Source organism: Pseudoxanthomonas sp. SORGH_AS_0997 (genome assembly GCF_031453535.1).
Classification (GTDB): Bacteria; Pseudomonadota; Gammaproteobacteria; order Xanthomonadales; family Xanthomonadaceae; genus Pseudoxanthomonas_A; species Pseudoxanthomonas_A winnipegensis.
In genome coordinates this window covers 1,540,753-1,771,438 of sequence record NZ_JAVIZI010000001.1, presented here as the reverse complement: position 1 = coordinate 1,771,438, position 230,686 = coordinate 1,540,753, and the positions used below count along the sequence as shown (strand labels likewise).

The 230,686-nt window shown below is 69.5% G+C and carries 183 protein-coding genes, 5 pseudogenes and 1 riboswitch (2 of these 189 running past the window's edge); of the genes and pseudogenes, 107 read left to right on the top strand and 81 right to left on the bottom strand.

Features of this window, described 5'->3' with window-relative positions:
• Both QE438_RS07865 and QE438_RS07860 read right to left on the bottom strand, forming a co-directional pair.
• On the bottom strand, positions 1–881 hold the 5' portion of the coding sequence (locus QE438_RS07865) for a PhzF family phenazine biosynthesis protein (RefSeq protein ID WP_306991296.1). The gene continues 1 nt to the left of window position 1, outside the view; only the first 881 of its 882 coding nucleotides appear in the window; its start codon is at positions 879–881; the stop codon is cut by the window's left edge — 2 of its three bases fall inside, at positions 1–2.
• Entirely contained in the window at positions 878–1,768 is an 891-nt protein-coding gene (locus QE438_RS07860; RefSeq protein ID WP_306991298.1) for a PhzF family phenazine biosynthesis protein, read from the bottom strand. The genes QE438_RS07865 and QE438_RS07860 overlap by 4 nt, the downstream gene beginning before the upstream one ends.
• A gap of 108 nt (positions 1,769–1,876) precedes the next feature.
• On the opposite strand from QE438_RS07860, the gene QE438_RS07855 reads away from it, so the two are divergent.
• From QE438_RS07855 to murD, 3 genes are read left to right on the top strand one after another with little or no spacing between them, the layout of a single operon-like run.
• Entirely contained in the window at positions 1,877–4,474 is a 2,598-nt protein-coding gene (locus QE438_RS07855; protein ID WP_306991300.1) for a bifunctional aspartate kinase/diaminopimelate decarboxylase, read from the top strand.
• Complete coding sequence (murL, locus tag QE438_RS07850) at positions 4,467–5,831, top strand: UDP-N-acetyl-alpha-D-muramoyl-L-alanyl-L-glutamate epimerase (protein ID WP_306991302.1); 1,365 nt, start codon at positions 4,467–4,469, stop codon at positions 5,829–5,831. Before QE438_RS07855 ends, murL begins: the two co-directional genes overlap by 8 nt.
• Positions 5,812–7,200, top strand: coding sequence for a UDP-N-acetylmuramoyl-L-alanine--D-glutamate ligase (gene murD / locus QE438_RS07845; protein WP_306991304.1), 1,389 nt, complete (start codon positions 5,812–5,814; stop codon positions 7,198–7,200). The genes murL and murD overlap by 20 nt, the downstream gene beginning before the upstream one ends.
• A gap of 702 nt (positions 7,201–7,902) precedes the next feature.
• Here the strand turns inward: murD and QE438_RS07840 are convergent.
• A complete protein-coding gene (locus tag QE438_RS07840; RefSeq protein ID WP_130535887.1) occupies positions 7,903–8,730 on the bottom strand; it encodes an inositol monophosphatase family protein in 828 nt (275 codons plus the stop codon).
• Between the two features lie 163 nt (positions 8,731–8,893).
• Between QE438_RS07840 and QE438_RS07835 the strand changes: the two genes are divergently transcribed.
• The 3 genes from QE438_RS07835 (at position 8,894) to QE438_RS07825 (ending at position 12,784) form a co-directional block, all read left to right on the top strand.
• Positions 8,894–9,676, top strand: coding sequence for an RNA methyltransferase (locus QE438_RS07835; protein ID WP_306991307.1), 783 nt, complete (start codon positions 8,894–8,896; stop codon positions 9,674–9,676).
• A gap of 100 nt (positions 9,677–9,776) precedes the next feature.
• A complete protein-coding gene (locus tag QE438_RS07830) occupies positions 9,777–10,661 on the top strand; it encodes a phosphate/phosphite/phosphonate ABC transporter substrate-binding protein (protein WP_130523075.1) in 885 nt (294 codons plus the stop codon).
• A gap of 50 nt (positions 10,662–10,711) precedes the next feature.
• Positions 10,712–12,784 (top strand): GGDEF domain-containing phosphodiesterase, encoded by a 2,073-nt coding sequence (locus tag QE438_RS07825; protein WP_130531856.1) that lies wholly within the window; start codon positions 10,712–10,714, stop codon positions 12,782–12,784.
• A gap of 26 nt (positions 12,785–12,810) precedes the next feature.
• On the opposite strand, the gene QE438_RS07820 is transcribed toward QE438_RS07825, so the two are convergent.
• Positions 12,811–13,440 (bottom strand): exopolysaccharide biosynthesis protein, encoded by a 630-nt coding sequence (locus QE438_RS07820; protein WP_165402969.1) that lies wholly within the window; start codon positions 13,438–13,440, stop codon positions 12,811–12,813.
• On the bottom strand, positions 13,421–14,737 hold the full coding sequence (locus QE438_RS07815) for a hemolysin family protein (protein WP_130521230.1): 1,317 nt from the start codon (positions 14,735–14,737) through the stop codon (positions 13,421–13,423). Before QE438_RS07815 ends, QE438_RS07820 begins: the two co-directional genes overlap by 20 nt.
• Positions 14,738–15,011: 274 nt before the next feature.
• On the opposite strand from QE438_RS07815, the gene QE438_RS07810 reads away from it, so the two are divergent.
• The 4 genes from QE438_RS07810 (at position 15,012) to QE438_RS07795 (ending at position 18,839) form a co-directional block, all read left to right on the top strand.
• Positions 15,012–15,638, top strand: coding sequence for a DUF47 family protein (locus QE438_RS07810; RefSeq protein ID WP_130521232.1), 627 nt, complete (start codon positions 15,012–15,014; stop codon positions 15,636–15,638).
• A 108-nt stretch (positions 15,639–15,746) separates the two neighbouring features.
• Positions 15,747–16,871 (top strand): inorganic phosphate transporter, encoded by a 1,125-nt coding sequence (locus QE438_RS07805; RefSeq protein WP_130521234.1) that lies wholly within the window; start codon positions 15,747–15,749, stop codon positions 16,869–16,871.
• Between the two features lie 704 nt (positions 16,872–17,575).
• Positions 17,576–17,923, top strand: coding sequence for an MGMT family protein (locus QE438_RS07800; protein ID WP_306991309.1), 348 nt, complete (start codon positions 17,576–17,578; stop codon positions 17,921–17,923).
• A 250-nt stretch (positions 17,924–18,173) separates the two neighbouring features.
• Positions 18,174–18,839 (top strand): rhomboid family intramembrane serine protease, encoded by a 666-nt coding sequence (locus tag QE438_RS07795; RefSeq protein ID WP_130521239.1) that lies wholly within the window; start codon positions 18,174–18,176, stop codon positions 18,837–18,839.
• Between the two features lie 72 nt (positions 18,840–18,911).
• On the opposite strand, the gene QE438_RS07790 is transcribed toward QE438_RS07795, so the two are convergent.
• From QE438_RS07790 to QE438_RS07770, 5 genes are all read right to left on the bottom strand, one after another.
• Positions 18,912–20,939 (bottom strand): M13 family metallopeptidase, encoded by a 2,028-nt coding sequence (locus QE438_RS07790; protein WP_306991312.1) that lies wholly within the window; start codon positions 20,937–20,939, stop codon positions 18,912–18,914.
• An 86-nt stretch (positions 20,940–21,025) separates the two neighbouring features.
• On the bottom strand, positions 21,026–21,259 hold the full coding sequence (locus QE438_RS07785) for a hypothetical protein (RefSeq protein ID WP_130522942.1): 234 nt from the start codon (positions 21,257–21,259) through the stop codon (positions 21,026–21,028).
• Positions 21,260–21,361: 102 nt separating this feature from the next.
• Positions 21,362–23,458 (bottom strand): M13 family metallopeptidase, encoded by a 2,097-nt coding sequence (locus QE438_RS07780; protein WP_306991315.1) that lies wholly within the window; start codon positions 23,456–23,458, stop codon positions 21,362–21,364.
• Positions 23,459–23,560: 102 nt separating this feature from the next.
• Positions 23,561–25,666 (bottom strand): M13-type metalloendopeptidase, encoded by a 2,106-nt coding sequence (locus QE438_RS07775; protein ID WP_306991317.1) that lies wholly within the window; start codon positions 25,664–25,666, stop codon positions 23,561–23,563.
• A gap of 120 nt (positions 25,667–25,786) precedes the next feature.
• Positions 25,787–27,427: a CHASE2 domain-containing protein gene (locus QE438_RS07770; protein ID WP_306991319.1), complete on the bottom strand. Its 1,641-nt coding sequence runs from the start codon at positions 27,425–27,427 to the stop codon at positions 25,787–25,789.
• A 75-nt stretch (positions 27,428–27,502) separates the two neighbouring features.
• Between QE438_RS07770 and QE438_RS07765 the strand changes: the two genes are divergently transcribed.
• From QE438_RS07765 to QE438_RS07755, 3 genes are all read left to right on the top strand, one after another.
• Positions 27,503–29,146 carry an NAD(P)/FAD-dependent oxidoreductase gene (locus tag QE438_RS07765; protein WP_306991321.1) on the top strand — a complete coding sequence of 548 codons (1,644 nt, stop codon included), beginning with the start codon at positions 27,503–27,505 and terminating at the stop codon, positions 29,144–29,146.
• Between the two features lie 101 nt (positions 29,147–29,247).
• Positions 29,248–29,706: a DUF2214 family protein gene (locus QE438_RS07760; RefSeq protein ID WP_307183966.1), complete on the top strand. Its 459-nt coding sequence runs from the start codon at positions 29,248–29,250 to the stop codon at positions 29,704–29,706.
• 71 nt (positions 29,707–29,777) lie between these two features.
• A complete protein-coding gene (locus QE438_RS07755) occupies positions 29,778–30,476 on the top strand; it encodes a hypothetical protein (RefSeq protein WP_306991325.1) in 699 nt (232 codons plus the stop codon).
• 46 nt (positions 30,477–30,522) lie between these two features.
• Here QE438_RS07755 and QE438_RS07750 read toward each other — a convergent pair whose 3' ends face one another.
• From QE438_RS07750 to trxA, 6 genes are all read right to left on the bottom strand, one after another.
• Positions 30,523–31,566: a L,D-transpeptidase gene (locus tag QE438_RS07750; RefSeq protein ID WP_307183967.1), complete on the bottom strand. Its 1,044-nt coding sequence runs from the start codon at positions 31,564–31,566 to the stop codon at positions 30,523–30,525.
• 34 nt (positions 31,567–31,600) lie between these two features.
• Positions 31,601–32,377 carry a murein L,D-transpeptidase catalytic domain family protein gene (locus QE438_RS07745; RefSeq protein WP_306991327.1) on the bottom strand — a complete coding sequence of 259 codons (777 nt, stop codon included), beginning with the start codon at positions 32,375–32,377 and terminating at the stop codon, positions 31,601–31,603.
• A 124-nt stretch (positions 32,378–32,501) separates the two neighbouring features.
• Positions 32,502–33,281 carry a queuosine precursor transporter gene (locus tag QE438_RS07740; protein WP_306991329.1) on the bottom strand — a complete coding sequence of 260 codons (780 nt, stop codon included), beginning with the start codon at positions 33,279–33,281 and terminating at the stop codon, positions 32,502–32,504.
• Positions 33,278–33,949 (bottom strand): DUF502 domain-containing protein, encoded by a 672-nt coding sequence (locus tag QE438_RS07735; RefSeq protein WP_130522932.1) that lies wholly within the window; start codon positions 33,947–33,949, stop codon positions 33,278–33,280. The genes QE438_RS07740 and QE438_RS07735 overlap by 4 nt, the downstream gene beginning before the upstream one ends.
• Before the next feature lie 55 nt (positions 33,950–34,004).
• Entirely contained in the window at positions 34,005–34,481 is a 477-nt protein-coding gene (locus QE438_RS07730) for a DUF4442 domain-containing protein (protein ID WP_286574860.1), read from the bottom strand.
• 281 nt (positions 34,482–34,762) lie between these two features.
• On the bottom strand, positions 34,763–35,620 hold the full coding sequence (gene trxA, locus QE438_RS07725) for a thioredoxin (RefSeq protein ID WP_306991332.1): 858 nt from the start codon (positions 35,618–35,620) through the stop codon (positions 34,763–34,765).
• A 168-nt stretch (positions 35,621–35,788) separates the two neighbouring features.
• Here trxA and QE438_RS07720 point away from each other — a divergent pair, with 168 nt between their 5' ends.
• From QE438_RS07720 to rlmH, 7 genes are all read left to right on the top strand, one after another.
• Positions 35,789–36,421: a DUF998 domain-containing protein gene (locus QE438_RS07720; RefSeq protein ID WP_306991334.1), complete on the top strand. Its 633-nt coding sequence runs from the start codon at positions 35,789–35,791 to the stop codon at positions 36,419–36,421.
• Positions 36,422–36,515: 94 nt separating this feature from the next.
• On the top strand, positions 36,516–39,149 hold the full coding sequence (leuS, locus tag QE438_RS07715; protein ID WP_306991336.1) for a leucine--tRNA ligase: 2,634 nt from the start codon (positions 36,516–36,518) through the stop codon (positions 39,147–39,149).
• Between the two features lie 98 nt (positions 39,150–39,247).
• Positions 39,248–39,790 (top strand): LPS assembly lipoprotein LptE, encoded by a 543-nt coding sequence (lptE, locus tag QE438_RS07710; protein ID WP_130521457.1) that lies wholly within the window; start codon positions 39,248–39,250, stop codon positions 39,788–39,790.
• The gene (gene holA / locus QE438_RS07705; RefSeq protein WP_306991338.1) at positions 39,790–40,821 is read left to right on the top strand and encodes a DNA polymerase III subunit delta; all 1,032 of its coding nucleotides are present in this window, start codon (positions 39,790–39,792) and stop codon (positions 40,819–40,821) included. Before lptE ends, holA begins: the two co-directional genes overlap by 1 nt.
• Before the next feature lie 86 nt (positions 40,822–40,907).
• Positions 40,908–41,657: a nicotinate-nucleotide adenylyltransferase gene (gene nadD, locus QE438_RS07700; protein ID WP_306991340.1), complete on the top strand. Its 750-nt coding sequence runs from the start codon at positions 40,908–40,910 to the stop codon at positions 41,655–41,657.
• Positions 41,658–41,690: 33 nt separating this feature from the next.
• A complete protein-coding gene (rsfS, locus tag QE438_RS07695) occupies positions 41,691–42,086 on the top strand; it encodes a ribosome silencing factor (RefSeq protein ID WP_130521277.1) in 396 nt (131 codons plus the stop codon).
• A gap of 95 nt (positions 42,087–42,181) precedes the next feature.
• A complete protein-coding gene (gene rlmH / locus QE438_RS07690; RefSeq protein WP_306991343.1) occupies positions 42,182–42,652 on the top strand; it encodes a 23S rRNA (pseudouridine(1915)-N(3))-methyltransferase RlmH in 471 nt (156 codons plus the stop codon).
• Positions 42,653–42,728: 76 nt separating this feature from the next.
• Here rlmH and QE438_RS07685 read toward each other — a convergent pair whose 3' ends face one another.
• The 3 genes from QE438_RS07685 to QE438_RS07675 form a co-directional block, all read right to left on the bottom strand.
• Complete coding sequence (locus QE438_RS07685) at positions 42,729–43,400, bottom strand: energy transducer TonB (RefSeq protein WP_306991345.1); 672 nt, start codon at positions 43,398–43,400, stop codon at positions 42,729–42,731.
• A gap of 242 nt (positions 43,401–43,642) precedes the next feature.
• The gene (locus tag QE438_RS07680; RefSeq protein WP_306996087.1) at positions 43,643–46,714 is read right to left on the bottom strand and encodes a TonB-dependent receptor; all 3,072 of its coding nucleotides are present in this window, start codon (positions 46,712–46,714) and stop codon (positions 43,643–43,645) included.
• Between the two features lie 260 nt (positions 46,715–46,974).
• Complete coding sequence (locus tag QE438_RS07675) at positions 46,975–47,709, bottom strand: SIMPL domain-containing protein (RefSeq protein ID WP_130522923.1); 735 nt, start codon at positions 47,707–47,709, stop codon at positions 46,975–46,977.
• Between the two features lie 136 nt (positions 47,710–47,845).
• Here QE438_RS07675 and QE438_RS07670 point away from each other — a divergent pair, with 136 nt between their 5' ends.
• From QE438_RS07670 to tldD, 4 genes are all read left to right on the top strand, one after another.
• A complete protein-coding gene (locus QE438_RS07670; protein ID WP_306991347.1) occupies positions 47,846–48,412 on the top strand; it encodes a Maf family nucleotide pyrophosphatase in 567 nt (188 codons plus the stop codon).
• Positions 48,412–49,902, top strand: coding sequence for a ribonuclease G (gene rng / locus QE438_RS07665; protein WP_130521287.1), 1,491 nt, complete (start codon positions 48,412–48,414; stop codon positions 49,900–49,902). The genes QE438_RS07670 and rng overlap by 1 nt, the downstream gene beginning before the upstream one ends.
• A 192-nt stretch (positions 49,903–50,094) precedes the next feature.
• Complete coding sequence (locus QE438_RS07660; protein WP_306991350.1) at positions 50,095–54,021, top strand: YhdP family protein; 3,927 nt, start codon at positions 50,095–50,097, stop codon at positions 54,019–54,021.
• Between the two features lie 43 nt (positions 54,022–54,064).
• Positions 54,065–55,510, top strand: a complete 1,446-nt coding sequence (tldD, locus tag QE438_RS07655) for a metalloprotease TldD (protein WP_130522920.1) — start codon at positions 54,065–54,067, stop codon at positions 55,508–55,510.
• Between the two features lie 148 nt (positions 55,511–55,658).
• Here tldD and yjgA read toward each other — a convergent pair whose 3' ends face one another.
• Positions 55,659–56,216 (bottom strand): ribosome biogenesis factor YjgA, encoded by a 558-nt coding sequence (gene yjgA, locus QE438_RS07650; protein WP_306991352.1) that lies wholly within the window; start codon positions 56,214–56,216, stop codon positions 55,659–55,661.
• 71 nt (positions 56,217–56,287) lie between these two features.
• Here yjgA and pmbA point away from each other — a divergent pair, with 71 nt between their 5' ends.
• The 5 genes from pmbA (at position 56,288) to QE438_RS07625 (ending at position 61,419) form a co-directional block, all read left to right on the top strand.
• A complete protein-coding gene (gene pmbA / locus QE438_RS07645) occupies positions 56,288–57,649 on the top strand; it encodes a metalloprotease PmbA (protein ID WP_306991354.1) in 1,362 nt (453 codons plus the stop codon).
• Between the two features lie 148 nt (positions 57,650–57,797).
• Positions 57,798–58,241 (top strand): FecR domain-containing protein, encoded by a 444-nt coding sequence (locus QE438_RS07640; RefSeq protein WP_130522917.1) that lies wholly within the window; start codon positions 57,798–57,800, stop codon positions 58,239–58,241.
• A 17-nt stretch (positions 58,242–58,258) separates the two neighbouring features.
• Positions 58,259–58,861 (top strand): OmpA family protein, encoded by a 603-nt coding sequence (locus QE438_RS07635; RefSeq protein ID WP_307183968.1) that lies wholly within the window; start codon positions 58,259–58,261, stop codon positions 58,859–58,861.
• A gap of 14 nt (positions 58,862–58,875) precedes the next feature.
• Entirely contained in the window at positions 58,876–60,927 is a 2,052-nt protein-coding gene (locus QE438_RS07630; RefSeq protein WP_306991358.1) for a CHASE2 domain-containing protein, read from the top strand.
• 66 nt (positions 60,928–60,993) lie between these two features.
• Positions 60,994–61,419: a DUF4870 domain-containing protein gene (locus QE438_RS07625; RefSeq protein WP_306991360.1), complete on the top strand. Its 426-nt coding sequence runs from the start codon at positions 60,994–60,996 to the stop codon at positions 61,417–61,419.
• Here the strand turns inward: QE438_RS07625 and QE438_RS07620 are convergent.
• From QE438_RS07620 to QE438_RS07600, 5 genes are all read right to left on the bottom strand, one after another.
• Positions 61,383–61,907 (bottom strand): hypothetical protein, encoded by a 525-nt coding sequence (locus QE438_RS07620; RefSeq protein ID WP_306991363.1) that lies wholly within the window; start codon positions 61,905–61,907, stop codon positions 61,383–61,385. The two genes, QE438_RS07625 and QE438_RS07620, sit on opposite strands and share 37 nt — an antisense overlap.
• A 33-nt stretch (positions 61,908–61,940) precedes the next feature.
• Positions 61,941–62,819, bottom strand: coding sequence for a farnesyl diphosphate synthase (locus QE438_RS07615; RefSeq protein ID WP_307183970.1), 879 nt, complete (start codon positions 62,817–62,819; stop codon positions 61,941–61,943).
• Positions 62,809–63,069 (bottom strand): exodeoxyribonuclease VII small subunit, encoded by a 261-nt coding sequence (locus tag QE438_RS07610; protein WP_130521307.1) that lies wholly within the window; start codon positions 63,067–63,069, stop codon positions 62,809–62,811. The genes QE438_RS07615 and QE438_RS07610 overlap by 11 nt, the downstream gene beginning before the upstream one ends.
• Positions 63,070–63,104: 35 nt before the next feature.
• Positions 63,105–64,400 carry a tRNA lysidine(34) synthetase TilS gene (gene tilS / locus QE438_RS07605; RefSeq protein WP_306991367.1) on the bottom strand — a complete coding sequence of 432 codons (1,296 nt, stop codon included), beginning with the start codon at positions 64,398–64,400 and terminating at the stop codon, positions 63,105–63,107.
• Positions 64,401–64,539: 139 nt separating this feature from the next.
• Positions 64,540–65,454 carry an ankyrin repeat domain-containing protein gene (locus QE438_RS07600; protein WP_306991369.1) on the bottom strand — a complete coding sequence of 305 codons (915 nt, stop codon included), beginning with the start codon at positions 65,452–65,454 and terminating at the stop codon, positions 64,540–64,542.
• Positions 65,455–65,587: 133 nt separating this feature from the next.
• On the opposite strand from QE438_RS07600, the gene radA reads away from it, so the two are divergent.
• Positions 65,588–66,982 carry a DNA repair protein RadA gene (gene radA, locus QE438_RS07595; protein ID WP_131659327.1) on the top strand — a complete coding sequence of 465 codons (1,395 nt, stop codon included), beginning with the start codon at positions 65,588–65,590 and terminating at the stop codon, positions 66,980–66,982.
• Between the two features lie 257 nt (positions 66,983–67,239).
• Here radA and tsf read toward each other — a convergent pair whose 3' ends face one another.
• The 7 genes from tsf to QE438_RS07560 form a co-directional block, all read right to left on the bottom strand.
• On the bottom strand, positions 67,240–68,118 hold the full coding sequence (tsf, locus tag QE438_RS07590; RefSeq protein ID WP_306991373.1) for a translation elongation factor Ts: 879 nt from the start codon (positions 68,116–68,118) through the stop codon (positions 67,240–67,242).
• A gap of 131 nt (positions 68,119–68,249) precedes the next feature.
• Positions 68,250–69,032: a 30S ribosomal protein S2 gene (rpsB, locus tag QE438_RS07585; RefSeq protein WP_130521317.1), complete on the bottom strand. Its 783-nt coding sequence runs from the start codon at positions 69,030–69,032 to the stop codon at positions 68,250–68,252.
• A 256-nt stretch (positions 69,033–69,288) separates the two neighbouring features.
• On the bottom strand, positions 69,289–69,438 hold the full coding sequence (locus QE438_RS07580) for a hypothetical protein (RefSeq protein ID WP_165424264.1): 150 nt from the start codon (positions 69,436–69,438) through the stop codon (positions 69,289–69,291).
• A 96-nt stretch (positions 69,439–69,534) separates the two neighbouring features.
• Entirely contained in the window at positions 69,535–70,554 is a 1,020-nt protein-coding gene (locus QE438_RS07575; protein WP_306991376.1) for a spore coat U domain-containing protein, read from the bottom strand.
• Positions 70,551–72,965 carry a fimbria/pilus outer membrane usher protein gene (locus QE438_RS07570; protein WP_306991377.1) on the bottom strand — a complete coding sequence of 805 codons (2,415 nt, stop codon included), beginning with the start codon at positions 72,963–72,965 and terminating at the stop codon, positions 70,551–70,553. Before QE438_RS07570 ends, QE438_RS07575 begins: the two co-directional genes overlap by 4 nt.
• Positions 72,919–73,608 (bottom strand): molecular chaperone, encoded by a 690-nt coding sequence (locus QE438_RS07565; RefSeq protein WP_306991378.1) that lies wholly within the window; start codon positions 73,606–73,608, stop codon positions 72,919–72,921. Before QE438_RS07565 ends, QE438_RS07570 begins: the two co-directional genes overlap by 47 nt.
• A gap of 75 nt (positions 73,609–73,683) precedes the next feature.
• Positions 73,684–74,208 carry a spore coat U domain-containing protein gene (locus QE438_RS07560; RefSeq protein ID WP_130521326.1) on the bottom strand — a complete coding sequence of 175 codons (525 nt, stop codon included), beginning with the start codon at positions 74,206–74,208 and terminating at the stop codon, positions 73,684–73,686.
• 335 nt (positions 74,209–74,543) lie between these two features.
• Here QE438_RS07560 and map point away from each other — a divergent pair, with 335 nt between their 5' ends.
• The 7 genes from map to asnB all read left to right on the top strand — a co-directional run bounded on the left by map (position 74,544) and on the right by asnB (position 84,480).
• The gene (gene map / locus QE438_RS07555) at positions 74,544–75,320 is read left to right on the top strand and encodes a type I methionyl aminopeptidase (RefSeq protein ID WP_130521328.1); all 777 of its coding nucleotides are present in this window, start codon (positions 74,544–74,546) and stop codon (positions 75,318–75,320) included.
• Positions 75,317–77,944, top strand: a complete 2,628-nt coding sequence (glnD, locus tag QE438_RS07550; protein ID WP_306991382.1) for a [protein-PII] uridylyltransferase — start codon at positions 75,317–75,319, stop codon at positions 77,942–77,944. Before map ends, glnD begins: the two co-directional genes overlap by 4 nt.
• A gap of 36 nt (positions 77,945–77,980) precedes the next feature.
• A complete protein-coding gene (gene dapD, locus QE438_RS07545) occupies positions 77,981–78,826 on the top strand; it encodes a 2,3,4,5-tetrahydropyridine-2,6-dicarboxylate N-succinyltransferase (protein WP_306991384.1) in 846 nt (281 codons plus the stop codon).
• 949 nt (positions 78,827–79,775) lie between these two features.
• Positions 79,776–80,720: a glycoside hydrolase family 43 protein gene (locus tag QE438_RS07540; RefSeq protein ID WP_307183972.1), complete on the top strand. Its 945-nt coding sequence runs from the start codon at positions 79,776–79,778 to the stop codon at positions 80,718–80,720.
• 44 nt (positions 80,721–80,764) lie between these two features.
• The gene (locus QE438_RS07535; RefSeq protein ID WP_130522895.1) at positions 80,765–81,124 is read left to right on the top strand and encodes an arsenate reductase; all 360 of its coding nucleotides are present in this window, start codon (positions 80,765–80,767) and stop codon (positions 81,122–81,124) included.
• Between the two features lie 149 nt (positions 81,125–81,273).
• Positions 81,274–82,410 carry a succinyl-diaminopimelate desuccinylase gene (gene dapE, locus QE438_RS07530; protein ID WP_306991388.1) on the top strand — a complete coding sequence of 379 codons (1,137 nt, stop codon included), beginning with the start codon at positions 81,274–81,276 and terminating at the stop codon, positions 82,408–82,410.
• Positions 82,411–82,791: 381 nt separating this feature from the next.
• Positions 82,792–84,480 (top strand): asparagine synthase B, encoded by a 1,689-nt coding sequence (gene asnB, locus QE438_RS07525; protein ID WP_306991390.1) that lies wholly within the window; start codon positions 82,792–82,794, stop codon positions 84,478–84,480.
• Positions 84,481–84,865: 385 nt separating this feature from the next.
• On the opposite strand, the gene QE438_RS07520 is transcribed toward asnB, so the two are convergent.
• A complete protein-coding gene (locus QE438_RS07520) occupies positions 84,866–85,912 on the bottom strand; it encodes a right-handed parallel beta-helix repeat-containing protein (protein ID WP_306991392.1) in 1,047 nt (348 codons plus the stop codon).
• Between the two features lie 271 nt (positions 85,913–86,183).
• On the opposite strand from QE438_RS07520, the gene QE438_RS07515 reads away from it, so the two are divergent.
• The gene (locus QE438_RS07515; protein ID WP_165394527.1) at positions 86,184–86,552 is read left to right on the top strand and encodes a response regulator; all 369 of its coding nucleotides are present in this window, start codon (positions 86,184–86,186) and stop codon (positions 86,550–86,552) included.
• 7 nt (positions 86,553–86,559) lie between these two features.
• On the opposite strand, the gene QE438_RS07510 is transcribed toward QE438_RS07515, so the two are convergent.
• On the bottom strand, positions 86,560–88,989 hold the full coding sequence (locus tag QE438_RS07510) for a penicillin acylase family protein (RefSeq protein ID WP_306991396.1): 2,430 nt from the start codon (positions 88,987–88,989) through the stop codon (positions 86,560–86,562).
• Between the two features lie 168 nt (positions 88,990–89,157).
• On the opposite strand from QE438_RS07510, the gene bfr reads away from it, so the two are divergent.
• Positions 89,158–89,649 (top strand): bacterioferritin, encoded by a 492-nt coding sequence (gene bfr, locus QE438_RS07505; RefSeq protein ID WP_306991398.1) that lies wholly within the window; start codon positions 89,158–89,160, stop codon positions 89,647–89,649.
• An 86-nt stretch (positions 89,650–89,735) separates the two neighbouring features.
• Here the strand turns inward: bfr and QE438_RS07500 are convergent, their stop codons facing one another.
• The 16 genes from QE438_RS07500 to parE form a co-directional block, all read right to left on the bottom strand.
• Complete coding sequence (locus QE438_RS07500) at positions 89,736–90,695, bottom strand: acetyl-CoA carboxylase carboxyltransferase subunit alpha (protein ID WP_306991400.1); 960 nt, start codon at positions 90,693–90,695, stop codon at positions 89,736–89,738.
• Between the two features lie 85 nt (positions 90,696–90,780).
• Positions 90,781–94,341, bottom strand: a complete 3,561-nt coding sequence (dnaE, locus tag QE438_RS07495) for a DNA polymerase III subunit alpha (RefSeq protein WP_130521350.1) — start codon at positions 94,339–94,341, stop codon at positions 90,781–90,783.
• A gap of 94 nt (positions 94,342–94,435) precedes the next feature.
• Complete coding sequence (locus QE438_RS07490) at positions 94,436–95,098, bottom strand: ribonuclease HII (protein ID WP_306991403.1); 663 nt, start codon at positions 95,096–95,098, stop codon at positions 94,436–94,438.
• The gene (gene lpxB, locus QE438_RS07485; protein WP_306991405.1) at positions 95,095–96,339 is read right to left on the bottom strand and encodes a lipid-A-disaccharide synthase; all 1,245 of its coding nucleotides are present in this window, start codon (positions 96,337–96,339) and stop codon (positions 95,095–95,097) included. Before lpxB ends, QE438_RS07490 begins: the two co-directional genes overlap by 4 nt.
• A gap of 14 nt (positions 96,340–96,353) precedes the next feature.
• Positions 96,354–97,139: an acyl-ACP--UDP-N-acetylglucosamine O-acyltransferase gene (gene lpxA / locus QE438_RS07480; RefSeq protein ID WP_306991407.1), complete on the bottom strand. Its 786-nt coding sequence runs from the start codon at positions 97,137–97,139 to the stop codon at positions 96,354–96,356.
• Between the two features lie 4 nt (positions 97,140–97,143).
• On the bottom strand, positions 97,144–97,611 hold the full coding sequence (fabZ, locus tag QE438_RS07475) for a 3-hydroxyacyl-ACP dehydratase FabZ (RefSeq protein ID WP_130521358.1): 468 nt from the start codon (positions 97,609–97,611) through the stop codon (positions 97,144–97,146).
• A complete protein-coding gene (gene lpxD / locus QE438_RS07470; protein ID WP_130531677.1) occupies positions 97,608–98,639 on the bottom strand; it encodes a UDP-3-O-(3-hydroxymyristoyl)glucosamine N-acyltransferase in 1,032 nt (343 codons plus the stop codon). The genes fabZ and lpxD overlap by 4 nt, the downstream gene beginning before the upstream one ends.
• Positions 98,640–98,731: 92 nt before the next feature.
• Positions 98,732–101,215, bottom strand: a complete 2,484-nt coding sequence (bamA, locus tag QE438_RS07465) for an outer membrane protein assembly factor BamA (RefSeq protein WP_130531676.1) — start codon at positions 101,213–101,215, stop codon at positions 98,732–98,734.
• Between the two features lie 86 nt (positions 101,216–101,301).
• On the bottom strand, positions 101,302–102,660 hold the full coding sequence (gene rseP, locus QE438_RS07460; RefSeq protein ID WP_306991413.1) for an RIP metalloprotease RseP: 1,359 nt from the start codon (positions 102,658–102,660) through the stop codon (positions 101,302–101,304).
• The gene (locus QE438_RS07455; protein WP_306991416.1) at positions 102,657–103,865 is read right to left on the bottom strand and encodes a 1-deoxy-D-xylulose-5-phosphate reductoisomerase; all 1,209 of its coding nucleotides are present in this window, start codon (positions 103,863–103,865) and stop codon (positions 102,657–102,659) included. The genes rseP and QE438_RS07455 overlap by 4 nt, the downstream gene beginning before the upstream one ends.
• 4 nt (positions 103,866–103,869) lie before the next feature.
• The gene (locus tag QE438_RS07450) at positions 103,870–104,724 is read right to left on the bottom strand and encodes a phosphatidate cytidylyltransferase (protein WP_306991418.1); all 855 of its coding nucleotides are present in this window, start codon (positions 104,722–104,724) and stop codon (positions 103,870–103,872) included.
• Positions 104,721–105,479: a polyprenyl diphosphate synthase gene (uppS, locus tag QE438_RS07445; protein ID WP_307183973.1), complete on the bottom strand. Its 759-nt coding sequence runs from the start codon at positions 105,477–105,479 to the stop codon at positions 104,721–104,723. Before uppS ends, QE438_RS07450 begins: the two co-directional genes overlap by 4 nt.
• 18 nt (positions 105,480–105,497) lie before the next feature.
• Positions 105,498–106,055 carry a ribosome recycling factor gene (frr, locus tag QE438_RS07440; RefSeq protein WP_130522880.1) on the bottom strand — a complete coding sequence of 186 codons (558 nt, stop codon included), beginning with the start codon at positions 106,053–106,055 and terminating at the stop codon, positions 105,498–105,500.
• 66 nt (positions 106,056–106,121) lie between these two features.
• Positions 106,122–107,162, bottom strand: coding sequence for a cation diffusion facilitator family transporter (locus QE438_RS07435; protein WP_306991419.1), 1,041 nt, complete (start codon positions 107,160–107,162; stop codon positions 106,122–106,124).
• 164 nt (positions 107,163–107,326) lie between these two features.
• Positions 107,327–108,052, bottom strand: a complete 726-nt coding sequence (gene pyrH / locus QE438_RS07430) for a UMP kinase (RefSeq protein ID WP_130521376.1) — start codon at positions 108,050–108,052, stop codon at positions 107,327–107,329.
• Between the two features lie 141 nt (positions 108,053–108,193).
• Positions 108,194–110,083 carry a DNA topoisomerase IV subunit B gene (parE, locus tag QE438_RS07425; RefSeq protein WP_306991421.1) on the bottom strand — a complete coding sequence of 630 codons (1,890 nt, stop codon included), beginning with the start codon at positions 110,081–110,083 and terminating at the stop codon, positions 108,194–108,196.
• Positions 110,084–110,269: 186 nt separating this feature from the next.
• On the opposite strand from parE, the gene QE438_RS07420 reads away from it, so the two are divergent.
• The 11 genes and pseudogenes from QE438_RS07420 (at position 110,270) to truD (ending at position 120,765) form a co-directional block, all read left to right on the top strand.
• Positions 110,270–111,298 (top strand): glucokinase, encoded by a 1,029-nt coding sequence (locus QE438_RS07420; RefSeq protein ID WP_306991423.1) that lies wholly within the window; start codon positions 110,270–110,272, stop codon positions 111,296–111,298.
• Positions 111,299–111,327: 29 nt separating this feature from the next.
• Positions 111,328–112,329 carry a N(4)-(beta-N-acetylglucosaminyl)-L-asparaginase gene (locus QE438_RS07415; RefSeq protein WP_130533396.1) on the top strand — a complete coding sequence of 334 codons (1,002 nt, stop codon included), beginning with the start codon at positions 111,328–111,330 and terminating at the stop codon, positions 112,327–112,329.
• A 5-nt stretch (positions 112,330–112,334) separates the two neighbouring features.
• Positions 112,335–113,075 carry a copper homeostasis protein CutC gene (locus QE438_RS07410; protein ID WP_306991425.1) on the top strand — a complete coding sequence of 247 codons (741 nt, stop codon included), beginning with the start codon at positions 112,335–112,337 and terminating at the stop codon, positions 113,073–113,075.
• A 114-nt stretch (positions 113,076–113,189) separates the two neighbouring features.
• Entirely contained in the window at positions 113,190–113,441 is a 252-nt protein-coding gene (locus QE438_RS07405; RefSeq protein WP_306991427.1) for a hypothetical protein, read from the top strand.
• Positions 113,442–113,596: 155 nt separating this feature from the next.
• A complete protein-coding gene (locus tag QE438_RS07400; protein WP_130521388.1) occupies positions 113,597–115,255 on the top strand; it encodes a CTP synthase in 1,659 nt (552 codons plus the stop codon).
• 115 nt (positions 115,256–115,370) lie between these two features.
• On the top strand, positions 115,371–116,210 hold the full coding sequence (kdsA, locus tag QE438_RS07395; RefSeq protein ID WP_307183974.1) for a 3-deoxy-8-phosphooctulonate synthase: 840 nt from the start codon (positions 115,371–115,373) through the stop codon (positions 116,208–116,210).
• Positions 116,211–116,495: 285 nt separating this feature from the next.
• Entirely contained in the window at positions 116,496–117,800 is a 1,305-nt protein-coding gene (gene eno / locus QE438_RS07390; protein ID WP_130521393.1) for a phosphopyruvate hydratase, read from the top strand.
• Between the two features lie 51 nt (positions 117,801–117,851).
• Positions 117,852–118,235: a cell division protein FtsB gene (gene ftsB / locus QE438_RS07385; protein ID WP_130521395.1), complete on the top strand. Its 384-nt coding sequence runs from the start codon at positions 117,852–117,854 to the stop codon at positions 118,233–118,235.
• Positions 118,232–118,906, top strand: a pseudogene (ispD, locus tag QE438_RS07380) (2-C-methyl-D-erythritol 4-phosphate cytidylyltransferase); the annotation flags it as partial. The gene ftsB and the pseudogene ispD, both read left to right, overlap by 4 nt.
• Before the next feature lie 144 nt (positions 118,907–119,050).
• On the top strand, positions 119,051–119,533 hold the full coding sequence (gene ispF / locus QE438_RS07375; protein WP_286577732.1) for a 2-C-methyl-D-erythritol 2,4-cyclodiphosphate synthase: 483 nt from the start codon (positions 119,051–119,053) through the stop codon (positions 119,531–119,533).
• A 140-nt stretch (positions 119,534–119,673) separates the two neighbouring features.
• Positions 119,674–120,765, top strand: coding sequence for a tRNA pseudouridine(13) synthase TruD (truD, locus tag QE438_RS07370; RefSeq protein WP_306991430.1), 1,092 nt, complete (start codon positions 119,674–119,676; stop codon positions 120,763–120,765).
• Between the two features lie 21 nt (positions 120,766–120,786).
• On the opposite strand, the gene QE438_RS07365 is transcribed toward truD, so the two are convergent.
• A complete protein-coding gene (locus QE438_RS07365; RefSeq protein WP_306991432.1) occupies positions 120,787–121,473 on the bottom strand; it encodes a glutathione S-transferase family protein in 687 nt (228 codons plus the stop codon).
• A 241-nt stretch (positions 121,474–121,714) separates the two neighbouring features.
• Positions 121,715–122,248 (bottom strand): Smr/MutS family protein, encoded by a 534-nt coding sequence (locus tag QE438_RS07360; RefSeq protein WP_130521402.1) that lies wholly within the window; start codon positions 122,246–122,248, stop codon positions 121,715–121,717.
• 90 nt (positions 122,249–122,338) lie between these two features.
• Between QE438_RS07360 and surE the strand changes: the two genes are divergently transcribed.
• Genes surE through QE438_RS07340 form a run of 4 tightly spaced genes read left to right on the top strand, consistent with a single transcriptional unit; the run spans position 122,339 to position 125,221 of the window.
• Positions 122,339–123,118 (top strand): 5'/3'-nucleotidase SurE, encoded by a 780-nt coding sequence (surE, locus tag QE438_RS07355; protein WP_130533389.1) that lies wholly within the window; start codon positions 122,339–122,341, stop codon positions 123,116–123,118.
• The gene (locus tag QE438_RS07350) at positions 123,115–123,798 is read left to right on the top strand and encodes a protein-L-isoaspartate(D-aspartate) O-methyltransferase (RefSeq protein WP_130521406.1); all 684 of its coding nucleotides are present in this window, start codon (positions 123,115–123,117) and stop codon (positions 123,796–123,798) included. The genes surE and QE438_RS07350 overlap by 4 nt, the downstream gene beginning before the upstream one ends.
• The gene (locus QE438_RS07345) at positions 123,798–124,412 is read left to right on the top strand and encodes a YqaA family protein (RefSeq protein WP_130521408.1); all 615 of its coding nucleotides are present in this window, start codon (positions 123,798–123,800) and stop codon (positions 124,410–124,412) included. The genes QE438_RS07350 and QE438_RS07345 overlap by 1 nt, the downstream gene beginning before the upstream one ends.
• Positions 124,413–124,420: 8 nt before the next feature.
• Entirely contained in the window at positions 124,421–125,221 is an 801-nt protein-coding gene (locus QE438_RS07340; RefSeq protein WP_130533388.1) for a peptidoglycan DD-metalloendopeptidase family protein, read from the top strand.
• A gap of 289 nt (positions 125,222–125,510) precedes the next feature.
• On the opposite strand, the gene QE438_RS07335 is transcribed toward QE438_RS07340, so the two are convergent.
• Together QE438_RS07335 and yhbY are read right to left on the bottom strand one after the other, a co-directional pair.
• A complete protein-coding gene (locus tag QE438_RS07335; protein ID WP_130521411.1) occupies positions 125,511–125,885 on the bottom strand; it encodes an Mth938-like domain-containing protein in 375 nt (124 codons plus the stop codon).
• A gap of 61 nt (positions 125,886–125,946) precedes the next feature.
• Positions 125,947–126,252 carry a ribosome assembly RNA-binding protein YhbY gene (gene yhbY / locus QE438_RS07330; RefSeq protein ID WP_306991437.1) on the bottom strand — a complete coding sequence of 102 codons (306 nt, stop codon included), beginning with the start codon at positions 126,250–126,252 and terminating at the stop codon, positions 125,947–125,949.
• Between the two features lie 100 nt (positions 126,253–126,352).
• Between yhbY and rlmE the strand changes: the two genes are divergently transcribed.
• From rlmE to folP, 4 genes are all read left to right on the top strand, one after another.
• Entirely contained in the window at positions 126,353–126,985 is a 633-nt protein-coding gene (gene rlmE, locus QE438_RS07325) for a 23S rRNA (uridine(2552)-2'-O)-methyltransferase RlmE (RefSeq protein WP_130521466.1), read from the top strand.
• Positions 126,986–127,057: 72 nt separating this feature from the next.
• The gene (gene ftsH, locus QE438_RS07320; protein WP_165394525.1) at positions 127,058–128,995 is read left to right on the top strand and encodes an ATP-dependent zinc metalloprotease FtsH; all 1,938 of its coding nucleotides are present in this window, start codon (positions 127,058–127,060) and stop codon (positions 128,993–128,995) included.
• Between the two features lie 82 nt (positions 128,996–129,077).
• A complete protein-coding gene (locus QE438_RS07315; RefSeq protein ID WP_130521417.1) occupies positions 129,078–129,263 on the top strand; it encodes a hypothetical protein in 186 nt (61 codons plus the stop codon).
• 42 nt (positions 129,264–129,305) lie between these two features.
• On the top strand, positions 129,306–130,205 hold the full coding sequence (folP, locus tag QE438_RS07310; RefSeq protein ID WP_306991440.1) for a dihydropteroate synthase: 900 nt from the start codon (positions 129,306–129,308) through the stop codon (positions 130,203–130,205).
• Positions 130,206–130,582: 377 nt separating this feature from the next.
• Here the strand turns inward: folP and QE438_RS07305 are convergent, their stop codons facing one another.
• The 3 genes from QE438_RS07305 to QE438_RS07295 all read right to left on the bottom strand — a co-directional run bounded on the left by QE438_RS07305 (position 130,583) and on the right by QE438_RS07295 (position 134,768).
• Positions 130,583–131,110, bottom strand: coding sequence for a gluconokinase (locus tag QE438_RS07305; RefSeq protein ID WP_307183975.1), 528 nt, complete (start codon positions 131,108–131,110; stop codon positions 130,583–130,585).
• Positions 131,111–131,232: 122 nt separating this feature from the next.
• Entirely contained in the window at positions 131,233–132,972 is a 1,740-nt protein-coding gene (zwf, locus tag QE438_RS07300) for a glucose-6-phosphate dehydrogenase (protein WP_306991444.1), read from the bottom strand.
• Positions 132,969–134,768, bottom strand: coding sequence for a glycoside hydrolase family 15 protein (locus QE438_RS07295; protein WP_306991447.1), 1,800 nt, complete (start codon positions 134,766–134,768; stop codon positions 132,969–132,971). The genes zwf and QE438_RS07295 overlap by 4 nt, the downstream gene beginning before the upstream one ends.
• Positions 134,769–134,998: 230 nt before the next feature.
• Here QE438_RS07295 and hflK point away from each other — a divergent pair, with 230 nt between their 5' ends.
• The 3 genes from hflK to QE438_RS07280 all read left to right on the top strand — a co-directional run bounded on the left by hflK (position 134,999) and on the right by QE438_RS07280 (position 138,709).
• Positions 134,999–136,153, top strand: a complete 1,155-nt coding sequence (gene hflK, locus QE438_RS07290) for an FtsH protease activity modulator HflK (protein WP_131659297.1) — start codon at positions 134,999–135,001, stop codon at positions 136,151–136,153.
• Positions 136,150–137,013, top strand: a complete 864-nt coding sequence (locus tag QE438_RS07285; protein ID WP_130533380.1) for a protease modulator HflC — start codon at positions 136,150–136,152, stop codon at positions 137,011–137,013. Before hflK ends, QE438_RS07285 begins: the two co-directional genes overlap by 4 nt.
• A gap of 403 nt (positions 137,014–137,416) precedes the next feature.
• Positions 137,417–138,709 carry an adenylosuccinate synthase gene (locus QE438_RS07280; RefSeq protein ID WP_130522863.1) on the top strand — a complete coding sequence of 431 codons (1,293 nt, stop codon included), beginning with the start codon at positions 137,417–137,419 and terminating at the stop codon, positions 138,707–138,709.
• A gap of 163 nt (positions 138,710–138,872) precedes the next feature.
• On the opposite strand, the gene QE438_RS07275 is transcribed toward QE438_RS07280, so the two are convergent.
• Positions 138,873–139,460 (bottom strand): DUF4375 domain-containing protein, encoded by a 588-nt coding sequence (locus tag QE438_RS07275; protein ID WP_306991451.1) that lies wholly within the window; start codon positions 139,458–139,460, stop codon positions 138,873–138,875.
• 210 nt (positions 139,461–139,670) lie between these two features.
• Here QE438_RS07275 and QE438_RS07270 point away from each other — a divergent pair, with 210 nt between their 5' ends.
• The 8 genes from QE438_RS07270 (at position 139,671) to QE438_RS07235 (ending at position 148,887) form a co-directional block, all read left to right on the top strand.
• The gene (locus tag QE438_RS07270) at positions 139,671–139,934 is read left to right on the top strand and encodes a YlcI/YnfO family protein (RefSeq protein WP_306991452.1); all 264 of its coding nucleotides are present in this window, start codon (positions 139,671–139,673) and stop codon (positions 139,932–139,934) included.
• Positions 139,935–139,940: 6 nt separating this feature from the next.
• Positions 139,941–140,246, top strand: coding sequence for a type II toxin-antitoxin system RelE/ParE family toxin (locus QE438_RS07265; protein ID WP_306991454.1), 306 nt, complete (start codon positions 139,941–139,943; stop codon positions 140,244–140,246).
• Positions 140,247–140,325: 79 nt separating this feature from the next.
• The gene (locus QE438_RS07260) at positions 140,326–142,707 is read left to right on the top strand and encodes a DEAD/DEAH box helicase family protein (RefSeq protein ID WP_306991457.1); all 2,382 of its coding nucleotides are present in this window, start codon (positions 140,326–140,328) and stop codon (positions 142,705–142,707) included.
• Positions 142,708–142,770: 63 nt separating this feature from the next.
• The gene (locus QE438_RS07255; protein ID WP_130533374.1) at positions 142,771–143,406 is read left to right on the top strand and encodes a transcriptional regulator; all 636 of its coding nucleotides are present in this window, start codon (positions 142,771–142,773) and stop codon (positions 143,404–143,406) included.
• Positions 143,406–144,128 carry a hypothetical protein gene (locus QE438_RS07250; RefSeq protein ID WP_307183976.1) on the top strand — a complete coding sequence of 241 codons (723 nt, stop codon included), beginning with the start codon at positions 143,406–143,408 and terminating at the stop codon, positions 144,126–144,128. Before QE438_RS07255 ends, QE438_RS07250 begins: the two co-directional genes overlap by 1 nt.
• A gap of 4 nt (positions 144,129–144,132) precedes the next feature.
• The gene (locus tag QE438_RS07245; protein WP_307183978.1) at positions 144,133–145,602 is read left to right on the top strand and encodes a class I SAM-dependent DNA methyltransferase; all 1,470 of its coding nucleotides are present in this window, start codon (positions 144,133–144,135) and stop codon (positions 145,600–145,602) included.
• Positions 145,599–147,908, top strand: a complete 2,310-nt coding sequence (locus QE438_RS07240) for a restriction endonuclease subunit S (RefSeq protein ID WP_306991461.1) — start codon at positions 145,599–145,601, stop codon at positions 147,906–147,908. Before QE438_RS07245 ends, QE438_RS07240 begins: the two co-directional genes overlap by 4 nt.
• 388 nt (positions 147,909–148,296) lie before the next feature.
• Positions 148,297–148,887: a hypothetical protein gene (locus tag QE438_RS07235; RefSeq protein ID WP_306991463.1), complete on the top strand. Its 591-nt coding sequence runs from the start codon at positions 148,297–148,299 to the stop codon at positions 148,885–148,887.
• 230 nt (positions 148,888–149,117) lie between these two features.
• Here QE438_RS07235 and QE438_RS07230 read toward each other — a convergent pair whose 3' ends face one another.
• Complete coding sequence (locus QE438_RS07230) at positions 149,118–150,104, bottom strand: hypothetical protein (protein WP_306991465.1); 987 nt, start codon at positions 150,102–150,104, stop codon at positions 149,118–149,120.
• A gap of 219 nt (positions 150,105–150,323) precedes the next feature.
• Here QE438_RS07230 and QE438_RS07225 point away from each other — a divergent pair, with 219 nt between their 5' ends.
• Entirely contained in the window at positions 150,324–152,996 is a 2,673-nt protein-coding gene (locus QE438_RS07225) for a M1 family metallopeptidase (protein WP_306991468.1), read from the top strand.
• Between the two features lie 514 nt (positions 152,997–153,510).
• On the opposite strand, the gene QE438_RS07220 is transcribed toward QE438_RS07225, so the two are convergent.
• On the bottom strand, positions 153,511–153,837 hold the full coding sequence (locus QE438_RS07220) for a BON domain-containing protein (RefSeq protein ID WP_130517694.1): 327 nt from the start codon (positions 153,835–153,837) through the stop codon (positions 153,511–153,513).
• 136 nt (positions 153,838–153,973) lie between these two features.
• Between QE438_RS07220 and QE438_RS07215 the strand changes: the two genes are divergently transcribed.
• The 4 genes and pseudogenes from QE438_RS07215 to QE438_RS07200 all read left to right on the top strand — a co-directional run bounded on the left by QE438_RS07215 (position 153,974) and on the right by QE438_RS07200 (position 159,193).
• Positions 153,974–155,431 carry a glycoside hydrolase family 30 protein gene (locus QE438_RS07215; RefSeq protein ID WP_306991472.1) on the top strand — a complete coding sequence of 486 codons (1,458 nt, stop codon included), beginning with the start codon at positions 153,974–153,976 and terminating at the stop codon, positions 155,429–155,431.
• A 268-nt stretch (positions 155,432–155,699) separates the two neighbouring features.
• Positions 155,700–157,078: pseudogene (locus QE438_RS07210) on the top strand (DUF763 domain-containing protein).
• Entirely contained in the window at positions 157,075–157,659 is a 585-nt protein-coding gene (locus QE438_RS07205) for a GIY-YIG nuclease family protein (protein WP_306991477.1), read from the top strand. The pseudogene QE438_RS07210 and the gene QE438_RS07205 overlap by 4 nt, the downstream one beginning before the upstream one ends.
• A 103-nt stretch (positions 157,660–157,762) precedes the next feature.
• On the top strand, positions 157,763–159,193 hold the full coding sequence (locus tag QE438_RS07200) for an MFS transporter (RefSeq protein WP_306991479.1): 1,431 nt from the start codon (positions 157,763–157,765) through the stop codon (positions 159,191–159,193).
• A gap of 673 nt (positions 159,194–159,866) precedes the next feature.
• On the opposite strand, the gene QE438_RS07195 is transcribed toward QE438_RS07200, so the two are convergent.
• Together QE438_RS07195 and QE438_RS07190 are read right to left on the bottom strand one after the other, a co-directional pair.
• Positions 159,867–162,635, bottom strand: a complete 2,769-nt coding sequence (locus QE438_RS07195) for a TonB-dependent receptor (RefSeq protein WP_306991481.1) — start codon at positions 162,633–162,635, stop codon at positions 159,867–159,869.
• A 316-nt stretch (positions 162,636–162,951) separates the two neighbouring features.
• Positions 162,952–164,559, bottom strand: a complete 1,608-nt coding sequence (locus QE438_RS07190; RefSeq protein WP_307183979.1) for an alpha-glucosidase family protein — start codon at positions 164,557–164,559, stop codon at positions 162,952–162,954.
• Between the two features lie 391 nt (positions 164,560–164,950).
• Between QE438_RS07190 and QE438_RS07185 the strand changes: the two genes are divergently transcribed.
• The gene (locus tag QE438_RS07185; RefSeq protein WP_306991483.1) at positions 164,951–166,438 is read left to right on the top strand and encodes an MFS transporter; all 1,488 of its coding nucleotides are present in this window, start codon (positions 164,951–164,953) and stop codon (positions 166,436–166,438) included.
• A 32-nt stretch (positions 166,439–166,470) separates the two neighbouring features.
• The gene (locus QE438_RS07180; protein WP_306996089.1) at positions 166,471–168,087 is read left to right on the top strand and encodes an alpha-amylase family glycosyl hydrolase; all 1,617 of its coding nucleotides are present in this window, start codon (positions 166,471–166,473) and stop codon (positions 168,085–168,087) included.
• A gap of 49 nt (positions 168,088–168,136) precedes the next feature.
• Here the strand turns inward: QE438_RS07180 and QE438_RS07175 are convergent, their stop codons facing one another.
• From QE438_RS07175 to QE438_RS07165, 3 genes are all read right to left on the bottom strand, one after another.
• Entirely contained in the window at positions 168,137–169,210 is a 1,074-nt protein-coding gene (locus QE438_RS07175) for a LacI family DNA-binding transcriptional regulator (protein ID WP_306991485.1), read from the bottom strand.
• A 127-nt stretch (positions 169,211–169,337) separates the two neighbouring features.
• Entirely contained in the window at positions 169,338–170,528 is a 1,191-nt protein-coding gene (locus QE438_RS07170) for an NAD(P)/FAD-dependent oxidoreductase (RefSeq protein ID WP_306991486.1), read from the bottom strand.
• Positions 170,529–170,530: 2 nt separating this feature from the next.
• A complete protein-coding gene (locus QE438_RS07165; protein WP_130522839.1) occupies positions 170,531–171,079 on the bottom strand; it encodes a YaeQ family protein in 549 nt (182 codons plus the stop codon).
• A gap of 507 nt (positions 171,080–171,586) precedes the next feature.
• On the opposite strand from QE438_RS07165, the gene QE438_RS07160 reads away from it, so the two are divergent.
• The 3 genes and pseudogenes from QE438_RS07160 (at position 171,587) to QE438_RS07150 (ending at position 174,615) form a co-directional block, all read left to right on the top strand.
• Positions 171,587–171,796 carry a cold-shock protein gene (locus tag QE438_RS07160; protein ID WP_130517728.1) on the top strand — a complete coding sequence of 70 codons (210 nt, stop codon included), beginning with the start codon at positions 171,587–171,589 and terminating at the stop codon, positions 171,794–171,796.
• Between the two features lie 669 nt (positions 171,797–172,465).
• Positions 172,466–174,022: pseudogene (locus QE438_RS07155) on the top strand (YdiU family protein).
• A 62-nt stretch (positions 174,023–174,084) separates the two neighbouring features.
• Complete coding sequence (locus tag QE438_RS07150) at positions 174,085–174,615, top strand: adenine phosphoribosyltransferase (RefSeq protein ID WP_130517732.1); 531 nt, start codon at positions 174,085–174,087, stop codon at positions 174,613–174,615.
• Positions 174,616–174,874: 259 nt separating this feature from the next.
• Here QE438_RS07150 and QE438_RS07145 read toward each other — a convergent pair whose 3' ends face one another.
• On the bottom strand, positions 174,875–176,185 hold the full coding sequence (locus QE438_RS07145) for an aspartate aminotransferase family protein (protein WP_306996091.1): 1,311 nt from the start codon (positions 176,183–176,185) through the stop codon (positions 174,875–174,877).
• 203 nt (positions 176,186–176,388) lie between these two features.
• Between QE438_RS07145 and QE438_RS07140 the strand changes: the two are divergent.
• Positions 176,389–176,938, top strand: a pseudogene (locus tag QE438_RS07140) (cupin domain-containing protein).
• Between the two features lie 134 nt (positions 176,939–177,072).
• On the opposite strand, the gene QE438_RS07135 reads toward QE438_RS07140, so the two are convergent.
• Positions 177,073–177,552: a VOC family protein gene (locus QE438_RS07135; protein ID WP_130517738.1), complete on the bottom strand. Its 480-nt coding sequence runs from the start codon at positions 177,550–177,552 to the stop codon at positions 177,073–177,075.
• 210 nt (positions 177,553–177,762) lie between these two features.
• Between QE438_RS07135 and dapA the strand changes: the two genes are divergently transcribed.
• The 3 genes from dapA (at position 177,763) to QE438_RS07120 (ending at position 181,033) form a co-directional block, all read left to right on the top strand.
• Positions 177,763–178,662 carry a 4-hydroxy-tetrahydrodipicolinate synthase gene (dapA, locus tag QE438_RS07130; protein WP_306991492.1) on the top strand — a complete coding sequence of 300 codons (900 nt, stop codon included), beginning with the start codon at positions 177,763–177,765 and terminating at the stop codon, positions 178,660–178,662.
• A 121-nt stretch (positions 178,663–178,783) separates the two neighbouring features.
• On the top strand, positions 178,784–179,560 hold the full coding sequence (gene fdhD / locus QE438_RS07125; protein ID WP_306996093.1) for a formate dehydrogenase accessory sulfurtransferase FdhD: 777 nt from the start codon (positions 178,784–178,786) through the stop codon (positions 179,558–179,560).
• Positions 179,561–179,746: 186 nt separating this feature from the next.
• Positions 179,747–181,033 carry an MFS transporter gene (locus QE438_RS07120; RefSeq protein ID WP_130517742.1) on the top strand — a complete coding sequence of 429 codons (1,287 nt, stop codon included), beginning with the start codon at positions 179,747–179,749 and terminating at the stop codon, positions 181,031–181,033.
• A gap of 4 nt (positions 181,034–181,037) precedes the next feature.
• Here the strand turns inward: QE438_RS07120 and QE438_RS07115 are convergent, their stop codons facing one another.
• The 3 genes from QE438_RS07115 to QE438_RS07105 all read right to left on the bottom strand — a co-directional run bounded on the left by QE438_RS07115 (position 181,038) and on the right by QE438_RS07105 (position 184,244).
• A complete protein-coding gene (locus QE438_RS07115) occupies positions 181,038–181,499 on the bottom strand; it encodes a bacteriohemerythrin (RefSeq protein WP_130533341.1) in 462 nt (153 codons plus the stop codon).
• A 95-nt stretch (positions 181,500–181,594) separates the two neighbouring features.
• The gene (locus tag QE438_RS07110; protein ID WP_307183980.1) at positions 181,595–182,890 is read right to left on the bottom strand and encodes an FAD-binding oxidoreductase; all 1,296 of its coding nucleotides are present in this window, start codon (positions 182,888–182,890) and stop codon (positions 181,595–181,597) included.
• Positions 182,880–184,244 carry a glutamine synthetase family protein gene (locus QE438_RS07105; protein WP_306991494.1) on the bottom strand — a complete coding sequence of 455 codons (1,365 nt, stop codon included), beginning with the start codon at positions 184,242–184,244 and terminating at the stop codon, positions 182,880–182,882. The genes QE438_RS07110 and QE438_RS07105 overlap by 11 nt, the downstream gene beginning before the upstream one ends.
• A 187-nt stretch (positions 184,245–184,431) precedes the next feature.
• Here QE438_RS07105 and QE438_RS07100 point away from each other — a divergent pair, with 187 nt between their 5' ends.
• From QE438_RS07100 to QE438_RS07045, 12 genes are all read left to right on the top strand, one after another.
• A complete protein-coding gene (locus tag QE438_RS07100) occupies positions 184,432–185,196 on the top strand; it encodes a gamma-glutamyl-gamma-aminobutyrate hydrolase family protein (protein WP_306991496.1) in 765 nt (254 codons plus the stop codon).
• Positions 185,193–186,578: a glutamine synthetase family protein gene (locus QE438_RS07095; protein WP_307183981.1), complete on the top strand. Its 1,386-nt coding sequence runs from the start codon at positions 185,193–185,195 to the stop codon at positions 186,576–186,578. Before QE438_RS07100 ends, QE438_RS07095 begins: the two co-directional genes overlap by 4 nt.
• A gap of 237 nt (positions 186,579–186,815) precedes the next feature.
• On the top strand, positions 186,816–188,180 hold the full coding sequence (locus tag QE438_RS07090; RefSeq protein WP_306991497.1) for an aspartate aminotransferase family protein: 1,365 nt from the start codon (positions 186,816–186,818) through the stop codon (positions 188,178–188,180).
• 108 nt (positions 188,181–188,288) lie between these two features.
• Positions 188,289–189,416, top strand: coding sequence for a polyamine ABC transporter substrate-binding protein (locus tag QE438_RS07085; protein ID WP_306991498.1), 1,128 nt, complete (start codon positions 188,289–188,291; stop codon positions 189,414–189,416).
• A 140-nt stretch (positions 189,417–189,556) separates the two neighbouring features.
• The gene (gene potA, locus QE438_RS07080; protein ID WP_306991500.1) at positions 189,557–190,699 is read left to right on the top strand and encodes a polyamine ABC transporter ATP-binding protein; all 1,143 of its coding nucleotides are present in this window, start codon (positions 189,557–189,559) and stop codon (positions 190,697–190,699) included.
• The gene (locus QE438_RS07075; RefSeq protein WP_306991502.1) at positions 190,696–191,646 is read left to right on the top strand and encodes an ABC transporter permease subunit; all 951 of its coding nucleotides are present in this window, start codon (positions 190,696–190,698) and stop codon (positions 191,644–191,646) included. The genes potA and QE438_RS07075 overlap by 4 nt, the downstream gene beginning before the upstream one ends.
• Entirely contained in the window at positions 191,643–192,500 is an 858-nt protein-coding gene (locus tag QE438_RS07070; protein ID WP_306991504.1) for an ABC transporter permease subunit, read from the top strand. Before QE438_RS07075 ends, QE438_RS07070 begins: the two co-directional genes overlap by 4 nt.
• Before the next feature lie 116 nt (positions 192,501–192,616).
• Positions 192,617–193,864 carry an HlyD family secretion protein gene (locus tag QE438_RS07065; protein WP_306996095.1) on the top strand — a complete coding sequence of 416 codons (1,248 nt, stop codon included), beginning with the start codon at positions 192,617–192,619 and terminating at the stop codon, positions 193,862–193,864.
• A complete protein-coding gene (locus QE438_RS07060; protein WP_130531614.1) occupies positions 193,861–195,438 on the top strand; it encodes an MDR family MFS transporter in 1,578 nt (525 codons plus the stop codon). The genes QE438_RS07065 and QE438_RS07060 overlap by 4 nt, the downstream gene beginning before the upstream one ends.
• Positions 195,434–196,954, top strand: coding sequence for an efflux transporter outer membrane subunit (locus tag QE438_RS07055; protein WP_306996097.1), 1,521 nt, complete (start codon positions 195,434–195,436; stop codon positions 196,952–196,954). Before QE438_RS07060 ends, QE438_RS07055 begins: the two co-directional genes overlap by 5 nt.
• A gap of 355 nt (positions 196,955–197,309) precedes the next feature.
• Positions 197,310–198,671, top strand: a complete 1,362-nt coding sequence (locus QE438_RS07050; protein ID WP_306991507.1) for an NAD-dependent succinate-semialdehyde dehydrogenase — start codon at positions 197,310–197,312, stop codon at positions 198,669–198,671.
• 59 nt (positions 198,672–198,730) lie between these two features.
• Positions 198,731–200,014, top strand: a complete 1,284-nt coding sequence (locus tag QE438_RS07045; RefSeq protein WP_306991510.1) for an NAD(P)/FAD-dependent oxidoreductase — start codon at positions 198,731–198,733, stop codon at positions 200,012–200,014.
• Between the two features lie 333 nt (positions 200,015–200,347).
• On the opposite strand, the gene QE438_RS07040 is transcribed toward QE438_RS07045, so the two are convergent.
• On the bottom strand, positions 200,348–200,776 hold the full coding sequence (locus QE438_RS07040) for a type II toxin-antitoxin system death-on-curing family toxin (RefSeq protein WP_306991512.1): 429 nt from the start codon (positions 200,774–200,776) through the stop codon (positions 200,348–200,350).
• Position 200,777: 1 nt separating this feature from the next.
• A pseudogene (locus QE438_RS07035) lies at positions 200,778–201,000 on the bottom strand (AbrB/MazE/SpoVT family DNA-binding domain-containing protein).
• A gap of 124 nt (positions 201,001–201,124) precedes the next feature.
• Between QE438_RS07035 and lexA the strand changes: the two are divergent.
• The 7 genes from lexA to QE438_RS07000 all read left to right on the top strand — a co-directional run bounded on the left by lexA (position 201,125) and on the right by QE438_RS07000 (position 209,006).
• Positions 201,125–201,730 carry a transcriptional repressor LexA gene (lexA, locus tag QE438_RS07030; protein ID WP_306991515.1) on the top strand — a complete coding sequence of 202 codons (606 nt, stop codon included), beginning with the start codon at positions 201,125–201,127 and terminating at the stop codon, positions 201,728–201,730.
• Positions 201,731–201,734: 4 nt separating this feature from the next.
• Positions 201,735–202,385 carry a translesion DNA synthesis-associated protein ImuA gene (imuA, locus tag QE438_RS07025; protein WP_235871605.1) on the top strand — a complete coding sequence of 217 codons (651 nt, stop codon included), beginning with the start codon at positions 201,735–201,737 and terminating at the stop codon, positions 202,383–202,385.
• 92 nt (positions 202,386–202,477) lie between these two features.
• Positions 202,478–203,908 (top strand): DNA polymerase Y family protein, encoded by a 1,431-nt coding sequence (locus QE438_RS07020; protein WP_306991518.1) that lies wholly within the window; start codon positions 202,478–202,480, stop codon positions 203,906–203,908.
• Between the two features lie 37 nt (positions 203,909–203,945).
• Positions 203,946–207,212: an error-prone DNA polymerase gene (locus QE438_RS07015; protein WP_309733047.1), complete on the top strand. Its 3,267-nt coding sequence runs from the start codon at positions 203,946–203,948 to the stop codon at positions 207,210–207,212.
• Between the two features lie 80 nt (positions 207,213–207,292).
• Positions 207,293–207,808, top strand: coding sequence for an alpha-ketoglutarate-dependent dioxygenase AlkB (locus QE438_RS07010; protein WP_130523058.1), 516 nt, complete (start codon positions 207,293–207,295; stop codon positions 207,806–207,808).
• A gap of 327 nt (positions 207,809–208,135) precedes the next feature.
• Positions 208,136–208,762: a hypothetical protein gene (locus QE438_RS07005; RefSeq protein ID WP_306991519.1), complete on the top strand. Its 627-nt coding sequence runs from the start codon at positions 208,136–208,138 to the stop codon at positions 208,760–208,762.
• A gap of 85 nt (positions 208,763–208,847) precedes the next feature.
• Entirely contained in the window at positions 208,848–209,006 is a 159-nt protein-coding gene (locus QE438_RS07000; RefSeq protein ID WP_165402960.1) for a hypothetical protein, read from the top strand.
• Between the two features lie 66 nt (positions 209,007–209,072).
• Here the strand turns inward: QE438_RS07000 and QE438_RS06995 are convergent, their stop codons facing one another.
• Positions 209,073–211,415 (bottom strand): GH92 family glycosyl hydrolase, encoded by a 2,343-nt coding sequence (locus QE438_RS06995; RefSeq protein WP_306996101.1) that lies wholly within the window; start codon positions 211,413–211,415, stop codon positions 209,073–209,075.
• A gap of 196 nt (positions 211,416–211,611) precedes the next feature.
• Here QE438_RS06995 and QE438_RS06990 point away from each other — a divergent pair, with 196 nt between their 5' ends.
• Positions 211,612–212,103, top strand: coding sequence for a DNA-binding protein (locus QE438_RS06990; protein ID WP_306991522.1), 492 nt, complete (start codon positions 211,612–211,614; stop codon positions 212,101–212,103).
• Positions 212,104–212,352: 249 nt separating this feature from the next.
• Positions 212,353–214,263, top strand: a complete 1,911-nt coding sequence (locus tag QE438_RS06985) for a PAS domain-containing hybrid sensor histidine kinase/response regulator (protein WP_306991524.1) — start codon at positions 212,353–212,355, stop codon at positions 214,261–214,263.
• Positions 214,264–214,275: 12 nt separating this feature from the next.
• Here the strand turns inward: QE438_RS06985 and QE438_RS06980 are convergent, their stop codons facing one another.
• Together QE438_RS06980 and gcvP are read right to left on the bottom strand one after the other, a co-directional pair.
• Positions 214,276–216,390: an EAL domain-containing protein gene (locus QE438_RS06980; RefSeq protein WP_306991526.1), complete on the bottom strand. Its 2,115-nt coding sequence runs from the start codon at positions 216,388–216,390 to the stop codon at positions 214,276–214,278.
• Between the two features lie 227 nt (positions 216,391–216,617).
• Complete coding sequence (gcvP, locus tag QE438_RS06975; protein WP_307183984.1) at positions 216,618–219,506, bottom strand: aminomethyl-transferring glycine dehydrogenase; 2,889 nt, start codon at positions 219,504–219,506, stop codon at positions 216,618–216,620.
• 155 nt (positions 219,507–219,661) lie between these two features.
• A riboswitch (glycine riboswitch) is annotated at positions 219,662–219,776 on the bottom strand.
• A 308-nt stretch (positions 219,777–220,084) separates the two neighbouring features.
• On the opposite strand from gcvP, the gene QE438_RS06970 reads away from it, so the two are divergent.
• Positions 220,085–221,335, top strand: coding sequence for a multidrug effflux MFS transporter (locus QE438_RS06970; RefSeq protein WP_306991529.1), 1,251 nt, complete (start codon positions 220,085–220,087; stop codon positions 221,333–221,335).
• Between the two features lie 14 nt (positions 221,336–221,349).
• On the opposite strand, the gene pdeM is transcribed toward QE438_RS06970, so the two are convergent.
• The 4 genes from pdeM to QE438_RS06950 form a co-directional block, all read right to left on the bottom strand.
• Positions 221,350–221,997: a ligase-associated DNA damage response endonuclease PdeM gene (gene pdeM, locus QE438_RS06965; RefSeq protein ID WP_130517791.1), complete on the bottom strand. Its 648-nt coding sequence runs from the start codon at positions 221,995–221,997 to the stop codon at positions 221,350–221,352.
• A complete protein-coding gene (locus tag QE438_RS06960) occupies positions 221,987–224,695 on the bottom strand; it encodes a DEAD/DEAH box helicase (protein ID WP_307184145.1) in 2,709 nt (902 codons plus the stop codon). Before QE438_RS06960 ends, pdeM begins: the two co-directional genes overlap by 11 nt.
• 89 nt (positions 224,696–224,784) lie before the next feature.
• The gene (locus QE438_RS06955) at positions 224,785–226,389 is read right to left on the bottom strand and encodes an ATP-dependent DNA ligase (RefSeq protein WP_306991531.1); all 1,605 of its coding nucleotides are present in this window, start codon (positions 226,387–226,389) and stop codon (positions 224,785–224,787) included.
• A 181-nt stretch (positions 226,390–226,570) separates the two neighbouring features.
• Positions 226,571–227,572: a ligase-associated DNA damage response exonuclease gene (locus tag QE438_RS06950; protein WP_306991532.1), complete on the bottom strand. Its 1,002-nt coding sequence runs from the start codon at positions 227,570–227,572 to the stop codon at positions 226,571–226,573.
• A gap of 279 nt (positions 227,573–227,851) precedes the next feature.
• Here QE438_RS06950 and QE438_RS06945 point away from each other — a divergent pair, with 279 nt between their 5' ends.
• Positions 227,852–228,271, top strand: a complete 420-nt coding sequence (locus tag QE438_RS06945; protein WP_309733031.1) for a hypothetical protein — start codon at positions 227,852–227,854, stop codon at positions 228,269–228,271.
• A 39-nt stretch (positions 228,272–228,310) separates the two neighbouring features.
• A complete protein-coding gene (locus tag QE438_RS06940; protein ID WP_306996102.1) occupies positions 228,311–229,951 on the top strand; it encodes an acyl-CoA dehydrogenase family protein in 1,641 nt (546 codons plus the stop codon).
• An 8-nt stretch (positions 229,952–229,959) separates the two neighbouring features.
• Here the strand turns inward: QE438_RS06940 and QE438_RS06935 are convergent, their stop codons facing one another.
• The gene (locus QE438_RS06935; protein WP_306991536.1) at positions 229,960–230,472 is read right to left on the bottom strand and encodes a hypothetical protein; all 513 of its coding nucleotides are present in this window, start codon (positions 230,470–230,472) and stop codon (positions 229,960–229,962) included.
• Between the two features lie 24 nt (positions 230,473–230,496).
• Positions 230,497–230,686: the final stretch of an HTH-type transcriptional repressor FabR gene (fabR, locus tag QE438_RS06930; RefSeq protein ID WP_130518736.1), read on the bottom strand. It continues 458 nt past the right edge of the window; 190 of the gene's 648 nt are visible here — the last part of the coding sequence; the start codon falls outside the window, past its right edge; it ends in the stop codon at positions 230,497–230,499.

The window sequence follows — 230,686 nt, the reverse complement described above, 5'->3', positions numbered from 1 at the left end:
CACCAGTGCAGCGTGCCCTCGACCACGCCCTGGACCTGGCCGCCGATCCAGACCTCGCCGTCGGCGTCCACCTGGAGGTGCACGCGGCCGTCGCGGCCGACCTCGCGGCCCTGGCTGGCGACGTAGGCGCCGCCGATGCCCGGCAGCCGGCCCTGTGCGTGCAGCCACGCCGCGATGCAGGCGTTGGCGCTGCCGGTGACCGGATCTTCGGGCGTGTTGGGCGCATCGGCGGGGCAGAACGCGCGCACGACCAGGTCGTGGCCGTCGGCGGCTTCCGCGGCGAAGAGCGCGACGCCGAGGCTGGCCGTGGCGCGCGCCAGCGCGGCGATCGCGCCGAAGTCCGGGCGTGCGCGGCGCACCGCCTGGGCGTCGGCCAGTTCCAGCAGCCACCAGCCCGGGCCGTTGTTCCACAGCGCCGGCGCCGCGGCCAGGGCCCAGCCGCGGTGCGCGGCGTCCAGCAGGGCCTGGGCGTGGGGCGCGGTGGGCAGCGCCCGCGCGCGCGGCGCGCGGATGCGGGCGTGCAGCGCGCCATCGACCTGCCGCACCTGGGCGGGCAGCAGGCCGGCCGCGCATTGCTGGATCAGCCGGCCATCGCGCGGGCTTGCCAGGCCCCGCGCGACGGCGGCCCAGGCCGCGCCCACGCTGGGATGGCCGGCGAAGGGCAACTCGCAGTCGGGTGTGAAGATGCGCACGTGGTAGTCGGCGCCTTCGGCGGCAGGCACGAAGAACACCGTCTCGGGCAGCCCCAGCCAGGCGGCCAGCGCCTGCATCGCGGCGCTGTCCAGGCCGTCGGTGTCGAGGATCACGCCGAGCGGATTGCCGCAGCCCGGCCGCGCGGCGAACACGTCCAGCTGCAGGTAGCGCCGGCCAGGCGCGCTCACCAGGTGATCTGGCCCTGGATGACCGGCTGCACCAGGCCGCCGATCCAGACCTCGCCCTCGGCATCCACTTCCACCTCGATCAGGCCGTCGCGGCCCAGTTCGCGGCCCTGGCTGACCCGGTAGCGGCCGTCGCGGCCGGGCAGGGCCTGGCGCGCGTGCAGCCAGGCGGCGATCAGGCCGTTGGCGCTGCCGGTGACCGGGTCCTCCGGGACGCCGCTGGCCGGGGCGAAGGCGCGCACCACCAGGTCATGGGGGCCGCCATGGCTGCGGGCGAAGGCGGCCAGCTTGCCCTTGCCCGGCAGCAGGGCGATCTGCCCCAGATCCGGCTGCCAGGCGCGCAGCGCGGCCTCGTCGGCCAGTTCCAGCAGCCACCAGTCCGGGCCGTTGTTGTACAGCGCCGGCGGCAGCGGGCCGCGGGCCGCGCCGAACACCTGCGGCGCCAGCAGCCAGGCCGGCGGCGGCACGTCGAAGCGGTGCACCGCGCGCGGGGCGCGCACCGAGATCCGGCGCGCGCCGTCGGCCTGGCGCACCCGCACCGGCAGCATCCCGGCGGCGCACTGCTGGATCAGGTCGACCTCGCCCGCGGCCTGCGCGTGCAGGTGCTCGGACCGCACCAGGCCCAGCGACAGCGCGGCCCAGGCGGCGCCCACGCTGGGGTGACCGGCGAAGGACAGCTCGGTTCTCGGCGAGAAGATGCGCACGTGGTAGTCGGCGCCGTAGCCGCCCAGCGGCTGGAAGAAGACCGTCTCGGACAGGTTCAGCCAGGCGGCCAGCGCCTGCATGGCCGCGGTGTCCAGCGCATGGGCATCGACCACCACGCCCAGCGGATTGCCCGCGCCGGGGCGGTCGGCGAAGACGTCGAGCTGCAGGTAGCGGCGCTGGATCATGGTCGGGTCCTGGGGCCGCGGGGGCTTGGCTGGGCGTGTTCCATTAGAATTGCAGGTTCCGCCCGCGTGATCGGGTTTTTCCTCCCCATCGTAGACCGCAAAGTCCCCATGTCCGCTTCCCCCCCGAACGATCGCTGGATCGTGCTCAAGTTCGGCGGCACCTCGGTGTCGCGTCGTCATCGCTGGGACACCATCGGGAAGCTGGCCAAAAAACGCGCCGAGGAACACGACGCGCGCGTGCTGGTGGTGGTCTCGGCGCTGTCGGGCGTCACCAACGAGCTGACCGCGATCGCCGACGGCGCCCAGGACGCCGAGGCCCGCGTGGCCGCGCTGGAGCTGCGCCACCGCGAGTTCGTCGCCGAGCTGGAACTGGACGCGCAGGCCGTGCTCGGCCAGCGCCTGGCCGCGCTGCGCGCGCTGGCCACCGACCCGCGCGCGGCCACCCGCGCGCTGGACTGGCAGGCCGAGGTGCTGGGCCAGGGCGAGCTGCTGTCTTCGACCATCGGCGCGGCCTACCTGGCCGCGAACGGCCTGGACATCGGCTGGTGCGATGCGCGCGAGTGGCTCGATGCGATGACCATCCCCAACCAGAGCGCCTGGGCGCAGCGCCTGTCGGTGTCGTGCGATCCGCGCGGCAGCGACGACTGGCGCGCGCGCTTCCGCACCCAGCCCACGCGCGTGCTGATCAGCCAGGGCTTCATCGCCCGCCACGGCGACGGCGGCACCGCGATCCTGGGCCGCGGCGGCTCGGACACCTCGGCGGCGTACTTCGGCGCGCTGCTCAAGGCCCAGCGCGTGGAGATCTGGACCGACGTGCCGGGCATGTTCAGCGCCAACCCGAAGGAAGTGCCGGACGCGCGGCTGCTCACGCGCCTGGACTACTTCGAGGCGCAGGAAATCGCCACCACCGGCGCCAAGGTGCTGCATCCGCGTTCGATCAAGCCGTGCCGCGACGCCGGCGTGCCGATGGCGATCCTGGACACCGAGCGCCCCGAGCTGCCGGGCACCAGCATCGACGGCAACGCGGTCACCATTCCCGGGGTCAAGGCGATCAGCCGCCGCAACGGCATCGTGCTGGTGTCGATGGAAGGCATCGGCATGTGGCAGCAGGTCGGCTTCCTGGCCGATGTGTTCGCGCGCTTCAAGAAGCACGGCCTGTCGGTGGACCTGATCGGTTCGTCGGAGACCAACGTCACCGTGTCGCTGGATCCGTCCGAGAACCTGGTCAGCACCGACGTGCTGGCCGCGCTGTCCTCGGACCTGGCCGAGATCTGCCGGGTCAAGGTGATCGCGCCGTGCGCGGCCATCACCCTGGTCGGCCGCGGCATGCGCTCGCTGCTGCACAAGCTGTCGGACGTGTGGGCGACCTTCGGCAAGGAGCGCGTGCACCTGATCTCGCAGTCGTCCAACGACCTGAACCTGACCTTCGTCATCGACGAGGCCGATGCCGACGGCCTGCTGCCGATCCTGCACGGCGAACTGATCGACTCGGGCGCCATGCCGGTGGAGGAGACCAGCGTGTTCGGCCCGCGCTGGCGCGAACTCCACGGCGCGCTGCGCCCGCGCCCCACGCCGTGGTGGCAGGCCCGGCGCGCGCAGCTGCTCGACCTGGCCCAGGCCGGCACGCCGGTCTACGCCTATCACCTGCCGACCGTGCGCGAGCGCGCCCGCGCGCTGGCCGCGATCACGCAGATCGACCAGCGCTTCTACGCGATCAAGGCCAACTCGCATCCGGCCATCCTGCGCACGCTGGTGGAGGAGGGCTTCGGCCTGGAATGCGTGTCGCTGGGCGAGCTGGAGCACGTCTTCGCCACGCTGCCGCAGCTGGAGCCGCGCCGGGTGCTGTTCACCCCGAGCTTCGCGCCCCGGCACGAGTACGAGGCGGCGCTGGCGCTCGGCGTCAACGTCACCATCGACAGCGTCGAGGCGCTGCAGCGCTGGCCGGAGGTCTTCAAGGGCCGCACGCTGTGGCTGCGCGTGGACCTGGGCCACGGCGATGGCCATCACGAGAAGGTCAACACCGGTGGCAAGGCGTCCAAGTTCGGGCTGTCGGCCGCGCGCGTGGACGAGTTCGTCGCGCTGGCGCGCAGCCTCAACATCACCCTGACCGGGCTGCACGCGCACCTGGGCAGCGGCGTGGAGGCCGAGGGCCACTGGCGCCTGATGTGCGACGAGCTGGCCGGCTTCGCCCGCCGCATCGGCACCATCGAGGTGATCGACATCGGCGGCGGCCTGCCCATTCCCTATCACGCCGATGACGAACCCTTCGACCTGGACGCCTGGTCGCGCGGGCTGGAGGAGGTCAAGGCCGTGCATCCCGCCTTCCGCCTGGCCATCGAGCCGGGCCGCTACCTGGTGGCCGAGGCCGGCGTGCTGCTGGCCCACGCCACCCAGGTGATCGAGAAGGACGGCGTGCTGCGCGTGGGCCTGGACGCGGGTATGAACACCCTGATCCGCCCGGCGCTGTACGACGCCTGGCACGACATCGCCAACCTCAGCCGCCTGGACGACGCGGACACGGCCAGCTTCGACGTGGTCGGCCCGATCTGCGAATCCTCCGACGTGTTCGGCCGCCGCCGCGCGCTGCCGGCGGCGAGCGCGCCGGGCGACGTCATGCTGATCGCCGACGCCGGCGCCTATGGCTACAGCATGGCCAGCACCTACAACCAGCGTGCGCTGCCCAAGGAGACGACCCTCGATGTCTGACTGGACGTTCCAGCGCGAGACGGTCAAGCAGTTCCGTTTCAGCGGCTGCGACTTCGACCCGGCCACCGGCGTGGCGCGCCTGCGCTATGCCTTCGACCAGGGCCCGGAACTGGTGGAGACGGTGAGCTTCCCCGGCGCGCCGTTCGCACTGGACCCCGCGCGCGAACACGCGCTGCGGCGCGCGCTGCGCCTGCTGCACCTGATCGCCGGCGTGAGCTACTACAAGGCGGCCGTGCCGCCCGAACTTGTGATCGAGGGCGAGCCCATCGATGCGGACACCGCCGCGCTGATGGAGGATCTCTACACCCACGGCCTGGGCGAGTTCGCCTATCGCAACGGCCTGGACCTGCACGCGCGCATCCGCTTCCCCGCCAGCGAGGCGGCCGATGCCGCGCCGGCGCCGACGCTGGGCCTGGCGCCGCATGCGCTGGTGGCCATCGGCGGCGGCAAGGATTCGCTGGTGTCCATCGAGGCGCTGCGCCAGGCCGGCGTGGCGCAGACGGTGAGCTGGATCGGCGGCTCGCAGCTGATCGCCGCCTGCGCGGCGCGCACCGGCCTGCCCACGCTCAACATCGGCCGTGCGCTGGCGCCGGCGCTGTTCGAACTCAACCGCCAGGGCGCCTACAACGGCCATATCCCGGTGACCGCGATCAACTCGGCCATCCTGGTGGTGGCCGCGCTGCTGCGCGGGGTGGACCAGGTGGTGTTCTCCAACGAGCGCTCGGCCAGCTACGGCAGCCTGATCCCCGGCACCGGCGAGGTGAACCACCAGTGGTCCAAGGGCTGGGCGTTCGAGTCGCTGTTCGGCGCGCACGTGCAGCGCTTCGTCGCCGCCGACCTGCGCTACTACTCGCTGCTGCGGCCGCTGTCCGAGCTGGCCGTGGCGCGGCAGTTCGCCAAGACCGACCACTACGACGCGCACTTTTCCAGCTGCAACCGCAACTTCCACATCCTGGGCGAGCGTCCGGTCAACCGCTGGTGCGGGCAGTGCCCCAAGTGCCATTTCGTGTTCCTGGCGCTGAGCAACTTCATGCCCAAGCCGCGCCTGCTGAACATCTTCGGCCGCAACCTGCTGGACGATGCCGCGCAGACCGCCGGCTTCGATGCGCTGCTGGAGTACCAGGACCACAAGCCGTTCGAATGCGTGGGCGAGGGGCGCGAGTCGCGCGCGGCGATGGCCGCGCTGGGCCAGCGCCCGGAGTGGCGCGAGGACGCGCTGGTGGCGCGCTTCAACCGCGAGATCGCCCCGCAGCTGGATGCGGCCGAGCTGCAGATCGCACCGCTCCTGCAGCCCGAGGGCGAGCACCGCATCCCGCCCGCCCTGTGGGAGCAGCTGCGTGCGAATTTCGCAGCTTGAGGGCCGGCGCGTCGCGCTGTGGGGTTGGGGACGCGAGGGGCGCGCCGCCCACGCCTTGCTGCGCAGCCGGCTGCCCGGACAGGCGCTGACCCTGTTCTGCAGCCCGGCCGAGGCGGCGCAGGCCGCGACGCTGGGCGATCCGCTGCTGTTTCCGCAGGTCGAGGTTACCGGCGCGGCGCTGGGCCGCTTCGAGGTGGTGATCAAGTCGCCGGGCATCAGTCCATATTCGCCTGAGGCGCTGGAAGCGCAGGCCGCCGGCGCGCGTCTGCTGGGTGGCACGGCGCTGTGGTTCGCCGAGCATCCCGACGCGCGCACGGTGTGCGTGACCGGCACCAAGGGCAAGAGCACCACCACCGCGCTGCTGGCCCACCTGCTGCGCGCCGCCGGCCATCGCACTGCGCTGGCCGGCAATATCGGCCTGCCCTTGCTGGAGGTGATGGACCCGCAGCCCGCGCCGGAGCTGTGGGCGATCGAGCTGTCCAGCTACCAGACCGGCGCGGTCGCCGACAGCGGCGTGCGCCCCGAGGTGGCGGTGGTGCTGAACCTGTTCCCCGAGCACCTGGACTGGCACGGCAGCGAGCAGCGCTACATCGAGGACAAGCTCGCGCTGGTCACGCGCGCCGCGCCGCGCACCGCCGTGCTCAACGCGCGCGATCCGGTGCTCTCGCAGCTGGTGCTGCCGGACAGCCGCATCGTCTGGTTCAACCGCGAGGACGGCTGGCACCTGCGCGGCGAGCTGCTGTATCGCGGCGATGTGCAGGTGTTCGACACGCGCGCGGTGCCGCTGCCCGGCCGCCACAACCGCGGCAACCTGTGCGCGGTGCTGGCGGCGATCGAGACGCTGGGCCTGGATGCCGCGCCGCTGGCGCCGGCCGCGCTGGACTTCCGCCCGCTGCCCAATCGCCTGCAGACGCTTGGCACGCGCGGCGGCCTGACCTACGTCAACGATTCGATCGCCACCACCCCGCACGCCACGCTGGCGGCGCTGGACTGCTTCGCCGGGCAGCGCATCGCGCTGCTGGTAGGCGGGCACGATCGTGGCCTGGACTGGCACGACTTCGCCCAGGCCATGCGCCAGCACGCGCCGCTGGGCATCGTAACCCTGGGGGCGAACGGTCCGCGCATCCATGCGCTGCTGGAAGCGGTCGCGGGCGAGGGCAGTTTCCGGTTGGCCGCCGCGCCTGACCTGTCTTCCGCGGTGCACCAGGCCGAGGCCATGCTGGAGGGGCAGGGCCTCGTGCTGCTGTCGCCGGGCGCGCCGAGTTTCGGCATGTACCGCGACTACGTCGAACGCGGCAAGGATTTCGCGCGGATCGCGGGGTTCGATCCCGAGGCGATTGTGGCGATACCGGGGTTGGGGATTGCTTGAGGGCTTGCGCGCGGTGTGCGCGTGAGTTGAGGTGAGACCGCCAGGGCTTTTGCGCTGTAAGCCGAGCGCTTTCATGCCGCTCCGCGGACAGATCTACTTTCTTGCTTGTACAAGAGACGCTTGCACAGCCGAAGGTTTGTTAGGGCTGGCTTTACGGTAGCGGCTCCTGCCTCTCCGCTTTGCTTTATAACGTGATTGAAAGCGACAGCAACCGCAACCGCAACCGCAAAGAGCAAAGTCCCTGGATTCCCGCTTTCGCGGGAATGACGATCTGAGAGAGCTGCTTCGGCCGTTGCCGTTGCTACTGCTGTTGCTGTTGCTGTTGCTGTTGCTGTTGCCGTGGTCGTTGTTGTTGCCTTTGCTTTACCTGTCTGAGCCGTAAAGCGAGCCGAGCATCGCAGGAAGTCAGGGCCGAAGAGTCGCCCTGTTTGAGCGAAGCGAGTTTGGGCGACGTGCCCTGACTTCCGAGAAGCGCAGGGGACCGCCGCGCAGCGGCGGCTCGCGTCCCGGCGAGAAGCGGTTTTGGCTACTTTTGACAAGACAAAAGTAGCTCGCGCCCGCAGGCGCGAAAGCTTTGCTCCTGCTTCAAAGACTTGGCTTCAAAGCCTTGGCTTCAAAGCCTTGGCTTCAAAGCCTTGGATTTAGAGCTCTTGCTTCAAAGCGCCTGCTTGAGGCCTTGAAGCACCAAGGCCGCACACCCCATCAAGCAAACGCCGCCGCATACCCCGACTGCGCCACCACCTTCTGCACCGCATCGGCCACCCGCAGGTTGCCGGCGATGACCTGCCGACCTTCGGCCTTGGTGCCGTCGTCCATGCGCGCCAGCGCGGCGCCCTTGAAGTCGCTGGCCTTGCCGCCGGCCTCGCGCACCAGCAGCACACCGGCGGCGATGTCCCAGGCCTTCACGCCGGCCTCGAAGTAGGCGTCGGCGCGGCCGCAGGCCACGTAGGCCAGGTCCAGCGCGGCCGAGCCGGTGCGCCGGATGTCCTCGGCGTGGTTGAGCAGCTCGCGCACGCATTCGAGCTGGGCGCCGACGCGGGCGCGCTCGCGCGGCGGGAAGCCGGTGTGCAGCATCGCGCCGGCCAGCTCCTTGCGGTCCGACACGCGGATCTTGCGCTCGTTGAGCTGCGCGCCGGCGCCGCGGCTGGCGGTGAACAGCTCGTTGCGCAGCGGGTCGAAGATCACCGCATCGCTCGGTTCGCCGTTGTCCACCAGCGCGATGGAGACGCAGAAATGCGGAAAGCCGTGCAGGTAGTTGCTGGTGCCGTCCAGCGGATCGATGACCCAGTGGTAGCGCGGGTTCTTGCCGGGCAGCACGCCGCCTTCCTCGCCGATCACGCCGTACTCGGGGTAGGCGCGGCGCAGTTCCTTGATGATCGCCTTCTCGGCGTCGGCATCGACTTCGCTGGCGTAGTCCATGCGGTCCTTCTGGACCACGTTGAGGCTCTCGAGCTTGTTCATGCTCCGCAGCAGCACATTGCCCCCGACGCGCGCGGCCTTGGTCATGACGGTGACGACGGGATTGAGCATGCGAAGCGACCTCGGTCAGGCGGGGCGTGTGGTACGCGGCAGATGGAAAGAGCAGGCCGGCGCGGCGGCCGGACCGCGCATTCTAGCACTGCCCTCGGCCGCGGGCCCTGTCCTGGGGTGTGCGGGGAGGACGGATGAGGGCGCGAACACCTAAAATCGCGGCATGGACACCATCGATTCCAGCGCCGCCGCGCGCATCCGCTTCGTGCTGGTCGGCACCCAGCATCCCGGCAACATCGGCGCCGCCGCGCGCGCGCTCAAGACCATGGGCCTGGCCCAGCTGGTCCTGGTGCAGCCGGAGAAGTACCCGCGCGAGGAGGCCTTCCGTCGCGCCGCCGGCGCGGACGACCTGCTGGCCGATGCGCTGGTCACCGACGACCTGGCCGCCGCGCTCGCCGACTGTCAGCTGGTGCTGGGCTGCACCGCGCGCAGCCGCCGGGTGCAGCTGGAGGAGCACAGCCCGCGCCAGGCGGCCGCACAGCTGGCGCGGGTCGCGCGGCAGGCGCCGGTGGCGCTGCTGTTCGGCCGCGAGCGTACGGGGCTGACCAACGAGGAGCTGCAGCTGTGCCACGCGGCCGTGCACATCGATGCCAACCCCGACTACAGCTCGCTCAACCTGGCTGCGGCGGTGCAGGTGCTGGCCTACGAGACGCGCCTGGCGCTGCGCGAAGCCCAGGACGCCAGCCCGCCGGCGGGGGCGGACCAGGCCGATCCCGGCGCGGCCCCGGCCACGCACGCCCAGCTCGAAGGCTTCTTCGCCCAGCTGGCGGACACGCTGGACCAGGTCGACTTCCACAAGGGCCGCGCGCCCGAATCGGCCATGCGCAAGCTGCGCCGCCTGTACCTGCGCGCGGGCCTGGACGAAAAGGAAGTACGCCTGCTGCGCGGCATCCTGGCCGACTGCCAGCGCATGGCGCGCCTGGCCGGCCAGGCAGGAGCCGCGTGATTGTCCGGTGATGTCAAAGTCAGCTAGGCTGGCGCGTCTCCATTGCGGAAGTCCCCGTTTGCGCTACTGGCTCCTTGGCGTGCTGCTGGTGTGTGCGGCGATGGCGATGCCCCTGCGGGCCGCCCCGGCACCGGGTGAGGACGATCCGCACGTGCTGGTGCTGGGACGCATCAGCGACAATCCCAAGGCCCATTACGCCCAGCTCAAGCCGCTGCTGGACTATGTGGTGGCGCGCATGGGCGACGTCGGCATCACCGGCGGCCGCATCCTGATGGCGCGCGACGCACGGCAGATGAGCAGCTACCTGCGCCGCGGCCGGGTGGACTGGGTCACCGAGACCTCGGGCACCGGCGTGGAGCTGCAGCGCCGCACCGGCGCGCAGCCGCTGCTGCTGACCGAGCGCGGCGGCGCCAGCCTCTATCACACGCTGATCTTCGCCCGGGCCGACTCGGGCCTGACCTCGCTGGACGATCTGCGCGGCAAGTCGATCGCGCTGCAGGGCGTGGGCTCGACCAGCTCCTACATCGTGCCGGCCTCGATGCTGCTCGACGCGCATCTGCCACTGGAAATCCTGCTCTCCCCGCGCGACCGGCCCGACGCGCAGTCGGTCGGCTACGTGTTCGCGCGCTCGGAATTCAACATCGCCGCCTGGGTCGACAAGGGCATGGTCGAGGCCGGGGCGCTGAATGATCTGGACTGGAAGGACGAGCGGCGCATGCCGCTGGCCTTCCGCCGCAACATGCGCGTGCTGGCGCAGTCGCCCGACTTCCCGCGCGCGCTGGAGATGGTCCGGCCGGGCCTGTCGCCGGCGGTGCGCGAGCGCCTGCGCCAGGTGCTGCTGCAGGCCGCGCAGGATCCGCAGGCGCGCGATGCGCTGAAGCGTTTCTTCGGCACCACGCGCTTCCTCGAACTGGATGCTCCGGCGCTGAAGGCGCTCGAGCATGTGCGCCAGGCCGGCGCCCGCGTGCGCGAGCAGGTCGAGTGAACCTGAGCCGGCGCACCCGCTTCGGCCTGCAGACCCAGCTTTCGCTGGCGATGGGCGTGACGCTGCTGATGATCGTGCTGCTGCTGGCGGTGCTGCTGCAGCGCCAGCACGCCATGCAGCAGGAGGTCGATGCCCTGGGCCGCCAGGCGGTGCAGTCGATGGCCGCCGAAGGCCTGACCCGCCGCGGCAGCGCGATGGCCGAGCAGCTGGCCGATTCGCTGGCCAACCCGATGTACTACTCGGACCTGGACGCCATCGGCGTGCTGGTGCGCGAGGCCACCCTGCAGCCGGACGTGGCCTATGTGCTGGTGTTCGACGAAGCCGGCAACGTGGTCAACGATGGCTCCTGGGACATGGCCTCCTACGGCCAGCCGATGCGCGACCCGCTGGCCGCGCGCGCCTTGGCCAGCCGCGCGCCGCTGACCCAGTGGACCGAGAAGGTGGTGGAGATCTCCCGGGTCGTGGAGTTGGGCGATTCGCGCCTGGGCGGCGTGCGCATCGGCTACTCGCTCGATTCGGTGCGCGCCAGCGAGGAGCGCGCCTCCAAGCTGCTGCGCGAGCGCCTGGAGGCGCTGGGCCGGCGCCATGCCGGCTGGATCGTGATGCTGCTCGGCGCGCTGCTGCTGGTCGGCGTGGGTATGGCCTGGTACGTGCAGCGCACGCTGGTCAGGCCGATCCGCGCGCTGGCGCAGTCGGCGCGCGCGATCGGCGTGGGCGACTACGACGTGCCGCGCCCGGTCAGCGCGCGCGAGGACGAGGTCGGCGAACTGGTGCGCGCGTTCTCGGAGATGAGCGACAGCATCTCCCGGCACGACAAGGACGTGCGGCGCATGGCCTATACCGATGCGCTGACCGGGCTGGCCAACCGGCTGGCGTTCCGCGAGAGCCTGGATCACCGCATGCTGCTGGTGCGCGGCGGTGGCCGCCAGCTGGCGCTGCTGTTCGCCGATATCGACGACTTCAAGCGGGTCAACGACTCGCTGGGCCACGAGGCGGGCGACGAGGTGCTGGTGCACTTCGCCACGCGCATCCGCGAGGTGGTCGAGCGCCTGGGCGGCGACGAGGCGATGGTGGCGCGCTTCGGCGGCGACGAGTTCGTGATCCTGATCCAGCACGGCGACGTGCGCGCGGTGGCCGCCGCGCTGGCCGAGGCGATGGTGCAGTCGCTGGGCGAGCCGCTGATGGTGCAGGGCCGGCAGGTGTTCCTGGGCACCTCGGTGGGCATCACCCTGTTCCCCGAGGACGCCGCCGGCGCCACGGCGCTGATGAAGAACGGTGATGTGGCCATGTACCAGGCCAAGATGGCCGGCAAGAACTGCTACCGCTTCTACAGCCGCGCCATGGACCAGGCGGTGGAGCGGCGCGTGCGCATGGAGTCCGAACTGCGCGGCGCCTGGGACCGCGACGAGCTGAGCCTGGTCTACCAGCCGATCTACCGGCTGGCCGACAACCGCATCGTCGGCGCCGAGGCCCTGCTGCGCTGGCACCACCCCGAGCTGGGCGCGGTCTCGCCGATGGTCTTCATCGACGTGGCCGAGCAGAGCGGGCTGATCGAACAGATCGGCCCGCGCGTGCTGCGCGCGGCCTGCGCGGCGGCGGCGCGCTGGAACGGCATCGCCAGCGGCGAGGCGCCGTTCGTGTCGGTCAACGTCTCCCCGCGTCAGCTGCGCAGCGGCGACCTGCCCGAACTGGTGGCCGAGGTGCTGCGCGAGACCGGTCTGGCCGCCGGCCGCCTGCACCTGGAGCTGACCGAGACCGCGGTGATCGGCGATGAGGCCCATGCCAGCAAGATGCTGGCCAAGCTGCATCGTGCCGGGGTCAAGGTGTGGCTGGACGACTTCGGCACCGGGTTCTCGGGCCTGAGCCACCTGCGCCGCGTGCCGGTGGACGGGGTCAAGATCGACCGCAGCTTCGTGGCCGACCTGCAGCGCAACCACGACGATCTGGCGCTGACCAGCGCGATCATCGCCATGGCCCATTCGCTGGGCATCGCGGTGGTGGCCGAGGGCGTGGAGAAGCAGGGCCAGTTCGACCTGCTGCGCGAGCGCGGCTGCGACCTGGCGCAGGGCTACTGGCTGGGCTACCCCCTCAACGAAAGCGAGTTCGTGCAGCTGCTGGCCTGAGCGTTCCGGGATCCCGCTCAGCGGGGCTAGAACAGCCGCTGCACCTGATGGATCACCATGTGCGCCAGATTGCCCGAGGCCACGCCGAACACCGCGATGGCCACCGCGCCCAGCACCCAGGCCGCCAGCAGCAGCATGCCGTCGCGCTCGAGCAGGGCGAAGACATAGAGCAGCAGGAGCAGGCCGAACAGGTAGTTGGTGAACGGGATCGGCAGCGCCAGCAGCACGCCCAGCAGCAACAGCAGCAGGCCGGTGAAGGCACTGGCCAGGCGGCTGTCGAGCATGCCCGGCCAGCGTGGGCGCACGAGCTTCTCCAGCCAGCGTAGCGGCTTGGCCAGCGCGTCGCGGAAGCGCACCACCGAGTGCCGCATCGGGCCGCGGATGGCGATGAAGCGCGGCAGCCACGGCTTGCGCAGGCATAGCAGCAGCTGCGCGCCGACCAGCATCACCAGCGGACCGCTCAGGCCCCCGGCCACGCCGGGGATGGGAATGAAGGAGGGCAGCACGCCGATGAACAGCAGCATGCCGAACGCGCTCTGCTGGAGATCGGCCAGCAGGTCCACCAGGCGCAGGCGTTCGTTCGGATCGCCGCGGGCCATCTCGTCCAGCAGACTGCGCGTGGTGGCGGCCCCCGACTCAGCCGACGATGTCGTCATCGTCGGCGTCGTCCAGCTTCTGCAGCAGCAGCTTGTCCACGCGCGCGCCGTCCAGGTCCACCACCTCGATGCGCCAGCCGGCCCATTCGAAGTGCTCGCCCACGTGCGGGATGCGGCCGAAGTGCTCGATCACCATGCCCGCGGCGGTGTAGTAGTCCTCTTCCTGCTCGTCGGGCAGGGCCACGCCGCCGAGCAGCTCGCGCAGGTCGTCGGTGGACAGCGAGCCGTCGATCAGCAGCGAGCCATCGTCGCGAGTGGTGACCAGGGCCTTGGGATCGGGATTCTCGGCCATCTGGTGGTGGCGGCCGACCACCGCGTTCATCAGGTCGCTCAGGGTCACCATGCCCTGGATCTCGCCGTACTCGTCCACCACCAGCGCCAGGGACTGCTGCTCCTCGCGCAGGATCTCCAGCAGCTTCATGGCATGCGTGGACTCGGACACGAACAGCGCCTTGCGCAGGTCGGTGAACAGCTCCGGCGAATGGTCGGCGATGCGGTCCAGCAGCGACTTGACCTCCAGCACGCCGACCACGTCCTGGTCGTTGTGGCGGTAGACCGGGAAGCGCGAGTACTGCGATTGCCGCATGGTCTGCAGGTTCTGCTCGTAGGGCGCGGCGATGTCCAGCCAGACGATGCGCTTGCGCGGGGTCATCAGGCTGTCGGCGGTGCGGTCGCCCAGGCGCAGCACGCGGTTGACCATGTTGCGTTCGTCGTCGTCGATCACGCCCTGCTCGTGGCTCTCGCTCACCAGCATGCGGATCTCCTCTTCGGTGACCGCCTGGCGCGCATCGTCCTTGATGCCCAGCAGGCGCAGCACGGCGCGGTTGATCGCGCCGAGCAGGGCCACGATCGGCTTGGAGATGCGCAGCAGCCCGGTCAGCGGCAGGGCCACGACCGCGGCGATCTTCTCGGGGTTGGTCAGCGCCAGGCGCTTGGGGATCAGCTCACCGAAGATCACATAGCCGGCGGTGATCAGGGTGACCGCGGTGGCCACGCCGATGCGGGCGTTGTACTGCGCCAGGCCCGGGAACCAGCCGTCCAGCCAGCCGGCGATGATCGCGCCGATGGCATCGCCGCCGAACACGCCGCCCAGGATGCCGATCAGGTTGATGCCGATCTGCACGGTGGACAGCAGGTTGTCGGGATGCTCGGCCAGGGCCAGCGCCGCGCGCGCGCCGCGGCTTTCGATGGCCTGCTGCTTGAGGCGCAGCTTGCGCGAGGTCATCAGCGCCATCTCCGACAGGGCGAAGAAGGCGTTGAGGGCGATCAGGAACAGGACGGTCAGCAGCTCGAGCACGGCTTGCCCTCCACATCAGGTGACAGGGCGGAACGTGTCCGGCGGATGGCCGCGCGGGCGGCGGGGGGATAAGGGTCGTCGTCCATAAGATGCGCCCCGTACAGGGCGCCGGCGCAGTCTAGCAAACCCGACGTGAGTGCCAATAACGCCGGTAAGGCAATCGGATCAACGACTTGCGCCCAGCTGACAAGCTTGTTGCTGCCCGGCCGAAACGAAATTGTCATAATCGCGCCCTGATGGCCGTCCCTCCCGCGACGGTGGGTGCGAGCGACGCATGTTTTCCCTGCAGACGATTTTCGGTTCCGGCCAGCAGTTCTATACCCTGCTCGACGAGGCGGCCGACGCGGCCCACGAAAGCACCCAGGCGCTGCACGCGATGATGAAGAGCAGCGACCGCCAGCCGGCGCTCAATGCCTTCAAGCTGGCCCGCCAGCGCGAGCGCGCGGCCTCGGACAAGATCGGCCAGGCGCTGGTGGACAGCTTCATCACCCCGATCGAGCGCGAGGACATCGAGGCGCTCGGTTCGGCGCTGCACAAGATCCCCAAGCAGGTGGAGAAGTTCGCCGACCGCTATTCGCTGGCGATCAAGCACCTGGAGCAGATCGACTTCGCCCCGCGCGCGGCCATGCTCGAGCAGGCCGCCGGCGTGGTGAAGGACATGGTCGACGTGCTGCCCAAGATGAACCTGGATCGCACCACGGCGCTGTACGAGAAGCTGCGCGCGCTGGAGAACGAGGCCGACCGGCTGATGCTGGAACTGTACCGGGACATCTACTCCGGCCGCCTGGACTACCTGCAGATGTTCCTGCTCAAGGAGTTCTTCGAGATCCTGGAGAAGGCCATCGACCGCTGCCAGGAAGCCGGCGCTGTGGTCTACCAGATCGTGCTGAAGAACTCCTGATCCCATGCGCTCGAACGTCATGCCGCCCGGCTCCGGGACTTCGCACGCCGGCCTCGCCGGCTCGCGCCTGCATCGCCCATTGCCTGCCCCGGCAGGGGAGCGCGCGCCATGCTGACCCTGGTGCTGGTGGTGATCCTGGCCGCGCTGATCTTCGAGTTCATCAACGGCTTCCACGACACGGCCAACTCCATCGCCACGGTGGTCTCCACCAAAGTGCTGGCGCCTGGCTGGGCCGTGGCCCTGGCGGCGGTGACCAACCTGATCGGCGCGCTGACCGGCACCGCGGTGGCGGCCACCATCGCCACCGGCCTGATCGACACCAACGTGGTCGCCGCGTCCTCGCAGGTGATCCTGTGCGCGCTGCTGGGCGGCATCGTCTGGAACCTGATCACCTGGTGGAAGGGCCTGCCGTCCTCGTCCTCGCACGCGCTGATCGGCGGCCTGTGCGGCGCGGCCCTGGCCGCCGCGCACAACAACTGGGACGCGCTGATCTGGTCGGAGAGCGCCGGCACCTGGGTCAAGAACAAGGGCCTGCTGTGGAAGGTGTTCGTGCCGATGGTGACCTCGCCGATCGCCGGCTTCGTGCTGGGCGTGCTGGTGATGCTGCTGCTGTGGGCGATCATCGCCGGCATGGCGCGCGCCGGCGGCACGCTGCGCCGCCTGGCGCGCCCGCGCTGGGTCAATGCGTTCTTCGGCAAGGCGCAGATCGCCTCGGCCGCCTACATGGGCTATGCGCACGGCCACAACGACGCGCAGAAGACCATGGGCATCATCGCCCTGACCCTGATGGGCGCCCAGCAGACCGGCGCGCTGGACGATCTGCCGCCGTGGCTGGCCTTCCTGCATCCGCAGGCGGGCGCCGGCAGCGCCGATGTGGCGCTGTGGATCGTGCTGACCTGCGCGGTGGTGATGGCCGCCGGCACGGCCTCGGGCGGCTGGAAGATCATCAAGACCCTCGGCCACAAGATGGTCAAGCTGCACCCGATCCACGGTTTCGCGGCCGAGACCAGCTCGGCCACGATCCTCACCGTGGCGGCGCATTTCGGCATGCCGGTGTCGACCACGCACAGCATCTCCACCGCGATCATGGGCGTGGGCTTCGCCAAGAATCCGAAGGCGCTGAAGATCGGGGTGATCGAGCGCATCGTGTGGGCCTGGATCCTGACCATCCCGGCCGCCGGGGCGATCGCCTATGGGTTGCTGTGGGGGTTGCAGCGGGTGGGTTGGGCGTAAGCCTGTTGGCTTTGTGCACCGGTGACGGGAAGCTTTCTAGCTTCCCGTTTTCTTTTTTGGGAAGGCAATCGCAACGGCAAAGGCTTTCGTGCCGCTTCGCGGCCCGACCTACTTTCTTTGCTCGTGCAAAGAAAGGTAGGCAAAGAAACACGCCCCGAGACGGCACGCCTGCGCTGCGCGCAGGTCCGCTCCGGGGCGAGGGATTTTCCAAGGGGACATCCTGTCCCCTCGGAAAACGCCGCACATCCCTGTGCGGCGCCCTGCGGGTCTTGTCCTCGCCCCTCCGCCGTGCCTCACGGGGATCTGAAAGTCCAAAGCAGAAGCAACCGCAACAGCCGAAGCCGTCGTGCTTTGGTTTTTGCTTCTGCTGTTGCTCTATCCCCTCCCTTGAGGTCGGGCGGAGGACGACGGGTCAAACCCGAAGGGCGACGCGCAGGACGCGCGTCGTTTTTGGAAGGGACATGGATGTCCCTTCCAAAAATTCCCGGCGACCGGAGCGGACTTTTCGCGTAGCGAAAAGCCGACCGCCAGGGTGTGCTTGACCAGACATTCGTCTGTGGAAAAGCGCTTCTTTGGCCTACCTTTCTTTGCACAAGCAAAGAAAGGTAGGCCGGGCGGCGAAGCCGCACGAAAGCTTTTGCTTTCAGGAAAGCGTACGCCGTAACACCTAAACCCAGCTGCGGGGCAGGGCTAAACTCCAGCCCATGCCCCCCGACCTCTCCACCCCCGAAGCGCGCGCCACCGCCATCCTCCAGGCCATCCGCGCCGTGCCGGCAGGCCAGGTGGCGGCCTACGGCGAGATCGCGCGGCGGGCCGGGCTGCCGGGCCGGGCGCGGCTGGTCGCGCAGGTGCTGCGCAAGCACGGCGCGCCGGATCTGCCCTGGCATCGCATCCTGCGCTCGGACGGCTCTATCGCCTTCGAGGAAGGCAGCCGCGGCTGGCGCGAACAGAGCCAGCGGCTGCGCGCGGAGGGCGTGCGCGTGGTCAAGGGCAAGGTGGTCGGCCAGCAGGCCGCGGCCAGCGTGGACGAGCAGATCTGGGGCATCGGCTGAGTCCAGGCGCCGCGCCTTCTTCCCGGCCACCCGGCAGTCCTGGCTGACCTCGTCTTACGCGGGGCTGGCCCTCGCGTGCAGAGGACACACTGCGCGTCTCGAGCCGCTGTCGCGAAGGGCGCCACCGCCGGCGCGACGCATGCCCAACTGACGGTCCGGCCCGGCCCTGGCACCCCACAGGCTTGCGCGAGCGCTCAGCCGGCCGCACGTATCATGCGTCCCGCTTCCCACTCCCGCTTCGAGGCCTTCGATGTTTCCGCGACTGCAGCCTGCGACCCAGGCGCTCCTGATCGCCAATGTGGCGATGTTCCTGCTGCAGATGGTGATGCCCGATGCGCTCACCGCGCGGCTGCTGCTGTGGCCGATCGGGGCGGGCCAGTTCTACGACGGGGCCGGCTTCATGCCCTGGCAGCTGGTCACCGCCGGCTTCATGCATGCCGGGCTGCCGCATCTGTTCTTCAATATGCTGGCGCTGTGGATGTTCGGCTCGGCGCTGGAGATGGTGTGGGGGCAGAAGCGCTTCTACACCTACTACCTGGTCAGCCTGGTCGGCGCCAACGTGCTGCAGGTGATCGTCGGTACGCTGCTGCTGATGCAGGGCCAGCCGCCGGTGCCGGTGCTGGGCGCATCGGGCGCGGTCTTCGCGCTGCTGCTGGGCTACGGGATGCTGTTCCCCAACCAGCGCATGATCGTGTTTCCCATCCCGATGGAGATCAAGGCGCGCACGCTGGTGATCATCTACGGTGCGGCGGAGCTGTTCTTCGCCTACACCGGGCGCCAGCCGGGCGTGGCGCATTTCGTGCACCTGGGCGGCATGCTGTTCGGCTGGCTGCTGATCCGCTACTGGCGCGGGCAGCCGCCGTTCAAGCGTGGCGGTGGGCGCGGCGGCAACTCGCGCTTCCGCGTGGTGCGATAGCGCCAGGCGTAGATGCAAAAGAAAAACGCGGCCCGGGGGCCGCGTTTTTCTTTGCTCAGGAAGCGAAGCCGCTCAGCGCCAGATGCCGATCTGCTCGGCCGCCGGGCGCACCATCGGATTGCCCGCCTTGCACTCGAAGGTCGCACCGAACTCCGGCTGGTTCTGCAGCGTGGCATCGCTGCGCACGGGGCCGGGGGCATGGGTGTCGCTGGCCTGGCGCAGCGTGGCCTCCTGCGGGGCGACCTGCTGGGCCCACAGCTGCGACCAGCTGCGGAAGAAGGTCTGCTTGGCGCCCGGGTTGGCGGCCGGCTGGGCGGCGCTGAAGGCGTCCCAGGCCAGCTCCACACCGGACAGGTCGGCCAGGTCCTCGTCGCGGGTCAGCGTGCCGTTGACGTTGGTGGCGGTCAGGCCCGGGTAGGCGTAGCCGTTGTACTGGCTGGTCACCCGCGCGCCCAGGGCAGTCCAGGCGGTCACATCGGCCGGAGTCCACCAGTCGCGCAGCTGGCCGCTGGCGTCGATCATGCGGCCCTTGGCGTCGAAGCCGCGGGTCATCTCGTGCCCGACCAGCGAACCGAAGGCGCCGTACAGCGCCGACACATCGCGCTTGGCGTCGAACACCGGCGGCTGCAGCACCGCGGCGGTGACGATCAGGCGGTTCTGGGCCAGGTCGTAGGCCAGCGCCGGCTGCTGCGGCAGCACGTTCCAGCGGCGCTCGGCGTTGCCGCGGCCGATGCGCTTCATCTCCTCGCGGTGGCGCCAGGTGCTGGCGATGAGCATGTTGCCGCCGAAGCTGCCGCGGCCCATGGGCTGCACGGTGTAATCCAGATCGCGCTTGGGCGCGCCGATCTCGATATCCAGCTTGGCCAGCTTGGCCTTGGCCTCGGTCTTGGCCTGCGGGCTCATCCAGGCGTTGCGGTCCAGCGCACGATCCAGCGCGTCGCGCACGCCCTTGGCGATGGCGTCGGCCTGCTCGCGGGTGGTCTGCGGCAGGTAGCGCGCGGTGTATTCGCGGCCCAGCATCGGGCCGGCGGCGGTGTTGATCGCCTCCAGGACCGACACCCAGCGCTCGTCGGGCTGCGTCTTTCCTTCCAGCACGCGGCCGCGGAAGTTGTAGGACGCATCGCGCCAGGACTTGGCCAGGTACGGCGCCATGGCATCGCCCACGCGCCAGCGCAGGTAGGCCTTCCACTGCTCCGGCGGCAGGCTCTTGACCAGCGTGTCCAGCTGCGCGAACAGGTTGGGATCGGCCAGCGAGACGGTGTCGTCCTTCACGCCCTGGGCCTGCAGGAAGTCGGCCAGCTGCAGCGCCTTGTACTGCTTCTTCAGGTCGGCGACCGGGACCGGCGCGTAGTTGTTGAACGGGTTGGCCAGCTGCTCCAGCGGACGCGAGGCGGTGGCCAGGCGGGTCTCCAGGTCGATGACCTGGGCCGACTGCGCGTCGAGCTGGTCGGCCGGGGTGCCGGTCAGGGCCAGGATCTGCTTGACGTAAGCGCGGTAGCGGCCCAGCAGCTCGCGCGTGGGCGCGTCGCCGCGGGTGTAGTAGGCCGGGTCGGGCAGGCCCAGGCCGCCCTGCATGAAGTAGCCGATGTGGCGGTCCAGCGCCTTCAGATCCACGTCCGGGCTGAAGTTGAACGCCACCGGGATGCCGACCTGGTGCAGGGCCGCGATGGCGGCCGGCACGTCCTTGTTCTTCTTGATGCCGTTGATGCGGTCCAGCAGCGGCGCGATGGGCTTGGCGCCGTCGGCCTCGACGGCCGCCTCGTCCAGGCCGCTGGCCCAGAAGTCGCCCAGCAGCTTCTGCACGTTGCCCTGCGGGGACTGCATGGCGCCGTCCAGCAGCGCCTTCTGCTGCTGCAGGCTGTAGTCGCGCATGTTGCCCAGCGCGGAGATGGCGCCCACGCCGGCCGGCAGCGGGTTGGCCTTGAGCCAGTCGGCGTTGGCGGCGGCGTAGAAATCGGTGCACTCGGCGCTGACCGCCGGTGCCTTCTTGGCGGGCGCCTTCTTCGACTTCTTCTGGGCGAAGGCATCGCCGCTGCCCAGCGCGACGAGCAGGGCCAGGGCGAGCAGGGAGGGCGTACGGGCGTGGCGCAAAGGCGTCATCTTGAGACTTCTAGGTGGTCGAAGGCGCGGATTCTAGCAATGCGCCGGTGATCGCCGGTGCAAGAACTTCGCACGCGTTCAGCGGTTCAGCTGCGCAGCGCCTGCCATAGGCCGACGGCTGCGAGGATGACCACGATCCAGGTCAACAGACCGACCACGGCTGCCACGGTGTCCGACTGCTCGCGACCGGGCCGCAGGAGGCCCAGCACGCCGTAGCCGACGCCCTTGATCAGGAGTTCAAGCACCAGTTCGACCAGCATCCGCCCAATGAATCGGCAGATCCCGCCAAGTGCGTCTCCGGCCAGGTCATCGAGTGGCATGGGCATCCCTGCGTGTTGCGGTGTCCTGTTGCATGGTGCCCGAAAACCCGAAGGCCCGGACGAGCCGGGCCTTCGGTGCAGCGTTGAAGCGGTGACGCAGGCTTACCAGATCACCACGCGCTTGTCGTCCGGGCGGACCATCGCATCGCCGGCCTTGCACTGGAAGGCGCTGGCGAAGGCCGGCATGTTGGACGGGGCGGCGATGGCGCGCAGGGACATCGGCGCATGCGGATCGGCGTTGAGGTAGACGATGGCCTGCTTCTCGCGCACCGCGCCGCGCCACACGCGGGCCCAGTTGAGGAAGAAGCGCTGGTCCGGGGTGTAGCCGTCGATCTGCTTGCCGGCCTCTTCCGGGTGCTGCTTCAGCGCGGTCTGCAGCGCGTCGTAGGCCACGTTCACGCCGCCCAGGTCGGCGATGTTCTCGCCCAGGGTCAGCTGGCCGTTGACATGCAGGTCCGGCTTGCCCTCGATCGGGGAATAGGCGTTGAACTGGTCCACCAGCTTCTTGGTGCGCTCCTCGAACTTGGTGCGGTCTTCCTTGGTCCACCAGTTGACGTTGTTGCCGGCGCCGTCGAACTGGCTGCCTTCGTCGTCGAAGCCGTGGCTGGCCTCGTGGCCGATGACCGCACCGATGCCGCCGTAGTTGAGCGCGTCGTCGGCCTTGGCGTCGAAGAACGGCGGCTGCAGGATCGCGGCCGGGAAGTTGATCGTGTTGTCGGTCGGGTTGTAGTACGCGTTGACCGTCTGCGGGGTCATGCCCCATTCCTTGCGGTCGGTCGGCTTGCCGATCTTGGCGATGTCGTACTGGTAGTTGAACTTCTGCGCGGCCTGCAGGTCGCCGTAGTAGTCACCGCCCTTGATCTGCAGCCCGGCCCAGTCGCGCCAGGTGTCCGGGTAGCCGATCTTGGGCAGGAAGGTATCCCACTTGGCGATCGCCTTGGCCTTGGTCTCGGCGCTCATCCAGTCCAGGTTCTCGATGCGCGCCTTGAGCGCGTTGCGCACGTTGTCCACCAGCTCGGTGGCGCGGGCCTTGGCTTCCGGGGTGAACACCTTGGCCACGTACAGCTGGCCCAGGCCCTCGCCCATGGCGTGGTTGACCGAGCCCAGCACACGCTTCCAGCGCGGCTTCTGCTGCGGCTGGCCGGACAGGGTCTTGCCCCAGAAGTCGAAGCTGGCGTCGGCGAACGGCTTGCTCAGCGCGTTGGCGGCGCCGTCGATGGCGTGGAAGCGCAGGTAGGCCTGCCACTGCGCGGTCGGCGCGCTGACCAGCAGCTTGTCGAACTGGGCGAAGAACTTGGGCTGGGACAGCGAGAAGCCCTGGTCGATGCTCACGCCCTGGGCGTTAAAGAAGTTCTCCCAGGAGAAGTGCGGGGTGACCTTGTCGGCCTGCGCCACGGTGACGAAGTGGTACTGGTTCTTCGGGTCGCGCGCTTCCACCGGCGAGAGCGTGGCGGCGGCCAGCGACTTCTCCAGGTCGAACACCTGCTGGGCCTGCGCCTTGGCCGCATCGGCCGGCGTGCCGGTCAGCTCGAAGGCCTTGGCGATATAGGCCTGGTAGGCCTCGCGGATGTCGGCGTACTTGGGATCGGTGTAGTAGTCCTTGGTCGGCAGGCCCAGGCCGCCCTCGTTGGCGTAGGCGATCTGCTTGTCGGCGTGCTGGAAGTCGGCGCCGGCGCCGAACTCGAACACCTGGCCATCGCCCTGCGCGTAGCGGTCGACGATGTACTTGACCACGTCCTGGTTGGTCTTCAGCCCGGCGATGGCGTCCAGAGTGGGCTGGATCGGCGTGTAGCCCAGCTTGTCGATGGTGGCCTCGTCCATGCCCGCCGCGTACAGCGCGCCGATCTTGTGCTCGACGCTGTCGCTGGCCGCGCTGGTGTTCTTGGCCGCGGCCTCGACCAGCTCGTGCTGGGTGTTGAGGCTGGTCTCGGCCAGCGCGTTGAACGCGCCCCAGCTGGTGCGGTCGTCCGGGATCGGGTTGGCCTTGACCCACTTGGCGTTGACGAAGCCGTTGAAGTCGTTGCAGGCGTCGATGTTCTTGTCCAGCTCGGACACGTCGAAGGACGGAGTGGCCGGCGCGGCGGCGGCCGTGGCCGGCGGCGGCGCGGAGGCGGCCGGCTCGGCGGGCTTGTCCTGCTTGCAGGCGGACAGGGCCGTGGCGACGGCCAGGGACAGGGCGATCAGTTTCGGTGCGTTCACGTCGTTGGACTCACAGCCCGCAAGGGGCATTGGAAGGTGCCGCTTGGGCACGAAGAGGGCGAAGAAGCGAGGCGCCTGCGCGCCTGGCCGTGAGGGAAGGGGCTACCAGATCACCACGCGGTGCGCGTCGTCGCGGACCATCGCATCGCCGGCCTTGCAGGCGAAGGCGGCGGCGTAGGCCGGCATGTTCGATGGCGCGCCGATGGCGCGGAACTGGGCCGGGGCGTGCGGGTCGGTCTTCAGGCGAACGGCCAGCTCCTCGGGCTTGAAGTTGCGACGCCACACGGTGGCCCAGTTGAGGAAGAAGCGCTGGTCCTGGGTCAGGCCATCGATCTTGGGATCCTCCTTGCCGGCGTTGGCCGCCTGCATCGCGTCGAAGGCGGTGTTCAACCCGCCCAGGTCGGCGATGTTCTCGCCCAGGGTCAGCTGGCCGCTGACCTTGCCCTGCGGCGTGGTGTAGCCATCGAACTGGGCGATCAGCGCGGCGGCGCGCGCCTTGAAGGCCTGGAAATCCTGCTGCGTCCACCAGCCCGGATCGTCGATGAAGTTGCCCGACGGCCCGAAGCGGCTGCCCTGGTCGTCGTAGCCGTGGGTCATCTCGTGGCCGATCACCGCGCCGATGCCGCCATAGTTGAGCGCCGCGTCGGCCTTGGGATCGAAGAACGGCGGCTGCAGGATCGCGGCCGGGAACACGATCTCGTTCTGCTGCGGGTTGTAGTAGGCGTTGATCGTCTGCGGCGTCATGCCCCACTCGGTGCGGTCCACCGGCTTGCCGATCTTGGACAGCTCGTAGCGATAGTTGAACGTCTGCGCGGCCAGCACGTTGCCGATGTAGCTGTCGCGGCTGGTATGCAGGCCGGACCAGTCGCGCCACTTGTCCGGGTAGCCGATCTTGGGCGTGAAGGTGTTCCACTTCTCGATGGCCTTGGCCTTGGTCGCCTCGCTCATCCAGTCGAGCTTCTCGATGCGCGCCTTCAGGGCGGTGCGCAGGTTGCCCACCAGCGTTTCCATCTGCGCCTTGGCCTCGGCCGGGAAGGCGGCCTTGACGTACAGCTGGCCCAGGGTCTCGCCGGCCTGGCGGTTGAGCGTGGCCAGCACGCGCTTGGGCAGCGGACGGATCTGCTGCTGGCCGCGCAGGGTCTTGTTCCAGAAGGCGAAGTGCTCATCGACGAAGGGCTGGCTCAGGTACGGGCTCGCGTCGTCGATGGCGTGGAAGCGCAGATAGGCCTGCCAGGTCGCCGGGGCGGTATCGCCCAGCATCGCCGAGACCTCCTGGTGGAAGGCCGGGATGGCCAGCGAGAACTGCTTCGGCGCGGCCACGCCCTGGGACTTGAAGAACGCGCTCCAGGACCAGTTGGGGGTGAGCTTGTCGGCCTGCTCCAGCGTGACCGGGTTGTAGGACAGCTTGGCGTCGCGCGAGAGCTCGGTGCTGGTCTTGGAGACCTTAGCCAGGCGCGTCTCGAAGGCGATGACCTCGCCGGCCTGCGTGGCCGCGGCCTGCGCCGGGACGCCGGCCAGCTCCAGCGTGCGGGCGATGTGCGCCTGGTAGGCCTGCAGCTTGGCCTTGTTGTCGGCCTTGGTGTAGTACTCCGGATCGGGCAGGCCCAGGCCGCCCTGGAAGGCGTAGGCGATGTTGACGCTGGAGTCCTTGAAGTCCGGGCTGGCGCCGAAACCGAACAGCGGGTTGCGCCCGGCCGCCGCTTCGCTGCGCAGGTAGTCGGTGATGCGCGCGCTGTCGCTCAGCCCGTCGATGGCGGCCAGCGTGTCCTTGAGCGGGTCCAGACCCTGCGCATCGATCTTGGCCCGGTCCATGCCGGTGGCCCAGAAGTCGCCGACGATCTTGGTCACGCCCGTAGCGTCGGTGCCGGCGGCGGCCTGTTCGGCCAGCTGCTGCTGCACCGCTTCCGAGCGCTCGCTCAGCACCTCGAAGCTGCCCCAGCTGGTGCGGTCGGCCGGCACCGGGTTGGCGGCCAGCCACTTGGCGTTGGCGTAGGCGTTGAGGTCCTTGCACGCCGCATCGGTCGGGCCCAGGTCGGTGGGCAGGAAGGCGTTGAACGCCGGCAGCTTGGAGACATCCACGGCCAGGGCCGGCGGGGTGGCCGGCGCCGCTGCGGCGGCGGGCGCGGTGGGTGGCGCCTTGTTGCAGCCGGCCAGGGCGGCGGCGATGGACAGGGACAGCAGGAGCGGGCTCTTCTGGGACAGGTTCACTGGGGCTTCCGTTCGGGACTGGCGATGCCGGTCGCCCCCACGGGGGCGGGCAAGGGGGCGACTGTAGCTCGCCGGTCGGGGTGGCGCGGGGTGTCGAAGGTCATGGCCCGCGCCGCCGCTTCAGCGGGCGAAGGGCTCGCGCACGGCCACCAGGTCGCGGGTGGCGCGCAGCAGCAGGTCGGCGCCCTGCAGGTCCTCGGCCTGCAGGCTGGCCAGGCCCAAGCGCAGGGGCTGGCCGGCGGTGGCCGGGCCGGCGCGGCCCGGGCGGCCCTCCAGATCGGCCTGCAGCGCGGTGGCGACCAGCGCGGCCACATGCGCCTGCGCGCCGCCCAGCAGCGCGGCGAAGCGCCCGGCGTCCAGGCGCGCGGCCAGGTCGTGCGGTCCCTGCGCGCGCAGGCGCAGGGCGCCGGCCACGGCGGCGGCCAGTTCGCCGCTGTCCTGGGCCGAGGACGCGCCGGGACGGATCTCGACCAGCAACAGCGACAGGGGCGCACGCCGGCGGCGGGCGCGGCGCACCGCCTGCTCCAGGCGCAGGTCGAAGCCGGCGCGGTTGGCCAGGCCGGTCTGCGGATCGGTCAGGCCGCGCTGGCGCACGCGACGCCAGGCGCGCACGCCGCCCGCGGCCAGGCCGACGGCCAGCACCAGCAGCGCCGGCATCGGCGGGAACCACGCCCCGGCCAGCAGCAGCGCCCAGCACAGCAGCGCGGTCACGCCCACGGCCACGACCATGGGCGCCCACAGCCGCCGCAGGCCGGGCAGGCCCAGCAGCAGCAAGGGCAGGGTGACCAGCATGATCGACAGCAGCGCCTGCGCGCCGACCGGCATCGGCCAGATGGCGTTGCCTTCCAGCAAGCGGGCCAGCGCATTGGCCTGGACGTCGAGCGCGGGCAGGGTGCGCCCGCCGGGCGCGCGCAGGCGCTCGGTGGGCGCGTCAAGCCGGCCGACCAGCGCCACCCGTCCGGCCAGCGCGTCGGCGCCCACGCGGCCGTCCAGCACGCCGGCCGCCGAGACGCGGGCGATCCGCGTCTGCGCATCGGGGTAGGGCAGCAGCACGGTCTGGCTGCGCACCCAGTGCGCCTGTGCTGGCCAAGCGGCAGGCGGCACGGAGGTCGCTGGACTCGTTGCGGCCGGCGTGCGGGCATCGCGCCCGGCCAAGGCCGCGAGCGCGCTGGCGAAGGCGGGCCAGCGCGCGCTACCCAGGCCGGCGCGCAGCGGCAGGCGCCGGGCGATGCCGTCGCGGTCGACTTCGACGTCCACATGGCCCAGCCCGGCGGCGGCCTGGATCAGTTCGCCGGCCGGCAGCAGCGCGGTCGCCGGCTGCGGCGCCGGCGGCAGGTCCGGCACCACCGGCAGCACGACCGCGCCGTTGCGGGCGATCGCCTCGGCCAGCAGCGCATCGCCCTGCGGATCGAACAGGCTCGGCTGGGCCAGCAGCAGCTGCAGCCCGACCGCGCGGGTGCCGGCGGCCGAGAGCCGGTCCACCAGCGCGGACAGTTCGCGCCGCGGCCAGGGCCACGGGCCGAGCTGGCGCTCGCTGTCCGCATCGATGGCGATCACCACCACCCGCGCATCGGCCGGCCGCACGCGCCCGGCGGCCAGGGTGTCGAACAATGCGGCATCCAGCGGTGCGGTGACCTGCGAGACGGTCAGCAGGACCACCAGCGCCGAGGCGCCCAGCGCCGTCAGCAGGCGCGCGCCGACGCCGGCGCGACCGGCCAGCCACCGCCGCGCGCCACGGTTTGGGACGGAGCGCGTGTTCACGCTACGCTGGATCTTCCGTTGGGGATCGGCATGTCCGGAGCCTCGCGCGGGGTGTCCCACGATCGGCACGAGTGTATGCAGGCCAGCCACAAACCGTACAAGCCGTCACGAAAATCGCGGCGCGTGAGCCCGCCGCCCTGCGACGTGCTGCTGGTTGGCGGCGGCCACAACGGCCTGACCTGTGCGGCCTATCTGGCCCGCGCAGGGCTGCGGGTCACCGTGCTGGAGCGGCGCGGCGTGGTCGGCGGCGCGGCGGTGACCGAGGAATTCCATCCGGGCTTCCGCAACTCGGTGGCGTCCTACACCGTTTCGCTGCTGCAGCCGCGCGTGATCGAGGACCTCGACCTGCGCGGTCACGGCCTGCGCATCGTCCCGCGCCGGCGCGGCAACTTCCTGCCGCTGCCCGATGGCCGGTACCTGCTCACCGGCGCCGGCCAGACCCAGGCGCAGGTGGCCAAGTTCTCCGCGCGCGACGCGCAGGCCCTGCCGGCCTACGAGGCACGGCTGGAGGCCATCGCCGACGTGCTGCGCGCGCTGGCGCTGCAGCCGCCGCCCAACGTCACCGACGCGGGCTGGTGGAAGGCGCTGCCCGAACTGCTGCGTGGCGCCCGGCTCGGGCGTCGGCTGATGACGCTGGACGCGACGCTGCGCCAGGAGCTGCTGGACCTGTTCACGCTCTCGGCGGCCGAGTACCTAGACCGCTGGTTCGAGAGCGCGCCGATCAAGGCGCTGTTCGGGTTCGACGGCGTGGTCGGCCACTACGCCAGCCCGTACACACCGGGCACGGCCTATGTGCTGCTGCACCACGTGTTCGGCGAGGTCGAGGGCGTCAAGGGCGCCTGGGGCCATGCCATCGGCGGCATGGGCGCCATCACCCAGGCCATGGCCGCCGCCGCGCGCGCGGCCGGCGCCACGATCCGCACCGACGCCGGCGTCGAGGAGGTCCTGGTCGAAGGCGGCCGCGCGGTCGGCGTGCGGCTGCACACCGGTGAGGCGCTGCGCGCGCGCTGCGTGGTGGCCAACGTCAACCCGAAGCTGCTCTACCAGCGCCTGCTGCGCGCCGAGCATGTGCCGCCGGCCACCGCCGAGCGCATGGCGCACTGGCGCTGCGGCTCGGGCACCTTCCGCATGAATGTCGCCCTGGCGCGGCTGCCGTCCTTCAGCGCGCTGCCCGGCGAGGGCGACCACCTCACCGCCGGCATCATCCTGGCGCCGTCGCTGGACTACATGGACCGCGCCTACCTCGACGCGCGGTCCCACGGCTGGGCGCGCGCGCCCATCGTCGAACTGCTGATTCCCTCGACCCTGGACGACGCGCTGGCACCGCCCGGCCAGCACGTGGCCAGCCTGTTCTGCCAGCACGTCGCCCCGCAGCTGCCCGACGGCCGCAGCTGGGACGACCATCGCGAGGAAGTGGCCGACCTGATGATCGCCACCGTCGAGCGCTACGCGCCGGGCTTCGCCGCCTCGGTGCTGGGCAGGCAGATCAAGAGCCCGCTGGATCTGGAGCGCGACTTCGGCCTGATCGGCGGCGACATCTTCCATGGCGCGCTGACGCTCAACCAGCTGTTCGCCGCGCGCCCGGCGCTGGGGCAGGCGGACTATCGCGGCGCGATCCCAGGTCTTTATCTCTGCGGTGCCGGCACTCATCCCGGCGGCGGGGTCACCGGCGCGCCCGGCCACAATGCCGCCCAGGTGGTCATCGGCGACCTGCGCTGACCTGCCGCGGGCGCCGCGATGCGTGCATTTGGTGACAACCGGCACTGCCTGGGACGGCCGGCGGCGTCCAGTATCGGCCGACTCCGCCGGAAGCTGCCGCCATGTGGATGGACTTCGCGCTCGCCGCCCTGCATCACCTGCTGCTGTTCGGCCTGATCGCCATGCTCGTGGCCGAATCGGTGCTGCTGTCGCGGCCGCTGGACGCGTCCGGCGTCGGCCGGCTGCTGCGGCTGGATCGGGGCTATGGGCTGACGGCCGGGCTGCTGCTGGGGGCCGGCCTGTGGCGGGTGTTCGGCGGCATCGAGGGCGCCGACTTCTATCTGCACAACCCCTGGTTCTACGCCAAGCTGGGCTGCTTCGTCCTGGCCGCGCTGGTGTCGCTGTGGCCGACGCTGCGCTTCCTGCGCTGGCGACGCGCGCTGACCGGCGATGCCACCTTCCTGCCGTCGCCGGCCGAGACCGCCCGGGTGCGCGGGGCGATCCGTTTCCAGCTGGGGCTGATCGCGCTGATCTTCGTGCTGGCCGCCGGCATGGCGCGCTACGGCGGGCTGCGGGTCTGATCGCGCGCGATGGCCTGGTCCGACGGTCCCGCGCGTTGTCGTGGGAGACCTTTGATGAGACGAGGCAGCGCATGCGAGTGACAGGCATCGGCGCCGCGCTGGCGGTCTGGCTGGCGGTGAGCATGCCGGCCCCGGCCGCCGCGCCAACCCCCATGGCGCATCCCATGCCGCCGCAGGGCTGCCGGCCCGTGGCCGAGCGCACCGGCGAGGTCGGGTGCTGGATCATCGGCGAGCAACCGGTCGACCCCCTGCCGCAGCCGCCGTACTGGCAGATCGACCGCTTCCCCGACCGCGCCAGCGCCGAGGCGGCACGCTCGCCCAACGGTCTGGTGCTCGAATCGCTGGGCGAGGTCTGGCTGATGACCATCGCCGGCAAGGACTGGACGCCGCCGGCCGGGGCGACGCATCGCGCCAGCATCGGGCCGCTGCCGGTCGATCCGCGCCACGCCTATGCGGCGCAGTACATGGAAGCGGTGTTCACGCCCGGCATGGTCTCGCGCACCCATGTGCACTCGGGGCCGGAAGCCTGGTTCACGCTCAGCGGCGAGACCTGCCTGGAGACGCCGCAAGGCATCGTTCTGGACCGGCCGGGCGACACCGGACGGATCATCCCGGGCGGCCCGCCGATGGCGCTGATGGCCACCGGCGATCAGCTGCGCCGCGGGCTGGTGCTGATCCTGCACGACGCCACGCAGCCGGCCACGACCGTGGTCCAGGACTGGACGCCCAAGGGGCTGTGCGAGGCGCGGCTCAAGCCCGCATCGCATTAGTGCCTGGCGTGGGCCTTGCGTTTCGACGCGACGCCCGTCGCCCGCATCAGCGCTCCGGCGGATCGGCGTCGATCACCTGCAGATGCACGCCCGTGGTCCGCGGCAGCACGCTGGCATCGGTGGCCACCAGCACGGTGCCCGGCTGCACCAGCGGCAGCACCTGGGCCTTGAACGCCTCGGGGATCACCACCTGTCGCGCCAGGTCCTCGGGCAGCGGCGCGCCGGCGTCGTCCTCGCTGCCGGGCACGCCGATGCCGATCCATTCGGGCATCGGCGTCGTCGGCGTCACGCTGCCGGCGGCCGGCGGCACATAGCCAGCCTTGACCACGTAAGCGTGCGTGCCGCTGCGCAGGTCCGGGCCGCCCAGCTTGATGCGCGTGCGTCCGATCTCCACCCCGTCGCGGTAGACGAACAGGATCCGGTCGGTGCGGCTGAGCACCACCGACAGCGGGCCCTTGCTCGCCCGCGACGGATCCCAGCGCCAGGGCTGGCCGTCCTCCAGCAGGGGCATGTCCACGTCCTTGCCGGTGGACGGGTCGATCGGGCTGAGTGCGCCCGGGTGGACCAGGTCGGCGGCCGAATGTCCCGCTTCGGCCACGACCACGACCATGCCCATGGTCGAGGCGTCGAACAGCTTCTGCGCGAAGCCGGTCGGCAGGTGCACGCAGCCGTGCGATTCGGGATAGCCGGGCAGGCCACCGGCGTGCAGGGCCACGCCGTCCCAGGTCAGCCGCTGCTGGTAGGGCATCGGCGCGCTGTTGTACTTGTTGGAGCGGTGGTCCTTGTCCTTCTGCAGGATGGTGAACACCCCGGTCGGCGTCTCGTAGCCGGCCTTGCCGGTGCTGACCGTGCTCCAGGCCATCAGGATGCCGTTGCGATACACATAGGCGCGCTGTTCGGTCAGGCTGACGATCACCGCCATCGGCCCGGCGCTCTTGTCATCGCCGGCCCACACCCATTGCCCAGGCTTGAGATCGGCCGCGGCCGTATCGATCGGACGCGACTGTCTGTCTCCCCAGAACGGCACCGCCGCCAGCGCCAGCAGCGGCACCAGCGCGATCAGACCCAACACCTTGGCATAGCGCCGCATCGTGGCCTCCTGGCCGTCCGAAGTGGCGATCAGCCTAGCGCGCGGCGATCGCGGTGCCGTGATCGGCCTTGGGCGCGCGCTGCAGGCGCGCCATCGCGCACTGGGCCAGCGACGAGCGCGTCAGCCAGGCCTGTTGCGGGTAGTAGGAGAACACGAACTGGCCGTCCTTCATCACATCGATGATCGGCTTGGCCATCGCCGCGCGCACCGCCGGGCAGCCCCAGCTGCGGCCCAGGCGGCCCAGCTTCCTGCCAGCCTCGGCGCTGACGTAGGGCGCGCCGTGCATCACGATCGCGCGGCTCATGGCCGCGTCGTTGAAGCCCGCGTCCAGGCCCTGCATGCGCAGGGAATAACCGTTCTTGCCCTGGTAGGTGTCGCGCGTGACGAACAGCCCCAGGCTGGAGGCATGCGTGCCGTCGGCGTTGGAGAAGGTGGTCGGCACATCGCCGCCCGAGCCCTGGCCGTGCGCCACCAGCTCCTTGTACAGCAGCTTGTGCCTGGCCAGATCGAATACCCACAGCCGCGGCGTCAGCGAGGAGCGGCTGTAGTCGATCACCGCCAGCCGCTGCGCATTCACCCCGGTGCCGTGGGCCTGGGCGCACTGCATCGCCGACAGGCCCAGCGCCAGCACCTGCGGATCGGCATCCGGCGCCAGCGCAGCCAGCGAGGGCGGCGCGTCGTGGGCGGCAGGCAGGGCGGGTGCCGGCAGGGCCGATGAGGCCCCGCGGGACGAGGCGATGGTGGGCGAATGCGCGGCACCGGGCAGCGCAGTGACCAGCGCCACCAGCGCCGGAATCAGGACAGGCTTCATGGCGGGCATTCTAGCCAGACGCGGCGGCGCCTTCCTGACTGGGGGGCGCGGGCTCCGAATCCAGCTGCGCGCTGCGCTGAGTGGTGGCGCAAGGTTCGGGGCAGCGCTCGGCCAAACGGGCGGGTCAGCCCTCGGCCGCTTCCAGCCGCAGGCGCTCTTCCAGGGCGTGGCCCAGGTAGGCCCGGATGGCGTGGCGCATCAGATAGAGCAGCGGGATCATCGCTACCGCGGCAAGCATCTTGTAGCCGTAGTTGACGGTGCTGATGGCCAGGAAGCGAGACATGGGCCAGTGCTGGGGCCCAAGCACGAAGGCGATGTAGAGCACCACGAAGCTGTCGACCAGCTGCGAGACGGCGGTCGAGCCGGTGGCGCGCAGCCAGACGTACTTTTCGCCGGTGCGGCGGCGGATGTGGTGGAACACCGCCACGTCGATCACCTGGCCCAGCAGGAAGGCCACGATCGAGCCGCCGATCGACCACAGCCCCTGGCCGAAGATCGCGGCGAAGGCCGCCTGATAGTCCGGCACGCCCTGGCTCTGCGCGGCGCCCACCCACCAGCCGGCGGGCGCGACCTGGATGGCGGCGTAGGCGAACAGGAAGCCGTACACGATCAGCGCCACCGCCACCCACGAGACGAAGCGCACGCCGCGGGTGCCGAAGAACTCGTTGATGGTATCGGTCAGCACGAACACGAACGGCCACAGCAGGGTGCCGACGGTAAAACTCAGCGAGCCGGTCTGCCCGAACAGATTCCACTGCAGCGGCGCGATGCCGAGAGTGTCCTCCAGCGCGAAGATCTTGACCCCGATGAACTCGGCCAGCACCGCGTTGACGCACAGGAAGGCCGCCAGCCCGATGAACAGCCGCACCGCGCGGTCATCCAGCGTGCGCGGCGGCGCACTCACGCCAAGCGATCGCCGCGCCGGGTGAACGGCATCGAGTCCGGTGCGATCGCGCCACCGGAGATGATGAAGCTCATGGCCTGGTCGACCGTCCAGTCGGTGGGAGTGAGCTGGTCCACCGGGACGATCTCCAGATAGCCGCCGGTGGGATTGGGCGTGGTCGGCACATAGACGGCCGCCAGCTCGCGGCCGGTGCCTTCCTCGCGCATGACCCGCGTCACCAGCCCAACGGTCTTCATGTCCCGGTGCGGGAAGTCGATCAGCACCACGCGCTGGGTGCTGCCCGGCTTGGTCTGCAGCATGTCCAGCAGCTGGCGCGCGCCGGTGTAGATCGTGCTGGCCAGCGGCACGCGCCGGATCAGCGCCTCGAACCACTGCAGCAGCTTCTGCCCGATCACGCGGCGGGTGAGCACGCCGACCAGCAGGATCAGCAGCACGGTGGCGACCAGGGCGATCACGGCCTGGACCCAGGCGCCGGTGAACCAGGGTGCGGCCACCGGGAAGTCGCGGGCGATCTGCTGGGCCAGGGGCTCGATCAGCGGCCGGCTGGCATCGGACAACAGCACGAAAACGAACTTGATCACCACCCAGGTCAGCCAGATCGGCAGCAGGGTGAGCAGGCCGGTCAGGAACAGGCTCTGCAGGGAAGGGCGGGGGGCGGGGGTCGACATGCGCGCATTGTAACGGTGCAGCGCCGCTTACCCCCCGCCCGGCCGGGCGTTCGCGTCAGTCGGCAGCAGGGGCGGCGGGCGGGCGTGCGGCCGGCTTGAGCCGCACATAGAGCTGCTTGCGCACGCGCGCCACGACCTCGCCGTCCGCATCGGTCACATCGACCTCGAACCAGGGCAGCGACTTCTGCCCGCCCGCGGTGGCCGCGCGCACCTGGGCCAGCGCCTCATCGGTGATGCGGAACTGCGCCGTAACCTTGCCGCGCCCCGGTTTGACGAACTCGATCTCCCCGGCCTTGTCCCACACGTAATAGTCGCGCCCCAGCGCATGCATCATCAGCAGCATCCAGAACGGGTCGGTCATCGCGAACAGGCTGCCGCCGAAATGAGAGCCGACGTAGTTGCGGTTCCACGGCCGCATGCGCAGCTCGACCCGCGCCTGGCGCCAGTCCGGCGCGATCGCGGCCACGTGGATGCCGGTGAACAGGAACGGCGGCCACAGGTTCAGGCCATGGCGCAGCGTGGACGGTTTCATGACAGCCGGGCAGCGGGGATCGTAGCGGGAGGCGAGGCTACCATACGGATGGGTATGGGGCGTGGCTCGACACAGGGCGAAGTGAAAACCGAGGTAGGAGCAACTGTCTCCTCAAGTCTTAGCGCCTGCCTGTAGAGCGGAGCTTGCTCCGCTGGGGCCTTCCCCACGATCCGAACGAAAAGCAGCGGAGCAAGCTCCGCTCTACAGGTGGGCCGCCATGGCGGCTCCCACCCCGATTCTTCAGAGCCCGGCTCCGGCGATCCGCCCAGGGCCGCTGCCGATCAGAACAGCAGCGCCGACATCTTGCGGCGGTAGCGGCCGACCAGATCCTCGTCCTCGATCACGCGGAAGGCATCGATCAGCGACTTCTTCGCCAGCCCGTCCTCCCAGGCGCGGTCGCGGCGCAGCAGTTCGATGAACTGCTCCAGCGCGCCCTCGGCATCGCCGGCCACCAGCTTGTGCACGCCCAGCAGGTGGCGCGCGCGCAGGTCGCCCTCGTCCTTGGTCAGGGCCGCTTCGAGCGCCTGCGGGGCCGGCGCGTCCTTGAGCTGGGCGGCGAAGCCCAGCCGCGCCCGCGCCTTGACCGCGCGCTCGTCGGTGGACAGGTTGGCCGGCAGCGCATCGAGCAGGGTCTCGGCCTCGGCCGCCTCGCCGGTGCTCAGCAGGGCCAGCGCCAGATCCAGCTTGAACTCGTCCTTGTCGGGCTCGGCGGCGATCGCCTCGCGCAGTGCGGCGACCTGTTCGGCCGGCGACAGCGGCGCGGCTTCGGCCTGCTCGGCCTCTTCGTTGGCGGCCGGCTGCACGCCGATCTGCTCGAGCACCTTGCGCAGCTCGCCCTCGGGCAGCGCGCCGGGGATGGCGCCCAGCACCTGGCCTTCCTTGAACACGACCATGGTCGGCACCGAGCGCACCTGGAACATCGCGGCCAGCTGCTGCTCCTGGTCGACATCGACCTTGGCCACCTTGAAGGCGCCGTTGTACTCGGCGGCGAGCTTTTCCAGGATCGGCCCCAGCGTCTTGCACGGGCCGCACCAGGTCGCCCAGAAGTCGACGATGATCGGCACCTGCAGCGATTGCTGCAGGACGTCGGCCTCGAAGGTGTCGGTGGTGGCGTCGAAAACGTGCGGCTGGGCGGACATGGAGATTCCTTGCGACGGCAATGGGGGCACAGATGGAGCCGGGGCGGGGAGGATACAAGGCGCGGCCGGCCGCCATTGACAGGGGCGGCGCGGCCGCTAGCCTTGCCGGCGCATGTCTGCACCTTCCTGCCTTCCTGCCGCCTTCGACGCGGCCAAGTGCGCCGCCGCGTGATCGCCCGGGTCCGGCGACGCTGGTGGCGCGGGTGCGTGCCGGCCGCGGCCGCGCTGTGGGTCGGCGCACTGCTGGGCTTCGGCGCGGCGCTGCCGGGCTATGTGCAGTCGGTCCATCCGGTGGCGCTGCTGGGCGCGCAGGGGATTCCCGGCGCGGTGGCGTTCAACCTGTTCGGGTTCGTGTTGCCCGGCGCCTTGTGCGCGGTGGCCGCCGTGGCGCTGCGCCTGCGCCTGCCGCTGCATACCGGCTGGAGGCAGCGCATCGGCGCGCAGCTGATGTTCCTGTCCACGCTGGGCTTCGTGGCGATGGGCGTGTTCCGGCTCGACCCGGTGCGGCTGGAGGGTACGCAGACCCTGCTGCATGCCACCGCCTGGGGCCTGTGGTGGTCCACGGCACTGGCCTCGGCGCTGCTGCTGGCCGGCGGATTGCGCGGCGATCCGGCCTGGCGCGGGCTGGTGCGGGGCGGGCCGCCGCTGGCCGGGCTTGCGGTGCTGTTCGCGCTGGTGCTGCCGGCGGTGCTGCCCGATGGCCTGTCCCAGCGCGTGGCGATCCTGGCCTGGCTGGGCTGGTGCGGCCTGGCGGCAGTCAGCGGCCCGGATCGGCCGCTGACCGCGACATTGCGCGGCTGAGCGCCGCGCCGCCGGCGTACCGCGCGGGTGCGCCCGGTGGTGCGCTGCGGTAGGCTTTGCGGCTTTGCAGCCGCTCGCCGCCACGTCCCCGACCATGTCCGCCGTTCCCGAAACCCACGCCTACGACCCCAAGCGGGTCGAAACCTCCGCGCAACAGTTCTGGAATGCGACCAGGGCGTTCGAGGTCAACGAGACGTCCGACAAGCCCAAGTACTACTGCCTGTCCATGCTGCCGTATCCGTCCGGCGCGCTGCACATGGGCCACGTGCGCAACTACACCATCTCCGACGTCATCAGCCGCTACAAGCGCATGACCGGGCACAACGTCCTGCAGCCGATGGGTTGGGACGCGTTCGGCCTGCCGGCCGAGAACGCCGCGATCAAGAACAGGACCGCGCCGGCCAAGTGGACCTACGCCAACATCGCGCACATGCGCGAGCAGCTCAAGTCGCTGGGCTATGCCATCGACTGGACGCGCGAATTCGCCACCTGCGCGCCGGAGTACTACGTGCACGAGCAGCGCATGTTCACCCGCCTGCTGCGCAAGGGCCTGGCCTATCGCAAGGCCTCGGTGGTGAACTGGGACCCGGTGGACCAGACCGTGCTGGCCAACGAACAGGTCATCGACGGCCGCGGCTGGCGCTCCGGCGCGCTGGTGGAGAAACGCGAGATCCCGCAGTGGTTCCTGCGCATCACCGATTACGCCCAGGAGCTGCTGGACGGCCTGGACACGCTGGAAGGCTGGCCCGAGTCGGTCAAGACCATGCAGCGCAACTGGATCGGGCGCTCGGAAGGCCTGGAGATCCAGTTCAACGTCGAGGGCGGCCATGAGCCGCTGACGGTGTTCACCACGCGTCCGGACACGCTGATGGGCGTGACCTTCGTGTCCATCGCCGGCGAGCATCCGCTGGCGCTCAAGGCCGCGGCGGACAACCCCGAGCTGGCCGCGTTCCTGGAGCAGCTCAAGCTGGGCGGCGTGTCCGAGGCCGAGCTGGAGACGCAGGAAAAGCGCGGCATGGACACCGGCCTGAAGGCCGTCCATCCGATCACCGGCCAGACCGTGCCGGTGTGGGTGGCCAACTTCGTGCTGATGGGCTACGGCACCGGCGCGGTGATGGCCGTGCCTGGCCACGACCAGCGCGATTTCGAGTTCGCCACCAAGTACGGCCTGCCGATCGTGCAGGTGATCGAGCTGAAGGAGCCGCGCAACGAAGCCGAGGCCAGCTACGACCCCACCGAATGGCGCGACTGGTACTCGGACAAGACCCGCGAGTTCCAGCTGATCAACTCGGCCGAGTTCGACGGCCTGGATTTCCGCGGCGCCTTCGAGGCGCTGGCCGAGCGCTTCGAGCGCAAGGGCCAGGGCCAGCGCCGGATCAACTACCGCCTGCGCGACTGGGGCGTGAGCCGCCAGCGCTACTGGGGCTGCCCGATCCCGGTGATCCACTGCCCGCGTTGCGGCGCGGTGCCGGTGCCCGACGACCAGTTGCCGGTGCTGCTGCCGGAGAACGTGACCCTGGACGGGGTGAAGTCGCCGCTGAAGGCAGACCCGGAATGGCGCAAGACCACCTGCCCGGACTGCGGCGGGGCGGCCGAGCGCGAGACCGACACCTTCGACACCTTCATGGAGTCCAGCTGGTACGTGGCCCGCTACACCAGCCCGGGCGCGGCCACGATGGTGGACAAGCGCGCCAACTACTGGATGCCGGCGGACATGTACGTCGGCGGCATCGAGCACGCGATCCTGCACCTGATGTATTTCCGCTTCTATCACAAGCTCATGCGCGACGCGCGCATGGTCGACAGCGATGAGCCGGCCACCAACCTGCTGACCCAGGGCATGGTGATCGCCGAGACCTACTACCGCGAGAACCCGGACGGCTCGAAGGACTGGATCAATCCGGCCCTGGTGGACGTGCAGCGTGACGAGCGCGGCCGCATCGTCGGCGCCACGCTCGCCGCCGACGGCCTGCCGGTGCAGATCGGCGGCGTGGAGAAGATGTCCAAGTCGAAGAACAACGGCGTGGACCCGCAGGCGATGGTGGACAAGTTCGGCGCCGACACGGTGCGCCTGTTCTCGATGTTCGCCGCCCCGCCCGAGCAGTCGCTGGAATGGAACGAGGCCGGCGTGGAAGGCATGTCGCGCTTCCTGCGCCGCCTGTGGACCCAGGTGCAGCGCCATGCCGACGCCGGCACGGCGCCGGCGCTGGACGTGGCCGCGCTGAACGCCGAGCAGAAGGCGCTGCGCCGCAAGACCCACGAGACCATCGCCAAGGTCGGCGACGACTACGGCAAGCGCCACGGCTTCAACACCGCCATCGCCGCGGTGATGGAGCTGTCCAACGCCCTGTCCAAGTTCGACGATGCCAGCGACCCGGGCCGCGCCGTGCGCCAGGAGGCGCTGGAGGCCGCGGTGCTGCTGCTCAACCCGATCACCCCGCATTCCAGCCACGCGCTGTGGCAGCTGCTGGGCCATGGCGAGACCCTGCTGGAGGACCTCGCCTTCCCGCAGGCCGACGCGGCGGCCATGGTGCGCGATTCGGTGACCCTGGCCGTGCAGGTCAACGGCAAGCTGCGCGGCACGATCGAGGTCGCCGCCGACGCGCCGCGCGACCAGATCGAGGCGCTGGCCAAGGCCGAGCCCAATACCGCCAAGTTCCTGGAGGGCACGACCCTGCGCAAGGTGATCGTGGTGCCGGGCAAGATCGTCAACCTGGTGGTGGGATGAGGTCTCAAGCGCTGTTCACGCGCGATCGTGCAGGCTCGCCCGTCCGGTTGCCGCCTGCGCGCGCCTCGTCCAGACTTCCGTCCATGAATGTGACCCCGATGCTGCGCCTGCTGGCCCTGTCCCTGCTCGTGTCCGTGCTGAGCGCCTGCGGTTTCCACCTGCGCAGCAAGATCGCGCTGCCCTCCGACCTGGGCCCGGTGAAGGTCTCTGCCACCGACCAGTACAGCCCGCTGGCGCGCGATCTCTCGGTCGGCCTGAAGGCCGCCGGCGCCATCCCGGCCGACGATCCCAAGGCCAAGGTCGCCACCCTGGACATCATGTCCGAGCGCTGGGGCGACCGCCCGATCGCGCTGGACGAGCAGGGCCGCGCCCAGGAATACAGCCTGCGCTACGCGGTCGTGTTCCGCTTCCTGCGCGCCGACGGCAGCGAGCTGGTGCCGCAGCAGGTGGTCGAGCTCTCGCGCGACTACGTCGCCGAGGCGACCAACCTGACCGGCGCCACCTCCGAGCGCGAGATCCTCGCCGACGAGCTGCGCCGCGACATGTCCGCCTCGATCCTGCGCCGCATCGACAGCGTGGTGCGCGGCGTCGGCCGCCCCGGTGGCGCAACGGTGCGCTCGCCGGTCCCGCCCGCACCCTGATGGAACTGGCGCCGGACCGGCTGGTCGCCCAGAGCGCCGAGGGCGAGCTGGCGCCGGCCTACCTGATCGCCGGCCCGGAAACCCTGCTGGTGCTGGAGGCCGCCGACGCGGTGCGCCAGCGGGCGCGCGCGCTGGGCATCGCCGAGCGCGAAGTCTTCGACGTGGAAGGCCGCGACATCGACTGGGCCGGCCTGCAGGCCAGCTTCGACGCCCCCAGCCTGTTCAGCGCCCGCCGCATCGTCGAGGTACGCCTGCCGACCGGCAAGCCGGGCAAGGAGGGCGCCGAGGTCATCAGCGCGTTCTGCGCGCGGCCGCCAAGCGATGTGATTCTGCTGGTCACCGCCGGCGAGTGGAGCAAGGCCCATCGCGGCAAGTGGGCCGACGCGATCGAGCGCATCGGCGTGCTGTCGGTGGCCTGGGGGATCAAGCCGCACGAGCTGTCCGGCTGGGTGCAGGCGCGGCTGCGCGCGCGCGGCCTGCGCGCCGAGCGCGACGCCATCGCCCTGCTGGTCGAGCGCGTGGAAGGCAATCTGCTGGCCGCCGCGCAGGAGATCGACAAGCTGGTCCTGCTGGCCGCCGGGCGCACGCTGGACCTGGCGACGATGGAATCGCTGGTGGCCGACGCGGCGCGCTTCGACGTGTTCCGCCTGATCGAGACCACGCTCTCCGGCCATGCCGCCCAGGCCTCGCGCATGCTCGCCGGCCTGCGCGCCGAGGGCGAGGCCGTGGCGGCGCTGATGCCGATGATCATCCGCAACCTGCTCAGCACCGCGCAGCTGGCCAAGGTGGCCGAGCGCGGCGGCAATCTGGCCGCCGAGATGAAGGGGCAGGGCATCTGGGAGAGCCGGCAGGCGCCGTTCAAGCGCGCCCTGCAGCGCCATGCCAGCGCCGCGCGCTGGGAGCGCTTCGTCGCGCAGGCCTCGCGCATCGACCGCATCGCCAAGGGCCGCGGCGACGGCGACGCCTGGGTCGCCCTGGAGCGCCTGCTGCTGGCGATCGCCGACGCGGCGGCGGTGCGGTTGGTGGCGTGAAAGAGGCCGGGATTCGGGATTCGGGATTCGGGAATCGGGAAGAGCGCGGGCCGATTGAATCTGCGGTGCCCGATGCTTTGTCGGGAATGCGTGATTCTGGGCTCGCCTCCGCGGGAGCGCGGCAGGGGCAGTCCGCGAACGGCGCAGATGCGCTTGCTTCTCCCGAATCCCGAATCCCGACTCCCGAATCCCGGCTTCACATCTACTACGGCGGCACCTTCGACCCCTTCCACAACGGCCATCTGGCCATCGCCCAGCTGGCCGCGGCCGCGCTGGCGGCGCCGGTGACGCTGGTGCCGGCGGCCGATCCGCCACATCGCCCGCCGCCGGGTGCCAACGCGCCGCAGCGCCTGGCGATGCTGCAGGCGGCGGTCGCCGGCCTGCCCGCGCTGCGCGTGGACCGGCGCGAGCTGGATCGGCCGGGGCATTCCTACACCGTCGACACCTTGCGCAGCCTGCGCGACGAGCTGGGCCCGCAGGCGCCTCTGGTCCTGCTGCTCGGCGCCGACAGCTTCCTGGGCCTGCCGGGCTGGCATCGCTGGCAGGAGCTGTTCGCCCTGGCCCACCTGGTGGTCGCCGAACGCGCCGGCAGCGGGCTGGGCGAACTGCCCGCCGCGCTTGCGGCGCAGGTGCAGGCGCGCTGGGTGCAGGACCCGGCGGCGCTGCACGCCGCGCCGGCCGGTCAGGTCCTGCGCCTGCACCAGCCGCTGCAGCTGGAGTCGGCCAGCGAGGTCCGGCGGCGGATCGCCGCGGGCGGCGACTGGCAGGCGCTGGTGCCGCCGCCCGTCGCCGCGTTCATCCGTGCCCACGGCCTGTACGGGGTGGCGGGGCTATAATCGCGGCCTGTCCGGCCCCTCCAAGTGCTTCTTTTGTCCAGCCAAGCCCAAGTCATCAAGACCCGTCTGCCCAGCCCGCCTCCGGCCCTGCCGGTGCTGCTCGCCACCGTCCACGATGCCGTCAACGAGCTCAAGGCCAAGGATGTCGTCGAGATCGACGTGCGTGGCAAGTCCAGCGTCGCCGACTTCCTGATCATTGCCTCGGGCACCTCGACCCGGCACGTAAAGTCGATCGCCGACGAGGTGGTGAAGTTCGCCAAGAAGCTCGACGTGATGCCGCTGGGCGTGGAAGGCGAGCGCGAGGCCGAATGGGTGCTGGTGGACCTGGGCGATGTGATCGTCCACGTCATGCTGCCGCGCGTGCGCGAGTTCTACGCGCTGGAGCGCCTGTGGACCGTCGGCGATCAGCCGCCTGAAGAGCAGGAGTGAGTGCAGAAGGGTGAGCAGGAGCCAATGAAGCTGCTCGACCCTGCTTCCGTCTTCGCTCACTTCCCACTCCTCTCCACTCACGCCTCGCCCGAACCATGAAGGCCCGCCTGATCGCCACCGGTGAGCGCGCGCCCGCCTGGGTAGCGCAGGGATTCGCCGAATACCAGAAGCGTCTGTCGCACTGGCTGCCGTTCGAACTGGTCGAGGTCGCGCCCGGCCTGCGCGGCAAGCATCGCGACGCCCAGCGCGCCATCGAGGAGGAAGGCCAGCGCGTACTGGCCGCCCTGCCCAAGGGCGCGCACATCGTCGCGCTGGAAGTGACGGGGAAACAGCATTCTTCCGAGCAGCTGGCCCAGCGCCTGGAGCACTGGCGCGGGCAGGGCCGCGACTTGGCCTTCCTGATCGGCGGCCCGGAAGGGCATTCGCCGGACGTGCTCGCCGCCGCGCACGAGACCTGGTCGCTCGGCCCGCTGACCCTGCCGCACATGCTGGCCAGGCTGCTCGTTGCCGAGCAGCTCTATCGCGCCGCGGCCATGCTGGCCAATCATCCCTACCACCGCGCCTGATCTGGTTTGCCGGGGGGCGACAGGCGCCGGCGAAGAGCGCCGGCGCCGCGGCACGCGGCGGATGCCGCACGGATGATCAGCGCAGGCTGAAGTCCACCGGAACCCGGCCGTAGGCCTGCACCGCGTGGCCGTCCTGCATGGCCGGCTGGAACTTCCACGCCTTGAGCACCTGCATCCGCGCGGCCCGGTCCAGGTCGCGATTGCCGCTGCTGGTCTCGATGGTCGCCTCCAGCGGCGTGCCATCCACGTCGACCAGCACGCGCAGGATCACGGTGCCCTCCGCGTGGCTGGCGATCGCGCTGCGCGGGTAGGCCGGCGCCGGCGCATGCACGTAGGACAGCGAGGCCGAGGCCAGCGGGCCGGAGGGCGCCTGGATCGCGCCGGTGTCCACCGCGGTCGGCTCGGCTACCGTGGCCGGCGCAGGATCGGCCATGGTCTGCGTGGCCGCGACGGGCACATCGACCGGCCGTGACACCGTGATCGGCGTCGGGGCCGGCGTGGTGCGCTGGGTCGGCGCGGGACGCGCGGGCGTGGGCTTGGGCGGCGGGGCCACCGTGGCCTCCACGGGTTTATGGATCAACTCGAAATCCGGCTTCGTCTCTTGCACCGTCCGCGCCAGCGGCGGCAGCGTGGCCGGGATCAGCAGCAGCATGAAGGCCAGCGCGTGCACCAGCATCGCCGCGGCGATGCCGCTGATGCGCGCCACATTGACTCGCCCTTCCGGGCCATAAGGGAGCGTACGAACCATGGACCACCTCCGTTGTCGGGACATGCTTCAGTGGAAACGTGCGGGTCGCGGCAGTGGGGTTAACGAATGGCGTCGCCCTGCTGCACCTGGAGCGTGCGCCGCGCCCGACCGCTGCGCAAGCGGCCAGGCACGGGCGCAGGTATTCCAGTCAGGCAAGGAATGAAAAAACGCCCCGGCGCGGGCCGGGGCGTTGGGTACAGCTGCGACGATGACAGCGTCATCGCCGGTTGGGCTAATCTGACTTAGAAGTCGTAAGAAGCCGACAGTTGCACGTAACGCGGCAACTCGTAGTACAGCGGCATGTCATAGGTGTTGGAGATCGTGTACGGACCGTTTTCGAAGGTGGCGTCGGTCTGCAGCGGCTTCTGCTCGTTCAGGGCATTGAAGACCTGCAGGTTCAGGGCCAGCTTCTTTTCGGCGAACTCGGGGCGGTAACTCACGCCAAGGTCCAGCTTCTTGGTCCATGGCGTACGACCGGCCTTGCCGGGAGGAGAAGCCTCGCCAGCGCAGGTGTGATAGGACGAGCGATAGCCGATCGGATCGCCCTCGGTGCTGCCTTCGTCGATGCCATTGACGCTGAAATAGCCCAGGCAGGACTTGGGCGTGCCGGACTGCACACGCAGCGTGGAGGAGACCACCCATTCCGGCGCGATCTGGTAAGCGCCGAAGAACTTCAGCTGGTGGCGGCGGTCGTTGGCCAGGTAGCCGCCGGCATAGGCCATGATCGCCGCCGCATCCCAGTCCTGGGTCTTGGAGACGTCGGTCTGGCCGATGTCCGACTTCAGCTGGCCTTCGGTGTTGCCGAAGTTGCGCGACCAGGTGTAGTCCACGCGACCCTGCCACTTGCCGTCGAAGGGATGTTCGACGAACAGGTTGACCGCCAGGTACTCGCGCTTGGCCTCCTTGTTGAAGCCCCAGTCCTTCTTGGACATGGTGACGTCGGTGCGGCCCCCATCGACATTCTCCAGGCTGAAGCTGTTGGTCTGGCCGGGATTGAAGATGACGCAGCCGGGAATGATGACCGAATCCGGGTCGACTCCCTGGGCCTCGAGCTTGTCGGCAATCCTTGCACTGTCACAGATGTCGTCGATCGCGCTCTGCAGCTTGCGATAGGTGACCTTGGCGCCGGTGACCCAGTTGTCGCCCCAGGCCTTGTCCACGCCCAGGATCGCCTCGTCCTGATACTGCGACTTGAGATTGGAAGCGGCGAAGGCCTTGGCGTCCGGGGCCTCGCCGTATTCGCCGTTGCTGGACACCGGGCCCGGCCCCAACGCGGTCAGGCCGGTCGGGTTGCCGTCCGCATCGATGCCGGTATAGGTGAAGTACTCGTTGGTGAAGGTCGAGGCCGACGCACCGCGGATGGCGACGCTGTTGGGCAGGGCCAGGTAATAGCGGCCCAGGTTGGCATACACCTTCAGCGACGAATCGCCGAAGACGTCCCAGCTGGCGCCCAGGCGCGGCGCCCACTGATTGCCGCTCTCGACGTAGGCCTCGCCTGCGCTGTTGTAATTGGAGAACTTGTCGTTGCGGATGCCCAGCGACAGCAGCCAGTTGTCGTTGACCTGCCAGCGGTCTTCGAGGAAGTAGGCCTTCTGCTTGACCGACATGTTGGTGGCCGTGACGAAGATGCGCTTGCTCACGAAATAACCGTCGCCGCCGGGTGCGCCGACGCCCAGCGCGGCGTTGATGGCTTCGTCCGGATCGCCCACGTTGTAGGCCCAGCGATAGCCGAGTCCACTCACGTCCTGGCCCTCGTTGATCGCGTCGAAGTACATGTCGTCCACGCCCGCGGTCAGGGTGTGGTCGCCAAGGCGGTACTCCAGATCCACGCGCAGGCCGCGCGTCTTGTCGGTGCCGTCCACGATGGCGTCGGAGACATTGCTGTTGGTGATGCGGCGCCCGCCGGTGATGGCCGGATCCTGGAAGGTGGCGCCCGTGATATAGGCCAGGTCGTCACGGTTGCCGGTGTTGTACTGCTGGTTGCTGCGCTTGCTCTTGCCGTAAGTGGCGCTGAGGGTCAGGTCATCGGTCAGGTAGCCGGTGTACTTGAAGATGTCGAAGCGCGTATTGACCTTGAAGGTGTCCGGATACTGTCCCGTCGGGCCGCCGCCGCTCATGGTGTCGTAGTCGTAGGCGTAGTAGACGCCGCCCTGGCGGTCGTTGTTTCGGATGTGGGTGTATTCGAGCGTGTTGCTGTCGTTGATGTTCCAGTCCAGCTTCCCGTAGACCTTGGGGTTGCTGTACTTGTAGTGGTTGCGGGCCTGGGTGGTGGCCTCGATCGAATTGGTCGACACGCCCTCGGTCTTTTCCTGCTCGCCCGCCAGGAAAATGAACAACCGATCCTGCACCAGGGGACCACCGACATAGGCGCTGTAGGTCGTCGACCACTGGCCGTCATCGCGGCGGGAGCGGAAGATCGAGCCGGGCTCGATGCCCGGGGCGAGGCGGTAGGTGTTGCCGGTGCCGGCCTGCGTGGGCAGATCGATGTCGGGGTAGAAGGTACTCTTGGGAGACGCGTACAGGCCCTTGGGCGACCACAGCACCTGACCGCCGAAATGCCAGTCGTTGGTGCCGCGCTTGCCGACCTGATTGATCACGCCGCCGTCCGAGCGGCCATAGCGCGCGCTGTAGCCGCCCAGATAGACCTCCTGCTGATCGATGGCGCCGTAGGGCAGGCCGATGCCGCCGATGTTGCTGAGCGGATTGGAGGTCAGAAAGCCGTTGATGTAGTAGGCGTTCTCCGACACGCCCGCACCGCCGAACGACACGGTGTTGCCGCTGCCGAAGTAGCCGCTGCCGGAGACCGCGCCCGGCGCCAGCAGCGCGATGGCCTCGGCGCTGCGGCCCAGCGGCAGGCGCTCAAGGTCGGCCGAGGTGATGACCGTGCGCGAATCGACCGAGGTCACGTCGATCTTCGGCGCATTGGCGGCCGTGACCGTGACGGTGCCCAGATCGGTCGCATTCGCGGTGCTGCCTGCCGCCTCCCCGCCGCCGAAGGAAACGTCCGTACCCGAGTTGACGCGCAACACGACGCCCTTGCGCTGGTCGACGACGGTATCACCGCGGCGCAGGGTGATGGTGTAAGTGCCGACAGGCAGCGAGCCGATGTTGTAACGGCCGGAGGCATCGGCGGTGACGGTGCGGGTCAGTCCGGAGTCGCTCTGGGCCTGGATGGTCAGGCCGCTCTCGGCGGGAACGGAACCGTAGACGTTGGCGGTCGTGCTCTGCGCGAGCACGCCCTGCGAGAAGCACAGGCCGAGCGCGATGCTGAGCGCGGAATGCTGGAGCAACCGCCTGCTGACGGGTTTGGACATCATGATTTCTCTCCGGTGACTAAAAGTCTGTGTCAGCGCCAGGACGGCATTGACACAAGTGGCCGGAAATTATCCTCAGCCAACGGAAAAGTCATGATTAATTAATGGATTTGATTATCCGTGGCCTTGAAATGGGATTCGATTAACGGTTTAACTCCAATATGAATGACTCGAATTCATCTCGCTATAACTTCATATTGGGATTTGTGAGTGGCTGGTTCAGGAAAATGCGGGCGCGCTTCGGCGCGCCCGCATCTGGATCAGCGCCCCAGCTCGAACACCACCTCGATGCTCACGCTGAGCGTGGTTTCGCCGGGCGAGACGGGCGTGGCGTCGGCCTTGGCGGCGCGGGCCATCATCATCACCGGGCGGGGCGCGCCGCCGCTGCCGGATTCGGAGATGCTGACGATGCGGCGCACCTTCAGGCCCAGGCCCTTGGCATAGGTCTCGGCGCGGGCCTGGGCCTTCTTCAGCGCGTCCAGGCGGGCCTGGTCGTAGACCGGTTCGGGCTGGTCGATCTCGAAGGTCGGTCCGTTGATCTCGTTGGCGCCCTGGGCGGCCAGCGCGTCCAGCACCTGGCCCAGGTCGGCGATCTTGCGCACCTTCAGGCTGACCGTGTTGGTGGCCTGGTAGCCGGTGATCTTGGGCGCTTCGTTGTCGCGGTAGTTGTACTGGGGGTTGAGCATCACGCCGCTGGTCTGGATGTCGCGCTCGGCGATGCCGGCCTTGCGGATGGCGGCCATGACCTGGGTCATCTGGGTGGCGTTCTGGCGCATGGCGGTGTTGCCGTCGGCGGCCTGGGTCACCACGCCGGCCGAGATCGTGGCGATGTCGGGTGCGCGGCTGGCTTCGGCCTGGGAGGAGATCGACAGCAGCGTGCCATCGGCGGGCAGGGCGTAGCCGGCAGCGGCGGTCTGCGCGGAAGCGGTCATGGCGGGAGCTCCAAGGGCGAAGGCCAGTGCGATCAGCAGCGGGCGGAGGCGGTGGGTACGCATCGTTGTGATTCCTCGATGGAAGTGGGTGGAGTGTCGTTGCGGGAAGATGAACGGGCCGTCGGCCGCGGTGGGGTTGGCGGGCGCCGGAGGGGTTCGGCCTCCCGTTCAGTTTCGAGGCGCGGGTTATCCTTGGGCGATGCTGTTCCTCGCCTCCCAGTCCCCGCGGCGCGCCGAGCTGCTGGCCCGCCTCGGGCTGGCATTCGAGCCCTTGTCCCTGGACATCCCCGAACAGCGCCAGCCTGGCGAGGCCGCGCTGGACTATGTGCGTCGCGTGGCCCTGGAGAAGGCCCGGGCCGGCCTGGAACTGGTGCGTGAGCGCGAGGATGCAATCGTCCTGGGCGCCGATACCGAGGTGATCCTGGACGATGTGGTGTTCGGCAAGCCGGCCGATGCGGCCGATGCCGAGGCAATGCTGGCGCGGCTGTCCGGGCGCACCCATACGGTGGCCAGCGCGGTGGCCGTGGTGACGGCGCGGCGTCAGGCGCAGGTGCTGGACCTGTCGCAGGTGCGCTTCGCCGCGCTGAGCGCGCAGGCCATCGCCGACTACGTGCGCAGCGGCGAGCCGATGGGCAAGGCCGGCGCCTACGCGATCCAGGGGCGCGGCGAGGCCTTCATCTCCCACCTTTCCGGCAGTCATTCGGGTGTAATGGGATTGCCGCTGCATGCGACGGCGAACCTGCTCACGCAATTCGGAGTGCTTTGATGTCGGAGGAGATCCTGGTCAACGTCACCCCGCGGGAAACGCGGGTGGCGGTGATCGAAAACGGGATGCTGCAGGAGCTGCACATCGAGCGTGGCTGGCGCCGCGGCATCGTGGGCAACATCTACAAGGGCCAGATCCAGCGGGTGATGCCGGGCATGCAGGCCGCGTTCGTCGAGATCGGCCACGACCGTGCGGCCTTCCTGCACGCCAGCGACATCGTGCGCGCGGCGCCGCCGGCCGCGGTGGCGGCCGGCGAAGAGGTGCCGCTGCCGCCGGCCGCGCCGGCGGCGATCCACGAGCTGGTGCGCGACGGCCAGGACGTGGTGGTGCAGGTGGTCAAGGACCCGATCGGCACCAAGGGCGCGCGCCTGACCACGCAGATTTCGATCCCGTCGCGCTATCTGGTGCTGATGCCGCAGTCCAAGGTGATCGGGGTGTCGGCGCGGATCGAGGACGAGGCCGAGCGCGCCCGCCTCAAGGGCCTGGTAAGCGATCTGGCCGCACAGCACGGCCACATGGGCTACATCGTGCGCACCAACGCCGAGGGCCAGCCGGCCGAGGCGCTGGCCGAGGACGTGGCCTATCTGTCGCGCGTGTGGAACGTGATCAACCGTCGGGTCGGCGAGATGGCCCCGCGCGCGCTGCTCTATGAAGACCTCAGCCTGCCGCTGCGCGCGGTGCGCGACCTGATCCGCAAGGACGTGGAGCGGGTCAAGGTGGACTCGCGCGAGACCTACGAGCGCCTGCAGGCGTTCGTGGCCAAGTACATGCCGCCGCTGGCGGAGAAGCTGGAGCTGTACTCGGGCGACCGGCCGATCTTCGACCTGTACGGGGTCGAGGACGAGATCGGCCGCGCCCTGGACAAGCAGGTGCCGCTGAAGTCCGGTGGCTATCTGGTCATCGACCAGACCGAGGCGATGACGACCATCGACGTCAACACCGGCTCGTTCCTGGGCCAGCGCAATCTGGAGGAGACCGTCTACCGCACCAACCTGGAGGCGGCGCAGGCGGTGGCCCGGCAGCTGCGGCTGCGCAACCTCGGCGGCATCATCATCATCGACTTCATCGACATGTCCGATGCCGAGCACAAGCGCCAGGTGCTGCGCACGCTGGAGAAGGGCCTGGCGCGCGACCACGCCAAGACCACGGTGTACGACTTCTCCCCGCTGGGCCTGGTGGAGATGACGCGCAAGCGCACCGTCGACAGCCTGGCGCGCCAGCTGTCCGAGCCCTGCGGCGCCTGTGGCGGCCGCGGCATGGTCAAGACGGCCGAGACGGTGACATACGAGATCTTCCGCGAGATCACCCGCGCCACGCGCCAGTTCGAGGCCGCGCGCCTGCTGGTGATCGCCTCGCCCAAGGTGGTCGCGCGCATCACCGACGAAGAGTCCCAGGCGGTGGCCGAGCTGGAGGAATTCCTGGGCAAGTCGATCCGCCTCCAGGCCGATGCCGAGTATCTGCAGGAACAGTTTGATGTCGTGCTGCTCTGAGGCCGCGACCCGGGATCGGGTCGCCGGGACCAGGCAGAGCAGTTTGGGCCAGAGGGAGTTGCGGGTTCGGCCGGCGTCCGGCATGGGCTCGCGGGTTCGGGCGCGCGCGCGCTCGATCCTTCCGTTCGTGGGTACCGCGTCCCGGCGTGTTTGTGGTTGCCTCCCGTCTTCCCTGATCCCGGCTTCCCCCTGATGCCGCTTGCCTTTCACCATCGCCTGCGCGTGCTGCGCCGGTTGGCGTGGTATGCGCTGGCCGGTGGGCTGGTGCTGGTCGCGCTGGTGCTGGGCGTGCTCAGTCAGCTGCTGCCGCTGGCGCAGCGGCATCCCGACCAGGTGGCGGCCTGGTTGAGCCAGCAGGCCGGCCGGCCGATCAGTTTCGATGCGCTGCACACGGCCTGGACGCGGCGCGGCCCGCTGCTGCAGTTCGACGGCCTGCATGTGGGGCCCAAGGGGCCGGGCGAGGGCGTGGATATCGGCCAGGCCGAGCTGCTGGTCTCGCTGTATGCCGGCCTGCTGCCGGGCCGGGCCTTCACCGAGCTGCGTCTGCGCAATCTGGCGCTGGAGGCCGAGCGCGCCGACGACGGCAGCTGGTCGATCCGCGGCTTTCCGGGGCAGCAGACCCGCGGCGATCCCTTCGATGCGCTCAATGGCCTGGGCGAGCTGCAGGTGGTCGATGGCCGTCTGCGCGTGATCGCGCCGTCGCTGGGCCTGGACCTGCAGCTGCCGCACGTGGACCTGCGCCTGCGCGTGCAGGGCCGCGACGTGCACGCCGGGGCGCGCCTGCGCGAGCGCGTGGGCGGCACCCCGATCGACCTGGCCCTGCTGTTCGACCGCGAGCGCGGCGACGGCCGCGCCTATCTGGAAGCCCGGGCCTTGCGCCTGGCCGACTGGCCGGCGCTGTCCAACCTGGCGGGCCTGCGCCTGCAGGGCGGGCAGGGCGAGGTGCGGGCCTGGGCGCGTCTGAAGGCCAAGCGCCTGCAGCAGGCGCAGTTCGACCTGGACCTGCGCCAGGTCCGGTTGGGCGCAAACGATCGTCGTGGCGAGGTGGCCTTCGACCAGGTGCGCGGGCTGGCGCGCGTGCAGGTGCAGCCGGACGGCTGGCGACTGGATGTGCCGCAGCTCACGCTGGGCAAGGTCGGCGCCGGGCAGGGCGTGCGCGGGCTGACCCTGGCCGGCGGTGCGCGCTCGGCGCTGCTGGTCGACGCGCTGCAGGCCGAGCCGCTGCTGCAGGTGCTGGCGTTGCACGATCGCGTTGCGCCCGGCCTGCGCGAGTGGCTGCGCCAGGCCCGTCCGCAGGTCGGCCTGTCCCAGGTCAGCGCGGCCGGCACCCTGCAGGGGCCGCTGCGGCTGCAGGCGCGGGTCGATGGCCTGGCATTCGCGCCGGTCGGGCATGCGCCGGGGCTGTCGGGCCTGGGCGGGTCGCTCACCGGCGATGCGCAGGGCCTGGCGCTGGTGCTGGACCCGAAGCTGCCGTTCAAGTTCGACTGGCCGGCCGGCTTCGGCGTGGTCCATCCGGCCACGCTGCACGGCACGCTGGCGGCCTGGCGCGAGGGCGAGGGCTGGAGGGCCGGCACGCCGTCGCTGGTGGTGGACGGGCCGGACTTCGGCGTGACTGCGCGCGGTGAGGTGTGGTTCCAGAACGATGGCACGCGGCCCTGGCTCAACGTCGCCGCGCAGGTGCACGACACGCCGGTGCCGGCCGCGCGCGGCTTCTGGGTGCGCCACCTGATGTCCAAGCCGGCGCTGGAATGGCTGGATCGGGCGATGCAGGGCGGCATGGTGCGCAACGGCACCGGCCTGGTCGGGGGCGATCTGGACGACTGGCCGTTCGTGCATCAGCAGGGCATCTTCGATGCGCAGGCCGACATCGAGCAGGGGCGCATCCGCTTCCAGCCCGACTGGCCGGACATGACCGAGCTGGACGCGCACGTGCGCTTCCTCGGCAATGGGTTCTCGCTGGAAGGCAAGGGCCGCCTGGGCGAGGTGCCGGTCTCGCGCCTGCAGGGCGGCATCGCCGACTGGCACGAGAGCGTGCTCAAGATCGAGGCCGAAGGCGGCGACGATGCCGCGCGCCTGCTTTCGCTGCTGCGCCACAGCCCGCTGCAGCAGCGCTACGGCGAGGCGATGAAGGGCCTGAGCGTGTCCGGCCCGGCCAAGGTGCAGTTCGGCATGACCCTGCCGCTGCGCGGTGGCGCGCAGCCCGAGGTCAGCGGCCAGGTGCAACTGGACCGCGCGCAGGTGGCCGACAGCACCTACGACCTGGCCTTCACCGAGGTGCGCGGGACGGCGACGTTCTCGCAGGGCGGCTTCGACGCGCCGCAGCTGGACGCGCTGCGCGCCGGCGCGCCGGCGCAGCTGGCGCTGCGTGCCGGCGATGCGGTGCAGGACGCGGCGCATGTGTTCGAGGCGCGCCTGGCCGCGCCGCTGACCGCGGCCGAGCTGCTCGCCCGCGTACCCGAGCTGAACTGGTTGAACAGTTACATGCAGGGCCGCTCGCCGTGGACCATCGACGTCGGCGTGGGGGCGCCCGCGCAGGGCGGCGGCGATCCGCCGGTGAGCGTCACCGCGCAGTCCGATCTGACCGGCACCGCGCTCAAGCTGCCGGCGCCGCTGGACAAGCCGGCCACGCGCGCGCTGCCGGCCACCGTGGCGGTGCAGATGCCGCTGGAGCAGGGGCGAGTGGACGTGAGCTTCGGCCGGCTGATGGCGCTGCGTGCGCAGCCGCGCGCGGGCGCCACCGGCGTACGCGTGGACCTGGGCCGCGCGAGCATTTCCCAGCCGGTCCCGGCCAGTGGCCTGAGCGTGGGCGGCACCGCGCCGGTGCTGGATGCGGCCGGCTGGATCGCGGTGGCGCGCGCCTCGGGCAGCGCGCCGGCCGACGATCCGCTGGTCAAGGCCGGCGCGGCCGCCGCGCCGCTGACCAGCCCGCAGGCCGGCGCGCCGCCGCCGCCGCCGGCGAACAGCCAGCCGCTGGCGCTGCGTGGCATCGACCTGACCGCGCAGAAGCTGCTGCTGATCGGCGCCGCCTTCCCCAACACCCGCGTGCAGCTCAGCCCGGCCCGCGCCGCGCTGGACGTCAGGCTCTCCGGCGACGCGCTGGCCGGCCATGTGCACGTGCCCGACGACGCCAATGCCACGATCGAAGGCCAGCTCGACCGGCTGTACTGGACCTCGGCCACGCCGGCGCCGGACCCGGCCACTGCGGCGACCCGGCCGGCGACCTCGCCCGACGGCTCGACCCCGGTCGAGGACGACCTGGACCCCACCGCGCTGCCGCCGCTGTCGCTGCAGATCGGCGATCTGCGCTTCGGCGATGCCAAGCTGGGCCAGACCACGCTGCGCACGCGCAAGCTGCCGGCCGGCCTGCACATCGACACCCTGCAGATGCGCGCGCCGCAGCAGAAGATCGACATCACCGGCGACTGGACCGGGCGTGGGCGCAGCGCACGCACGCATCTGCAGGTGCAGGTCGACAGCGACGATGTCGGCACGCTGATGGACGGGCTGGGATTTACCGGCCGGGTGCGCGGTGGCCACGGCAAGGTCGGCCTGGATCTGGCCTGGCCCTCGAGTCCGGCCGGCTTCACCCTGGCCGGGCTGGACGGCAGTGCGCGCTTCGACATCCACGACGGCGCGCTGCTGGAAGTCGAACCCGGCGCCGGCCGCGTGCTGTCCTTGTTCAGCCTGACCCAGCTGCCCAAGCGGCTGATGCTGGATTTCCGCGACTTCTTCTCCAAGGGGCTGGCCTTCAACCAGGTCAAGGGCGAAGTGGACCTGGGCGGCGGCCAGGCCAGGACCGACGACACGGTCATCAACGGCTCGGCGGCCGAGATCCGCATCACTGGCAGCACCGACCTGAAGGCGCAGACCTTCGACCAGACCATCCACGTGCTGCCGCGCTCTGGCAACCTGCTCACCGTGGTCGGCGCCGTCGCCGGCGGACCGGTCGGCGCGGCGGTGGGTGCGGCGGCCAACGCCGTGCTGCGCAAGCCGCTGAGCGAGGTCGGCGCCAAGACCTACCACGTCACCGGCCCCTGGAAGGATCCGGACGTGCAGGTGACCGAACACAACGAAGCCGCGCCCGCACCGGCGCCCACGCCAACCGCGCCCACGCCGTAGCGCGCGGCTTGCAATCGCCCCCCACACCCCGATCATTGCTGCCATGACCTCATCTGCCATCGCCCTCGCCGAATCGCGCCTGCTGCTGCCCGCAGGCCTGGACCAGACCGGACTGGACCGTGCCTTCGGCACGCTGCTTGGACCGGGCATCGACTTCGGCGACCTGTATTTCCAGCACACCCGGCGCGAGAGCTGGACGGTGGAGGACGGCATCGTCAAGGACGGTGCGCATTCGATCGAGCAGGGCGTCGGCGTGCGCGCGATCTCCGGCGAGAAGACCGGCTTCGCCTATTCGGACGACATCAACGCGGCCGCGCTGCTGACCGCCGCCGGCTCGGCGCGGGCGATCGCGCGCGACGGCGCCAGCCACGCCCCGCGCGCCCTGGTGCGCGGCACCGGCCGGGCGCTGTACGCGCCGGAGGATCCGGTCGATGCGATGGACAACGACGCCAAGGTCGCCGCGCTGCGCGCGGTCGACCGGCTGCTGCGCGCGGCCGATCCGCGCGTGCAGCAGGTCAGCGTGAGCCTGTCCGGCGGCGTGGACACCGTGCTGGTGGCACGCAGCGACGGCGTGCTCGCCTCGGACGTGCGCCCGCTGGTGCGGCTGAACATCCAGGTGATCGTCGAGCAGAACGGCCGCCGCGAGTCCGGCTATGCCGGCTACGGCGGGCGCTATTCCTATGCGCAGCTGCTGGCCGACGGCAAGCCGGAGGAGTTCGCGCGCGAGGCGCTGCGCCAGGCGCTGGTCAACCTGGAGGCGGTCGACGCGCCGGCCGGGGTGATGCCGGTGGTGCTGGCCTCGGGCTGGCCGGGCGTGCTGCTGCACGAGGCCGTCGGCCACGGCCTGGAAGGCGACTTCAACCGCAAGGGCACCAGCGTCTACGCCGGACGCATCGGCCAGCAGGTCGCCTCGCGCGGCGTGACCATCGTCGACGACGGCACGCTGGAGGGCCGGCGCGGCTCGCTCAACATCGACGACGAGGGCCAGCCGACCCAGTGCACCACGCTGATCGAGGACGGCGTGCTGGTCGGCTACATGCAGGACAGCCTCAACGCGCGCCTGATGGGCATGGCGCCGACCGGCAACGGCCGCCGCGAATCCTTCGCCCACCTGCCGATGCCGCGCATGACCAACACCTACATGCTCGCCGGCCAGCACGAGCCGGAGGAGATGATCCGCTCGGTCAAGAAAGGTCTGTATGCGGTCAACTTCGGCGGCGGCCAGGTCGACATCACCAGCGGCAAGTACGTGTTCTCGGCGACCGAGGCCTACCTGATCGAGGACGGCAAGATCACCGCGCCGGTCAAGGGCGCCACGCTGATCGGCAATGGCCCGGAGACGATGCAGAAGGTGCGCATGGTCGGCAACGACCTGGCGCTGGACGCCGGCGTGGGCGTGTGCGGCAAGGATGGCCAGAGCGTGCCGGTGGGCGTGGGCCAGCCGTCCCTGCTGATCGACGGGCTGACCGTGGGCGGCACGCAGGCGTGAGGGGGGCGGTTTGCCTCCCTTCTCCCACTGCGACGGTGTGCCGTCTGGTGAACAGGTGTCCGCAGCGCGGATGAGGGTGCCGGGCGTGCTTCAGGCACTGCGCGCGCGCCGGGCCCTTACCCCGACCCCTCTCCCTGGGGGAGCGGGGCTAGTCTTCGCGCTCGTCGAGCGCATCGGCATCGTTCGCGTCGGCCGCATCGATCAGGCCGCGGATCTCGCGATACAGCTCGCGGTAGGACGCCGGCGGCTTGTTCTTCTTGCGCTCCTCGGCGACGTTGCGCACCAGCTGGCGCAGGCGCTGGCGGTCCGCGTCGGGGAAGGCATCGACCAGCTGGGTCAGCGCGTCGGGGTCGTCCAGCAGGCGCTCGCGCCAGCTTTCGGCCTGGTGCATCAGGCCGGTCTCACGGCGCGCGGCGTCGCCGCCGGCGTCCAGCGCGTCGCGGATCGCCTCCAGCGTCGCGTCGTCCTCCTTGCGCATCTGTTTGGCCAGGTACTGCAGCTGGCGCTTGTGCGCGATGTGCGAGGTGACCTTCTGCGTGTCGCGCACGTGGTCGGCCAGCTCCTCGCTCATCGGCAGCTGGGCCAGGCGCGCGGCCGGCAGCGCCACCAGCTGTTCGGCCAGGGCGCGCACCTCCAGCGCGTCCTGCCGCTGCTGGGTGCGGCTGGGGCCGTAGAACTCGCCGGTTTCCGGATCGCGTCCGCGCATCTCACACTTCTCCACGAGTCGGCGCGCGCAGCGCGCCGGATCAATCGAAATCCAATCAATAGGATAAGCCATTGAACGCCATCGCTTCCCCCGTGCATGACGACAGCAACGCGCGCCTGAACCATCTGGCGCGCCTGTCCGAGCGCCTGCTGGACATGGCCCGCGCGCGCGGCGCCAGCCAGGCCGAGGTCAGCTGCAGCGAGGATCGCGGCCTGAACGTCAACGTGCGCCTGGGCGAGGTGGAGACGGTCGAATCCACCCAGGACCGCGCCATCGGCGTGACCGTCTACTTCGGCCAGCGCAAGGGCAGCGCCAGCACCGCCGACCTGCGCGAGGACAGCCTGGCCGCCACGGTCGAACAGGCCTGCGCCATCGCGCGCTACACCGAGGACGATGCGGCCGCCGGCCTGGCCGACGCCGCGCGCATGGCCACGGCCTTCCCGGACCTGGACACCTGGCATCCGTGGGAACTGGACGCCGACACGGCCATCGACCTGGCGCTGGCCTGCGAGGCGGCCGGGCGGCAGGCCGATGCGCGCATCAGCAATTCCGACGGCGCCTCGGTGGGCAGCGGTTACGGGCTGTCGGTGTACGCCAATTCGCACGGCTTCGTCGGGCGCGAGCGCGGCACCCATCATTCGATCAGCTGCGCCCTGATCGCCGGCACCGGCGAAGGCATGCAGCGCGACGGCTGGTACACCACCGCGCTGGCGCGCGAGCGGCTGCAGGCGCCGGAAGCCGTCGGCCTGCGCGCCGCGCAGCGCACCGTGGCGCGCCTGGCGCCGCGCGACCTGGCCACCGGCCAGTATCCGGTGCTGTACAGCGCCGAGGTCGCGCGTTCGCTGATCGGGCACCTGCTCGGCGCGGTCAGCGGCGGCGCGCTGTATCGCAAGGCCAGCTTCCTGCTCGATCGCGCCGGCACGCAGGTGTTCCCGGACTGGTTCTCGATCGAGGAGCGGCCGCTGCTGCGCGGCGGCCTGCGGTCGGGCAGCTTCGATGCCGAGGGCGTGGCCACGGTCGATTCGCCGCTGGTCGCCCATGGGGTGCTGCAGCGTTACGTGCTGGGCAGCTATTCGGCGCGCAAGTTGGGCCTGAGCAGCACCGGCAACGCCGGCGGCGTGCACAACCTCATCGTATCCAGCAATGCCGGCGACCTGCCGTCCCTGCTGCGCGAGATGGGCACCGGCCTGCTGGTGACCGAGCTGATGGGGCAGGGCGTCAACGGCGTCACCGGCGATTACTCGCGCGGCGCCGGCGGGTTCTGGATCGAGAACGGTCAGATCGCCTACCCGGTCGACAACGTGACCGTGGCCGGCAACCTCAAGGACATCTTCGCCGCCATCGAGGCGGTCGGCAGCGACATCGACCCGCGCTCGCACATCGCGATGGGCTCGCTGCTGGTGGGCAAAATGACGGTTGCCGGAGGCCAATAAGCGCCGCGTTCGCACGTGAACAGGGCGATCCGGGCCGGATCGCCAGAAATCACTTGCCCATCACATCGCTGACGTGCAATGTCGCCAACGCCGGATCGGCATGACCGAGGCTTCGACCGCACCTGGTCGGCCCGGACAGGGGGACAACATGAAGCGACTTCTCTGCCTGCTGGCCTTCGGCTGGCTGCTAGGCCTTTCGACGACTGCGCTGGCGGCCGATGCGCACGTGGCGCTGGTCAAGCGCGTGGAAGGCAGTGTCAAAGTCGTGCGCGCCTCCGGTAGCGTCGAGGCGAGCGGCGGCACGCAGCTGCTGGTGTCCGACCGCCTGATCGCCGCGCCCGGTGCGACGGCCTCGATCGTCTTCCGCGACGGCACGCTGCTCACGCTGGGCTCGGGCGCCGACGTGCTGGTGCGCGACTACCTGTTCGAGCCCAAGGACGACGCGTTCTCCTTCTCGCTCTATCTGGGCAAGGGCTCGGCGATCTACGAGTCCGGCAAGATCGGCAAGCTCAAGCCGGAGGCGGTCAAGATCGACACGCCCACCGCGACGGTCGGCGTGCGCGGCACCCGCCTGCTGATCGAGGCGAACTGAACGCCATGACGTGTTCGATGCGCCACGCCTGGGTGCGGGTCGCCGTGCTGTGTGCCGCCCTCGGTCTGGGCGCCTGCGCGTCCACGCCGACCCGGGTGACGTTGCTGCCGGATCACGACGGCAAGGTCGGCGCACTGGTGGTGTCCACCGCACAGGGCCAGCAGCGCATCGAGCAGGCATACGCCACGGTCAGCGTCGGCGATGCCAAGGCCCGGCCGGGCGCGCCGCGCGGCCAGGACCAGGCGGCATTCGAGCAGGCCCATCGCGCGCTGCTGGACGCCCAGCCCACGCCGCCGCGCAGTTTCGTGCTGAACTTCAGGTTCGACAGCATGGAGCTGACGCCGGAATCGAAGAAGCAGCTGCCCGGCGTGCTGGAGGTGGTGCGCGGCCGCCTGCCGACCGAGGTCACGGTGTTCGGCTATGCCGACTCGGCCGGCACGGCCAAGTACAACATGGACCTGTCCGAGCAGCGTGCCCGCGGGGTGGCCAGGCTGCTCAAGCAGATCGATCCGGACCTGCCGGTGGAAGTGCGCTGGTTCGGCGACAAGGTGCCGCTGGTGCCGACCCGGCCGGGGGTGCCGGAACAGCGCAACCGGCGCGCCGAGATCTTCGTTCTCTAGACGCGCGCCCGACCATGCAGCTCGCGCCCGCCCTGACCGAATCCTCGCCCCGTCGGCGGCTGGGGTTCCTGCTGCTGGCCGTGCTGGTGGCGGTGCTCGTGGTCATCAGCGGCCTGTGGAAGGACGCGCCGGTGGCGCGGCTGGACCGCGCGCTGCTGGACGGGCTGCTGGTCCATGCCGCCTCCGGTGTGCAGGCGCCGGACACGGTGGTGGTGGACATCGACGAGGTCAGCCTGGCGGCGGTGGGGCAGTGGCCGTGGCCGCGCTATCGCCTGGCCACCCTGATCGAGCGCGTCGCGGCCGAGCACCCGTCGGCGATCGCGCTGGACATCCTGCTGCCCGAGCCCGATCGCACCTCGCTGATCGACATCCAGCAGACCTTCAAGCGCGACTTCGACCTGGACGTGTCTTTCGCCGGCGTGCCGGCCGGGCTGCTGGACAACGATGGCTACCTGGCCCAGGTGATGGCGCGGCACGCGGTGATCGGCGCGCGCTATTTCTACTTCGACCATGCCACCGAGGGCGCCGGGCCGGTGCGGCCCGGGGTGGGTTTCGAGGGGCGCCTGGACCGGCTGCAGCTGCCGCAGGCGCCTGGCGTGCTGGACAACGTGGCGCCGATCGCCGCGCGCACGCGCACCGCCGGCTTCGTCAACATCCGCGCCGACGACGATGGCCAGCTGCGGCGCGCGCCGCTGCTGATCGCCCATCGCGGCGTGGTGCACGCCAGCCTGGCGCTGGCCGCGACCATGCAGGCGCTGGGCGTGCGCAGCGGCCAGATCGAACAGGATCGCGACGGCCTGTCGCTGCGGCTGGGCACGCACCGCGTGCCGATCGACGCGGCCGGCCAGGCCAGGCTGCGCTTCAACGGCGGGCCGGCCCAGTACACCAGCATTCCGGCGGTGGACGTGCTGGCCGGGCGCGCGCGCAGCCAGGACCTGCGCGGCCGGATCGTGTTCATCGGCTCCTCCGCCGTCGGGCTCAACGATCTGCATCGCACGGCGCTGGATCGCGACTTCTCCGGCGTCAAGCTGCAGGCGGTGCTGGCGCAGAATTTGATGGACGGCAACGCAGTGCGCGTGCCGAGTTGGGGCACGGGCGCGGCGCTGCTGAGCAGCGTGCTGGGCGCGCTGCTGCTGGCCTGGCTGTTCGCTGCCGGGCGCGGGCTGGCGCTGCTGGCGGCGCTGGGCGCGCTGCTGGCCGCGGGCCTGCTGGCGTTGGCGGCGGCGGTGTTCGCGCGCACCGGGGTGTACCTGCCGACCGGCGCGGCGCTGCTGACCCTGGGCCTGCTGCTGGCGCTGTGTTGCGGCGCGCGTCTGGTGACCCAGCATCGCCGCGCGCAGCGCTGGCGCCGGCAGCTGGAGAACGCTCGCCAGGTCACGATCGAATCGATGGCCGCGGTGGCCGAGACGCGCGACCCGGAGACAGGCGCGCACATCAAGCGCACCCAGCACTACGTGCGCGCCGTGGCCCGGCACCTGCAGCGCAGCGGCCACTACACCGACATCCTCACGCGCGAGTACATCGACCTGCTGTTCCTGTCCGCGCCGCTGCACGACATCGGCAAGGTCGGTGTGCCCGACCACATCCTGCTCAAGCCCGGCGCGCTGACGCCGGAGGAGCTGGTGATCATGCGCCGCCACGCCGAATACGGCCGCCAGATCATCCTGAGCACGTCCGGGCGGATCGAGGGCGACAACTTCCTGCAGATCGCCGGCGACATCGCCGCCACCCACCACGAGAAATGGGATGGCAGCGGCTATCCGGCCGGGTTGAAGGGCCAGGAGATCCCGCTGTCGGGCCGGATCATGGCGGTGGCCGACATCTACGACGCGCTGATCAGCCGGCGCTGCTACAAGGATCCGTTCCCGCACGAGCGCGCCAAGGCCATGATGCTCGAGCTGCGCGGTACGACCTTCGACCCGGTGGTGCTGGACGCGTTCTTCCAGATCGAGGCCGAGGTGCTGCAGATCGCCGCGCGCTATCGCGACGAGGACGATGCGTCGGACGGGGATTGGGACGACACGCTGGCCGGCCTGGATGGCCGCACCCGGCCTCAGGCCACGTAAGCTGCGCAGGGACCGGCGCACATCGCCGGCCGGCTTCCTTCCACCCTGGACCTGCGAGAAACGCGCATGAACGAATTCGAGAACGTCACCGCACCGCCGCCGCCCCCGCCGGGCACGCCCTCGGCCGAGGACCGGCAGTGGGCGCTGTTCGCCCATCTCTCGGCGCTGCTCGGCGGCCTGCTGACCTCCGGCTGGCTGGCCAGTCTGGGCTGCGTGATCGGCCCGCTGATCATCTGGCAGATCAAGAAGGACACGCTGCCCTTCGCCGCCGACCAGGCCAAGGAGGCGCTGAACTTCAACATCACCGTGGCGATCATCATGCTGGTGCTGACCCTCATCGGTCTGGTCACGCTGGGCATCGGCTTCATCGTCACCGGCCCGCTGATGTTGCTGGTGGGCATCGCCGCGCTGGTGTTCATCATCATCGCCGCGATCAAGTCCAACAACGGCGAAGCCTATCGGTATCCGTTCGCGTTGCGCTTCATCAAGTAGGCGCGCGCGGTGACCTGAAAAAGCCCGGCTTCGGCCGGGCTTTTTTCTTGCGGTGGCCAGACAGGCGCCGCCGTGCAGCCGGCCTTCGCTGAACAGGCGGCCACGCGGTGTGGTCCGACGTGTTGTCTGCGGTCTTGGCGAGCCGCTAACTTGATCGCCCGGATATCCCCGGATCCTGGAGCGAAGCGATGAAGAAACGTTGGGAACACGCCGCCGCCTGCGCCGCACTGTCCGCGCTTGCGCTGCTTGCAGGCTGTAAGCCGCAGCCGCAGCCGCAGCCGCAGCCGCAGCCGCAGCCGCAGCCGCAGCCGCAGCCGCAGCCGCAGCCGCCTGCGCCGCAGGCCGCCATCGCCAATCCGGCATCCGAGTACTGCGTCAAGCGGGGCGGACGGCTGGAAACGGTCAACGAGGCGGATGGTGCGAAGGGTGTGTGCCATTTGCCGGATGGCACGGCGATTGAAGAATGGACGCTGTACCGCCGCGATCATCCTGCGTAGTAGCGGGGGGCGTAAGCCGCGGACTCAATGCCCGCGCCGCACCGTCAGCTCGCCCAGCGCGGCCAGTGCATCGGCGCGCTCGGCGAAAGGGGCGAGCAGGTCGCGCATCTGCGCGGCCAGGCTGTCCAGCCTGGCCTTGGCGCCGTCCATGCCGAGCAGGGCGGGGTAGGTGGACTTGTCCTGGGCGGCGTCCTTGCCGGCAGTCTTGCCGAGGGTCTCGGAGCTGGCTTCGACGTCGAGGATGTCGTCGCGCACCTGGAAGGCCAGGCCGAGCGCGTCGGCGAAGCGGTCCAGGCGCTGCAGCGTGGCCGCGTCCGCGCCGCCGGCCAGCGCGCCCAGCCGCACGCTGGCGCGGATCAGGGCGCCGGTCTTGAGCGCGTGCATGCGCTGCAGCGCGGACAGCGACTGCTGCTGGCCGGTGGCGTCGATGTCCAGCGCCTGGCCGCCGCACATGCCGGCCACGCCGCTGGCTCGGGCCAGGGTCTGCAGCCAGGCCACGCGCAGCGCGGAGTCGACGTGCGCGTCGGCGAGCACTTCGAATGCACGCGTCTGCAGCGCGTCGCCGGCGAGGATCGCGGTGGCTTCGTCGAAGGCGACGTGGACGGTCGGGCGGCCGCGGCGCATCGCGTCGTCGTCCATCGCCGGCAGATCGTCGTGCACCAGGGAATAGGCGTGGATCAGTTCCACCGCTGCGGCGGGTGCATCGAGCGTGGCTTCATCGGCACCGGTCAGCGTGCCGGCCGCGTACACCAGCAGCGGACGCATGCGCTTGCCGCCGCCGAGCACGGCGTGACGCATCGCCGCGTGCAGGCGCTGCGGGGCCAGGTCGGGCGCGGGCAGCGCGGCCTCCAGCACCGCTTCGACGCGCTGTGCCCAGCGCGCGAACGCGGTCTCACTGCCCATCGGGCAGCGGCGCGAAGGGTTCGGCGGTCTCGGGGCGGTCCGGGTCGGTGAGCAGGCGCACGCGCAGTTCGGCCTGCTCCAGCGCGGTGCGGCAGCTGCGGTACAGGCCGACGCCGCGTTCGTAGGCGGCCAGGGACTCTTCCAGGCTCAGGTCACCCTGTTCCATGCGCGCGACCAGCTGCTCCAGCTCGTCCAGCGATTGCTCGAAATGCGCCACGGGTGAGGCGTCGGCGGTGGGTTTGTTAGCCATGGGCAAAGTGTGGGGGCCATGCTGCGAAGGGTCAATCAAACGCGGCCCGGCGGTGTCCAGTGCAATCGGGCGTTTTGCGCCTCAAGCCAGGCCTGGAACGGGCCGGACAGGAGGCGGTCGCCCATCGCCAGCACGCGGCCCTCGGCGTCACGCAGCAGCGGCAGCTGCGCGCGCTGCCACGGCGGAATGCCGGCCGCCTGCAGCGCGTGCTTGAGCGCGTGCGAATGCGTCCGCCCAGGCAACTGGATGCGTTCGCCGCCCTGGCGCGCGCCTACCTGCACCGGGGCCTCGAACGCCGCGCCTTGCAGCCGGAGTTCGCCGCCGCCGGGCAATGCCAGCGGCGCATCGCCGCGCCAGTGCGTGCGCCATGCGCGGGGCAGCGGCGGCGTTGCGCGCCCGGCGTGCAGCAGGTCGCGCCAGCGCTGCAGACGCGCCTCGCCCCAGTCGAAGCGCGCCTGCGCATCGTGCCCGGCATCGAGCAGGCTGCTCTCCAACTGGACGATGCCCTGCGCCGGCAGCGATGGCAGGCCCAGCGTGGCGATCCAGCGGCGCACGACGCGCGCGCGCAGTTCGGGCGACAGCGCCTGCAGCGCGGGGACCGACAGCAGCTGCGCATCGTCGGCGCGCGCGCGGTCCAGCGCGTCCTGGTCCAGCTGCTGCAACAGCGCGTCGGCCTGCGCGCTCAGCGCGGCGCTGCGCGCCAGGGCGGCGTCGGCGTGCGGCCAGCGCTGGCGCAGCAGCGGCAGCACGTGGTGGCGCAGGAAGTTGCGATCCAGCGCGGCATCAGCATTGCTGGGGTCTTCGACCCAGCGCAGGTCGTGGGCCTGGGCGTAGGCCAGGATCGCGCTGCGCGGCAGGTCCAGCCAGGGCCGCCACAGTTGGCCTTGCGCGAACGGGCGCAGCGGCCGCATCGCCGCCAGGCCTTCGGGCCCCGAGGCGCGCAGCGCGCGCAGCAGAAAGGTCTCGGCCTGATCGTCGCGGTGGTGGGCGGCGACCAGCAGGTCGCCGGGTCGCAGGACGCGGGCGAAGGCCGCGTGGCGCGCGCGGCGTGCGGCGGCCTCCAGTCCCTCACCGGCGCGTTCGACCACGACGCGTTCGACCCGCAGCGGCACCTGCAGCCGCGCGCACAGCGCCACGCAGTGGGCTTCCCAGGCATCGGCGTCGGCATGCAGGCCGTGGTGCACATGGACGGCGCGCACGCGGCCGGGCCAAGTGGCGGCCAGCGCGTGCAGCAGTGCGGTGGAATCCAGGCCGCCGCTCAGCGCCACCCACAGCGCGGCCTCGGGCGTGGTGGCGGGCAGGGCGGCCAGCAGGTCGGTCGGTGGGGCCATCCGGGGATGGTGCCACGCAGTGTGCGTCGCGGCGACGCGCGGACCACCTGCGGTTGCGGCGCAGCGGCTGGCGCATCGAGTGCGGCATGCGCCGGTCCGTCGATCGCGCGCCGTCCGCAGGCAAGCCGCGCGATGCGGGCTACAGCGCGATGCTGCCCGGTCCCGCTTCCTGGTCGGAAGGCAGCGGATCGCGCTGGCGCGGACGCAGGGTCGGCGGCATCGGCGGGCGGCCGATGCCCTTGTCCAGCAACCAGGCCTGGCAGGCGCGCTGCCAGTCGCGCATGGCCTCGGGTACGTCGCGGTAGAAGGCGTCCTCCACGATGGGCATGCGCCCGTCGTTGGACTGCGAGGTGCCGAGCAGGCGCGCGCCTTCCAGGTCGTGCATGCGCAGGGTCGGGTCGCCGCCGTGTTCCAGCAGCCAGTACAGCCGATCGAAGCGGCCGCTGCGCGCGTACCAGCTCAGCACGGTGTCGTAGTGGTCGGCGCCGTCCAGGACGGTGTCCTGGTTGGCGCCGGACAGGATCAGATGCTGCACATTGGTCCAGCGGCCGTGTTTGAAGGCCACGTAGAGCAGCGGCTGGCCCTCGGCGTTGCGCGTGTTGGGGTCACCGCCGCGCATCAGCAGCTCGGTCAGGTAGTCGGGATCGGACCGTTCGGCCGCCGGCACCAGCGCCGACTCGAACGCCGCGGCCGTGCCGGCCTGGCCGCGCACATTCGGCGAGGCGCCGGCGTCGAGCAGCAGCTTCAGGCCCTTCGGGTTGGCGGTGAGCACCGGCCAGGCCAGCAGCGGACGGCCGCTGCGATCGAAGACGGTGTTCGGGTCGAGGCCCTGTTCGCGGACCAGCTGGTCGATGCGGCGCGTATCCAGGTGGTCCACCGCCCGCGCCAGCGCCAGACCCGGGACGGTGAAGTACGCATCCGGGTCCAGCACGTGATTGGCGTTCCGCGGCAGGCTCAGGGCGATGTACACGCAGCCGCAGACCGCCAGCAGCACCAGCGGCGGCAGGAGCATCAGGGTGCGCAGCGGGCCACGGGGCAGGCGGAGACGGCTCACGGGTGGGCGCCTTGGAGAAGGCTTCACGGGCTAAGGTACGTGGAAAGCGCGCCGTGCCGGCCCGCGCCGGTCTCGTCGGCCGAGACGCCGCCCGGCTACAGTGGCGCCCGGTTTTTTCTCCAGGGAACGCTCCATGGCCAAGGCCGCCTCCAAGGCCCGCACCGCCTATGTCTGCGGCGAATGCGGCGCCGAATACAGCAAGTGGCAGGGCCAGTGCACCGAATGCCACGCCTGGAACAGCCTGAGCCAGGTCGTGCTGGAGCCGGCCGCCGGCGCCGCGCCGGCCGCCGCGCGCCGCGCCGGCTGGGCCGGCAAGACCGAGGCGCCGAAGATCACCGCGCTCAAGGACGTGCGCAGCAGCGAGGACGTGCGCGTGTCCACCGGCATCGGCGAGTTCGACCGCGTGCTCGGCGGTGGCCTGGTCGAAGGCGCGGTGGTGCTGGTCGGCGGCGATCCGGGCATCGGCAAGTCGACTCTGCTGCTGCAGGCGCTGGCGCGGATGGCCGCCACCCTGCCGGTGCTGTACGTCACCGGCGAGGAATCGCTGGCCCAGGTCGCCGGCCGCGCGGTGCGCCTGGACCTGCCGCTGGACGGCCTGCACGCGCTGGCCGAGACCGGGATCGAATCCATCCTCCAGCACGCCTCCACCGCGCGCCCGAAGCTGATCGTGGCCGACTCGGTGCAGACGCTATGGACCGAATCGCTGACCGCCGCGCCCGGTTCGGTCAGCCAGGTGCGCGAGAGCGCCGCGCGCCTGGTGCGCTATGCCAAGGAGACCGGCACGGCGGTGTTCCTGGTCGGCCACGTCACCAAGGAAGGCGGCATCGCCGGTCCGCGCGTGCTCGAGCACATGGTCGATGCGGTGCTGTACTTCGAGGGCGAATCGGGCAGCCGCTTTCGCGTGCTGCGCGCGTTCAAGAACCGCTTCGGCGCGGTCAACGAGTTGGGCGTGTTCGCCATGGGCGACAAGGGCCTGAAGGAAGTGCCCAACCCGTCGGCGATCTTCCTGTCCGGCGGCAGCACCCGCCAGCCCGGCAGCTGCGTGATGGTCACCCGCGAGGGCACCCGCCCGCTGCTGGTGGAAGTGCAGGCGCTGGTCGATGCCTCGCCGCTGTCCAACCCGCGCCGCGTCGCCGTGGGTCTGGAAGGCAACCGCCTGGCGATGCTGCTGGCGGTGCTGCATCGCCATGGCGGGATCATGGTCGGCGACCAGGACGTCTTCATCAACGTGGTCGGCGGCATCCGCGTGCAGGAGACCGCGGCCGACCTGCCGGCGCTGCTGGCGGTGCTCTCGTCCCTGCGCGACACGCCGCTGGCCGAGAAGACGATCGCCTTCGGCGAGGTCGGCCTGTCCGGCGAGATCCGCCCGGTGCCCAACGGCGAGGACCGCCTGCGCGAGGCCGCCACCCACGGCTTCAAGCGCGCCATCGTGCCCAAGGGCAACGCGCCCAAGGCCAGCGCGATCAAGGGCATGGAAGTCGTCGCGGTCGAACGCCTCGCCGACGCGCTGGAGGCGGCGTTCGGCTGAAGATTCGCCTGGGCTCAGGCGCCCCGACAGGCGAGGCGGCCCGGTGGAAATTCGCCCTTGCGGAAACTTGCCTGGCTGGACCAACTATCTCTTCCGGTCCAGTCGCGGTCGCCTTGTAGAGCGGAGCTTGCTCCGCTGCTCTCCGTTCGGTTCGTGGGGAAGGCCCAGCGGAGCAAGCTCCGCTCTACAGGGGCCAAAAAAGCGAAAGGCCGCGGTGTCCGCGGCCTTTCGGGTGTTGCTTGGGACCGCGTTGGCGATCAGGCCAGGCCGGCCTGCTTCATCACTTCGGCGGCGTAGTCTTCCACCACCTTCTCGATGCCTTCGCCCACGGCCAGACGCTTGAAGCCGACCACTTCGGCGCCGGCGGCCTTGAGGGCCTGCTCGACGGTCTGGTTGGTGTCCAGCACGTAGGGCTGGCCGTACAGGGTCACTTCGCTGACGATCTTGTTGATCTTGCCGCTGATGATCTTTTCCAGGATCTCGGCCGGCTTGGACTTGTCCTTCTCGGACATCTTGGCCAGCTCGATTTCCTTTTCCTTGGCGACGAAGTCGGCCGGCACGTCGGCGGCCTTGTTGTACGGCGGGTTCATCGCGGCCACGTGCATGGCCAGGCCACGGGCCAGGTCGGCGTCGCCGCCCTTGACCTCGACCAGCACGCCGATCTTGCCGCCGTGGACGTAGGCGGCCACGTTGTTGGCGCTGTCGACGGCGACCAGGCGACGGATCTGCATGTTCTCGCCGAGCTTGGCGATGGCGGCGGCGCGGGACTCCTCGACGGTCTCGCCGGAAGGCAGCTTGGCCGACTTCAGCGCGTCCACATCGGCGGCGCCGGAGGCCAGGGCCGCCTGGGCGACGGCGTCGGTGAAGGCGACGAAGTTGCTGTCCTTGGCGACGAAGTCGGTCTCGGAGTTGATCTCGACCAGCACGGCCTTGCCGCCGTCCTGCGCCGCGGCGATGCGGCCTTCGGCGGTGACGCGGTCGGCCTTCTTGTCGGCCTTGGCCAGGCCGGACTTGCGCAGCCACTCGGCGGCGGTGTCGATGTTGCCTTCGTTCTCGGTGAGCGCCTTCTTGCACTCCATCATGCCGGCGCCGGTGCGCTCGCGCAGTTCCTTGACCAGGGAAGCGGTGATTTCCACGGTGATGACCTCAGTTGGGAATGGGGTGGACGGCGCAAGCGCCGGTCCTTGAAGCGACAGCGGCGGAGCCTGCGCCCCGCCGCCCTGAGCCGGCGCACAGTGGCGCGCCGGCGTTGCACGGCCGTGACGCCTTAGGCGGCGGCTTCGTCGCTCTTGCGGCCACGACGGGCCGGCTTGGCCTCGGCGTTGCCTTCGCTGAACTCTTCCTCGCGCACGGTGGCCGAGTTCGGCGCGGCGGCCTTGCCTTCCAGCACGGCGTCGGCGGCGGCGCGGGCGTACAGCTGCACGGCGCGGATGGCGTCGTCGTTGCCCGGGATGGCGTAGTCGACCAGGGCCGGGTCGTAGTTCGAGTCGACCACGGCGACCACCGGGATGCCGAGCTTCTTGGCTTCCTTGATGGCGATGTCCTCATGGCCGATGTCGATGACGAACAGGGCGTCGGGCAGACGGTTCATCTCCTTGATGCCGCCCAGCGAGGCCTGCAGCTTGTCGCGCTCGCGGCGCAGGCCCAGCACTTCGTGCTTGACCAGCTTCTCGAAGGTGCCGTCGGTCTCGGCCGCTTCCAGCTCCTTCAGGCGGGCGACCGACTTCTTCACGGTGGCGAAGTTGGTCAGCGAGCCGCCCAGCCAGCGCTGGGTCATGTACGGCATGCCGCAACGTTCGGCTTCTTCCTTGATGGCTTCGCGGGCCGAACGCTTGGTGCCGACGAACAGGATGGTGCCGCGCTTCTGGGCGATGGCGCTGATGAAGTTCATCGCGTCAACGAACAGCGGCAGGGTCTTTTCCAGGTTGATGATGTGGATCTTGCCGCGGGCACCGAAAATGTACGGGGCCATCTTCGGGTTCCAGTAGCGGGTCTGGTGACCGAAGTGCACGCCGGCTTCCAGCATCTGGCGCATGGTGATCTGGGACATCGTGAAAAACTCCAAGGCAGTGGAACCGGCCGCGCGTTTGGGATGCGGCACTGATGGTTCCGGGGTTGGGCCTCCCTGCGGCGTCCGTGGCCGAACCCTCCTTGAAGGAAGGCACCCCGGCACGGGCTGTGGCAGCAGGTGTGTATTCGCCGGTGACGCGCGGCGTGGGCGGTCTCTACAAGGCCAGGTGGCCTTTCAGAGCCGGCGGATTATAGCCGGCGGGCGCAGGTGGGCGCAAATCGCGCCCTGGCGCGGCTCAGGCCAGCAGCGGGGCGGCGGCGATCAGGATGACGAGCAGCAGCAGACGGCGGGAGGAGGACAGGCGCATGGGGTTTCCGGGGGAGGTGGACGGGGCGAGATGCCCGGTCTGCCCGGAGTCATGCAGGCGGCGTGCCAACTCCGGCATGGCGCATGAAGTCGCATCGCAGGGCGTTTTATGAGACCGCGTTCACAAGGAACACGCCCTGGCGCCGCCTGCGCGGGTCGGTTCTGACCTTGCGCGTCAGTAGGTGATGGTCACGGTGATGGTGTCGCTGTAGCTGCCGGCGGCCGCGCTCTGCCCGGACGGCACGCGGCCGTAGACGGTGGCGGTCTGGGCGGCGCCGGTCCCGGTGCCCTGCAAGGTGTCGGTGTTCAGAACGTTGCCCCAGCGCTGGCTGCGCGCGGGGTCGAGGTAGAGGTCGTAGGCAACGTACTGACTGCTCGCGCCCTGGCGCATGCGCCGCTGGCCGAGCAGGGCGTTGCTGCCATTGTCCAGGCCCAGCTGCCAGGCGGTGCGTCGCGTGCAGGTCAGGCCGATGGCGGAGGTCTGGTCGACATTGGCGGCGATGAAGCCCGCGACGCTGCCGAAATCCAGATCGCTGGCGCTGTAGGCGTAGCACTGCCCCGGCACGTTGGCGGACACGACGAAGGGGAAGGCGTCGTTGGCGGTCGTCGCGCCGGAGACATTGCAGGCGGCGGGAAAGCTCGCCGCGGCGCCCAGCAGCGGCGTGTTGGCCGCATAGGTCAGCACGGTGCTGGCGCCGGCGAAGGTGCTGCCGTAGCTGCCGGCCGCCAGCGCCTGGTTGGCCGGAATCCGGCCATAGATCGTCACGGTCTGCGCCTGCGAGCCGCCGACGATCAACGGAACCGCGTAGTCGAAATCCAGCACCAGCACGGTGCTGACCGCATTGCCCAGCGCGCCCCAGATCTGGCTGCGGGCCGGGTCCAGATAGAGCTGGTAGTTGAGCGTGTCGCCGTCGGCGTTGCGCAGACGACGCGGCGACAGCGAGGTATCGACGCTGCCCGGGCCCAGACCCACGCACAGCCGCACCTTGGTGTTGCTCAGCAAGGCCAGCGCGGCGGTGTTGCAGGTCACGGTGAAGGAGGTGACGGTATCGGTGACTTGCGTGGGCGAGACATTGCCGAAGGCCAGCACCGTCGGCGTGGTGGCGGTGCACACCGTCGCCGCGCGCGCGCCCGGCGACCAGGCCCACAGCGCCAGCAGGGCCAGCAGCAGGCAGCACGGCAGGCGGCGGCTCATTGGCGGGTCTCCGGGGCGCAGGTCAGCGGACCGATGCGTGGGATCCGGGCGGAGGCGATCCGGGCGGGATAGTCGAAATCCACCACGCAGGTGCCCGATTCGGTGCCGATCCTCAGACGGTTCCTGAGCTGCAGGTTGTCGAGATAGGTCTCGCCGTCGTGGCCGACGACGGCGACCGGCTCCTCCGCGCCGTCCGGCGTCACCGTGCTGCCCACCGCCAGCGGCTGGCCGGCCGGATCGCGCAGGACCAGCGTGGCGGCGCGGACCTGGGCGATGGCGAAGGGCACCTTCAGGCCGGCGCCGGCGCGCGGGGTGACCACGCGTTCCACCTCGTCCACGCGCAGGTCGGCGGGCAGGTCGAGGATGTCGATCGAGACCCGGTTGCGCTGCCAGGGCTGTAGCGGGGTGACCAGCAGCAGGCCGTCGGCGTTGGTCTGGCCGATCAAGCGGTTCTCCAGCCGCACCGGGATGTGCGGTCGTCCGGTCGAGACCACGCCGAAGGCGTTGTCGACCGAACGCGCGGCCAGCACGCCGCCGCCCAGCCAGGCCAGGCTGCCACTGGTGCTGGCATAGCCGTAGGTGGTGCCGCCCTGGCTGGCCGCGCCCAGGCCGTAGCGGCCGACATCGTTCTGCCAGCCCAGTTCGGCCAGACCGCCGGCGCCGTCGGTCCCGCTGCGGGCCTGCACGCGCCAGCCCAGCCCGTTGGGGCCGCCGTCGCCGGGAACGGCCCTGGAGGCCTCGACCACCTGGGTGTTGAGGTTGCCGTTGCGCTGGGTCGAGACCGAGGCCCGGCGCAGCCCGTCCAGCGCCAGCGAAGCCGACAGATAGAGGCTGCGGTCGGAGGCGTCGTCCAGGTTCTGGTTCACCGACAGGTTGGCCGACCAGTCCTCGCCGAAGGTCTGCGACCAGAACAGGCCCGCATAGCGCAGGCTGGGTTCGTCCTCGTTGCGCAGCCGCACGTAGCTGGCGCTGAGCGAACCGAAGCGGGGCAGGGAGACGCCGAAGATCGCGTGGTCGCTGGCGCTGACCGGGATGCTGCCCTGCAGGCTGCCGATATCGCGATAGCGCCCATGCGTGCGCTGGGTGCCGATGGCCAGGTTGAAGGTGCCGTTGTTCCAGGTGTGCTCGATCGCGGTCTGGCCGCCTGCCTCATCGCCGCGGCGGCTGCGCGCATAGGAGGCCGATAGCACGCCGGCGCCGCCCAGCAGCCACAGTCCGCCCGCGCCGGCGTTGCTGATGTTGCCGCCATGCTCGGCGTGACCCTCGACGGTGAAGCCATCGCTGACGCCATAGCGGAACGTCCCGGTGCCCACCAGCGTGTTGCCATAGCGGAACGAGCGCAGGCCGTAGTCCTCTCGAAGCACGCCCACCCCCACGCCGCCCTCGGACAGGCCTTTGGCCAGCAGCTCCTGGGTGCCGTAGAAGGAGAAATCCAGCGTGCGCACCTGGCCGAAGGCATCGGTGACCACCACCTGCGCGTTGCCGGTGCCGTTGATGCCGGGCAGGGTGGAGAGCTGGAACGGCCCGGCGGCGACCTGGCCGCTGTACTGGCGCAGGCCATCGACATACAGCTCCACCTGCGAGGGCACTGCGGCGTCGCCGAGGAAGGCGGGCAAGGGCGTGGTCACGCGATACGGCTGCAGTCCGTAGTTGCGCCCAAGCTGGACGCCGGCCATGCGGATCGAGCGCGTCCAGTCCAGGGCGTCGCTGTAAAAATCTCCCAACTGCAGGGTCAGCGCCCGGTCCGGCAGGTCCAGCTGCCAGTGGGTGTCCAGGCGCGTCGGTTCGACCCGCCAGCCGTGGGTGCCCTGGCCCTCGTAGAGGCGCATGACCGAGGTGGTGCTGAGCACGCCCTGGCCGATGCCGAAGGCGCGCAGTTCGACGGTGGCGGCCAGATTGGTCTGGTCGGCAGTGCGATTGGCGTAGAGGTCGTAGTTGAGCAGCGCCCCCGGCGAGGAGGTGGCCTGCGGGGCGGGCTCCTGCTCGGGTGCGAGCACGGTGGTGTCCAGCTTCAGCGCGGACAGCGGCGCATCGAAGAACAGGCGCTGGACCTCGGGCTCGTAGTGCACCGCGACGTCGGGCAGCGCATCCAGGGCGAGCACCTCCTCGGGCGCGCGCCCGTCCAGACGGAAGCCGATCGTGCGCAGGGTCTGCACGGATCCATGCAGGCGCCCGCGGCGCAGCTCGAAGCGCTCGATCTTGCCCGTGTCGGTCTGGTTGAGGCTCACCTGCAGGTACAGCACCTGGTCGTAGCGCGGATCGGCCATCGGCGCGGCGGGCGGCGGCGCCAGGTCGAAGGCCGCGACCGGCGGGGCGATCAGCAGGGCCAGCAGCGCAGCCCGCGCCAGTGCGGCAGACCAGCCTTCAGCGGGAGGGCGGCACGAGCGGCAGTGGACGCTTCTCGGCTTCACCGTTGATCCTGGCTTTGAAATGCGCGCCGACGTAGCGGCCGGCGGCGCCCGGGAGCGTCCAGCGCATCGTCTGACCTGGCAGCACATAGCCCACCAGGCCGGGCAGCAGCACAGTGTCCGGCCCGCTTGCCTGGACCATGCCCAGGTCGGCCAGTTGCGCGTGGCCAGTGCCGGTGTTGCGCACTTCCAGCGCGCTGGCGCCATCGGCGGCGGCCACCACCGTGGCGGCCAAGACCGGCTGCGGCGCCGCATCGCCCGGCTGCACGAACACCGGCACCGAGTAGCGCAGCACCAGCTGCAGCCCTTGTCGCGCATTGCCGCTGGGCAATTCGTCGACGAGGACGCGGTAGCTGGCCTCAGCGGCGACGGGCGAGCGGTCCGGACGGATCAGCCGGACCAGCTGGCGCGCGCCGGGGGCGATGGTCTGCATCGGCGGGCTGGCGATCACCTCCTGGGTGGCATCCAGCGACTCAGTGCCGCCGGACTGGGTCCAGCGGAACACGCGCAACTGGACGTGGACCGGCTCGGTCCCGGTGTTGCTCAGCCACAGCGCGTCGGCATTGCGTGCCGGGGTGAGGGTGATCGAGGTGGGAGAAACCTGCAGACTCGTGGCAAAGGCCGTGTTGCCCAGCGTGGTGATCAACGCTATCCAGGTCCATCTGATTAGCCCTCTCCTGTGTTTTGCACGCGCATCCTGGGTTTTTCCCATATCGCTCCTTCAGTAGATGATCGTGGCGGTCACGGTGTCCTGATACGAGCCCGGGGCGGGATTGTTGGCCGCCAGGTTGTTGATCCGGCCGTAGACCGGATAGACCTGATTGATGCCCAGGCCCGTGCTGGCCAGCGTGTTGGTGCCGGTGGTGCCGCCCCACACGGTCGTGCGGCTCAGGTCGGCGTAGAGCTGGTAGCCGACGTAGTTGTTGGTGGTGACGGTGGCGTCGGTGTGCTTCATCCTGCGCGTGGTCACATCCCCGGCCGTGGCGGCATTGGCGCCCGCGTTGAGCGCGATGGCGTACGGGGTCAGCGGCGTGCAGCGGACCGTCAGGCTGCCGGCGTTGTCGACGTTGGCGGTCACCGTGGAGGCCTGCGTGCCGAAGTCCACATCGGTCGCGGCGGCGGCCGTGATGGTGCAGGACTTGGTCACCACCAGCTTGACGTTGAAGGTGGTGGTATCTGCCGCCTGGGCGATGCCGCAGGCGGCCAGGAGGGCAACGGCGAGGGTGTTGGAAAGCAGGTAACGCATGGAGTCTCTCCCGGTCCTTGGGACCACAAGTACCGGCGCCTTGGCCGGCTCGGGTTTGAAGAAAGTGACCTTACGAACAGTGCTGACCTGCGCTGAATACAAAAAATTATTCATGCAAATCTGAGACTTGCGTCCTAGTAAGCGGGGTCTTGTGGTCCGTTACTAACAGGGGAGGGGGCTCTGGTGGTGGCGCTTGCCCGGCATCGGGATGTGCGGTCGGAGCTTCCCGGGCGGTGGGTGCGCGGGCCTCGCCTCACTGCGGTCGGGCGCCGTTTCCGGGCCGCGAGACCGGACCTGCCCGTTCAGATGCGGGCGCAATCGGCGATAATGGGCGCATGAGCATCCAACTGAAATCCGCCGCCGACCTGGAGAAGATGCGCGTGGCCGGCCGCCTGGCCGCCGAAGTGCTGCAAGTGGTCGCCCCGCACGTGAAGCCGGGCGTGACCACCGCCGAGCTGGACCGCATCTGCCACGACCACATCGTCCACGTGCAGGGCGCGATCCCGGCCAATGTCGGCTACCGCGGCTTCCCGGCCACGGTGTGCACCTCGGTCAACAACGTGATCTGCCACGGCATCCCGAGCGAGGGCAAGGTCCTCAAGGAAGGCGACATCGTCAATATCGATGTGACCGTCATCAAGGATGGCTGGCACGGCGACACCAGCCGCATGTACTACGTCGGCACCCCGTCGGTGATGGCCAAACGCCTGGTCGAGACCACGCGCGAGGCGATGTTCCGCGGCATCCGCGCGGTCAAGCCGGGCGCGACGCTGGGCGATGTGGGCCATGCGATCCAGCAGTACGCCGAGTCCGAGCGCTTCAGCGTGGTGCGCGAGTACTGCGGCCACGGCATCGGGCAGGTCTACCACGACGAGCCGCAGGTGCTGCATTACGGCCGTCCCGGCGATGGCGTGGTGCTCAAGCCCGGCATGACCTTCACCATCGAGCCGATGATCAACGAGGGCACGCGCTACACCAAGACCCTGCCGGACGGCTGGACCGTGGTGACCAAGGACCGCAAGCTGTCGGCGCAGTGGGAGCACACCGTGGCGGTGACCGAGGACGGCGTGGAGATCCTCACCCGCCTGCCAGGCGACGACAACGACCTGTGACCGCCCCGCCGGTTGCCAGCGGCGCGGCGCGCGCGCCGGCGCAGGCCGATCCGGCCACCGATGGCGTCTGGTCGCAACAGGCCCGCGCCGCGCTGGCGGCCACCGACGAGAAGCTGGCGCGCCGCTACGAGGATCTTGACCGCATCGACCACGTGCTGGCGCTGCGCGCGCGCGCGGTCGACCACCTGCTGCGCGAGGCCTGGCGGCGCTGCCTGCCGGCCGAGAGCGGGCTGTCGCTGTTCGCGGTCGGCGGCTACGGGCGCGGCGAACTGTTTCCGCAGTCGGACGTGGACGTGCTGGTGCTGGGCGAATCCGAGGCCCAGCAGCTGCACCACGACGCGCTCGCCCGCTGCCTGGCGCTGGTCTGGGACACCGGCCTGAAGCTCAGTCACGCGGTGCGCTCGCCGGCGCAGTGCAGCGAGGCGGCGCAGGATCAGACCGTGGCCACCGCGCTGCTCGAGGCACGCCCGCTGATCGCCGACGAGGCCGCGCGCAAGGCCCTGGCCGAGGCCGTGTCGCCGCGGCAGGTGTGGCCGCCGCGCGAGTTCTTCCAGGTCAAGCGCCAGGAGATGGCCCAGCGCCACGCGCGCTTCGGCGACACCTCGGACAATCTGGAGCCGGACATCAAGGACGGCCCGGGCGGCCTGCGCGACCTGCACACGCTGGGCTGGATGGCGCTGCGCACCTTCGGCGTGCGCGACCTGGAGTCGCTGGTGGGCATGGATCAGCTGGGCCCGGACGAGGCCGCCGCGCTGGCGCGCGAGCGCCGCGTCCTGGGGCGGCTGCGCTACGGGCTGCACCTGGTCGCCGGCCGGCCGGAGGAGCGCCTGCGCTTCGATTACCAGAAGGCGCTGGCCACGCGCCTGGGCTACCGGGACGCGCCCGGCAGCCTGGGCGTGGAGCAGATGATGCAGGCCTTCTACCGCAGCGCGGCGATCGTGCGCCGCATCGGCGATCGCCTGCTGCAGCGCTTCGAGGAGCAGTTCGAGGGCGAGGGCACGCCGCATACGCTGGATGCGGACTTCGAGCTGCGTCGCAACTACCTGGCCGCGCGCGATCCGCAATGGCCGGCCGACGTCGGCGCGGTGTTCGCGCTGTTCGCCACCTGGGCCGCGCAGGCCGAGGTCCGCGGCCTGCATTCGCAGACCGCGCGCGCGCTGGCCGAGGCGCTGCCGACGCTGCCGGCGTATGCGCGCGCCAGCGCCGAGCAGCGAGCGCAGTTCATGGCGCTGCTGCGCGGCCCGCGCGCGGTCGACACGCTGGCGCGCATGGCCCGCCTGGGCGTGCTGGGGCAGTGGCTGCCGGCCTTCGCCCAGGTGTCCGGGCGCATGCAGTTCGACCTGTTCCATGTGTACACGGTCGATCAGCACACGCTGATGGTGCTACGCAATCTGGCGGCGTTCGCCAACGGCCGCGCCGACGAGCGCTTCTCCATCGCCCACGAAGTCTGGCCGCGCCTGCGCAAGCCCGAGCTACTGCTGCTGGCCGGGCTGTTCCATGACATCGGCAAGGGCCGCGGCGGCGATCATTCCGAGCTGGGCTCGGCCGATGCGCGCGACTTCTGCGCGGCGCACGGGCTCAGCGAGGCCGACACCGACCTGGTGGCCTGGCTGGTCGAACAGCACCTGCGCATGTCGGTGACCGCGCAGAAGCAGGACATCGCCGATCCGGAGGTGATCCACCGCTTCGCCACGCTGGTCGGCGACCGGGAGCACCTGGACTATCTCTACCTGCTGACCTGCGCCGACATCGCCGGCACCAGCCCCAAGCTGTGGAACGCGTGGAAGGATCGGCTGCTGGCCGATCTCTACTTCGCCACGCGCCGCGTGCTGCGCGAGGGCCTGGAGCAGCCGATGGCCGCCGGCCAGCGCGTGGAGGAAGGCCGCGAGGCGACCCGTGCGCTGCTGCTGGCGCAGGGCTTCGATGCGGACACCATCGCGCGCCAGTTCGCCGAGATGCCCGATGAGAGCTTCCTGCGCTTTCGCCCCGAACAGCTGGCCTGGCAGGCGGCGGCGCTGGTGGACGTGCGCCACGGCCAGACGCTGGTGCAGGTGCGCCTGATCGACGACAACACCCGGGCGATGGAGGTGTTCGTGCACTCGCCCGACCGCGACGGCCTGTTCGCCGCGATCCTGGCCACGCTGGACAAGCAGGGCTTCGCCATCCACCAGGCGCGCGTGCTGGTGGGGCCGCACGGGACGGTGTTCGACTCCTTCGAGGTGCTGCCGGCCGACACCTATGCCAGCGACGATCCCGAGCACCTGGCCGATGCGCTGCGTCGCGCGCTGGCCGGCGCGCTGGACCAGGTGCGCGTGGCCCAGCGCACCGTGCCGCGCCAGCTGCGGCATTTCCGCTTCCCGCCGCGCTTCGAGTTCGGCAACACGCTCGATGGCCGCTACACGGTGCTGGACCTGGTCGCGCCCGACCGGCCGGGCCTGCTGGCCCAGGTCGCGCAGGTGCTGCGCCGCCAGCATCTGCGCGTGCACGATGCGCGCATCGCCACCTTCGGCGAGCGTGCCGAAGACCTGTTCCACCTCAGCGACGAAGGCGACCAGCCGCTGACCGACGCCGAGCGCGAATCCCTGCGCCAGGCCTTGGTCAGCTGCCTGGAAGCAGCCGCCTGATCTCCCCACCCTCCGTTTGCAGGAACCCCACGCCCCATGTCCGCCGTCGATCTCGAATCCCTCAAGTCCACCCTGGAAGACGCCTTCGCGCGCCGCGCCGAACTCACCGCCGACGAGATCCAGGCGCAGGTGCGCCCGGCCGTGTACGCGGCCATCGACGGGCTGGAATCCGGCGCGCTGCGCGTGGCCGAGCCGCTGGCCGAGGGCGGCTGGCAGGTCAACGAGTGGCTGAAGAAGGCGGTGCTGCTGTACTTCCGCGTCAACGACATGCGCGTGATCGAGGCCGAGCCGGCGCCGTTCTGGGACAAGGTCGAGGCGCGCTTCGCCGGCTACGACGCGGCGCAGTTCAAGGCCGGCGGCGTGCGCGTGGTGCCCGGTGCGGTGGCGCGCCGTGGCACCTACTTCGGCAAGGACGTGGTGCTGATGCCCAGCTTCACCAATATCGGCGCCTACGTGGGCGAAGGCACGATGGTCGACACCTGGGCCACGGTGGGCTCGTGCGCGCAGATCGGCAAGCACTGCCATCTGTCCGGCGGCGCCGGCATCGGCGGCGTGCTCGAACCGCTGCAGGCCTCGCCCACCATCATCGAGGACCACTGCTTCATCGGCGCCCGCGCCGAGGTGGTCGAAGGCGTGGTGGTCGGCCACCACAGCGTGATCGGCATGGGCGTGTTCCTCAGCCAGTCCACCCGCATCTACAACCGCGCCACCGGCGAGGTGAGCTATGGCTACGTGCCGCCGGGCAGCGTGGTGGTCTCCGGCTCCCTACCGGCCAAGGACGGCACGCATTCGCTGTACGCCGCGGTGATCGTCAAGCAGGTCGACGAGAAGACCCGCGCCAAGACCAGCGTCAACGACCTGCTGCGCGGACTGGCGGACTGAGCGCGCCCTGGGGCATGGCCTTTGCGCAATCGAATGGGAAGCTGAGGCGGTATCGAGCGATACCTTGGCTTCGGGTTTGATTTGGGTTCTTCGCCCGGTCGCGGAACCACGGCGCGTAGGCGTTTGGGACTTCGGAGGGGCAGCGGTCCGGCGGGCGGCGTCCGCTTATCCCTCAATCAGGGCATCCTGCCCTGATTCGGGCGCTCGGCTCCTGCCTCGCTCGTCGCGGCCACCGCCCGCCGGCCCGCTGCCGCGTGCGTCAGGTCACAGGGCTTCGGTTTGCGGGGTGTTACTAGCCTCCCTTGCGCACAAAGCGACCAGTGACGGGAAGTTGTCGACTTGAGGCCCCCTCCCTTGCGCGCAGCGCAGGGGAGGGATGGGGAGGGGTCGGGGCTTTACCGGGCAAGCCACCGAAGCGAAGAGCAAAAGCACCCCACCCCGGCCCTCCCCTTCGCCTGCGGCGAAAGGGAGGGGGCAAAGCACTGCGCGATGCATTCGAATTGGAAGAAGTCCTGTGCTATCCGCCGCAGCGTCTCCACCTGGGCGGGCGTGCGGAGAGCGGGCCTTAGGATGGCCCGCGGCGGCGAATCCGCCTTAGATGGCGGACCGAGCGGAGGAGCCGCGCCCGGCTGGGTCGAGGCTGGTCGGCGAAGTGGGATCTTCGACTTCACCGCCATGACATCAACTGATCCGCGTCCGCGCAGTCCTGCGAAGAATCCGGACTTATTCATTCGTGCGGAGGCGCTCCCCGACGGCGGCAGGACCGGATGTGTAACCGCCAACGCGAGGAGTTCACGGCCGTGTCGTCCACAGCCAGCGTTTGACTTTGGTCTTGTTTTGGATCGATCCAGTGCCGCCTAGACTCGGTGCTGGTCTATTGCGGCGGGAGCGGAGCATGCGGGATCGGGGCTGGAAGGCGGCGGCGCTGGGGTTGGTGATGGTCGCGGGCATGTCTGGCGCCTGGGCCGCGGAGCCGGCCGCCAAGGCGCGTGCCGGTAATCCGATCTTTCCGGGTTGGTACGCGGACCCCGAGGCGGCGGTCTTCGACAAGACCTACTGGATCTACCCGACCAGTTCGCTGCCGTACGCGCAGCAGACTGACTTCGATGCGTTCTCCTCGCCGGACCTGGTGACCTGGACCCGGCATCCGGGTGTGTTGAAGAAAGATGCGGTGTCCTGGGCGCGCGAGGCGATGTGGGCGCCGGCCGTGGTGGAGAACCGCGGGCGCTACTACTTCTTCTTCGCCGCCAACGACATCAAGAGCGATGCCGAAGTCGGCGGCATCGGCGTGGCCGTGGCCGACGCGCCCGCCGGCCCGTACCGTGACCTGATCGGCAAGCCGCTCATCGGGCAGTTCCACAACGGCGCCCAGCCGATCGACCAGTTCGTGTTCAAGGACGACGACGGCACCTGGTACATGCTCTACGGCGGCTGGAAGCACGCCAACATCGTCCGCCTGAAGGACGACTTCACCGGCGTGCGGCCGATGGACGACGGCACGGTGTTCAAGGAGATCACCCCGGCGCCGGAGTACGTCGAGGGTCCGCTGATGTTCAAGCGCGACGGCAAGTACTACTTCCTGTGGTCCGAGGGCGGCTGGACCGGGCCGGACTACGCGGTGGCCTATGCCATCGGTGACTCGCCGCTGGGGCCGTTCAAGCGCATCGGCAAGATCCTGCAGCAGGATCCGAAGATCGGCACGGGCGCGGGCCACAATTCCATCTTCCGCGGCCAGGACGACACCTGGTACATCGTCTACCATCGTCACCCGCTGGGCGACCACGATGGCAATCATCGTCAGGTCGCCATCGACCGCATGGTCTTCGATGCCCAGGGCCACATCCTGCCGGTGAAGATGACCAACGAGGGCGTCGCGCCGCACCCGTTGCGCTGACGCGGCGTCCTCGCAAGCCCCCAGGACTTGTGAGACACGCCTGCATGACCACGACACTCTACGGACTGAAGAACTGCGACACCTGCAAGAAGGCCAGCAAGTGGCTGGATCGCTTCGGGGTGGCCTACACCTTCGTCGACTATCGCGAGCACAAGCCTTCGCCCGAGACGCTGGTGGAATGGGCGGGCAAGGCCGGTGGCTTCGACGCGCTGGTCAACAAGTCCTCGACCACCTGGCGGCAGCTGCCCGAGAACCGCAAGTCGCCCGGCAGCGAGGCCGAATGGAAGCTGCTGCTGCGCGAGCATCCGCAGCTGATCCGGCGGCCGGTGGTGATTACCGACGATGGCACGCTGAGTCAGGGCTTCTCCGACAACGGCTTCAAGGCACGCTTCGGGATCGCGTAGAGCGGAGCTTGCTCCGCTAGGGCTTTCCCGTTGATCTGGCCGCTGGAACTCTTGCGGGGATCCTGACCGAAGAGCAGCGGAGCAAGCTCCGCTCTACGGGGTCGGGGGTCGTCGTATCCTTGTCGCCCGCTCAGCCGATCCGCATTTCCATGAATGATGTCCTAGCGCTGACCTGCGAACTGGTCTCGCGCGCCTCGGTCACGCCCGAGGATGCCGGCTGCCAGGCCTTGATCGCCGCGCGCCTGCGGGCGGCGGGATTCACCTGCGAACATCTGCGCCTGGGCCAGGTCGACAACCTGTGGGCCACCCACGGCAGCGGCGCGCCGGTGCTGGTGCTGCTGGGCCATACCGACGTGGTGCCGCCGGGCCCGCTGGAGGCGTGGACCAGCGATCCCTTCGCCCCGCAGGTGCGCCAGGGCAATCTTTACGGCCGGGGCACCGCCGACATGAAGGGCAGCGTGGCCGCGTTCGTGGTCGCCGCCGAGCAGTACGTGGCCGCGCACCCCGACCATGTCGGCACCCTGGCCGTGCTGGTGACCAGCGACGAGGAGGGCGATGCCATCGATGGCGTGCGCCATGTCGCCAGGCTGTTCGCCGAGCGTGGCCAGCGCATCGACTGGTGCATCACCGGCGAGCCGTCCTCGACCCAGACCCTGGGCGATCTGCTGCGCGTGGGCCGTCGCGGCAGCCTGACCGGCACACTGGCGGTCAAGGGCGTGCAGGGCCATGTGGCCTATCCGCACAAGGCGCGCAACCCGATCCACCAGGCCGCCGCGGCGCTGGCCGAGCTGACCGCGCGGCACTGGGACGATGGCTACGAGAGCTTCCCGCCGACCAGCCTGCAGGTCTCCAACCTGCACGCCGGCACCGGCGCCAGCAACGTGATCCCGGGCGAGCTGCGCATGCAGTTCAACCTGCGCTACACCCCGCACTGGGACGCGCCCAGGCTGGAGGCCGAGATCACCGCGCTGCTGGACCGCCACGGCCTGGAGTACACGCTGAGCTGGCATCGCAGCGGCGAACCGTTCTACACGCCGGAGGGTCGCCTGCGGCGCGTCGCGCGCGAGGTGCTGGGCGAATTCGCCGGCGCGCCGCCGGAGGAAAGCACGGGCGGCGGCACCTCGGATGCGCGCTTCATCGCGCCGCTGGGCGCGCAGTGCATCGAGGTCGGCCCGGTCAACGCCACCATCCACCAGGTCGACGAGCACGTGCGCGTGGCCGATCTGGAGCGGTTGCCGGCGCTGTACCTGGCCCTGGTCGAGCGACTGCTGGTGGCGCAGGACTAGCCGGTCATGCGGCCCCGGGCGGTGTGGGCGACTGTCGGCCGCGCGCCATCGGCGCCTGTCGGAGGCCAGTTTCGTTGCGGCTGAAAGGGTTGCGCCGCGCGCGGAAGCCGGGTTAACGTCGCCCCATGCCGTCCGTCCTGGCCAACGTCGCGAACAACAACAACCGCAATCTGCGCGCGAATAATCGTGCGCGACCGATGCGGGTCTGCGCCTAGGCAAAGCAACAACGACGAACGCCTGAGGAACCAGAAAACCCGCATCGGCCGATGCGGGTTTTTTTATGCATGTGCAGGTCCCTCTGCGAAAGGCCTGGCCATCCGTGGCCGGGGATCCAAATAGAAGCGCCACTTACCCCACGTCAGGTTTTTCAGGAGTTTTCCCATGTGTTCGATCTTCGGCATCTTCGGTCTGCAACCCGGCGATGATCTTGGCGCGCTGCGCCGGCAAGCGCTGGAGTGCTCGCAGCGTCAGCGCCATCGCGGCCCGGACTGGAGCGGCGTCTACGTCGACGACGGTGCCATCCTGGTGCACGAGCGCCTGGCCATCGTCGATCCGGCCGGCGGCTCGCAGCCGCTGCTGAGCGAGGACGGCGAGCTGGCCCTGGCGGTCAACGGCGAGATCTACAACCATCGCGAACTCAAGGCCGAGCTCCAGCAGCCCTACGCCTTCCAGACCGGCTCGGACTGCGAGGTCATCAACGCCCTCTACCGCGAGGACGATGTCGAATCCTTCCTCAACCGCCTCAACGGCATCTTCGCCTTCGCGCTGTGGGACCGCGCCGCCGGCCGGGTGATCATCGCCCGCGACACCATCGGCGTGTGCCCGCTGTACTGGGGCCACGACAGCCAGGGCCGCCTGCGCGTGGCCTCGGAGATGAAGTCGCTGTCCGAGCATTGCGCCGATGTGGCGCAGTTCCCGCCGGGCCACTGGTACGACAGCGCCACCGGCGCGCTCAAGCAGTACTACAAGCGCCCCTGGCGCGACTACGACGCGGTGGAGGGCGTCGAGGTCACGCCGACCGAGCTGCGCGAGGCGTTCGAACGCGCCGTGCATCGCCAGCTGATGACCGACGTGCCCTACGGCGTGCTGCTCTCCGGCGGCCTGGATTCCTCGCTGGTGGCCGCGGTGGCCGCGCGCTATGCGCGTCACCGCATCGAGGACGGCGACCGGACCGAGGCGTGGTGGCCGCGCCTGCATTCCTTCGCCATCGGCCTGAGCGGTTCGCCCGACCTGGCCGCGGCCAAGGTCGCCGCCGAATCGCTGGGCACGGTGCACCACGGCTTCGAGTACACCTTCGAGGAAGGCCTGGACGCGCTGCCCGAGGTGATCCGCCACATCGAGACCTACGACGTCACCACCATCCGCGCGTCCACGCCGATGTTCCTGCTCGCGCGGCGGATCAAGGCGATGGGGGTCAAGATGGTGCTCTCGGGCGAGGGCAGCGACGAGATCTTCGGCGGCTATCTGTACTTCCACAAGGCGCCCAACGCGCGCGAGTTCCATGAAGAACTCATCCGCAAGCTGGACGCGCTCTACAACTACGACTGCCTGCGCGCCAACAAGTCGATGATGGCCTGGGGCGTGGAGCCGCGCGTGCCGTTCCTGGACCGCGAGTTCATGGACGTGGCCATGCGCATGGATGCCGCGCACAAGATGATCACGGTCGGCGCCGACGGCAGGAAGCGCATCGAGAAGGCCGTGCTGCGCGAGGCCTTCGCCGGCTATCTGCCCGATTCGATCCTGTGGCGGCAGAAGGAGCAGTTCAGCGATGGCGTGGGCTATGGCTGGATCGACGGGCTCAAGGCGCATGCCGAGGCCCAGGTCACCGACCGCGAACTGGCCGCGGCCGACAAGCGCTTCCCGGTGAACCCGCCGCAGACCAAGGAGGCCTACTACTACCGCACGCTGTTCGAGCAGGCCTTCCCGTCCACCGCGGCGGCCGAGACCGTGCCGGGCGGCAAGTCGATCGCCTGCTCCTCGCCGGCGGCGATCGCCTGGGACGCGAGCTTCGCCGCGGCCGCCGACCCGTCCGGTCGCGCGATCGCGGGGGTGCATGCGCAGGCGCTGTGATGTCGGCGGGTCGAGCCGCATGCAGTGTGTCTTTCGCAGCCGTTGCGGGAGTCCTGTAAACCGTCGTTCCCGCGAAAGCGGGAACCCACGGACGTCGCGCGATCTGCACGAAAGTCCCTGGATCCCCGCGTTCGCGGGGATGACGGATGTTGGGTTTGCGGCACGGGGCGATCGCCGAATCGGCGAAGGCGGGTGTCTTACGTTGTGATGCCGCACGTGTCATGCCGCGCGTTGGCAAACTCTCTTTATCGTCGTTCCCGCGAAAGCGGGAACCCATGGACGTCGCGCGATCTGCACGAAAGTCCCTGGATCCCCGCGTTCGCGGGGATGACGAGCGTCGGATTTGCGAAGCGAACGCGGCCGCCGCTTCGGCAACAAGCCCCGCCTACGGCTCGTGCCGCACGCAATAGCCGTAGCGCTGCGGGTCCATGTCCACGCCCGAGGCGCTGGCCTGGTTGCTGGCCTTCCAGATGTTGGGCTTGAAGGTCGCGCTGGTGCAGTTGGCCGACTTGTCCACGCCGATGGTGTAGGTGAACGGGTCCTTGTCGAAGTGGTTGGCGTCGAAGACGTTGTTCTGGCTGACGCTGTTGTCCCAGCACTGGGTGCTGCCATCGGCGTTGCGGAAGCGGATCGCGCAGGTCAGGAACACGCCCGCGCCGTGGTTGCCGCTGAAGGTATTGCCGGCGAACAGGTTGCCCGAGGAATTGGACAGATACGCGCCCTGGCTGCCGTTGTTCGACAGCACGTTGTCGCGGATCTGGCTGTCGCGCAGCTCCTCGGCGGTGATCCCGGCGGCGACGTTGTCATGCACGCGGTTGTCGGTCATGGTGACCTTGGAGGTGCTGTTGAAGGACACCCCGTCCCAGACCGCGCCGGAGACGTCGTTGTGGTCCAGGGTGATGTCGCGACTGCCCTGTTCGGTCAGCAGGCAGGCGCTGCGGCACTGGCTGGCATGCAGGCCGGTCAGGCGCACGTCTTGGCCGTTGCGCACCACCACCGCGCTGTTGCTCAAGTAGGGACGCTCGGGCATGAACTCGTGCTCGACGTCCTTGGCGCCGATCAGGCTCAGGTCGGCGATGGTGACGCCGGTGATCGGGCGGCGCGGCACCTGCTGTTGATAGTCGCCGACGACCAGCAGGGGCTGTTGCACGTCGGGCGCCATGCGCAGGACGGTGGTCGGGCCGGCGCCGCGCAGGGTGAGGTGGTCGCGCTGGATCGAGACCAGGCCCTTGAGCGGATACTCGCCCGCGGCCAGGCACAGCGTCACCGGCGCGTCGCCGGCCGGCAGCGCGTCGATGGCCTGCTGCAGGTTGTCGCCGGGCTTGGCGCGCGCCGTGCAGCTGGACGGTTCATCGGCCAGCGCGGGCAGGGCGAGCGCGCCCAATAGCGCAGCCGCGGTCAGTCGCAATGGGGTCGAGCGATGGATCTTCATGGGGGAGAAGGCAAGGGGATCGACCTTCAAGAGCCTAAGGATCGCCGCTGAACGCCCGGCAGGCGACGCTTCACCGGGCTGTCCCGGCGGTCAGCATGGTCGAAGCCATGTGTGTGCGACGGCCCTTCTCCGACGGCTTTTGCGTATGCATGGTGTGCACGGCACGCACACGCGGTCTTGGCATCGGTCTGGCCATGATCCGCCCCGACAGTCACGAGGCGGCGCGGCAACCCGGACAGCGCGCCGTCTGCAATCGAGAGGACTCGACCGGATGGGCAAGCGCCTGCGAGTACTGATGGTGGACGACAACGCCGAACTGCTGCGCGTGGTGCAGGACGGGCTGTCGATGTACCAGGTGGACGTGGTGACGGCCGGCAGCGCCGGCGAGGCGCTGGACCTGCTGATCCGCGACGGCGGCTTCGATGTGGTGATGAGCGACGTGCTGATGCCGCTGGGCATGTCCGGCGTGCAGCTGGTGGAGATGGTGGCACGCGAGTATCCGCAGATCGCGGTGGTGCTGACCTCGGGCTATCCGCAGGCCAGCCTGCCGGAGATGCCGCGCGGCGTGCGCTTTTTGCCCAAGCCCTATCAGTTCAGCGGCCTGATGGCGGCGCTGAACGAGGAAGTCAGCCTGCACTGAGCACGCGTCAGCGCGCCGGGACCAGTTGCAGCGTGTGCTGCGCCGGACCGGGCAGGAACGGCGTGGCCCGCCCCTGGACCCAGTCGGCATGGCCTGAGCCCCAGAAGGGCGAGAGCGGGTGGCCGCTCTGCCCGCCGGGCATGTGCACGAGGCCGTCGCCCTCGTGGCCCGGCGAGACCACCATGCGCTCGGACGCGCCGAAGGCCGGCGCCTGGACGCGCGGCATGTCCCCGGCGCCGGGCAGGCGGTCCGGCGGCATGCACAGCCAGGACTTGAAGCGCGCGGGCAGCGCCGCCGCCAGCGGGTGACAGATCGCCGCCGTGTTCTGCTCGCCCCAGGTGCGCTTGGCCAGCGGACCGATGGCGGTCAGTTCGCGGCGGGTCTCGTCGGCGGCGTCCTCCAGCAGACGCGACCAGCCGGCGGTGTCCTCGCAGGCGGCCCCGCGCTGGTCCGCCGCGCAGGCGAACCGGCGCGGCAGCAGGTGCGCGGGTCGCTGCTCCAGCAGCGGCCAGACCACGCCTTCCAGCTGCGGGAACAGTGCGGCTGGCGGCCGATCCAAGGCTACGCCGGCCGGCGCCACCAGCCCCTCGGCAATGCGGTCCTGCACGGCCAGGCGCCAGCGCCGCACCAGGCGGAAGCTGACCGAATCCGCGCTCGCCCGGCCGTCCCAATGGCCGGCCGCCTTGGCCAGCGCCGCCAGCGCCGACGCCGGCGGCGCGCCCTGGGCTTCGCGCTGCAGCAGCGCCCACCAGCGCTGCAGGAACACGGCGCGGTCGTCCAGCTGCACGGCCAGCAGGCTGCGCTCGTCGGCGCGCTCGAGCCGCTGCAGGTCGTTGCGGATCTGCCGCGCGCGGGCGCCGAGCACATAGCCGCCATCGCCCAGCACGGCCAGCAGCGGACCGTCGGCGACGCGATTGTTGGCCGTCCACAGCCGGCCATCGGCCGGGTCGGCGAGCGGCTCGACCAGCTGGGTGGAGATCGGCCAGGCCGGGCAGGGCGCGGCGGGCCGGCCCAGCGCATCGAACGCGGCCGAGGCGCTGGGCAGCACCAGGGCGCTCGCCTCGCAGCCGGGCGTGCGCTGCGGCAGCGGCCCGAGCAGGCGCCAGGCGATGCGACCCTTGGCGTCGGCGAGCAGCAGATTCTGCGCGGGCACGGCGACGTGCCCGGCTATGCGCAGCGCGTCGTCCAGATCGCCGGCGCGGGCGAAGTCGTCCAGGCCCAGGTTGAGCGCGCCGGGCAGGTGCCCGACCCAGCGCAGCGCCAGCGCCTGGCCGCCGGGCAGGTCCTCGACCAGCGGACCGTAGGCGCTCTGGCGCACTTCGAGGGTCTGCGACGCGGCGCCGGCCACGGCGAGCGTCTCGCGGTACACGCGCACCGGCGCGCAGCCCGGCGCGGGCGTGGCGGCGCAGGGCGTGATGCGGAACAGGTCGGCGGTGTCGGCGAAGCCGTTGGTGAAGCCCCAGGCCACGTGCGTGTTGCTGCCCACGATCACCGCCGGCAGCCCCGGCAGGCTGAAGCCGGTCACGTCCACGCGGCCGCCCGGCGCGCGCGGGTCGGCGTAGCGCAGGCGCACGCGGAACCAGAGGTTGGGCGCGCGCAGGGCCAGGTGCATGTCGTCGGCGACGATGGCGCGGCCATCGGCGGTGTGGGCCGCGGCCACGGCGAAGTTGTTGCTGCCTGGGGCCAGCGCTTCGCCGCCGGCGCCGGCCGATGCGGCTGCCGGCAGGGTGCGCAGGTCGACGACATCGGCGCCGGGCAGCACCGCATCCTCGCGCGGCGTGCCCTGCAGGGGCGCGTCCCAGTGGCTGCCGTCGTGGTCGAGCAGGGCGAACAGGGCCGGCGGCAGGCGCTGCTGCAGCTTCCACAGCGACAGGGCGCGGGCGTCGTCGGCGTCCTGCAGGTCGAAGTACATCGCATCGCCGGTGAGCACGGCATCGGCCGCGGTCCACGGCAGCGGCCGCTGGCGCAGCAGCAGGTAGGGCCAGGGCCGCACGTGCAGCGCGGCCAGGCCGGTGTTGACCCCGGCGGTGTAGGCGTCCAGTTCGGCGCGATGGTCGCCGGCGAAGGCGTCCAGCCCGGCCTCGGCGCGGGCGCGCATGCGGTGCAGGCGATGGCGCCGGTCCAGCGGCAGGGCGCGGGCGCCGAACAGCGCGGCCAGCTCGCCGGCCGAGGTCCGGCGCATCAGGTCCATCTCGAAATAGCGCTCCTGCGCGTGGACGTAGCCGAGCGCGCGTGCCGCATCGGCCGGGTTGCCGGCCTCGATGGTCACCGTGCCCAGCGCGTCGCGGCTGATGCTCACCTGGCCCGACAGGCCGGCGATCTGGCGCTGTCCGTCCAGCGTGGCCAGGCTGCCGCGCAGCAATAGCCAGGCGACCAGCGCCAGCAGCAGGCACAGCACCAGCAGGGACAGCAGGACACGACGCAGCCAGCGGATCATTCGGGGCGGTTCCGGCCAGCAGGGGGAGGCTGGCCCGCGCACAGCATGCCCGGATTGTGTGAAGCCGGGACGGCATCGGCGCGGGCTGCGAGTGAAAGTGATTCCGTTTAAGACATCGTCCGCGCCGATGCGCGACCATGGCGGCCGTTCCAGTCACGAGGTTCTGCCATGAAAGGCCATCCCGAGGTCATCGCCTGCCTGATCGACCTGCTGCGCGGCGAGCTTGCCGCCCGCGATCAGTACTTCCTGCATTCGCGCCGCTACGAGGACCAGGGCCTGCAGCGGCTGTACGAGCGCATCGGCCACGAGATGGAGGAGGAGACCGAGCACGCCGACGCGATCCTGCGCCGCATCCTGTTCCTGGAGGGCGACCCGGACATGCGCCCGCATCCGTTCACCCCCGGCAAGACCGTGGTGGAGATGCTCGAGGCCGACCTGCGGACCGAGTACAAGGTGCGCGCCGACCTGGCCGCCGGCATGAAGCTGTGCGAGGAGAAGGGCGACTACGTCAGCCGCGACATGCTGCTGGCGCAGCTGCGCGATACCGAGGAAGACCACGCCTGGTGGCTGGAGCAGCAGCTGGGCCTGATCAAGCGCATCGGCCTGGCGCTGTACCAGACCTCCAAGATCGGCGACGGCAGCGCGACCGCGCAGCACTGAAGGCCGCGCCTAGGGTCACAACGCAAGACGCCGGGCAGTGCCCGGCGTCTTCGTTTGCGTCGATCGTGCGGCGCGCGCCGCGGTGCTCAGGCCGCCTCGTAGGCGCCGTAGCCGCGCAGGCGCTCGTAGCGGCGCTGCAGCAGGATGTCCACCGGCACGTCGACCAGGGCGTCCAGTTCGCCCAGCAGCACGGCCTTCAGGCGCGTGGCCATGGCGCGCGGGTTGCGGTGGGCGCCGCCGGTGGGTTCGCGCACGACCTTGTCCACCAGGCCCAGCTCGCGCAGGCGCCTGGCGGTCAGGCCCAGCTGCTCGGCCGCGTCCTTGGCCTTGCCCGCGTCCTTCCACAGGATCGAGGCGCAGCCTTCCGGGGTGATGACCGAATAGGTGCTGTACTCGAGCATGATCGTGCGATCGCCCACGCCGATGGCCAGCGCGCCGCCCGAGCCGCCTTCGCCGATCACCGTGCACACGATCGGCACCTTCAGCTCGGCCATCTCCATCAGATTGCGGGCGATGGCCTCGGACTGGCCGCGCTCCTCGGCGTCGATGCCGGGCCAGGCGCCGGCGGTGTCGATCAGGGTGAGGACCGGCAGGCCGAAGCGTTCGGCCATCTTCATCAGGCGCAGCGCCTTGCGATACCCCTCCGGCTTGGGCATGCCGAAGTTGCGCATGATCTTTTCCTTGGTGGCGCGGCCCTTCTGGTGGCCGATCAGCATCACCGGGCGCCCGTCGATGCGGGCCAGGCCACCGACGATGGCCTTGTCGTCGGCGAAGGCGCGATCGCCGGCCAGTTCCTGGAACTCGTCGCAGAACACCTTGATGTAGTCCAGCGTGTAGGGCCGGGCCGGATGGCGCGAGAGCTGGCTGACCTGCCACGGGGTCAGGTCGCGGAAGATCTGCGCGGTGCGCGTGCGCAGCTTGGTCTGCAGGGCGCGCACTTCGGCATCGACATTGACCGCCGGACCGGCGCTGGCGCTGCGCAGCTCCTGGATCTTGGCTTCCAGATCGGCGATGGGCTGTTCGAAATCGAGGTAGTTGGGATTCATCGGCAAGCGGTGAGCCGTAAAGCGGGGGAGTTTAGCCGATGCGGGCACAAGGCCCCGTACCGGGGGGTGTGGTGCGGCGCGCGGCCTAGTGCGCCCAGGGGCGGTGGCCGACGGCCATCTTCACGGTGCGCACGCCGGGCAGCTCGCGCAGGGTGCCCATCAGGTCGGCATCGACGCTCACCGACTGGCTGCCGTTGATCTCGACCATGCCGGCCACCCCGCCCGGCAGCAGCAGGTCCAGGCGCAGCGAGGTACGCCCGGGGCGATGCTGATCGAGCAGGGCCTCGATGCGCTGCAGCACGCCGGGCACGCGCAGGTCCAGGCGCACCGACAGCTTCTGCGTGGCCTGGACCAGCTGGGCGTAGTCCCAGACCTGGCGCAGGCGCAGGCTGTAGCCGCCGTTGAACTCGTCCTCGCGCAGCTCGCCCTTGACCACCAGGATGCGATCGCGGGTCAGCAGCTGGCCGAACTCGGCCATCGCATCGGAGAACGCGCTGCACTCCAGCCGGCCGCGACCGTCCTCCAGGGTGATGAAGCTCTGGCTGTCGCCCTTCTGCCGCACGGCGACCACCTTGCCGGCCAGCACCGCGACCACGCCGGGGCGCCACTTGCGCTCGCCGCCGCCACCGCCGCCGGACTGGCTGGACCAGATCGTGTCCAGGCTGCCCAGGTCGTTGCCGACCAGGGCGCGCAGATCCTCGCGGTAGGGGTCCATCGGATGGCCGGACAGGTAGAAGCCCAGCGTGTCGCGCTCGGCCGCCAGCTTGTGCGCCAGCGGCGCTTCGTCGCATTCGGGCAGCTCGATGTGGATGTCGTCGCCGCCGGCGCTGGAGCCGAACATGTCCACGATGCCGGCGTTGCGGTTGCGCGCCAGCTGGTCGATGGCCTTCATCACCTCGGGCACCTGCAGCATCAGCGAGGCGCGGTTCTTGCCCAGCTCGTCCAGCGCGCCGGCGTTGATCATCGCCTCCAGCGTGCGGCGGTTCAGGCGCGCGGCCTCGGTGCGCTTGCAGAAATCCAGCAGGTCGCGGTACGGGCCGCCGCGCTGGCGCTCGGCCACGATCGCCTCGCACGCGCCCTGGCCCACGCCCTTGATCGCACCCAGACCGTAGCGGATGGTGGTCGCATCGGTGGCCACGAACATGAAGTCCGAGTGGTTCACCTCCGGCGGCAGGATCTCCAGCGACAGGCCGCGCGCGTCGGCCAGGAAGCCCACCACCTTGTCGGTGTTGTCCATGTCCGAGGACAGCGTGGCGGCCATGAACTCGGCCGGGTAGTGCCGTTTGAGCCAGGCGGTCTGGTAGCTGACCAGCGCATAGGCCGCCGCGTGCGACTTGTTGAAGCCGTAGCCGGCGAACTTCTCCATCAAGTCGAAGATCTCGTCGGCCTTGGCCTGATCCACGCCGCCCTTGGCGGCGCCCTCGCGGAAGATCTCGCGGTGCTTGGCCATCTCGGCCGGCACCTTCTTGCCCATCGCGCGGCGCAGCAGGTCGGCGCCGCCCAGCGAGTAGCCGCCGACGATCTGCGCCATCTGCATGACCTGCTCCTGGTACACCATGATCCCGTAGGTGTCCTGCAGCATGTCCACCGTGCGCGGATCGGGGTACTCGAACTCCTGCTGGCCGTGCTTGCGCGCGATGAAGTCCGGGATCAGGTCCATCGGGCCGGGGCGGTACAGCGACACCAGCGCGATCAGGTCCTCGAAGCGGTCCGGCCGGGCATCCTTGAGCATGCGCCGCATGCCCGAGGACTCGAACTGGAACACCGCGCCGGTGTTGGCCGCGGCGAAGATGTCGCGGTAGGTGGGCACGTCGTCCAGCGGCAGCGCGGCGATGTCCACCGGCTCGATCCCGGCGCGCGCGTGGCGCGCGTTGATCGCCTTGACCGCCCAGTCGATGATGGTCAGCGTGCGCAGGCCGAGGAAGTCGAACTTCACCAGGCCCACGGCTTCCACGTCGTTCTTGTCGAACTGGGTGACCGGGTTCTTGCCGCGCGTGCCCTCGTCGTGTTCGGCGAACAGCGGGCTGAAATCGCTCAGCGGCGAGGGCGCGATGACCACGCCGCCGGCGTGCTTGCCGGCGTTGCGGGTGAGGTCTTCGAGCTGGCGCGCCAGATCGATCAGGTCGCGTACGTCGTCTTCGCTGCCGTAGCGCTGGATCAGCTCGGCCGAGGCCATCTCGCTGTCCTTGCCTTCGCCCATCGCGTCCTTGAGCGTGATGCCCAGGATGTTGGGAATCAGCTTGGCCACGCCGTCGACGAAGCCGTACGGGAAACCCAGCACCCGCCCGCAGTCGCGCACCACCGCCTTGGCCGCCATGGTGCCGTAGGTGATGATCTGGCTGACGCGGTCGCGGCCGTACTTGCGCGCGACGTAGTCGATCACCTCATCGCGCCGGTCCATGCAGAAGTCGATGTCGAAGTCGGGCATCGACACGCGTTCGGGGTTGAGGAAGCGCTCGAACAGCAGGTTGTACGGCAGCGGATCCAGATCGGTGATCTGCAGCGCCCAGGCCACCAGCGAACCGGCGCCCGAACCGCGACCCGGGCCGATCGGGATGCCCTGGTTCTTGCCCCACTGGATGAAGTCGGCCACGATCAGGAAGTAGCCGGGGAAGCCCATCTTGATGATGGTGTCCAGCTCGAATTCGAGCCGGTCCACGTAGTCCTGGCGCGTCTTGCCCGGCGCCAGCGGATTCTTCTCCAGGCGCGCGTCCAGGCCGCGGCGCGACTCGCTGCGGATCCAGCTGTCCAGCGTCTCCTCGTCCGGCACCGGGTAGGCCGGCAGGAAGTAGGTGCCGAGCTTGAGCTCGATGTTGCAGCGCTGCGCCAGCGCCCAGGTGTTGTCGATCGCGTCGGGCACGTCGGCGAACAGCTCGGCCATCTGCTCGGCGGACTTGAGGTACTGCTCGCGGCTGTACTCGCGCGGGCGCTTGGGATCGTCCAGCACGCGCCCGGAGGCGATGCACACGCGCGCCTCGTGCGCGTCGAAGCCCTCGGGCGTGAGGAAGCGCACGTCGTTGCTGGCGATCACCGGCAGCCCGCGCGCGGCGGCCGCGTGCAGGGCGAAGGCGTTGAACGCCTCCTCGCCCTCGCGCTGGGTGCGGGTCAGCTCCAGGTGCAGGCTGTCGTCGAAGGCGCGCTGCCAGTCGGCGATGTGCTGCTCGGCCAGGTCGTGGCGGCCGCTGGCGGCCAGGCGCCCGGCCTGGCTGTTGCGGCCGATGATGCCGAACAGGCCCGAGGTGTCCTCGCGCAGCCAGGCCGGATCGATCGCCACCCCGTCGGTGCGATGGCCCTCCAGCCAGGCGCGCGTGAGCAGGCGCGACAGGGTCAGGTAGCCGCCGTGGTCGCGGCACAGCAGGGTGATCGGCCACGGGGTGCCGTCTTCCTCGATCACGCTGACGTCGGCGCCGGCGATGGCCTTCATGCCGACCTTTTCGCAGGCGTTGTAGAACTTCACCAGCGCGAACAGGTTGTTGCGGTCGGTCACCGCCAGCGCCGGGGCCTGCAGTTCGACCGCGCGGCTGACCAGGTTGGGCCGCTTGGCCTTGGACGGCAGGCCCTCGTCCGGTTTCTCGGGCACGCGGATGGTCGAATCCGCCAGCGAGAATTCGGTGTGCAGGTGCAGGTGGATGAAGCGGGAAGACATCGGGGTCAGTGTACGCAAGCCGGCCTGCGCGGGGCAGGCTTGACAGGCCCGCGGGTCGGCGCGGGCCGACCTCTACGCGTTCAGGCCCAGAGGCCTAGAACAGCGCGACCTGTCCCAGCCCGGCCCGGCGCGCGGCGGCCTCGCGCACCGGCGCGAAACTGTGACGGTGCTGCGGGCAAGGGCCGTGCGCGTCGAGCGCGGCCAGGTGCGCGGGCGTGCCATAGCCCTTGTGCACGGCGAACCCGTACTCGGGATGGGTCTGGTGCAGGACGCGCATCATCCGGTCGCGGGTGACCTTGGCCAGGATCGAGGCGGCCATGATCGCCCGGTCGCGGCCGTCGCCGCCGATCAGCGCATGGCCGGGGCAGGGCAGGCCGGCAGGCACGCGGTTGCCGTCGATATGGGCCACGCCGGCCACGTGCGCCACCGCTTCCACCGCCAGGCGCATGCCGAGCATCGTGGCCTGGTAGATGTTGAGCCGGTCGATGTCGGGCACCTCCAGCACCACCACGTGCCAGGCCAGCGCACGCTCGGTGATGCGGCCGTAGAACAGCTCGCGCTTGGCGGCGGTGAGCTGCTTGGAGTCGTCCAGCCCATTGATGCGCGGCCGCGCCGGGTCGAACACCACCGCCGCCACCGTCAGCGGCCCGGCCAGCGGCCCGCGCCCGGCCTCGTCGACGCCGGCGACGAGCATCCGGGACTCGGGACCGGGGACCGGGGACCCGTGGACGGGCGCTAGCGGATCGATCGCGCTCATGCCTGCTGCTCCGGGTCCCGGGTCCCGGGTCCCCGGTCTCGGAGGAGTTCATCCACCGCATCCGCCGCGCGCGCCGAGGCATCCTGACGCAGCAGGGCGTGCAGCTCCAGATAGCGCCCCTGCAGCGCGGCGACCGCCTCGGGATGCGCGAACCACGCCAGCACGGCTGCGGCCAGCCGCTCGGGCGTGCAGTCTTCCTGCATCAGCTCGGGCGCGAGGTCCTCACCGGCCAGGATGTTGGGCAGGGCGAAGCGCTTGACCTTCAGCAGGCGCAGCCTGCGCGCCAGCCAGGCCGAGGCCGGGGCGACCTTGTAGCCCACCACCATCGCGCGCTTGGCCAGCATCGCCTCCAGCGTGGCCGTGCCCGAGGCCAGCAGCACTACGTCGCTGGCGACCATGGCTTCGCGCGCCTGGCCATCGAGCAGGCGCGGACGCGGCGAGGGGAAGGGCGTGGCGGCCAGCAGCGGCTCCAGCACGGCGTGCACGGCCGGGTTGGCGGCCGGAATCAGCACCTGCAGGCCAGGCACCTGCTCGGCCACGCGCAGGGCGGCATCGATGAAGTCCTGCGCCAGGCGGCCGACCTCGCCCATGCGGCTGCCGGGCAGCACCGCCAGCACCGGCCGCGTGCCTAGGCCCAGCGCCGCGCGCGCGGCCTCGCGATCGAGCTGCAGCGGCAGCGCGTCGGCCATGGGATGGCCGACATAGCGCGCATCCACGCCATGGCGCGCGTAGATGTCCGGCTCCATCGGGAACAGGCACAGCACCAGGTCGGCACTGCGGCCGATCCGGTCGGCGCGCTTCTCGCGCCAGGCCCAGACCGAGGGGCTGACGTAATGCACGGTGGGCACGCCGCGCTGCTTGAGCCAGCGCTCCATGCCCAGATTGAAGTCCGGCGCATCGATGCCGATGAACACGTCCGGCTGCCAGTCCAGCAGCTGCTGGCGCAGCGACTTGCGCAGGCGCAGCAGGCGCGGCAGATGGCGCAGGACCTCGGTCAGGCCCATCACCGCCAGTTCGCTGGCGTCGAACCACGCATCCAGCCCGGCCGCGCGCATGCCCGGACCGCCGATGCCGGCGAAGCGGGCCTCGGGATGGCGCTGGCGCAGCTGTGCGATCAATCCGGCGCCGAGCGCATCGCCGGAGGCCTCGCCGGCCACCAGCGCGATGCGTGGCGCGCGTGCGCCCTGAGGACCTGCCATCAGCTCGGCCAGGGTGCGCGAGGAGCCGGCCGTCGTAGGCATCAGGCGTGCACCGCTCAACGCACCAGGCGGCGCTCGCCGTGGGCGATGAAGTCGAGCATGGCCTGCACATCGCTGCTGTCCTTGGCCTGTTCGGCCAGCTGCGCCTGGGCCTCGGCCAGCGGCAGGCCGGCCACGTACAGCGTGCGGTAGGCGCGCTTGATCGCGGCGATGCGCTCGGCATCGAAGCCGCGGCGCTTGAGGCCTTCGCTGTTGATGCCGCGCGGGCGGCCATGATCGTCGGCGGCGAACATGGTGAACGGGGCGACATCGCCGCCGACCAGTGCGCCCATGCCGATGAAGGCGTGCGCGCCGACGCGACAGAACTGATGCGCGCCGGAGAAGCCGCTGAAGATCACCCAGTCCTCGACCGTCACATGCCCGGCCAGGGTGGTGTTGTTGGAGAACACGCAGTGGTTGCCGACGTGGCAGTCGTGCGCCACGTGGGTATAGGCCAGCATCCAGTTGTCATTGCCGATGCGGGTGACGGTGGTGCCGGTGACGGTGCCGCGGTTGAGCGTGACGAACTCGCGGAACACGTTGCGGTCGCCGATCACCAGCTCGGTGCGCTCGCCGGCGAACTTCTTGTCCTGCGGCGGCCCGCCCGCGGCGACATGGCCGACGAAATGGTTCTCGCGGCCGATGCGGGTCGGGCCGGTGATCGAGCAGTGCGGGCCGACGGTGCTGCCATCGCCCACTTCCACATCGGCGCCGATCAGGCTGAACGCGCCGATCTGCACGCCGACGCCGAGCCTGGCGCCCGGGTCGACCACGGCCGAAGGGTGGATCAGGGTCTGCGCCATCGGCTCAATCTCCCTTGCCCTTGTCGACCTCGGCGCACAGCATCTCGGCGCAGGCGACCTGCTTGCCGTCCACGCGCGCGATGCCTTCGTACACGGCCATGTTGCGGATCTTGCGCTTGATGGTGACCTCCATCTCCAGGCGATCGCCCGGGACCACCGGCGCGCTGAACTTCACGTTCTCCACCTTGACCAGGTAGAACAGCTTGCACGCGGCGGCCTCGCCGTTGGCGATCTGGGTGATCAGGCCGCCGGCCTGGGCCAGCGCCTCGATGATCAGCACGCCCGGCATCACCGAGCGCTCGGGGAAGTGCCCCATGAAGAACGGCTCGTTGAAGGTGACGTTCTTGTAGGCCTTGATGCGCGTGTCCGGCTCGAGTTCGGTCACCCGGTCCACCAGCAGGAACGGATAGCGATGCGGCAGCAGGCGCTGGATGGTTTCGATGGTGAGCGGCAGTTCCAGGTTCATCGTCATGGTGCTTCTTGGGTGTCCTTGCCGGAGGGAATCCGGCGGGCGAGCGCATCGAGCTGGCGGAAACGCGCCGCGTTCTTGCGCCAGGTGCGGACATCGGTGATGGGAAGGGAAGAGGCGTAGGTGCCCGGCTCGGTCACGGGACCTGCGACCATGGACATGGCCAGCACGGTGACCTTGTCGCCGATCTCCAGGTGGCCGGCCACGCCGACCTTGCCGGCCAGCATGCAGTACTGGCCGATCTTCGCGCTCCCTGCGATACCCACCTGCGCGGCCATGGCGGTGTGCGCGCCGACCTGCACGTTGTGGGCGATCTGGATGAGGTTGTCCACCCGCACATCCTCGGCCAGCACGGTGTCTTCCAGCGCGCCGCGATCGATGCAGGTGTTGGCGCCGATCTCGCAATCGTCGCCGATCACCACGCCGCCCAGCTGCGGCACGTTGAGCCAGCGCCCGGCCTCCATCGCCAAGCCGAAGCCCTGCGCGCCGAGCACGGCGCCGGGATGCACGCGCACGCGCCGACCCAGGCGCACGCGCACCACCAGGGTGACGCGGGCGACGAGCTCGCAGCCTTCTTCCAGGCTGCAGTCCTCGCCGATCACGCAACCCGGGCCGACGATGCAGCGCTCGCCGACCACGCTGTTGGCGCCGATGTAGACATGCGCGCCGATGCTGGCGCTGGCGGCGATGCGCGCGGAAGGCTCGATCACCGCGCTGGGATGGATGCCCGGCGCGCGCGGATAGGTCGGCTCGAACAGCTCGGACACCTTGGCGAAGGCCGCATGCGGATCCTTGGCCACCAGCGCCACGCCGCGCACGCCCTCGACGTGATCGCGGCCGACGATCACCACCGAGGCCTGCGTGGAGGCCAGCAGGTCGGCGTAGCGCGGATTGGCCAGGAAGGCCAGCTGCCCGGGCTGCGCGCCGGCGAGCGTCGCCACGCCGGTCACGACGGTGTCGCCATCGCCATGCAGTTCCAGGCCGAAGCGCTCGGCCAGGGCGCCAGCCGTCTGGGAAGAAGGAGTGGTCATCGGCGGCATTTTACCCCGGACCCGCACCGCACAAGCGAAGGCCCGGTCGAGCCGGGCCTTTGCCTGTGCCAGCGAGGGTCGACGCGTGGCGCTTAGAACGAGCCGCCGAAGGTGAACTGCAGGCGCTCGATCTCATCGCCCGGCTGGGTCTTGAGCGGGAAGGCGTAGCTGATCGAGATCGGGCCCACCGGCGCGCGCCACAGCAGCGCCACGCCCGTGGAGGCGCGCAGGTCGTTGGCGTGGAAGTTGTCGTAGCCGTTGAACACGTTGCCCACGTCGATGAAGGCCGAGATGCGCGCGGCGTTGGAATCGAACAGCTTCGGGAACAGCATCTCGATCTGGCCGATCGTCTTGAGCGAACCACCCAGCGGCTGGCCGCGGTTGTAGTAGGCGGTCGGTTCCGAACGCGGGCCCAGGGTGTTGTCCTCGAAGCCGCGCACCGAGCGCACGCCGCCGGCGTAGAAGTTCTCGTAGAACGGCAGGCCGGTGGCGGTGAAGGTCTGGGCGACCGCGCCGGCCGTGCCGCATGCCACGGCGACGTCGGTGGCGGGGTCTTTGCAGATCACGCGCGAGGTGTCGCTGCCGTAGCTGTTGCCGTAACCGATCTCACCACCGGTGCGCAGCACGAAGGCCGGGCTGAGCGGCCAGTACTTGGAGAACTCGTAGTTGAGCTTGTAGTACTCCACGGTCGAGCCGGGCAGGGTGATTTCCGCCGAGACGCGCTGGTAGGTGCCGCGGGTGGGCATCCAGTAGTCGTTGCGCGTGTCGCGCGCCCAGCCGACCTGGGTGCGCCAGGCGTGGAAGGTGCGGCTGCCCAGCGCCTTGACGTAGTCGACGATGGCCTGCGGGGTGTAGTTGTCGTAGGTGCTGACCTGGGTCGAGTCGACGCCGAACATGACCGAGATGCTGTCGCTCTCGCTCAGCGGGATGCCCAGGATCGTCTGCGCGGCGACGTTGCGCGAGGAGTACGCGGCGGTGTTGTAGTCCGAGTAGTCCAGGTCGCTGTAGGACAGGTTGTAGCCCAGCGACACGCCGTCGTCGGTGAAGTACGGGTTGGTGAAGGAGAACGAGTAGCGGCTCAGGTAGTCGCTGCGCGAGGCCTCGACCGACACGCGGTTGCCGCCGCCCAGGAAGTTGTTCTGCGACAGCTGCACCGAGGTGGTGATGCCGGACAGCTGTGAATAGCCCAGGCCGAACACGAAGCTGCCCGAGGTGGTTTCCTTGACGTTGTAGATCACGTCCACCTGATCGCGCGTGCCCGGCACCGGCTGGGTCTGCACGTCCACGGTCTCGAAGTAGCCCAGGCGCTGCAGGCGGATCTTGGAACGGTCGATCGCCGCCTGCGAGTACCAGGCGCCCTCGAACTGGCGCATCTCGCGGCGCAGCACCTCGTCGGCGGTGCGGCTGTTGCCCTTGAACTCGATGCGGCGCACGTTGACGCGCGGGCCCGGCACGACCTGGAAGTTGATGCCGACCGTGCGCTTGTCGCGGTCGATGGTCGGGATCGGATTGACCTGGGCGAAGGCGTAGCCGATGTTGCCCAGCGTGGCGGTGATGCCGTCGGAGGTCATCTCCAGCAGGCGGCGCGAGAAGATCTGGCCCTTGCGCACCAGTACCATCTTCTCCACGCGCTCCTGCGGCAGGATCGTGTCGCCGCTGACCTTGACGTCCGAGACGGTGTACTGCTCGCCCTCGGTCACCCCGCCGGTGATGAACATGTCCTTCTTGTCCGGGCTGATCGCGACCTGGGTCGAATCCAGGCTGAAATCCACGTAGCCGCGGTCCAGGTACCAGGAGTTGAGCTTCTCGATGTCGCCGGAGAGCTTTTCCTTGGAGTACTGGTCGTCGCGCTTGTACCAGGACAGCCAGTTGTGCTCCTGCGACTCCCAGCCCTCGCGGATGTCTTCCTGCGGGAACTTCTCGGTGCCGATCAGGTTGATGTGGCGGATCTTGGCCGCCTTGCCTTCCTTGATCGCGATGGTCACGTCCACGCGGTTGCGGTCCAGCGGGCTGACCGTCGGGGTGATCTGGACGTTGTACTTGCCGCGGTTGTTGTACTGGCGCACCAGCTCCTGGGTGACGCGGTCCAGCGCCAGGCGGTCGAAGGTGCCGCCCTCGGACAGGCCGATGTCGTTCAGGCCCTTGGTCAGGTCCTCGGTCTTGATGTCCTTGTTGCCGGTCAGCGTCAGCTTGTTGATCGCCGGACGCTCCTTCAGCGTCACCACCAGGATCGAGCCCTGGCGCGAGAGCTGCACGTTCTCAAAGAAGCCGGTCTTGTACAGCGCGCGGATCGCCTCGCCGATCTTGGCCTGGGTCACCGTGTCGCCGCGCTCGATCGGCAGGTAGGTCAGCACCGTGCCGCTGGAGATGCGCTGCACCCCGTCCACGCGGATGTCGCTGGCCACGAAGTCCGAGGCCGAGGCCGGGGCGGCCGGCTGCGTGCCGAAGGCCGGCGCGGACGGCTGCTGCTGCGAGCCGAACGGCGGCACCGTGCCGGTCGACTGGGCCCAGGCCGGTGCCGCGATGGCCGAAGCCAGGGCAAGGGCGAGCAGGCGGCGGGTCGGGAGTCGCGTCATCATCACATCCGTCGAAAAACTGGTTTTGGAGTGACCCCGTGCGGGGCCGGGCCGCGACGCGGCCATGGAAGAGGTAGTGGAGGGCATCAGATCACCGGGCGCAGGATATCGTTGTACAGCGCCAGCCCCATCAGGCCAGCCAGGAAGGCCAGGCCCACGAACTGGCCCGCAGCCATGGCCCGCTCGCTGAGCGGGCTGCCCTTGACCAACTCGATAAGGTAATACAGCAGGTGTCCGCCGTCCAAGACCGGGATCGGCAGCAGGTTGACGATGGCCAGGCTCAGCGAGAGCAGGGCCAGGAACTGCAGGAACCAGGTCAGGCCGCGTTCGGCCGAGGCATTGGCCACCTTGGCGATGGTGATCGGCCCGGAAACGCCCTGCAGCGAGGCGTGGCCGGTCACCATGCGCCGGATCATGCCCAGCGAATCGGAGGCCAGCTGCCAGGTCTGGCGCAGGGCGGCGGGAATCGCCTGCAGCGGCCCGTAGCGCTGCAGCGCGTCGTAGGCCGGGGCGGTGTCGCGGCCCAGGGAGATGCCCAGACCCCAGTAATGCGCGCCGCTGGCCGGGTCGGTCATCTGCCGCGGCCGCAGCGGCAGGGCCAGGCGGCTGCCCTCGCGTTCGACCTCGACCATGACCTCGCCGCCACGCGCGCCCAGGGTCTGCACCAGCGGGCGCAGGTCGGCGGCCTGCTGCACCGGCTCGCCGTCGATGGCGGTGATCAGGTCGCCGACCTGCAGCACGCCGGCGGCGGGCGAATCGGCCGCGACCGCGCGCACCTGCGCCGGATCGACCAGGAACTGCCAGCGCAGGCCCAGCGTCCCGGCCACGTCCTGCTCGTTGAAGCCGGCCGGCACGCGCGAGGTGTAGACCGTGCGTTCCAGCGTGTTGCCCGCCGCGTCCTCGACCCGGGCGCGCGCGTCGCGCCCGTCCATCGCCGCGCCGGTCAGCTCGATCGTGGCCTCGGTCGCGGTCGGGGTGCTGCGCCCGTCCACGTCCAGGATGCGGTCGCCCGGGCGCAGGCCGGACTGCTGGGCGATGCCGGCCACGTGGCCGACCACCGGGGCGAAATCCTCCTTGCCGATCACGAACATGGCCCACAGCAGGGCCACGCACAGGATCAGGTTGGCGATCGGCCCGGCCGCGACGATGGCGATGCGCTGGCCGACCGGCTTGCGGTTGAAGGCCTCGTGCAGGCGCTCGGCGGGCACGTCGGCCTCGCGCTCGTCCAGCATCTTGACGTAGCCGCCCAGCGGGATCGGGGCGATGGCGAACTCGGTGCCGTGGCGGTCGCGGCGCGACCACAGCGGCTTGCCGAAGCCCACCGAGAAGCGCAGCACGCCCACGCCGCAACGGCGCGCGACCCAGTAATGGCCGAATTCATGGAAGGTGACCAGCACGCCGAGTGCGACGATCAGCCACCAGATGGAGCCTGCGATATCACTCATGCGGAAACGGCGTGGCCTGTGGTGCGGTGGATCCAGTCCTGGCTGAAGCGCCGCGCGAGGCCATCGGCCGCCAGCAGCGCTTCCAGCGTCTCGGCCGAGGCATGCGCATGGGCGGCGAGGGCATCCTCGACCAATGCAGGGATCGCTAGGAAACCGATCCGGCCCTGAAGAAAGGCTGAAACGGCCGATTCGTTGGCCGCGTTGAGCACCGCCGGTGCCGCGCCGCCGGCCGCCAGGGCCTCCCAGGCCAGCCGCAGGCAGGGGAAGGCCTCCATGTCCGGCGCCTCGAAGTCCAGCCGACCGTGGCGCAGCAGGTCCAGCCCGCCCACGCCCGATTCCAGGCGCTGCGGCCAGCCCAGGCCGACCGACAGGGCGGTGCGCATGTCCGGCAGGCCAAGCTGGGCCAGGGTCGAGCCGTCGATGAAGTCCACCAGCGAATGCACCAGGCTCTGCGGGTGCACCAGCACGTCCAGCCGCTCGCGGCCGACGTCGAACAGGTGCGCGGCCTCGATCAGCTCCAGGCCCTTGTTCATCAGCGTGGCCGAATCGACCGAGATCTTCGGCCCCATCGACCACTTGGGATGGGCCACGGCCTGGGCCACGGTGACCGTCTCCAGCGAGGCGCGGCTGCGCCCGCGGAACGGCCCGCCCGAGGCGGTCAGGATGATCCGGCGCACCTGCGCCCCGGCCTGGCGCGAGCCCAGGCACTGGAAGATGGCATTGTGTTCGCTGTCGATCGGCACGATGTCCGCGCCCGAGGCCTGCGCCGCGGCGATCACCAGGGCGCCGGCCAGCACCAGTGATTCCTTGTTGGCCAGCAGCAGGCGCTTGCCGGCGCGTGCGGCGGCCAGGGTGGAGGACAGCCCGGCGGCCCCAACGATGGCGGCCACGACCGTGTCGCAGGCCTGGCCGGCCACCAGCGCGTCCAGCGCCGCCTCGCCGGCATGCGCCTGGATGGCGGACAGGCCGGCGTTGGCCAGCGCGTCGCGCAGCTCGGCGTAGCGGGCCGGATCGGCGATCACGGCATGGTCGGGACGGTGGCTGCGGCACAGCGCGACCAGCGCCGGGACATTGCTGCCGGCGGCCAGCACGGTCGCGCGTAGCTGGTCCGGGTGCCGGGCGATCACGTCCAGCGCGGAACTGCCGATCGAGCCGGTGGCGCCGAGCACGGCGACGCGACGCGAGAAGGGAACAGGCGTATCCATCGGCTTAGAACCCCAGCAGCTCGCGGCCGATCAGGAACACCGGCAGCGCGGCGATCACGCCGTCGATGCGGTCCAGCACGCCGCCGTGGCCGGGGATCAGGTGGCCGGAATCCTTGGCCCCGACATGCCGCTTGAGCAGGCTCTCGAACAGGTCGCCGGCCACCGAGAACAGCACGGTCACCACGCACACCAGGGCCAGCGCCGGCATCTGCGCCAGCGACACGCCCGCCAGCCAGCCGCCGAGCAGGCCGATGACCACGCCGCCGATCAGCCCGCCGGCCAGGCCCTCGATGGTCTTGTTGGGGCTGATGCGCGGGGCCAGCTTGTGCTTGCCGAAGGCGCGCCCGGCGAAGTACGCGCCGCTGTCGGCGGCCCAGACCAGCGCCAGGGCGGTCAGCAGCCACAGATGGCCGCTCATGCCGGCCTTCGGGTCGAAGCTGTTGGAGTGGATCAGGCACAGCGCGCACCAGGCCGGCACCACCGCCAGCGTGCCGGCGGCCAGCTTGAACAGCCGCGCCCAGGTCTGGTGGTCCGAGGCGAAGGCGTAGAAGCGCAGCCACACCAGCGCCAGCACCCACCAGACCACGCCGACCAGCGACACCAGCTGGAACAGCGCCGGCGACAGCCCGCTCGGCGCGCGGCTGGCCCAGGTCAGCAGCACCATCAGCGCCAGGTTGAGCAGGACCAGCACGGTGCGCGCCAGGGTGTCGTCCACCTCGGCCAGCTTCAGCCATTCCCACAGGCCGATCAGGAACAGCGCGGCGGCCAGCGCGGCCAGCCACGGCGTGGGCAGCAGCACGATGGCGGCGATCGCCAGCGGCGCCATCACCAGCGCGGCGATCACGCGGACGCGGGTCATGCGCTGGCTCCCTGCGTGGCGACCTGCTCACCGGTCAGGCCGAAGCGGCGCTCGCGCTGGGCGAAATCGTCCAGCGCGGCCTGCAGCACGCCGGCATCCAGGTCGGGCCACAGGGTCTCGGTGAACCACAGTTCGGTGTAGGCCAGCTGCCACAGCAGGAAGTTGCTGATGCGGTGGTCGCCGCCGGTGCGGATGAACAGGTCCGGCGGCGGCAGGTCGGCCAGCGCCACGCGCGCATCCAGGCTGGCCTCGTCGATGTCTTCCGGCCTCAGCCGGCCGGCCGCGACCTCCACGGCCAGGGCGCGCGCCGCGTCGGTCAGATCCTGGCGGCCGCCGTAGCTGGCGGCGATCGCCAGGGTCAGCGCGGTGTTGGCGGCGGTCTGCGCCTCGGCCGCGGCCATGCGCGCCACGATCGCCGGGGTGAACCGCGCGCGCTGGCCGATGAAGCGGATGCGCACGCCGCGGCGGTGCAGCTCATCGACCTCGCGCTCCAGCGCGCCCATGAACAGCTTCATCAGCGCGCTCACCTCCTCGGCCGGGCGGCCCCAGTTCTCGCTGGAGAAGGCGAACAGGGTCAGCGCCTCGATGCCGCGCTCCAGGCAGAAGTCGATGCACAGGTTGACCGCGCGCGCGCCGGCGCGGTGGCCGATCATGCGCGGGCGATGGCGGCGCTGCGCCCAGCGGCCGTTGCCATCCATGATGATGGCCAGGTGGCGCGGCTGGGCGCGGGGCAGGGCGGGCGGCATGGCGGTCATGAGGGCGGTGTGACCCGCTCAGACGGCCATCAGTTCCTGTTCCTTGGCCTTGACCACCTCGTCGACGTCCTTGATCGCCTTGTCGGTGAGCTTCTGGATCTCGTCCTCGCTGCGGCGCACCTCGTCCTCGGTGATCTGCTTGTCCTTGAGCAGGTCCTTGACCTGCTGGTTGGCGTCGCGGCGCACGTTGCGGATGGCGACCTTGGTGTCCTCGCCCTCGCTGTGCACGACCTTGGACAGGTCGCGGCGGCGCTCCTCGGTCAGGGCCGGGATGTTGATGCGGATGACCGTGCCGGCGGTGTTGGGCGTCAGGCCCAGGTCGGAGGCCAAGATGGCCTTCTCCACCGCCGAGACCATCTGCTTCTCCCACGGGGTGATGGTCAGCGAGCGCGCATCGGCCACCGACACGGTAGCCACCTGCGACAGCGGCATGTCCGAGCCGTAGTAGTTGACCTTCAGATGATCGACCAGGGCCGGGGTGGCGCGACCGGTGCGCAGCTTGGTCAGGGCCTGGCGCAGCGACTCGACGCTCTTGTTCATGCGCGCCTGCGCGTCGTTCTTGATGTCGTTCAGCATCGTCGGGTCCTGGGATTCGTCAAACCCGGGATTATAGGTCAAAGCCGGCACTGGCCGGACTTGGGCTCAGTGGTGATGCGGCGCCGATGCCGCTTCGCCGCCTGCGGGACGGCAGGGCTGCTGGCAGGCCTGGCCGCGTTCGAGCTGCAAGGTGGCGTGGCCGATGCCGAAGCGCTCGGCCAGCGCGCTGGCGGTGGCCTCGATGAAGGCGTCCTCGTCCTGCGCCTCGGGCCGCACCACGTGCGCGGTCAGCGCGGTCTGGCCCGCGCCCAGCGGCCAGATATGCAGGTGGTGCACCGCGGTAACGCCGGGACGCGAGGCCAGGAAGGCCTCCACGGCGGCTTGGTCGATGTGCCCGGGCACCGCGTCCATGGCCGCGGCGAAGCTCTCGCGCAGCAGGCCGTAGGTGCCGATCGCGATCACCACACTGATGACCAGGGCGGTGGTCGGGTCCAGCCATTCCCAGCCCAGCCACCACATGCCCAGGCCCGCCAGGACCGCGGCCAGCGACACCGCCGCATCGGCCATCAGGTGCAGCACCGCGCCGCGGCGGTTGAGGTCGCCGCCGCCGTGGCTGTGGCCATGCCCGCTGTGCAGCAGCCAGCCCGCGCCCAGGTTGACGGCGATGCCGATCGCGGCCACCACCATCACCGGGATGGCGGGGATCGAGGGCGGCTCGCTGAAGCGGCGGATCGCCTCCCAGGCCAGGCCGCCGGAGAACACCATCAGCACGATCGCGTTGGCCAGCGGCGCCAGCAGGGTGGCCTTGCCCCAGCCGTAGGTGTGGCTGGCGGTGGGCTGGCGGCGCGCCATGGCCGCCGCCGCCCAGGCCAGGGCCAGGCCGAGGACATCGCCGAGGTTGTGCAGCGCATCGCTCAGCAGCGCCAGCGAATTGGTGTGGAAACCGTAGCCGGCCTCCAGCGCGGTATAGGCCAGGTTGACCAGCATCGCCACCGCGTAGCCGCGGGTGCCGCTGTCGTGGTCGTGCGCGCCAACGGCGGCGGCGCCGTGCGCGTGGCCACTTGTGGCCCGGTGCGCGTGGGCATGGTCATGACCGGCGTGGTCGTGGCCGTGATCTGCGTGATCGTGGGAGTGGGAGTGCGCCATGGGGCGGCAGGGTGAGGCCGGCGGGGCGCGGACACAATTACAGGATCACGGAGTAACCGCGCAAGAGCAGAGGAGTACGCGTAAAGGAGTGGAGTGAGGAGTGAGCAAAGGCGGCGGGCTTTCGACTCCCACTCACTCCTCTGCGCTACTCATCTCCACTCGCCTCAGCCCCGGCCTTCCACCAGCGTGCCGATGTTCTCGCCGCGCAGGATGTTCATCAGGTTGCCCGGCACCGACAGGTCGTAGATGCGCAGCGGCACGGCGCTGTCGCGGCACAGGGCGAAGGCAGCGGTATCCATCACCTCCAGGCCGCGGCGGATCACCTCGTCGTAGGTCAGCGTGTCGAAACGCTTGGCGTCGGGGAACTTGCGCGGGTCCTTGTCGTAGACGCCGTCGACCTTGGTCGCCTTGAGCAGCAGGTCGGCCTCGATCTCGATCGCGCGCAGCGCCGCGCCCGAGTCGGTGGTGAAGAAGGGGTTGCCGGTGCCGGCGGCGAAGATCGCGATGCGGCCCTTTTCCAGGTGGCGTACGGCGCGGCGGCGGATGTAGTCCTCGCACACGTCGTTGATCTTCAGCGCGCTCATCACGCGCACCTTGGCGCCGAGCTTTTCCAGCGCGTCCTGCATGGCCAGCGCGTTGATGACCGTGGCCAGCATGCCCATCTGGTCGCCGGTGACCCGGTCCATGCCGCCGGCGGCCAGGCCGGCGCCGCGGAAGATGTTGCCGCCGCCGATCACCAGCGCGACCTCGGCACCGGCGTCGCGCGCCTCGATGATCTCGCGGGCGATGCGGCCGATCACCTTTGGATCGATGCCGTAGTCCTCAGATCCCATCAGCGCCTCCCCGGAGAGTTTCAGCAGGATGCGGCGATAGGCGAGGGGCGCGGTCATCGGGGGGAAACCTTGGCTTGGACAAACGTCGGCCAGTCTAGCCGACGTCGGCCGGTGCGAGAAGCGAGGCGTGCGTGGAGAGCAGCGAGCGGGAGCGTCCGCGTTGGCTCACGCCTAACTTCTCCACGCGCACTGCTGCGCTCAGACTTCCAGCGAGGCCAGGTCTCCCTTCGTCTCCAACCACGCCTTGCGGTCGCCGGCGCGCTTCTTGGCCAGCAGCATGTCCATCAGGCCGGTAGTCTGCTCGGCGTCGTCCACGGTCAGCTGGACCAGGCGGCGGGTGTCGGGGTGGATGGTCGATTCGCGCAGCTGCGAGGGATTCATCTCGCCCAGGCCCTTGAAGCGGGTCACGTTGACCTGGCCCTTGAGCTTCTCGCGCGCGATCTTCTCCAGCAGCAGGCGCTTCTCCTCTTCATCCAGCGCGTAGAACACCTGCTTGCCCACGTCCACGCGGAATAGCGGCGGCATCGCCACGAATACGTGGCCGGCGGCGACCAGCGCCGGGAAATGCTTGAGGAACAGGGCCGAGAGCAGGGTGGCGATGTGCAGGCCGTCGGAGTCGGCGTCGGCCAGGATCACCACCTTGCCGTAGCGCAGGCCGGAGATGTCGTCCTTGCCCGGGTCGCAGCCGATGGCGATGGCCAAGTTGTGCACTTCCTCGGAGGCCAGCACGCTGCCGGAGGCCACTTCCCAGGTGTTCAGGATCTTGCCGCGCAGCGGCATGATCGCCTGGAAGTCCTTGTCGCGCGCCTGCTTGGCGCTGCCGCCGGCCGAGTCGCCTTCCACCAGGAACAGCTCGGTGCGCGAGAGGTCCTGGCTGATGCAGTCGGCCAGTTTGCCGGGCAGGGCGGGGCCGGAGGTGACCTTCTTGCGGACGATCTGCTTCTCGGTCTTCAGCCGCGCGCTGGCGCGGTCGATGGCGATCTGGGCGATCTGCAGGCCGGTCTCGACATGCTGGTTGAGCCACAGGCTGAAGGCGTCGTGCGCGGCGCCCTCGATGAAGCCTGCGGCCTGGCGCGAGGACAGGCGCTCCTTGGTCTGGCCGGAGAACTGCGGGTCGGTCATCTTCAGGCTGAGCACGAAGGCGACCCGGTCCCACACGTCCTCCGGCGCCAGCTTGATCCCGCGCGGCAGCAGGTTGCGGAAGTCGCAGAACTCGCGCAGCGCATCGGTCAGGCCCGAGCGCAGGCCGTTGACGTGGGTGCCGTGCTGGGCTGTGGGGATCAGGTTGACGTAGCTCTCCTGCACCAGCTCGCCTTCCGGCACCCAGGCCACGGCCCAGTCCACCACCTCGGTGTCCTTCTTCAGCACGCCGACGAACAGCTCGGCCGGCAGCAGCTCGCGCCCGGCCAGCTCGCCCTTGAGGTAGTCGCGCAGGCCGTCCTCGTAGTGCCAGCTGTCCTGCTCGCCGGTGGCCTCGTCGAACAGCTTGACCGTCAGGCCCGGGCACAGCACGGCCTTGGCGCGCAGCAGGTGGCGCAGGGCGCGCACGTTGATCTTGGGCGTGTCGAAGTACTTCGGGTCGGGCCAGAAGCGCAGGCGCGTGCCGGTATTCTTCTTGCCGACCGTGCCGACCACCTCCAGCGGGCTGGCGCGGTCGCCGTCGCGGAAGGTGATGCGGTGCTCGGCGCCCTCGCGCTTGATGTGGATCTCCACCAGCGTGGACAGCGCGTTGACCACGCTCACGCCCACGCCGTGCAGGCCGCCGGAGAAGGTGTAGTTCTTGTTGCTGAACTTGCCGCCGGCGTGCAGGCGGGTCAGGATCAGCTCGACGCCGGGGATCTTCTCCTCCGGGTGGATGTCCACCGGCATGCCGCGGCCGTCGTCGGCCACCTCGACGCTGCCGTCCTTGTACAGGGTGACCTCCACGGTCCTGGCATGGCCGCCCAGCGCCTCGTCCACCGAGTTGTCGATGACTTCCTGCGCCAGGTGATTGGGGCGCGAGGTGTCGGTGTACATGCCGGGCCGGCGCTTGACCGGGTCCAGGCCGGAGAGGACTTCGATATCGGCAGCGTTGTAGCGGGTATTCATTGAACTCGATCAGGTCGTGTGGGTGCCACGAAGGGCGGCAAGTGTGCGGTCTGGGGTCTGGATTTGCACGTTCGCGCGGCTTTGCCCTGGCTGTGGGCGCTGTGGAGGCGTGAGCGGGCCGCGCTTGCCGATACAATCGCCCGCCAGCGGGTGCGACGCGCGCCATCGGTGAGGAGATTGTCAGTGGTGCAAGTCGCCGCCCGTGAGACAGCGGGCGCCCCCGGCCAGGCCGGAATCCAACAGCTGATCGCCGCCGACGTCGGCGGCACCTACGCCCGTCTGGGCCTGGTCGAGCTTGCGCCCGGGCACGCGCCGCGGCTGCGGCTGCACCGGCGCTATGCCGGCGCCGATTTCCCCAGCCTGGCCGCCGTGCTGCTGCGTTTCGCCGAGGACCTGCGTGCCGCGGAAGATGCCTGCCCGACAGCCGCCGTCGTCGCCATCGCCGGCCTGCTGCAGGGCGATACGCTGCTCAACGCCAACCTGCCCTGGCCGGTGTCGCTGGCCGACACCCAGCGCCAGGCCGGCCTGCAGCGGCTGCACCTGATCAACGATTTCCAGGCCCTGGCCTGGGCCTTGCCGCACGTGGCCCTCGACCAGATCCGGCCGCTGACCGGCGAGCCGGCCACCGGCGTGCAGTTTCCTACGCTGCTGCTGGGGCCCGGCACCGGGCTGGGCGCGGCGCTTGCGATGCAGGGCCCGCAGGGCTTTGTCGTCTGGCCCAGCGAGGCCGGGCATGCCGCGCTGGCCGCGACCACAGACCTGGAGCTGGACGTGGTGCGCGTGCTGCAGCGCCGGTTCGGCCACGTGGACAACGAGCGCGCGCTGTCCGGCACCGGCTTGCTGCACCTCTACACCGCCCTGTGCGAACTGCGCGGCGCCACGCCGGCGTTCGCCACGCCCGCCGAGCTGGTGGCCGCGGCCGAGGACCGGCGCGACGCGCTGGCGGTCGAGTGCCTGGACCTGTTCTGCCAGTGGCTGGGCAGCCTGGCCGGGGACCTGGCGATCACCTTCTGCGCGCGCTCGGTGTACCTGGCCGGCGGTTTGGCAGGCCATCTGGGCCAGCACCTGGAGGCCGGCGGCTTTATGCGCCGCTTCCATGACAAGGGCGTGCTGTCCAGCGCGCTGCGGCAGGTGCCGGTGGCGTGCATCGCGCACGGACAACTGGGCATCATCGGCGCTGCCGCCTGGTGCGCGCCCCAGCCCGACCTCTTCTGACCCCACCGACCCCACGACGGAGCCCTGCCATGTCCACCCGCCGCACCTTCCTGCAGTCCTCGCTTCTGGTCGCCGGCGCGGCGGCGCTGCCGCGCGGCCTGGCCCAGACCGGCGCCAGCGGCGCCAAGGTGGTGTCGACCTGGGACTTCGGCGTGCCGGCCAACCAGGCCGCCTGGGCGGTGCTGGGCAAGGGCGGCAGCGCGATCGACGCGGTCGAGGCCGGCGCGCGCTGGGCCGAGACCGGGCAGTGCAATTCCACGGTCGGGCGCTGCGGCTATCCCGACCGCGACGGCCACGTGACCCTGGACGCCAGCATCATGAAGGGCGACGGCAGCTGCGGCTCGGTCGCGGCGATCGAAGGCATCGACCACCCCATCTCGGTGGCGCGCCTGGTCATGGAAAAGACCCCGCACGTGATGCTGGTCGGCGCCGGCGCGCAACAGTTCGCCGTCGAGCAGGGCTTCACCGTGCGCGACCTGCGCACGCCCGAGGCCGAGAAGGCCTGGAAGGAATGGCTCAAGACCTCCAAGTACGCGCCGGAGATCAACGTCGAACGCCGCGGCCTGCCCGGCAACAAGGAAAACCACGACACCATCGGCATGCTGGCCATCGATGCCAGCGGCAAGCTGGCCGGTGCCTGCACCACCAGCGGCATGGCCTGGAAGATGCGCGGCCGGGTCGGCGACAGCCCGATCATCGGCGCCGGCCTGTACGTGGACAACGACGTCGGCGGCGCCACCGCCTCGGGCGTGGGCGAGGAGATGATCCGCAACGCCGCCAGCTTTCTGGTGGTCGAGCTGATGCGCCAGGGCCGCAGCCCGGCCGAGGCCTGCCGCGAAGCCATCGAACGGGTGGTCGCCAAGCGCCCGGAGGCCAGCAAGACGCTGCAGGTGTGTTTCCTGGCGCTGAACAAGCACGGCGAGGTCGGCGCCTTCGCGCTGCACAAGGGCTTCGTCTACGCGGTCTGCGATGCGGCCAGGCAGGACGCGCTGCTGCCGTCGCCGTCGATCTACAGCACCGAGCAGACCTGAGCGGCATGGCGCAGCGGGTGAAGCTGGAGATCGCGGCCAACGCGCTGGAATCGGCCCTGGCTGCCCAGGCCGGCGGCGCGGACCGGGTCGAGCTGTGCGAGAACCTGGGCGAGGGCGGCTGCACGCCGTCCTACGGCACCCTGGCGCTGGCGCGCGAGCGGCTGTCGATCCCGCTGTACGTGCTGATCCGCCCGCGCGGCGGCGATTTCGTCTATTCGCCGGCCGAGTGGGAGGTGATGCGTCGCGATGTCGCCCTGTGCGTGCGCCTGGGCTGCGACGGCGTGGTGATCGGCGCGCTGACCGCCGGGGGCGAGATCGACACGGAGGGCTGCGCTTCTCTGGTCGCCGCGGCCGGGCCGCTGGGCGTGACCTTCCATCGCGCCTTCGACAGCGTGCGCGACCCGCAGCGCGCCCTGGAGCAGATCATCGCCCTGGGCTGCGAGCGCGTGCTGACCTCCGGCCAGGCCGCCGGCGCGCCGCAGGGCGCGGCGGCCATCGCCGCCGCCCGCGCACAGGCGGCCGGGCGGCTGTCGGTGATGGCCGGCGCCGGCCTGACCGTGGACAACGTGGCCGAGCTGGTGCGCCGCACCGGGGTGGGCGAGGTCCATGCCTCGGCCAAGGCCTTCCACGCCGGGCAGGGCAGTAGCGACCTGCCCGGACTCGAGGGCGGTTACTGGCGCACCGACGCCGATCAGGTGCGCGCCCTGCGCGCGCGCCTGGACGAAATCGCCGCAAACCAGGCCTAGCCTGCCGTCCGCCGCATTCAGGCCTGGCTGAACAAGCCCGGCGTAGCCTTGTCGCGTCGTCCAGCTGCGCCTTCGCGCGGCGACGCACCTTGAAGGAACCTCACAGGAGGCCCCATGAAAACCCGCACCGTCCTGTTGCTCGCCGGCGCCGTCGCCGCGCTGTCCTCCGCCGCCGTGGCGCTGGCCCAGTCCGCCGCGCCCCGGGTCGAAGGCAAGGCCAGCGCCGCGGCCAAGCCCGAGGACACCCGCAGCGAGGCCGAGAAGCGCGCCGCGCGCCGTGCCGCCAACGAGGCCCGCATGAAGGGCCAGGACCAGCACGCCCCGGCCCCGAGCGAAGAAGAGGAAGAGGAAGCCCGCAAGCGCTGATCCGTCCCTTTCGACCGTCCGCCCGCGCCCCGCTCGTCGGGGCGCGGGCGTTTTTGTAACCGCGCACGCGGATCGGAAAGGCCTTTTTCGCTCGCGAGGTTTGGCCGTCCGGTTCGGTGCCGGTAGACTATGGCTTTCCTGGAGCCCTCAGATCCATGACTCCCCTGATTTTCGTGACCGGCGGCGTGGTGTCCTCGCTTGGCAAGGGCATCGCCGCCGCCTCGCTTGCGTCCATTCTCGAAGCGCGTGGCCTGAAGGTCACGATGATGAAGCTGGACCCCTACATCAACGTCGACCCGGGCACGATGAGCCCGTTCCAGCACGGTGAGGTCTACGTCACCGACGACGGCGCCGAGACCGACCTGGACCTGGGCCACTACGAGCGCTTCGTGCGCACGCGCCTGAGCCGCAAGAACTCGGTCACCACCGGGCGCATCTACGAGAACGTCATCCGCAAGGAGCGCCGCGGCGACTACCTGGGCGCGACCGTGCAGGTCATCCCGCACATCACCGACGAGATCAAGCGCAGCATCGACGAGGCCGTGGCCGGCTTCGACGTGGGCCTGATCGAGATCGGCGGCACGGTGGGCGACATCGAGTCGCTGCCGTTCCTGGAGGCGATCCGCCAGATCCGCACCGAGCGCGGCCAGGAGAAGGCCGTCTTCATGCACCTGACCCTGGTGCCCTACATCGCCGCCGCCGGCGAGCTGAAGACCAAGCCGACCCAGCACTCGGTCAAGGAGCTGCGCTCGATCGGCATCCAGCCCGACGTGCTGCTGTGCCGCTCCGAGCAGGAGATCCCGGACGGCGAGCGCCGCAAGATCGCGCTGTTCACCAACGTCTCCGAGCGCGCGGTGATCAGCCTGCGCGACGTCGATGTGCTCTACAAGATCCCGCTGGGGCTGAAGGAGCAGGGCCTGGACCAGTTCGTGGTCGACCGCCTGAAGCTGCCGGCCAAGCAGGAGGCCGACCTGCGCGAGTGGGAGGCCGCGGTCGATGCGACCGTCAACCCGCTGGACGAGGTCACCATCGCGGTGGTCGGCAAGTACGTGGACCACAAGGACGCCTACAAGTCGGTCGGCGAGGCGCTCAAGCACGGCGGCCTGCGCCAGCGCACGCGCGTGAACCTCAAGTGGCTCGAATCGCAGGACATCGAGGCCGGCACCGCCGACCTGGACGGCGTGGACGGCATCCTGGTGCCGGGCGGCTTCGGCGATCGCGGCTTCGAGGGCAAGGTGCTGACCGCGCAGTACGCGCGCGAACACGGCGTGCCGTACTTCGGCATCTGCTACGGCATGCAGGCGGCGGTGGTGGACTACGCGCGCCATGTCTGCGGCCTGGCCGGCGCCAACAGCACCGAGAACGACAAGCAGTCCCCGCATCCGGTGATCGGCCTGATCACCGAATGGCGTACCGCCTCGGGCGATGTGGAAAAGCGCGACGAGCGCTCCGACCTGGGCGGCACCATGCGCCTGGGGCTGCAGGAGCAGCGCCTCAAGCCCGGCACGCTCGCCCGCGAGCTGTACGGCAGCGACGTGGTCGCCGAGCGTCATCGCCACCGCTACGAGTTCAACAACCGCTATCGCACCCAGCTCGAGGACGCTGGCCTGGTGATCAGCGCCAAGTCGATGGACGACACGCTGGTGGAGATGGTCGAGCTGCCGCGCGACAAGCACCCGTGGTACCTGGCCTGCCAGGCGCACCCGGAGTTCCTGTCCACCCCGCGCGAGGGTCATCCGCTGTTCGTCGGCTTCATCCGCGCCGCGCGCGAGCGCAAGGCCGGCGGCAAGCTGCTCAAAGAAGCCAGGGCGTGAGAGCGAGCAGTGAGCGCGGAGCAGTGAGGAGTGAGCCAAGGCCGTCGCCGCGCTCGCTTCCGCTCTTCGCTCACGCCTCTCTCCTCTGCGCTCACTCCTCCCAACGAGGCACCCAATGAAACTCTGTGGATTCGAGGTTGGCCTGGACCAGCCGCTGTTCCTGATCGCCGGCCCCTGCGTGATCGAGTCGATGCAGCTGCAGCTGGACGTGGCCGGCAAGCTGAAGGAGATCACCGGCAAGCTGGGGATGAACTTCATCTTCAAGTCCAGCTTCGACAAGGCCAACCGCACCTCGGGCACGTCCTTCCGCGGCCCCGGCCTGGAAGAGGGCCTCGAGGTGCTGGAGGCCGTGAAGCGGCAGATCGGCGTTCCCGTACTGACCGACGTGCACGAGTACACGCCGATGAACGAGGTCGCCGCGGTCGTCGACGTGCTGCAGACCCCGGCCTTCCTGGTGCGCCAGACCGACTTCATCCGCAACGTCTGCGCCGCCGGCCGCCCGGTGAACATCAAGAAGGGCCAGTTCCTCTCGCCCTGGGACATGAAGCCGGTGGTGGAGAAGGCCAAGTCGACCGGCAACCAGGACATCCTGGTGTGCGAGCGCGGCGCGTCCTTCGGCTACAACAACCTGGTCAGCGACATGCGCTCGCTGTCGGTGATGCGCGATACCGGCTGTCCGGTGGTGTTCGATGCGACCCATTCGGTGCAGCTGCCGGGCGGGCAGGGCACCAGTTCGGGCGGCCAGCGCGAGTTCGTGCCGGTGCTGGCGCGCGCGGCGGTGGCCGTGGGCGTGTCCGGCCTGTTCGCCGAGACCCATCCCGACCCGGCCCACGCGCTGTCCGACGGCCCCAACGCCTGGCCGCTGGACAAGATGGAAGCGCTGCTGGAGACCCTGCTGGCGCTGGATTCGATCACCAAGAAGAACGGCTTCCTGGAAGACGGCGTCAAGGCCTGATGCCGCCCGGTGCGCCCCCGTCGCGCGGGTTCGCCGGCCTGAGCCGCCTGGCCTGCGGCGCGCGTGCCGCCGCCGTCACCCGCCATTGCGGTGTCGGTCGAACGCTCGCCGACGAGGCGCGTCGGCTGATCCAGCGCCGCGCGGCGGCACCTTCTACAATCGCCCCTAGCTCGAACGCGCGCGTCGCCGCCTGGCCGACGCGCGCGGCCATGCCGGGTCTGCGGCCCTAGGCCCCAGGCCACTCCCCTCGTCCCTCATCCGATCGCTAGAGCCCAACCAGATCCCATGACCAACATCGCCAAGATCCACGCCCGCGAAATCCTCGACTCCCGTGGCAACCCCACGCTGGAGGCGGAAGTCACGCTCACCGATGGTTCCTTTGGCCGTGCGGCCGTGCCCTCCGGCGCCTCGACCGGCGCCAGGGAGGCGGTGGAACTGCGCGATGGCGACAAGACCCGCTACCTGGGCAAGGGCGTGCGCAAGGCGGTCGAGCACGTCAACACCGCCATCGCCAACGCGCTGACCGGCTTCGATGCGGTCGACCAGGAAGGCCTGGACCGCCGCCTGATTGATCTGGACGGCACCGAGAACAAGGGCCGCCTGGGCGCCAACGCGCTGCTGGGCGTGTCGCTGGCCAACGCCCATGCCGTGGCTGCCTCCGAAGGCAAGCCGCTGTGGCGCTACCTGGCCGACACCAGCGAGCATCCGGCCGACTGGCAGCCGACCCTGCCGCTGCCGATGATGAACATCATCAACGGCGGCGCCCATGCCGACAACAACGTGGACTTCCAGGAGTTCATGGTCCTGCCTGTCGGCTTCGCCTCGTTCTCCGAGTCGCTGCGCGCCGGCACCGAGATCTTCCACGCCCTCAAGAGCGTGCTCAAGGGCCACGGCCTGAGCACCGCGGTGGGCGACGAGGGTGGCTTCGCCCCGGACTTCCGCAGCAACGTCGAGGCGCTGGACACCATCCTGGAGGCCATCGGCAAGGCCGGCTACACCGCCGGCGAGGACATCCTGCTGGGCCTGGACGTGGCCTCCAGCGAATTCCACGACAACGGCAAGTACAACCTGGTGGGCGAGAACAAGCGCCTGACCTCCGAGCAGTTCGTCGATTTCCTCGCCGACTGGGTCGCCCAGTACCCGATCATCACCATCGAGGACGGCATGGCCGAGGACGACTGGACCGGCTGGAAGCAGCTGACCGAGCGCCTGGGCAAGACGGTGCAGCTGGTCGGCGACGATCTGTTCGTCACCAATCCGAAGATCTTCAAGGAAGGCATCGAGTCGCACACGGCCAACGCCATCCTGATCAAGGTCAATCAGATCGGCACGCTGACCGAGACGCTGGAAGCCATCGCCATGGCCCACCACGCCGGCTATGCGGCGATCGTCTCGCACCGCTCGGGCGAGACCGAGGACACCACCATCGCCGACATCGCCGTGGCCACCACCGCCACGCAGATCAAGACCGGCTCGCTGTCCCGCTCGGACCGCGTGGCCAAGTACAACCAGCTGCTGCGCATCGAAGAGGCGCTGGGTTCGGCCGCGCGCTACGCCGGTCGCAACGCGTTCGTGTCGCTCAAGCGCTGAGGGTGCGCGCGATGGGCCGGCGCCGCTTCCACCCCGTCCGCGGGGGCTGACATGGCCAAGTGGCGCTGGCTGCTGCTGGTGCTGGTGGGACTGCTGGCCTTCCTGCAGTACCACCTGTGGTTCGGGCGCGGCAGTTCGGGCGAGGTGATCGCCATGAAGGCGCAGGTGGCCAGCCAGACCCGCGAGAACGAGGGCCTGCGTGAGCGCAACGCGGCGCTGGCCGCCGAGGTCGAGGATCTCAAGTCCGGCGAGGCCGCGGTGGAAGAACGCGCGCGCAGCGAGCTGGGCATGATCAAGCCCGGCGAGAAGTTCTACCGCGTGGTCGACACCGCGCCGGCGCAGGGCGATGCGTTGCCCGCGCCGCCGTCGGCGCCTGCCGCCAGCGAGCCGGCGCCGATCTCCGAAGAAGACGCCGTGCAGGCAGAGGGCAATTGATGCGTGGGATCTGGGTGGTGATTCCCGCGGCCGGCCGCGGCACGCGCTTCGGCGGCGAGGTGCCCAAGCAGTATCTGGAAGTCGGCGGGCAGTCGGTGCTGGCCTGGACCCTGGCCGCGCTGCTGGGCCATCCGCTGGTCGAGGGTGCGGTGGTGGCCGTGTCGGCCGATGACCCATGGTGGCCGGGCTGGACCGCCTTCGGCGGCAAGCCGGTGCTGGCCTGCGTCGGCGGCGGCACGCGCGCGGCCTCGGTGCTGGCCGCGCTGCAGGCGCTGCCCGAGCACGTGCGCGCCGACGACTTCGTCCTGGTCCACGACGCGGCCCGGCCCAATCTGGCCGATGCCGATCTGGAGCGGCTGATCGAACGTGGCCGCGAGGACCCGGTCGGCGCGCTGCTGGCCGCGCCGGTGCGCGATACGCTCAAGCGCGCGGGCGATGACGGTGGCGTGGACGCCACCGAGCCGCGCGAGCGCCTGTGGCGCGCGCTGACCCCGCAGATGTTCCGCCGCCTGCAGCTGACCCGCGCCCTGGACGAGGCCGCCGGTGCCGGCATCGAGGTCACCGACGAATCGATGGCCATGGAGCGCCAGGGCCTGCGCCCGCTGCTGGTCGAGGGCAACGACACCAACTTCAAGATCACCACGCCGGGAGATCTGGACCGGTTCGCCTACATCGTGGGAGCCGGGACGGGAGACCGGGGACCGGTGACCCGGGAGGAGCGGGTACAGATGCCACAGCAACAGCAACAGCAGGATCATCGAACGGAGCAGGCTTCTGCTTCCCCCGGTCCCCGGTCCCCGGCCCCCGGTCCCGCCTTGCCCATCCGCATCGGCCAGGGCTTCGACGTCCACGCCTTCGCGCCCGATGGCGATCACGTGATGCTGGGCGGCGTGCGCGTGGAGCACAGCCGCGGCGTGCTCGCGCACAGCGACGGCGATGTGGTGATCCATGCGCTGTGCGACGCCATCCTCGGCGCGCTGGCGCTGGGCGACATCGGCCGCCACTTCCCGCCCACCGATCCGCGCTGGGAAGGCGCCGACAGCACGCAGTTCCTCGAGCACTGCGCCGGCCTGGCGCGCGCGCGCGGCTGGCAGGTGGGCAATGCCGATGTGACCGTGATGTGCGAGCGGCCCAAGGTCGGCCCGCACGCGCTGGCCATGTGCACGCATCTGGCGCAGGTGTTGGGCGTGGCCGCCGACGCGGTCAGCGTCAAGGCCACCACGACCGAGAAGCTCGGCTTCACCGGGCGCGGCGAAGGCATCGCCGCGCAGGCCGTGGTGCTGCTGGTGCAGGCCTAATTCGACCGACGGGTTGTAGAGCCGAGCTTGCTCGGCTGAAGCTTTCCCGGGAAGGCCTCAGCCGAGCAAGCTCGGCTCTACGGAATCGGGCGAGCGAGCCCCAGCCGAGCAAGCTCGGCGCTACGAGAATGCAAGCCCCCATGACCGAGACATCATCGCTTCCCCTTGCCTTCGGGCCGCCGGTGCTGGAGGCGGTGTTCCGCACCCAGCCGGAGGATTTCCAGGTCGACGAATGCGACGCCTTCGCGCCGCACGGCGAGGGCGAGCACCTGCTGCTGACGCTGCGCAAGCGCGGCCTCAACACGGCCGAGGTGGCGCGCACGCTGGCGCGCTGGGCCGGCATCGGCGAGGTCGGCATCGGCTACGCCGGGCTGAAGGACCGCCACGCGGTCACCACCCAGCGCTTCAGCGTGCACCTGCCCAAGCGCGTGGCGCCCGATCTGGCCACGCTGGCCACGCCCAACCTGGAAGTCGTCGAATCCGCCTGGCACAACCGCAAGCTGCCGCGCGGCGCGCTGGAGGGCAACCGCTTCACGCTGGTGCTGCGCCAGGTGCGCGGCGAGCGTGGGGCGATCGAGCAACGCCTGGGCGAGATCGCCGCGCGTGGGCTGCCCAACTGGTTCGGCGAGCAGCGCTTCGGCCGTGGCGGCGGCAATGTCGCCCAGGCCCTGGAAATGTTCGGACATGCCAGCTCCTCGCCCGAATCCGCCGCTGCCGGCGCGCGCGCTGCGAGGAGGCCCATCAGGCGCGAGCAGCGCTCGCTGCTGCTGTCGGCGGCGCGCTCGGAGCTGTTCAATCGCGTGCTGACCGCGCGCGTGCTCGATGGCAGCTGGGAGCGCGGCCTGGACGGCGAGGTCTGGATGCTGGCCGGCAGCCGCAGCGTGTTCGGGCCGGAACCATGGAGCGCGGCGCTGGCCGATCGCCTGGCGGCGTTCGACATCCATCCCAGCGGCCCGCTGTGGGGCGAGGGCGCGCCGCGCGTGGAAGGCGCCTGCGCCGCGCTGGAAGCGCAGGTGCTCGGCGAAGGCGACGGCCCCGCGCTGCGCGCCGGCCTGGAGGACGCGCGCCTGAAGCAGGAGCGCCGCGCCCTGCGCCAACGCGCCGATGATCTGCAGTGGAACTGGCACGACACCGATACGCTCGAACTGCGCTTCGGCCTGGCGCCCGGCAGCTACGCCACCGCGCTGCTGCACGAGCTGGGCCCCGTACGCGAGGCGAACCGCATCGTCTGAGCGAAGCGGCTGGGTGGCGCATCACGCGTCGCCACGCGGTCCCGGGCTGGCCTGCGCATCGGCCTGCTGCGCCTGCAGAAAGACCTCCGCCTGCGCCTGGAAGGCGCGCTGGAACGCCGGCCGCGCGGTGCCGCGCGCCAGGTAGTCGAGCAGGTTGGGGTGTTCCTCCAGCAGCGTCGAGCCCTGCAGCCGCAACAGCACGCTGAGCATCAGCAGATCGCCGGCGCTGAACTCGCCGTCGAGCCACGGGCTTTGGCCCAGATGAAGGGACAGCTCGCCCAGGCGCTGGCGCACGCGCTTGTCCAGCGTCTCCAGACGTTCGGCGAACCACGGCGTTTCGCGCTCCAGAACCACGCATAACGCGCGCTCGAACACCGGCGGCTCGATCGTGTTGAGCGCGGCGAACATCCACGACACCGCGCGCAGCCTGGCGTCGGCCGCCTCGGGCAGCAGGCCGGGATGGGTCTGGGCGATGTGCAGCACGATCGCGCCGGACTCGAACAGCACCAGCCCGTCCTGTTCATAGGTGGGAATCTGGCCGAAGGGATGGCGCGCCCGGTGGGCCGGCTGTCGCATCGCCTCGAAGGACAGCAGGCGTACCGCGTAGGGCTGGTCGACTTCCTCCAGCGCCCAGCGCACGCGCATGTCGCGGGCCAGGCCGCGCCCGCGGTCGGGCGAGCGTTCGAAGGCGGTGATCGTCGGAAGCATGGGAAATCCTCGATGTGAAGTGGCTGGCGCCCCCATCGGTCGTTCCCGCCAAAGCGCGGACCCGGCGACTCGTGCGTGGCAAGCCGAAGATCGCGGGTTTCTGCCTTCGCGGGCACGACGCGCTTCGCTTTGCCGCTTTGGGGTGGGGCGATTCCTCGCGGCGTCGGTCTGTGTTGCCGGTCCATCCCGCACGACGTGCGGGCGGGCGGCAGATCGACACGTCAGGCTTGCGTTTGGCGCTTCAGCGCGCCGCCAGCAGCACCAGCACCGCGCCGGTGCCGCCCTGCGCGGGCGGCGCGGAGTGGAAGGCCAGCACGTCGCTGCGCTGGCGCAGCACGCGGTCCACCACGTTCTTCAGCACCGGGATCTCCGCGTCCGAGCCCAGGCCCTTGCCGTGGATGATGCGCACGCAGGCGCTGCCGCTGCGCTGGGCGTTGCGCAGGAACAGGCGCAGCGCCGTCTCGGCCTGGCCGGCGGTGGCGCCATGCAGATCCAGTTCGTCCTGGACGGAGAACTGGCCGCGCTTGAGCCGGTTGAACACGGTCACCGGCAGCGCCTCGACGCGATGCGCCAGCACATCGCCCGCGCCGATCGGCATGGCCTCCAGCGCCTGGCGGAATTCGCTCATCGCCGCGCGCTCGTCGGCCTGGGCCATGCGCGCGGCCGGGCGCGGGCGCGGCCCGCGCGGCGGCGTCGGCGCGTCGTCCAGGCGCCGCACCGGGCCGATGGCCGTGCGGAACAGGTCGCTGTCGTCGTCGTCGCGCGCGTCGCTCATACAGGCAGGGTACGTGGCCGGGCGCGTCGCGCAAGGGCGAAGCGCGCGGATCGATCCGGTATCATCCGATGCGCATCAAGAAGGAACCCCATGCGCGTATTGGTCTCAAACGACGACGGTGTCGACGCCCCCGGAATCCGCATTCTCGCCGAGGGCCTGCGTGACGCCGGTCATGAAGTCTGGGTGGTGGCGCCCGACCGCGACCGTTCCGGCGCCAGCAACTCGCTGACGCTGGACCTGCCCATCCGCGTGCGCCAGCTGGACGCGCACACCATCCGCGTCAACGGCACGCCCACCGACTGCGTGCATCTGGCGCTGACCGGCATGCTGGACTTCGATCCGGACATCGTCGTGTCGGGCATCAACAACGCCGCCAACCTGGGCGACGATGTGATCTATTCGGGCACCGTGTCGGCGGCGATGGAAGGGCGCTTCCTCGGCCTGCCGGCGGTCGCCGTCTCGCTGGTCACGCAGGATCATCAGCCTCGCCATTTCGAGACCGCCGCGCGCGCGGCGGTGGACATCGTGGCGCGGCTGGCGGCCGATCCGCTGCCGGCCAACACCATCCTCAACGTCAACGTGCCGGACCTGCCGTGGGAGCGCATCCGCGGCTACGAGGTCACGCGCCTGGGCAACCGCCACCGCTCGGAGGCCTGCCTGCCGCAGAACGACCCGCGCGGCGGCACGGTCTACTGGATCGGCCCGGCCGGCCCGGAACAGGACGCCGGCGTGGGCACCGACTTCCACGCCGTGCGCAGCGGCGCCATCTCGATCACGCCGATCCACGTCGATCTGACCCGCTACCAGGCCCTGGAGACCGTGTCCGGCTGGGTCAGCGGGCTCAGCGCGGGCCTGGAGCCGGCGGCATGACCCCACGCCTGCGTGTGCCGGCGGCCGAGGCGGCCGGCTCCGGCATGACCTCGCAGCGCGTGCGCGACCGCCTGGTCCAGCGCCTGCGCGAGGGCGGCATCGTCGACGAGCGCGTGCTCAACGCGATCGGGACCGTGCCGCGCCACCTGTTCGTCGACGAGGCGCTGGCCACGCGCGCCTACGAGGACACCGCGCTGCCGATCGGCCACAGCCAGACCATTTCCCAGCCCTGGGTGGTGGCGCGCATGACCGAGCTGCTGCTGACCGGGCGCAGCCCCCGGACCGTGCTCGAAGTGGGCACCGGTTCGGGCTACCAGGCCGCGGTGCTGGCGGCGCTGGGGCTGGAGGTCTACACCGTCGAGCGCATCGGCGACCTGCTGCGCCTGGCGCGCAAGCGCCTGCGCCAGCTCGGCATGAACGTGCGCAGCAAGCACGACGATGGCCGCGTCGGCTGGCCCGAGCAGGGTCCCTTCGATGCCATCATCGTCACCGCCGCCGGCCCGGCGCTGGTGGACGCGCTGATCGATCAGCTCGCGCCCGGCGGCGTGCTGGTGGCCCCGGTGGGCGGCAGCGCCTCGCAGTCGCTGGTGCAGGTCACCCGCGATGCGGACGGCCAGCTGCAGCAGGCCACGCTGGCGCCGGTGATGTTCGTCCCCCTGCTGTCTGGAACCCTCGACTGATGCAGCTGTTCGGTCCGCTCTACGCCCGCGCCATCGCCTGGTCGCGGAACCGGCACGCGCCGCGGCTGCTGTTCGGCCTGAGCTTCATCGAGGCGATCTTCTTCCCGGTGCCGCCGGAAGTGATGCTGGCGCCGATGGCGCTGGCCCAGCCCAAGCGTGCGTTCTCCTTCGCCGGCATCAGCCTGGGCGGCTCGCTGCTGGGCGCGCTGGTGGGCTATGCGCTGGGGCATTTCGCCTACGCGGCGGTGCAGCCGCTGATCGATGCGCTGGGCTGGCGCGCGGCGGTCGATGGTCAGGTCGCGCATCTGCGCGAGCTGGTGGCGCAGTCGCCGTGGCGCGCGTTCTGGCTGCTGGTGCTGGCCGGGTTCACGCCGATCCCGCTGAAGATATTTACGTGGGCCTCAGGCATCGTCGGAGTGCCGCTGCTACCGTTCATTGCCAGCATGGTGGTCGGACGCGGAAAGCGCGTGTTCCTCATCGCGCTGGCGTTGCGTCTGGGCGGGGCACGGGCCGAAGCGGCCCTGCGCCGCTGGATCGAACCGGTCGGCTGGATCGCCAGCGTGCTGCTGCTCGGTGTCTTGGCTTGGCTGGCCTGGAGGGCAAAGAACGGATGAGATTCGGCATGGACCTGGGGCTTGGCCCGACACGACGCGTGGCGCCGCTGGCGCTGCTGATGGGCACGGCGCTGGCGCTGGCCGCGTGCAGCAGCACCGTCACCCGCACCTCCGGCCCTGCTTCGCGCCCTGGCGTCGGTGGCGGGACCAGCGCGCCGCGCGCGGTCGTCTCCAAGCCGCAGTACGGCAAGAGCGTCACCGTGCAGCGCGGCCAGACGCTGTACCGCATCGCCACCGACAACGGCATCGCGCCGGCCGATCTGGCCGCGTGGAACGGCCTGTCCGCGCCTTACACCATCTACCCGGGCCAGTCGCTGCGGCTGTTCCCCTCCAATGGCGCGCGTCCGGGCACCACGGTGGCCACCGGGCGTCCCGCCACATCCGCGCCCGCCGGTGCCACGCCGACGCCGGTCGCCGCGCCGCCGCCGGTCAAGAGCGATATCGCCTGGCGCTGGCCGGCCGACGGCCAGATCGTCGGGCGCTTCGTGCCCGGCGATGCCTCCAACCAGGGCGTGGACATCGCCGGCAACGCGGGCGATGCGGTGCGGGCCACCGCCGATGGCGTGGTCGTGTACTCCGGCGCCGGGCTGGTCGGTTACGGCGAGCTGATCATCGTCAAGCACTCCGAGGCCTGGCTGTCGGCCTACGGCCACAACCGCAAGCGCCTGGTCAACGAGGGGCAGCGGGTCAAGTCCGGCCAGCAGATCGCCGAAATGGGCCGCAGCGGCGCCTCGCGCGACATGCTGCACTTCGAGATCCGCTACAACGGCAAGCCGGTCGACCCGCTGGGCTATCTGCCGCCCAAGTAATCGCGCGGGACCACCCCGGGGCAGTTGAGACTCTTTGCCGGTGAGGCTCTGTGCCGGCCTGTCTCCTCAAAACCTCGCGACCTGCCTGTAGAGCGGAGCTTGCTCCGCTGCTCTTCGTTCGGTTCGTGGGAAGGCCCCAGCGGAGCAAGCTCCGCTCTACAGGCGGCTGCGCCCGGTCGGGTCGGGCGTGGTCGGCGACGTCCGCGCTCCGGCTCCGCACTGCGTCGGGAAGCCAAAAAGCAAAGGCCGGCATTGCCGGCCTTCTTCGTGTCCGCCACGGGAGCGCGCCTCAACCGCCGAGGATGAACCCGGCCGCCACGCGCCGGCCTTCGCCGGCCAGGATGTGGTAGGTGCGCGCCGCGGCGGCGTTGGCCATGACTTCCAGGCCGATGCCGCGGGTCAGGCACGCGGCCATGACCTCGGCCGAGGGGAAGATCTGCCGGCTGCCTGTGCCCAGCAGGACGATCTCCGGGTTCAGCGCCAGCAGCGGCTGCAGCGCGGCCACCTCCAGCGCGGCGGCGTCGGCCACCGGCCAGTCGGTCTGCAGGGAGTCCGGGGTGAGGATGAAGCTGGCCCGCAGCACCTGGTCGTTGACCGTGGCGCTGGCGCCGTCGGCCGCGCGCAGGCTGTAGGCGTAATCGGGACGTTCGTGGCTCAGTTGCATGGCGGCTCCCGTCTGGGCTGGGCGCGGGACCGGCGGGGAACGGCGCGCCGAAAGGGGGACTTCAGGCCCGCGGCAGGACGATCGTGCGCTTGTCGCGGCTGGGGCGGTACAGCACGGCCACGTGGCCGATGCGCTGGACCAGGGCGGCGCCGGTGCGCTCGACGACGCTGTCGATCATCGCGTCGCGCACCTCGCGGTCCGCGGCGGCGATCTTCAGCTTGACCAGCTCGTGGCGCTCGAGCACCTCGTCCAGCTCGGCGTAGAACGCCTCGGTCAGCCCCTTTCCGCCGGTCTGCAGCAAGGCCTTCAGCCCATGCGCCTGCCCGCGCAGGAAACGGTTCTGGGCGGCGGTCAGGACAACGGACATGCAAGGCACTTGGGGGTGGTGGAGGGCGATCAGCGTATCATGGCCCCCTGTTTTCCATCCCGATCACGCGGGCGTGCGCGCCGCGCAAACCGCCGTCCCCATGGCCAAACGCAGTCAAAGCAGCCAGCGCTGGCTCAAGGAACACTTCTCCGACCCCTACGTCAAAAAGGCGCAGGCCGAGGGGCTGCGTTCCCGCGCCGCCTACAAGCTGGAGGAGCTGATCGAACGCGACCGGCTGCTCAAGCCCGGCATGACCGTGGTCGACCTGGGCGCCGCGCCTGGCGGCTGGTCGCAGTACGTGCGCCAGGCCATGGGCGACAACGGCCGGGTCGTGGCGATGGACATCCTGGACATGCCCTCCCTGGCGGGGGTGGAGTTCCTTCACGGGGACTTCAGGGAGCAGGCCGTGTTATCCCAGCTGGAAGCCATGCTGGGCGGGGCGCAGGTCGACCTTGTGCTTTCCGACATGGCCCCCAATAAGAGCGGTGTGGATGCGGTGGACCAGCCGCGGGCGATGCATCTGGCGGAACTGGCGATGGATTTCGCCGACCACCATCTGCGCACCGGCGGGGCTTTCCTGATCAAGCTGTTCCAGGGCGTGGGCTTCGACGATTACATCCGCGACCTGCGCAAGCGGTATGACAAGGTCGTCATCCGCAAGCCGGACGCCTCGCGCAAGCGGTCGCCGGAAGTGTACGCACTGGGGCAGGGCAAGCGCGCCCAGCCCAAGTGAACCGGACGAGCGGGCCGGTCAGACAATTTCGCTTTAACGTGTAGTGCCAGAGGACCACCCAAGGCCATGAGGATGAACGACTTGACCAAGAATCTGCTGCTGTGGGTCGTAGTGGCGGTGGTGCTCATGGTGGTGTTCCAGAGCTTCTCCCCGCGCCCGGGCGCGGGGCCGGGCAGCAACCAGCTCACCTACACCCAGTTCGTCAACGACGTGAACAACGGGCAGATCAGCTCGGTGGAGTTCACCAACAAGGGCGACCAGAAGACCAACGCGATCAGCTACAAGCGCACCGACGGCACCCAGGGCCTGGTGTTCGGCCCGACCGACGAGAGCCTGGTCAACGTGCTGATCGCCAAGGGCGTGAACATCAGCCAGCAGGAGCCGGACAGCGGCATCTCGCTGGCCGCGATCCTGCTCAACTTCCTGCCGGTGCTGCTGATCATCGGCTTCTGGATCTTCATCATGCGTCAGATGCAGGGCGGTGGCGGCGGGGCCAAGGGCGCGATGTCCTTCGGCAAGTCGCGCGCCAAGCTGCAGGGCGAGGACCAGGTCAAGGTGACCTTCGCCGACGTCGCCGGCTGCGACGAGGCCAAGGAGGAAGTGGGCGAGCTGGTCGAGTTCCTGCGCGACCCGACCAAGTTCCAGAAGGTCGGCGGCAAGATCCCGCGCGGCGTGCTGATGGTCGGCCAGCCCGGCACCGGCAAGACGCTTCTGGCCAAGGCCATCGCCGGCGAGGCCAAGGTGCCGTTCTTCTCGATCTCCGGTTCGGACTTCGTGGAAATGTTCGTCGGCGTCGGCGCCAGCCGCGTGCGCGACATGTTCGAGCAGGCCAAGAAGCACGCCCCGTGCATCATCTTCATCGACGAGATCGACGCGGTCGGCCGCCATCGCGGCGCCGGCCTGGGCGGCGGTCACGACGAGCGCGAGCAGACCCTCAACCAGCTGCTGGTGGAGATGGACGGCTTCGAGGGCGGTGAGGGCGTGATCATCATCGCCGCGACCAACCGTCCCGACGTGCTGGATCCGGCGCTGCTGCGCCCGGGTCGCTTCGATCGCCAGGTTGTGGTCGGCCTGCCGGACGTCAAGGGCCGCGAGCAGATCCTCAAGGTCCACATGCGCAAGCTGCCGCTGGCCGACGACGTCGATGCGATGATCGTCGCGCGCGGTACGCCGGGCTTCTCCGGCGCGGACCTGGCCAACCTGTGCAACGAGGCGGCGCTGTTCGCCGCGCGCGGCAACGAGAAGGAGGTCCGCATGGACCACTTCGACCGCGCCCGCGACAAGATCCTGATGGGCGCCGAGCGCCGCTCGATGGCCATGAGCGAGGACGAGAAGACGCTGACGGCTTATCACGAGGCCGGCCACGCCATCGTCGGCCGCGTCGTGCCCGAGCACGACCCGGTCTACAAGGTCACCATCATCCCGCGCGGTCGCGCGCTGGGCGTGACCATGTACCTGCCCGAGGGCGACAAGTACAGCTACAACCGCACCGCGATCGAGTCGCAGCTGTGCTCACTGTACGGCGGCCGCGTCGCAGAGGAACTGATCTTCGGCACCGACAAGGTCACCACCGGCGCGTCCAACGACATCGAGCGCGCCACCAAGATGGCCCGCAACATGGTCACCAAGTGGGGCCTGAGCGACGAGATGGGCCCGATCGCCTACGGCGAGGAAGAGGACGAGGTGTTCCTGGGGCGTTCGGTGACCCAGCACAAGAACGTCTCTGACGCCACAGCGCGCAAGATCGACGAGGTCGTGCGCGGGATCCTGGACAACGCCTACCAGCGCACCACCAAGATCCTGACCGACAACTTGGACAAGCTACACACGATGGCCAAGCTGCTGCTGCAGTACGAGACCATCGATGCGCCGCAGATCGACGCGATCATGGAAGGCCGCGACCCGCCGCCGCCGGCCGGCTGGAGCAAGACCAACAACGACAACAACGACCGCGGTGGCGGCAGCAAGCGGCCCCTGCCGCCGATCGCCGGCCCCGCTGCGCAGACCTGAGGGCCTGGCGCAGATGTCAACGAAAGGCCGGGATCAGTCCCGGCCTTTTGCTTTGTCACCACCGACCGATCACGAGGGGCGCGTGCGCACGATCTTCGACAGCAGTGGATGGAGCCTGGGCGTGGGCATCGCGCTGGGCGTGGCGCTGGGGGCGGGCTTCGGCCTGGCCATGCACGACCTCGGCGTGGGCCTGGCGATCGGCATCGGCCTGGGCGCGGTGCTGGGCGTGTTCATGAGCAGCCAGAAGAAGAAGCGTCGCGGCGGCTGACGCGTATCATGCGCGCTCGCCCAGACTCGCCGGAGCGCGCCCATGTTCGACACCTCGCCTCAGCTGGACTGCAACGGCCGCGTGCTGCGCCTGGACCGGCCGCGGGTGATGGGCATCGTCAACGTCACGCCGGACTCGTTCTCCGACGGCGGCGCGCACGACACGCTGGAGGCGGCGGTGGCCCACGGCCTGAAGCTGGCCGAGGAGGGCGCGGATATCCTGGACATCGGCGGCGAATCCACGCGCCCCGGCGCGCAGGCCGTGCCGGTGGAGGAGGAGCTGCGTCGCGTGGTGCCGGTGATCGAGGCGCTGGTCGAGCGGACCACACTGCCGATCAGCATCGACAGCTTCAAGCCCGAGGTGATGCGCGCGGCGGTGGCCGCCGGCGCGGGCATGATCAACGACATCCGTGCGCTGCGTGCCGACGGTGCGCTCGAGGCCGCCGCGCAGCTGCGCGTGCCGGTCGTGCTGATGCACATGCTGGGCGAGCCGCAGTCGATGCAGGAGGCGCCGGAGTACGACGATGTGGTCGGGCAGGTGCATCGCTTCCTGGCCGAGCGCATCTTCGCCGCCGAGATGAGCGGCATCGACCGGCGCCAGCTGATCGTCGATCCCGGTTTCGGCTTCGGCAAGACCACCGCGCACAACCTCGCGCTGCTGGCGCAGCTGCAGCGCTTCACCGAGCTGGGCGTGCCGGTGCTGGCCGGCATGTCGCGCAAGCGCAGCATCGGCGAGCTGACAGGGCGCGAGGCGCCGGCGCAGCGCGCGGCGGGCTCGGTGGCCGCGCACCTGATCGCCGTGCAGCGCGGCGCGATGCTGGTGCGCGTGCACGATGTGGCCGCGACGGTGGACGCGCTCAAGGTGTGGGCGGCCGTCGATGCGGTGCCGGCGGTGCGTCAGGACGCGCCGAAGAAGCCGGAGATTCGCTGGCCCGAGGATTGAGTGGTCAGGGCCGGCGAGGGGACTTTGGTTTCCCGGGAAGCGGCGACCGGCCTCGTGCGTCGCGCTCGAAAGTCGCTGGGTTCCCGCTTTCGCGGGAACGACGGTAGGGAGATTCGCGCGCAGGTTCGCTGTGGGCCTAACAGTCGTCATCCCCGCGAACGCGGGGATCCAGGGACTTCCGTGCAGGTCGCGCAGTGTCCATGGGTTCTCGCTTTCGCGGGAACGACGATAGGAAGATTCGGGCGCGGGCTCGCGTTGTGAACCTAACAGTCGTCATCCCCGCGAACGCGGGGATCCAGGGACTTTTGTCCAGGTCGCGCAACGTCCATGGGTTCCCGCGTTCGCGGGAACGACGGTTGAGGCTTTGTTCGCGGCGGTTAGTGCAGCGCTTTTAGCTTGGCGAGTACGTCGTCCACGGTGTGCGCGACCACGGCGTCCGGCACCACGTGCACCGCGCGCTCATCCGCAGCAGGGGGCTCGAGCGTGTCGAGCTGGCTGCCGAGCAGGCTGGCGGGCATGAAGTGGCCGGGACGCTGGGCGATGCGCTGGTCGAGCTGTTGGCGCGCCACGTCCAGCCAGACGAACACCGCCTGCGCGTCGCCGTCGCGCAGCACGTCGCGATAGGCGCGCTTGAGGGCCGAGCAGGCCACCACGACGCCCACGCCCTGCGCCCGCTGCTCGGCGATCCACGCGGCGACGCTGCGCAGCCAGGGCGCGCGGTCGTCGTCGGTGAGCGCGATGCCGTGGCGCATCTTGTCGATATTGGCCTGCGGATGCAGGTCGTCGGCGTCGAGTACGCGGTAGTCCAGCGCCAAGCCGAGCAGCCTGGACACGGTGGTCTTGCCGGAGGCGGATACGCCCATCACGATGAGGGTCTTGGGGAGGGGCATGGCGGTGGAGTTCATGCGAGGAGTGAGCCGGGAGGCGTGAGGAGTGAGCAGACGAGACTGCGAACAGCAGGCGTCGCATGATTCACCCGATGCGCTGGCTTTCGCTCATCCCCCATGCCTTTCTACTCACGCTTGTCTCAACGACGCGGCGCGCGTTTGGCGGCCGGCTTGGCCGTCTTCTTCACGGCCTTGCGTGCGGCGGGTTTCGCCGGTGCCTTCTTCACCGCCGGCTTGGCGGCTTTCGCCGCCGGCGCGGAAGCGGCCTTGCCAACCTTGCCTGCGGGCTTGTCTGCCGCCTGCGTGCGGGCGCGCTGCGGCGGACGCGTGCGCCCGGGCGTCAGCGCGCGCCAGGTGCGTCCGCCGTCCAGCGCCAGCAGCGCATCGGCGGCGGTCGGCCCTTCGCTGCCGGCGACGTAGTTGGGGAATTCGGTCGCCGGCTGCCGCGCCCAGGCGTCCAGCACCGGCTGCACGATGCGCCAGGCCGCATCGACCATCGTCGCGTCCTGGAACAGCGCCGCCTCGCCGCGCATGCAGTCGTGCAGCAGGCGCTCGTAGCCCACGGTGTTCTGCTGCGGGAACCAGTCGCGATAGCGGAAGTCCATCCGCACCGGCGCCAGCGCCACCGGATAGCCCGGCCGCTTGACGTCGAACTGCAGCGAGATGCCTTCGTCCGGCTGGATATGCAGGACCAGCCAGTCAGGGCCATAGCCGCCCACGGCCGTATGCCGGAACGGCGCCAGCGGTGCGGGCTTGAAGCGAATCGCCACTTCGGTGGTGCGGGTGCGCAGGCGTTTGCCGGTGCGCAGGTAGAAGGGCACGCCGGCCCAGCGCCAGGTGTCGATGGCCAGCTTCATCGCCACATAGGTCTCGGTCTCGGAGGTGTCCGAGGTGGTGTCCTCCTCGCGGTAGCCCGGCACGTTGCTGCCGTTGATGCTGCCGGCGGCGTACTGGCCGCGCACCACGTCCTCGGGCGCCAGCGGACGCACGGCCTCGATGACCTCCGAGCGCCGCCGCAGCATCGCCTTGGGGGTGAAATCGGACGGTGGCTCCATCGCCACCATCGCCAGCAGCTGGAACAGGTGGTTGGGCACCATGTCACGCAGCGCGCCGGTGGGCTCGTAGAAGCTGCCGCGACCCTCCACGCCGATGGTCTCGGCCGCGGTGATCTGCACGTGGTCGATGCGGTCGCGGTTCCAGACCGGCTCGAACAGGCCGTTGGCGAAGCGGAAGGCCTGGATGTTCTGCACCGTCTCCTTGCCCAGGAAGTGGTCGATGCGGAAGACCTGGTCCTCCTCGAGCACGTCGGCGATCTGCGCATTGAGCGCGCGGGCGCTCTCCAGATCATGGCCGAAGGGCTTTTCGACGATCACCCGGCGCCACGGGCCGCCCTCGGTCTGCTTGACCAGCCCGGCGCGGCCCAGTTCGGTCACTGCCGTGCCGAAGAAGCGCGGCGCGGTGGCCAGGTAGAACAGCACATTGCCCTGCGTATCGTGCTTGGGGTCGATCTCCTCCAGGCGCTTGCCCAGCAGGCGGTAGTCCTCGGCCGAGGTGAAATCACCGCGCTGGTAGAACATGCGCTTTGAGAGCCAGCGCCAGGTGTCCTCATCGATGCTCTCGGCCTGGAACTCGCCGCCGCGCGAAGCCGCCTGCGCGCGCAGCGCATCGCCGATCTTGCGGCGCCACGCCGCCTCGCTTACATCGCCGTGGTCGAAGCCGAGGATGGCGAAACGCTCGTCCAGCTGGCCGGCGCGCTTGAGGTTGTACAGCGCCGGCAGCACCAGGCGCTGGGCCAGGTCGCCGCGGGCGCCGAACAGCACCAGGATGCAGGGCGGGGCCAGGGCTTCGGCGGTGACGCCGGGAGAGGTGGTGTCGCTCATGCGTGGATCTCCGTGCTGGTGCGCTGGATGTCGTGGAGGTTGTTGAGGCGATAGGCGGCGTTGACCAGGGCCACGTGCGAATAGCCCTGCGGGAAGTTGCCGAGCATGCGCCGGCCGCGCGGGTCGTATTCCTCGGCCAGCAGGCCCACGTCGTTGCACAGCGCGAGCAAGGCGGTGTAGCGCTCGAGCGCCTGGTCGGTGTGGCCGATGATCGCCAGCGCCTCGACCAGCCAGAAGCTGCAGGCCAGGAAGGTGCCTTCGCCGTCGGGCAGTCCGTCGCCGGCTTGCTCGGTGGCGTAGCGCTGGACCAGGCCATCGACGGTGAGGCGGTCGCGGATCGCCTCGACCGTGGCCACCAGCCGCGGATCGTCCGGCGGCAGGAAGCCGGTCAGCGGCATCAGCAGCAGCGCCGCGTCCAGCGCGTCGCCGCCGTAGCTCTGCACGAAGTAGCCCTCCGGATGCAGGGCGTTGGCCAGGATGTCGGCATGGACCTGCGTGGCCTGTTCGCGCCAGCGGACGCGATCTTCCTCGCAGTAACTGGCCTCGTTCTGCGCGGCCAGGTCGAAGGCGCGCCAGGCCATCAGCTTGGAGTGGGTGAAGTGGCGCCGGCCCGAGCGCACCTCCCAGATGCCCTCGTCCGGGTCGTGCCAGCGCTGTTCCAGCTCGATCAGGAAGGCGCGCTCCAGCTCGATGCCGGACTCGCCCGATTCCATGCCGCGCAGGCGCGCGGCCTCGAGCATGCCGATCAGCTCGCCATACACGTCCAGCTGGAACTGCTTGGCCGCCGCGTTGCCCAGGTTGACCGGGCGCGAATCGCCATAGCCGGGCAGCCAGTCCGCCACCCACTCGGGCAGGCGCCGCTCGCCGCCCACGCCGTACAGCGCCTGCAGCTGGCCCGGCGTGCCGGCCACCGCGCGCTTGACCCAGTCGCGGAAGGCCGCGGCCTCCTCGCGATAGCCGGCGTTGGTCAGCGCCAGCAGGGTGAAGCTGCTGTCGCGCAGCCAGCAGTAGCGGTAGTCCCAGTTGCGCTCGCCGCCCAGAGACTCGGGCAGCGAGGCCGTCGGCGCGGCCACGATGGCGCCGGTGGGCAGATAGCTCAGGCCCTTGAGCACGACCAGCGAGCGCTTGACCTGCGCGCTCCAGGGCCCGGCATCGGCGCAGCGCGAGGACCAGTCTTCCCAGAAGCTCAGCGTGGTCTGCAGCGCCTCTTCCACCTCCAGCGCCGGCGGCTGTTCCAGATGCGAGGCGCCGTGGCTGAGCACGAACCACGTGCGCTGGCCTGGCTCGAGCGTGAACTCGGCCGTGGAGACCATGTCGTGGCTGTCGATGGTCAGCGGCGTGCGCAGCAGCAGCTGGTCGGGGCCGGCGACCGCGCGCAGGCCGTCGTCCTGCTGGGTCACCCACGGCACGATCAGGCCATAGCCGAAGCGCATCACCAGCTCGGTGCGCATCGGCACCCGCCCGCGCAGCGCCTCGATCCGGCGCACCAGATGGTTGTGCACCTCGCCGTTGTGGCTGGCGACCATGAAGTCGGTGACCAGCACCTGCCCGCTGTCGGTCTCGAAGATCGTGTCCAGCACCAGGCTGCCGTCGCGATAGCTGCGCTGGCTGCGCGCGGACTCGTCGGCCGGGCAGAGCAGCCAGCGGCCGTGCTCGGGTGTGCCGAGCAGGGCGGCGAAGACGGCGTCGGAGTCGAACCGCGGCAGACAGAGCCAGTCGATCGAGCCGGCGCGGGTCACCAGGGCGGCGCTGCGGCAGTTGCCGAGCATGGCGTAGTCTTCGATGGGGGTCGACATCGGGCGGTTCCGGACAGAGCGGCGTAGAAGTACCAGCGCGGCCGTGGGCGGTGCGTGGTCTGGCGCCCGGGCGCGCGGGCAGTGTTCAGGTTTGCCGGACCTTGTCATTGCGGCGCTTCGTCGCCATGACGCCCCTGTCAGCGGGCAGTCCCGGGGCAAGCGGGTAGAATCGGCCGGCGCCGTGCCCCCGCCACATCGGGCCCGCTGCGTCTCATCAATTCGGAGTTGGCATGGCCTGGAATACCCCTGGTAGCGGTTCGGGAAACAACGGAAGCGGCAGCGGGCCGGGCGGGGGGCGCAATTCCTGGAAGCCGGGACAGGGCGGCGGCCTGGACCAGATCCTGGCGCGCCTGCGCGCCCTCTTCGGCGCCGGCGGCGGTGGCCCGCTGCGCTGGGTGCTCGTGTTCTTCGTGCTGCTGCTGGCCTTCAGCAGCTTCCAGCTGGTGGGCGAGCAGGAGCGCGGCGTGGTGCTGCGCTTCGGCCAGTTCGCGCGGATCATGCAGCCCGGCCCCAACTTCAAGTGGCCCTGGCCCATCGAAACCGTGCGCAACGTGCAGGTGACCACCATCGGCACCTGGGGCCTGCAGGAAATGCCCGTGCTGACCAACGACGAGAACATCGTCAATGTCACCCTCAACGTGCAGTACCGCATCAACGACCCGCGCCAGTACCTCTACGGTACCCAGGACGCCGACCAAGTGCTGCAGCAGGCCGCGCAGAGCGCGGTGCGCGAGCAGGCCGGCCGCGCCTCGCTGGAGGACGTGCTCAACAAGCGCGGCCCGCTGGCCTCGGCCGCCAAGGAGCGCCTGCAGGCGGCGCTGGACGCTTACCACACCGGCATGGTCGTGACCGACCTGACCCTGCCCAACGCGCGCCCGCCCAACGAGGTCAAGCCGGCCTTCGACGACGTCAACAGCGCCCAGCAGAGCCGCGAGCGCCTGGTCAACGAGGCCCAGGCCTACGCCGCGCGCGTGGTGCCCGAGGCCCGCGGCGAGGCCGCGCGCACCCGCACCGCCGCCGAAGGCTACAAGGAGGCCGCCATCGCCAACGCGCAGGGCGACGCCGACCGCTTCAGCCTGCTGCAGCAGCAGTACGCCGCCGCGCCGGAGACCACCCGCAAGCGCCTGTGGCTGGAAACGGTCGAACAGGTGCTGGGCCATAACCGCAAGGTGGTCGGCGGCGACGGCCGTCAGCTGATCTACGTGCCGATGGACGCCAACGCCCAGGCCAAGGCGCTGCCGCCGGCCTCGACCCTGCCGCGCCTGCCGACCGACACGCTGCTGCCGGCGGTGCAGAGCGCGGGCGGCAGCGACAGTGCCTCGTCGACGCCGACCGACCCGCTGCGCCCGCCGCGACCCACCGGCCGCGAGGAGGGCCGCCCATGAAGACTTCCGTGACCGTGGCCGTGATCGTGGCCGCCCTGCTGGCGCTGATGGGCTCGGTGTTCGTCGTGCGCGAGGACCAGACCGCGATGGTGCTCAACCTGGGCCGCGTGGTGCGCGCCGACGTCAAGCCGGGCCTGCACTTCAAGTTGCCGCTGGTGGAGACCGCGCGCGTGTTCGACCGCCGCTTCCAGATCCTGGAGACCGCGCCGGAGCGCTACTTCACCTCCGAGCAGAAGGACGTGTCGGTGGACTTCTTCGCCATCGGCTACATCTCCGATGTGCGCGCCTACTACCGCGCCACCGGCGGCGACCAGCGCAACGCCAACGCGCGCCTGGCGCCGATCGTGACCAACTCGCTGCGCAACGAGATCAACTCGCGCACGCTGACCCAGCTGGTGTCCGGCGACCGCAGCGAGATCATCGCCAGGCAGCTGGTCTCCATCAACGCGGCGATCAAGAACCTGGGCATGCAGCTGGTGGACATCCGCCTCAAGCAGATCGACCTGCCGCAGGACAGCAAGGTGCTGGGCGAGGTCTACGACCGCATGCGCGCCCAGCGCCAGCAGGTCGCCAGCGCGCTGCGCGCCGAGGGCGAGGAACAGGCCCGCACCATCCGCGCCGAGGCCGACCGCCAGGCCACGGTCATCGCGGCCGAGGCCGAGCGCGACGCCCAGCGCCTGCGCGGCGAGGGCGATGCCCAGGCCGCGCAGCTGTACGCCAAGGCGTCGGCGGCCGATCCGGGCTTCTACGCCTTCTACCGCAGCCTGGAGGCCTACCGGCACTCCTTCGCCGACGGCAACGCGGTGATCGTGCTGGACAAGAATGACCCCTTCCTGCAGTACATGAAGTCCGATCGCTGATCGGCTGATGCGAAGTGGAGCGGGGCGCCTTCGAGGCGCCCCGTTTCGTTTTGCCCGGAGCTTCCGCAACAGCCGAAGCGCCACCTTCGCATCGTCATTCCCGCGAACGCGGGAATCCAGTGACTTCGCTGCTGCGCCGCTGCCCGCGCGCCCCGACCTCGCAAATCTGAACACCCCCAGCCACCCCAAGGTGGCCCCCGTCCCCCAAAACCCGGATAATGCACAAAAGCCGGCCGGGCGCTTCCCACCAGAAGCACACCCTTCCGGCTTTTTCCGTGTCCTGGATGCGGTGATGCGCGTGCGGCCCGCCCCGATGGCGGCTGACATACACGCGCCTCATGCTCCAGACCGCACGGCCCAAGTCCGCGGCCCCGATGGCCGCAACAAAACAGGAGTACCCGTCATGGGTCAGTCAGTGGTGGTGTTGGGCGCCCAGTGGGGCGATGAAGGCAAGGGCAAGATCGTCGATCTGCTCACCGAAGAGATCGGCGCCGTCGTGCGCTTCCAGGGCGGCCACAACGCCGGCCATACCCTGGTCATCAACGGCAAGAAGACCGTGCTGCACCTCATCCCGTCCGGCATCCTGCGCCAGGACGCGCTGTGCCTGATCGGCAACGGCGTGGTGATCAGCCCGGCCGCGCTGATCAAGGAGATCGACGAGCTGGAAACGGCCGGCGTGGAAGTGCGCAGCCGCCTGAAGATCTCCCCGGCCGCGCCGCTGATCATGCCGTACCACATCGCCCTGGATCAGGCCCGCGAGAAGGCCGCCGGCGGCAAGGCCATCGGCACCACCGGCCGCGGCATCGGCCCGGCCTATGAGGACAAGGTGGCGCGCCGCGGCATCCGCATCGCCGACCTGCATTACCCCAAGCAGCTGGAAGAGCTGCTGCGCACCGCGCTGGACTACCACAACTTCGTGCTGACCAAGTACCTGGGCGTGGAAGCGGTCGACTTCCAGAAGACCTATGACGAGGCGCTGGCCTTCGGCGAGTACGTGCAGCCGATGAAGTCCGACGTGGCCGGCATCTGCCATGACCTGCGCAAGCAGGGCAAGCGCGTGCTGTTCGAGGGCGCGCAGGGCGCGCTGCTGGACATCGACCACGGCACCTACCCTTATGTCACCAGCTCCAACACCACCATCGGCGGCGCGCTGGCCGGCACCGGCGTGGGCGCGCAGGACATCGACTACGTGCTGGGCATCGCCAAGGCCTATGCCACGCGCGTGGGCGGCGGCCCGTTCCCGACCGAGCTTGACGACGAAGTGGGCCAGGGCATCCGCGATCGCGGTGCCGAGTACGGCGCCTCCACCGGCCGCCCGCGCCGCTGCGGCTGGATGGACATCGTCGCGCTCAAGCGCGCCGTGGCCATCAACGGCATCTCCGGCCTGTGCATCACCAAGCTGGACGTGCTGGACGGCATGGAGAAGCTGAAGGTCTGCATCGCGTACGAGTACAACGGCAAGCGCACCGAGTACGCCCCGCTGGATGCGCAAGGCTGGGAAGACTGCACCCCGGTCTACCTGGAGTTCCCCGGCTGGAACGAGACCACCCACGGCATCACCGAGTGGGACAAGCTGCCCGCCGCCGCCCGCGCCTACCTGCGCGCGCTGGAGGAACTGGCCGGCTGCCCGATCAGCATCGTCTCCACCGGCCCGGACCGCGACCACACGATGGTGCTGCAGGATCCGTTTGCCTGATCCCACGTTGGCCCCCTCTCCCGCGTGCGGGGGAGGGCGGGGGGAGGGGCCTTTCATCAGCGCCTTTGCCCATGCCAAGCCCCGCGCAAGCGGGGTTTGGTGTTTCTAGGCACTAGGAAACTCGCTTCAGTGGTTCGGTGCCGATGCAACGCCACCGCGATCCTTACGATCCCTCGGACTGGAACAACCCATGGTGCAACGCGAAGGCTTGGCACCGGTCGGAAAGTCGATCCTGATCCGCGCAGAATCGCTCGTCCAACGCGTTGAGACGTTTGTCCTCCGGCCTCACCTGAACCGCCCGCTGACGTCGGATGCCGGTAGCAACGGGAACGCGCCCAAAGCCAAACAGAATCTGTTTTGCTTTTTTTAAGAGCTCAAGCGAATGCGTCGCGTCCATGGAGTCCAGGCCCGCAACGGCCCATTCGTAGGACTCGCCCGAACTGTTGAAGAAGAACTGATCGAAACCGCCGTTGTGGACTTCTTCTGCCAAGCAGCCCACCGCCCAGTACTGCTTTTCCACGTCTGACAGGCGTTCGATGCCGCCATCGTCACTGTGGATACGCGCTACCAGCGAGCGCCAATAAATTCGGGAGGGATCTGTCGCGTCGAGTTCGCGTTCTCGCTGGTGGCTTGCCTTCGAGGCCTCGATGCTGGCGCGTCTGCCTGTTTTGCAGGGCATGCACACGCCGCCGTTTCGGGCGGCCGTGGTTTCCAGAATCAGCGCACCACATGCGTTGCAGGGAACCTTCATCACACCGTCCAGGGCCCGATCTCAAGCGTAAGAGCATGATCCATACGTTGTAACCGATGGACAGATCCTTGGGGGCGGGTGCACGGCCTAGCCTTAGCCGCCCTCTTGGTGCGGCTATCTCCTTGAGCTGGCGCGATCCTTCCAGCAGCACTTGAACGCCTGCGCATCACCTGCGATCATGCATCGCAATTGCAACGCATGAGGTGTGGGATGAAAACCGCGTCGCTGCCGTCCCTGCGGGTCGAGCCCGAACTGCGCGAAGCCGCCGAGTCGGTCCTGCAGAAGGGTGAAAGTCTGTCCGCCCTGATGGAGCAGTCGCTGCGCGATGAGGTCCGGCGTCGCCGGCACCAGGCTGAGTTCATCGCCAGAGGCCTGGCCTCGCGCGAGCAGGCGCGCCAGACAGAGCGCTATATCGATGCGCAGGATGTTCTGGACGGACTGCAAGCGAGATTGGATCGCGCACAAAAGGAATAGGCCGGGATGGCATGGACCGTTCGCTTTACGGAAGAAGCGCAGCAGGACCTGGAGCGCTTGTACGACTGGCTGCTGCAGCATGCGGCGGAGGACTACGCGGTTGCCGAACGGGCTCTGCAGGCCATCCGTGAGGGCGTCGCCCTGCTCGAATGCGCACCGATGAGCTGTCGCAAGGCCACGGCGGATCCGTTCTTGCGAGAGCTTGTGATCGGCTTTGGCAGTGCGGGATACGTGCTGTTGTTCGAGATCGAGAACAGCACGACGGTCACCGTCCTGGCCGTCAGGCACCAGCGTGAAGACGACTATCATTAGGCGGCGAGTCAATCGATAAATGGCGCCTGTGCGCGGGGCGCGTCGCCAATTACGGGAAGCTGGAGATAAGAGGGATTGAATGGACAAGTCGTCGTTAACCGAGCGCGATATCTGCACGAAGTTCATCATTCCTTCAATCGTCACTGCGGGCTGGGATATGGATCTCCAGGTGCGCGAAGAAGTCGCTTTTACCAAGGGGCGGGTTGTCGTTCGCGGCAAGCTGCACAGCCGAGGGTTGGCGCGTCGTGCCGACTTCGTGCTCTACCACCGCGCAAATCTTCCTTTGGCCGTGATCGAGGCAAAGGACAATAGGCACGCCGTTGGTTCCGGCATGCAACAGGCGCTGGGGTATGCAGATGCGCTGGATGTTCCGTTTGTGTTCTCAAGCAACGGCGACGGATTTCTTTTCCACGATAGAACCGCAACCGGCGGCAAGGTCGAAACCGAATTGACGTTGGACCAGTTTCCCTCGCCACAGGAACTGTGGCGTCGCTATTGCCTCTGGAAGGGGCTTGGTGAGGACGCACGACAGGTGGTCGAGTCCCCGTACTACGATGATGGCAGCAGTCGCTCGCCGCGCTACTACCAGATCAATGCGATCAATCGAACGATCGAGGCTGTGGCCAATGGTCAGAACCGCATCCTGCTGGTGATGGCAACCGGAACCGGAAAAACCTATACCGCTTTCCAGATCATCTGGCGGCTTTGGAAGTCGCGCCAGAAGAAGCGCATCCTGTTCCTGGCTGATCGCAATATCTTGGTCGATCAGACAAAGAACAACGATTTCAAGCCGTTCGGCGCGGCGATGACCAAGATCACCAAGCGCCAGATTGATACGTCCTACGAGATCTACCTATCCCTGTACCAGGCGGTGACCGGCGTAGAGGACGTCAAGAACATCTACAAGCAGTTCTCTCGGGAGTTCTTTGACCTTGTCGTCATCGACGAATGCCATCGGGGCAGCGCGGCCGAGGATTCTGCGTGGCGGGAGATCCTGGAGTATTTCTCTGGTGCCACGCATATCGGTCTGACCGCGACGCCAAAGGAGACCAAGGAGGTCTCCAGCAGTACTTACTTTGGAGAGCCCGTCTACAGCTACACGCTGAAGCAGGGCATCGAAGACGGCTTCCTGGCACCGTACAAAGTGGTTCGCATTGACTTTGATGTCGATCTGCAGGGCTGGAGGCCGCCCAAAGGGATGCGCGACAAAAACGGCGAGTTGATCGAAGATCGCATCTACAACCTGCGGGATATGGATCGCCATCTTGTGGTCGAAGCGCGGACATATCTGGTCGCGCAGAAAGTCACCGAATTCCTCACTGCCACCGGTCCCTTCCAGAAGACCATTGTCTTCTGTGACGACATCGATCATGCCGAGCGTATGCGCCAAGCCTTGGTGAATCTCAATCCGCAGCGCATCGCGGAAAATCGGAAGTACATCATGCGCATCACCGGCGATGACAATGAGGGAAAGGCCGAGCTCGACAATTTCATCAATCCGGAAATGCGCTACCCCGTCATCGCGACCACCAGCAAGCTGATGACAACCGGGGTTGACGCGCAAACCTGCAAGCTCATCGTGCTGGACCAGCACATCAGGTCGATGACCGAGTTCAAGCAGATCATCGGTCGCGGGACGCGCATCAATGAAGACTACGGCAAGTATTGGTTCACCATCATGGATTTCAAGAAGGCGACCGAACTGTTCGCTGATCCATCATTCGATGGAGACCCGGAGGTGATCTACAACCCCTCGCCCAACGACAGTCCTGTACCGCCTGAGATCGGAGGCGGCGAGGGTGGCGACGGCGGTGTGATCGGCGATCCCCCAGACGGCGGTGATGACGTCACCATCGAAGGTGAGGATGGGCCGAAGCGCATCAAATACGTCATCGACAAACTGCCGGTATCGGTAGTGGCCGAGCGCGTCCTGTATTACGGATCCGATGGCAAGCTCATCACCGAGTCGCTGCGCGACTACACCCGCCAACGCGTCCTACGCCAGTTCGCGTCGCTCGATGACTTCCTGCGGCGCTGGAGCGATGCCCAGCAGAAGAAGGCCATCATCGACGAGCTGGCTAGCCAGGGCGTGTTATGGGAGGAGCTGGCCGGCGAAGTCGAGAAGAAGCTCGGCCAGCCACTTGATCCGTTCGATCTGATCTGTCACGTGGCCTTCGATCAACCGCCGCTGTCGCGCAAGGAGCGGGCGGAGGGTGTGCGCAAGCGCAATTACTTCGCCAAGTATCAGGGCAAGGCGCGGCAGGTACTCGAAGGCTTGTTGGACAAGTATGCCGACACTGGGGTGGAGCACATCGAGGACATCAGGATCCTGCAGCTCGACCCATTCCGCACCCTTGGAGCACCGGTCGAACTTGTGGCCGCCTTTGGCGGCAAGACGGATTACCAACAGGCCATCCTGGAGCTGGAAAGCCAGCTATACAGCAGCGCGGACGTTGCCTGAGCTGCTTTCCATAGTATCCTTGTCCTCTGTTTCAGGACGAGGGACGGTCCATTTCCGTTAATCATGAAAAGTCAAGACATCCTGCTCCTGCTGAAACTGGTTAGCCTTGAGCGCCAGCAATCGGTCCCTGTGCGCGGCGAGAAAGCCGCGCTCGGCATTCCCGATGACTGGCGCGGCTGGGCCATGTCGTCGGCTCAGGAGGATGAGAGGGCGACCGGCTTGGCCGAAGACGCGTTCTCCGTGCGTGGCCTCGAGGAATCCACCGGCATCAGCAAATCGGAAGTCAGTCAGGCGCTCCGGCGTTGCGCCGACGTGGGATTGGTCCTACCCGAGCGTGGCAGTGGCATCCCGCGCGTCAACACGCGCGCCTTGCTGGGCTTTGTGATGAACGGGCTGAAGTATGTGTTCCCGGCGCGCCCAGGCCCGATTGTCCGCGGCATTCCTACGGCACACGCCGCGCCGGTACTGGCCGATCGTTTGTTGTCCGCGGGCGAACACATCTACGTCTGGGAGGACGGCTACGGCAGCGAACAGGGTCAGCGCGTGGAGCCCCTGTACAAAAGTGTGCCGCGTGCCGTCCGTCGCGATGCGGAGCTGTACGCCATGCTGGCATTGGTGGATGCGATAAGGCTGGGGCGTGAGCGTGAGTCGGCGCTTGCCGGCAGTGTGCTGACCCAATATCTGCGGGAGGTACCGTAATGGGCGCGCTTGGAAACTGGGATATCCAACAGCACATGCTGGCACGCGTGGCTAAAGCGCTTGGGCCGGATCTGCTGCCGGAAGTCGCCTTCGTCGGAGGCTGCACCACCGGTCTGCTGATGACAGACTCGGTAAGCCGGGAAGCTGTCCGCTTTACCGAAGACGTCGACCTGATCGTGCACGTCATGGGCTTGGGTAGTTGGTACCGCCTGCAGCAGGTGCTGGCGGGTAAGGGCTTTCGCACCTCGCCCAACGACGACGTCGTCTGCCGCACCCGCCTGCGCGATCAGCATCCCAGTGAGCTGATCGTCGATTTCATGCCCGACGACGCTGCCGTCCTCGGATTCAGCAATCGCTGGTACGCCGATGCGCTGCGTGAGGCGTACGATCACGCGCTGCCGACAGGTGTGACGATCCGCGTGGTCGCTCCAGCCTACTTTCTGGGCACCAAGCTGGAGGCCTACCGGGGTCGCGGCAACCGTGATCCCTTGGCAAGCCGGGATATCGAGGACATCCTCAATGTCGTGGATGGCCGCGCCAGCCTGTGCGATGAAGTTGCGCAGGCATCTACGGCCTTGCAGGCGGATATCGCTGAGGGGATCGCCGAACTCCTGCGCCACCGAGACTTCAACTATGTCGTTCAGGCCACTTCCAACAACAACCGCCAGCGCGAGGAGTTGATCTTCACGCGGCTGGATGCACTTGCATCATTCAACAGGTAACACGATGTCGATCAGCAGTACCATCAAATCCATCCAGGACATCATGCGCAAGGACTCCGGCGTCGACGGAGACGCCCAGCGCATCGGCCAGCTGGTGTGGATGTCGTTCCTCAAGATCCTCGATGACCGTGAGCAGGAATGGGAGCTCATCCATGAGGATTACCGTTCGCCGTTGCCGCAGCGGCTGCGTTGGCGCAACTGGGCAGCCGATCCGGAAGGGATCACCGGAGAGGAGCTGAAAACCTTCATCGATCTCGAGCTGTTTCCCGGGCTGCGCGACCTGAAACCGCGCCACAGCAAGCCGCTGGGCTTTGTCGTGCGTAATGTGTTCCAGGACGCCTACAACTACATGAAGTCCGGGCAACTGATCCGCCAGGTGCTCAACAAGATGCAGGGTGGCGTGGACTTCAACAAGGCGCAGGAGCGCCATGCCTTCGGCGACATGTACGAGCAGCTGCTGCGCGACCTGCAGAGCGCCGGCAACGCAGGAGAGTTCTACACGCCGCGCCCGGTTACCGAGTTCATGGTGCGCATGGTCGATCCCAAGCTGCATGAAAAGGTGATGGACCCTGCCTGTGGCACCGGTGGTTTCCTCACTTGCGCCATCGAGCACAAGCGCCAGCGTTATGTGCGCACCGCCGAGGACGAGGCAATCCTGCAGGCCAGCATCTTCGGCGTGGAAAAGAAGCCGCTGCCGCACCTGCTGGCTACCACCAACATGGTGCTGCACGGCATCGAGGTGCCCAGCCAGATCAAGCACGACAACACCCTGGCTCGCCCCTTGATCAACTGGGGGCCGGGCGAGCGGGTCGAGTGCATCGTCGCCAACCCGCCGTTCGGCGGAATGGAGGAAGACGGCATCGAAACCAACTTCCCCACCGCCTTCCGCACCCGGGAAACCGCCGATCTGTTCCTGGTGCTGATCATGCATCTGCTCAAGGACGGTGGCCGCGCCGCCGTGGTGCTGCCCGATGGCTTCCTCTTCGGTGAAGGCATCAAGAGCCGCATCAAGGAAAAGCTGCTCACCGAGTGCAACCTGCACACCATCGTTCGCCTGCCCAACGGCGTGTTCAACCCCTATACCGGCATCAAGACCAACCTGCTGTTCTTCACCAAGGGCACGCCCACCAGGGTCGTGTGGTTCTATGAGCACCAGTACCCGGCCGGCTACAAGAGTTATTCCAAGACCAAGCCCATGCGCGTCGAGGAGTTTGCTATCGAGGAGGCTTGGTGGGGCAGCGAGGCAGCTGGCTTTGCCACGCGGGTGGAAAACGAGTTCGCCTGGAAGGTCAGCTTCGACGAGGTGCAAAGCCGCAACTGGAACCTTGACTGCAAGAACCCTCACGTCGGCGAGCAGATAAGTCACGACCCGGACGAGCTGTTGCGCAGCTATGCCGCCCTGCAAGGCGAGATTGGCGAGCTGCGCGACCAGCTCAAAGCTGTGCTGGCCGAAGCGCTGGAGCGCCGGGTATGACGGCGCTGCTGACCGACAATCTTCCGCTGCTTGCGGGTGCGCCCAATGGCATCAAGAAGCTGCGCGAGCTGATTCTGGAGCTGGCGGTACGCGGCAAGCTGGTGCCGCAAGACCCAAGTGACGAGCCGGCCAGTAAGTTGCTAAAGCGGATTGCCGAGGAGAAGGCGCGGTTGGTGGTGGAGGGGAAGATTAAGAAGCAAAAGCCGCTCGCTGATATAAACGCGGATGGGGTGCCGTTTGAAATTCCGGTGACCTGGGAGTGGGCTCGTCTTGGCGAAATCACCAACTTTGGTATCACTATCAAAAAAAAAGAAATTCCAGAGGATGCCTGGGTACTCGATCTGGAGGATATCGAAAAAGACACATCAAAACTTTTGCAGAAAGCTTGTCTTAAAGAGCGCAACTCACTCAGTGACAAGAACAGTTTTACTAAAGGCGATGTCCTCTATGGAAAACTTCGCCCATATCTCAATAAGGTTCTGGTGGCTGACGAGGACGGATTCTGCACAACTGAGATTCTTCCTTTCAGATGCTACGGTCCTTTTGTAGCTGACTACTTCATGGTCGCGCTGAAAAGTCCGTACTTTCTCAGCTATGTGAATGCTCGGAGCTACGGTATGAAAATGCCTAGGCTAGGAACCGAAGACGGTAGGCAAGCCTTTTTTCCTCTTCCCCCGCTCGCCGAGCAGCATCGCATCGTCGCCAAAGTCGATGAGCTGATGGCACTGTGCGACCGTCTGGAAGCCCGGCAGGCCGATGCCGATAGCGCCCACGCCAAACTGGTGCAGGCGCTGCTGGGCGGCCTGACCCAGGGTAGTGATGTCGAAGACTTTGAGCAAAGCTGGCAGCGCCTGGCCGAACACTTCCATACCCTGTTCACCACCGAATCCAGCATCGACGCCCTCAAGCAAGCCCTGCTGCAACTGGCGGTGATGGGCAAGCTGGTGCAGCAAGATCCTAGCGATAAACCGGCCAGCGCGCTTGTACATCGAATTCATGCTGAGAAGCAGCGCTACCTGGCTGAATCAAAGGCCCGTAAACAGAAGGATTTCGCTACAGAATCGCGCCCGGAGCCACCATTCGAAGTTCCTGATGGCTGGGAGTGGCAAACTATTGATGATGTTCTGCATGTGACGGGCGGCGTAACCCTTGGGCGACAGCTTGCCGGTCGCAAGCTAGTGTCCAAGCCCTACCTCCGCGTGGCGAATGTCCAGCGGGGTCGCTTGACGATGGATCACATCAAGGAAGTCGAAGTACCGGAAGACGAAGTTGAGAAGTACCTACTTCAGCGCGGCGATCTGCTGATTACTGAAGGTGGTGATTGGGACAAGGTCGGACGTACAGCAACGTGGCGAGATGAGCTGCCTGAATGTCTCCATCAAAATCATGTATTCCGGGCGCGTGCAGTTACAGCAGATTGGGAGCCTCGCTGGGCTGAGATGTATCTGAACTCTGCCTCAGCAAGAGAGTATTTCGCTGGCTCGTCAAAACAGACCACAAATCTTGCTTCCATCAACATGACCCAACTTCGGGCATGTGCGTTTCCGTTGCCGCCGCTAGCCGAACAACACCGCATCGTCGCCAAGGTTGATCAACTGATGGCACTCTGCGACCAACTCAAAGCTCGCCTCGGCGAGATCCGCCAAGTGCATGGGAGCCTTGCTAATGCATTGATTGGCCAAGCTTTGAATGGTGAGGAGTCGGGGGCTGGGGTTGTCGACTTCAGTGCTTATCTGATCTCAAAGCTCGCGCCACAACGCACCTTTGGGCGTGTTGCGCATATGAAGTTGATTTTCCTGGCGGATTCCCATCTGGGTCTGGGCCTGATGGATGGATATCGTCGCCATGCTGCGGGCCCGCTCGATACGTCGATTTACCGGGTGGAGGAGCGTGCCGCTCAGGAAGGGCTGTATACGACCTCAGTCGAGGTGCTCAAATCTGGGCAGGAAAAGGTCACCTATCACATCGGGGTGAACATCGGTCGCTCTGTCGAAATGGCGGCTGTCACACTCGGCGCTGGTCAGAAGGAGTTGGATCGTCTTATCGCGCTATTCGAAGGGCGTAAGACGGACGATCTGGAGGCCGTCGCAACGCTATACGCAGTCTGGAACGACGCGCTTGCTGAGGGGTTCCATCCCAATGACGAGTGGTTGATCAACGAGTTTCGCGGCAACTGGCATGAGGCGAAAGAGCGCTTCACGCCGGACATCTTAGGTAAGTGGCTTGGCTGGATGCGCGATCATGGACTTGTCCCGACGGGTAACAGTGCGGTGACGAAGTCACAGGCAGCTTTCTTGTTCAAATGAATCTGTGGTGTTTGGGGTACGGGCTGATGGCAGCGAGTCGTTTGAGTTCTGATGAGGAGGAAGCCTCGTTGCCGTTGGCTAATTATGCGTTTCCCTGCTCGCAGCAGTGTTCGATATCCATGCTTGACGTTGGGATTTATCAGTAGCAGTCTTACTGCACGGAGCCTCGAAACTCCGCAGACAGCGGTACCCACCTCCGACAAACCGGTGGGTTTTTTGTGCCTGCATGTTTTGCTGGCGCAACCGACGCGATGCCTGCGTCGGGAGGGCGGTGAATACAACACCCGCAAGGGGAATAAGCCCGCCGGCTGTCTGCGGTTTCGAGCCTCCCGACTTCCCGTCCGCCGTTCTCGGTGGGCGGTTCCCTGCATGGAACGAGGAGGCACCCATGTCGTACGCGCAGTTGGACGATGAAGATGGCCCCGGCTATTTCCTGCCGGTGGAGGGTCAGGTGCGGTTGGCGCGCTTGAGCGATCACGTCAGGTTTCTGGCGCGGTTGCTGGCGCCGCGCACGCAGGCCGAGGAGGACGCGGCCGGGCGTGGGGTGCGCATGGGCGAGCTGGCGTTCTGCCTGGAGCTGTTGGCCGATCAGGTGGGGCAGGTGCTGGAGGCGCTGTCGTGGCCGGCGCAGCGCCCTGGGGATGCGGCTGATGGCCTGCCCGATCTCGATGGTGACGGAGCGCCGGATGCGGGAGGCGCTGCCTTTCGCGTCACGCTGGCGCAGATCGACCGGCTCAACCTGCTGGTCGAGACCGCCTCGGCGCATGCGAGGATGGTGGCGGTTGGCGATTCGACGGGCGTGGCAGGGCGTGCGTTGCCTGAGGTGGGCGAGACGCTTTGCGCTGCGGTCGATGAGGTGCGCACGTTGCTGGGGCAGGTCGAGCGTCAGCCACTGCGTGAGGCAGCGCCCACGCGGGTGCGCGAGGCGCATGCGGTCTACGCGGTGGGACGGGCTGACGAACGCGAACGTCTGCACTGAGCCTCAAGGGAAGTGAGGCAGTGTGGTAAGGCTCCACGTTGGCTGAGGTCGGTTGGAAAAGTCCCTGGATCCCCGCGTTCGCGGGGATGACGAAGAGGGGGGCTGTGGGGAGGCCGGCTTCCGTTAATCGCGAGACATAGGCACGCCATGGATCGGGAGAAGCAGGCAGGCTATGGATTTCGAAAGCGGGCGCGCGGTGACCGAAACGCTGCGCGTGGTATGCCTTGCGCCTAACGCTCCGCCACGCCGAGCGTGCGGGACTGGGCGTCGAACAGCACGCGCCAGTGGAAGAACGGGGCCAGGCCGAGGTTGAGGGTGATCGTGCGGCTGCCGCCGCGGTAGGGCGCGGCGAACATGCCGCTGGCCTGTTCGCGCAGGCCGATGGTGACGGGGAAGGCGGCGGCGTCGCGGTCCTCGCCGAGGGAAATGACTGCGGGCGTGCCGTTGGGCCAGAGCGCGTCGGCCTGCGCGCCCTGGATGCGCAGGCCGCTCGCGCCGGTGTCGATCATCGCCGGCCCGCAGAAGCGTGCCCGGGCGTCGCGCCGGATCAGGCAGGCGGGCACCTGGTTGGTGGTGTCGATGAACCTGACGCTACGAAAGCGAGCGGTGTCTTCCGGCGAGGGGTTCAGGATCAGGCGCCCGGTCTGGCGCGGGCCGCGCGGCAGTTCGACGATCCAGCGCTGCACGCCCAGCGCGGTGAGCGGGTTGGGGACCGCATCGTCATGCAGGCCGGTGCCGATGATCGCCATGAAGCCTTGCCCGGGCAGGCCGTCGCCGCCGATGCGGTACGCCGCCGCCGGCACGCGCTCGGCCGGGCAGTCCGGCTTGCGTTGGACGCAGGCGACCGCTTCCACGCGCTGGAAGGGGACTTCGCCTATGACACCGCCGGGGAAGCCGATCTGCGCCGAGACCTTGCGCCCCTGCAGCTCGACCCCCGAGCCGTACGCGTAGCGCACCGGCATCCCGGGCGCGCTGGCGGCCTTGCCGGTCAGGGCGGGCGCCAGGATACGCAGGCCGGTGGAGCCGGTATCCAGCTGTGCCTCGATCGGGACGCCATCCACCGTGAGCGTCACGGCGTAGCGGCGCACGCCGTCGCTGAGCACCACCTCGCGGATGGGCACTTCCAGGCCAGGCGCGTCGGCTGCGCGGGCGTGCAGGGCGGGGGCGATGGCCAGCAGGAGGGCCAGTGAGCGCAAGGCAAGACGGAACGATGGCATGCAGGCGGCCTTTCAAGCCGGGGATGAGCGTCCGGCGCGCACGCTAACACCGACGCGGCGCCGGACGATGGCGGGCCAGACATGCGGCGGTGCACCAGACGGCAGGGTCCGGGAACCTGTCAGAACCGACATGACTTTCGGGGGGCGCCGGGCCCGGTGGGGGAGAGGATCATCCGCGGCTTCGGCGCGGGGACGCGCCAGCCACTTCAAGGAATCCGCATGCGCAAGACCCTGGTGACCGCCATCACGCTGGCCCTGGCCGGCACGAGCCTGGCGGCGTCGGCCCAGTCCACCCCGGCCACTCTCGCCGCGCAGGTCGCCGACAGCGCCGCGCAGGTGACCACGCAGCTGCCGCGCACGGCGCGCCCCAGCCACTACGCGGTGCAGATCATCCCGCACGCGGACAAGATGACCTTCGATGGCAAGGTCAGGATCGATGTGCAGGTGCTGGAGCCGACCCAGACCCTGGTGCTGCAGGCGGCCAACCTGACTTTCGGCACCAGCACGCTCAGCGCGGGCAAGGGCAAGCCGCTCACGGCCAAGGTCAGCACCGATGCCGATGCGCAGACGGCGAGCTTCGCCTTCGACAAGACGCTGGCGCCGGGCAAGTACGTGCTGTCCATCGACTACAGCGGCATCATCAACACCCAGGCCAATGGCCTGTTCGCGCTGGATTACGCCACCGCCGACGGCCAGAAGCGCGCGCTGTACACGCAGTTCGAGAATTCCGATGCGCGCCGCTTCATCCCGTCCTGGGACGAGCCGGATTTCAAGGCCACCTTCGACCTCAGCGTGACCGTGCCGGCCGCGCAGATGGCGGTGAGCAACATGCCGATCGCCTCGTCCAAGGACGCCGGCAACGGCATGAAGCAGGTGGTGTTCGCCACCACGCCGAAGATGTCGACCTATCTGCTGTTCTTCGGCCTGGGCGACTTCGACCGTGCCACGCTGGCCGGGCCCAACGGCACCGAAATCGGCGTGATCGCGCAGAAGGGCAAGGTGGACCAGGCCAAGTTCGCGCTGGAGTCCGGGCGCGATGTGCTGAAGGAATACAACGCCTACTTCGGCGTGGACTATCCGCTGCCCAAGCTGGACAACATCGCCGCGCCCGGCCAGAGCCAGTTCTTCAGTGCGATGGAGAACTGGGGCGCGATCTTCACCTTCGAGTACTCGCTGCTGCTGGACCCGGCCGTGTCCAACGTCAACGACGAGCAGCGCGTGTTCACCACCGCCGCGCACGAGATCGCCCACCAGTGGTTCGGCGATCTGGTGACCATGGCGTGGTGGGACGACCTGTGGCTCAACGAGGGCTTCGCCACCTGGATGGAGGGCCGCACCACGGCCAAGCTGCATCCGGAATGGGACATCGACAAGACCGAGGCGGCCTACACCAGCCGCGGCGCGATGGGCCGCGACGCCTACGCCACCACCCATCCGGTGGTGCAGCACGTGGCCACGGTCGAGCAGGCCAGCCAGGCCTTCGACGGCATCACCTACGGCAAGGGCTCGGCGGTGATCGGCATGCTGGAGGACTATGTCGGCTCGGACAACTGGCGCAGCGGCGTGCGCAGCTACATCAAGGCCCACGCCTACGGCAACGCGGTCACCGACGAGCTGTGGCGCGAGGTGGACAAGGCCGCGCCGGGCAAGGACTTCATCCAGGTCGCGCACGACTTCACCCTGCAGCCGGGCGTGCCGCTGATCAAGGCCAATGCGGTCTGCGCCAGCAACAGCACCACGGTGACGCTGGAGCAGGGCGAGTTCACGCTGGACCGCCCCAACAAGACGCCGCTGCGCTGGAACGTGCCGGTGACCCTGCGCGGCGCCGACGGCAAGGAAACGCGTGTGCTGGTGCAGGACGGCAGCGCGCGCGTGACGCTGCCGGGCTGCCAGCAGCCGGTGGTGATCAACGCCGGGCAGAAGGGCTACTACCGCACGCTGTATGCGCCGGCGATGTTCCAGGCGCTCAGCGCCAAGTTCTCCACGCTGCCGGTGGTGGACCAGCTGGGCGTGATCATGGACGCCGGCGCGCTGTCCAGCGTCGGCCTGCAGCCGGTCGCCGACCAGCTGGACCTGACCGCCAAGGTGCCGCTGGATGCCTCGCCGGACCTGTGGCTGCAGGTGGCCGGCGTGCTGGGCGGCGTCGATGGGCTGTTCGATGGCGATGCCAAGCAGCAGGCCGCGTGGCGCAAGTACGCCATCGCGCGCCTGTCGCCCAAGTTCCAGCAGCTGGGCTGGGACAACCGCGCGGGCGATCCGGCGCGGGTCAAGCAGCTGCGCTCGAGCCTGATCGGCGTGCTCAGCAACATGGGCGATGCGCAGGTGATCGCCGAGGCGCGCCGCCGCTTCGCGGCCTTCCAGGCCGACCCGAAGTCGCTCTCGCCGGATCTGCGCCGCACCGTGCTGGGCATCGTCGCGCGCAACGCCGACGCGGCCACCTGGGACACGCTGCACGCGATGGCCAAGAAGGAGACTTCGTCCATGGTGCGCGACCAGTACTACTCGCTGCTGGCCTACGCCAAGGACCCGGTGCTGGCCCAGCGTGCGCTGGACATGGCGCTGACCGATGAGCCGGGCGCGACCAACGCCGCCAGCATGATCGGCGCGGTGTCCCAGGAGCATGCCGACCTGGCGTTCGACTTCGCCGTCAGCCATCGCGAGAAGGTCGACACGCTGGTCGATTCCACCTCGCGTGCGCGCTACTACCCGGGCCTGGGCAGCAGTGCGGACGACCTGAAGATGGTGGACAAGATCAAGGCCTATGCCGACAAGTACATCGCCCCGACCTCGCGCCGCGCGGCCGAGACGGTGATGACCAGCATCCAGACCCGGGTCAAGCTGCAGGCCGAACGCCGTCCGCAGGTGGTGGCGTGGCTGAAGCAGCAGAAGTAAGCGCTATCTGAGGCATGCCAGGGATTGAGGCGTGCAGGCAGGAAGAAGCCCCGCGATGCGGGGCTTCTTTTTTTGTCGCTCGTCTGCCCCCTCCCTTGCGCGCAGCGCAGGGGAGGGCTGGGGTGGGGTGCTTTTGCTGTTGCTCCGGTGCCTCAATCGGTAAAGCCCCGACCCCTCCCCAGCCCTCCCCTTCGCCTGCGGCGAAAGGGAGGGGGCCCTCAAGTCGATAGTTTCCTGTCACTGATCGCGTTGTGCGCGAGGCAGGGATTCAAACGACCCCGCAATCCGAAGCCATGTGAGCCGAGGCGCGAGGCAGCGGGCGGTGGCCGCGACGAGCGAGGCAGGAAGCCGAGCGCCCGAATCAGGGCAGGATGCCCTGACTGAGGGAAGAGCGGACACCGCCCACCGGACCGCTGCCCCACCGAAGTCCCGGCTCCCAGACGCAGTGCTCACTGGATCGGGCGAACATCACTTTTCCGAAGGGTGTCCGGATCTAGAGATGTGTCCGGATCTATCACCCATCCTCACGCAGATCAGCTTCCGCCGCCGATCCCGGACCACCCTCATGGCCGCCATCCCGCACCGCCTGACCAAGCGGCCCGAAGGACGCGCTGCCGTCGTCGTAGCGGATCAGGTCGCGCACGCCGACCACGCCCTCGATCTGGCGCACGCAGGCCACGGCGCGCTGCTTCATGTCGCGCTCGGGCACGTTGCCGGTCAGCGTGACCTGGCCGTCCTGGATCTCGACCAGGATCTCGCCGGCTTCGATGTCCGGCTGCTGCGCCAGGGTGCGGACCACATCGTCGCCGATCAGCTGGTCGGAGCGGGCAGGGGTGCTCATGGTGGAAGTCCTTGTAGTGGGTGAGGCGATGCTGCGCCCGCGCAAGTGAGCGCACCGCCAAGAGCGCGCTCGATGAAGGGCGCGCCGGCCGGGACGCGTATGCTTGTGGGGATTTCGATTCGCCTGGGAGGGCACGATGAAACAGACGATGCGGGTGTCGCTGATGGGCGCGCTGCTGGCCGCGGCCAGTGCGCAGGGGGCGGAGGTCACGAGCGCGGCCTACACGCCGAGCGGCGGCGCGGTGACGGTCTACACCTCGGCCTCGGGCGCGCCCGCGCAGATGGTGCGCAGCGAGGTGGCCGCCCTGCAGCCCGGCCACGCCCTCACCGAGCGCGAGAACTCGATCTTCGTCGACCCGACCCGGCGCTTCCAGACCGTGATGGGCCTGGGCGGGGCGATCACCGATGCGGCGGCCGAGACCTACGCCAAGCTGAGCAAGGCCAAGCAGGCCGAATTCATGAAGGCCTATTACGACCCGGACGCCGGCATCGGCTACAGCTGGGCCCGCACCACCATCCACAGCTCGGACTTCTCCAGCGCCAGCTACACCTACATCAAGGAAGGCGATAAGGACCTCAAGACCTTCTCCATCGCGCACGATCGCAAGTACCGCATCCCGATGATCAAGCAGGCGATCGCCGCGGCCGGCGGCACGCTGCCGATGTTCGCAAGTCCCTGGAGCGCGCCGGCCTTCATGAAGGACAACAAGAGCATGCTCAAGGGCGGCCACCTGCTGCCCGAGTACGCCGATGCCTGGGCCAACTACTACACCAAGTTCATCGCGGCCTACGAGAAGGAAGGCATCCCGATCTGGGGCATCAGCATCCAGAACGAGCCGATGGCGGTGCAGATCTGGGAGTCGATGCAGTTCTCGGCCGAGCAGGAGCGCGACTTCCTCAAGGACCACCTCGGCCCGACCATGGCCAAGGCCGGCTACGGTGACAGGAAGATCATCGTGTGGGACCACAACCGCGACATGATGGTCCACCGCGCCAACGTGCTGTTCGACGACCCGGAGGCGGCCAAGTACGCCTGGGGCATGGGCTTCCACTGGTACGAGACCTGGGCCGGGCTCGACCCGATGTACGACAACGTGGCCGCCGTCTCGCGCGCCTATCCGGACAAGCCGCTGCTGCTGACCGAGGCCTCGATCGAGAAGTTCGACTTCGACCGCATCCAGGACTGGGCCCACGGCGAGCGCTATGGCGCCTCGATGATCCACGATTTCAACGGCGGCGCGGTGGCCTGGACCGACTGGAACATCCTGCTGGATGAGCATGGTGGCCCCAACCACGTGGGCAACTACTGCTTCGCCCCGCTGCAGGCCGACACGCGCACCGGTGAGCTGATCTACACCCCGCCGTACTGGTACATCGGCCATTTCTCCAAGTTCATCCGCCCGCAGGCCCAGCGCGTCAGCGCCGCCAGCAGCCGCAGCAATCTGATGACCACGGCCTTCCTCAATCGGGACAACCGGCTGGCGACCGTGGTGATGAATGGCAGCGACCAGGCCATCACCTACAACTTCTACGTCGGTGAGGCCTCCACCCAGGTGGAGATCCCCGCGCACGCGATCCAGACGCTGGTGTACTGAGCCTCGTCACCGCATGGCTTGCACGAACGCCTCGCCATTGCGGGGCGTTCTTGTTTTTCGCGGGCGACGTCGCGTCCGGCGGTGCGGTGCAGGCTGTGCGCTCGAAGGGCTGCTTCGGCGAACATATCGAGCGAGCCCGTCTTTGCAGGCCATGGATCGTGAGGAAGTAGGAGACGAAGCATCCGCCGTCGTGCGCGCCGGTCACGGCGCGGTCGATCTCATGCCCTGAGACGCGGCTGCGGCAGGCTGGGGCGATGAGGCAGGCTCCATGACCCGACGCGGCGGCAGCGCCGATCTTCCCCTGCATGGCGGGCGCGTACCGGCGTGGCTGGGCCAGCGCATGACCCGGCTGGGCGCGGTGATGTGCCAGGCCATCGTCCACAGCTATGGGCGCGACGAGCTGCTGCGGCGGCTGGCCCATCCGTTCTGGTTCCAGTCCTTCGGCGCGGTGATGGGCATGGACTGGCATTCCTCCGGCATCACCACCAGCGTGATCGGCGCGCTCAAGCGCGGGCTGACGCCGCTGTCGGGCGAGCTGGGCCTGCATGTGTGCGGCGGGCGCGGCCGGCATTCGCGGGCCACGCCCGACGAGCTGCTGGCGGTGGGCGAGCGCACCGGCGTGGACGGCGCGGCGCTGGCGCGCGCCAGCCGGCTGGTGGCCAAGGTGGACAGCGCGGCGGTGCAGGACGGGTTCGACCTGTATCTGCACGGCTTCATCGTCGGCGACGACGGCCAGTGGGTGGTGGTGCAGCAGGGCATGAACACCGCCAGCAGGCAGGCGCGTCGCTATCACTGGCTGTCCGAAGGGCTGAAGGACTTCGTCGATGCGCCGCACGCGGCCATCGAGGGCCCGCGCCAGGGCGCGATCGTCAACCTGGCCGATCGCCGCGCGGCCGGCGCCCGCGCGGCGCAGGTCGCGCTGCTGCAGACGCTGAGCCCGCAGGAGATCGCGCGCGAATACGGACGCCTGGCGACGCCGTCGGCGGCCACGGCCAAGCGCCTGGCCCGCGCGCGGACCGAGGCCGCAGTGCCCGTCACCGGCGACCTGTTCGCCGAGCCGGCGGCGGAGGCCCCCGGTCCGCAGGCCTGGAATCCGGCCGCGCAGCCGCATCTGTCGCTGCCGGACCATCACGATGTGCGCGCCCAGGACATCGTCCTGCGCCGGCTGCACGGCAGCCTGGCCGCGGCCGCCGAGCAGGGGCCGAAGGACTTCACCGCGTTGTTGCAGGTGCCCGGCGTGGGCGCGCGCACCGTGCGCTCGCTGGCGATGGTGGCCGAGGTGCTGCACGGCACGCCGTGCCGCTTCAGCGATCCGGCGCGGTTCTCGCTGGCCCATGGCGGCAAGGACCGGCATCCCTTCCCGGTGCCGACCCAGGTGCTGGACCACACCATCGGCGTGCTCAAGACCGCCGTGCGCCAGGCCCGGCTGGGCAACGAGGAAAAGCTCGAGGCGATCCGCCGCCTGGATGCGCAGGCGCGGCAGCTGGAGGCGCAGGCCGAAGGTCCGTCGCTGGAGGCCTACCTGGAAGAGGAGCGCGCCGCCAGTCGCACCGCTACGGCGGGCGCAGCGTGTTCGGCTGGGAGCCGGCGCCGGATGAGGCGGCCGAAGCGCCGGCGCAGGCGGCCTCGCAGCGCGCCGCGTCATGAGCGACGCCGCCGAGGCGGCGGTCCCGATCGACGGACGCTGCTTCACCTATGTCTTTCCGTGCGCCTGGGAGGACTTCTGCAAGATCGGGTTCTCGCGCGATCCGCTTGGGCGGATCGGCGCGCTGCATCCGCGCTGGTTCGAGTTCTTCGACCTGCACAGCGGCGTGCTGATCGAGACCGAGACCGTCCGCGATGCCCGCGACCTGGAACTGCGGCTGCGCGGGCCGCTGCGTGCCCATCGCGCCCCGATGCCGCTGACCATCCGCGATGCGGCCGGCGGCCAGACCGAGTGGTTCCGCGGCGTGGCCGCGCCGCTGGCCCGGCACGTGGCCAAGTTGGCGCAGGGCGGCTATCGCGTGCTGCCGCTGCACGGCTGGCTGCGCGCGGTGGCCCTGTCGCGGATCGACCGGCTCTACGACTGGGCCGATGCCCAGCTCAGCGTCGAGGAGTGCGAGGGCCTGATCGCCCGCACGCCGGCCGGGCGGGCGCTGGGCGATGTACTGGACGGCTATCGCAGCCTGGACATCGACCTCACCGATCGGCTCTCGCCGGCGATCGCGCGCTGGTACGGCAAGGTCTGAACTCGGCGTGTGCCGGCCAGCGGGCCGGGCCAGGCCGCGGCTCACGCGCGAGCAAGGGCGTTTGAGCGAAAATCACCGCTCCCGCTGTCGCCCCACCGGTCCATTGAAGCCCGAACGCCTGCTGCCGCTGATCGTCGCCACCGCCTTGTTCATCGAGAACATGGACTCCACGGCGATCACCACCTCGCTGCCGGCGATCGCTACGGACCTGGGTGTGGAGCCGGTGGCGCTGAAGCTGGCCCTGACCACCTATCTGCTGGCGCTGGCGGTGTTCATCCCGATCAGTGGCTGGGTCGCCGACCGCTTCGGCGCGCGGCCGACCTTTATGACGGCCATCGCGGTGTTCCTGCTCGGCTCGCTGGGCTGCGCGGCCTCGACTTCGCTGGAATGGATGGTCGCCGCGCGCTTCGTCCAGGGCATGGGCGGGGCGATGATGGTGCCGGTCGGGCGGCTGGTGCTGTTGCGCAGCGTGGCCAAGGCCGAGCTGGTGCGGGCGCTGAGCTGGCTGACCATCCCCGCGCTGCTGGGGCCGATCCTGGGCCCGCTGCTGGGTGGTCTGATCACCACCTACAGCCACTGGCGTTTCATCTTCCTGATCAATCTGCCGATCGGCGCGCTGGGCATGTGGCTGGCATGGCGCCATATCCCGCTGCTCAAGGAGCCGGTGCAGCCGCTGGACTGGACGGGCTTCGCGCTGTCGGGCTTGGGCCTTGCGCTGACGATGTTCGGGCTGGCCACGCTGGGGCGGCACATGGTCAATATCGGCCTGGCGCTGGGCTGCGTGGCGGTGGGCGCGGCGGTGATGGGCGTCTACCTGTGGCATGCGCGCCGGGTCGCGCATCCGCTGATCGACCTGAGCCTGCTGCAGCTGCCCACCTACCGCATCGGCGTGCTGGGCGGGTCGGTGTTCCGCATCGGCATCGGCGCGATCCCGTTCCTGCTGCCGCTGATGCTGCAGCTGGGCTTCGGCCTCAATCCGCTGCAGTCCGGTGCGATCACCTTCACCTCGGCGGCAGGCGCGATGTTCATGAAGACGCTGGCGGCGCGCATTCTCAAGCGCTATGGCTTCCGCAAGGTGATGGTGTTCAACGCGGTGGCGGCGTCGCTGATGCTGGCGACTTATGGCTTCTTCCGGCCGGGGACGCCGTATCTGCTGATGGTGACGCTGCTGCTGGTGGGTGGCTGTTTCCGTTCGCTGCAGTTCACCAGCCTCAACGCGATCATCTATTCGGAGGTGGATCAGGCGCGCATGGGGCAGGCGACCAGCCTGGCGGCGATGATCCAGCAGATCTCGCTCGCCCTGGGCGTGACGGTCGGCGGCTATGCGCTCAGCCTGGCCAGCCTGGCGACCGGTCAGCCGACCGGGGTGCCGATCAACTTCACCTTCGCCTTCCTCACCATCGGCCTGATCTCGGCCAGCTCGGTGATCGCCATGCGCAAGCTGGCGCCCGACGCCGGCGCGGAGATGGCCGGCCGCGCCAAGCCAGGCGAGGAAGTGCACGAGCCGAAGGTGGTGGCGCGGCCGGGGACTTGAGCCGGGAAATGTTGTTCCCCTGAGCCAGGGATCACGTTGCGATGGACCGGGGTGCGTGCGTGTTGTTGCTTCGGAAGGGCAGCGGTCCGGCGGGCGGTGTCCGCTTTTCCCTCAATCAGGGCATCCTGCCCTGATTCGGGCGCTCGGCATCCTGCCTCGCTAGGCGCGGCCTCCGCCCGCCGGCCCGCTGCCGCGCGCGTTGAGCGCATGGGCTTCGGCTCGAAAGAGGGACCGCGGCGGCGCGCCTGGTGCTCGCCGGCTCCCACTTGTAGAGCGGAGCTTGCTCCGCTGGGGCTTTCCCTGCGAACCGAACGAAGAGCAGCGGAGTCCCCAAGAGGGGATTGCCACAAGCTCCGCTCTACAACGAGGCTGCGATCTGAGAGACAGCTGCTCGCAGCGCAGCATGAAACCCACTCAGGCTTTTTCCATCCAGACGCCGGCCTTCCAGGAATCAGCGAGCCGAGGCGCCGCGCCCTGCCGGCCCGCCACCCCTCCCAAGAAGCTCGACACGCGCATGCGCCAATCGATCAGTCGAGAGAAGCGAAAAAAATGGGCTGCTGCGGTCCATCAGTCGAGAGAAGCAGCAAAAGGGCGCCGTTCCATCAATCCAAGCAACAAAAAGGGCGCCGGATGCGATCCGGCGCCCTTGCTTCATCTTCTCAGGCGAAACGGGTCAGAACTTGTAGTTCACGCCCAGCACGATGGTGCGACCCCACTCGATGTACTCCAGCGGGCGGTCCTTGCTGCCGGCGTAGGTGCGGTAGGGGGTGTTGGTGAGGTTGCTGGCCTGTAGCAGCAGGCTCAGGCCGTCCAGCCGGCCGCTGCCGAAGGTGTAGCTGACCTGGGCGTCGGTGATGTTCTCGCCGACCACGTAGCGCAGGGTGCGGTTGCCGTTGAAGTTGCCGATCTCGCCGATGAAGTCCGAGCGGCGGCGCTGGCTCACGCGCGCCTCGAAGCCGTTGCGCTCGAAGTAGGCGGTGAGGTTGTACACGCGGTCGGACAGGCCGGGCAGGCTGATCGCGCCGTCGCCGACGCTGGAGGCGCTCTCCGGATCCTTGATCTTGACGTCGCTGTCGTTGAACGTGGCGCTGGCCTGGATGCCGAAGCCCTCCAGCGGGGCGAACACCATGTCCAGCGGGAGTGAGGCGGTCAGTTCCAGGCCGCGCAGCTTGCCGCCCTTGCCGTTGAACGGCGCGCTGAAGGTGCCGGTGGTCTGCACCGGCACGGTCATGCCGGGCGGACGCACGTAGCCGGCGACCAGGTCGCTGAAGTCGTAGTTGTCGCGGGTCTGGGTGTAAATGTAGCTCTTGAGATCCTTGTAGAAGAACGCGGCGGCCACGTAGGCCTTCTCGCCGAAATACTTCTCGTAGGAGATATCCAGCGCATTGGCGCGCCACGGATCGAGCATCGGATTGCCGCCGCTGGCGCCGGGCTTGCCGGTGGAGGTATCCACGCCGAACTCCAGCGAGGCGCGCATCTGGTCCACGCGCGGCCGCGCGACCTGCTTGGCCAGGGCGAAGCGCAGGGTCTGGTCGGCGGGGAACTGGAAGGCCAGGTTGAGGCTGGGCAGCCAATCGTTATAGGTCTTGCCGTCGTCGATGGGGCGCACCTCGCTGCCCGCCGGCTGCGAGCCGTCCCAGTAGTTGGCCTGCGAGGACTGATCGGTGTGCTGCAGCTGCACGCCCAGGTTGCCGCGTACGCCCACTTCGCCCCACTGGGTGTCGATGTCCGCGCGCATCCAGGCGGTGGTGATCTTCTCCAGCACGGTCCAGGCCTTGGACACCAGGTAGGAGGCGTCCTCGTTGGGCGAGAACTGCATGTAGCGGTCCACCGCCCCGGGCACGTTCCAGGCCGGGATGTAGCCGATGCCGGCGAAGCCCAGGTTGACCGGCGCGTACTGCAGGTCGGGGGCAATGGTGGTGTCGCCCTGCGGGCCCAGGTTGATGTTGCCTTCGGGCTGGTGCTTGGTCTTCTCGCGGCGCGCGTAGTTGACGCCCACGTCCAGGTCGGAGAACCAGCTCAGCGCCTCCGGCATGGGCAAGCTGGCCTGCAGGCGCGCGCCCTTCAGCTCGTCCTCCACCTGCGGCACCTTGCCGTAGCCCGAGCCGTAGATGGTGTTGGTGATGAACAGCGACTCGGGGTTGGAGTAATTCAGCCCCGGCGAGATCTGCGAGAAGTCGTTGTTGCGATAGGCCAGGCCGACCGTGTCCAGCTGTGGCATGGGCGTGAGCTGGAGATTGCTCTCCAGGTTGAGCTCCTTGCGCGTGGCCTTGGAGTAGTTGAGGTCGGCGTTGACCTTGACCGCACCGACGTTGAAGGCGTTGTTCCAGCCGAAGGCGTCGATCTTGTCCTTGCGCTTGTTGTACATGCCGCGCACCAGCGGATAGACGCCGCTGGCGGTGCCGCCGGTGAAGGTGTCGTTGCCGTTGACCTGCGGGTTGGCGATGTTCAGGCCCGGGGTGTAGCCGCCGTTGTAGTTGCTGAGGTTGACCTCGAACTGGTTGGCGGTATCGACCTGCTCGGCCTCGGTGTGGAAGGCGTCCAGCGTGCTGGTCCAGGCGTTGGACGGGCGGTACTGCAGGGTCGCCATCACGCCGTCGCGCTTGGAGTTGCCGGTGCGGCGCAGCGCCTTGATGCCGTCGGAGAAGTAGGTGCCCGGCGCCACGCCAGGGCGGTTGCCACTGTCGGTGTTCTGCGTGCTCCACGGCTCGTACAGGCCGACCTGGTTCTCCTGGATCGGCGTGTCGGTATGCGCATAGCCGATCGACAGGCCCAGGGTCTTGTCGAAGAACTGATCGATGTAGCTGGCGCTGAAGCGGTTGCCGTAAGGATCGACGTTGGCCGCCTTGCCCAGCGAGTTGCGCTGGTAGCGGCCACCGAGCGCGATCACGCGCTCGCCGAAGCTCAGCGGACGCACGGTCTGCATGTCCACGGTGCCCGACAGGCCCTGGCCGACCAGGCCGGCATCGGGCGTCTTGTACACGGTCACGCCGTTGGCCAGCTCGGACGGGTACTGGTCGAACTCCACGCTGCGGTTGTCGCCGGTGCTCACCACCTCGCGGCCGTTGAGCAGGGTGGTGGAGAAGTCGGGCGAGAGGCCGCGCACGCTGATCACCTGCGCGCGTCCGGCCACGCGCTGCGCGGCCAGGCCGGGCAGGCGGGCCAGCGACTCGGCGATGCTCACGTCGGGCAGCTTGCCGATGTCCTCGGCCGAGATCGCCTCGACGATCGAGGTGGCGTCCTTCTTGACCGAGATCGCGCCCTCGATGCCGCGGCGGATGCCGGTGACCTTGACCCGGTCCAGGTCGGTGGCGTCGGTCTTGACCGCGGCCGGATCGGCCTCGGTGTCGGTCGGCGTGCTCTGGGCCCAGGCCTGGGCGGTGGCCATGCTCATGGCCACGGCGATGGACAGGCACAGCAGGTTGCGCTTGGGAGTCAACATTTTCCCCTCCAGTCAATGTTGGTACTGCATTCGAGTTGATCCGGTGTCCCCCTCGACACCGGCGATTCGCGAAGGCCCGGAACAGCGCCTTGCTTGAATGGGCGGCCATGGTAGTGCGCGTTCCCGGATGTGCATGGGCCTGCATACGTATTCATGGCGGTGCGCTTGCAACGACGTCATCGGACGGGCGATGCAGCGGCCTGCGTCTTCGCTCGCGCGAGCGAAAACGGCTTGGAAACAAGGGCTTTCCGGCGGTTTCTGGCGTCTGTGCTGCAGCGCAGAAACGATTCCGCGCAGCCGCCGACATCACGCTCGATCACGCCACGACACCAAACCAGCTGCCGCGCGCGGGCAGGGCGAGCGTGCGTCCTTCCAGTGGTGCGCCAGGCAGTCCGTGATCCTCCAGCGCGGTGGCGGCAAGGCCTTCGGGCAAGGTCCAGCGCTGCGCCTGGGCCGAGAGGTTGAACACCACCAGCACGCGCTGGTCTTCGTGTTCGCGCAGGAAGGCCAGCACCGGCTCGTCGGTCTGCAGGAAGGCGATCGTGCCCAGCACCAGCGCCGGATGCCGGCGCCGCCAGCGCAGGAAGCGGCGCACGTGCTGCAGGACCGAGTCCGCATCGGCCTGCTGCGCGGCGATGCTACGCGCGCGGTGCTCGGCCGGCACCGGCAGCCAAGGTTTGCCGCTGGTGAAGCCGCCGGCATCGGCATCGCGCCACGGCAGCGGTGTGCGACAACCGTCGCGGCCCTTGAAGTTGGGCCAGAAGGCCTTGCCGTAGGGATCCTGCAGCAGCTCGAAGGGCACCTGCGCCTCGCTCAGCCCCAGCTCCTCGCCCTGATACAGGCACACCGAGCCGCGCAGCGAGCACACCAGCGCCACCAGCTGCGCGGCGAAGGCATCGTCGCCCGCGCCGCCCCAGCGCGAGACCGCGCGCGGCACGTCGTGGTTGGAGATGGCCCAGCACGGCCAGCCATCGTCCATCGCCGCCTCCAGCCGGGCGACGGTGTCGCGGATGTAGCCGGCGCTGAAATTCTCGACCAGCAGCTCGAAGCTGTAGCCCATGTGCAGGCGCTTGCGACCGGTGTACTCGGCGGTGGTGGCCAGCGAATCCTCCGAGGAGATCTCGCCCAGCGCGGCCACGTCCGGATAGCGGTCCATCAGCCCGCGCAGTCGCTCCAGGAAGGGCAGCATCTCCGGGCGGGTGTTGTTGTAGTAGTGGTACTGGTAGGCGTAAGGGTTGTCCGCGCTGAAGCCGCGGCCCACGCGCTGCTCCTTGGGCTTGGGCGGGTTGTCGCGCAGCTGCGCGTCGTGGAAGCAGAAGTTGATGGCGTCCAGGCGCATGCCGTCCACGCCGCGGTCCAGCCAGAACTGCACATTGTCCAGCGTCGCCTGCTGCACGGCCGGGTTGTGGAAGTTCAGATCCGGCTGCGCGCCGAGGAAGTTGTGCAGGTAGTACTGCTCGCGCCGCGGCTCCCAGCGCCAGGCCACGCCGCCGAACAGCGACATCCAGTTGTTCGGCGGCGTGCCGTCCTCCTTCGGATCGGCCCAGACGTACCAGTCGGCCTTGGCGTTGTCGCGGCTCAGCCGGCTTTCCTGGAACCAGGCGTGCTGGTCAGAGCAGTGGCTGAGCACCTGGTCGATCATCACCTTCAGGCCCAGCGCATGCGCCTTGGCCAGCAGGGCGTCGAAGTCGGCCAGCGTGCCGAACAGCGGATCGACATCGCGGTAGTCGGCGATGTCATAGCCGAAGTCGGCCATGGGCGACTTGAAGAACGGCGAGATCCAGATCGCGTCCACGCCCAGGCTGGCGATGTAGTCCAGGCCCTCGACGATGCCGGGCAGGTCGCCCACGCCATCGCCATTGGTGTCCTTGAAGCTGCGCGGATAGACCTGATAGATCACCGCGCCGCGCCACCAGTTGTTCATTGCCGTTCCCCGAAGTAATCCGGCCCGGGCGCCGCGAGCGGCCCTGGGCGAAGCGGGCGCCACTATTCCACGCATGACCCGGCGCGTCCTCGCGCAACGACGGGGCGAGGCCATGAATACGTATGCAGCACGCTGCGATGTGTGAGTCGACGAAGGGGCTTCGCGCGGGGTGCATCGATCATGCGGCGCATCGCTGAAACCACTTGAAAATAGGTGTTTCTGGCGTGTCGTACACATTCGAATAAGACGACTTTGACATCGCAGTGCATGCGCTCACTTGGTTGCACTGCAGCATGGAAAGCGCGACGGCAACGGTCACCATGTCGCCCGGCGAACCGCGGCCGTGATTCGACACGGCCGCGCGGTGTCGCAAGGGGATCGATCGCGCGTCATGAGCCAAACCCGCACCCTGTCGTTCTGGCAGATCTGGAACATGTGCTTCGGCTTTCTGGGCATCCAGTTCGGCTTTGCCCTGCAGAACGCCAACGTCAGCCGCATCTTCCACACCTTGGGCGCCTCGGTGGACGAGATCCCGGTGCTGTGGATGGCCGCGCCGCTGACCGGGCTTATCGTGCAGCCCATCGTCGGCTATCTGTCCGACCGCACCTGGACGCGGCTGGGCAGGCGCCGTCCGTACTTCCTGATCGGCGCGGTGCTGGCCACGCTGGCGCTGCTGGCGATGCCGCATTCGCCCGCGCTGTGGATCGCGGCTGGCCTGCTTTGGGTGCTGGACGCCTCGATCAACATCTCGATGGAGCCGTTCCGCGCCTTCGTCGGCGACCTGCTGCCCACCCGTCAGCGCGCCTCGGGCTATGCGATGCAGAGCTTCTTCATCGGCATCGGCTCGGTGGTGGCCAGCCTGCTGCCGTGGCTGCTGGCGCAGGCCGGCGTGGCCAACACTGCCGGTGCAGGGGAGGTGCCGGACACCGTGCGCTATGCGTTCTATTTCGGCGGCGCCGTGCTGCTGCTGACCATCCTGTGGACCGTGCTCACCACGCGCGAGGATCCGCCGGGCCAGCTGGCCGGCGAGCGCGAAGCGCCGGAGGCGGAGGTCGCGCCGGCGCCATCGACAGCCCCGCCCGCGCTGCGTCTGCGCCTGGGCACCGTTGCGCTGGTGCTGGGCCTGATCGGCTGCGCGCTGGTCGCGCTGGTGGGCCTGGACAAGCAGCTGTATGTGCTGGGCGGCGGCGCGGCGGTGTTCGGTGCCCTGCTGCTGGGTCGCGGCCGCGTGCGCGGCGGCATGTATGCGGCCATCGTCGACGATCTGCTGGACATGCCGCCGACCATGCGCCGGCTGGCGGTGGTGCAGTTCTTCTCCTGGTTCGCTCTGTTCGCGATGTGGATCTACACCACCGATGCGGTCACCGCCACGCACTTCGGCACGCGCGACACCACTTCGGCCGCCTACAACGACGGGGCCAACTGGGTCGGCGTGCTGTTCGCCGCCTACAACGGCTTCGCCGCGCTGGCCGCGATCGTGATCCCGCAGATGGTGCGGGTGCTGGGCCTGCGCTGGAGCCATCTGCTCAATCTGTGCCTGGGCGGAGTGGGGTTTCTGTCGTTCCTGCTGATCCGCGATCCGCACTGGCTGCTGCTGTCGATGGTGGGCGTGGGCTTCGCCTGGGCCTCGATCCTGTCGCTGCCCTATGCGCTGCTGTCCGACAGCGTGCCGGCGCGCAAGATGGGCCTGTACATGGGCATCTTCAATTTCTTCATCGTCATCCCGCAGCTGGTGGCCGCCTCGATCCTGGGTCTGCTGCTCAAGACCGTGCTGGGCGGTGCGCCGATCAACGCGCTGGCCGTCGGTGGCCTGAGCCTCTTGGTGGCCGGCCTGTGCACGCTGCGCGTGCGGGATGCCCGTCCGGAAGCCCACGCATGAGAACGTTCCGCCTTTCGCTGCTGGCCCTGTCCCTGGCCGTGCCGGCGCGCGCCGACGAGCTGTACGGCACGCTCGAACCCTTCGCCAGCAAGGCGATCTATTTCGTGATGACCGACCGCTTCGTCAACGGCGATCCGTCCAACGATCATCGCGACCAGGGCGGCCGGCACCGCACCTTCGACCTGCCCACGCCGGGCGCGCCGGCCGGGCAGAGCGACAACATCGGCTACCTCGGCGGCGACTTCAAGGGCATCGTCGACAACGCCGGCTACATCCACGACATGGGCTTCGGCGCGGTGTGGGTGACGCCGATCGTGGACAACCCGGATGAGGCCTTCACCGGCGGCGAGCCGGTGCGCTGGGGCAGCGCGATGACCGACCGAGGCAAGACCGGCTATCACGGCTACTGGGGCGTGAACTTCTACAAGCTGGACGAACACCTGCCCAGCAAGGGCCTGGACTTCGCCGGCTTCACCCGCGCCATGAAGAGCCAGCAGCTGGACGTGGTGCTGGACATCGTGGCCAACCACGGCTCGCCGGCGTATTCGATGCCCAAGGCGCAGCCCAAGTTCGGCCAGATCTTCGACAAGGACGGCCGCAAGCTGGCCGACCACCAGAACCTGGACCCGGCCCAGCTGGATCCCAAGCACAACCCTATGCACGCCTTCTATAACACCGGCGGCGGCCTGGCCCAGCTCTCGGACCTGGCCGAGGACAACCCGGCGGTGCTGGACTATCTGGCCGGCGCCTACGAGCAGTGGATCGAGCAGGGCGCGGCGGCGTTTCGCGTGGACACGATCGGCTGGATGCCCCACCGCTTCTGGAAGCAGTTCGCCGACCGCATCCGCGCCAGGCACCCGGGCTTCTTCATGTTCGGCGAGGCCTTCGACTACGACGCGGCCTTCATCGCAGCCCACACGCTGGAGCGCAACGGTCACTACAGCGTGCTGGACTTCCCGCAGCGGGCCAGGCTGTCCAAGGTGTTCGGCAGGGAGGGCGGTGGCTACGAGGACCTGGAGCGCACGCTGTACCTGGAGGACGGTCCGTACGCCAACCCGTACGACCTGGTCACCTTCTACGACAACCACGACATGGCGCGGCTGGATGCCAGCGATGCGGGCTTTATCGACGCCAACAACTGGCTGTTCACCGCGCGCGGCATCCCGGCGATTTACTACGGCTCGGAGACCGGCTTCATGCGCGGCGCGGCCGAGCATGCCGGCAACCGCAACTACTATGGCCAGCAGCGCATCGATGCGGCGGGCGACAGCGCGATCTACCGCAACCTCAGGCGCATCGCCAACCTGCGCCGCGACTCGATCGCCCTGCAGCGCGGGCTCCAGCTCAACCTGATGCTGAAGGGCGACACCGGCGCCTTCTACCGCGTCTACGAACACGACGGGCAGGCGCAGACCGCGCTGGTGCTACTCAACAAGGCCGATAAGGCCTCGACCCTGCGACTGGAGACGCTGCTGCAGGCCGGCACCTGGCGCGATGGCTTTGACGGCGGTCAGATGCGGATCGACGACCGCCTCGCGCTGGAGGTGCCGGCGCACGGCGTCCGCGTGCTGTTCTACGACGGCGCGCTAACCAACGCCGACCTGCGCAAGCGCCTGGCCGAAGACATGGGCCACCGGCTGCGCGATTGAACAAGGCGCGCATGCGCGCCTCAAGCCGCGGTGACCCCTGCGCGGCGCTTCAGCCGCAGTGGGTGGAGCCGCGCAGCGCCAGCGTGACGGGGATGGTCTGGCTGTCCACGGGCTGGCCGTGCAGCTGCTGCAGCAGGGCATCCACCAGCAGCATGCCGGCCTGGCGCGTGTCCTGCTGCACGGTCGACAGGGCCGGGGTGACGAAGCCCGCGAGCGGGATATCGTCGAAGCCGGCCACGGCCACCTGCTCGGGGATGCACAGGCCGGCCTCGCGCAGCGCCTTCATCGCGCCGATGGCGATCAGGTCGCTGGCGCCGAACACCGCGTCGAAAGCCACGCCACGCGCCAGCAGCGTGCGCGCAGCGTCATAGCCGGACTGTTCGCTGGTCTCGGCGTCCACCTGCAGCGCGGCGTCGTGCTGCAGCCCCGCCGCGCCGAGGGCGGCGCAGACGCCACGATGGCGCTCCTGGAATTCGGGGTAATGCGCCGAGGCATGGCCGAGGAAGGCGATGCGCCGCCGCCCCTGGGCGATCAGGTGCGCGGCCATGTCGTGCCCGCCCTGGAAGTTGTCGCAGCCGATCGACACGCCCGGCTGGCCGGGCAGTGCGGCGCCCCAGCGCACGAAACGGATGCCCTGCTGCTGCAGCTTCTCCAGCCGCACGCGCGACTGCAGGTAGTCGCCATAGCCGAGCAGGATCAGCCCGTCGGCCTTCTTGCTGTCGGCGTAGTCGGCCTGCCAGTCGGTGGACAGGTTCTGGAAAGAGATCAGCAGGTCGTAGCCATGCAGCGCGCAGGCGCGGGTGATCGAGCCCAGCATCGAGAGGAAGAACGGATTGATCGCCGATTCGTCCGGCGTCGGGTCCTCGAAGAACAGCAGCGCCAGCGTCCCGGTGTGCTGGGTGCGCAGGTTGGAGGCGTTCTTGTCGACCTTGTAGTGCAGCTGCTCGGCGATGGCCAGGATGCGCCGGCGGGTGTCCTCGTTGACCATCGGGCTGCCGCGCAGGGCGCGCGACACCGTGGGCTGGGACACGCCGGCCAGGTGCGCGATGTCGAGCGAGGTGGCCTTGCCCTTGATCGAGTGCTGCACGGAACACCACGCCTGTATTGCGGTGCGCGCGATCATGCCACGCAGCCTCGGGAAGGCCGTGCTGCAGTGCCGCATCGATTGCGCTTCGGGGGTGCGGGCGTCTGGTCAAGCCCGATGGCCGCGCCGGCTCAGGCGCCGTTGGCCGCCGCCCTAGAACCTTCCGCTACACCGCCTCGCCTGCGGCATGGCCGCTGGCCCAGGCCCACTGGAAGTTGTAGCCGCCCAGCCAGCCGGTGACGTCCAGCACCTCGCCGATGAAGTGCAGGCCGGGCGCTTGCTTGGATTCGAACGTGGCCTGCGACACCTCGCGCGTGTCCACGCCGCCCAGCGTGACCTCGGCGGTGCGATAGCCCTCGGTGCCGCTGGCCACCAGCGGCCAGGCGCGCAGCAGCTCGGCGGCCTGGCGCAGCTGCGGGTCGTTGAACTGCTTCATCGGCCGGTTGGGCAGCCAGTGTTCGCACAGGCGCTGGGCGAAGCGGCGTGGCAACAGATCGCCCAGCACCGTCTTCAGCTCGGCGGCGGGGCGCGCGGCCCGCTGCGCCTGCAGCACGGCGAGCGCGTCCTGCCCCGGCAGCAGGTCCAGGTGCAGCGGCTCGCCGGGCTGCCAGTACGAGGAGATCTGCAGGATCGCCGGGCCGCTGATGCCGCGATGGGTGATCAGCATGGCGTTGTCGAAGACGATCTTGCCGGCCGCCGCGCGCACCGGCAGCGACACGCCGGCCAGGTCGGCCAGCTGCTCCTGCGGGCGGCCGCTCAGGGTCAGCGGCACCAGCCCGGCGCGCGTGGGCAGCACCGTGTGGCCGAACTGCCGCGCCAGCGCATAGCCGAAGCCGCTGGCGCCCATGGAAGGAATCGACAGCCCGCCGCTGGCCACCACCAGCGAAGGCGCGACGAACACGCCCTGCGCGGTGTGCACCGCATAGCCACCGTCCTCGCGCGCGACCACGCGCTCAACAGCGCAGCCGGTGGCGATGCGCACGCCGGCCGCTTCGCATTCGGCGACCAGCATGGCCACGATCTGCTTGGACGCGTCGTCGCAGAACAGCTGGCCAAGCTCCTTCTCGTGATAGGCGATGCGGTGCTTCTCGACCAGCGCGATGAAGTCGCGCGGCGTGTAGCGCGCCAGCGCCGAACGGCAGAAGTGCGGGTTGTCCGACAGATAGTTGGCCGGCGAGGTGCCGGTGTTGGTGAAGTTGCAGCGCCCGCCGCCGGACATCAGGATCTTCTTGCCCACGCGGTTGGCGTGCTCGATCACCAGCACCGAGCGCCCGCGCGCGCCGGCGGTGGCCGCGCACATCAGCCCGGCCGCGCCGCCGCCGATGATCAGGACATCGTGGGTGAAGCCGGCCGGCACCTTCAGTCCTGCGGCGCGTGGCGGACGATGGGGACCACCACCAGCTGCAGATCGTCGCCCATCAGCTGGACTTCGCCGTCCTGGATCAGCACGTCCAGGCGCAGGGTGCGCACGAGCCTGGCCGCCAGTTCCCGGATCGCGTCCTGCGGCAGGTCGATCACGGTCAGCTGCTTCATGCGGCGCAGCGAGGCGGCGTGCTTGTGCCACCACACATCGCCGGCGTGCCCGGCGTAGCCCACCACCACCACCTCGCGCGCGCGGCCGGCGGCCTTGCGCAGGCGGCTCTCGTCGGGCTGGCCCAGTTCGATCCACTGTTCGATCTGGCCGCTGTAGTCGCGGCGCCACAGGTCGGGTTCGTCCTCGTTGCTCAGGCCGCGGCCGAAGGCCAGGCGTTCGTCGGCATACAGGACGAAGGCCAGCACGCGCGCCACCAGGCGCTCGTCGGTCTCCGAGGGGTGCTGGGCCAGGGTCAGGCTGTGGCTGGCGTAGTGGTTACGGTCGAGGTCGCTGATCTGCAGCTCGACCTTGCGGATCGTGGCGGAAAGGGCCATGGCTCAAGACAAGGAAGTGAGAACAAACGCGCCCCCCGCGCAGGCATGCGGCGCGGGCGGTCACGGGAAGGAGGGGGCAGGGAGGATCCCGCGCAGGACAGGGCCATCCCAGGCCTGGAGCCGGCGCGAACGCCGGCTGCACTGCTGCAGCGCAGCATCCGCTGGCGCCACCGGCGGTGACTTGGGGCACCTGCCGGACGGCGTATGCTACCGGCTAGCTGTTTGTTTTGAAAGGGATTTCGTGGCTTGTTGAACGATCGGGTTTGGAAATGTCGGGGCCTGGTCCGCGAATTTCCTGGATCGGCCGGCGATTGTGTTGGCTTTTTCACCGCAACCTGCGTATCGTGCGGCCCACTGTGCTTGCCAGGGTCACCGTGGTTCGTGAGCCTGATGCGGTAGATCGACAGATCGGCTACATCGTTTGCGTTTTTCCTACGCCTGCAAACCCAGTCTCGGCCCGGAATCCCGGCGCCGCGATTACCTATCATGTTTTCAGGAGTAGTAAAAATGAGCGATCGTCAGACCGGCACCGTCAAGTGGTTCAACGATGCCAAGGGCTTCGGCTTCATCACCCCGCAGAGCGGCCCGGACCTGTTCGTGCATTTCCGCGCGATCCAGGGCAACGGCTTCAAGTCGCTGAAGGAAGGCCAGCAGGTCACCTTCGTGGCCGTGCAGGGTCAGAAGGGCATGCAGGCCGACCAGGTGCAGGCGCTGTAATCCAGCCCCCACCGCGTCAACACGCATGAAGAGCGCCGGGCTTGTCCCGGCGTTTTTTTTTGGCTTTTTCCCCGCCGAGGGGATGCTGACGGCGGCGCCTCGTGGCCTCGCCCGCTTCGGGCGCTGCGGAGAGCAGGCCAGGATGGCCAGCGGGCACGCGCAGGTGCCGTCACTTCTTACGGAACACCAACTCCATACCGTGGGAGCCGCCATGGCGGCGATGAGGCTCTACCAGCAATGGCTGTGTCGCGATGGGGCTTTACCGGGAAGGCCCCATCGCCGCCATTGGCCGAAAAGGCCACAAGGGCGGCTCCCACCTGTAGAGCGGAGCTTGCTCCGCTGGGGCCTTCCCCACGAACCGAACGAGGCGCGGCGGAGTCTCCAAGAGGGAATAGCCACAAGCTCTGCCCTACAGGCAGGCTGCTGCAAGAGCTGAGGACACGATTGCTCCCACCAGAGCACGAGCGGCTCCCAGCGAAGCACGCGGCGCGCGCAACCCTTTCGCGTCCAGAATGAGGCAGGTGGGCTGATGCGCCAAGGAGCTGCGCTTGGTCGAGTCCAGGCAGGTGGGCCGGGTGTGGTCACCGTCCCGGCACTCCGCGAAACCTTTTTTATGCCAGCGCTGGCGCCATATCAGGAGCCACACGGCGCAAATCCGAGGCGGGCTCCATGCAGTTGAACTTCGACAACCGATTCATCGCCGAGCTGCCGGGCGATCCGGTCGTGGGGCCGCAGGCGCGTCAGGTCGAAGGGGCGCTGTGGTCTTCGGTCGCGCCGACGCCGGTGGCGGCGCCGCGCGTGCTGGCCTGGTCGCCGGAGGTCGCCGCGCTGCTGGGCCTGCAGGCCGAGGACATCGCAGAGCCGCGCTTTGCGCAGGTGTTCGGCGGCAACGCGCTGGCGCCGGGCATGGCGCCGTTCGCCACCAACTATGGCGGGCATCAGTTCGGCCATTGGGCGGGGCAGCTGGGCGATGGGCGGGCGATCTCGCTGGGCGAGGCCATCGCGGTGGACGGGCGCCGCCAGGAACTGCAGCTCAAGGGCGCCGGGCCGACGCCGTATTCGCGCTTCGCCGATGGCCGTGCGGTGCTGCGCTCGTCGATCCGCGAGTTCCTGTGCAGCGAAGCCATGGCGCATCTGGGCGTGCCGACCACGCGCGCGCTGTGCCTGATTGGCACGGGCGATGCGGTGATCCGCGACATGTTCTACGACGGTCACGCCGCGCCGGAGCCAGGGGCGATCGTGTGCCGGGTGGCGCCCTCGTTCCTGCGCTTCGGGCATTTCGAGCTGCCGGCGGCGCGCGGCGATGTGGCGCTGCTGCGCCGGCTGGTGGACTTCACCATCGCGCGCGACTTTCCCGAGCTCGACGGCCCGGCCGGCGAGGCGCGCGATGCGGCCTGGTTTGCGCAGGTGTGCACGCGCACGGCCGAGCTGATGGCGCACTGGATGCGGGTGGGCTTCGTCCACGGGGTGATGAACACCGACAACCTGTCGATCCTGGGCCTGACCATCGACTACGGTCCGTACGGCTGGATCGACGACTTCGATCCGGACTGGACGCCCAATACCACCGACCGTCAGGGCCGACGCTATCGCTACGGCTGGCAGCCGCAGGTGGCGTTCTGGAACCTGAGCCGGCTGGCCGGCGCGCTGTCCCCGCTGTTCGCCGATCCGGCGCCGCTGCAGGCCGGGCTGCAGGCATATGCGGATGCGTTCGCCGCCTGCGAGCGCCGCGATACCGCAGCCAAGCTGGGCCTGGCGCACTACACGCCGGCCGATGCCGCGCTGATGGCCGACCTGCGCGCGCTGCTCCATGCGGCCGAGGTGGACATGACGCTGTTCTTCCGAGAGCTGGGCGAGCACGCTCCCGGCCCGCAGGCGCTGGAGGCGCTGCGCGAGACGTTCTACGACGCCGCGAAGTTCGAGCTGCACGCGGCTACGTTCACCGACTGGCTGACGCGCTATGCCGCGCGTTGCGCGCAGGACGGCGACGAGGCCGCGCGGCGTGCGCGCATGCGCGCGGTCAATCCCCGCTACGTGCTGCGCAACTAACTGGCGCAGGAGGCGATCGACCGCGCGCACGACGGCGACCTGGGCGGCATCCACACGCTGCTGGAGGTGCTGCGCCGTCCCTACGAGGATCAGCCGGGGCGCGAGGCCTTCGCCCGCAAGCGACCGGACTGGGCGCGCGATCGGGCGGGGTGTTCGATGCTGTCGTGCAGCTCCTGAGCACGGCAGCGTGCGGCGCGGTGCAGTAGCATCGCGCTTTATCCAGGACCACGAGCGTGTCGATGTCCGTGCAAACCGAATGGGCCGCGCTGATCCGCGATGTGCCCGATTTCCCCAAGCCTGGCGTGCTGTTCAAGGACATCACGCCGGTGCTGGCCGATGCGGCTGGGTTCGCGGCGGCCACGGCCGCGCTGGCCGATCCCTGGCGCGAGGCCGGCGTGCAGGCGGTGCTGGGCATCGAATCGCGCGGGTTCATCCTCGGCGCAGCGCTGGCGCGTGCGCTCAAGTGCGGGTTCGTGCCGGTGCGCAAGCCGGGCAAGCTGCCCGCTTCGGTGCTCAGCGTCGAGTACGGCCTGGAATACGGCAAGGACACCCTGCAGATGCACCGTGACGCGCTGCCGCCGGGCACGCGCGTGCTGATCGTCGACGACGTGCTGGCCTCGGGCGGCACGCTGCATGCGGCGCTGTCGCTGGCGCGGCAGCAGGGCTGCGATGTGCTGGGCGCGGCGGTGCTGATCGAGCTGCAGGCGCTGGGCGGGCGCGGGCGCTGGCAGGCGGATCTGCCGCTGACCGCGGTGCTGCGCTTTCCGTGATGGCGACAAGGGTCGGTAGAGCCGGCGTCTTGTGACGTCTGCGGCCCTGGACGTTCGGGAACGAGGTTTGATACGGCGTGTGCTTTGGACGCCTGAGCCAGCGTTTCCCGCGACCTTATCCAACCTCCTCCCGGCCTCCCCCTGCTGCGCAAGGGGAGGGGCGAAGCCACTCCTCGTCATCCCCGCGAACGCGGGGATCCATGGACGTTAGCGGGGCACTGCGAGAAGCAGACCGTCGCCCCGCGCGCGATCTCCCGCCTCAGCCCGTCGCCCTGATCACATCGGCCAGCACGTTGAAGATCCGGTCGATGTGCGACTTCTCCACGATCAGCGGTGGGGACAGCGCGATCACATCGCCCGTCACGCGGGTCAGCATCTGGCCGTCCTCGAAGGCGCGGCGGAACACCTCGAAGCCGCGCGCGCCCGGCGCGCCCTCGCGCGGTGCGAACTCGATCGCACCGATCAATCCGAAGTTGCGCAGATCGATCACATTGGGCAAGCCCTTGAGCGAATGCAGGCCCTGCTGCCAGTAGTCGCCCAGTTCGATCGCCTTCTCGAACAGGTGCTCCTCTGCATAGGTGTCCAGCGTGGCAAGCGCGGCGGCGCAGGCCAGCGGATGGCCCGAATAGGTGTAGCCGTGGAACAGGTCGATGGCGCTGTCCGGTCCCTGGTCGAAGGCCTCGAAGATGTCCTCGGACACGAACACCGCGCCCATCGGCACGCAGCCGTTGGTGATGCCCTTGGCCGCGGTGATGATGTCCGGCGTGACGCCGAAGCGCTGCGAGGCGAAGGCCTTGCCGACGCGGCCGAAGCCGGTGATCACCTCGTCGAAGATCAGCACGATGCCGTGCCGCGTGCAGATCTCGCGGATGCGCTTGAGATAGCCCTCCGGCGGCAGGATCACGCCGGCGCTGCCGGAGATCGGTTCGATGATCACCGCGGCGATGGTGGATGGATCGTGCAGCGCGATCACGCGCTCCAGCTCCTCGGCCCACTCCAGGCCATGCGGCGGCAGACCCTGGGAGAAGCCGTTGCGCGCGATATCCAGCGTGTGGCGCAGATGGTCCACGCCGGGCAGACCGGGGCCGAACCACTTGCGATTGTTCGGCAGCCCGCCCACCGAGATGCCGCCGAAGCCGACGCCGTGGTAGGCCTTCTCGCGGCCGATCAGGCGCGTGCGCTGGCCTTCGCCGCGCGCGCGCTGGTAGGCCAGGGCGATCTTCAGCGCCGTGTCCACCGACTCGGAGCCCGAGTTGGTGAAGAACACGTGGTTGAGGTCGCCCGGCGTCAGCGCGGCCAGGCGCTCGGCCAGCACGAACGGCAGCGGCGAGGACATCGAGAAGTTGGGCGCGAAGTCGAGTGTGCCGATCTGCTGGCGCACGGCATCGACGATGCGCGGCCGCGCATGCCCGGCGTTGACGCACCACAGCCCGGCGCAGGCGTCCAGGATCTGCCGGCCGTCGACGTCGATGTAGTGCATGTCCTTGGCGCTGGCCAGCAGGCGCGGCTTGGCCTTGAACGCGCGGTTGGCGGTGAACGGCATCCAGAACGCGTCCAGCGAGTCGGGCATGTGCGCGCCCAGTTCGGCGTAGTGGGCCGCGTAGCCATCGCGCGGGGAGAGGGAATCGGCGCTCATGCGGGCCTCGCAGGGGACGGGAAAGGGATCGGCGCTAGCCTAGCGCGTTGAAGAAACTTTACAACTTGCAGCCGAAACGGCTCAATGCGGCCTTGCGTGTCAAGAATCCGCAACAGATCGGCAGCCAGGGAGCCACCATGGACATCGGAGCGCGGTTGCAGCAGGTGCGCACCGCCAAGCAGCTCAGCCAGCGCGAGCTGGCCAAGCGCGTGGGGCGTGACCAACAGCACGATCTCGCTGATCGAGCAGAACAAGGTCAGCCCCTCGGTCGGCTCGTTGAAGAAGGTGCTGGACGGCATCCCGATCTCGCTGGCCGATTTCTTCACCCTCGACCTGCAGCCGGGACCGCCGGACAGCCCGTTCTACACGGTGGCCGACACGCCCGATGTGGGCAGCAACGGCGTGCATTATTTCCTGGTCGGACAACGCGTGGCGCGACGGCAGATGTGCATCCTGCGCGAGGTGATGCCGCCGGGCACCGACACCGGCCCGACCCTGCTGGTCCACGCTGGCGAAGAGGGCGGGGTGGTCGTGGCCGGCGAGGTGGAGGTCACCGTCGGCGAGCAGGTGCGCGTGCTGCGCGCGGGAGAAGGCTATTACTTCGAAAGCCGCGTGCCGCATCGCTTCCGCAACCTGGGCGAGAGCGAGGCCGTGATCGTCAGCGCGAACACGCCGCCGACGTTCTGAGAGCGATGCCGGCGTCGCAGCCCTGCGAGCGATGGGCTGCGGAGCGTGCAAGGCATCACGCGGCGTCCAGACAGCCGCTTCTCCTTGTGGCGCGAAGCGGCAGCCGGATCAGACGCCGGAAAGTCTCCCTGGGCTCAGCCCCGCCGCGCCGCATCGATCGCGGCCACATCGATCTTGCCCATCGTCATCATCGCCTCGAACACGCGCCTGGCCACCGCGGGATCCGGATCGGCCATGCCTTCGGTCAGCGTGCGCGGAGTGATCTGCCAGGACAGGCCCCACTTGTCCCTGCACCAGCCGCAGGCGCTCTCCTGCCCGCCGTTGCCGACGATGGCGTCCCACAGGCGGTCGGTCTCGGCCTGGTCATCGGTGGCGATCTGAAACGAGAACGCCTCGCTGTGCTTGAACGCCGGCCCGCCGTTGAGCCCGATGCACGGCACGCCGCACACGGTGAACTCCACGACCAGCACGTCGCCGGCCTTGCCGGAGGGGAAGTCGGACGGCGCGCGCCGCACGGCGCCGACCTGGCTGTCGGGAAAGGTCTGCGCGTAGAACTGCGCGGCTTCCAGCGCGGTGCCGTCGTACCAGAGGCACAGGGTGTTCTTCGGAATCATGGGGTGTTTCCTCCTGACAGTGATCGACGCGGCGGGACTGCCGCGTCCTTATACGGCTGCGACGCGCGAAGGCGATGAAGATCGACACGTAAACCAACGGACTCCGAGCGCGATGGTTGCAGGCGACACCGCTTGCGGCGCGCCCCGCGGCCGCGCCGTGACGCTTAGAATCGACGGCTCCCTCCATTCCATTCCGCAAGCCCTGCCTTCATGACCACTTCCCACGCCCCCCTGCGCGGCAGCATCGTCGCGCTCGTCACCCCGATGCGCCAGGACGGCAGCGTCGACTACGCCGCCCTGCGCAAACTGGTGGACTGGCACGTGGCCGAAGGCACCGATTGCATCGGCGTGGTCGGCACCACCGGCGAGTCGCCCACGGTCGACGTGGAGGAGCACTGCGAGATCATCCGCGTGGCGGTCGAACAGGCCGCCGGCCGCGTGCCGGTGATGGCCGGCTGCGGCGCCAATTCCACCGCCGAGGCGATCGCGCTGGCCAGGTTCGCGCGCGAGGTCGGCGCCGACAGCCAGCTGCAGGTGGTGCCTTACTACAACAAGCCCGGTCAGGAAGGGCAGTACCGCCACTTCGCCGCCATCGCCGAGGCCACCGGCGATCTGCCGATCGTGCTGTACAACGTGCCCGGCCGGACCGCGGCCGACCTGGCGCACGACACCGTGCTGCGCCTGGCGCAGCTGCCGGGCATCGTCGGCATCAAGGAGGCCACCGGCAATATCGAGCGCGCGCAGTGGCTGATCCGCGAGGCGCCGGAAGGCTTTTCCATTTACTCCGGCGACGACGCCACGGCCGTGGCGCTGATGCTGTGCGGCGGCCACGGCAACGTCAGCGTCACCGCCAATGTCGCCCCGCGGCTGATGCGCGAGCTGTGCGCGGCGGCGCTGGCCGGTGATGTCGCCACCGCAATGGCGATCCAGCGACGCCTGCTGCCGCTGCACAAGCAGCTGTTCGTCGAGGCCAACCCGATCCCGGTCAAGTGGGCGGTGTCGCGCCTGGGCCACTGCGGCGGCACGCTGCGCCTGCCGATGACCGAACTCGAACCGGCCAACCAGGCCAAGGTCGAGGCGGCGTTGCGCGAAGCTGGCCTGCTGGGCTGACGCCGATGTCGCCGGCGCCGCGCACAGCTCGTGCAGCCACGCGCCGGATCGCAGGCCTGCGGCCTTGAGCGATCCGACGCGGCCGGCTTCGACCGAGGACGCCGGCAGCGTGCGGCGCGAGATGGTGCGCGTGCGCGGCGAAGTCGCCGAGGCACGCGCGGACGAGATTGCCGAGGAAGTGCCGGTGGCCTTCGTCTACAACGACGCGCCGTTCGCGGTGATGATGGCAACGCCGTGCGACCTGGTCGATTTCGCCCAGGGCTTCGCGCTCAGCGAGGGCATCGTCGAGGCGATCGAGGATGCGCATGTCGAGTCGATCGAACACCTGCTCGAGGGCGTGGAGGTGCGCATGCGCATCCCGCCGCAACGCGAGCAGGCGCTGCAGCGACGCCGCCGCAGCATGAGCGGGCGCAGCGGCTGCGGCGTGTGCGGCAGCGAACTGCTGGAGGCGGCCCTGCGCGATCCCGCACCGGTCGGCCCCGGGATCGTCGTGACGCCCGCAGCGCTGCAGCGCGCTTTGCTCGCGCTGCGCGCCGCCCAACCGCTGGGCGCCCGCACCGGCGCCACCCATGCCGCCGGCTGGGCGCTGGCCGACGGCGAGATCGCCTTGGTGCGCGAAGACGTGGGCCGGCACAACGCGCTGGACAAGCTGATCGGCGCCATGCACCGCGCCGGGCTCGATCCCCAGGCCGGTTTCCTGGTCGTCACCAGCCGGGCCAGCTACGAAATGGCGATGAAGGCCGCCAGCGCCGGCATCGCCTTCCTGGCCGCCATCTCCGCCCCGACCGCCCTGGCCCTCGCGCTGGCCCAGCGCACCGGCCTGACCCTGCTGGGCTTCGCCCGCGAGGACGGCTACGCGCTCTATACCCACCCGCAGCGGCTGGACGCGGCGCGCTGAGCGACTGTTCGCGGCCGCCTAATGGCATGCCGTTCGGGGCGTGCTGCGCTGCCGCAGCACCGCCGAGCCCATGCCGCGAGCGGTGTCCTTTGCGTTGCTGGAATCGTCTCGCGGGCAACCGTCGTCACCACGCGGGGTCAAACATGACAGAATCCGCCGGCTTTTGTTCCGGAACGCGACCTGAAGATGTCCTCGACCACCGCCGCCCCGCCCGTCAACTCTCCGGCCCGCGTCCTGCTGGCCAGCCTGATGGGCACCACGATCGAATTCTTCGATTTCTACATCTACGCCACCGCCGCGGTGCTGGTGTTCCCCAAGCTGTTCTTTCCGCAGGGCGACCCGGTGGCCGCGCAGCTGGCGTCGCTGGCGACGTTCGCGGTGGCGTTCGTGGCGCGGCCGTTCGGCTCGGCGCTGTTCGGCCATTTCGGCGACCGCATCGGCCGCAAGGCCACGCTGGTGGCGGCGCTGCTGACCATGGGCATCTCCACGGTGGTGATCGGCCTGCTGCCCAGCTATCACAGCGTCGGCCTGCTGGCGCCGGTGCTGCTGACGCTGTGCCGCTTCGGCCAGGGCATCGGCCTGGGCGGTGAGTGGGGTGGGGCGGTGCTGCTGGCCACCGAGAACGCGCCGCCGGGCAAGCGCGGCTGGTATGGGATGTTCCCGCAGCTGGGCGCGCCGCTGGGCTTTCTGCTGTCGGCCTCGACCTTCCTGATCATGGGCGCGCTGCTGTCGCCGGAGCAGTTCCTGGCCTGGGGCTGGCGCGTCCCGTTCCTGGCCTCGGCGCTGCTGGTGCTGATCGGCCTGTGGGTGCGTTTGTCGATCCGCGAGACGCCGGCCTTCCAGCAGGCGATCGAGCGTAACGAGCGTCTGCGCGTGCCGTTCCGCGCGGTGTTCTCCCAGCATCTGGGGCCGCTGGTGCTGGGCACGCTGGGGGCGCTGGCGACCTTCGTGCTGTTCTATCTGATGACGGTGTTCGCGCTGGGCTACGGCACCGTGACGCTGGGGTACTCCAAGCAGGAGTTCCTGCTGATGCAGATGGTGGGCATGCTGTTCTTCGCCGCCGGCATCCCGATCTCGGCCAAGTTCGGCGACCGCACCTCGGCGCGCCACGCGATGATGGTGGCCAGCGTGGGCATCTTGCTGTTCGGGCTGGTGTTCCCGACGTTGTTCACCGCCGGGCATCCGGCCTTCGTGCTGGTGTTCCTGTGCCTGGGCCTGTTCGTGATGGGCTGGACCTATGGCCCGGTCGGCACGCTGCTGTCGGAGGTGTATCCGACCGAGGTGCGCTACACCGGCTCGTCGCTGTCCTTCAACCTGGCCAGCGTGCTGGGCGCCGCGCCGGCGCCGTACGTGGCGACCTGGCTGGCCGGCAAGTACGGCGTGCAGCCGGTGGGCTTCTACCTCAGCGGGGCGGCGCTGATCACGATCCTGGCCCTGCTGGCGGTGCGCCGCCACGCCAGCGTCACGCTGTAGGCCTTTAGCGGAACAGGCGCGCCATCGTGCGCGCCAGCCAGCCGCCCTGCTGGTGGTGGCGGCTGAACTGATCCAGGTGCCGGCGCACGCTGTCCGAATAGGCCTTGTCGTCGCTGCGGATGTGGTTGAACAGCCAGCGCGCCAGCATCTGCTTGAGTTCCTCGGTGACGTCTTCGCCGGCCTCGAAGCGCAGGCGGTACTCGCTGACGCGGCGGGTGAACACCTCGTGCACCCGCTTGTGCGCGGCGCAGAAGGGATAGCCGGCTTCCTCCATCAGCTCCTCCTCGAAGGCGAAGTGCGAGAGGGTGTAGTCCACCAGTTCGGCGATCACGTCGCCCACCGCCAGCCGCTGGCCCTGCTGCTGGGTCTGATGCAAGGTGTTGATCATCTCGACGATGCGCCGATGCTGCTGGTCGATCACCCCGATGCCGGTGTCCAGATCGTCCTGCCAGATCAGAAGTGCCATCGCGTGTTCCGTGCGGTTGCGGGCCGTGAGGCCCCATGCCCGCAGGCTGGCACCGGCCGATCGCGGCGGCATTGATCGCAGTCAATGTCGGGTGGTCACCACAGCGCGTCGCGCAGCTTGTACCAGCTCATCGCCGCCACCAGCAGCGGCGTGCGCAGCGCCTGTCCGCCAGGGAAGGGCGCGTGCCGGATCCTGGCGAACAGGTCCAGGCGGGCGGACTGTCCGGCGATAGCCTCGGCGATCAGCTTGCCGGCCAGGCCGGTGGCGACCACGCCGTGGCCTGAGAAGCCCTGCGCAAAGTACAGATTGGGCTGCAGTCGCCCCCAGTGCGGGGCGCGGTTGAGCGAGATGTCCACCAGCCCGCCCCAGACGTGGTCCAGTGCGACTTGGCCCAGTTGCGGAAACACCCCGGCGATGCGCCGGCGCATGATCGCCGCGAGATCGCGCGGGGGGCGCCCGGAGTAGCTGGCGCGCCCGCCGAACAACAGGCGGTGGTCGTGGCTGAGGCGGTAGTAGTCCAGCGCCCAGGCCGTGTCGGCCACGGCCATGTCGTTGCCGATCAGCGCGCGGGCGCGTTCCTCGCCCAGCGGGGCGGTGGCGGCGATGTAGGTGCCGACCGGCATGATCCGCGCCTCGAGTTCCGGCGCGATGCCGTGCAGCAGCGCATTGCCGGCGAGCACGCCGAAGTCGCAGTACACCTGCCCGCGTGCGGTCTCGAACACCGGCCGCGCGCCGCGCTGCAGGCGGGTCACCGCGCTGGTCTCGAAGATGCGTACGCCGGCGTCCAGCGCCGCGCGTCCCAGGCCCAGCGCATAGGCCAGCGGATGCAGGTGGCCGCTGATCGGATCGTAAAGCGCGCCCAGGTAGCGCTCGCTGGCCAGGGTGGCGCGCAGGCGTTCGCGGTCCCACCACTGCACCGGATGGGCGTAGTGGGTGTGGAAGCGTTCGACCATGGCCTGCACTTCGCGCTGCTGGCGGGCTTTCAGCGGCACGGTGGCGTGGCCGGGGCGCCAGTGCGCCTGGATGCCGTGTCGGGCCAGCCGTGCGTGCAGCCAGGCCAGGCCTTCGCGGGACAGATCGAACATGCGCCGCGCGGCGTCCAGGCCCACCAGCGCCTCGAGCTTCTCCTCGCCGCAGCCGAAGCCGACGATGGCCTGGCCGCCGTTGCGGCCCGACGCGCCCCAGCCGATCCGCTGTGCCTCCAGCAACACCACGCGATAACCTGCCTCGGCCAGCTCCAGCGCCGCGGACAGGCCGGTGTAGCCGGCGCCGAGGATGCAGACATCGCAGTCGATGCGCCCCTCGAGCGCGGGCTGGGCGGCCAGGGGCGTGGTGCTGGCCGCGTACCAGCTGTCGGGGTAGGCGCCGGGCGTGCCGGGCTCAGACCGCACGCAGGTACCAGGCGTAGTCCAGGTCGGTGACCTGGGTGTCGAAGCTGCGCTGCTCCTTGCGCTTCTGCTGGCCGTAGATGTGGCGGAAGCGTTCGCCGAAATGTTCGGCGATGAAGGCGCTGCCCAGGAAATCCTCGATCGAACCGCGCCAGTGCGGACTGTGCTGCTCGGTCTGGGCGTAGGCGTTGCCGACGATGGGTGGGCCGGGATCGAGGCGGCGTTCCAGTCCATGCAGCATCCCGGCCAGCACCGCGGCGCAGGCCAGGTAGACATTGGCGTCGGCGCCGGCGATACGGTGCTCGATGCGCGTGTTGGCCGCGTCGCTGTGCGGGATGCGCATCGCCACGGTGCGGTTGTTGTAGCCCCAGCTGCGGCCCAGCGGGACGAAGGCGTTGGGCACGTAGCGGCGGTAGCTGTTGGCGTGCGGGGCGAACAGCAGCATGGTGTCGGCCGCGCTGGCCTGCAGGCCGCCGATGGCGTGCAGCAGCGGCGCGGCCGGCGCCTGCGCGGTGCCGGCGAAGACATTGCGGCCCTGCGCGTCGAGCAGGCTAACGTGCACGTGCAGGCCGCTGCCGGCCTGGTCGACCAGCGGCTTGGCCATGAAGCTGGCTTGCAGGCTTTGTTGCTGTGCCACGGCCTTGATCGCGCGCTTGAGCATCACCGCGTCGTCGCAGGCCTGCAGCGCGTCGGCGCGATGCTTGAGATTGATCTCGAACTGGCCCGGCGCGTATTCGGCCACGGCGGTGTCGGCGGGGATGTCCTGTGCGCGGCACACGGCCGCGACCGCATCGATGAAATCGCGGTTGTCGTCCAGGTCCTCGATCGAATAGACCTGCGTGCTGGTGTTGCGCGCGCCGGTGTTGGGGTTGATCGCCGGCTGTGGGCGGCCGTGCGCATCGGGCAGGCGGTCGAACAGGTAGAACTCCAGCTCGATGGCCACCACCGGGGTCAGGCCGAGGTCGGCGAAGCGCTGCAGCACCCGGGCCAGCACCTGCCGCGGATTGGCCTCGAACAGGCCGCCGGCGCCGTCCTCCATCGCCAGCAGCAGCTGTGCGGTGGGGCGCGGCGTCCATGGCACCGGCCGCAGCGAGCCGGGCACGGGCCGGCAGATGCGGTCCTCGTCGCCGATGTCGTAGCCCAGGCCGGTTTCCTCGACGGTGTTGCCGGTGATGTCGGTGGCGATCAGCGACATCGGCAGGCAGATGCCATCGGCGAACACCTTGTCCAGCGCCTGGCGCGTGACGCGCTTGCCGCGCAGCACACCGTTCATGTCCGGCAGCAGCAGATCGATGGCCTCCAGGTCCGGCAGGGCGGCCAGGGTGGCGGCGTCGCGGGCGTCGGACGGGGCGGTCATGGCGGACTCTTGGCGGCGTTGGAGACAGCCTAGCAGGCGCGTTGTTGTCAAGAATACTCAACGCCGTTACGACGCGAGTTCATGAATCTGGCTTGCAGGACAGCAACTGGCGGCTCGCACGCGGTGCGTGTTGTAAAAATAAAACGGCCACGCTAGCTTGCTTCAACGCCCTGAGGAGTCGTCCTGCATGGCCAGACCGCCGCTGGTCGGTGTGCCGACCGACCGCAGACCGATCGGATCGCATCCCTTTCTGATGGTGGGCGAGAAGTACCTGCGTGCGCTCGTCGAGGGCGCCGGCTGCGTGCCGCTGCTGTGGCCTTCGCTGACGCCGGCCTTGCCGGTGCAGGCGTTGCTGGACACGGTCGATGGCCTGCTGCTGACCGGCGCAGTCAGCAACATCGAGCCGCATCACTATTCGGACGAACCGAGCTGGGAAAGCAACCCGCACGATGCGGCGCGCGACGGCACCACGCTGCCGCTGGTGCGTGCGGCGCTGGCGGCCGGCGTGCCGATCCTGGCGATCTGCCGCGGCTTCCAGGAGGTCAACGTCGCCCTGGGTGGCACGCTGCACCAGAAGGTGCACGCGGTGCCTGGGTTGATGGACCATCGCGAGGACACGAGCGCGCCGCTGGAGGTGCAGTACGGCCCGGCCCATCCGGTGACGCTGGCGCCGGGCGGGCTGCTGGCGTCGTTCGGCGAGGACGCACCGTGGGTCAATTCGCTGCATGGCCAGGGCGTGCGCCGCCTGGCCAAGGGCCTGGTGATCGAGGCGACCGCGCCCGACGGCCTGATCGAGGCCTTTCGCCACGAAGGCGCGAGTTTTCTGCTCGGTGTGCAATGGCATCCGGAGTGGCGGGTGACAGAGCAGCCGTTCTACGCCGGCATCTTCCACGCCTTCGGCCAGGCCTGCCGTGCCCGCGCCGCCCGCCGCCACGAGGTCGCCTTCGCATGAGCCGCCGCAAGACCCAACCCGACACGCCCGCCGAGCCGGCCGATAATTCGCTGCGGCGCTGGCTCAAGGAGCGGCGCATCACCGAGGTCGAGTGCCTGGTGCCGGACATCACCGGCATCGCACGCGGCAAGATCATCCCGGCCGACAAGTTCAGCCACGACTACGGCACGCGTCTGCCCGAGGGCATCTTCGCCACCACGGTCACCGGCGACTATCCGGACGACTATTACGAGCTGACCAGTCCCTCGGACTCGGACATGTTCCTGCGCCCGGACCCGGGCACCGTGCGCATGGTGCCGTGGGCGGCCGATCCCACCGCGCAGGTGATCCACGACTGCTGGACCAAGGACGGTGAGCCGCACGACCTGGCCCCGCGCAACGTGCTGCGGCGCGTGCTCAAGGCCTACGAGGAGGCCGGCCTGCAGCCGGTGGTGGCGCCGGAGCTGGAGTTCTTCCTGGTGCAGAAGAACACCGACCCGGACTTCCCGCTGCTGCCGCCGGCCGGGCGCTCGGGGCGGCCGGAGACCGCGCGCCAGTCGTACTCCATCGATGCGGTCAACGAGTTCGACCCGATCCTGGACCTGATGTACGACTACTGCGATGCGATGGAGCTGGACGTGGACACGTTGATCCACGAATCCGGCGCGGCGCAGCTGGAGGTCAACTTCACCCATGCCGACGCGCTCAGCCGCGCCGATCAGGTGTTCCTGTTCAAGCGCACCATGCGCGAGGCCGCGCTGCGCCACGGCATCTACGCCACCTTCCTGGCCAAGCCGATGGAGAACGAGCCCGGCAGCGCCATGCACATCCATCAGAGCCTGCTGGATCGCAGGACCGGCGCGAACGTGTTCGCCGGCAAGGAGGTGGGCAAGGAGCGCAAGACCTTCCTGCACTACATGGGCGGGCTGCAGAAGTACGCGCCGATGACCATGGCCTTCTTCGCGCCCAACGTGAATTCCTACCGGCGCCTGGCCATCGGCCAGGTGGCGCCGATCAATGTGCAGTGGGGCTACGACAACCGCACCTGCGGCCTGCGCGTGCCCAAGGACACGCTGGAGAACACGCGCGTGGAGAGCCGCTTCGCCGGTTCCGATGCCAATCCGTACCTGGCGATGGCGGCGACCCTGGCCTGCGGCCTGCTGGGGCTGCAGGAGAAGCTGCAGCCGACCAGGCCGCTGGCCAGCAGCGCGCAGGACATCGGCTTCGAGCTGCCGCGCTCGCTGGGCGAGGCGCTGGACGAACTGGAAGGCTGCGCGCCGCTGCGGGCGCTGCTGGGCGAGCGCTTCGTGCGCGCCTACATCTCGGTCAAGCGCAAGGAGTACGAGACGTTCTTCCGGGTGATCAGTTCGTGGGAGCGGGAGTTCCTGCTGTTGAATGTCTAGGCGCGTGCCACGCGGTGGCGCTGTGGAAGCGGCCGATCATTCTCCGTCGTCGTCCCCGCGAAAGCGGGGCCCCATGGACGTGGGCTTTGCGCGCGAAGGTCCATGGATTCCCGCTTTCGCGGGAATGACGGTTTTTCTAGGTCGCGGGAACGATGGCCTTATGGGCTTTTCCAAGCCCCTAAGAGAAACCAACGCAAGTACGACTGCCACTATGTAACAAGCGAGAAGCACAAGTCCATGGATGCCCACCAAGCCCGCACTCTGCAAGACCTCGATGCCGCCCACCACCTGCATCCATTCAACGACAACGCGGCGCTGGCCGCCAAGGGCACGCGCATCCTGACCCGCGGCGAGGGCTGCTACGTCTGGGATGCCGAAGGCCACAAGCTGCTCGACGCCTTCGCTGGGCTGTGGTGCGTCAACATCGGCTATGGCCGCGCCGAGCTGGGCCGGGCCGCCGCGCGGCAGATGGAGCAGCTGGCCTACTACAACAGCTTCTTCCAGTGCACCACCGAGCCGACCATCCGCCTGGCCGCCAAGCTGGCCGAGCTGACGCCGTACGACCTGGATCACGCCTTCTTCGTCAACTCCGGCTCCGAGGCCAACGACACCATCCTGCGCCTGGTGCGGCACTACTGGGCGGTGCAGGACCAGCCGCGCAAGAACGTCTTCATCGCCCGTCACAACGGCTACCACGGCACCACCGTGGCCGGCGCCAGCCTGGGCGGGATGAAGAGCATGCACGGGCAGGGCGGCCTACCGATCCCGGACATCGTCCATGTCGATCCGCCGTTCTGGTTCCACGATGGCGGTGAGTTGTCCGAGGACGAATATGGCCTGCTCGCCGCGCGCCGGGTGGAGGACAAGATCCTCGAGCTGGGTCCAGAGCGCGTGGCCGCCTTCATCGGCGAGCCGGTGATGGGCGCGATCGGCGTGTACATCCCGCCGCGCACCTACTGGCCGGAGGTGGAACGCATCTGCCGCCAGTACGACGTGCTGCTGGTGGCCGACGAGGTGATCACCGGCTTCGGCCGCACCGGAGAATGGTTCGGCGCGCAGACCTTCGGCTTCCGGCCCGATGTGATGACCATCGCCAAGGGCATCACCTCCGGCTACATCCCGCTGGGCGCGGCGATGTTCGGCGAGCGCGTGGCCGGCGTGCTGAAGGCGCAGGGCGGCGAGCTGGCGCACGGGGCGACGTACTCGGGCCATCCGGTGTGCGCGGCGGTGGCGCTGGAGAACATCCGCCTCCTGCAGGAGGGGCGGATCGTCGAGACCGCGCGCGATCGCATCGCGCCCTACCTGGCCCAGCGCTGGGGGGAGCTGGGCGAGCACCGGCTGGTCGGCCAGGCGCGCATCGTCGGCCTGATGGGCGCCCTGGAGCTGGTCCCGCACAAGGGCCGGCGCACCCTGTTCGAGGAACGCGGCAAGGTGGGGGCGCTGTGTCGCGACAACGCGCTGCGCCACGGGCTCATCCTGCGTGCCACCTATGACGCGATGCTGCTGTCACCGCCGCTGGTGATCGACCGCGCACAGGTGGACGAACTGTTCGACAAGGCCTGGAAGGCGCTGGACGACACCGCCGCGGCGCTGGGGATCTGAGGCGTGATGCCGGTCAGGACAGCTAATCGACCCGGTCCACGCCCGGCCTGCGGCGGGTACAGTCTGAGCAACGACCGCCGCGGCGGCGGATCCGTGTGGAGAGTGGCGATGAAGTTGCGGGTGTTCGGAGTGATGATGGCGATGGCCGGCCTGACCGCCTGCGGCGGCGGGGACGGCGCGGCAGCGTCGGGCGAGGCGGGCGGCGGCAAGTCCAGGAACGTCAACGTCTACAACTGGTCGGACTACATCGCCCCGGACACCAATGCCGACTTCGAGAAGGCCACCGGCATCGCGGTGACCTACGACGTGTTCGACGGCAACGAGGTGCTGGAGGCCAAGCTGCTGGCCGGCTCCAGCGGCTACGACGTGGTGGTGCCCACGCTCAACTTCCTGGGGCGGCAGATCCAGGCCGGCGTGTTCCAGCCGCTAGACAAGGCCAGGATCCCCAACCTGGCCAACCTCGACCCGCAGATGATGCAGAAGATCGCCAAGCAGGATCCCGGCAACCAGTACGCCGTGCCCTACATGTGGGGCACCACCGGCATCGGCTACAACGTGGACAAGGTCAAGGCGGCCTTCGGCAATACCGAGGTCACCAACAGCTGGGATCTGGTGTTCAAGCCGGAGAACCTGGCCAAACTCAAGGACTGCGGCGTCACCTTCCTGGACACCCCGTCCGAGCTGATTCCGATCGCCCTCAACTACCTGGGCGAAGACCCCAACAGCACCGATCCGCAGGTCATCGACAAGGCCGGCGCGCTGCTCAAGACGATCCGCCCCTACATCGGCCAGTTCCATTCCTCCGCCTACATCGATGCGCTGGCCAATGGCGATACCTGCCTGGTGGTGGGCTGGTCGGGCGATGTGATCCAGGCGCGCGAGCGCGCGGCCGAGGCCGGCAACGGCGTGCACATCGCCTATTCGATCCCCAAGGAAGGCGCGCCGCTGTGGTTCGACATGCTGGCCATCCCCAAGGACGCCAGGAACGTGGACAACGCCTACGCCTACATCAACTACCTGCTCGACCCGAAGGTGATGGCCAGCGACTCGGACTTCGTCCGCTATCCCAACGCGGTGCCCGAGGCCAAGGCGCTGATGGACAAGGCCATCACCTCCGACCCGACGATCTATCCGCCGCCGGAGGTGGAGGCCAAGCTGTTCACCTTCGCCATCATCCCGCCGGAGGTGGACAAGCAGTACACCCGGCTGTGGACCGATCTGAAGACCGGCCGGTAGGCGGCGACGGGGCGGGGTGCATGGCCTGCATCGTGGCGCGGCGCTGCGGCAGAATCCACGTGTGATCCGCCCGTCGCCCGCATGATCCACCCACGGCGGCCGGTACCGCGCAGGCATCCAACAGCGACGAAGGCAGCGAGATGGCGGCAGGGGAACAGCAGGTGGTCGCGTCGGGATCCGGCCCTGCGCCAGGGGCGGAGGGCTATCTGCGCCTGGAGGGCGTGCGCAAGGACTTCGATGGTGTCCTTGCCGTGGACGAGATCGACCTGTCCATCCGCAAGGGCGAGCTGTTCGCCCTGCTGGGCGGCTCGGGCAGCGGCAAATCCACGCTGCTGCGCTGCCTGGGCGGGTTCGAGACGCCCAGCGCCGGCAGGATCTTCCTCGATGGGCAGGAGCTGGGCGCGCTGCTGCCGTACGAGCGGCCGATCAACATGATGTTCCAGTCCTATGCGCTGTTCCCGCACATGACGGTGGAGCAGAACATCGCCTTCGGCCTCAAGCAGGACCGCATTCCTAAGCGCGACATCGCCCGGCGCGTGGAGGAGATGCTCGCGCTGGTGCGGCTGGACGGCCTGGGCAGGCGCAAGCCGCACCAGCTCTCCGGCGGGCAGCAGCAGCGCGTGGCGCTGGCGCGCTGCCTGGCCAAGGGGCCCAAGCTGCTGCTGCTGGACGAGCCGATGGGCGCGCTGGACCGCAAGCTGCGCACGCAGATGCAGCTGGAGCTGGTGTCGATCATCGAGAAGACCGGCGTGACCTGCGTGATGGTCACCCACGATCAGGAAGAGGCCATGACCATGGCCACCCGCATCGCGCTGATGGAAGCCGGCCGCATCCGCCAGGTCGGCACGCCCGACGAGATCTACGAGCAGCCGGCCAGCCGCTTCGCCGCCGGCTTCATCGGCTCGGTCAACATGATCGAGGCGGTGATCGACCAGGACCACGCCGAATTCGTCACCTTGCGTGCGCCGCAGCTGGGCACCGACATCTATGTGGGCCACGGCATTTCCGGCTTCGCAGGCCAGGCGGTGTGCTTCGCCGTGCGGCCGGAGAAGCTGGGGATCGGCAAGGAGGAACCGACGCAGCCGTACAACAAGGCCCGCGGCGTCATCGAGGACATCGCCTACTACGGCAGTCATTCGGTCTATCACGTCAGGCTGCCCAGCGGTCTGGTCGTCCTGGCGCACTTCGCCAACGTGCAGCGCTGGGCCAGCGAGGGCCTGACCTGGGGCGATCCGGTCTGGGTGTGGTGGGGCGACCACGATGGCGTGGTGCTGACCCAATGAGCGTGCCTGCCTGGCTGACGCGGCTGCGCCAGCGCACGCCCGGCCCGCGCTGGGGCGTGATCGGCCTGCCGTATCTGTGGCTGCTGGTGTTCTTCGCCGTCCCGTTCCTGATCGTGCTGAAGATTTCCTTCGCCAGGCTGGCCATCGCCATGCCGCCGTACACGCCGATCCTGGACATGGACGGTGCGCAGGTCGCGCTCAGGCTCGACCTGTCCAACTATCTGCAGCTGGGCGCGCTTCAGAACGGCTACATCGCCGCGTACTTGAGCTCGCTGAAGATCGCCGCCATCGCCACGCTGCTGGCGCTGCTGATCGGCTATCCGATGGCCTATGTCATCGCGCGCTTGCCGCCGGCCTCGCGCCACATCGCGGTGATGCTGGTGGTGCTGCCATCGTGGACTTCGTTCCTGGTCCGCGTCTATGCCTGGATCGGCCTGCTCAAGAGCAGCGGACCGGTCGGGCGGCTGCTGGAGCAGCTGGGCGTGATCGATGCGCTGCAGACGATGGGCTGGATCGAGGGCCGGCAAATCCTGTACACGCCGCTGGCCGCCTACATCGGCATCGTCTACTGCTATCTGCCCTTCATGGTGCTGCCGCTGTACACCAACCTGGTCAAGCACGACCCGCGGCTGCTCGAGGCGGCCTACGACCTGGGCGCGCGTCCGTGGAAGGCGTTCGTCAGGATCACCCTGCCGCTGTCGCGCGCCGGCATCGTCGCCGGCTGCATGCTGGTGATGATCCCGGCGGTGGGCGAGTTCGTGATCCCCGAGCTGCTCGGCGGCCCGGACACGCTGATGATCGGCCGGGTGCTGTGGAACGAGTTCTTCGCCAACCGCGACTGGCCGCTGGCCTCGGCGGTGGCCATCGCGATGCTGGCGCTGCTGATGATCCCGATCCTGATCTTCCACCGCGTCCAGCAGCGCCAGCTCGAGGGCAGGCTGACGTGAGCGCGGCTGGTCGCGCGCGCTGGCCGGCCCGGATCGTGCTCGGGCTGGGCTTCGCGTTCCTCTATCTGCCGGTGCTGTTGCTGATGCTGTGGAGCTTCAACCGCTCGCGTCTGGCCACGGTGTGGGCGGGGTTTTCGTTCAAGTGGTATGGCGAGCTGCTGGGCGACGCGTCGATCCTGGAGGCGGCCTGGGTGAGCCTGCGCATCGCCTTCTGGACGGCCACCGCCGCGGTGGTACTGGGCACGCTGGCCGCGCTGGCGATGACGCGCCTGCGCCGCTTTCCGGGCAGGACGCTGTTCGGCGGGCTGATCGCTGCGCCGCTGGTGATGCCCGATGTGATCATCGGCCTGTCGATGCTGCTGATGTTCGTCTCGCTGGGCGAGGTGTTCCATTTCCAGCCCAAGGGCATGGTCTCGATCTGGATCGCGCACACCACCTTCTCGCTGGCCTTCGTCGCCGTGGTGGTGTCCTCGCGCATGGCCGAGCTGGACAGGTCGCTGGAAGAGGCGGCGATGGACCTGGGCGCCAACCGGGTCAAGGTGTTCTTCCTGATCACCTTGCCGATCATCGCCCCGGCGCTGGTCTCGGGCTGGCTGCTGGCCTTCACCCTGTCGCTGGACGATGTGGTGATCGCCAGCTTCGTCTCCGGCCCCGATTCGACCACGCTGCCGATGAAGGTGTTCTCCTCGGTGCGGCTGGGCCTGAGCCCCAAGATCAATGCGCTGGCGACGCTGATGATCGTGGCGGTGTCGCTGTGCGCGTGCCTGGGCTGGTGGCTGATGTCGCGCGGCGAACAGCGCCGCAAGCGGGACCGGCAGCTGGCGCTGCGGGGCGGGGACGACGGCCGGAGTTGACAGTAAGTGGGACTCCGGGTTTCACTTTCACGGCGTCGTGAGGCCCCGGTGCTCTAGCCTCCACGCAGCCGTGCACGGCCCCGAGCGCTTGCGCCGCAGATCGCGGGCACAAGCGCCTGGGGCATGGCCCCCACCTTCGCGCGCAGGAACCTGCCTTGAGCCAACACGACGATCCCGACCGCGGCCAGGACGGCCGTGCGCAGCCCCCCGCCGACGGGGACGATCCGCAGGGCCGGCAGGATCCGCCCAAGCCTTCGCCGCTGAAGAATCCCAAGGTGCGCTGGACGCTGATCCTCATCGGCGTGGTCGTGCTGATCGCGCTGATCGTCTGGCTGGTCTATCACCTGCTCGTGGGGCGCTATCTGCAGGAGACCAACGATGCCTATCTGCAGGCCGATGCGGTGGCCGTGGCGCCGCGCGTCAACGGCTATGTCACCAAGCTGCTGGTCCAGGACCACGCCTGGGTCAAGGCGGGGCAGCCGCTGATCGAGATCGATGGCCGCACCTACACCGCGCAGCTGGAGCAGGCGCAGGCCGCCGTGGCCGTGCGCCAGGCCGACATCGCCGCCGCGCAGGCGGCCATCGAGGGCCATCGCGCACAGCTGGTGCAGGCGCGCAGCCAGGCCGCCTCGGCGCAGGTGCAGCTGAAGTTCGCCAAGGCCGAGGTGGCGCGCTTCACGCCACTGGCCGCCTCAGGTGCCGACACCCACGAGCATCTGGAGAGCCTGCGTCAGCAGCGCGATCAGGCCCAGGCGCAGTTCGATGCCGCCCAGGCGCAGATCGTCGGCGCGCAGAGCCAGATCGCCGCGGGGGAGGCGCAGCTGGAGCAGGCCAAGGCCGGGCTGCAGCAGGCCCAGGCCAATGTCGACCAGGCCAACGTGGCGGTGGGCGATACGCATCTGAAGGCGCCCATCGACGGGCGCGTGGGCGATCGCACCGTGCAGGTCGGCCAGTTCCTGGCCGCCGGCACGCGCACGATGACCATCGTGCCGGTGGAGTCGCTGTACCTGACGGCCAACTTCAAGGAGACCCAAGTCGGGCTGATGCGCCCGGGCCAGCCGGTCGAGATCGAGGTCGATGCGCTGTCGGGGGTGACCCTGCATGGGCATGTGGAGAGCCTGTCGCCCGGCACCGGCTCGCAGTTCGCGCTGCTGCCGCCGGAGAACGCCACCGGCAACTTCACCAAGGTCGTCCAGCGCGTGCCGGTGCGCATCCGCGTGGACGCCGGCGAGCAGGCGCGCAAGGTGCTGGTGCCCGGCATGTCGGTGATCGCCACGGTCGATACGCGTTCGGCCAAGGGCGCCAAGGATCAGGCGCAGGACGAGGCCGACCGTCTCGACGCCCGGGACACCTCCAAGCCGTGAGCGCCACCGGCGCCAGCGCGGGCGCTCGGCCGGCCGGCGCGCAGAAGGCCGACGCCGGGGCGTGGCTGGCGGTGGCCGCCGGCACGATCGGTTCGTTCATGGCCACCCTGGACATTTCCATCGTCAACGCGGCCCTGCCGACCATCCAGGGCGAGGTCGGCGCCAGCGGCACCGAGGGCACGTGGATCTCCACGGCCTATCTGGTCAGCGAGATCGTGATGATTCCGCTGACCGGCTGGTTCGTGCGCACGCTGGGGCTGCGCAATTTCCTGCTGATCTGCGCGCTGGCCTTCACCGCGTTCTCGGTGATGTGCGGGCTGTCGACCTCGCTGCCGATGATGATCGTCGGCCGCGTCGGCCAGGGCTTCGCCGGTGGCGCGCTGATCCCCACCGCGCTGACCATCGTCGCCACGCGCCTGCCGCCGTCGCAGCAGACCATGGGCACGGCGCTGTTCGGCATGACGGTGATCATGGGCCCGGTGATCGGCCCGCTGCTGGGCGGCTGGCTGACCGAGAACGTCAGCTGGCACTACGCCTTCTTCCTCAACGTGCCGGTCTGCGCGGGCCTGGTGGCGCTGCTGCTGCTGGGGCTGCAGCACGAGCAGGCGCGCTGGGCCGGCCTGCTGGAGGCCGACTGGCTTGGCATCTTCGGCCTGACCGCTGGCCTGGGCGGGCTGACGGTGGTGCTGGAGGAGGGGCAGCGCGAGCGCTGGTTCGAATCGGAATTCATCCTGTGGCTGTCGGCGCTGTCGCTGGTGGGTTTCGCCGCGCTGCTGGCGACCCAGTTCCTGCGGCACGAGCCGGTGATCCAGCTCAAGGTGCTGCTCAATCGCAGCTTCAGCGCCGTGTTCGTGATGATGCTCGCGGTGGGCATGATCCTGTTCGGCGTGATGTACATGATCCCGCAGTTCCTGGCCATGGTCTCGGGCTACAACACCGAGCAGTCCGGTTATGTGCTGCTGCTGGGCGGCGTGCCCACGGTGATCCTGATGCCGTTCATGCCCAAGCTGCTGGGCACGGTGGACGTGCGCGTGCTGGTGATCGGCGGGCTGCTGTGCTTCGCCGCGGCCTGCTTCATCAACATCGACCTGACTTCCTACAGCGTGGGCAAGACCTTCGTCGCCGGCCAGCTGCTGCAGGGCTGCGGGCTGGCGCTGGCGATGATGGCGCTCAACCAGGCGGCGATCAGCTCGGTGCCCAAGGACCTGGCCGGCGATGCCTCGGGCCTGTTCAACGCCGCGCGCAACCTGGGTGGCTCGATCGGCCTGGCGCTGATCTCCACCTTCCAGGAGCGGCGCATGACCTATCACACCCAGGTGCTGGGCAGCTCGGTCACGGCCAACTCGCCGCTGGGCCAGGACTACGTGCACCAGCTCACCGGCGCCCTGCATGCCGCCGGTGGCGATGCCTCGATGCAGGCCATCGGGGCCCTGGCGCGGATGGTGCAGCTGCAGGCGCTGGTGATGACCTACAACGACCTGTTCTGGATCTTCGGCGTCATCGTGGTGTGCTCGATCCCGCTGGCCTTCCTGCTCAAACCGCTGCCCAAGGGGACGCAACTTGCGATGCATTGACGCCCGCCGCGCCGCGCGCGCATCCCTGACCGTGCTGGTGCCGGCCCTGCTGGCCGGCTGCGTGCTCGGCCCTGACTACGTACGCCCGGAGGTGGCGCCCGAGGCCGTGCAGGCGCCCCGCCTGCATCGCGCCGACGCGGCCGAGGTGGTCAGCGCGCCGCCGCCCAGCCAGTGGTGGCGCGAACTGCACGATCCGCAGCTGGACTGGCTGATCGACACCGCGCTGCGCCAGAGCCCCAACCTGCGCGCGGCCGATGCGCGGGTGCAGGCCTCGCGCGGGCTGTTCGCCCAGCGCCGCGCCGAACGCCTGCCGCAGGTCGGTGCGATGGGGGCCTACGCGCACGTCAAGGCGCCGGATTCGATCCAGCACGACATCCGCGACGGGGCCGCCGGCATCGCCCAGACCACCGACCCGGCCACCGGTGCAGCCGTCGAACAGGCCGCGCGCGACCTCGATCTGGACAGCGATCTGTACCTGGCCGGCTTCGACGCCAGCTGGGAGCTGGACTTCTTCGGCCGCCGCCGTCGCGCCGCCGAAGGCGCGGCGGCGCAGGCCGAGGCCGCGCAGGCGCAGCTGGCCGATGCGCAGGTGCGCCTGGCCGCCGAGGTCGCGCAGGTCTATCTCAACTATCGCGGCCTGCAGGCGCGCATCGTCCTGGGCCAGGACGCCGTGCGCGATGCGCAGCAGGCGCTGGACCTCACCACCCAGCGCCGCGCGCACGGGGCGGATTCGGACCTGCAGGTCGAACGCGCCCGTGGCCAGCTGCAGCAGGACCAAGCGCGGCTGCTGCCGCTGCAGGCCCAGCGCAGCGAGGCGCTGGACCAGCTGGCCTTGATGGTCGGGCAGGTGCCCGGTTCGCTCGATGCGCGCCTGGCGCCGGTCGTGCCGCTGCCCGCGCTGCCGGCGCAGGTGAAGGTGGACGACCCGGCTGCTGTGATCCGCCGTCGCCCGGACGTGCGCCAGGCCGAGCGCGAGCTGGCCGGCGCCAACGCCCAGATCGGCGAGGCGCTGTCGGGCTATTTCCCGCAGGTCACGCTGATGGGCAACCTGGCCGCGGTGGCGACCAAGCCCAGCGAGCTCAATGCCGATTCGGCCGCCACGCTGGTGGCGCCGTTCCTGCGCTGGTCGATCTTCGATTTCGGCCGCATCAAGGCGCAAGTCGCCCAAGCCCGCGCCGGCACCGAAGGCCGCGCCGCGGCCTACGAGAACACCGTGCTTGCCGCGCTGCAGGACGCCAACACTGCGCTGTCCAACTTTGGCTCGGCGCGCCAGCAGCTGCTGGTGGCGGTGCAGGCCCAGGCCTCGGCCGACCGCGCCGCCGTGCTGATGCAGCAGCGACGCGCGGCGGGCGCCTCCTCGCAGATCGACCTGCTGGACGTGCAGCGCCAGCAGCGCAGCGCCCGCGACAGCGCGGCCCAGGCGCAGGTGCAGCTGCTGGTGGATTACGTGGCCCTGCAGAAGAGCCTGGGCCTGGGCTGGCAGGACGCACCGCAGCCGGGCATCGCGGCGCGCTGAGTGGCGGGGATGCTGGGTGGGAGCAACTGTCTCCTCAACTCCAGCAGCCGTCCGTCTGTAGAGCGGAGCTTGTGGCCATCCCCTCTTGGGGACTCCGCTGCTCTTCGTTCGGTTCGTGGGGACGGCCCCAGCGGAGCGAGCTCCGCTGCTTCGTTCGGTTCGTGGGGAAGGCCCCAGCGGAGCAAGCTCCGCTCTACAGGGGGGGAACTGCCATGGCGGCGATGGGGCTTTCCCGGTAGAGCCCCATCGCCGCCATGGCGGCTCCCACCAGGAGCGGGGCGAAGCAGCGGCGACGGCTGGGTAACGCGCATCGGCGGATGATGTCGCGTTGTCTTGATGCTTCGCGGAGTCGCGCATGTCTACTGAAGTCCCCAATCCCTACACCGGCCAGGTCGAGCACCGTCAGACGCTGATGGGCTCCAACACCGTGGAGGCGGCGCTGCACGCGGCCCAGGCCGCGTTCCCCGAATGGGCCCAGCGCTCCATCGAGGCGCGGGCGGACGTCCTGCATGCGGTCGCCGCGGCGCTGCGCGAGCGGCGCGAGACCTTCCAGGCGCTGATGACGGCCGAGATGGGCAAGCTGAAGAAGGAAGCCCTGGCCGAGGTCGACAAGTGCGCCGACGCCTGCGACTACTACGCCGACCACGCCGCGCACTACCTGAAGCCCGAGCCGATCCAGACCGAGGCGAGCTCCAGCTACGTGCGCTACGAACCGATCGGCTGCGTGTTCGCGGTGATGCCGTGGAATTTCCCCATCTGGCAGGTGTTCCGCTTCCTGGCGCCGACCCTGATGGTCGGCAACACCGCGCTGCTCAAGCACGCCACCAACGTGCCGCGCTGCGCCGATGCCATCGCCGAGGCGTTGCGCGCCGGCGGCGTGCCGGAGGGCGTGTTCGGCGTGCTGCACATCGACAACGATCAGGCCGCCCAGGTCATCCGCGATCCGCGCGTGGCCGCGGTCACGCTGACCGGCTCCGAGCGCGCGGGCCGCTCCATCGCCGCCACCGCCGGCAGCGTGCTGAAGAAGTGCGTGATGGAACTGGGCGGCAGCGATGCCTTTGTCGTGCTCGACGATGCCGACCTGGACAAGACGGTCGCCGCGGCGGTGAAGGGCCGCTTCGACAACGCAGGCCAGACCTGCATCGCGGCCAAGCGCTTCATCGTGGTCGATGCGATCGCCGAGCGCTTCGTGCAGCGCTTCGTCGAGGCCGCCGGCCAGCTGCGCACCGGCGATCCCAACGATGAGGCCACCACGCTGGCGCCGATGGCGCGCCAGGATCTGCGCCACGAGCTGCACAAGCAGGTCGCAGCCAGCGTCGCCGATGGCGCCACCGTGCTGCTCGGCGGCCAGCCCGGGCCCGGCCATGCCGAGTACCCCGCAACCATCCTGGATCACGTCAAGGCTGGCATGCCGGCTTACGCGGAGGAGTTGTTCGGTCCGGTGGCCAGCATCCTGCGGGTGCACGACGAGGCCGAGGCCGTGCGTGTGGCCAACGACACCAGTTTCGGCCTGGGCGGCAGCGTGTGGACGGCCGATGCCGCGCGCGGCGAGCGCGTGGCCCAGCAACTGCAATGCGGCGCGGCCTTCGTCAATGCCATCGTCAAGTCCGACGTGCGCCTGCCGTTCGGCGGCACCAAGCGCTCGGGCTTCGGTCGCGAACTGGCCAACCACGGCATGCATGAGTTCACCAACATCAAGAGCATCTACGTGAGCTGATCCGGCGCGGTGCCCGCATGCGATGATCGCGGGCACCAAGCACGTCGGGAAAGTGGGGCATGCCAGGGAACAGGCACCAGATCGCGGTGATCGGCTATGGCACCGCCGGCCAGGCGGCGGCCGCATTGCTGGCCGCGGACGGGCATCAGGTGCATGTCTTCGAACAGGCGCCGGTGCTGGGGCCGGTGGGCGCCGGCTTCCTGCTGCAGCCCACGGGGCTGCAGGTGCTGTGGGAGATGGGTCTGTTGCCGCAGGCCCTGGCGCATGGGCGCCGCATCGATCGTCTGTATGGCGAGACGCCGGCGGGGCGCGCGGTCATGGACATGCGCTATGCGCATCTGGATCGGCGTTTGTTCGGGCTGGGCATGCAGCGCGGTGCGCTGTTCGCGCTGCTGGCGCAGGCGTGGGACGGTTACGGCGGCGTGCACTGCGGCACGCGCATCGTCGAGATCAGCCAGGACACGCGCCGCGTGCGCGAGGCCTCGGGCCAATGGCATGGGCCGTTCGATCTGGTGATCGCCGCCGATGGCGCGGGCTCGGCGCTGCGCCGGCACACGCAGGGCGTGCGCTCGGAGGCCGCCTATCCGTGGGGCGCGCTGTGGTGCCTGGTGCCGCAGGACGACTGGGCCTGGCCGCATGAGCTGCGCCAGCGCTACGTGGCCGCGCGCAAGATGATCGGCATGCTGCCGGTCGGGACGCGCCCGGGCGATGACACGCCGCGCCTGAGCTTCTTCTGGAGCCTGCCGGCCGATGGATTCGCGGCCTGGGAGCAGGCGGGGATGCCGGCCTTCCGGCAGGAGGTCGCGGCGCTGTGGCCGCAGGCCGATGCGCGTCTGCATCCGCTTGAGGCCTGTGGCCAGCTGGCGCGCGCTGGCTATCGCGATGCCGTGGTCCACACCTGGCATCGGGACCGTCTGCTGCTGATGGGCGATGCGGCGCACGCGATGAGTCCGCAGTTGGGGCAGGGCGTCAACATGGCGCTGATGGATGCCGCCGCGCTGCGCGATGCCTTGCGCGCCGAAGCCGACTTTCCCGCCGCGCTGGCCCGCTATCAGCAGCGCCGTCGTGCGCATGTGGGCCTCTATCAGTTCTGGAGCCGCTGGCTGACGCCGCTGTTCCAGTCCGACCGCGACCGGGTGGCCAGGCTGCGCGATCTCGCCTTCCTCCGGCTGGGCCGGATGCCAGGCGGGCGCGGCCACATGCTGCGCGTGCTCAGCGGCCTTCAGCATGGCCTGTTCGGGAAGCTGGCCTTGCCCGATGCCTTTCTGCTGGCGTTGGCGGGCGATGGATTGCAGGTGGTACCGGAAGCGCCTGCTGGCTTTGAACTGGCCGACGGCGGCTGAGTTCCGCTGCAAACTCCCTACCGTCATTCCCGCGAAGGCGGGAATCCAGTGGCTTCCTCGCGTACGGCTGAAGGCGTTGGATTTCCTAGCGCTCTCAGCGCGTGGGCGTTACTGGCCTCGGAAGGGCAGCGGTCCGGCGGGCGGTATCCGCTTTTCGCTCGGTCAGGACATCCTGCCTTGCCTTAAGGCGCTCGGCTCCTGCCTCGCTCGTCGCGGCCACCGCCCGCCGGCCCGCTGCCTCGTGCGTGGCGTCGGAAGACTTCGGGTCGAAAGTCAAAGAATTCCCGATCCATTCTTCGCGGAGCCTCGCCCCGGCCGGGTACTGCGTGGTCATCAACCGCCGTAACGCGCCTCAGGCTCGTGGAGCTGGCTGCCGGGCTTGGGCGTCAGGTGCTTGCGGATCCAGTCGGCGAAGGCGGCTTCGGCCAGGGCGCCATCGGCCAGGCCGAGCATGGCGATGTACTTGTCTTCGTCGCGGGCCTGCAACTCCACGCCGTTGAGGACCAGGAACACGCGGTAGCAGACATGGGCGGTGCGCTTGTTGCCGTCCACGAACGGGTGGTTGCGGGCCAGCCCGAACGCCAGGCTGGTGGCCAGCGCGGCCAGGTCCGGAGGTGGATCGCCGTAGCCGAACAGCTGCTGGGGGCGGGCCAGGGTCGCATCGAGCAGGGCGTCGTCGCGCACACCGCCGCTGCCGCCGTGCTCGGCCAGTTGGCGGTCGTGGATGGCCAGCACCAGGGCCCGGGTCATCCAGACGATCATCTCACTGCGCCAGTTTGTGCAGCACCGTGCGGTCCTCGCGCATGATCCGCTCGGCCACTTCCATCTGTGCGGCCAGGGTCGGGTCGAAGACGGTGAGCTTGATGCCGTCCGGAGTTTCCAGGGCGTAGAGCGTGTCGCCCTTTTCCAGTCGCAGGCGGGCCAGCAGGTCCTTGGGCAGGATGACGCCGGGCCGAATTGCCGACGGTGGTGATCTTGAGCTTCATGGTTGTGCGCTCGAGGTTATAACGATGGTTATATTCCGATAGCTTTGGATAGAAAGGCAAGGCCAAGCGAGGACTTTGGCGTATCTCGCCCCGTGCGACGCGGGAGGTGTACAAATGTTCACCCATGGACCCCCTGACCCCTCAACGCGCCGCCGTGCTGGCCTATCTCAAGGCCCAGGCATTGCGCGGTCACGCGCCCAGCCTGGCGGAGATCGCGGCTGAATTCGGCTTTTCCTCGCGCAATGCCGCGCACAAGCACGTCCAGGCACTGGCCGAGGCGGGCCTGATCCAGCTGCGCGCGGGGCAGAAGCGCGGGATCCGGCTGCCCGAGGCCGTGCGCCGCGATGCGCTGCTGGCGCTGCCGGTGCTGGGCCGGGTCGCCGCCGGCGTGCCGATCGGCGCGGATATCGGCCTGGACGAGCAGCTGCTGCTGGATGCCGGCGTGTTCTCGCTGCGGCCGGACTATCTGCTGCGCGTGCAGGGCGATTCGATGATCGACGACGGCATCCTCGACGGCGACCTGGTGGGCGTGCATCGCAGCGCCGAGGCGCGCGACGGGCAGATCGTGGTGGCGCGCATCGAGGGCGAGTTGACCATCAAGCGCCTGGAGATGGGCAGGCACCAGTTGCGCCTGCTGCCGCGCAATCCGGCGCATGCGCCGATCGAGGTGCCGGCCGGGGCGGACTTCGCCATCGAAGGCCTGTACTGCGGCCTGGTGCGCAGGGGTTGAGGCCGTGGCCGAGGTGCCACGTCGTGCGTTGTCGGCGGTGCCGGCCCCGGGCCTGCCGCTGGACGAGCTGCTGGCCGCGCGCACGGTCTGGCGGGCCGGGCGCGGCGGCGCGCCGCGCCATGACGGCGAGCCCACCGGCCATGCCGCGCTGGACGCACTGCTGCCCACCGCCGGCTGGCCGCGCAAGGCCTTGACCGAGCTGCTGCTGCCGGCCGACGGCATCGGCGAGATCGCCCTGCTGCTGCCCACGCTGGCGCGTCTGACCAGCGCCGGCGAGCGCGTGGCGCTGATCGCCCCGCCGTACATCCCTTACGCACCGGCCTGGCAGGGCCGCGGGGTGGATCTGGCGCAGCTGGAGGTGGTCGACGCGGCGCCGCGCGATGCGCTGTGGGCCTTCGAGCAGTGCCTGCGCAGCGGCGCCTGCGCGGCCGTGCTGGGCTGGCCGCAGGCGGCCGACGAGCGCGCACTGCGCCGCCTGCAGGTGGCCGCCGACAGCGGCGACTGCTGCGGCTTCGCCCTGCGCGAGGCGCGCCATGCGCTCAACGCCTCGCCGGCCGCGCTGCGCCTGGAGTACCGCAGCGAGGAGGGCGCCTGGCGCGTGCGCAAGTGTCGCGGCGGCCAGGTGCCGGCCCAGCCGCTGCGGCTGGTGCATTGAGGCGTGGCCATGCCATCGCATCGACCGCTGCCGTGGAATCCGGCTCCCCGACCCGACGCTGACGCGGCGCCCTGCGCGCGGGCGGTGCGCTGATGCTGTGGGCCTGCATCCTGTTGCCGCACCTGGCCATGGACACGGTGCTCCGGCGCCTGCCCGAGGACGAGCGCGCCGCGCCGCTGGTGCTGGTCGAAGGCCCGGCGCAGCTGCGCCGGCTGCATTCGGTCAATGCCGCGGCCGCCCAGGCCGGGCTGACGCCGGGCATGCGCCTGTCGGCCGCGCACGCGCTGCTGGCGCAGGTGCGCACGGTGGATTTCGATGCGCAGGACCAGGCGCGCAGCCAGCGCTTCCTGGCCAGCTGGGCCTATCGGCACAGCTCGCTGGTCAGCCAGCAGTGGCCGCATGCGATCGTGCTGGAGGCGCGCGCCAGCTTCCGCCTGTTCGGGCCGTGGCCGCGCTTCGCCCGCCGCCTGCGCGAGGAGCTGGAGACGCTCGGCTTCCGCCACCGCCTGGCGCTGGCGCCCACGCCGCGCGCGGCGCAGGTGCTGGCCGGGCGCGAGGATGGCCTGGCCATCGCCCGGCCCGAGCGCCTGCAGCAGGTGCTCGACGCGGTGCCGGTGCGTGCCGCGCACCTGCCCGAGGACAGCGGCGAGCGCATGCACCGCATGGGTCTGCACACGCTGGCCGCGCTGCGCGCGCTGCCGCGCGACGGGCTGCGGCGGCGGTTCGGTCTGGCCCTGCTCGAACACCTGGATCGCCTGTACGGGCAGGCCGACGACCCGCTGGACTGGTACGCGCCGCCGGACCACTTCGACGCGCGCGTGGAGATGGGCTACGAGGTGGAGAACCACATGGCGCTGCTGTTCCCGCTGCGGCGCCTGGTCGGCGATCTGTGCACCTATCTGTCGATCCGCGACGGCGGCGTGCAGCGTTTCGTGCTGCGGCTGGAGCACGAGCAGGGCCACAGCGATGTGGACGTCGGCCTGCTGGCGCCCGAGCGTAACCAGGCGCTGCTGTTCGAACTGGCGCGCAACCGCCTGGAGCGCGTGGCCATCGATCGGCCGGTGGTGGGCCTGCGCCTGCTGGCGCGGCAGCTGCCGCCGTTCGTGCCGGCGGTGCGCGACCTGTTCGACACCCGCCCGCAGCAGGCGCTGGACTGGCCGCAGCTGCGCGAGCGCCTGCGCGCGCGGCTGGGCGATGCGGCCGTCTACCGGGTCGAACCGGCCGGCGATCCGCGCCCGGAAAAGGCCTGGCGCCGTGCCCTGGGCGATGCGCCGGCGCGCGGCGTGGAGACCGCCCCCGCGCGTCCGCCGCGCCCGGCCTGGCTGCTGCCGCAGCCGGTGGCCCTGCATGGCCCGGCGCGGATCATCTCCGGCCCCGAACGCCTGGAAAGCGGCTGGTGGGACCAGGGCGATGCGCGCCGCGACTACTACGTGGTGGAAACCGCGCGCGGCCAGCGTGCCTGGGCGTTCCAGCCGGCCGGCGTGCGCGACGCGCCGTGGATGCTGCATGGGTGGTTCGGATGAGGCGGGGCGTGAGTGGGAAGCTGCGGGAGAGAGGGCGATGAGTTGGGATGACGCGGTCGATGGGGTGGATCGGGACACGCCGGGCGGGCGCATGCCGCGCGCCTGGCGCACGGCCCAGCGCCTGCGCACGGCGGCCAACGACGATGCGCCGCAGGGCGTGGCCGCAGACGGCCTGCCGGCCTATGCCGAGCTGCACTGCCTGTCGGATTTCTCTTTCCTGCGCGGGGCCTCGGATGCCACGGCACTGTTCGAACGCGCCAAGGCCTGCGGCTACAGCGCGCTGGCGATCACTGACGAATGCTCGCTGGCCGGCATCGTGCGCGGCTGGGAAGGCGCCCGGGCCACCGGCGTCAGCCTGATCGTCGGCAGCGAGTTCGCGCTGGTCGATGGCACCCGGTTCGTGCTGCTGGTGGAGACGCGCGCCGGCTACACCCAGCTGTGCGCGCTGATCACCACCGCGCGGCGCGCGGCCAGCAAGGGCCGTTACACCCTGACGCGTGCCGATGTGGAGGCGCAGTTCCACGCCGAAGCGCCCGAACTGTTCGCCCTGTGGCTGCCGGGCGCGCAGCCGCAGGCGCAGGACGGGCGCTGGCTGCAGCAGGTGTTCGGCGAGCGCGCCTATCTGGCGGTGGAACTGCTGCGCGACGGCGACGACGACGCGCGGCTGGCCGCGCTGCTGGCGCTGTCCCGGCAGTTGGGCATGACGCCCTTGGCCAGCGGCGATGTGCACATGGCCACCCGCCGCGAGCGCGTGCTGCAGGACACGATCACCGCGATCCGCCACACCGTGCCGCTGGCCGAGGCCGGCGCGCTGCTGTTCCGCAATGGCGAGCGCCACCTGCGCTCGCGCCGGGCGCTGGGCAACATCTATCCGGCGGCGCTGCTCGAGGCCACGGTGAACCTTGCCCGGCGCTGCAGCGGCTTCGATCTCAAGCGCGATGTGAAGTACGACTATCCGGCCGAGCTGGTGCCGGCCGGGCATACCGCGACCAGCTATCTGCGCGAGTTGACCGAGGCCGGAATCCGCACGCGCTGGGCCGAGCGCGGCCTGACACTCTCGGACAAGGTGCGGGGCGATATCGAGCAGGAGCTGGCGCTGATCGAGGAGCTGGAGTACGAGGCCTTCTTCCTGACCGTGCATGACGTGGTGCGCTTCGCCAAGTCACAGGGAATCCTGTGCCAGGGGCGCGGCTCTTCGGCCAACTCCGCCGTGTGCTACGCGCTGGGCATCACCGCGGTGGACCCGGACGAGAATCGCCTGCTGATCTCGCGCTTCCTGTCCAAGGCGCGCAACGAGCCGCCCGATATCGACGTCGATTTCGAACACGAGCGGCGCGAGGAGGTCATCCAGTACGTCTACCGCAAGTACGGCCGCGCGCGTGCGGCGCTGGCGGCCACGGTCATCAGCTACCGCGGCAAGAGCGCGGTGCGCGAGGTGGCCAAGGCCTTCGGCCTGCCGCCGGACCAGATCGCGCTGCTGGCCAACTGCTTCGGCTGGGGCAATGGCGACACGCCGATGCAGCAGCGGCTGGAGGAGGCCGGCTTCGACACCGCCAATCCGCTGATCGTGAGGATTCTGGCCCTCACCTGCATGCTCGAAGGCAAGCCGCGCCACCTGTCCCAGCACGTCGGCGGTTTCGTCATCGCCGAGCAGACTCTGTCCACCGTGGTGCCGGTGGAGAACGCGGCCATGGCCGACCGCACCATCATCCAGTGGGAGAAGGACGACCTGGAGACCATGGGCATGCTCAAGGTCGACTGCCTGGCGCTGGGCATGCTGACCTGCATCCGCAAGACGCTGGACCTGATCCGCGTGCACCGCGGGCGCGATCACGGCATCGCCAGCATCCCGTCCAACGACAAGCCCACCTACGACATGATCCAGCTGGCCGACACGGTCGGCGTGTTCCAGATCGAATCGCGCGCGCAGATGGCCATGCTGCCGCGGCTCAAGCCCGCCAAGTTCTACGACCTGGTGATCGAGGTGGCGATCGTGCGCCCCGGGCCGATCCAGGGCGACATGGTCCATCCCTATCTGCGCCGGCGTCAGGGGCTGGAGCAGCCCACCTATCCGTCCGAGGGCGTCGAAGAGATCCTCGGGCCGACGCTGGGCGTGCCGCTGTTCCAGGAGCAGGTGATGGAGCTGGTGATCCATGCCGGCTATCAGCCGGACGAGGCCGACGGCCTGCGCCGCTCGATGGCCGCCTGGCGACGCGGCGGCGACATGGAGCCGCACCGCGTGCGCATCCGCCAGCTGATGGAGGACAAGGGCTACGCGCCGGCGTTCATCGACCAGATCTTCGACCAGATCAAGGGCTTCGGCTCGTATGGCTTCCCGCAGAGCCACGCGGCCTCATTCGCCAAGCTGGTCTATGTCAGCTGCTGGCTCAAACGGCACGAGCCTGCGGCCTTCGCCTGCGGCCTGTTGAACGCGCAGCCGATGGGGTTCTATTCGCCCAGCCAGATCGTGCAAGACGCGCGCCGCGGCAAGGCCGCGCGCCAGGCCGTCACCGTGCTGCCGGTGGACGTGCTGCACAGCGACTGGGACAACACCCTGGTCGGCGGAAGGCCGTGGCGCAGCGCGCACGATCCGGGCGAGCAGCCGGACATCCGCCTGGGCTTCCGCCAGGTGGCCGGCCTGTCCGAGGCCACCGGCAAGGCGATCATGGCCGCACGCGCGCAGCGCCCCTTCGCCGATCTGGAAGACCTGTGCCTGCGCGCCGGCCTGGACGAGAAGGCCCGCACCGCGCTGGCCGAAGCCGGCGCGCTGCGCTCGCTGGTCGGTCACCGCAATGCCGCGCGCTGGGCGGTGGCCGGGGTCGAGCGTCGCCGCCCGCTGCTGCCCGGCAGCCCGCGCGAACAGGCCATCGCGCTGCCGGCGCCGCGCATCGGCCAGGACATCACCGCCGACTACCGCAGCGTCGGCCTGAGCCTGGAGGCGCATCCGATGGCGCTGCTGCGCGGGCGCATGCGCGCCCAGCGCATCCTCGGCCTGCGCGAGCTGCAGGATCGTCCCAGCGGCAGCGGCGTGCACGTGGCCGGGCTGGTCACCCAGCGCCAGCGCCCGGCCACGGCCAAGGGCACCATCTTCGTCACGCTCGAGGACGAGCAGGGCATGATCAACGTGATCGTCTGGCCGCACCTGGCGATGCGCCGGCGGCGCGCGCTGCTGGAGTCGCGGCTGCTGGCCGTGCGCGGGCGCTGGGAGCGCGTGGACGGGGTCGAACACCTCATCGCCGGCGACCTGCGCGACCTGAGCGAGATGCTCGGCGAGCTGGCGCTGCCCTCGCGGGATTTCCATTGAACGCGCGCTCGGCCCATCCGTACGTCGGCGACCTGTTCGCGCCCGCGCCGCTGACGGTGTTCGACGACGCCGAGGGCGGCATGCGCTACTGGCCCGACGTGGTCGACGCGGCCACCGCCGCGCGCTGGTTCGACACCCTGCGCGAGGGCGCCCACTGGAAGCACGAGCGCCGCCCGATGTACGACCGCATCGTCGACGTGCCGCGTCTGCGCGCCGGCTACCGGCTGGACGATCTGCCGCCGCAGCTGCCGCTGGCCGACATGCTGGCCCTGGTGCAGGCGCGCGTGCCGGCGCCGTACACCGGGGTGGGCATGAACTTCTATCGCGACGGCCGCGACAGCGTGGCCATGCACCACGACAAGCTGCACACGCTGGTCCCCGGCCAACCGATCGCGCTGGTCTCGCTGGGTGGCACCCGGCGCATGCACATCCGCGCCATGCACGGCCGCCGCCGCACCTTCGCCCTCGACCTGGCCCCGGGCAGCCTGCTGGTGATGAGCCATGCCAGCCAGCTCACTCACGAGCACGGCATTCCCAAGACCGATGCGGCGGTGGCGCCGCGCATGAGCGTGGTGTTCCGCGCGCGGCCGGACTGAGAACTGCGTCAAGCGCATTGCGTGCGGTGTGCAACGCCTGAGTCCACCGGCTGGCGGCCCGGCAATGCCCCTGTTTCTTCGGCAAGCGTGACGTACATGCACTTGTCAACTCGATCACGTTGGTAATTCGGGATATCCGCTTCAGAAAGCGCTTGCAGCACCGTCTTGGCCGATCTAAACAGGCGCACGCGATCCGCAAAGGCTCGCCAGGAACAGGGGCGTTACATGCACGGCTTGAAGCATCACCATCGCCTCCGGCGCGCCGGGGGTGCGTCAGCTTCCGTTGGCGATCGCCTGGCCTTGGCGTATCGTCAGGAAGGCTTTGCCGTGCGTGCCGCGCCGCTGCCCGCCGATGGCCCGCAGCAGCCCGATGCCGCCCTGCTGCTCAGCCGTGGCGGGCAGACCGTGCTGGTCCATGCCTACGGCTCGGTCCATGGCGCGCAGGCGCAGGCCGCCGTGCAGCAGCTGGCCACCGATGGCTTCACCCAGGGTGCGACGCGGGGCGAGCTGATCGCCGCCGCCGGCTTCACCGTGGCGGCCTACCAGGCCGCGCTGCGCCTGGGCCAGATCACGCTGTGCGAAGACGCCGCGCGCGCCGCGCTGCTCGATGCCCCCGTCGAGGACACGCGTATCGCCACGCGTGCCCGCACGCCGGGGCGTCCGGCCTTGGCGCTGCGCGCTGCCATCAGTTGCGGTGGCGCGGCGATGGCCCTGGTCCTGGTGCTGGCCGCCATGCCCGGCCTGCGCGGCCAGATGCAGGACCTGCTGCACCGTCCCGCGTCCGCGCCGACCATGGCCACTCCGATCGCGGCCAGCGACTGGGTGGCACCGGCCGGATCGCGCTCGGGCGCGCTGGAGCTGGGCGGCACGCTCGCTCCGTCCATGGCCCAGGCCCAGTCGATGACCGCGCCGCTGCCGGCCAACTTCAACCAGGCACTGGCCGCGCGGCTCTAGGCCTCGGGCCCCCTCCGTCACGCGATGGCGTGACGTCCACGCCCCTGCATGCAGTCTGTTGCGGACAGCCCTTTAGGAGCGCCGCATGCCGACCCTGCCCAACGACCCCATCCCGCCGTCCGACATGGACCCGCGCGTGGACGATCCGCCGCCGTTGCCTGCACCGTCGCGGCATGACGGCCAGGAAGAGGGCGACCCCGCCGTCGACGAACCGCTCGCACCGGGCCATCCGCACGGCGCTTGAGTCCGCGTACAACGACGAAGGGCGGGTCCTGCGACCCGCCCTTCGTCTTGCTCGGACCTGGAGTCCTTACTGCGAAGACATCGAGTAGGGCAGCTTGCCCGGATCGGTGGCCCAGGTCGTGTTCGGCTGCGCCTGCATGGTGAAGCGCAGTTCGCCGCCGGCCATGATCTGCGCATGAGTGAGGTAGGCGCGGTCCAGCGGCTTGCCGTTCAACAGCACGCTGCCGACGTAAGGATGTGCGGCATCCAGTCCGTCGGCGATCACGTTGAAGCGCTTGCCGCCTTCCAGGTTGAGCGTGGCGCGCGGCAGGAACGGCCGGCCGATGATGTACTGGTTGCTGCCCGGCGTGACCGGGTAGAAGCCCAGCGCGGTGAACACGTACCAGGCCGACATCTGGCCCAGATCGTCGTTGCCGGCCAGCCCGTCGGGCGTGGCCTTGTACTGGGTGTCCATGATCTGCTTCAGCCGCTGCTGCGTGCGCCAGGCCTGGCCGGCGTAGGCGTAGAGATAGGCCACGTGGTGGCCGGGCTCGTTGCCGTGCGCGTACCAGCCGATCAGGCCGGTGATGTCCTCCATGTGCTCGAACACCTTCGGGTCCACCTTGGCATCGAAGGCCGCATCCAGCTTGCCCAGCAGCGCGTCGGCGCCGCCATGCGCCTTGACCAGCCCGGCCACGTCCTGCGGCACGTACCACGAGTACTGCCAGGCGTTGCCTTCGGTGTAGTCGGTGCCGTAGCCGCTGGCGGTGGGATCGAACGGCTCGCGGAAGGATCCGTCGCGCTTGCGCGCGCGCATGAAGCCGGTGGCCGGGTCGAAGGCGTGCTTCCAGTTGCCCGCGCGCTTGTCGAACTCGGCTGTGACGCTGGTGTCGCCCATGTCGCGCGCCACCTGGGCGATGGTCCAGTCGTCGAAGGCGTATTCCAGCGTCTTGGAGGCCGCTTCGCCTTCCTCGTCGATCGGCACATAGCCCAGCTGGCGGTACTGGGCGATGCCGTCGTAGGGGCCGTAGTTGGCGCTGGTGACCATCGCCTCCAGCGCCTGGCGCGTGTCGTAGCCGCGGATGCCCTTCATGTAGGCATCGGCGATCACCGGGACGGCGTGGTAGCCGATCATGCACCAGGTCTCCAGGCCGTTGAACGCCCAGATCGGCAGGATCCCGTACGGGCTCTCGCGCCGCGCGGCCAGCAGCGAGTTGACGATGTCGTTGGTGTGCGCGGCAGGCTGGACGATCGTCAGCAGCGGATGCAGCGCGCGATAGGTATCCCACAGCGAGAAGGTCGAATAGTTGGTCCAGCCCTTGGCCTGGTGCACGGCGTTGTCCGGGCCGCGATAGCGGCCATCGACGTCCATGAACAGCGTCGGCCCGAGGAAGGTGTGATACAGCGCGGTGTAGAACTGCGTGCGCTGGACCGGCGTGCCCTGCGCCTGCACCGCGGCCAGCGCCGTGGCCCAGGTCTGCCTGGCCGCGTCGCGCACGCCGTCGAAGTCCCAGCCGGGCACTTCGGCATCGAGATTGGCGATGGCGTTCTCTTCGCTGACCGGCGAGATCGCCAGCTTGACCAGCAGCGGGCCACCCGCATCGCCCACATCGAAGCTGGCGACCAGCTGGCGGCCCTCGATCTGCGCGCGCTGGCCCGGAGCCTTGTCGGCCGGCGGGGCGAAGCCCTTGTAGATCACGTTCTGCTCGGTGTCGTTGAGCGTGTGGCCGGTCAGCGGCTTGGAAAACCGCATGGCGAAATACAGCTGGCGACCGGGCGCCCAGCCGCGCGTCTCGCGGAAACCCGTCACCGTGCCGTCCGCGCGCAGCCGCACGCGCGACCACAGCACCTTGACCGGGTAGTCGTACATGCTGGTGCGCATGTCCAGGATCACGTGCCCGGGCTTGCCCTTGGGGAAGGTGTAGCGGTGCACGCCTACGCGCGCGGTGGTGGTCAGCTCGGCGCGCACGCCGGCATCGTCCAGGGTCACGGCGTAATAGCCGGGCTGGGCGGTCTCGCTCTGGTGACGGAAGCGCGAGGTGAAGCCGCTGCCGGGCTTGTCGATGTCGCCGCGCTCCAGCTTGACCTCGCCGGTGGAGGGCATCAACAGGAAGTCGCCCAGATCCGAATGCCCCGAGCCGGAGAAGTGCGTATGCGAGAAGCCCACGATGGTGCTGTCGCTGTGGCGGTAGCCCGCCGCCCAGCCATAGCCGTCCTTGCGCGACTTGATCTGGGTATCGGGCGAAAGCTGCACCATGCCGAAGGGCAGGGTGGCGCCGGGAAAGGTGTGGCCCTCGCCGCCGCTGCCGATGAAGGGATCGACCGCATCGAACGCCGCCTGCTCGGCTGGCGTCAGCCGTTGCGCGGCGGTGCCCGACAGCGGCAGTGCCGCCAGCAGACCGGCCAGCCCCAGGACGCCGACATGCCGCATCAGCGCCGAGCGCTGGGTGGACAGGTTTCGCATTGCTCATGGACCCCATTGCGATGATGGGCACGGACCCTAGCACGGAGGGGCCGGCATTCCTGCTCGACCTTGGTCCTGCGGTGGCACGCGTCACGGCGATACGCACGCGACCTTGACAGGGGCGGCTCTATAGGTGGAACTCCAGATGCATCGGGAGTCTTCCATGCCCAGCAACAAGTCCGCACACAAGGCCGCGCAGGACGACAAGCGCGCCGGCAAGTCCCCCAGCACCCAGGCCGGCGAGTACGTGCGCGAGGAGATCGAGGAACTGGAGGCCGGCGAGGGCCGCGCCAATAGCAGGCAGCAGGCCATCGCGATCGGCCTGTCCAGAGCGCGCCGCGACGGCGTCCAGGCCAAGCCCGGTAAGAAAGCCTCCGGCGAGGTCAAGCACAAGGCCGGCCAGGACCTGGCCACCGGCCGCAAGCGCGCCACGAAGAAGGTGGCCAAAAAGGCGGCAAAGAAGGCGACGAAGTCGGCCGCGAAGAAGACCGCGAAGAAAGCGACCAAGAAGACTGCCAAGAAAGCGACGAAGAAGACGACGAAGCAGGCCGTCAAGAAAGCCGCGAAGAAGGCCGCAAAAAAGACAGCAAAGAAGGCCGTGAAGAAGTCTGCAAAGAAGGCCACGAAGAAGACGGCGCGCAAGAAATCCAGCTGACGGCCCGCGCACAGGCCCCAACCGTCGTTCCCGCGAACGCGGGAACCTAGCGACCTTCGCATGTCGCCCGAGCGTTTCAACCGTCGTTCACGCACAACGCGCAACGGTTAGCGTCTCTGAGCAGAATGTGCGCCAAAGCAGTGGCCGGGTGCGCCCGGCGGCGCCCGCGGCCACGAGGATCGCCACGCTGTTCACAGACCATCGAATCCCCAGCCGCTAGCCTGCTGGAGTCACCACAGGGGTCATGCGATGCCGTACACCACACCGGTGCCCGACGGGGCGCCGATGCCGGAGGCGTTCGAACGCGCCGTTCCCGACGCACAGCGCACCGAGGGCGTGCTCTATCACACGCCGGTGCTGCCGGCGTCGGCACGTCGCGCCCCGGACGAGGACGACGCACGCCTGCTGCTCGGGCTGTCCTCGCCGGAACAGGACTGGTGGCAGGCACTGTTCGAGGCCGACACCGAAGGCGCGCGCCGCGAGTACGACGCCTTCCTCGCCCGCGATGCGCCGTTGGACATCGAGTACCGCGTGCGTCTGCCCGGCGGCGGGCAGCGCTGGTTGCGCGACCGTGCGCGCGTGGTCGCCCGCGACGCGCAGGGACGCCCGCGCCAGCTGATCGGTGTCTTGGACGATGTGACCGGGCGCAACTCGCTGCGCCGGCGCGCGCGCGAGGCGGCCGAGAAGTACCGGCTGCTGTTCGACTCGATCGATGCGGGCTTCTGTGTGATCCAGATGCTGTTCGACGCGCAGGGGCGTCCGCAGGATTACCTGTTTCTCGAGGTCAACGCCGCCTTCGCGCGGCAGACCGGTATCCAGGATGCGCCAGGTCGGCGCATGCGCGAGATCGCGCCGGCGCATGAGGAGCACTGGTTCCAGACCTATGGACGCATCGCCCGCAGCGGCGTGCCCGAGCGCTTCGAGCACAGCGCCGCGCAGCTGGGCTTCTACTACGACGTCTATGCCTTCCGCTTCGGCGACCCGGCACTGCATCAGGTGGCGGTGCTGTTCAACGACATCTCCAGCCGCAAGCAGATGGAGGATGCGCTGCGCGAGGACGGCCGACGCAAGACCGAGTTCATCGCCATGCTGGCGCACGAACTGCGCAATCCGCTGGCGACCATCACCAGCGGCCTGCAGGCGATGAAGCTGGGCAGCCACGGCGTGGCCATGCATCCGGCCGCGCCGATGATGGAACGCCAGATCGTGCAGATGAGCCAGCTGCTGGACGACCTGCTGGACATCAACCGCATCGCGCTGGGCAAGGTGGTGCTGCGCAAGGAACGCTGCGACCTGGGCCAGCTGGCCGCGCATGTGGCCGAGGCCTTCCGTGCCCATTATCTGGAACGCGACGTGCGCCTGGAGCTGGAGCTTCCGCAGGCGCCGGTGCGGGTGCGCGCCGATGCCACGCGCATGGTGCAGGTGCTGGGCAATCTGCTCAGCAACGCGGCCAAGTTCAGCCATCCCGGCAGCCAGGTACGGCTGCGCGTGGGCGAACAGGACGGCCGGGCGATGGTCGAGGTGCGCGACACCGGCATCGGCATCGAGCCCGACAAGCTGCAGCACATCTTCGAACTCTTCGCCCAGGTCGACAGCAACCGGCACGCGTCCTTCGGCGGGCTGGGCGTGGGCATCGCGCTGGCGCGCGAGCTCGTTGGCCGCCACGACGGCGTCATCGAGGCGCACAGCGCCGGCCTGGGGCAGGGCAGCACCTTCACCGTGCGCCTGCCGCTGGACGCGCCCGCACCGGCCGTGGTGCACGGCGTCGAGGACAAGCCGGCCCGCGACGGCGCGCTGCAGCTGCTGCTGATCGACGACAACCGCGACGCGGCCGATTCGATCTCGATGGTGCTCGAGCTGCTCGGCCACCAGGTCACCACGCGCTACAACGGCGCCGACGGCCTGGCCGCGGCCGAGCAGGCCAGCCCGGACGTGATCATCACCGACATCGGCATGCCCGGCATGGACGGGCACGAGGTCTGCCGCCGCCTGCGCGCGCGGGCCGACGGCGCAGCGCTGCGCATCGTGGCGCTGACCGGCTGGGGCACCACGGAGGATCGCGAGCTGACCCGTCAGGCCGGCTTCGACCACCATCTGGTCAAGCCGGTGACCGCGGCCAAGCTGCGCGAGGCGCTGGCGGCGGTGACCGAACGCGCCTGAGCGGGCATCCGCTCAGGTCGGGATCGGCCCCGGCGTCCGGCTGTCAGGCGATCCCACGTCCTGGCGTTTCTCGAAGAAGCCGCACGCCTCCTCGGCCGGCATTGGGCGGCCCAGCAGATAGCCCTGCAGCAGGGTGCAGCCCAGCTCGGTGAGCAGGGACTGCTGGGCCGGGGTCTCCACGCCCTCGGCGATGACCTGCAGCCCCAGCGAGTGGCCCAGCGCGATGATGGCCGACACGATGGCGGCATCGTCGCCACCGCGCTCGAGGTCCTGCACGAAGCCGCGATCGATCTTCAGTTCGCTGGCTGGCAGCTTCTTCAGATACAGCAGGCTCGAGTATCCGGTGCCGAAATCGTCGATGGAGATGCTCACGCCCATCTCCACCAGCCGCTGCAGGATTGCCAGGCTGGCCTCCGCATCGTGCATGGCCATCGATTCGGTGATCTCCAGCACCAGCGCGCTGGCCGGCAGGCCGTGGCGGCGCAGGGCCTGCGCCACGTCCTGGTAGAGCTGGTCGGAATGGAACTGGTTGGGCGAGAGGTTCACCGCCACGCTCTGCACCTCCAGGCCCTGGGCGCGCCACTGGGCGAGCTGGCGGCAGGCCTCGTCCAGCACCCAGCGGCCCAGCTCGATGATCAGACCGGACCGCTCGGCCAGCGCGATGAAGTCGCCGGGCATGATCAGCCCGCGCTGCGGATGCTGCCAGCGCACCAGCGCCTCCACCCCGATCACCGGCCCGTCCGGTGCGCGCAGCTTGGGCTGGTAGTGCAGGCGCAGCTCGTTGCGCTGCAGGCCGCGGCGCAGATCTTGGATCAGTGCGATGCGCGCATGCGCGCCGTGGTTCATGCCCGGCTCGAACAGCTGGTAGCCGTTGCGGCCGCGCTCCTTGACCGCGTACATCGCCGCATCGGCGTTGGCCAGCAGGTCGTGGGCGACGGTGCCGTGTTCGGGATACAGCGCCGCGCCGATGCTGGCCGACACGGCGATCTCGCCGCGGTCCAGCTCCAGCGGCACGCTGGCCAGCTCCATCAGCAGCTCGGCGATGCGCATCGCGTCCTGCGGCGCCTCGATCGTGCTGAGCACCACGAATTCATCGCCGCCGAGTCGGGCGATGGTGGCGTGCGGCGAGAGGCGCCTGACCAGCTGCGAGGAGAACTGCAGCAGCAGCCGGTCGCCGATCTGGTGGCCGTAGGCGTCGTTGATGCCCTTGAAGCCGTCCAGGTCGACGAACAGCAGGGCGAAGCGCCCGCCCTCCCGCTCGGCCGCCGCGATGGCCTCGCCCAGCCGCTCCTCCAGCAGGATGCGGTTGGGCAGGCTGGTCAGGCCATCGTGCAGGGCCAGATGGCTCAGTTCGCTGTTGGCCTTGGCCAGCGAGGCGGCCAGCAGCGCGGTGCGGTCCTGCAGGCGCCGGTCCAGCACCGAGGTCATCAGCGCGATGCCCAGGATGGCGAAGGTCGCCATGCCGATCAGCGCCGCCAGCACCGGCGGGGTCAGGCCGTTGTGCAGGGCGGCGCCGCACACGCTTCCGGGCGGAAAGCGCGCCGCCGCCATGCCGGTGTAGTGCATGCCGGCGATGGCCAGGCCCATGACGCTGGCGGCCGCCAGGCGCCACGGCAGCAGGTGGCTGAGGCGCTCGTTGCGCAGCCGGAAGAAGATCCATAGCGCCGCGGTGGCCGCCGCGATGGCGATCAGCACCGACAGGGCGAACCACAGCGGGTCGTAGTCGATCCCCGGCTGCATGCGCATGGCGGCCATGCCCACGTAGTGCATGGCGGCGATGCCCACGCCCATGATCGTCCCGCCACCGAACAGCTGGCTGGCCGGCAGGGTCTCGCGGGTCACCATCCACAGCGCATAGGCCGAGGCCACCACCGCGATCAGCAGCGAATACAGCGTGATCAGCAGGTCGTAGCCCTGCGGGATGGGCAAGCGGAAGGCGGTCATGCCGATGAAGTGCATCGACCAGATGCCGAAGCCCATCGCACAGGCGCCGCAGACCAGCCAGCCGCGCGCGGCCCGGCCGCTGCTGGCGGCGATGCGCCCGGTGAGGTTCAGCGCCACATACGAGGCGAAGGCGGCCACGATGAAGGACGCGACCACCAGGAGAGGGTTGTAGATACCGGACATGCGACTGACGACTTCGGCTCGGGGGAGGGCACCGCGACCAGCCGATCAAGCAAGGTCCATGCCGATCCCGGCGCGTCCCGTGCGGGCTGGATCTGGCGGTCGCACGCCCCCTCGGGCCTGCCGGCGCCCGGCGGAATGTGACCTGGCGCGTCATCGCTCTGTGACAACGCCCGCAACGAAAAGCCCCGCCGAGGCGGGGCTTTCGTGGTCTCGACCCGGGCCTGGGATCAGGCCTCGACGTCTTCCTTGTAGGCATCGACCGGGATGCAGGCGCACATGATGTGCTTGTCGCCGTAGACGTTGTCCACGCGCGCCACCGGCGGCCAGTACTTGGCCTGGCGCAGCGAGGGCAGCGGAAAGGCCGCCAGCTCGCGCGGGTAGGCGTGGGTCCACTCGCTGCCGGAGACCTGCACGGCGGTGTGCGGGGCGTGCTTGAGCGGGTTGTCCTCGCGTTCCAGGCGGCCGTCCTCGACAGCGCGGATCTCCTCGCGGATCTGGATCATGGCGTCGATGAAGCGGTCCAGCTCGTGCTGGGACTCGCTCTCGGTCGGCTCGACCATCAGCGTGCCGGCGACCGGGAAGCTCAGGGTCGGGGCGTGGAAGCCGAAGTCGATCAGGCGCTTGGCGATGTCTTCGGCGCTGATGCCGGTGGTCTTCTCCAGCGGGCGCACGTCCAGGATGCACTCGTGCGCGACCAGCCCGTTGCGGCCGGTGTAGAGCGTCTTGTAGTGCGGTGCCAGGCGCTTGGCGATGTAGTTGGCGTTCAGCAGCGCCACCTGGGTCGCCTTGCGCAGCCCGGCGCTGCCCATCATGGTGATGTACATCCAGCTGATCGGCAGGATCGAGGCCGAGCCGAAGCTGGCCGCCGAGACCATGCCCACCTCGCCCTGTCCGCCCAGCGTGCGCGGCAGGAACGGGGCCAGGTGCGACTTGACCGCGCACGGTCCCACGCCTGGGCCGCCGCCGCCGTGCGGGATGCAGAAGGTCTTGTGCAGGTTGAGGTGGCTCACGTCCGAGCCCCACTTGCCCGGCTTGGCCACGCCGACCAGGGCGTTCATGTTGGCGCCGTCGGTGTAGACCTGACCGCCGTGCGCGTGCACGGCCTCGCAGATGGCCACGATGTCCTCCTCGAACACGCCATGCGTGGACGGGTAGGTGATCATCAGCGCGGCCAGGCGGTCGGAATACTTCTCGGCCTGCACGCGGATGTCCTCGACATCGACGTTGCCGTTGGCATCGCACTTGGTGACCACGACCTTCATGCCGCACATCTGCGCCGAGGCCGGATTGGTGCCGTGCGCCGATTCGGGGATCAGGCAGATGTCGCGATGGCCCTCGCCGCGTGAGCGGTGGTAGGCGCGGATCGCCAGCAGGCCGGCGTACTCGCCCTGCGCGCCGGAGTTGGGCTGCAGGCTGACCGCGTCGTAGCCGGTGCACTCGACCAGCATGGCCTCCAGTTCGTCGATCAGCTGGCGGTAGCCGGCCCACTGCGCGGCCGGGGCCAGCGGATGGATGGCGGAGAACTCGGGCCAGGTCACCGGGATCATCTCGGCGGTGGCGTTGAGCTTCATGGTGCAGCTGCCCAGCGGGATCATGGTGCGATCCATCGCCAGGTCCTTGTCGGCCAGGGCGCGCATGTAGCGCAGCAGCTCGTGCTCGCTGTGGTGGGTGTTGAACACCGGGTGCTGCAGGAACGCGCTGGTACGCACCAGGCCCTGCGGCAGCGCATCGGCGCTGGCCGCGTCCAGCGCGTCCACGTCGACCTCCACGCCGAACAGCTTGCCCAGGGCGACGATGTCGGCGCGGGTGGTGGTCTCGTCCAGGCTGATGCCCAGCGCCTCGCTGTCGATCGCGCGCAGGTTGATGCCGGCCTGCAGCGCACGGGCGTGCAGCGCGTCGGCATCGACGGCCTTGACGTGCAAGGTGTCGAAGAAGTGCTCGCCGACCTGCACGCCCGCCCCGCGCAGCGCGGCGGCCAGGATCGCCGCCAGGCGATGGGTGCGGCGGGCGATCCGGGTCAGGCCTTCGGGGCCGTGGTAGACCGCGTACATCGAGGCCATCACCGCCAGCAGCACCTGGGCGGTGCAGATGTTGGAGGTGGCCTTCTCGCGGCGGATGTGCTGCTCGCGGGTCTGCAGGGTCAGGCGGTAGGCCGGGTTGCCCTCGGCATCGATCGACACGCCGATCAGGCGGCCGGGCATCGAGCGCTTGAAGGCGTCGCGACAGGCCATGAACGCCGCATGCGGGCCGCCGAAGCCGAACGGCACGCCGAAGCGCTGCGAGTTGCCGACCACGATGTCCGCGCCCCATTCGCCGGGCGCGGCGATCAGGGTCAGTGCCAGCAGGTCGGTGGCCACGGCCACCAGGCCCTGGCGCGCATGCACCGCGTCGGTCAGCGCCTGGTAGCCGGCGAGCGTGTCGAACGAGAGCTGGCCGAAGGTGTCCGGGTACTGCAGCAGCACACCGAAGGCATCGGCCTCCATCGCCTGGGCCGGGGTGCCCAGCTCCAGCACGATGCCCAGCGGCTCGGCGCGCGTGCGCAGCAGCTCCAGGGTCTGCGGGTGCACCGCGTCGTGGACGAAGAAGACATTGGACTTGGACTTGGCCGAACGCTTGGCCAGGGTCATCGCCTCGGCCGCGGCCGTGGCCTCGTCCAGCAGCGAGGCGTTGGCGATCTCCATGCCGGTCAGGTCGGCGCACAGAGTCTGGAAGTTGATCAGCGCTTCCATGCGGCCCTGCGAGATCTCGGCCTGGTAGGGCGTGTAGGCCGTGTACCAGGCGGGGTTCTCCAGGATGTTGCGCAGGATCACCTTGGGCGTGTGGGTGCCGTAATAGCCCTGGCCGATGAAGCTCTTGAACACCTGGTTCTTCCGCGCGATGGCGCGGATCTTGGCCAGCGCCTCCTCTTCGGTGATCGCCTGGGGCAGGGCCAGGGCGGCGGGCGACTTGATCTTGCCCGGGACGATGGCGTCGGTCATCGCATCCAGGCTGGGGTGGCCGACCGCCTCGAGCATCTGCGCGATCTCGGTGTCGTTGGGGCCGATATGGCGTTCGACGAACGCGGCGTGGTGTTCGAGGTCGCGCAAGGACGGGGAGGGCTGGGACATGGCAGGCATCCGAAGAAGAGGGCACGCGGGATGGAACGGACCTCCCCTCCTGGCCGCGTCCCCCCGCGCGAAGCGGAGATCCGGCGCCGGCCTGCGGCCTGGCCGCGGGCAACGTCGCCGGGTTCCCGCTTGCGCGGGAACGACGAGCGGATGGAAGCATCCTCTCGCGCCCCTCTGTCCTTCTGCCTGAGAGTTTGGAGGCGCGCTGGACTGCGCCTTGTGCCCCTTCGGCGCCGGCGCCGACCCTTGCGGGCGGCCGGTCTCTCCAGAGTGTGTGCTGCCTGCGGTGGTATCGGGCCTGAGCGATTACGGGCGTTGCGCCTTCGGCAGCGGTGCGGGCCTGGCATGGCCCCGCGCCGCTTCTCCCACCTGTGTTGCCCTGGCGATTATACGGGCCGCGGACGGGTGCGTATCGCTTGCGGCAGCGCGAGCCGGGCGAGCCCTGTTCAGTGCCGTGCGGCAAGACGCTGTGCGCAGCGCCTATCATGGGCACCAACCCGCCTTCCTTCCCCGTCACGCCGCGCCCTGCGCGCGGCGCGCCCGCCGTGCCGTCCGCGCGGCAGGCCCCCGCTTTCCCGGACCCCCGCATGCCGTTGCCCGCCACCTCGACGCGTCGTCTCGCCCTGCTGCTGGCGGGGCTGGCGATGTTCGGCCCGTTCTCCATCGACACCATCTTCCCGGCCTTCCCGCAGCTGGCCCGGCGCCTGGGCGTGGACCAGACCGCGGTGCAGCAGACCGTCAGCGTCTATCTGCTGGCCTATGGCGTGATGAGCCTGGCCCATGGCGCGCTGTCCGACGCGTTCGGGCGGCGGCGGGTGATCCTGGCCGGGCTGTGCGTGTTCGTGGCCGCCTCGGCCGGCTGCGCGCTGTCGCGCGATCTGGGCACGCTGCTGCTGTTCCGCGCGCTGCAGGGCTTCTCGGCCGGCGCCGGCATGATCGTCGGCCGCGCGGTGATCCGCGACCTCTACGCCGGCCCGCTGGCGCAGAAGCTGATGAGCCAGGTGTCGATGATCTTCGGCATCGCCCCGGCCATCGCGCCGATCATGGGCGGCTGGATCCTGGGCACTGGCCTTGGCTGGCCGATGATCTTCTGGTTCCTGATGGTCTTCGGCCTGCTGCTGTTGCTGGCCACCGCGGCCTGGCTGCCCGAGACCCTGCCCGTGGACGCGCGCACGCCGCTGTCGCCGCGCGGGCTGGCGCGGCGCTATGCCTCGATCGGGCTGGACCGGCGCTTTCAGCGGCTGGCCGCGTCCGGCGCGCTGGCCTTCGGCGGGGTCTTCCTCTACATCGCCTCGGCGCCGGTGTTCGTGCTCGAACTGCTGGGCAAGACCGAGCAGGAGTTCGCTTGGCTGTTCCTGCCCACCATCGGCGGAATGACCCTGGGCGCGTGGCTGTCCGGGCGCATGGCCGGCAGGATGAAGCCGGCCGCCCAGGCGCGGCTGGGCTTCGTCTGCTGCGGCGTGTCCGGCGTGGCCAGCATCGTCTACGCGCTGCTGGCGCCGCGCCTGCAGGTGCCGTGGGCGGTGCTGCCGATCTTCGTGGCCGGCACCGGCATGGGCCTGGTGTTCCCGATCCTGGCGCTGGCGGTGCTGGACCTGTACCCGCATCAGCGCGGGCTGGCGTCCTCGTTGCAGGCCTTCGTGCAGCTGATGGTCAGCGCGCTGGTCGCCGGCGTGGTCTCGCCGCTGGTGGCGCATCACCCGGTCAAGCTTGCGCTGGCCGCCAGTGCCTTCTTCCTGGCCGGCTGGCTGTGCTGGAAGGCCGACCGCCGCGCCGGCCGCCGCCTGCCGCGCCAGGACGCGATCACCCCGCGCCTGGAGCCGCAGGACAACGTCTAGAAGCCCAGCGCCGCTCAGGCCGGCGGCAGCGCGATCGCCTGGCCCTCGACGCAGGCGATCAGCCGCTCGCCCGGGGCCAGGTCCGGCACCACGCCGGCGGTGAACTGCGAGAACGCCGGCAGCACCGTCATCTCCTGGCGCAGCAGGAAGGCCGGCCAGCGCACCGTGGTGCCCGGCGCCTTGAACACCGGATGCAGATGGCCGCACAGCACGTGCCGCTGCGGGTCGGGCTGCGGGTGGTGGCGCAGCACGAACGGCCCGTCCTCGACACTGTCCGGAAACACCTCGAAGCCCAGGTCGGCGGCGGCGTCCAGGTCGCGGTCGTGGTTGCCGGCCAGCGCGATCACGCGCAGGTGATGGTGCTGGCGCCGCCACCGGTCCACATGTCCGCGCCAGCTGGCCTGCGGCGCCGGGCCGTGCAGCACGTCGCCCAGCACCCACAGCTCGTGCGCGCCGGTGTGTTCGACCAGCGCCGCCAGCCGGGCCAGGTCGTGGTGGGTGCCGCCGCTGGGCAGGGCGATGCCGGCGCGACGGAAGATGTCGCCCTTGCCCAGGTGCAGGTCGGCGATCAGCAGGCGCCGGCGCGCGGGCCAGTACAGCGCCCGGTCGCCCAGGGCGCGCATCGGTTCACCGGCCAGCATCAGGTCCAGCTCAACGGCCATGCTTGCGTTCCAGCTGCTGCGCGGCGCGCTGCACGCGCGTACTCCAGTCCTCGGTGCTGAGCTGGCCGCGCAGGCTCTCGGCCCACAGCGGGAAGGACAGCGGCGTCAGGCTGGCCGGGGTGCACAGCCGCAGCTGGCGCCGGGCGCAATCGTGCAGGGTGTCGGTGAGGCGGTCCAGCTCCAGCACGCCGCTGAACAGCTCGCGCTGGGCCTGGTGCAGCAGCAGGTGGTCGGGGTCGTGGCGGGTCAGCACGTCGAACAGCAGCCCGCTGGAGGCCTGCAGCTGGCGCATGCTGCGCGGCGTCTTGCCGGGCAGGGACGGCGGCAGCAGGCCGGCCACGCGCGCGATCTCGCGGAACTGGCGGCGCGCCAGCTCGCCCAGGTTGAGGCTGGCGGTGAGGTCCTCCAGCAGCCGCGCGGGCGAGAGCAGGGCGCGCAGGGTGTCCTCTTCCAGCTCGACCGCATTGGCGGGCGAGAGCACCAGCCCGTAGTCGTTGGCGGCGAAGGCGAAGGTGTTGGCGTGCAGCCGGCCCCAGCGCAGCGCCAGCAGCGCGGCCAGGCCCTCGTGCACCTGGCGTCCGGCGAAGGGGTACAGGAACACGTGCAGGCCATCGCGCGCCTTGACCCGCTCGCACAGCAGGCTGCCCGGCGCGGGCAGGGCGGACAGGCGCGCCTGCAGGGACAGCAGCGGGGCGATCGCGCGCAGCTCCGGCGCGGCGTGGTCGCCGCCGAAGACGGCCTCCACCTCGTGCCCCAGCTCGGAGGACAGCGGCATGCGCCCGCCCATCCACTTGGGCACGGTGCCGTCGCCGCGCTTGGCCACGCGCACGTAGGCGGTCATGTCTTCCAGGCGCACCAGTTCCAGCGTGCGGCCGGCGAACTGGAAGCGGTCGCCGCGCCGTAGGCGGCCGACGAACTGTTCCTCGATCGAGCCCAGTCCGCCGCCGCGCAGGAACTTCACCTGCACCGCACCGTCGCTGGTGATGGTGCCGATGGACAGCCGGTGGCGCAGGGCGACCTTGCGGTCGTGCACGCGGTAGACGCCGTCCTCGTCGTGCACCACCTTGTGGAAATCCGGGTAGCGGTCCAGCGCGCTGCCGCCGCGTTCGATGAAGTCCAGCACCGCGCGCCAGGTGACCTGGTCCAGCGCGGCGAAGGCCTGGGTGTTGCGCACCTCGGCCAGCAGCGCGTCCGCCTCGAAGCCGCCGCCCAGCGCCAGGGTGACGCAGTGCTGGGCCAGCACGTCCAGCGACAGGCGCGGGGCGTGGCGCGGCTCGATCGCATTGCGGGCGATGGCCTGGCGCGCGGCGGCGTATTCGACCAGTTCCAGCGCATGGGTCGGCACGCACACCACGTGGCCGGCCTCGCCCGGACGATGGCGCGCGCGGCCGGCGCGCTGCAGCAGGCGCGCGATGCCCTTGGGGCTGCCGACCTGCAGCACCTGGTCCACCGCCGGGAAGTCCACGCCCAGGTCCAGGCTGGAAGTGGCCACCACGCAGCGCAGCGTGCCGGCGCGCAGGCCGGCCTCGGCCTGCGCGCGCAGCTTGGGACCGAGCGAGCCGTGGTGCAGGGCCAGGGTCTCCAGCGCCTCGGGCCAGACCGAGGCCAGCGCCTGGTGCCACAGCTCGGCCTGCGCGCGGGTATTGGTGAACACCAGGCTGGTGCGCACCGACATCAGCTTGTCCAGCACGCGCGCCAGCTGCGCCAAACCCAGATGGCCCGACCACGGGAAGCGCTCGCCCGCCTTGGGCCGCAGGGTCTCGATCACCAGGGTGCGGGGGCGGACGCCGGAGACGAGTGCAAAGCTGGGACCGGGGACCGGGGACCCGGGACCCGGGAGTGAAACAGAAGCGTTGGCTTGCCCAGTGGCCGTGACACGTGCGGTCAACGCTTTCCCGGGTCCCGGGTCCCGGGTCCCCGGTCCCGCCTCCACCACCGGCATCAACGCCCCCGCAGCCTCCTCCAGATTCCCCAGCGTCGCCGACAGCCCCCAGGTCCTCATGCGCGGCGAGAGGGCGCGCAGGCGGGCCAGTGCCAGCTGCAGCAGCACGCCGCGCTTGTTGGGCAGCAGCTCGTGCCATTCGTCGACGATGACCGCGCGGATCTGGCGCAGCTGGGGTGCGGTGTCGGGATAGGACAGCAGCAGGGCCAGCGACTCGGGCGTGGTCACCAGCACGTCCAGCTTGCCGGCGCGGGCCAGGCGCTTGTCGCGCGCGCTGGCATCGCCGGTGCGCTGGCCGACCTGCCAGTCCAGGCCGACGCCGGCGATGGCCTCGCTCAGCGCGCGGGTGGTGTCGGCGGCGAGCGCCTTGAGCGGGGTGATCCACAGCACCTGAAGGGGGCGGACGCGGTTGTTCTTTTTTTTGGGGGGCGGGGTGGGTTCTGCGTCCATCGCGCCGTGCGACGAGGTGCCTTCCGGAGCCAAGGCCATCTGAGGGGCCGGATCAGGGCGTGCGCCTCGCGCTGTTTCGGTCCTGGCTTGCGGGCGCAGCCTCACCCCAACCCCTCTCCCGGGGGGAGAGGGGCTTGCGGCGGCTTCTTGCAGGGCTTCGAGTAGCGGGCCGCCGAAGGCGGCCAGGGTCTTGCCGCTGCCGGTCGGGGTGTGCAGCAGGCCGGAGCGGCCGGCCAGGTAGTGCTGCCAGACCTCGCGCTGGAACGGCAGCGGCTTCCAGCCGCGCGTGCCCAGCCAGGCCTGCAGCGGCGCGTCGAAGGCGCGCGCGCGCGTCGGACGCGTCGCCTTCGGCTGCGCCTCGTCAGTGCGGCCGGTCGCCGCGGTCTTGCGGGGCGTCACCGCGCCAGCGCCTTGAGGTCTTCCAGCCGGTCGGCCTGCGCCATCGGCTTGTCGTGGCGCCAGCGCAGGATGCGCGGGAAGCGCGTGGCCACGCCGGACTTGTGCCGCTTACTCAGGTTGACCGCCTCGAAGCCCAGTTCGAACACGTGGTGCGGCGTGACCGCGCGTACCGGCCCGAAGCGCTCTGTGGTGTGCGCGCGGATCCAGCTGTCCAGCTTGAGGATCTCCGTATCGTCCAGCCCAGAATAGGCCTTGGCCACCGGCACCAGCGTGTCGCCGTCCCACAGGCCGAAGGTGTAGTCGGTGTACAGCGTGCTGCGCCGGCCGTGACCGGCCTGGGCGTAGAGCAGCACGGCATCGATGGTCAGCGGATCGATCTTCCACTTCCACCAGTCGCCGCGCCGGCGGCCGCCCTGGTAGGTGGAACTGCCGCGCTTGAGCATCAGCCCCTCCACGCCGCGCGTGCGCGAATCCTCGCGCAGCTGCGCGGCGGCGTCCCAGTCGGCGGCCTGGACCTGCGGGGACAGGACGATGCGCGGATCGGCGTGCGCGGTGAGCAGCTGTTCCAGCAGGGCGCGGCGCTGGTCCAGCGGCTGCTCGCGCAGGTCCTCGCCATCCAGCTCCAGCAGGTCGTAGGCCTGCACGCGCGCGGGCGTGTCGGCCAGCGTCTTGGCGCCGGGCTTGCGACGCTGGATGCGGGTCTGCAGGGCGGTGAAGGGCAGCGGCGCGTCTTCGCCGGCGCGCCAGGCCAGCAGCTCGCCGTCGATCACGCAGTCGCGCGGCAGCGTGGCCGCGGCCGCTTCGATCTCCGGGAAGCGCCCGTCCAGGCGCTCCTCGCCGCGCGACCACAGCGCCACCTCGCCGTGGCGGCGGATCAGCTGCAGGCGGATGCCGTCCCATTTCCATTCCAGGCGCCAGTGACCGATGTCGCCCAGCGATCCGACCTCGGCCTCCAGCGGCGAGGCCAGGAAGAACGGATACGGCTGCTGGCGATCGCCAGGCAGCTCCTCGTCGGAAAGCAGGTCCTGCAGGAACTGCGGCGTCGGCGCCCAGGTCCCAAGCATGCGCTGGGCGATGCGTGCGATGTCGATGCCGCTCATCTCCGCCAGCGCCTGCTGCACCAGCCGCTGCGACACGCCCACGCGCAACGCGCCGGTCAGCAGCTTGTTGAATACCAGCCGCTGCGCATAGGGCAGGGCATGCCAGGCCTCGACGATGACTGCGCGGCGCACGGCTTCGTCCCGGTTGGCCACCGGCAGCAGACGCTCCTCGATCCATTCGGCCAGGCCCACGTCCGGCGGAGGGGCGGCCGGGTCGTCCAGCAGCAGGGCCAGGGTCTCGGCCAGGTCGCCGACATGGTCGTAGCTGTCGTCCACCAGCCAGTCCGGCGTGGCCGATTCCTGCGCGATCCACGCGCGCAGCTCGCCGGTGCCGGCGATCTTCTGCCGCGGGCCGGTGATCTTGCCGCCGGCCAGCAGGTACAGCGCCCACACCGCATCGCGCGGCGGCGCATCGCGGAAATAGGCGATCAGCGCCGCGCGCTTGTCCAGCGTGGCGGTGCTCTCGTCCAGCGCCTTGTACAGCTCGGCAAAGCGCTTCATGCCGACCACCGGCCAGACACGTCCATCTCTCCGTTCTCGCGCATCCACACCGCGTCATTCCCGCGCACGCGGGAATCCAGGGACTTTGCTTTCGGTCCCACGGCACAGCCGCACGATGAGGACGAGAACGCGCCGGCGCAGGCAGCAAGGCGAGCGCGCGAAGGCGACAACACGGCCCGCTTCACTCTTCGCTCCCGTAATCGGTGCGGAAGGCTTCGGCCGCGATGCCGGCCTCGTTCATCGCGCGGATGATGGCGTCGGTGTTGCCGTGCGTGGCGATCACCCGACGCGCACCGGTCTCGCGCACGGTGCGCAGCAGATCCGGCCAATCGGCGTGGTCGGAGACCACGAAGCCGCGATCGTAATTGCGCCGACGACGGTTGCCGCGCACGCGCATCCAGCCCGAGGCGAAGCCCTGCTGCGCCTTGCGGAAGCGCCGGATCCACGGGCTGCCCGCCGCCGACGGCGGCGCCAGGATCAGCTGGCCGGCGTAGTCGCTGCCCTTGGCCGTCTCCGACACCGGCAAGGTGTCGAGCATGGCGATGCCCGCGCCGCGATAGACCTCCACGCCGGCCTGGATCGCGCCGTGCAACAGCGCCGGCTGATCGTCCAGGTCGCGCAGCTCGGCCAGCAGCCGCTGCGCCTTGCCCAGTGCGTAGCAGTAGAGGATCGCCGCCTCGCCGCGCTGCGCGCAGTGCCGGCGCCAGGCGACGATCTCGCGCGCGACCTCGGTCGTGTCCGGCCAGCGGTAGATGGGCAGGCCGAAGGTCGCCTCGGTGATGAAGGTGTCGCACTGCACCACCTCGAACGGCGCGCAGGTCGGGTCCGGCTGACGCTTGTAGTCGCCCGAGGCGACCCAGACCTGATCGCCCACTTCCACCCGCACCTGCGCCGAGCCCAGGACATGGCCGGCCGAATGCAGCGACAGGCGCGCATCGCCGATCCGGAAGGCCTCGCCGTAATCGTGGATGGCGTAGTCCTGCTCGCCCAGCCGCCACTGCAGGATCGGCAGGCTCTCGCGCGTGGCCCAGTAACGGCCCATGCCGGTGCGCGCATGGTCGCCGTGACCGTGGGTGATCACCGCGCGCGGCACCGGCCGCCAGGGGTCGATATGGAAATCGCCGGCCGGGCAATACAGCCCTTCGGGACGCAGGACGATCAGGTCGTTTGAGGCTTGGGCCATGGTCGGGAGGGTGCGGACTGGGATGTGCACAGGCCGCCAACGTTGGGACGGGCCGTCTCAGAACCTGAGATCGAACCCGAACCGCAGCTGACGCATCGGGCTTACGCCACCACAACACCCCCGTGGGCAAGCTGCAGACAAGCAGACCCGGGAGGACTCATGAAAACAACGCTGCTACCCATGCTGCTGCTTGCGCTGAGCGCCTGCGCACCCGAGGCGCCGCAGGCCGACGCACCGGTTGCTTCAGCGCCTGCGGCTTCCACGACACCGGTCGCATCGATGCCGGCCTCAGAACCGGCTGCGCCGCAGGCGTCGGACAAGGACGCCGAGGTCGATGCCCGCATCGATCAGGTCCTGGGCGACCACGCGGCCTATCGCAGCGTGTTGGAGCGGCTGCAGGTGGCAGTCAAGGCGGACGACCGACCCGCCGTGGCGGCGCTGATGCGCTATCCCTTCGAGGTGCGCCTGGCCGATCGCAAGCGGCGCATCGACAACGCGCAGGACTTCGTCGCGCAGTACGAGCAGATCCTGACGCCCGCCATCGCGCAGGTCATCACCGCCCAGCGCTATGGCGCGCTCCAGGTGAACCAGAACGGCGTGATGCTGGGCAGCGGCCAGGTGTGGATCAACGGCGTGTGCAACGACGCGGCCTGCAAGGATGTCGACGTCAAGGTCGTCGCGCTGCAGCAGGGCGGCTGACCGTTCCTGCGGCACAATCGGCGCGGGAGGACACCGATGATGGAACACCGCGCCACGCCTGCCTTCGAGACCCACACGGTCGACAACCAGCCGCCGGAGTTCGCGCCGCGCGATCTCTGGACCGACGATGTAGTGCTGCGTGAGGGCTGCATGCGGGAGGGCGCCGGCGACTTCGCCGCCGCGCTGCGGGCCTATGGCGCACAGGCAGGCAGCGAACTCTATGCCCTGGGCTTCGACGCCAATCGTGACAAGCCGCGGCTGAAGACGCACGACCGCTTCGGCCGGCGTATCGATCTGGTCGAATTCCATCCCGCCTATCACCAGTTGCTGCACGCGGCCAAGGCCGGCGGCGTCGCCGGGCTGTCCTGGCACACGCCCCGGCCGGGCGCGCATGTCGCCCGGGCCGCGCTCAGCTATCTGCATCACCAGGCCGAGGCCGGCACCAGCTGCCCGTTGACCATGACCCACGCCGCGGTCCCGGTACTGCGCCGCGAGCCCGCCTTGCGCGAATGGGCGGAAAAGGCCGCCGCCCCGCACTACGACCCGCGCGATGTGCCCATCGCCGACAAGGCCGGCATCACGCTCGGCATGGGCATGACCGAGAAGCAGGGCGGCTCGGACGTGCGCAGCAACGCTACGCGCGCCACGCCGCTGGCGGGCGAGGGCGAGTACGCGCTGGTCGGGCACAAATGGTTCTTCTCCGCGCCCATGTCCGACGGCTGGCTGGTCCTGGCCCAGGCGCCGGGTGGCCTGAGCTGCTTCCTGATGCCGCGCCGCCTGCCCGATGGCGAGAAGAACGCCTTCCGGCTGATGCGGCTCAAGGACAAGCTGGGCGACTGGGCCAACGCGTCCAGCGAGGTCGAGTTCACCGGCGCCTGGGCACGGCGCATCGGCGAGGAAGGGCGCGGCGTGGCCACCATCCTGCAGATGGTCATGCTCACCCGGCTGGACTGCATGCTCGGCGCCACCGCCGAGATGCGCATGGCCCAGGCCCAGGCCGTGCACCACGCGCGCCATCGCGCCAGCTTCGGCCAGCCGCTGGCCGCCCATGCGCTGATGCGCAACGTGCTGGCCGACCTGACGCTGGAATGGGAGGCCGCGCTGGCCCTGGCCCTGCGCGTGGCCGGCGCGGTCGATCGCGGCGCGGACGATCCGCACGAGGCCGCGCTGGCGCGCGTGACCACCGCCATCGGCAAGTACTGGCTGTGCCGCCGCGCGCCGGCCTTCGTCAACGAGGCGCAGGAATGCCTGGGCGGCGCCGGCTACGTCGAGGAATCGATCCTGCCGCGCCTGTTCCGGCAGTCGCCGCTCAACGGCATCTGGGAAGGCAGCGGCAATATCCAGTGCCTGGACGTGCTGCGCGCCTTGGGCAGGGAGCCCGACTGCGGCCAGGCGCTGCTGGACGAGCTGAACGCCGCGCGCGGGCAGGATCACGACTACGACCGCCAGCTGGACCTCGTCGCCGCGCAGCTGGCCGGCCGCGAACTGATCGAATCCGGCGCGCGCCTGCTGGTCGAGCGCCTGGCGCTGTTGCTGCAGGCCGGCGTGCTGCTGCGCACGGGCAGCCCCGTGGCCGAGCCGTTCTGCCGCTCGCGCCTGGGCGGCGCGCACGGACTGGCGATGGGCACGCTGCCGGCGGAGACGGATTTCGCGCGCCTGATCGGGCGTGCGCTTCCCTGAAACAAGTTTCAGCGGTTGAGCACCCACTCGCGAACGGCATCGATGTCGCCGGGTTCCACGTCGATCAAGAGTGCCGCGAGTGATACATGGCCCGATGCAGCCGCACTGGCGGCCAGCGCGCTTGCACAGAGTTCCACGCTTGCGCCCGCCGAGACTGCTTGAGCGGCCAGATGGGGCATCAATTTCAGGGCATCAAAGTAGGGTGCTTCGAGCGCGCTGGGAATTTCGATGCGCCGTTCGCCGCGTGCGATCTCAATGCACGCAGGAAGTAGGAAATAGCTGAAAGTTGCGCGCGTTGGGTCACTTTGGAGCGCCGCGACAAGATGAGGCACCGCCGCGAATGAGGCTGGGTAGACATCGCCTTGATGGCAAAGTGCGCTCCACAGCGAAAACCATGGCTCCGACTGTGGGTTGCTCTCGTCCGGGAAGTTGCGCAGCTGGCGGAGAAGCGCAGGGATGTCCTCTGCGCTCCCGTACGCGTGCCGGAGTTGGGTCCAATCGGTCGAATCGAGCGGCACCATTCGATCTCTCCACCGATCTGAGCGTCAGCGATCGACGCCCACGCCCTTGGCCATCGCGCGCGAGCCGGTCAGGATCATGCGCAGCATGGTGGAGAGCTGGCCGATCAGCTCCGGATCGCGTTCGCGCGGCAGATCCATGGCGCTGGCGCCGGCGGCGAACACCAGGCGGGTGATCGCCTTGGAGACCAGGGCTGGCTGGTGCAGGGTGGCGCCC

Bases quoted from the DNA above. Each gene is read 5' to 3' on its own strand.
- QE438_RS07860 (WP_306991298.1), bottom strand. From the start codon at position 1,768: ATGATCCAGCGCCGCTACCTGCAGCTCGACGTCTTCGCCGACCGCCCC.
- QE438_RS07855 (WP_306991300.1), top strand. From the start codon at position 1,877: ATGTCCGCTTCCCCCCCGAACGATCGCTGGATCGTGCTCAAGTTCGGC.
- murL (WP_306991302.1), top strand. From the start codon at position 4,467: ATGTCTGACTGGACGTTCCAGCGCGAGACGGTCAAGCAGTTCCGTTTC.
- QE438_RS07840 (WP_130535887.1), bottom strand. From the start codon at position 8,730: ATGCTCAATCCCGTCGTCACCGTCATGACCAAGGCCGCGCGCGTCGGG.
- QE438_RS07835 (WP_306991307.1), top strand. From the start codon at position 8,894: ATGGACACCATCGATTCCAGCGCCGCCGCGCGCATCCGCTTCGTGCTG.
- QE438_RS07830 (WP_130523075.1), top strand. From the start codon at position 9,777: ATGGCGATGCCCCTGCGGGCCGCCCCGGCACCGGGTGAGGACGATCCG.
- QE438_RS07825 (WP_130531856.1), top strand. From the start codon at position 10,712: ATGGGCGTGACGCTGCTGATGATCGTGCTGCTGCTGGCGGTGCTGCTG.
- QE438_RS07820 (WP_165402969.1), bottom strand. From the start codon at position 13,440: ATGACGACATCGTCGGCTGAGTCGGGGGCCGCCACCACGCGCAGTCTG.
- QE438_RS07810 (WP_130521232.1), top strand. From the start codon at position 15,012: ATGTTTTCCCTGCAGACGATTTTCGGTTCCGGCCAGCAGTTCTATACC.
- QE438_RS07805 (WP_130521234.1), top strand. From the start codon at position 15,747: ATGCTGACCCTGGTGCTGGTGGTGATCCTGGCCGCGCTGATCTTCGAG.
- QE438_RS07800 (WP_306991309.1), top strand. From the start codon at position 17,576: ATGCCCCCCGACCTCTCCACCCCCGAAGCGCGCGCCACCGCCATCCTC.
- QE438_RS07795 (WP_130521239.1), top strand. From the start codon at position 18,174: ATGTTTCCGCGACTGCAGCCTGCGACCCAGGCGCTCCTGATCGCCAAT.
- QE438_RS07790 (WP_306991312.1), bottom strand. From the start codon at position 20,939: ATGACGCCTTTGCGCCACGCCCGTACGCCCTCCCTGCTCGCCCTGGCC.
- QE438_RS07785 (WP_130522942.1), bottom strand. From the start codon at position 21,259: ATGCCACTCGATGACCTGGCCGGAGACGCACTTGGCGGGATCTGCCGA.
- QE438_RS07765 (WP_306991321.1), top strand. From the start codon at position 27,503: ATGCAGGCCAGCCACAAACCGTACAAGCCGTCACGAAAATCGCGGCGC.
- QE438_RS07760 (WP_307183966.1), top strand. From the start codon at position 29,248: ATGTGGATGGACTTCGCGCTCGCCGCCCTGCATCACCTGCTGCTGTTC.
- QE438_RS07755 (WP_306991325.1), top strand. From the start codon at position 29,778: ATGCGAGTGACAGGCATCGGCGCCGCGCTGGCGGTCTGGCTGGCGGTG.
- QE438_RS07750 (WP_307183967.1), bottom strand. From the start codon at position 31,566: ATGCGGCGCTATGCCAAGGTGTTGGGTCTGATCGCGCTGGTGCCGCTG.
- QE438_RS07745 (WP_306991327.1), bottom strand. From the start codon at position 32,377: ATGAAGCCTGTCCTGATTCCGGCGCTGGTGGCGCTGGTCACTGCGCTG.
- QE438_RS07735 (WP_130522932.1), bottom strand. From the start codon at position 33,949: ATGTCGACCCCCGCCCCCCGCCCTTCCCTGCAGAGCCTGTTCCTGACC.
- QE438_RS07730 (WP_286574860.1), bottom strand. From the start codon at position 34,481: ATGAAACCGTCCACGCTGCGCCATGGCCTGAACCTGTGGCCGCCGTTC.
- trxA (WP_306991332.1), bottom strand. From the start codon at position 35,620: ATGTCCGCCCAGCCGCACGTTTTCGACGCCACCACCGACACCTTCGAG.
- leuS (WP_306991336.1), top strand. From the start codon at position 36,516: ATGTCCGCCGTTCCCGAAACCCACGCCTACGACCCCAAGCGGGTCGAA.
- lptE (WP_130521457.1), top strand. From the start codon at position 39,248: ATGCTGCGCCTGCTGGCCCTGTCCCTGCTCGTGTCCGTGCTGAGCGCC.
- holA (WP_306991338.1), top strand. From the start codon at position 39,790: ATGGAACTGGCGCCGGACCGGCTGGTCGCCCAGAGCGCCGAGGGCGAG.
- nadD (WP_306991340.1), top strand. From the start codon at position 40,908: ATGCGTGATTCTGGGCTCGCCTCCGCGGGAGCGCGGCAGGGGCAGTCC.
- rlmH (WP_306991343.1), top strand. From the start codon at position 42,182: ATGAAGGCCCGCCTGATCGCCACCGGTGAGCGCGCGCCCGCCTGGGTA.
- QE438_RS07685 (WP_306991345.1), bottom strand. From the start codon at position 43,400: ATGGTTCGTACGCTCCCTTATGGCCCGGAAGGGCGAGTCAATGTGGCG.
- QE438_RS07680 (WP_306996087.1), bottom strand. From the start codon at position 46,714: ATGTCCAAACCCGTCAGCAGGCGGTTGCTCCAGCATTCCGCGCTCAGC.
- QE438_RS07675 (WP_130522923.1), bottom strand. From the start codon at position 47,709: ATGCGTACCCACCGCCTCCGCCCGCTGCTGATCGCACTGGCCTTCGCC.
- QE438_RS07670 (WP_306991347.1), top strand. From the start codon at position 47,846: ATGCTGTTCCTCGCCTCCCAGTCCCCGCGGCGCGCCGAGCTGCTGGCC.
- rng (WP_130521287.1), top strand. From the start codon at position 48,412: ATGTCGGAGGAGATCCTGGTCAACGTCACCCCGCGGGAAACGCGGGTG.
- QE438_RS07660 (WP_306991350.1), top strand. From the start codon at position 50,095: ATGCCGCTTGCCTTTCACCATCGCCTGCGCGTGCTGCGCCGGTTGGCG.
- tldD (WP_130522920.1), top strand. From the start codon at position 54,065: ATGACCTCATCTGCCATCGCCCTCGCCGAATCGCGCCTGCTGCTGCCC.
- yjgA (WP_306991352.1), bottom strand. From the start codon at position 56,216: ATGCGCGGACGCGATCCGGAAACCGGCGAGTTCTACGGCCCCAGCCGC.
- QE438_RS07640 (WP_130522917.1), top strand. From the start codon at position 57,798: ATGAAGCGACTTCTCTGCCTGCTGGCCTTCGGCTGGCTGCTAGGCCTT.
- QE438_RS07635 (WP_307183968.1), top strand. From the start codon at position 58,259: ATGCGCCACGCCTGGGTGCGGGTCGCCGTGCTGTGTGCCGCCCTCGGT.
- QE438_RS07630 (WP_306991358.1), top strand. From the start codon at position 58,876: ATGCAGCTCGCGCCCGCCCTGACCGAATCCTCGCCCCGTCGGCGGCTG.
- QE438_RS07625 (WP_306991360.1), top strand. From the start codon at position 60,994: ATGAACGAATTCGAGAACGTCACCGCACCGCCGCCGCCCCCGCCGGGC.
- QE438_RS07620 (WP_306991363.1), bottom strand. From the start codon at position 61,907: ATGATCGCGGCGGTACAGCGTCCATTCTTCAATCGCCGTGCCATCCGG.
- QE438_RS07615 (WP_307183970.1), bottom strand. From the start codon at position 62,819: ATGGGCAGTGAGACCGCGTTCGCGCGCTGGGCACAGCGCGTCGAAGCG.
- QE438_RS07610 (WP_130521307.1), bottom strand. From the start codon at position 63,069: ATGGCTAACAAACCCACCGCCGACGCCTCACCCGTGGCGCATTTCGAG.
- tilS (WP_306991367.1), bottom strand. From the start codon at position 64,400: ATGGCCCCACCGACCGACCTGCTGGCCGCCCTGCCCGCCACCACGCCC.
- radA (WP_131659327.1), top strand. From the start codon at position 65,588: ATGGCCAAGGCCGCCTCCAAGGCCCGCACCGCCTATGTCTGCGGCGAA.
- rpsB (WP_130521317.1), bottom strand. From the start codon at position 69,032: ATGTCCCAGATCACCATGCGCCAGATGCTGGAAGCCGGCGTGCACTTC.
- QE438_RS07580 (WP_165424264.1), bottom strand. From the start codon at position 69,438: ATGCCGGAGTTGGCACGCCGCCTGCATGACTCCGGGCAGACCGGGCAT.
- QE438_RS07575 (WP_306991376.1), bottom strand. From the start codon at position 70,554: ATGAGCCGCCGCCTGCCGTGCTGCCTGCTGCTGGCCCTGCTGGCGCTG.
- QE438_RS07560 (WP_130521326.1), bottom strand. From the start codon at position 74,208: ATGCGTTACCTGCTTTCCAACACCCTCGCCGTTGCCCTCCTGGCCGCC.
- map (WP_130521328.1), top strand. From the start codon at position 74,544: ATGAGCATCCAACTGAAATCCGCCGCCGACCTGGAGAAGATGCGCGTG.
- dapD (WP_306991384.1), top strand. From the start codon at position 77,981: ATGTCCGCCGTCGATCTCGAATCCCTCAAGTCCACCCTGGAAGACGCC.
- QE438_RS07540 (WP_307183972.1), top strand. From the start codon at position 79,776: ATGTCTGGCGCCTGGGCCGCGGAGCCGGCCGCCAAGGCGCGTGCCGGT.
- QE438_RS07535 (WP_130522895.1), top strand. From the start codon at position 80,765: ATGACCACGACACTCTACGGACTGAAGAACTGCGACACCTGCAAGAAG.
- dapE (WP_306991388.1), top strand. From the start codon at position 81,274: ATGAATGATGTCCTAGCGCTGACCTGCGAACTGGTCTCGCGCGCCTCG.
- asnB (WP_306991390.1), top strand. From the start codon at position 82,792: ATGTGTTCGATCTTCGGCATCTTCGGTCTGCAACCCGGCGATGATCTT.
- QE438_RS07520 (WP_306991392.1), bottom strand. From the start codon at position 85,912: ATGAAGATCCATCGCTCGACCCCATTGCGACTGACCGCGGCTGCGCTA.
- QE438_RS07515 (WP_165394527.1), top strand. From the start codon at position 86,184: ATGGGCAAGCGCCTGCGAGTACTGATGGTGGACGACAACGCCGAACTG.
- QE438_RS07510 (WP_306991396.1), bottom strand. From the start codon at position 88,989: ATGATCCGCTGGCTGCGTCGTGTCCTGCTGTCCCTGCTGGTGCTGTGC.
- bfr (WP_306991398.1), top strand. From the start codon at position 89,158: ATGAAAGGCCATCCCGAGGTCATCGCCTGCCTGATCGACCTGCTGCGC.
- QE438_RS07500 (WP_306991400.1), bottom strand. From the start codon at position 90,695: ATGAATCCCAACTACCTCGATTTCGAACAGCCCATCGCCGATCTGGAA.
- dnaE (WP_130521350.1), bottom strand. From the start codon at position 94,341: ATGTCTTCCCGCTTCATCCACCTGCACCTGCACACCGAATTCTCGCTG.
- QE438_RS07490 (WP_306991403.1), bottom strand. From the start codon at position 95,098: ATGAGCGCGATCGATCCGCTAGCGCCCGTCCACGGGTCCCCGGTCCCC.
- lpxB (WP_306991405.1), bottom strand. From the start codon at position 96,339: ATGCCTACGACGGCCGGCTCCTCGCGCACCCTGGCCGAGCTGATGGCA.
- lpxA (WP_306991407.1), bottom strand. From the start codon at position 97,139: ATGGCGCAGACCCTGATCCACCCTTCGGCCGTGGTCGACCCGGGCGCC.
- fabZ (WP_130521358.1), bottom strand. From the start codon at position 97,611: ATGACGATGAACCTGGAACTGCCGCTCACCATCGAAACCATCCAGCGC.
- lpxD (WP_130531677.1), bottom strand. From the start codon at position 98,639: ATGACCACTCCTTCTTCCCAGACGGCTGGCGCCCTGGCCGAGCGCTTC.
- bamA (WP_130531676.1), bottom strand. From the start codon at position 101,215: ATGACGCGACTCCCGACCCGCCGCCTGCTCGCCCTTGCCCTGGCTTCG.
- rseP (WP_306991413.1), bottom strand. From the start codon at position 102,660: ATGAGTGATATCGCAGGCTCCATCTGGTGGCTGATCGTCGCACTCGGC.
- QE438_RS07455 (WP_306991416.1), bottom strand. From the start codon at position 103,865: ATGGATACGCCTGTTCCCTTCTCGCGTCGCGTCGCCGTGCTCGGCGCC.
- QE438_RS07450 (WP_306991418.1), bottom strand. From the start codon at position 104,724: ATGACCCGCGTCCGCGTGATCGCCGCGCTGGTGATGGCGCCGCTGGCG.
- uppS (WP_307183973.1), bottom strand. From the start codon at position 105,479: ATGACCGCCATGCCGCCCGCCCTGCCCCGCGCCCAGCCGCGCCACCTG.
- frr (WP_130522880.1), bottom strand. From the start codon at position 106,055: ATGCTGAACGACATCAAGAACGACGCGCAGGCGCGCATGAACAAGAGC.
- QE438_RS07435 (WP_306991419.1), bottom strand. From the start codon at position 107,162: ATGGCGCACTCCCACTCCCACGATCACGCAGATCACGGCCACGACCAC.
- pyrH (WP_130521376.1), bottom strand. From the start codon at position 108,052: ATGACCGCGCCCCTCGCCTATCGCCGCATCCTGCTGAAACTCTCCGGG.
- parE (WP_306991421.1), bottom strand. From the start codon at position 110,083: ATGAATACCCGCTACAACGCTGCCGATATCGAAGTCCTCTCCGGCCTG.
- QE438_RS07415 (WP_130533396.1), top strand. From the start codon at position 111,328: ATGTCCACCCGCCGCACCTTCCTGCAGTCCTCGCTTCTGGTCGCCGGC.
- QE438_RS07410 (WP_306991425.1), top strand. From the start codon at position 112,335: ATGGCGCAGCGGGTGAAGCTGGAGATCGCGGCCAACGCGCTGGAATCG.
- QE438_RS07405 (WP_306991427.1), top strand. From the start codon at position 113,190: ATGAAAACCCGCACCGTCCTGTTGCTCGCCGGCGCCGTCGCCGCGCTG.
- QE438_RS07400 (WP_130521388.1), top strand. From the start codon at position 113,597: ATGACTCCCCTGATTTTCGTGACCGGCGGCGTGGTGTCCTCGCTTGGC.
- kdsA (WP_307183974.1), top strand. From the start codon at position 115,371: ATGAAACTCTGTGGATTCGAGGTTGGCCTGGACCAGCCGCTGTTCCTG.
- eno (WP_130521393.1), top strand. From the start codon at position 116,496: ATGACCAACATCGCCAAGATCCACGCCCGCGAAATCCTCGACTCCCGT.
- ftsB (WP_130521395.1), top strand. From the start codon at position 117,852: ATGGCCAAGTGGCGCTGGCTGCTGCTGGTGCTGGTGGGACTGCTGGCC.
- truD (WP_306991430.1), top strand. From the start codon at position 119,674: ATGACCGAGACATCATCGCTTCCCCTTGCCTTCGGGCCGCCGGTGCTG.
- QE438_RS07365 (WP_306991432.1), bottom strand. From the start codon at position 121,473: ATGCTTCCGACGATCACCGCCTTCGAACGCTCGCCCGACCGCGGGCGC.
- QE438_RS07360 (WP_130521402.1), bottom strand. From the start codon at position 122,248: ATGAGCGACGCGCGCGACGACGACGACAGCGACCTGTTCCGCACGGCC.
- surE (WP_130533389.1), top strand. From the start codon at position 122,339: ATGCGCGTATTGGTCTCAAACGACGACGGTGTCGACGCCCCCGGAATC.
- QE438_RS07350 (WP_130521406.1), top strand. From the start codon at position 123,115: ATGACCCCACGCCTGCGTGTGCCGGCGGCCGAGGCGGCCGGCTCCGGC.
- QE438_RS07345 (WP_130521408.1), top strand. From the start codon at position 123,798: ATGCAGCTGTTCGGTCCGCTCTACGCCCGCGCCATCGCCTGGTCGCGG.
- QE438_RS07340 (WP_130533388.1), top strand. From the start codon at position 124,421: ATGGACCTGGGGCTTGGCCCGACACGACGCGTGGCGCCGCTGGCGCTG.
- QE438_RS07335 (WP_130521411.1), bottom strand. From the start codon at position 125,885: ATGCAACTGAGCCACGAACGTCCCGATTACGCCTACAGCCTGCGCGCG.
- yhbY (WP_306991437.1), bottom strand. From the start codon at position 126,252: ATGTCCGTTGTCCTGACCGCCGCCCAGAACCGTTTCCTGCGCGGGCAG.
- rlmE (WP_130521466.1), top strand. From the start codon at position 126,353: ATGGCCAAACGCAGTCAAAGCAGCCAGCGCTGGCTCAAGGAACACTTC.
- ftsH (WP_165394525.1), top strand. From the start codon at position 127,058: ATGAACGACTTGACCAAGAATCTGCTGCTGTGGGTCGTAGTGGCGGTG.
- folP (WP_306991440.1), top strand. From the start codon at position 129,306: ATGTTCGACACCTCGCCTCAGCTGGACTGCAACGGCCGCGTGCTGCGC.
- QE438_RS07305 (WP_307183975.1), bottom strand. From the start codon at position 131,110: ATGAACTCCACCGCCATGCCCCTCCCCAAGACCCTCATCGTGATGGGC.
- zwf (WP_306991444.1), bottom strand. From the start codon at position 132,972: ATGAGCGACACCACCTCTCCCGGCGTCACCGCCGAAGCCCTGGCCCCG.
- QE438_RS07295 (WP_306991447.1), bottom strand. From the start codon at position 134,768: ATGTCGACCCCCATCGAAGACTACGCCATGCTCGGCAACTGCCGCAGC.
- hflK (WP_131659297.1), top strand. From the start codon at position 134,999: ATGGCCTGGAATACCCCTGGTAGCGGTTCGGGAAACAACGGAAGCGGC.
- QE438_RS07285 (WP_130533380.1), top strand. From the start codon at position 136,150: ATGAAGACTTCCGTGACCGTGGCCGTGATCGTGGCCGCCCTGCTGGCG.
- QE438_RS07280 (WP_130522863.1), top strand. From the start codon at position 137,417: ATGGGTCAGTCAGTGGTGGTGTTGGGCGCCCAGTGGGGCGATGAAGGC.
- QE438_RS07275 (WP_306991451.1), bottom strand. From the start codon at position 139,460: ATGAAGGTTCCCTGCAACGCATGTGGTGCGCTGATTCTGGAAACCACG.
- QE438_RS07270 (WP_306991452.1), top strand. From the start codon at position 139,671: ATGAAAACCGCGTCGCTGCCGTCCCTGCGGGTCGAGCCCGAACTGCGC.
- QE438_RS07265 (WP_306991454.1), top strand. From the start codon at position 139,941: ATGGCATGGACCGTTCGCTTTACGGAAGAAGCGCAGCAGGACCTGGAG.
- QE438_RS07260 (WP_306991457.1), top strand. From the start codon at position 140,326: ATGGACAAGTCGTCGTTAACCGAGCGCGATATCTGCACGAAGTTCATC.
- QE438_RS07255 (WP_130533374.1), top strand. From the start codon at position 142,771: ATGAAAAGTCAAGACATCCTGCTCCTGCTGAAACTGGTTAGCCTTGAG.
- QE438_RS07250 (WP_307183976.1), top strand. From the start codon at position 143,406: ATGGGCGCGCTTGGAAACTGGGATATCCAACAGCACATGCTGGCACGC.
- QE438_RS07245 (WP_307183978.1), top strand. From the start codon at position 144,133: ATGTCGATCAGCAGTACCATCAAATCCATCCAGGACATCATGCGCAAG.
- QE438_RS07240 (WP_306991461.1), top strand. From the start codon at position 145,599: ATGACGGCGCTGCTGACCGACAATCTTCCGCTGCTTGCGGGTGCGCCC.
- QE438_RS07235 (WP_306991463.1), top strand. From the start codon at position 148,297: ATGTCGTACGCGCAGTTGGACGATGAAGATGGCCCCGGCTATTTCCTG.
- QE438_RS07230 (WP_306991465.1), bottom strand. From the start codon at position 150,104: ATGCCATCGTTCCGTCTTGCCTTGCGCTCACTGGCCCTCCTGCTGGCC.
- QE438_RS07225 (WP_306991468.1), top strand. From the start codon at position 150,324: ATGCGCAAGACCCTGGTGACCGCCATCACGCTGGCCCTGGCCGGCACG.
- QE438_RS07220 (WP_130517694.1), bottom strand. From the start codon at position 153,837: ATGAGCACCCCTGCCCGCTCCGACCAGCTGATCGGCGACGATGTGGTC.
- QE438_RS07215 (WP_306991472.1), top strand. From the start codon at position 153,974: ATGAAACAGACGATGCGGGTGTCGCTGATGGGCGCGCTGCTGGCCGCG.
- QE438_RS07205 (WP_306991477.1), top strand. From the start codon at position 157,075: ATGAGCGACGCCGCCGAGGCGGCGGTCCCGATCGACGGACGCTGCTTC.
- QE438_RS07195 (WP_306991481.1), bottom strand. From the start codon at position 162,635: ATGTTGACTCCCAAGCGCAACCTGCTGTGCCTGTCCATCGCCGTGGCC.
- QE438_RS07190 (WP_307183979.1), bottom strand. From the start codon at position 164,559: ATGAACAACTGGTGGCGCGGCGCGGTGATCTATCAGGTCTATCCGCGC.
- QE438_RS07185 (WP_306991483.1), top strand. From the start codon at position 164,951: ATGAGCCAAACCCGCACCCTGTCGTTCTGGCAGATCTGGAACATGTGC.
- QE438_RS07175 (WP_306991485.1), bottom strand. From the start codon at position 169,210: ATGATCGCGCGCACCGCAATACAGGCGTGGTGTTCCGTGCAGCACTCG.
- QE438_RS07165 (WP_130522839.1), bottom strand. From the start codon at position 171,079: ATGGCCCTTTCCGCCACGATCCGCAAGGTCGAGCTGCAGATCAGCGAC.
- QE438_RS07160 (WP_130517728.1), top strand. From the start codon at position 171,587: ATGAGCGATCGTCAGACCGGCACCGTCAAGTGGTTCAACGATGCCAAG.
- QE438_RS07150 (WP_130517732.1), top strand. From the start codon at position 174,085: ATGTCCGTGCAAACCGAATGGGCCGCGCTGATCCGCGATGTGCCCGAT.
- QE438_RS07145 (WP_306996091.1), bottom strand. From the start codon at position 176,185: ATGCCCGACTCGCTGGACGCGTTCTGGATGCCGTTCACCGCCAACCGC.
- QE438_RS07135 (WP_130517738.1), bottom strand. From the start codon at position 177,552: ATGATTCCGAAGAACACCCTGTGCCTCTGGTACGACGGCACCGCGCTG.
- dapA (WP_306991492.1), top strand. From the start codon at position 177,763: ATGACCACTTCCCACGCCCCCCTGCGCGGCAGCATCGTCGCGCTCGTC.
- fdhD (WP_306996093.1), top strand. From the start codon at position 178,784: ATGGTGCGCGTGCGCGGCGAAGTCGCCGAGGCACGCGCGGACGAGATT.
- QE438_RS07120 (WP_130517742.1), top strand. From the start codon at position 179,747: ATGTCCTCGACCACCGCCGCCCCGCCCGTCAACTCTCCGGCCCGCGTC.
- QE438_RS07115 (WP_130533341.1), bottom strand. From the start codon at position 181,499: ATGGCACTTCTGATCTGGCAGGACGATCTGGACACCGGCATCGGGGTG.
- QE438_RS07105 (WP_306991494.1), bottom strand. From the start codon at position 184,244: ATGACCGCCCCGTCCGACGCCCGCGACGCCGCCACCCTGGCCGCCCTG.
- QE438_RS07100 (WP_306991496.1), top strand. From the start codon at position 184,432: ATGGCCAGACCGCCGCTGGTCGGTGTGCCGACCGACCGCAGACCGATC.
- QE438_RS07095 (WP_307183981.1), top strand. From the start codon at position 185,193: ATGAGCCGCCGCAAGACCCAACCCGACACGCCCGCCGAGCCGGCCGAT.
- QE438_RS07090 (WP_306991497.1), top strand. From the start codon at position 186,816: ATGGATGCCCACCAAGCCCGCACTCTGCAAGACCTCGATGCCGCCCAC.
- QE438_RS07085 (WP_306991498.1), top strand. From the start codon at position 188,289: ATGAAGTTGCGGGTGTTCGGAGTGATGATGGCGATGGCCGGCCTGACC.
- potA (WP_306991500.1), top strand. From the start codon at position 189,557: ATGGCGGCAGGGGAACAGCAGGTGGTCGCGTCGGGATCCGGCCCTGCG.
- QE438_RS07075 (WP_306991502.1), top strand. From the start codon at position 190,696: ATGAGCGTGCCTGCCTGGCTGACGCGGCTGCGCCAGCGCACGCCCGGC.
- QE438_RS07050 (WP_306991507.1), top strand. From the start codon at position 197,310: ATGTCTACTGAAGTCCCCAATCCCTACACCGGCCAGGTCGAGCACCGT.
- QE438_RS07045 (WP_306991510.1), top strand. From the start codon at position 198,731: ATGCCAGGGAACAGGCACCAGATCGCGGTGATCGGCTATGGCACCGCC.
- QE438_RS07040 (WP_306991512.1), bottom strand. From the start codon at position 200,776: ATGATCGTCTGGATGACCCGGGCCCTGGTGCTGGCCATCCACGACCGC.
- lexA (WP_306991515.1), top strand. From the start codon at position 201,125: ATGGACCCCCTGACCCCTCAACGCGCCGCCGTGCTGGCCTATCTCAAG.
- QE438_RS07020 (WP_306991518.1), top strand. From the start codon at position 202,478: ATGCTGTGGGCCTGCATCCTGTTGCCGCACCTGGCCATGGACACGGTG.
- QE438_RS07015 (WP_309733047.1), top strand. From the start codon at position 203,946: ATGAGTTGGGATGACGCGGTCGATGGGGTGGATCGGGACACGCCGGGC.
- QE438_RS07010 (WP_130523058.1), top strand. From the start codon at position 207,293: ATGCGCTACTGGCCCGACGTGGTCGACGCGGCCACCGCCGCGCGCTGG.
- QE438_RS07000 (WP_165402960.1), top strand. From the start codon at position 208,848: ATGCCGACCCTGCCCAACGACCCCATCCCGCCGTCCGACATGGACCCG.
- QE438_RS06995 (WP_306996101.1), bottom strand. From the start codon at position 211,415: ATGCGGCATGTCGGCGTCCTGGGGCTGGCCGGTCTGCTGGCGGCACTG.
- QE438_RS06990 (WP_306991522.1), top strand. From the start codon at position 211,612: ATGCCCAGCAACAAGTCCGCACACAAGGCCGCGCAGGACGACAAGCGC.
- QE438_RS06985 (WP_306991524.1), top strand. From the start codon at position 212,353: ATGCCGTACACCACACCGGTGCCCGACGGGGCGCCGATGCCGGAGGCG.
- QE438_RS06980 (WP_306991526.1), bottom strand. From the start codon at position 216,390: ATGTCCGGTATCTACAACCCTCTCCTGGTGGTCGCGTCCTTCATCGTG.
- gcvP (WP_307183984.1), bottom strand. From the start codon at position 219,506: ATGCCTGCCATGTCCCAGCCCTCCCCGTCCTTGCGCGACCTCGAACAC.
- QE438_RS06970 (WP_306991529.1), top strand. From the start codon at position 220,085: ATGCCGTTGCCCGCCACCTCGACGCGTCGTCTCGCCCTGCTGCTGGCG.
- pdeM (WP_130517791.1), bottom strand. From the start codon at position 221,997: ATGGCCGTTGAGCTGGACCTGATGCTGGCCGGTGAACCGATGCGCGCC.
- QE438_RS06955 (WP_306991531.1), bottom strand. From the start codon at position 226,389: ATGAAGCGCTTTGCCGAGCTGTACAAGGCGCTGGACGAGAGCACCGCC.
- QE438_RS06950 (WP_306991532.1), bottom strand. From the start codon at position 227,572: ATGGCCCAAGCCTCAAACGACCTGATCGTCCTGCGTCCCGAAGGGCTG.
- QE438_RS06945 (WP_309733031.1), top strand. From the start codon at position 227,852: ATGCCGGCCTCAGAACCGGCTGCGCCGCAGGCGTCGGACAAGGACGCC.
- QE438_RS06940 (WP_306996102.1), top strand. From the start codon at position 228,311: ATGGAACACCGCGCCACGCCTGCCTTCGAGACCCACACGGTCGACAAC.
- QE438_RS06935 (WP_306991536.1), bottom strand. From the start codon at position 230,472: ATGGTGCCGCTCGATTCGACCGATTGGACCCAACTCCGGCACGCGTAC.